Source organism: Providencia sp. PROV129, from assembly GCF_028482245.1.
Lineage (GTDB): Bacteria > Pseudomonadota > Gammaproteobacteria > Enterobacterales > Enterobacteriaceae > Providencia > Providencia vermicola.
The window spans coordinates 57,672-253,994 of record NZ_JAMPQD010000005.1; the positions used below are offsets into that span (position 1 = coordinate 57,672).

At 40.1% G+C, this 196,323-nt stretch carries 186 protein-coding genes, 5 tRNA genes, 2 pseudogenes and 1 riboswitch (1 of these 194 cut by a window edge); of the genes and pseudogenes, 114 read left to right on the forward strand and 79 right to left on the reverse strand.

The window, feature by feature from the left end; translation table 11 throughout:
- From dsrB to mgtA, 3 genes are all read left to right on the forward strand, one after another.
- Positions 1–124, forward strand: the 3' portion of a protein-coding gene (gene dsrB / locus PSF27_RS01850; RefSeq protein ID WP_206086736.1) for a protein DsrB. It extends 65 nt beyond the left edge of the window; only the last 124 of its 189 coding nucleotides appear in the window; its start codon lies off the left edge, out of view; its stop codon occupies positions 122–124.
- Positions 125–549: 425 nt separating this feature from the next.
- Positions 550–1,248, forward strand: coding sequence for an MgtC family protein (locus PSF27_RS01855; protein ID WP_219249123.1), 699 nt, complete (start codon positions 550–552; stop codon positions 1,246–1,248).
- A gap of 148 nt (positions 1,249–1,396) precedes the next feature.
- Positions 1,397–4,099 carry a magnesium-translocating P-type ATPase gene (gene mgtA / locus PSF27_RS01860; RefSeq protein ID WP_272680773.1) on the forward strand — a complete coding sequence of 901 codons (2,703 nt, stop codon included), beginning with the start codon at positions 1,397–1,399 and terminating at the stop codon, positions 4,097–4,099.
- 116 nt (positions 4,100–4,215) lie between these two features.
- Here the strand turns inward: mgtA and PSF27_RS01865 are convergent, their stop codons facing one another.
- Positions 4,216–4,524: a DUF5339 domain-containing protein gene (locus PSF27_RS01865; protein WP_102139566.1), complete on the reverse strand. Its 309-nt coding sequence runs from the start codon at positions 4,522–4,524 to the stop codon at positions 4,216–4,218.
- Positions 4,525–5,548: 1,024 nt separating this feature from the next.
- Here PSF27_RS01865 and fliZ point away from each other — a divergent pair.
- Positions 5,549–6,064, forward strand: coding sequence for a flagella biosynthesis regulatory protein FliZ (gene fliZ, locus PSF27_RS01870; protein ID WP_206086740.1), 516 nt, complete (start codon positions 5,549–5,551; stop codon positions 6,062–6,064).
- A gap of 207 nt (positions 6,065–6,271) precedes the next feature.
- Here the strand turns inward: fliZ and putA are convergent, their stop codons facing one another.
- Entirely contained in the window at positions 6,272–10,255 is a 3,984-nt protein-coding gene (putA, locus tag PSF27_RS01875; protein WP_272680774.1) for a trifunctional transcriptional regulator/proline dehydrogenase/L-glutamate gamma-semialdehyde dehydrogenase, read from the reverse strand.
- A 498-nt stretch (positions 10,256–10,753) separates the two neighbouring features.
- Between putA and putP the strand changes: the two genes are divergently transcribed.
- Positions 10,754–12,238, forward strand: a complete 1,485-nt coding sequence (gene putP / locus PSF27_RS01880; protein ID WP_206086741.1) for a sodium/proline symporter PutP — start codon at positions 10,754–10,756, stop codon at positions 12,236–12,238.
- A gap of 91 nt (positions 12,239–12,329) precedes the next feature.
- Here the strand turns inward: putP and cycA are convergent, their stop codons facing one another.
- A complete protein-coding gene (cycA, locus tag PSF27_RS01885) occupies positions 12,330–13,730 on the reverse strand; it encodes a D-serine/D-alanine/glycine transporter (RefSeq protein WP_206086742.1) in 1,401 nt (466 codons plus the stop codon).
- Positions 13,731–13,985: 255 nt separating this feature from the next.
- Here cycA and PSF27_RS01890 point away from each other — a divergent pair.
- Positions 13,986–14,061 (forward strand) — tRNA-Lys (locus PSF27_RS01890).
- A 438-nt stretch (positions 14,062–14,499) separates the two neighbouring features.
- Here PSF27_RS01890 and PSF27_RS01895 read toward each other — a convergent pair.
- Complete coding sequence (locus PSF27_RS01895; RefSeq protein ID WP_206083828.1) at positions 14,500–14,940, reverse strand: hypothetical protein; 441 nt, start codon at positions 14,938–14,940, stop codon at positions 14,500–14,502.
- Between the two features lie 1,629 nt (positions 14,941–16,569).
- On the opposite strand from PSF27_RS01895, the gene flhD reads away from it, so the two are divergent.
- From flhD to PSF27_RS01960, 13 genes are all read left to right on the forward strand, one after another.
- Positions 16,570–16,920, forward strand: coding sequence for a flagellar transcriptional regulator FlhD (gene flhD / locus PSF27_RS01900; RefSeq protein ID WP_206083829.1), 351 nt, complete (start codon positions 16,570–16,572; stop codon positions 16,918–16,920).
- Complete coding sequence (gene flhC, locus PSF27_RS01905; protein ID WP_206083830.1) at positions 16,917–17,507, forward strand: flagellar transcriptional regulator FlhC; 591 nt, start codon at positions 16,917–16,919, stop codon at positions 17,505–17,507. Before flhD ends, flhC begins: the two co-directional genes overlap by 4 nt.
- A gap of 95 nt (positions 17,508–17,602) precedes the next feature.
- On the forward strand, positions 17,603–18,490 hold the full coding sequence (gene motA / locus PSF27_RS01910) for a flagellar motor stator protein MotA (RefSeq protein ID WP_206083831.1): 888 nt from the start codon (positions 17,603–17,605) through the stop codon (positions 18,488–18,490).
- Positions 18,491–18,497: 7 nt separating this feature from the next.
- Positions 18,498–19,421 (forward strand): flagellar motor protein MotB, encoded by a 924-nt coding sequence (gene motB, locus PSF27_RS01915; protein WP_241016823.1) that lies wholly within the window; start codon positions 18,498–18,500, stop codon positions 19,419–19,421.
- A gap of 98 nt (positions 19,422–19,519) precedes the next feature.
- Entirely contained in the window at positions 19,520–21,574 is a 2,055-nt protein-coding gene (gene cheA / locus PSF27_RS01920; protein ID WP_272680775.1) for a chemotaxis protein CheA, read from the forward strand.
- Positions 21,575–21,590: 16 nt separating this feature from the next.
- A complete protein-coding gene (gene cheW, locus PSF27_RS01925) occupies positions 21,591–22,088 on the forward strand; it encodes a chemotaxis protein CheW (protein ID WP_004909833.1) in 498 nt (165 codons plus the stop codon).
- A gap of 103 nt (positions 22,089–22,191) precedes the next feature.
- Positions 22,192–23,877 (forward strand): methyl-accepting chemotaxis protein, encoded by a 1,686-nt coding sequence (locus PSF27_RS01930; protein WP_206083833.1) that lies wholly within the window; start codon positions 22,192–22,194, stop codon positions 23,875–23,877.
- 116 nt (positions 23,878–23,993) lie between these two features.
- Positions 23,994–25,562 carry a methyl-accepting chemotaxis protein gene (locus PSF27_RS01935; protein WP_206083834.1) on the forward strand — a complete coding sequence of 523 codons (1,569 nt, stop codon included), beginning with the start codon at positions 23,994–23,996 and terminating at the stop codon, positions 25,560–25,562.
- Between the two features lie 128 nt (positions 25,563–25,690).
- Positions 25,691–26,527, forward strand: coding sequence for a CheR family methyltransferase (locus tag PSF27_RS01940; RefSeq protein ID WP_206083835.1), 837 nt, complete (start codon positions 25,691–25,693; stop codon positions 26,525–26,527).
- On the forward strand, positions 26,527–27,594 hold the full coding sequence (locus PSF27_RS01945) for a protein-glutamate methylesterase/protein-glutamine glutaminase (RefSeq protein ID WP_206083836.1): 1,068 nt from the start codon (positions 26,527–26,529) through the stop codon (positions 27,592–27,594). Before PSF27_RS01940 ends, PSF27_RS01945 begins: the two co-directional genes overlap by 1 nt.
- Before the next feature lie 39 nt (positions 27,595–27,633).
- Positions 27,634–28,026 (forward strand): chemotaxis response regulator CheY, encoded by a 393-nt coding sequence (cheY, locus tag PSF27_RS01950; protein ID WP_206083837.1) that lies wholly within the window; start codon positions 27,634–27,636, stop codon positions 28,024–28,026.
- Positions 28,027–28,050: 24 nt separating this feature from the next.
- Positions 28,051–28,689: a protein phosphatase CheZ gene (locus PSF27_RS01955; protein ID WP_047756177.1), complete on the forward strand. Its 639-nt coding sequence runs from the start codon at positions 28,051–28,053 to the stop codon at positions 28,687–28,689.
- A gap of 113 nt (positions 28,690–28,802) precedes the next feature.
- A complete protein-coding gene (locus PSF27_RS01960; protein ID WP_272573711.1) occupies positions 28,803–29,102 on the forward strand; it encodes a helix-turn-helix transcriptional regulator in 300 nt (99 codons plus the stop codon).
- Between the two features lie 7 nt (positions 29,103–29,109).
- Here PSF27_RS01960 and PSF27_RS01965 read toward each other — a convergent pair whose 3' ends face one another.
- From PSF27_RS01965 to PSF27_RS21190, 3 genes and pseudogenes are all read right to left on the reverse strand, one after another.
- On the reverse strand, positions 29,110–29,667 hold the full coding sequence (locus PSF27_RS01965; protein WP_272680776.1) for a hypothetical protein: 558 nt from the start codon (positions 29,665–29,667) through the stop codon (positions 29,110–29,112).
- A 95-nt stretch (positions 29,668–29,762) separates the two neighbouring features.
- Positions 29,763–29,990 carry a CcdB family protein gene (locus tag PSF27_RS01970; RefSeq protein WP_272680777.1) on the reverse strand — a complete coding sequence of 76 codons (228 nt, stop codon included), beginning with the start codon at positions 29,988–29,990 and terminating at the stop codon, positions 29,763–29,765.
- Positions 29,990–30,136: pseudogene (locus PSF27_RS21190) on the reverse strand (type II toxin-antitoxin system CcdA family antitoxin); the annotation flags it as partial. The pseudogene PSF27_RS21190 and the gene PSF27_RS01970, both read right to left, overlap by 1 nt.
- A 359-nt stretch (positions 30,137–30,495) precedes the next feature.
- Between PSF27_RS21190 and flhB the strand changes: the two are divergent.
- From flhB to PSF27_RS01995, 4 genes are all read left to right on the forward strand, one after another.
- Positions 30,496–31,647 carry a flagellar biosynthesis protein FlhB gene (gene flhB / locus PSF27_RS01980; protein WP_206083841.1) on the forward strand — a complete coding sequence of 384 codons (1,152 nt, stop codon included), beginning with the start codon at positions 30,496–30,498 and terminating at the stop codon, positions 31,645–31,647.
- A complete protein-coding gene (gene flhA / locus PSF27_RS01985) occupies positions 31,640–33,739 on the forward strand; it encodes a flagellar biosynthesis protein FlhA (protein ID WP_206083842.1) in 2,100 nt (699 codons plus the stop codon). The genes flhB and flhA overlap by 8 nt, the downstream gene beginning before the upstream one ends.
- Before the next feature lie 249 nt (positions 33,740–33,988).
- Positions 33,989–34,156, forward strand: a complete 168-nt coding sequence (locus PSF27_RS01990; protein WP_442958937.1) for a type II toxin-antitoxin system RelE/ParE family toxin — start codon at positions 33,989–33,991, stop codon at positions 34,154–34,156.
- Positions 34,157–34,300: 144 nt separating this feature from the next.
- Positions 34,301–34,483, forward strand: a complete 183-nt coding sequence (locus tag PSF27_RS01995) for a hypothetical protein (RefSeq protein ID WP_272680778.1) — start codon at positions 34,301–34,303, stop codon at positions 34,481–34,483.
- 72 nt (positions 34,484–34,555) lie between these two features.
- Here PSF27_RS01995 and PSF27_RS02000 read toward each other — a convergent pair whose 3' ends face one another.
- From PSF27_RS02000 to flgA, 3 genes are all read right to left on the reverse strand, one after another.
- The gene (locus tag PSF27_RS02000; RefSeq protein ID WP_206083843.1) at positions 34,556–34,996 is read right to left on the reverse strand and encodes a flagella synthesis protein FlgN; all 441 of its coding nucleotides are present in this window, start codon (positions 34,994–34,996) and stop codon (positions 34,556–34,558) included.
- A gap of 9 nt (positions 34,997–35,005) precedes the next feature.
- A complete protein-coding gene (gene flgM, locus PSF27_RS02005; RefSeq protein WP_206083844.1) occupies positions 35,006–35,308 on the reverse strand; it encodes a flagellar biosynthesis anti-sigma factor FlgM in 303 nt (100 codons plus the stop codon).
- A 313-nt stretch (positions 35,309–35,621) separates the two neighbouring features.
- Entirely contained in the window at positions 35,622–36,290 is a 669-nt protein-coding gene (flgA, locus tag PSF27_RS02010; RefSeq protein WP_206083845.1) for a flagellar basal body P-ring formation chaperone FlgA, read from the reverse strand.
- A 246-nt stretch (positions 36,291–36,536) separates the two neighbouring features.
- Here flgA and flgB point away from each other — a divergent pair, with 246 nt between their 5' ends.
- The 16 genes from flgB (at position 36,537) to PSF27_RS02090 (ending at position 52,760) form a co-directional block, all read left to right on the forward strand.
- A complete protein-coding gene (flgB, locus tag PSF27_RS02015) occupies positions 36,537–36,950 on the forward strand; it encodes a flagellar basal body rod protein FlgB (protein ID WP_206083846.1) in 414 nt (137 codons plus the stop codon).
- Positions 36,951–36,955: 5 nt separating this feature from the next.
- On the forward strand, positions 36,956–37,360 hold the full coding sequence (flgC, locus tag PSF27_RS02020) for a flagellar basal body rod protein FlgC (RefSeq protein WP_047755990.1): 405 nt from the start codon (positions 36,956–36,958) through the stop codon (positions 37,358–37,360).
- A 12-nt stretch (positions 37,361–37,372) separates the two neighbouring features.
- Complete coding sequence (locus tag PSF27_RS02025) at positions 37,373–38,224, forward strand: flagellar hook assembly protein FlgD (protein WP_206083847.1); 852 nt, start codon at positions 37,373–37,375, stop codon at positions 38,222–38,224.
- 29 nt (positions 38,225–38,253) lie between these two features.
- Positions 38,254–39,474 (forward strand): flagellar hook protein FlgE, encoded by a 1,221-nt coding sequence (flgE, locus tag PSF27_RS02030; RefSeq protein WP_206083848.1) that lies wholly within the window; start codon positions 38,254–38,256, stop codon positions 39,472–39,474.
- Positions 39,475–39,489: 15 nt separating this feature from the next.
- Complete coding sequence (locus PSF27_RS02035; protein WP_206083849.1) at positions 39,490–40,245, forward strand: flagellar basal body rod protein FlgF; 756 nt, start codon at positions 39,490–39,492, stop codon at positions 40,243–40,245.
- Positions 40,246–40,263: 18 nt separating this feature from the next.
- Positions 40,264–41,046, forward strand: a complete 783-nt coding sequence (gene flgG / locus PSF27_RS02040) for a flagellar basal-body rod protein FlgG (protein WP_272680779.1) — start codon at positions 40,264–40,266, stop codon at positions 41,044–41,046.
- Positions 41,047–41,189: 143 nt separating this feature from the next.
- Entirely contained in the window at positions 41,190–41,888 is a 699-nt protein-coding gene (locus PSF27_RS02045) for a flagellar basal body L-ring protein FlgH (protein ID WP_241016843.1), read from the forward strand.
- 34 nt (positions 41,889–41,922) lie between these two features.
- Positions 41,923–43,026, forward strand: a complete 1,104-nt coding sequence (locus tag PSF27_RS02050; RefSeq protein WP_206083852.1) for a flagellar basal body P-ring protein FlgI — start codon at positions 41,923–41,925, stop codon at positions 43,024–43,026.
- Complete coding sequence (gene flgJ / locus PSF27_RS02055; RefSeq protein WP_272538685.1) at positions 43,026–44,006, forward strand: flagellar assembly peptidoglycan hydrolase FlgJ; 981 nt, start codon at positions 43,026–43,028, stop codon at positions 44,004–44,006. The genes PSF27_RS02050 and flgJ overlap by 1 nt, the downstream gene beginning before the upstream one ends.
- 139 nt (positions 44,007–44,145) lie before the next feature.
- Positions 44,146–45,789, forward strand: coding sequence for a flagellar hook-associated protein FlgK (gene flgK / locus PSF27_RS02060; protein ID WP_272680780.1), 1,644 nt, complete (start codon positions 44,146–44,148; stop codon positions 45,787–45,789).
- A 28-nt stretch (positions 45,790–45,817) separates the two neighbouring features.
- On the forward strand, positions 45,818–46,753 hold the full coding sequence (gene flgL, locus PSF27_RS02065; protein ID WP_272680781.1) for a flagellar hook-associated protein FlgL: 936 nt from the start codon (positions 45,818–45,820) through the stop codon (positions 46,751–46,753).
- Between the two features lie 432 nt (positions 46,754–47,185).
- Positions 47,186–47,338: a hypothetical protein gene (locus tag PSF27_RS02070; RefSeq protein WP_272538684.1), complete on the forward strand. Its 153-nt coding sequence runs from the start codon at positions 47,186–47,188 to the stop codon at positions 47,336–47,338.
- Between the two features lie 50 nt (positions 47,339–47,388).
- Positions 47,389–48,570: a cyclophane-forming radical SAM/SPASM peptide maturase XyeB gene (gene xyeB, locus PSF27_RS02075; protein WP_272680782.1), complete on the forward strand. Its 1,182-nt coding sequence runs from the start codon at positions 47,389–47,391 to the stop codon at positions 48,568–48,570.
- Entirely contained in the window at positions 48,563–49,405 is an 843-nt protein-coding gene (locus PSF27_RS02080; RefSeq protein ID WP_272680783.1) for a hypothetical protein, read from the forward strand. Before xyeB ends, PSF27_RS02080 begins: the two co-directional genes overlap by 8 nt.
- Before the next feature lie 12 nt (positions 49,406–49,417).
- Positions 49,418–50,596: an HlyD family secretion protein gene (locus tag PSF27_RS02085; protein ID WP_272680784.1), complete on the forward strand. Its 1,179-nt coding sequence runs from the start codon at positions 49,418–49,420 to the stop codon at positions 50,594–50,596.
- 16 nt (positions 50,597–50,612) lie between these two features.
- Positions 50,613–52,760: a peptidase domain-containing ABC transporter gene (locus PSF27_RS02090; RefSeq protein WP_272680785.1), complete on the forward strand. Its 2,148-nt coding sequence runs from the start codon at positions 50,613–50,615 to the stop codon at positions 52,758–52,760.
- Between the two features lie 147 nt (positions 52,761–52,907).
- Here the strand turns inward: PSF27_RS02090 and fliR are convergent, their stop codons facing one another.
- From fliR to fliF, 13 genes are all read right to left on the reverse strand, one after another.
- Positions 52,908–53,687, reverse strand: a complete 780-nt coding sequence (gene fliR, locus PSF27_RS02095) for a flagellar biosynthetic protein FliR (protein ID WP_117162049.1) — start codon at positions 53,685–53,687, stop codon at positions 52,908–52,910.
- Between the two features lie 2 nt (positions 53,688–53,689).
- Complete coding sequence (fliQ, locus tag PSF27_RS02100; protein ID WP_206083863.1) at positions 53,690–53,959, reverse strand: flagellar biosynthesis protein FliQ; 270 nt, start codon at positions 53,957–53,959, stop codon at positions 53,690–53,692.
- An 8-nt stretch (positions 53,960–53,967) separates the two neighbouring features.
- Positions 53,968–54,711, reverse strand: coding sequence for a flagellar type III secretion system pore protein FliP (fliP, locus tag PSF27_RS02105; protein ID WP_206083864.1), 744 nt, complete (start codon positions 54,709–54,711; stop codon positions 53,968–53,970).
- Between the two features lie 12 nt (positions 54,712–54,723).
- Complete coding sequence (fliO, locus tag PSF27_RS02110) at positions 54,724–55,188, reverse strand: flagellar biosynthetic protein FliO (protein ID WP_272538679.1); 465 nt, start codon at positions 55,186–55,188, stop codon at positions 54,724–54,726.
- 19 nt (positions 55,189–55,207) lie between these two features.
- Complete coding sequence (gene fliN, locus PSF27_RS02115) at positions 55,208–55,624, reverse strand: flagellar motor switch protein FliN (protein ID WP_004255621.1); 417 nt, start codon at positions 55,622–55,624, stop codon at positions 55,208–55,210.
- Positions 55,617–56,624, reverse strand: coding sequence for a flagellar motor switch protein FliM (gene fliM, locus PSF27_RS02120; RefSeq protein ID WP_206083866.1), 1,008 nt, complete (start codon positions 56,622–56,624; stop codon positions 55,617–55,619). Before fliM ends, fliN begins: the two co-directional genes overlap by 8 nt.
- 5 nt (positions 56,625–56,629) lie before the next feature.
- Entirely contained in the window at positions 56,630–57,106 is a 477-nt protein-coding gene (gene fliL, locus PSF27_RS02125) for a flagellar basal body-associated protein FliL (RefSeq protein ID WP_206083867.1), read from the reverse strand.
- A 163-nt stretch (positions 57,107–57,269) separates the two neighbouring features.
- On the reverse strand, positions 57,270–58,637 hold the full coding sequence (locus PSF27_RS02130; protein WP_272680786.1) for a flagellar hook-length control protein FliK: 1,368 nt from the start codon (positions 58,635–58,637) through the stop codon (positions 57,270–57,272).
- A complete protein-coding gene (gene fliJ / locus PSF27_RS02135) occupies positions 58,638–59,081 on the reverse strand; it encodes a flagellar export protein FliJ (RefSeq protein ID WP_272680787.1) in 444 nt (147 codons plus the stop codon).
- Between the two features lie 11 nt (positions 59,082–59,092).
- The gene (gene fliI, locus PSF27_RS02140; protein ID WP_272680788.1) at positions 59,093–60,457 is read right to left on the reverse strand and encodes a flagellar protein export ATPase FliI; all 1,365 of its coding nucleotides are present in this window, start codon (positions 60,455–60,457) and stop codon (positions 59,093–59,095) included.
- Positions 60,454–61,185 (reverse strand): flagellar assembly protein FliH, encoded by a 732-nt coding sequence (gene fliH, locus PSF27_RS02145; RefSeq protein WP_206083870.1) that lies wholly within the window; start codon positions 61,183–61,185, stop codon positions 60,454–60,456. The genes fliI and fliH overlap by 4 nt, the downstream gene beginning before the upstream one ends.
- Positions 61,178–62,170, reverse strand: a complete 993-nt coding sequence (fliG, locus tag PSF27_RS02150; protein WP_206083871.1) for a flagellar motor switch protein FliG — start codon at positions 62,168–62,170, stop codon at positions 61,178–61,180. Before fliG ends, fliH begins: the two co-directional genes overlap by 8 nt.
- Complete coding sequence (gene fliF, locus PSF27_RS02155) at positions 62,170–63,852, reverse strand: flagellar basal-body MS-ring/collar protein FliF (protein WP_206083872.1); 1,683 nt, start codon at positions 63,850–63,852, stop codon at positions 62,170–62,172. Before fliF ends, fliG begins: the two co-directional genes overlap by 1 nt.
- Before the next feature lie 243 nt (positions 63,853–64,095).
- Between fliF and fliE the strand changes: the two genes are divergently transcribed.
- The 3 genes from fliE to cspE all read left to right on the forward strand — a co-directional run bounded on the left by fliE (position 64,096) and on the right by cspE (position 65,818).
- Positions 64,096–64,407, forward strand: coding sequence for a flagellar hook-basal body complex protein FliE (fliE, locus tag PSF27_RS02160; protein ID WP_206083873.1), 312 nt, complete (start codon positions 64,096–64,098; stop codon positions 64,405–64,407).
- 402 nt (positions 64,408–64,809) lie between these two features.
- Entirely contained in the window at positions 64,810–65,268 is a 459-nt protein-coding gene (locus PSF27_RS02165) for an Hsp20 family protein (RefSeq protein ID WP_206083874.1), read from the forward strand.
- Positions 65,269–65,605: 337 nt separating this feature from the next.
- A complete protein-coding gene (cspE, locus tag PSF27_RS02170; RefSeq protein WP_206083875.1) occupies positions 65,606–65,818 on the forward strand; it encodes a transcription antiterminator/RNA stability regulator CspE in 213 nt (70 codons plus the stop codon).
- Between the two features lie 361 nt (positions 65,819–66,179).
- Here cspE and PSF27_RS02175 read toward each other — a convergent pair whose 3' ends face one another.
- From PSF27_RS02175 to PSF27_RS02185, 3 genes are read right to left on the reverse strand one after another with little or no spacing between them, the layout of a single operon-like run.
- Entirely contained in the window at positions 66,180–66,839 is a 660-nt protein-coding gene (locus PSF27_RS02175; RefSeq protein ID WP_206083876.1) for a MarC family NAAT transporter, read from the reverse strand.
- A gap of 17 nt (positions 66,840–66,856) precedes the next feature.
- Positions 66,857–68,491: an FUSC family protein gene (locus tag PSF27_RS02180; RefSeq protein ID WP_272680789.1), complete on the reverse strand. Its 1,635-nt coding sequence runs from the start codon at positions 68,489–68,491 to the stop codon at positions 66,857–66,859.
- A gap of 3 nt (positions 68,492–68,494) precedes the next feature.
- The gene (locus PSF27_RS02185; RefSeq protein ID WP_206083878.1) at positions 68,495–69,343 is read right to left on the reverse strand and encodes an efflux RND transporter periplasmic adaptor subunit; all 849 of its coding nucleotides are present in this window, start codon (positions 69,341–69,343) and stop codon (positions 68,495–68,497) included.
- Positions 69,344–70,337: 994 nt separating this feature from the next.
- Between PSF27_RS02185 and PSF27_RS02190 the strand changes: the two genes are divergently transcribed.
- Both PSF27_RS02190 and PSF27_RS02195 read left to right on the forward strand, forming a co-directional pair.
- Positions 70,338–71,912, forward strand: coding sequence for a phytoene desaturase family protein (locus tag PSF27_RS02190; protein WP_272680790.1), 1,575 nt, complete (start codon positions 70,338–70,340; stop codon positions 71,910–71,912).
- A gap of 98 nt (positions 71,913–72,010) precedes the next feature.
- Positions 72,011–72,367, forward strand: coding sequence for an MmcQ/YjbR family DNA-binding protein (locus tag PSF27_RS02195; RefSeq protein ID WP_272573699.1), 357 nt, complete (start codon positions 72,011–72,013; stop codon positions 72,365–72,367).
- Between the two features lies 1 nt (position 72,368).
- On the opposite strand, the gene PSF27_RS02200 is transcribed toward PSF27_RS02195, so the two are convergent.
- On the reverse strand, positions 72,369–72,830 hold the full coding sequence (locus PSF27_RS02200) for a DUF1097 domain-containing protein (protein WP_272680791.1): 462 nt from the start codon (positions 72,828–72,830) through the stop codon (positions 72,369–72,371).
- A 594-nt stretch (positions 72,831–73,424) separates the two neighbouring features.
- Positions 73,425–73,565 (reverse strand): hypothetical protein, encoded by a 141-nt coding sequence (locus PSF27_RS20980; RefSeq protein ID WP_272680792.1) that lies wholly within the window; start codon positions 73,563–73,565, stop codon positions 73,425–73,427.
- 637 nt (positions 73,566–74,202) lie between these two features.
- On the opposite strand from PSF27_RS20980, the gene def reads away from it, so the two are divergent.
- Positions 74,203–74,712: a peptide deformylase gene (gene def / locus PSF27_RS02210; RefSeq protein WP_206083884.1), complete on the forward strand. Its 510-nt coding sequence runs from the start codon at positions 74,203–74,205 to the stop codon at positions 74,710–74,712.
- Positions 74,713–74,757: 45 nt separating this feature from the next.
- Here the strand turns inward: def and fliT are convergent, their stop codons facing one another.
- From fliT to fliD, 3 genes are read right to left on the reverse strand one after another with little or no spacing between them, the layout of a single operon-like run.
- Entirely contained in the window at positions 74,758–75,147 is a 390-nt protein-coding gene (fliT, locus tag PSF27_RS02215) for a flagellar protein FliT (protein WP_206083885.1), read from the reverse strand.
- Positions 75,137–75,535, reverse strand: coding sequence for a flagellar export chaperone FliS (gene fliS, locus PSF27_RS02220; RefSeq protein WP_004909969.1), 399 nt, complete (start codon positions 75,533–75,535; stop codon positions 75,137–75,139). The genes fliT and fliS overlap by 11 nt, the downstream gene beginning before the upstream one ends.
- A gap of 5 nt (positions 75,536–75,540) precedes the next feature.
- Positions 75,541–76,977: a flagellar filament capping protein FliD gene (gene fliD, locus PSF27_RS02225; protein ID WP_272680793.1), complete on the reverse strand. Its 1,437-nt coding sequence runs from the start codon at positions 76,975–76,977 to the stop codon at positions 75,541–75,543.
- Positions 76,978–77,467: 490 nt separating this feature from the next.
- Between fliD and PSF27_RS02230 the strand changes: the two genes are divergently transcribed.
- On the forward strand, positions 77,468–78,556 hold the full coding sequence (locus PSF27_RS02230) for a FliC/FljB family flagellin (protein WP_272680794.1): 1,089 nt from the start codon (positions 77,468–77,470) through the stop codon (positions 78,554–78,556).
- A gap of 190 nt (positions 78,557–78,746) precedes the next feature.
- Here PSF27_RS02230 and PSF27_RS02235 read toward each other — a convergent pair whose 3' ends face one another.
- The gene (locus PSF27_RS02235) at positions 78,747–79,925 is read right to left on the reverse strand and encodes an MFS transporter (RefSeq protein WP_272680795.1); all 1,179 of its coding nucleotides are present in this window, start codon (positions 79,923–79,925) and stop codon (positions 78,747–78,749) included.
- 617 nt (positions 79,926–80,542) lie between these two features.
- Here PSF27_RS02235 and PSF27_RS02240 point away from each other — a divergent pair.
- Positions 80,543–81,256, forward strand: coding sequence for an RNA polymerase sigma factor FliA (locus tag PSF27_RS02240; protein ID WP_206083888.1), 714 nt, complete (start codon positions 80,543–80,545; stop codon positions 81,254–81,256).
- Positions 81,257–81,719: 463 nt separating this feature from the next.
- On the opposite strand, the gene PSF27_RS02245 is transcribed toward PSF27_RS02240, so the two are convergent.
- Complete coding sequence (locus tag PSF27_RS02245) at positions 81,720–82,166, reverse strand: GNAT family N-acetyltransferase (RefSeq protein ID WP_206083889.1); 447 nt, start codon at positions 82,164–82,166, stop codon at positions 81,720–81,722.
- Between the two features lie 313 nt (positions 82,167–82,479).
- On the opposite strand from PSF27_RS02245, the gene cbpA reads away from it, so the two are divergent.
- Together cbpA and PSF27_RS02255 are read left to right on the forward strand one after the other, a co-directional pair.
- Positions 82,480–83,421: a curved DNA-binding protein gene (gene cbpA / locus PSF27_RS02250; protein WP_206084379.1), complete on the forward strand. Its 942-nt coding sequence runs from the start codon at positions 82,480–82,482 to the stop codon at positions 83,419–83,421.
- Positions 83,421–83,717: a chaperone modulator CbpM gene (locus PSF27_RS02255; RefSeq protein ID WP_206083890.1), complete on the forward strand. Its 297-nt coding sequence runs from the start codon at positions 83,421–83,423 to the stop codon at positions 83,715–83,717. The genes cbpA and PSF27_RS02255 overlap by 1 nt, the downstream gene beginning before the upstream one ends.
- 134 nt (positions 83,718–83,851) lie before the next feature.
- On the opposite strand, the gene PSF27_RS02260 is transcribed toward PSF27_RS02255, so the two are convergent.
- The gene (locus PSF27_RS02260; RefSeq protein ID WP_206083891.1) at positions 83,852–84,469 is read right to left on the reverse strand and encodes a bifunctional 4-hydroxy-2-oxoglutarate aldolase/2-dehydro-3-deoxy-phosphogluconate aldolase; all 618 of its coding nucleotides are present in this window, start codon (positions 84,467–84,469) and stop codon (positions 83,852–83,854) included.
- 12 nt (positions 84,470–84,481) lie between these two features.
- On the reverse strand, positions 84,482–85,426 hold the full coding sequence (locus PSF27_RS02265; protein ID WP_272680796.1) for a sugar kinase: 945 nt from the start codon (positions 85,424–85,426) through the stop codon (positions 84,482–84,484).
- A gap of 211 nt (positions 85,427–85,637) precedes the next feature.
- On the opposite strand from PSF27_RS02265, the gene kdgR reads away from it, so the two are divergent.
- A complete protein-coding gene (gene kdgR, locus PSF27_RS02270) occupies positions 85,638–86,417 on the forward strand; it encodes a DNA-binding transcriptional regulator KdgR (protein ID WP_272573693.1) in 780 nt (259 codons plus the stop codon).
- A 20-nt stretch (positions 86,418–86,437) separates the two neighbouring features.
- Here kdgR and PSF27_RS02275 read toward each other — a convergent pair whose 3' ends face one another.
- A complete protein-coding gene (locus PSF27_RS02275; protein ID WP_272573691.1) occupies positions 86,438–87,358 on the reverse strand; it encodes a chitinase in 921 nt (306 codons plus the stop codon).
- A 457-nt stretch (positions 87,359–87,815) separates the two neighbouring features.
- On the opposite strand from PSF27_RS02275, the gene PSF27_RS02280 reads away from it, so the two are divergent.
- Positions 87,816–88,175, forward strand: a complete 360-nt coding sequence (locus PSF27_RS02280; RefSeq protein WP_206083895.1) for a hypothetical protein — start codon at positions 87,816–87,818, stop codon at positions 88,173–88,175.
- A gap of 60 nt (positions 88,176–88,235) precedes the next feature.
- On the opposite strand, the gene PSF27_RS02285 is transcribed toward PSF27_RS02280, so the two are convergent.
- Positions 88,236–90,278 carry a choline transporter gene (locus PSF27_RS02285; protein ID WP_206083896.1) on the reverse strand — a complete coding sequence of 681 codons (2,043 nt, stop codon included), beginning with the start codon at positions 90,276–90,278 and terminating at the stop codon, positions 88,236–88,238.
- Positions 90,279–90,487: 209 nt separating this feature from the next.
- Here PSF27_RS02285 and betI point away from each other — a divergent pair, with 209 nt between their 5' ends.
- From betI to PSF27_RS02305, 4 genes are all read left to right on the forward strand, one after another.
- A complete protein-coding gene (betI, locus tag PSF27_RS02290) occupies positions 90,488–91,090 on the forward strand; it encodes a transcriptional regulator BetI (protein ID WP_272680797.1) in 603 nt (200 codons plus the stop codon).
- A 21-nt stretch (positions 91,091–91,111) separates the two neighbouring features.
- A complete protein-coding gene (gene betB / locus PSF27_RS02295) occupies positions 91,112–92,590 on the forward strand; it encodes a betaine-aldehyde dehydrogenase (RefSeq protein WP_272680798.1) in 1,479 nt (492 codons plus the stop codon).
- Between the two features lie 39 nt (positions 92,591–92,629).
- Positions 92,630–94,306 carry a choline dehydrogenase gene (betA, locus tag PSF27_RS02300; RefSeq protein ID WP_206083899.1) on the forward strand — a complete coding sequence of 559 codons (1,677 nt, stop codon included), beginning with the start codon at positions 92,630–92,632 and terminating at the stop codon, positions 94,304–94,306.
- A gap of 377 nt (positions 94,307–94,683) precedes the next feature.
- Positions 94,684–96,939 (forward strand): TonB-dependent receptor domain-containing protein, encoded by a 2,256-nt coding sequence (locus PSF27_RS02305; RefSeq protein ID WP_206083900.1) that lies wholly within the window; start codon positions 94,684–94,686, stop codon positions 96,937–96,939.
- A 56-nt stretch (positions 96,940–96,995) separates the two neighbouring features.
- Here the strand turns inward: PSF27_RS02305 and PSF27_RS02310 are convergent, their stop codons facing one another.
- The gene (locus PSF27_RS02310; protein WP_206083901.1) at positions 96,996–97,337 is read right to left on the reverse strand and encodes a carboxymuconolactone decarboxylase family protein; all 342 of its coding nucleotides are present in this window, start codon (positions 97,335–97,337) and stop codon (positions 96,996–96,998) included.
- Between the two features lie 347 nt (positions 97,338–97,684).
- Positions 97,685–98,032: a divalent-cation tolerance protein CutA gene (gene cutA / locus PSF27_RS02315; protein WP_206083902.1), complete on the reverse strand. Its 348-nt coding sequence runs from the start codon at positions 98,030–98,032 to the stop codon at positions 97,685–97,687.
- Positions 98,033–98,707: 675 nt separating this feature from the next.
- On the opposite strand from cutA, the gene PSF27_RS02320 reads away from it, so the two are divergent.
- Complete coding sequence (locus PSF27_RS02320) at positions 98,708–100,180, forward strand: anion permease (protein ID WP_272680799.1); 1,473 nt, start codon at positions 98,708–98,710, stop codon at positions 100,178–100,180.
- 70 nt (positions 100,181–100,250) lie between these two features.
- Here PSF27_RS02320 and PSF27_RS02325 read toward each other — a convergent pair whose 3' ends face one another.
- Entirely contained in the window at positions 100,251–100,457 is a 207-nt protein-coding gene (locus PSF27_RS02325; protein ID WP_206083904.1) for a 3-oxoacyl-ACP synthase, read from the reverse strand.
- Positions 100,458–100,815: 358 nt separating this feature from the next.
- Between PSF27_RS02325 and PSF27_RS02330 the strand changes: the two genes are divergently transcribed.
- Entirely contained in the window at positions 100,816–101,688 is an 873-nt protein-coding gene (locus tag PSF27_RS02330) for a DMT family transporter (protein WP_206083905.1), read from the forward strand.
- Between the two features lie 233 nt (positions 101,689–101,921).
- Entirely contained in the window at positions 101,922–102,242 is a 321-nt protein-coding gene (locus PSF27_RS02335) for a hypothetical protein (protein WP_206083906.1), read from the forward strand.
- Positions 102,243–102,288: 46 nt separating this feature from the next.
- On the opposite strand, the gene PSF27_RS02340 is transcribed toward PSF27_RS02335, so the two are convergent.
- Positions 102,289–103,380 (reverse strand): NADH:flavin oxidoreductase/NADH oxidase, encoded by a 1,092-nt coding sequence (locus tag PSF27_RS02340; RefSeq protein ID WP_272680800.1) that lies wholly within the window; start codon positions 103,378–103,380, stop codon positions 102,289–102,291.
- 594 nt (positions 103,381–103,974) lie between these two features.
- On the opposite strand from PSF27_RS02340, the gene PSF27_RS02345 reads away from it, so the two are divergent.
- The 4 genes from PSF27_RS02345 to PSF27_RS02360 all read left to right on the forward strand — a co-directional run bounded on the left by PSF27_RS02345 (position 103,975) and on the right by PSF27_RS02360 (position 108,516).
- A complete protein-coding gene (locus PSF27_RS02345; RefSeq protein WP_272680801.1) occupies positions 103,975–105,291 on the forward strand; it encodes a CitMHS family transporter in 1,317 nt (438 codons plus the stop codon).
- Between the two features lie 331 nt (positions 105,292–105,622).
- Positions 105,623–106,441 carry a VanW family protein gene (locus PSF27_RS02350; protein WP_272680802.1) on the forward strand — a complete coding sequence of 273 codons (819 nt, stop codon included), beginning with the start codon at positions 105,623–105,625 and terminating at the stop codon, positions 106,439–106,441.
- Between the two features lie 228 nt (positions 106,442–106,669).
- Positions 106,670–107,380 carry an RNA ligase family protein gene (locus tag PSF27_RS02355; RefSeq protein ID WP_206083910.1) on the forward strand — a complete coding sequence of 237 codons (711 nt, stop codon included), beginning with the start codon at positions 106,670–106,672 and terminating at the stop codon, positions 107,378–107,380.
- A complete protein-coding gene (locus PSF27_RS02360; RefSeq protein ID WP_272680803.1) occupies positions 107,377–108,516 on the forward strand; it encodes an AAA family ATPase in 1,140 nt (379 codons plus the stop codon). Before PSF27_RS02355 ends, PSF27_RS02360 begins: the two co-directional genes overlap by 4 nt.
- Before the next feature lie 731 nt (positions 108,517–109,247).
- On the opposite strand, the gene PSF27_RS02365 is transcribed toward PSF27_RS02360, so the two are convergent.
- From PSF27_RS02365 to citC, 8 genes are all read right to left on the reverse strand, one after another.
- The gene (locus PSF27_RS02365; protein WP_272680804.1) at positions 109,248–110,300 is read right to left on the reverse strand and encodes a 4-oxalomesaconate tautomerase; all 1,053 of its coding nucleotides are present in this window, start codon (positions 110,298–110,300) and stop codon (positions 109,248–109,250) included.
- 464 nt (positions 110,301–110,764) lie between these two features.
- Positions 110,765–112,198 carry an anion permease gene (locus PSF27_RS02370; RefSeq protein WP_272680805.1) on the reverse strand — a complete coding sequence of 478 codons (1,434 nt, stop codon included), beginning with the start codon at positions 112,196–112,198 and terminating at the stop codon, positions 110,765–110,767.
- Positions 112,199–112,453: 255 nt separating this feature from the next.
- Positions 112,454–113,338, reverse strand: a complete 885-nt coding sequence (citG, locus tag PSF27_RS02375; protein ID WP_272538653.1) for a triphosphoribosyl-dephospho-CoA synthase CitG — start codon at positions 113,336–113,338, stop codon at positions 112,454–112,456.
- Positions 113,325–113,864, reverse strand: a complete 540-nt coding sequence (gene citX / locus PSF27_RS02380) for a citrate lyase holo-[acyl-carrier protein] synthase (RefSeq protein WP_272680806.1) — start codon at positions 113,862–113,864, stop codon at positions 113,325–113,327. Before citX ends, citG begins: the two co-directional genes overlap by 14 nt.
- Positions 113,865–113,866: 2 nt before the next feature.
- A complete protein-coding gene (citF, locus tag PSF27_RS02385; protein WP_306803649.1) occupies positions 113,867–115,393 on the reverse strand; it encodes a citrate lyase subunit alpha in 1,527 nt (508 codons plus the stop codon).
- Between the two features lie 8 nt (positions 115,394–115,401).
- Entirely contained in the window at positions 115,402–116,298 is an 897-nt protein-coding gene (gene citE, locus PSF27_RS02390) for a citrate (pro-3S)-lyase subunit beta (protein ID WP_272680807.1), read from the reverse strand.
- Positions 116,298–116,594: a citrate lyase acyl carrier protein gene (gene citD, locus PSF27_RS02395; RefSeq protein WP_206083918.1), complete on the reverse strand. Its 297-nt coding sequence runs from the start codon at positions 116,592–116,594 to the stop codon at positions 116,298–116,300. The genes citE and citD overlap by 1 nt, the downstream gene beginning before the upstream one ends.
- Positions 116,591–117,667: a [citrate (pro-3S)-lyase] ligase gene (gene citC / locus PSF27_RS02400; protein ID WP_206083919.1), complete on the reverse strand. Its 1,077-nt coding sequence runs from the start codon at positions 117,665–117,667 to the stop codon at positions 116,591–116,593. The genes citD and citC overlap by 4 nt, the downstream gene beginning before the upstream one ends.
- A 368-nt stretch (positions 117,668–118,035) precedes the next feature.
- On the opposite strand from citC, the gene dpiB reads away from it, so the two are divergent.
- Together dpiB and dpiA are read left to right on the forward strand one after the other, a co-directional pair.
- Positions 118,036–119,664: a sensor histidine kinase DpiB gene (gene dpiB, locus PSF27_RS02405; RefSeq protein WP_272680808.1), complete on the forward strand. Its 1,629-nt coding sequence runs from the start codon at positions 118,036–118,038 to the stop codon at positions 119,662–119,664.
- A gap of 2 nt (positions 119,665–119,666) precedes the next feature.
- Complete coding sequence (dpiA, locus tag PSF27_RS02410; protein ID WP_272680809.1) at positions 119,667–120,347, forward strand: two-component response regulator DpiA; 681 nt, start codon at positions 119,667–119,669, stop codon at positions 120,345–120,347.
- 427 nt (positions 120,348–120,774) lie between these two features.
- Here dpiA and PSF27_RS02415 read toward each other — a convergent pair.
- Both PSF27_RS02415 and PSF27_RS02420 read right to left on the reverse strand, forming a co-directional pair.
- Positions 120,775–121,008, reverse strand: a pseudogene (locus tag PSF27_RS02415) (tryptophan 2,3-dioxygenase family protein); the annotation flags it as partial.
- An 86-nt stretch (positions 121,009–121,094) separates the two neighbouring features.
- Positions 121,095–122,132 carry an SEL1-like repeat protein gene (locus PSF27_RS02420; RefSeq protein WP_272680810.1) on the reverse strand — a complete coding sequence of 346 codons (1,038 nt, stop codon included), beginning with the start codon at positions 122,130–122,132 and terminating at the stop codon, positions 121,095–121,097.
- A gap of 938 nt (positions 122,133–123,070) precedes the next feature.
- Between PSF27_RS02420 and dtpA the strand changes: the two genes are divergently transcribed.
- On the forward strand, positions 123,071–124,543 hold the full coding sequence (gene dtpA, locus PSF27_RS02425) for a dipeptide/tripeptide permease DtpA (RefSeq protein ID WP_272680811.1): 1,473 nt from the start codon (positions 123,071–123,073) through the stop codon (positions 124,541–124,543).
- Positions 124,544–124,659: 116 nt separating this feature from the next.
- Here the strand turns inward: dtpA and tnpA are convergent, their stop codons facing one another.
- The 3 genes from tnpA to PSF27_RS02440 all read right to left on the reverse strand — a co-directional run bounded on the left by tnpA (position 124,660) and on the right by PSF27_RS02440 (position 127,378).
- A complete protein-coding gene (tnpA, locus tag PSF27_RS02430) occupies positions 124,660–125,115 on the reverse strand; it encodes an IS200/IS605 family transposase (protein ID WP_272680812.1) in 456 nt (151 codons plus the stop codon).
- Positions 125,116–125,317: 202 nt separating this feature from the next.
- Positions 125,318–126,301, reverse strand: a complete 984-nt coding sequence (glpX, locus tag PSF27_RS02435; protein WP_272680813.1) for a class II fructose-bisphosphatase — start codon at positions 126,299–126,301, stop codon at positions 125,318–125,320.
- Positions 126,302–126,454: 153 nt separating this feature from the next.
- Complete coding sequence (locus PSF27_RS02440; RefSeq protein ID WP_206083927.1) at positions 126,455–127,378, reverse strand: AEC family transporter; 924 nt, start codon at positions 127,376–127,378, stop codon at positions 126,455–126,457.
- A gap of 598 nt (positions 127,379–127,976) precedes the next feature.
- Between PSF27_RS02440 and PSF27_RS02445 the strand changes: the two genes are divergently transcribed.
- From PSF27_RS02445 to fabV, 16 genes are all read left to right on the forward strand, one after another.
- Entirely contained in the window at positions 127,977–130,835 is a 2,859-nt protein-coding gene (locus PSF27_RS02445; protein WP_272680814.1) for a DUF2339 domain-containing protein, read from the forward strand.
- Complete coding sequence (locus PSF27_RS02450; RefSeq protein ID WP_272680815.1) at positions 130,832–132,310, forward strand: DUF3999 family protein; 1,479 nt, start codon at positions 130,832–130,834, stop codon at positions 132,308–132,310. The genes PSF27_RS02445 and PSF27_RS02450 overlap by 4 nt, the downstream gene beginning before the upstream one ends.
- A gap of 189 nt (positions 132,311–132,499) precedes the next feature.
- Positions 132,500–132,784: a hypothetical protein gene (locus PSF27_RS02455; protein ID WP_272680816.1), complete on the forward strand. Its 285-nt coding sequence runs from the start codon at positions 132,500–132,502 to the stop codon at positions 132,782–132,784.
- Positions 132,785–132,848: 64 nt separating this feature from the next.
- The gene (locus tag PSF27_RS02460; RefSeq protein ID WP_206083931.1) at positions 132,849–133,262 is read left to right on the forward strand and encodes a GFA family protein; all 414 of its coding nucleotides are present in this window, start codon (positions 132,849–132,851) and stop codon (positions 133,260–133,262) included.
- A gap of 203 nt (positions 133,263–133,465) precedes the next feature.
- Positions 133,466–133,873 (forward strand): phosphate-starvation-inducible protein PsiE, encoded by a 408-nt coding sequence (gene psiE / locus PSF27_RS02465; RefSeq protein ID WP_206084381.1) that lies wholly within the window; start codon positions 133,466–133,468, stop codon positions 133,871–133,873.
- 182 nt (positions 133,874–134,055) lie between these two features.
- Positions 134,056–134,742 carry a LuxR C-terminal-related transcriptional regulator gene (locus PSF27_RS02470; protein WP_206083932.1) on the forward strand — a complete coding sequence of 229 codons (687 nt, stop codon included), beginning with the start codon at positions 134,056–134,058 and terminating at the stop codon, positions 134,740–134,742.
- Positions 134,709–136,541, forward strand: a complete 1,833-nt coding sequence (uvrC, locus tag PSF27_RS02475; RefSeq protein ID WP_272680817.1) for an excinuclease ABC subunit UvrC — start codon at positions 134,709–134,711, stop codon at positions 136,539–136,541. Before PSF27_RS02470 ends, uvrC begins: the two co-directional genes overlap by 34 nt.
- 57 nt (positions 136,542–136,598) lie before the next feature.
- On the forward strand, positions 136,599–137,147 hold the full coding sequence (gene pgsA, locus PSF27_RS02480) for a CDP-diacylglycerol--glycerol-3-phosphate 3-phosphatidyltransferase (RefSeq protein WP_206083934.1): 549 nt from the start codon (positions 136,599–136,601) through the stop codon (positions 137,145–137,147).
- Positions 137,148–137,311: 164 nt separating this feature from the next.
- Positions 137,312–137,387, forward strand: a tRNA-Gly gene (locus PSF27_RS02485).
- Positions 137,388–137,410: 23 nt separating this feature from the next.
- Positions 137,411–137,484 (forward strand) — tRNA-Cys (locus tag PSF27_RS02490).
- Positions 137,485–137,491: 7 nt separating this feature from the next.
- Positions 137,492–137,578, forward strand: a tRNA-Leu gene (locus PSF27_RS02495).
- Between the two features lie 129 nt (positions 137,579–137,707).
- A tRNA-Leu gene (locus tag PSF27_RS02500) sits at positions 137,708–137,794 on the forward strand.
- A 207-nt stretch (positions 137,795–138,001) separates the two neighbouring features.
- Positions 138,002–138,154, forward strand: a complete 153-nt coding sequence (locus PSF27_RS02505) for an MbeCy (RefSeq protein ID WP_206083935.1) — start codon at positions 138,002–138,004, stop codon at positions 138,152–138,154.
- A 125-nt stretch (positions 138,155–138,279) separates the two neighbouring features.
- Complete coding sequence (locus PSF27_RS02510; protein WP_272538643.1) at positions 138,280–138,867, forward strand: hypothetical protein; 588 nt, start codon at positions 138,280–138,282, stop codon at positions 138,865–138,867.
- Between the two features lie 137 nt (positions 138,868–139,004).
- Positions 139,005–139,319 carry a DUF1090 family protein gene (locus PSF27_RS02515; RefSeq protein WP_206083937.1) on the forward strand — a complete coding sequence of 105 codons (315 nt, stop codon included), beginning with the start codon at positions 139,005–139,007 and terminating at the stop codon, positions 139,317–139,319.
- 104 nt (positions 139,320–139,423) lie between these two features.
- Positions 139,424–140,623 (forward strand): enoyl-ACP reductase FabV, encoded by a 1,200-nt coding sequence (gene fabV / locus PSF27_RS02520; protein ID WP_206083938.1) that lies wholly within the window; start codon positions 139,424–139,426, stop codon positions 140,621–140,623.
- Positions 140,624–140,684: 61 nt separating this feature from the next.
- On the opposite strand, the gene PSF27_RS02525 is transcribed toward fabV, so the two are convergent.
- Positions 140,685–141,206, reverse strand: coding sequence for a YcxB family protein (locus PSF27_RS02525; protein WP_206083939.1), 522 nt, complete (start codon positions 141,204–141,206; stop codon positions 140,685–140,687).
- A 140-nt stretch (positions 141,207–141,346) separates the two neighbouring features.
- Positions 141,347–141,655: a toxin-antitoxin system YwqK family antitoxin gene (locus tag PSF27_RS02530; protein ID WP_272680818.1), complete on the reverse strand. Its 309-nt coding sequence runs from the start codon at positions 141,653–141,655 to the stop codon at positions 141,347–141,349.
- A 208-nt stretch (positions 141,656–141,863) separates the two neighbouring features.
- On the opposite strand from PSF27_RS02530, the gene PSF27_RS02535 reads away from it, so the two are divergent.
- The 3 genes from PSF27_RS02535 (at position 141,864) to PSF27_RS02545 (ending at position 144,333) form a co-directional block, all read left to right on the forward strand.
- Positions 141,864–143,069 carry a nicotinamide mononucleotide deamidase-related protein YfaY gene (locus tag PSF27_RS02535; RefSeq protein ID WP_272680819.1) on the forward strand — a complete coding sequence of 402 codons (1,206 nt, stop codon included), beginning with the start codon at positions 141,864–141,866 and terminating at the stop codon, positions 143,067–143,069.
- Between the two features lie 38 nt (positions 143,070–143,107).
- Positions 143,108–143,494 (forward strand): GFA family protein, encoded by a 387-nt coding sequence (locus PSF27_RS02540; RefSeq protein ID WP_206083941.1) that lies wholly within the window; start codon positions 143,108–143,110, stop codon positions 143,492–143,494.
- Positions 143,495–143,556: 62 nt separating this feature from the next.
- Positions 143,557–144,333 carry a nucleotidyltransferase domain-containing protein gene (locus PSF27_RS02545; RefSeq protein WP_272680820.1) on the forward strand — a complete coding sequence of 259 codons (777 nt, stop codon included), beginning with the start codon at positions 143,557–143,559 and terminating at the stop codon, positions 144,331–144,333.
- A 4-nt stretch (positions 144,334–144,337) separates the two neighbouring features.
- Here the strand turns inward: PSF27_RS02545 and PSF27_RS02550 are convergent, their stop codons facing one another.
- Both PSF27_RS02550 and PSF27_RS02555 read right to left on the reverse strand, forming a co-directional pair.
- On the reverse strand, positions 144,338–144,769 hold the full coding sequence (locus PSF27_RS02550; protein ID WP_272680821.1) for a hypothetical protein: 432 nt from the start codon (positions 144,767–144,769) through the stop codon (positions 144,338–144,340).
- A gap of 132 nt (positions 144,770–144,901) precedes the next feature.
- Positions 144,902–145,327 carry a universal stress protein gene (locus PSF27_RS02555; RefSeq protein ID WP_206083944.1) on the reverse strand — a complete coding sequence of 142 codons (426 nt, stop codon included), beginning with the start codon at positions 145,325–145,327 and terminating at the stop codon, positions 144,902–144,904.
- A 325-nt stretch (positions 145,328–145,652) separates the two neighbouring features.
- Between PSF27_RS02555 and PSF27_RS02560 the strand changes: the two genes are divergently transcribed.
- A complete protein-coding gene (locus PSF27_RS02560; RefSeq protein WP_206083945.1) occupies positions 145,653–145,859 on the forward strand; it encodes a ParD-like family protein in 207 nt (68 codons plus the stop codon).
- The gene (gene map, locus PSF27_RS02565) at positions 145,852–146,622 is read left to right on the forward strand and encodes a type I methionyl aminopeptidase (RefSeq protein WP_206083946.1); all 771 of its coding nucleotides are present in this window, start codon (positions 145,852–145,854) and stop codon (positions 146,620–146,622) included. The genes PSF27_RS02560 and map overlap by 8 nt, the downstream gene beginning before the upstream one ends.
- A 73-nt stretch (positions 146,623–146,695) precedes the next feature.
- Here the strand turns inward: map and PSF27_RS02570 are convergent, their stop codons facing one another.
- Positions 146,696–147,127: a carboxymuconolactone decarboxylase family protein gene (locus PSF27_RS02570; RefSeq protein ID WP_206083947.1), complete on the reverse strand. Its 432-nt coding sequence runs from the start codon at positions 147,125–147,127 to the stop codon at positions 146,696–146,698.
- Positions 147,128–147,284: 157 nt separating this feature from the next.
- On the opposite strand from PSF27_RS02570, the gene pdxR reads away from it, so the two are divergent.
- Positions 147,285–148,754, forward strand: coding sequence for a MocR-like pyridoxine biosynthesis transcription factor PdxR (gene pdxR, locus PSF27_RS02575; RefSeq protein WP_272680822.1), 1,470 nt, complete (start codon positions 147,285–147,287; stop codon positions 148,752–148,754).
- Positions 148,755–149,073: 319 nt separating this feature from the next.
- Positions 149,074–150,357: a dicarboxylate/amino acid:cation symporter gene (locus tag PSF27_RS02580; protein WP_206083949.1), complete on the forward strand. Its 1,284-nt coding sequence runs from the start codon at positions 149,074–149,076 to the stop codon at positions 150,355–150,357.
- Positions 150,358–150,443: 86 nt separating this feature from the next.
- On the opposite strand, the gene PSF27_RS02585 is transcribed toward PSF27_RS02580, so the two are convergent.
- Positions 150,444–151,331, reverse strand: a complete 888-nt coding sequence (locus tag PSF27_RS02585; RefSeq protein ID WP_272680823.1) for a LysR family transcriptional regulator — start codon at positions 151,329–151,331, stop codon at positions 150,444–150,446.
- A 123-nt stretch (positions 151,332–151,454) separates the two neighbouring features.
- Between PSF27_RS02585 and PSF27_RS02590 the strand changes: the two genes are divergently transcribed.
- The 5 genes from PSF27_RS02590 to PSF27_RS02610 all read left to right on the forward strand — a co-directional run bounded on the left by PSF27_RS02590 (position 151,455) and on the right by PSF27_RS02610 (position 155,587).
- A complete protein-coding gene (locus tag PSF27_RS02590) occupies positions 151,455–152,189 on the forward strand; it encodes an aspartate/glutamate racemase family protein (protein WP_272680824.1) in 735 nt (244 codons plus the stop codon).
- Positions 152,190–152,468: 279 nt separating this feature from the next.
- Positions 152,469–153,413, forward strand: a complete 945-nt coding sequence (locus PSF27_RS02595; RefSeq protein WP_206083951.1) for an SPFH domain-containing protein — start codon at positions 152,469–152,471, stop codon at positions 153,411–153,413.
- Positions 153,414–153,617: 204 nt separating this feature from the next.
- Positions 153,618–154,127, forward strand: a complete 510-nt coding sequence (locus tag PSF27_RS02600; protein ID WP_272680825.1) for a DUF523 domain-containing protein — start codon at positions 153,618–153,620, stop codon at positions 154,125–154,127.
- Positions 154,124–154,573: a GNAT family N-acetyltransferase gene (locus tag PSF27_RS02605; RefSeq protein WP_272680826.1), complete on the forward strand. Its 450-nt coding sequence runs from the start codon at positions 154,124–154,126 to the stop codon at positions 154,571–154,573. The genes PSF27_RS02600 and PSF27_RS02605 overlap by 4 nt, the downstream gene beginning before the upstream one ends.
- Positions 154,574–154,780: 207 nt before the next feature.
- On the forward strand, positions 154,781–155,587 hold the full coding sequence (locus tag PSF27_RS02610) for a bestrophin-like domain (RefSeq protein WP_272680827.1): 807 nt from the start codon (positions 154,781–154,783) through the stop codon (positions 155,585–155,587).
- A gap of 48 nt (positions 155,588–155,635) precedes the next feature.
- Here PSF27_RS02610 and PSF27_RS02615 read toward each other — a convergent pair whose 3' ends face one another.
- The 3 genes from PSF27_RS02615 to PSF27_RS02625 are packed head-to-tail and all read right to left on the reverse strand — an operon-like array spanning position 155,636 to position 157,659.
- The gene (locus tag PSF27_RS02615; RefSeq protein ID WP_272516241.1) at positions 155,636–156,892 is read right to left on the reverse strand and encodes a PTS ascorbate transporter subunit IIC; all 1,257 of its coding nucleotides are present in this window, start codon (positions 156,890–156,892) and stop codon (positions 155,636–155,638) included.
- A gap of 11 nt (positions 156,893–156,903) precedes the next feature.
- Positions 156,904–157,191, reverse strand: a complete 288-nt coding sequence (locus PSF27_RS02620) for a PTS sugar transporter subunit IIB (protein ID WP_219248895.1) — start codon at positions 157,189–157,191, stop codon at positions 156,904–156,906.
- A gap of 21 nt (positions 157,192–157,212) precedes the next feature.
- A complete protein-coding gene (locus PSF27_RS02625; protein WP_206083957.1) occupies positions 157,213–157,659 on the reverse strand; it encodes a PTS sugar transporter subunit IIA in 447 nt (148 codons plus the stop codon).
- 230 nt (positions 157,660–157,889) lie between these two features.
- Here PSF27_RS02625 and PSF27_RS02630 point away from each other — a divergent pair, with 230 nt between their 5' ends.
- Both PSF27_RS02630 and PSF27_RS02635 read left to right on the forward strand, forming a co-directional pair.
- Entirely contained in the window at positions 157,890–158,924 is a 1,035-nt protein-coding gene (locus PSF27_RS02630; RefSeq protein WP_206083958.1) for a LacI family DNA-binding transcriptional regulator, read from the forward strand.
- Positions 158,925–159,170: 246 nt separating this feature from the next.
- Positions 159,171–160,064, forward strand: coding sequence for an endonuclease/exonuclease/phosphatase family protein (locus PSF27_RS02635; RefSeq protein ID WP_272516242.1), 894 nt, complete (start codon positions 159,171–159,173; stop codon positions 160,062–160,064).
- A 43-nt stretch (positions 160,065–160,107) separates the two neighbouring features.
- On the opposite strand, the gene PSF27_RS02640 is transcribed toward PSF27_RS02635, so the two are convergent.
- Positions 160,108–160,410: a hypothetical protein gene (locus PSF27_RS02640; RefSeq protein WP_272680828.1), complete on the reverse strand. Its 303-nt coding sequence runs from the start codon at positions 160,408–160,410 to the stop codon at positions 160,108–160,110.
- A gap of 1,046 nt (positions 160,411–161,456) precedes the next feature.
- Here PSF27_RS02640 and PSF27_RS02645 point away from each other — a divergent pair.
- Positions 161,457–161,846 (forward strand): hypothetical protein, encoded by a 390-nt coding sequence (locus PSF27_RS02645; protein ID WP_272680829.1) that lies wholly within the window; start codon positions 161,457–161,459, stop codon positions 161,844–161,846.
- Between the two features lie 66 nt (positions 161,847–161,912).
- Here PSF27_RS02645 and PSF27_RS02650 read toward each other — a convergent pair whose 3' ends face one another.
- A complete protein-coding gene (locus PSF27_RS02650; RefSeq protein WP_272573339.1) occupies positions 161,913–163,532 on the reverse strand; it encodes an FGGY-family carbohydrate kinase in 1,620 nt (539 codons plus the stop codon).
- 40 nt (positions 163,533–163,572) lie between these two features.
- Positions 163,573–164,301, reverse strand: a complete 729-nt coding sequence (locus PSF27_RS02655) for an SDR family oxidoreductase (protein ID WP_206083962.1) — start codon at positions 164,299–164,301, stop codon at positions 163,573–163,575.
- Positions 164,302–164,535: 234 nt separating this feature from the next.
- Here PSF27_RS02655 and PSF27_RS02660 point away from each other — a divergent pair, with 234 nt between their 5' ends.
- Complete coding sequence (locus tag PSF27_RS02660; protein ID WP_272680830.1) at positions 164,536–165,564, forward strand: LacI family DNA-binding transcriptional regulator; 1,029 nt, start codon at positions 164,536–164,538, stop codon at positions 165,562–165,564.
- Between the two features lie 59 nt (positions 165,565–165,623).
- Here PSF27_RS02660 and fetB read toward each other — a convergent pair whose 3' ends face one another.
- Both fetB and fetA read right to left on the reverse strand, forming a co-directional pair.
- Positions 165,624–166,400, reverse strand: coding sequence for an iron efflux ABC transporter permease subunit FetB (gene fetB / locus PSF27_RS02665; RefSeq protein WP_206083964.1), 777 nt, complete (start codon positions 166,398–166,400; stop codon positions 165,624–165,626).
- Positions 166,401–166,412: 12 nt separating this feature from the next.
- On the reverse strand, positions 166,413–167,063 hold the full coding sequence (gene fetA / locus PSF27_RS02670; RefSeq protein ID WP_206083965.1) for an iron efflux ABC transporter ATP-binding subunit FetA: 651 nt from the start codon (positions 167,061–167,063) through the stop codon (positions 166,413–166,415).
- 487 nt (positions 167,064–167,550) lie between these two features.
- Here fetA and PSF27_RS02675 point away from each other — a divergent pair, with 487 nt between their 5' ends.
- Positions 167,551–168,312: an SDR family oxidoreductase gene (locus tag PSF27_RS02675; RefSeq protein ID WP_272680831.1), complete on the forward strand. Its 762-nt coding sequence runs from the start codon at positions 167,551–167,553 to the stop codon at positions 168,310–168,312.
- A 119-nt stretch (positions 168,313–168,431) separates the two neighbouring features.
- Here the strand turns inward: PSF27_RS02675 and tkt are convergent, their stop codons facing one another.
- Complete coding sequence (gene tkt, locus PSF27_RS02680) at positions 168,432–170,462, reverse strand: transketolase (protein ID WP_272680832.1); 2,031 nt, start codon at positions 170,460–170,462, stop codon at positions 168,432–168,434.
- A 32-nt stretch (positions 170,463–170,494) separates the two neighbouring features.
- Positions 170,495–170,947, reverse strand: coding sequence for a ribose 5-phosphate isomerase B (rpiB, locus tag PSF27_RS02685; protein WP_206083968.1), 453 nt, complete (start codon positions 170,945–170,947; stop codon positions 170,495–170,497).
- A gap of 323 nt (positions 170,948–171,270) precedes the next feature.
- Between rpiB and PSF27_RS02690 the strand changes: the two genes are divergently transcribed.
- From PSF27_RS02690 to crcB, 6 genes are all read left to right on the forward strand, one after another.
- Positions 171,271–172,383 carry an MDR/zinc-dependent alcohol dehydrogenase-like family protein gene (locus tag PSF27_RS02690; RefSeq protein WP_272516243.1) on the forward strand — a complete coding sequence of 371 codons (1,113 nt, stop codon included), beginning with the start codon at positions 171,271–171,273 and terminating at the stop codon, positions 172,381–172,383.
- Positions 172,384–172,506: 123 nt separating this feature from the next.
- Positions 172,507–173,772, forward strand: a complete 1,266-nt coding sequence (locus PSF27_RS02695) for an MFS transporter (protein WP_225818175.1) — start codon at positions 172,507–172,509, stop codon at positions 173,770–173,772.
- Positions 173,773–173,783: 11 nt separating this feature from the next.
- Positions 173,784–174,785, forward strand: coding sequence for a dihydroxyacetone kinase subunit DhaK (locus PSF27_RS02700; RefSeq protein WP_206083970.1), 1,002 nt, complete (start codon positions 173,784–173,786; stop codon positions 174,783–174,785).
- 11 nt (positions 174,786–174,796) lie between these two features.
- The gene (gene dhaL, locus PSF27_RS02705; protein ID WP_272538627.1) at positions 174,797–175,450 is read left to right on the forward strand and encodes a dihydroxyacetone kinase subunit DhaL; all 654 of its coding nucleotides are present in this window, start codon (positions 174,797–174,799) and stop codon (positions 175,448–175,450) included.
- A gap of 157 nt (positions 175,451–175,607) precedes the next feature.
- Positions 175,608–176,570: a sugar-binding transcriptional regulator gene (locus PSF27_RS02710; RefSeq protein ID WP_206083972.1), complete on the forward strand. Its 963-nt coding sequence runs from the start codon at positions 175,608–175,610 to the stop codon at positions 176,568–176,570.
- Between the two features lie 324 nt (positions 176,571–176,894).
- Positions 176,895–176,966, forward strand: a riboswitch (Fluoride riboswitch).
- Between the two features lie 177 nt (positions 176,967–177,143).
- Positions 177,144–177,524, forward strand: a complete 381-nt coding sequence (crcB, locus tag PSF27_RS02715) for a fluoride efflux transporter CrcB (protein WP_272680833.1) — start codon at positions 177,144–177,146, stop codon at positions 177,522–177,524.
- A 51-nt stretch (positions 177,525–177,575) separates the two neighbouring features.
- Here crcB and PSF27_RS02720 read toward each other — a convergent pair whose 3' ends face one another.
- Entirely contained in the window at positions 177,576–178,526 is a 951-nt protein-coding gene (locus PSF27_RS02720) for a sugar-binding transcriptional regulator (protein ID WP_272538625.1), read from the reverse strand.
- Positions 178,527–178,703: 177 nt separating this feature from the next.
- On the opposite strand from PSF27_RS02720, the gene dalD reads away from it, so the two are divergent.
- From dalD to PSF27_RS02750, 6 genes are all read left to right on the forward strand, one after another.
- On the forward strand, positions 178,704–180,092 hold the full coding sequence (gene dalD / locus PSF27_RS02725) for a D-arabinitol 4-dehydrogenase (RefSeq protein ID WP_272680834.1): 1,389 nt from the start codon (positions 178,704–178,706) through the stop codon (positions 180,090–180,092).
- An 11-nt stretch (positions 180,093–180,103) separates the two neighbouring features.
- Positions 180,104–181,573 (forward strand): xylulokinase, encoded by a 1,470-nt coding sequence (gene xylB, locus PSF27_RS02730; RefSeq protein ID WP_206083976.1) that lies wholly within the window; start codon positions 180,104–180,106, stop codon positions 181,571–181,573.
- An 88-nt stretch (positions 181,574–181,661) separates the two neighbouring features.
- A complete protein-coding gene (locus PSF27_RS02735) occupies positions 181,662–182,951 on the forward strand; it encodes an MFS transporter (protein ID WP_272680835.1) in 1,290 nt (429 codons plus the stop codon).
- Between the two features lie 611 nt (positions 182,952–183,562).
- Positions 183,563–184,786: a hypothetical protein gene (locus PSF27_RS02740; RefSeq protein WP_206083978.1), complete on the forward strand. Its 1,224-nt coding sequence runs from the start codon at positions 183,563–183,565 to the stop codon at positions 184,784–184,786.
- Between the two features lie 6 nt (positions 184,787–184,792).
- Positions 184,793–186,028 (forward strand): Zn-dependent hydrolase, encoded by a 1,236-nt coding sequence (locus PSF27_RS02745; protein WP_272680836.1) that lies wholly within the window; start codon positions 184,793–184,795, stop codon positions 186,026–186,028.
- 51 nt (positions 186,029–186,079) lie between these two features.
- The gene (locus PSF27_RS02750; protein ID WP_206083980.1) at positions 186,080–187,264 is read left to right on the forward strand and encodes an amidohydrolase; all 1,185 of its coding nucleotides are present in this window, start codon (positions 186,080–186,082) and stop codon (positions 187,262–187,264) included.
- Between the two features lie 90 nt (positions 187,265–187,354).
- On the opposite strand, the gene PSF27_RS02755 is transcribed toward PSF27_RS02750, so the two are convergent.
- Complete coding sequence (locus PSF27_RS02755) at positions 187,355–187,531, reverse strand: DUF2526 family protein (protein ID WP_206083981.1); 177 nt, start codon at positions 187,529–187,531, stop codon at positions 187,355–187,357.
- 66 nt (positions 187,532–187,597) lie between these two features.
- A complete protein-coding gene (locus PSF27_RS02760) occupies positions 187,598–188,158 on the reverse strand; it encodes a helix-turn-helix domain-containing protein (protein WP_206083982.1) in 561 nt (186 codons plus the stop codon).
- Positions 188,159–188,239: 81 nt separating this feature from the next.
- On the opposite strand from PSF27_RS02760, the gene PSF27_RS02765 reads away from it, so the two are divergent.
- Positions 188,240–188,908, forward strand: coding sequence for an AzlC family ABC transporter permease (locus PSF27_RS02765; protein WP_206083983.1), 669 nt, complete (start codon positions 188,240–188,242; stop codon positions 188,906–188,908).
- 2 nt (positions 188,909–188,910) lie between these two features.
- On the forward strand, positions 188,911–189,228 hold the full coding sequence (locus tag PSF27_RS02770) for an AzlD domain-containing protein (RefSeq protein WP_206083984.1): 318 nt from the start codon (positions 188,911–188,913) through the stop codon (positions 189,226–189,228).
- 38 nt (positions 189,229–189,266) lie between these two features.
- On the opposite strand, the gene PSF27_RS02775 is transcribed toward PSF27_RS02770, so the two are convergent.
- Positions 189,267–189,455, reverse strand: coding sequence for a YegP family protein (locus PSF27_RS02775; RefSeq protein ID WP_206083985.1), 189 nt, complete (start codon positions 189,453–189,455; stop codon positions 189,267–189,269).
- A gap of 294 nt (positions 189,456–189,749) precedes the next feature.
- Positions 189,750–190,064 (reverse strand): hypothetical protein, encoded by a 315-nt coding sequence (locus PSF27_RS02780; RefSeq protein WP_272680837.1) that lies wholly within the window; start codon positions 190,062–190,064, stop codon positions 189,750–189,752.
- Between the two features lie 274 nt (positions 190,065–190,338).
- Here PSF27_RS02780 and PSF27_RS02785 point away from each other — a divergent pair, with 274 nt between their 5' ends.
- The gene (locus tag PSF27_RS02785; RefSeq protein WP_206083987.1) at positions 190,339–191,343 is read left to right on the forward strand and encodes a luciferase-like monooxygenase; all 1,005 of its coding nucleotides are present in this window, start codon (positions 190,339–190,341) and stop codon (positions 191,341–191,343) included.
- A 93-nt stretch (positions 191,344–191,436) separates the two neighbouring features.
- Here PSF27_RS02785 and PSF27_RS02790 read toward each other — a convergent pair whose 3' ends face one another.
- The 4 genes from PSF27_RS02790 to hxpB form a co-directional block, all read right to left on the reverse strand.
- Positions 191,437–191,823, reverse strand: coding sequence for a YkgJ family cysteine cluster protein (locus PSF27_RS02790; RefSeq protein WP_206083988.1), 387 nt, complete (start codon positions 191,821–191,823; stop codon positions 191,437–191,439).
- 412 nt (positions 191,824–192,235) lie between these two features.
- A complete protein-coding gene (locus PSF27_RS02795; protein ID WP_206083989.1) occupies positions 192,236–193,627 on the reverse strand; it encodes an L-cystine transporter in 1,392 nt (463 codons plus the stop codon).
- Between the two features lie 180 nt (positions 193,628–193,807).
- Positions 193,808–194,383 (reverse strand): metal-dependent hydrolase, encoded by a 576-nt coding sequence (locus PSF27_RS02800; protein ID WP_206083990.1) that lies wholly within the window; start codon positions 194,381–194,383, stop codon positions 193,808–193,810.
- 191 nt (positions 194,384–194,574) lie between these two features.
- On the reverse strand, positions 194,575–195,240 hold the full coding sequence (gene hxpB, locus PSF27_RS02805; protein WP_206083991.1) for a hexitol phosphatase HxpB: 666 nt from the start codon (positions 195,238–195,240) through the stop codon (positions 194,575–194,577).
- A gap of 365 nt (positions 195,241–195,605) precedes the next feature.
- Here hxpB and PSF27_RS02810 point away from each other — a divergent pair, with 365 nt between their 5' ends.
- Positions 195,606–196,145 (forward strand): YniB family protein, encoded by a 540-nt coding sequence (locus PSF27_RS02810; RefSeq protein WP_272680838.1) that lies wholly within the window; start codon positions 195,606–195,608, stop codon positions 196,143–196,145.
- Positions 196,146–196,323 lie beyond the last annotated feature (178 nt).

Sequence of the window (196,323 nt, forward strand, 5' to 3'; positions counted from 1 at the left end):
ACTTATCGAACCTTTTAATGAAGGTGTAATGTATTTAATTGCATTACCTGATTACCCAGAAGGTATTTGGTTTTTTAATGAAAAAGAAGGCAACGAGGGCACGTTTGTCACATTAATTGAATAATAGTTTTTTAATTAAATTCAAATTTATTAAAAATTTGTTCTTTACTTCGTAAATTAGCCCACCTATACTCCACCCATCAATTATTTAGGAGATTATTACTTGGACAGTCAGAGTTGGAATAAAAACTTAATTTAACGGCAAGCCAGTAATCGTCTTTTCTTTTCACTGCTTGCCACTAAGGCGGGCGGTGTCTGATGTATCCCATCATACATACACCCTTATATTGTACACAAAGTACTATTCTATATTTAATTAATAGCTTATTACTATTGTATTGAGTGTGTATCATGTTTGTATATTTTTATTCTCTATTTCCTCCAGGCAATAGCTAATTATTCTTGAATCTTTATTGATTCAAATTATGGCTATGTGCTTTTTATTAAGCATATAAAAGATTATCCAAATTATTTTTTGGAGGAATTATTATGCTTTTTACTCCTGATATTTTAAATCTTGTCTCGGCAATGTGCCTCGGTGCCTTAATTGGTGCTGAGCGCCAATGGCGTCAACGTATGGCGGGACTGAGAACCAACGCATTAGTTGCAACGGGTGCTGCTGTTTTTATTTTAAGTTCTGTCACGACATCACCTGATAGCCCTGGCCGTATTGCTGCACAAGTGGTTTCAGGGATCGGTTTTCTGGGCGCGGGTGTCATCATGCGTGAAGGCATGAATATTCGAGGCTTGAATACAGCGGCAACGTTATGGTGTTCTGCTGGGATTGGCGTGTTATGCGGGTTGGGGCAATATTCACTCGCATTGATGGCTACCTTATTGATTTTATGTGCAAATATTTTATTGCGAGAAGCGGCTTCTCGCATCAATAAGCAGCCTCAAGTTCAAGCCTTAGATGTTGAACAACGTTATAAAATCCGCGTTATGTGCCATCAAGAAGACGAGATTTTAGTTAGAACCCTTATTTTACAAGCTATTAATGGGTTACACATTCGGCTGCAATCGTTAAGTAGTGCTGACACATTAAAAACAGAACAACTTGAGGTTTGTGCTGAATTTTTGGCAACACCCGCTGAGCAAAAAGAGATTGAAGCATTAGTTTGTAGAATCAGTCTTGAGCAAAGCGTAAGTGCTATCAATTGGAAAGTGGCATCAGAGCTTCCGGCCTGAATGCAAACAATTAACTCACTATAGGAGCCGAAATGGACGATCACCCTCCGTCATGGAGACGAACCTTGGAGCTATCCAATTGATATAATAGCCTTATTTTCAGTTGGATAGCGTAAAAATACACAAGTGTTGTATTAGAGACAACGTTATGACTGAAATAAGACACCAACGCAAAAGCGTTAAAGCGCCTGCACGGCAAAAATTTATTGTTGGCGAGCAAGCGAGTAAAAATATTGAGCAAGTGCTAAATGAGTATCAAACCAATTTATTAGGCCTAGCAGACAATGAAGCGATGGATCGCTTAGTGGCTGAGGGTGAAAATGAGGTTGCTCATGAAAAAGCCCCTCCTGCTTGGAAGCAGCTGCTTTCATCATTTAAAAACCCATTTATTTTTGTTCTGATTGTGTTGGCGTTAGTCAGCTTTTTCACGGACTATCTGATCCCTGAGCGTCAAGGAGAAGAGACAGATTTAACGGGTGTTATCATTATTGTTACGATGGTTCTGCTAAGTGGTTTATTGCGTTTTTGGCAGGAATATCGGACGAATAAAGCCGCTGAAGCGCTCAAATCTTTGGTTAGAACGACCGCAACGGTGTTTCGTCGGGACAATAAAACAGGGCGTTCAATTCGTAAAGAAGTTCCAATTAAATGCCTAGTCCCTGGGGATATTGTTCTTTTATCCGCTGGAGATATGGTTCCCGCCGATTTAAAACTCGTTGAATCGAGAGACTTATTTATTAGCCAAGCGATTTTAACTGGTGAATCTATCCCTGTAGAGAAATATGACACATTAGGGGATGTTTCCGCCAAAAACCTTGATCCTGTATCGCCCACTGAAAATGAATTACTTGAAATATCAAATATTTGCTTAATGGGTACTAACGTCACCAGCGGAACGGCTCGCGGTATTGTGGTGGCAACGGGTGGGAAAACCTATTTAGGCTCGCTAGCAAAATCAATCGTTGGTAGTCGAGCACAAACCTCTTTTGACAAGGGGGTAAATAGTGTCAGCTGGCTATTGATCCGTTTTATGCTAGTTATGGTTCCAATTGTCTTATTGATTAATGGATTTACAAAAGGTGATTGGTTCGAAGCAACGCTGTTTTCTTTAGCTGTTGCTGTAGGGTTAACCCCTGAAATGCTTCCAATGATCGTCAGTTCAAACTTGGCGAAAGGGGCAATTGCAATGTCTAAGCACAAAGTGATTGTCAAAAGGTTGAATGCTATCCAAAACTTTGGCGCAATGGATGTTCTTTGCACAGATAAAACGGGAACGTTAACGCAAGATAGGATCATTTTAGAACATTACCTTGATAGTCATGGTGAGAAAAATAGTAAAATTCTGCAACTAGCGTGGCTGAATAGTTTTCATCAAAGTGGTGCTAAAAATATGATGGATCAGGCCATTATTCGCCGTGGAAGAGGGAATAGTGAGGTTGAACAATTAAAAGCATTCCAGAAAATTGATGAGTTGCCATTCGATTTTATCCGACGAAAATTATCGGTAACGGTAAGGACGCCAGAGGGAAATGCGTTACTTATCTGTAAAGGTGCTGCTGAGGAAATGCTCGCTGTTTGTCAAAGTTATCAACAAAATGGTGAATCTCAGGTTTTAGATGAGCAAGCGAGAGCAAGAGTCACAGAGTTAGTGAGTGATTACAACCGACAAGGATTTCGGGTACTGTTGCTAGCGACGCGAGCATTAAATGAACATGAAGCTAGCCTGCCATTATCTGCTCAAGCGGAGCAGCAACTTGAGCTCCAAGGTATTTTAACTTTCTTGGATCCTGCTAAAGAAAGTGCGATTTCTGCAATCGCGGCGTTGCGTGAAAATGGTGTCACCGTCAAAGTATTGACTGGCGATAATGCCATCATTACGGAAAAAATCTGCCATGATGTTGGGCTAAATATCAGTGAAATCATGACGGGTTTGGAAGTTGAAGCGTTGTCTGATGAAGAGTTGAGCCAAAAAGTTGAGCAGGTTTCTGTCTTTTGTAAGCTGACGCCATTGCAAAAATCCCGAATTTTAAAAAGATTACAGGTAAATGGACATACTGTCGGCTTTTTAGGGGACGGAATTAATGATGCGCCAGCGCTTCGTGATGCTGATGTGGGAATTTCCGTTGATACGGGTACTGATATCGCAAAAGAATCAGCGGATATCATCTTACTGGAAAAAGATTTGATGGTATTAGAGCAGGGAGTGATTAAAGGACGGGAAACTTTTGGTAATATTATCAAATACCTGAATATGACAGCGAGCTCTAACTTCGGGAATGTGTTCTCTGTATTAATTGCTAGTGCATTTATTCCGTTCTTACCCATGTTAGCAATTCATTTGCTCGTACAAAATTTGCTGTACGATATTTCCCAACTGGCATTACCTTGGGACAAAATGGATAAAGAGTTCTTAAAACGCCCTCGTAAATGGGATGCGAAAAACATTGGTCGCTTTATGATTTGGATCGGGCCAACCTCTTCTATCTTCGATATCACCACGTTTGCTTTGATGTGGTATGTATTCCAAGCAAATAGTGTGGCTCATGAAGCATTGTTCCAATCAGGTTGGTTTGTTGAAGGGTTATTATCACAAACCTTGGTTGTTCATATGTTAAGAACACAAAAAATACCCTTTATTCAAAGCACGGCGGCACTACCTGTGATGTTAACAACGGGGTTAATTATGGCATTAGGCTTATATATCCCGTTTTCATCATTTGGAACCATGATTGGGTTACAACCATTACCAATTGAGTATTTCCCTTGGTTAGCGTTAACATTAGTAAGTTACTGTATTGTCGCACAATTGATGAAACAATTTTATATCAAGCGCTTTGGTACATGGCTATAACATATTGATAAATTAATAAAAAGAAGAACCAAGGAAGGTTCTCCTTTTTGCATAAAAAAGAGCCACAAATGGGCCCTTTCTTGGAAAATTGCAGTACTCTGAAATAATCTAAGCGATTACAGACCTAAAGCCGTTTTCATTTGTTTCATTGCATCAATACCTTGTTGGCAAGCTTTATCTTGCTGATCTTTAGGTAATGCGGCAACTTGTTTTTTACCTTCTTCCAGTTGACCTTTCATCGCATCTAACTGAGCTTTTGCTTGTGGGTTTTCTGAAGCTTTAGCAATTAAGCTATCAACTTCAGCGAAGTAAGCATTACAAGTTTCAGTTGCACCAGCAACTTCACCTTTTTTCTCTTCTTCTGAACAAGCAGTGATTGTCAGTGCCAATAAACCCATACCACAAGCTAAAATTAACTTTTTCATAATCAACCTTATTAAAATTATTTATTTATATAGCAAATGAAGTATATAAGAGAAGTTTTTAATATCAAATGTAACTAATCCTAAAATAATATCTTAATTAGTAATTATAAAAATAACTATGTTAGTGAATAATATTGCAATATGAAGCATGGGTAGTTGGATTATATATTATTTATGGGGAACTCATTAAAAATCACAGTATTAACCGCTGTTTAAAAGGGTGCATTCATTATTAGTGTAATACTCCCTCGATTAAGATAAAACTAAAAGGGTAAAGACTGGCATTAAGTTGAAATGGGTAATTTCTGTAAAGTTATTTCTCATTAGAAAATAAGCCCCTGAAAGTGTGATATAGAACGAAATAAAGTCAATTAAAACCCATATAACACTTTTAATGCTATTTATAACATTTTTGTATATAGGGTTGAGTGTTTAAAAATAGTTATAAAATGTAATGAAAAGTTTACGGAAATTGAATAACGCTAAACTATGAGATATTTTAAGCATTAATATCTGTACATTTAAGATGCAATAATAGATGAAAAAGGTGAGCAGCTTCACATATTTATCAATTAAATCTTTGAATAGCTATAATATTGATTTTTAAATCAAATTTTCTTTGTACGAAGATAGGATAATCAGGTAAAGTCTGAGCCTTTGGTCTGTCTAATGAATAATTGCCTTTATAAGGTTCGTTAACGCTATGTGTATAGAGTTAACAAAATTTAAGTTAATTAGGTTGACGCTAAATCAAATTCGTACCAAAATTGACTCACCTTGGAAATTCGCCAAAGAGCGATAGACGGGGTAAAATATTTTTCATAAAGGGCAATAATTTTTCTTACATTACATTCTTAGGAGGATCATTCTCCTAAAGAAAAAGTGAGAAAATAATATACGGGTTTACCCGTATTTAAATGCAACATAGCAGACATTCTATTAATGCTATGGGCATAACAAGTATGTAACTCGGTTTATCTTGTTACAATTTTATTTTTAGACTTACACACAGGGCTTTACCATTATGTCTGCTTCTATTGTAAAGAAACGGCCTCTGAGTCGTTACATCAAAGATTTTAAACACAGCCAAACTCATTGTGCACATTGCCACAAAACTCTTGATCGTATCTCTTTGGTTTTCAACGATGACATCTTAAATAAAGAAGCTATCGCTGATATGACCGAATTGGTTGATGAAGGAACTTGGGGAGAGCTGCAAGGTAAATTTACTGCACTTTGTCGTTTTTGTAGTGAGATTTACTGCAATAGCAATACTGATTATTTTGATATTATGTCATTTAAACAGTATTTATTCTTACAGACTGAGATGAGCCACAGTACCGTTCGTGAGTATGTTGTTCGCTTACGCCGCTTAGATGAGTTGTTATCTTCTTCTAATTTTTCAATGAAAGAATTTACTGCAAGTAAAGTTCAAGAACAATTAAGCGAAAAAATGACAGACTCAGCATTTAGTAATTACAATATTGCATTACGTAAATATGAACAATATTTATTCTGGGAATCAGAAAAAGTGCAGTAATAAGAATAGAGTAGATAACCTACTTTGTGGTTAATCAATATCTATTCATTAATGAATTGGTGTCCTATGGGCACCTTTTGCGTTTTTGGCGGTTCAAAATAAATATCAAATCTGAATAGAATACGAAGATTAATTATATGAAAATCATTGAAAAGAAAAATGAAGAGGCCTGACTTCAATTATTCATGAAATCAGGCCTTATTGTATTTAACCGATGGTCATCAAGCTTGCATTCCCCCCCGCTGCAGCGGTATTGACACTCAATGAACGTTCGTGAACAAGTCGTTCTATTAATAAGTTTGTATCGCCACGCTCAAAACCTTGAACAGAGATAATTGGCCCTTTACGTTCAGCGATAACTGCACAAACTTCTTTTAACTGATCGCTATCCCCATGGTAAATAACACCTTCAATTGTCTCTTTAGAACCCTGCCATTGCTTGGTGATTGAGATGGTTTTTCGGACTTTCTCAGGAAGCAGTTTAAATAGTTTTTGGTGAGTTTCGCTATCAGGCCAAAGGGATTGGCAACCTGCCGCTAGAACCGCTGCAAGTTGAATTAAGCAGTCATTTTCATTGTCACTAATACATAAAACCAGGCCACGAGGACGTAATGTATAGGTATTTTTTTCACCCGTAGGGCCAGGTAAAAGTCGAGTAGTCCCTGCTTGAGTATAACGCGTAAATTGTTCGAGAACGGATTGATCAACAGGTGCCTGCTGTTTTTCTACCCATGCAGTAAAGGCATCGAAAGGTGCAAGTAATTCGGCCCGTGCACTAGCATCCATTGGTAAGTGTTCATCTTGACGTGCAAGCGTATTCGTCACCGCACTCTCTGGACGTTCACTTAATAAACGGTAGAGATATAACGGCCCGCCCGCTTTTGGTCCAGTACCTGATAACCCTTCGCCACCAAATGGTTGCACGCCGACCACTGCGCCAACCATATTTCGGTTGACATATAAGTTGCCAACTTTAGCTTTGCTGACGACTTGGTTGATGGTTTCATCAATACGGGTATGAACACCTAAAGTTAAGCCGTAACCCGCTGCATTGATTTGATCAACGAGCATATCAAGTTCATCACGTTTGAAACGAACCACATGAAGAACAGGGCCAAAAATTTCTCTTTTCAGCTCGCTAATGTTTTCCAACTCAATTAATGTTGGCTTAACATAAGTGCCTTCGTGTTGTTCTTTTGTATCATCGGAATGATCAAATGCCGCTTGGAAAATAGGTTTTCCTTTGCTACGCATTTGTTGAATATGTTGATCAATATTATCTTTCGCCTCACGGTCAATCACTGGGCCGATATCGGTGGAAAGGTGTTCTGGGTTCCCCATGCGACATTCTTCCATAGCGCCTTTCAACATACGTATGGTTCTATCGGCAACATCTTCTTGAACACAAAGTATACGTAATGCGGAGCAGCGTTGGCCTGCACTATCAAATGCAGAAGCAACCACATCTGTGACGACTTGCTCTGTTAATGCGGAGGAGTCGACAATCATGGCGTTTAATCCGCCAGTTTCTGCGATTAACGGGGTAGGGCGGCCTTGGGTATCTAAGCGACCAGCAATATTACGCTGTAATAACCCCGCGACTTCCGTTGAACCCGTAAACATGACGCCACGAACGCGTTTATCACCGACTAACTGGGCTCCGATAGTTTCTCCTTTACCAGGTAAAAATTGCAATACATCACGAGGAATACCCGCTTGGTGAAGAATTGAAACGGCGATGGCACCGACAAGTGGTGTTTGCTCTGCTGGCTTGGCTAGTACAGTATTGCCCGCAGCGAGTGCAGCAGCAATTTGCCCAGAGAAAATAGCAAGCGGGAAGTTCCAAGGGCTGATACATACCACAGGTCCTAATGGACGATGGGTATTATTATCAAAGTCATTTTTGACTTGTGTCGCATAATAATTCAAGAAATCTACCGCTTCACGGACTTCTGCGATGGCATTCGAATAGGTTTTGCCCGCTTCACGAACTAAGACATCGAGTAGCGGTTGCAACTGCTGTTCCATGAGATCGGCTGCGCGTAATAAAATAGCGGCACGTTCTGATGGTGGGGTTGCAAACCAAATTGTGCCTGCGTCATTGGCGATATTTAACGCATGATCGGCTTCTTGTTCTGTCGTTTCACGAACATGACCGACAATATCTTTATGGCACGCAGGGTTGAGGATTGCTTGAGCTTCTGGAAGCGTATCTTTTGTGGAGAACTCGCCACCCAATAAAGGCTCTGCTAGTTTAGGCTGGATAGCAGCGCTGAGCAGTGCGCTTGATAAAGAAGCTAAACGGTGCTCATTCGACAGGTCGAGGCCCATAGAGTTAACACGTTCATTCCCGTATAAATCACGTGGGAGAGCGATTTTAGGGTGGGGTAAACCGATTTGGCCTTCTGTTTTAGATAGCTCAAGTACATCTTTCACAGGATCTGCGACTAATTCATCTAACGGAATAGTTGCATCAGCAATGCGATTAACAAATGAAGTATTTGCGCCATTTTCTAATAAGCGGCGAACTAAATAAGCTAATAACGTTTCATGGGTACCAACAGGGGCATAGATACGGCATGGGCGATTAAGTTTGCCATCTGCCACTTTCCCGACTACTTGCTCATACAGTAGTTCACCCATCCCATGCAAACATTGAAACTCATACTGGCCAGGGTAGTAATTTTTACCTGCAATTTGGTAGATAGCGGAGAGGGTATGTGCGTTATGCGTTGCGAATTGTGGGTAAATTAAATTTGGTACAGATAATAATTTGCGAGCACAAGCAATGTATGAAACATCGGTGTAAACCTTACGGGTATAGACTGGATAACCCTCTAAACCATCAATTTGTGCGCGTTTAATTTCGCTATCCCAATAAGCACCTTTAACTAGACGGATCATCAAACGACGTTGGCTGCGTTCTGCTAAATTGATAATGTAATCAATCACAAATGGACAGCGTTTTTGATAAGCTTGAATAACAAAGCCAATTCCATTCCAGCCTGCAAGTTGCGGCTCGAAACACAGTTTTTCGAGTAAATCTAATGAGATTTCTAAGCGATCAGCCTCTTCTGCATCAATATTAATCCCTACGTCATATTGATGTGCTTGTAATACAAGAGAAAGTAGGCGTGGGTATAGCTCATCCATAACGCGTGAATATTGTGCACGGCTATAGCGAGGGTGCAGGGCTGATAGTTTTATTGAAATACCTGGGCCTTCATAAATACCACGTCCATTTGACGCTTTACCGATAGCGTGGATCGCTTGTTGGTATGACACCATGTAATCTTGGGCGTCTTTTTCTGTTAACGCAGCTTCTCCTAACATATCATAGGAATAGCGAAAGCCTTTGTCTTCTAACTTACGTGCGTTCGCTAAGGCTTGGGAAATGGTTTCGCCTGTAACAAATTGCTCGCCCATCAAACGCATCGCCATGTCTACGCCTTTACGTACTAGTGGCTCGCCACTTTTACTGATAATGCGGTTTAATGAGGTCGACAATTTAGCTTCGTTGTGAGTAGAAACTAGCTTACCTGTAAATAATAAGCCCCACGTTGCAGCATTCACAAACATTGAGCTGCTTTGCCCTAGGTGAGATTGCCAATTTCCGTTACTGATTTTGTCACGAATTAATGCATCGCGAGTGGCTTTATCAGGGATGCGCAATAAGGCTTCGGCTAAACACATTAATGCTACACCTTCTTGGGACGAAAGTGAAAACTCTTGCAACAACCCTTGTACTAACCCTGAACGACCTACACCATTTTTTTGATTGCGTAATTTTTCTGCAATGGAGTAAGCCAGTTTATGCGCTGCCTCTGCCTGCTCAGTTGGCAGTTGTGCTTGTTGCAATAACATTGGTACAGCTTGTGTTTCTGGGATGCGATATGCGGAAGTAATTGAAGAGCGTTTTACTGATTGTGGTAAAATATGCTCTGCAAAATCTAAAAATGGCTGATAATTAGATTCTACTGTGGTGTCTTCTTCTCCTGTCTGATTTTCTTTTGCATCGATACCGGCGGATAACTCAGGAATGATTTGGTTATTGTCGAGTTGTTCTAGGTAATTATAAATAGCTTGCTTGATAAGCCAGTGTGATGTGCGATCCAGTCGTTGAGCGGCATTTTTAATGCGTTCACGAGTTGCTTCATCAAGTCTCACACCCATAGTTGTCGTGCTACTCATCTTAATTCCTCTAGTTGACAGGTCGTCATAATCGAAAAGTTACACAACATTATCTTAATGTTGCAACTTTGTGCAACATTGTTAAGTGAAATTTCTGAGGGAAATGTGAAATATGTCGGGTTTTTTGGTGATTAATCATATTAATGAAAGTTATGGTTATTTATTCTATATATTTTTCATATGGTTATAGCCATGCCGTTATTAAGGGAATAATTAATCAATTATTTTGAAATTTGGCTTAAAATTTTAACATTTGTGATATGGATTCTATTTATGGAATAAAAAATAGTTAATTTCTTGTTAATTTAATATGAGTCTGACTAGGATGGAGTCACTAAGATATTAAGTTAGTGCAACACAAACAATCACAACCTATTTGGTGTTCACGAAGATAAATTAAAGATGTGCAATAAAGTGCAACACCATGAAGTTACAAGTTATCAACGGCAATTCATATAAAGATAACTACACTACTAAGCTACTCAATGGAGAATATAGATGACTGTAAGCACTCCGATGATTGTCACGTTCATCGTATATATTACTGGCATGTTATTAATTGGCTATTTAGCCTATCGCTCAACAAAAAACTTTGATGATTATATTCTCGGAGGACGAAGTTTAGGCAGTGTGGTGACCGCATTATCAGCGGGTGCATCAGACATGAGCGGTTGGTTATTGATGGGGTTACCTGGCGCGATTTTTATCGCAGGTATTTCTGAAAGTTGGATTGCAATCGGGTTAACACTAGGGGCTTATTTTAACTGGTTATTCGTAGCAGGCCGCCTACGTTTGCAAACAGAAAAAAATAATAATGCCTTGACACTACCAGATTATTTTACCAGCCGTTTTGAGGACAATAGTAAAATCTTACGGATTATTTCTGCCATTGTTATCTTAGTTTTCTTCACCATTTATTGTGCATCAGGTGTTGTTGCAGGTGGATTATTGTTCGAAAGTACATTCCATATTAGCTACGAAAAAGCGATGTGGTTAGGGGCATTAGCCACTATTGCTTATACATTCTTAGGCGGCTTTTTAGCTGTGAGCTGGACAGATACAGTCCAAGCTTCGTTAATGATTTTTGCCCTGATCCTCACACCAGTTGTCGTTATTTTATCTATGGGTGGCATAGATACCTCTATTGAAGTGATAAAAGCGAAAAATCCTGAATACCTTGATATGTTCAAGGGAATGAATTTTATTGCAATTCTGTCTTTACTTGGCTGGGGTTTAGGCTATTTTGGGCAACCTCATATTTTAGCACGCTTTATGGCGGCAGATTCACACCAAACAATCCACTCCGCAAGGCGTATTAGCATGACGTGGATGGTGTTATGTTTAGGCGGTACTATTGCCGTTGGCTTCTTTGGTATCGGTTATTTCGAAATGAACCCGAGTGTTGCAGGGGCTGTAACGCAGAATAATGAACGTATTTTCATGGAATTAGCAGCAATATTATTTAATCCATGGGTAGCGGGAGTGTTACTTTCTGCAATTTTAGCCGCGGTAATGAGTACCTTAAGTTGCCAATTATTAGTGTGCGCAAGTGCATTGACCGAAGATCTCTACAAGCCATTTATTCGTAAAACAGCGAGCCAAAAAGAGTTAGTGTGGGTCGGGCGTTTTATGGTGCTGATAGTTGCGGCTATTGCTATCTATATTGCCCGTGATCCAAATAACAAAGTATTAGGGTTAGTGAGCAATGCATGGGCGGGGTTTGGCGCTGCGTTTGGTCCCGTTGTTTTGATGTCTGTGCTTTGGAAGCGTATGACACGCACAGGTGCTCTGGCGGGTATGTTGGTGGGCGCTATAACTGTATTAGTTTGGATGCAATACAAATGGTTTGCATTGTATGAAATTATTCCTGGTTTTATCTTTGCTACCATCGCGATTGTAGTGGTGAGTTTAATCACCAAAGCGCCAAGTGCAGAAGCACAAGAACGCTTCGAACAAGCGGAAGCGGAATATAAAGCAAAGTAATAGTTGTTATCTTGTGATTAGATGAACGATTAAGAAGGCCGAACTGTTAAATATGTTCGGCCTTTTTTATTGGTGGATAGCGAAATGGTGTTTAATGTGTTTTGCGACGTTTCACAATTTGATAGCCAATAAGCAGCACAATAAACCAGATAGGTGTCGCGATTAAGGCTTGCCTTGTATCGTGTTGGAATGCGAGTAAGACAATCATAAAAGCAAAAAATGCTAAGCTAACCCAAGACATAATAATCCCCGCAGGCATTTTATAATGGGAGGCTTTATGCATTTCTGGCCGCTTACGACGAAAGTTGAGGTAACTATATAAAATCATGCTCCAAATAAACATGAATAAGATAGCGGATACTGTAGTCACTAAGGTGAACGCATGCATGATATCAGGAATAAAATAGATAAGCACAATACCAAAACTGAGGCATATACAGGTGAAAATTAACCCTGTTGCAGGCACGGCTTTTTTCGATAACTGGCTAAATTTCTTCGGTGCATCACCTTCTTTAGACAAACCAAATAACATACGGCTGGTGGAAAATACTCCACTGTTTGCGGATGAAGCGGCTGACGTTAGCACCACAAAGTTAACGATGCTGGCCGCCGCAGGAAGACTGATTAACACAAACATTTCAACAAATGGGCTTTTATCCGCCAAAATTGTCCGCCAAGGTGTTACGGCCATAATCACAATAAGTGATAAAACATAGAAGGCAATGATACGAATTGGGATTGCATTGATGGCTTTTGGTAGCGATTTTTCAGGATCGCGCGTTTCAGCGGCCGCGGTACCGACTAATTCAATCCCAACAAATGCAAATATCGCAATTTGGAAGCCTGCAAAGAAACCACTTATTCCCATAGGGAACATTCCACCATCATTCCAAATGTTACTCAATGATGCAGTATGGCCTGTAGGCGATTGGAAATTCATCGCGATAAGCGTTCCGCCTACTGCAATTAAGGCAATAATGGCGACAATTTTTATCATCGCAAACCAAAACTCAAGCTCACCAAAAAGCTTAACGGACACTAAATTTAGTGTGAGTAAGGTGATGACACAAATAAATGAAGTCACCCATTCAGGAAAATCGGGTACCCAGAAACTGACATAGGAGGTAATGGCAATAATATCTGCGATGCCAGTGATCACCCAACAAAACCAATATGTCCAGCCGACGAAAAAACCTGCCCATGGCCCGATCAGGTCAGCAGAAAAGTCGCTGAAGGATTTATAGTTAAGGTTAGAGAGTAGAAGTTCACCCATTGCTCGCATAACAAAAAATAACACGAAGCCAATTATCATGTATACGAATATAATGGATGGCCCTGCAAGAGAGATGGTTTTCCCTGACCCCATGAATAGACCCGTTCCAATTGCGCCGCCAATTGCAATAAGTTGAATATGGCGGTTACTAAGGCTTCGTTTTAACTGATTACGATCAGCGGAGTGCTGAGCTGGGTTTGAAGTTGTATTTTCTTCCATACTGTAAAGTGTCCGTAGTAGTTTGTTATAATTGACCACAGTATTTTTTTATTTGTGTGGTTATGTTTGCGTGAAATATTGTGACATAAATCTCAATTAGAGTAAGGAAAACTTACTTTGTTGAAATCGAAGTGCTGCTTATTCAATCTATCATTATCGTTAATTTAACATTCAATACTAAAAATTAACTTACACAATAAAAATAGCAGAATAATATTGACTGTAGCAATTGATAGGCGTTAAATATTTTGCACTGGGTTGTTAGCTCAGTTGGCAGAGTAGGCGACTCTTAATCGCTCGGTCTGGGGTTCGAACCCCCAACAACCCACCAGAATTAAGCTGTATTATCAGTATAATAAGCCACTTTTAAACAGTGGCTTATTGCTTTTTATGGTGCAAAAAAGCCTATTTATTATTCCCTTCGAAACAATTTCCATTTTTTACTCAAATTCATCTTGGATAAGCTTTGAGCCAGTCTGATTTACCTGACTCTAAGTTGAATAATCAAAACACAAAGAGAGCCTTGATTATATGCAATGTATATCAAAGTGCTATTTGTTAAATAAATGTGTAACTAATAAATTAAAAGAAAATTGATTGAACAGTATTTTTCTGAAATGAATAAATATCGATAAAATGCAATGATCAAAAAAAAATAAATAGGCTGTTAAAACAGCCAATAAGGTAATAAAAAAGATAAGTTAGCAAAATAACCCACCTAATCAAAAATAATCAGATTAATAATCTGTTGCAATACAGGGAAGTAATGCTATTCCTGTTGCGACCTTTTTTTCACGGTTACTTTAGCTTCGTAACCTAATAGGTATAAAGCCTGTTCTAGCATCTCAATTTTTGACGCGTAGTGAACATCGAGTAAGCGTTCTATTTGTTGCGCATTAATATTCATTTTTCTAGCTAAATCAACACGTAAAGTTTTAGTGTCTAACATTGCATTATGTAGCGCGACTTTGAGGCAGACTAAAATAGGCAAATACACTGGGAATGCATTTTCTGTATGTCCTTGCGGTAGTGGAATTGCTTTTCTTGACGTTATTAATTCAGATAATGTTGCCAGTAAAACCTCTTCGGCTTCCAATTCAACATCATCTTTGCAAAAAGTGACACCTTGAATACCTGGAAAATCATAAAAATTGATTTCAAATGCACCTTCTTCTTCAACAAATTCAACATTGGCAAAATAAGTAAACATACCTTTCCTTTTATAGTTGGTATTAAAAGCCGTTAGTATAAAGTAAATCTAAGAGAGCTTCAGTCAAACCTGTATGCAGAATAAGCGAGATTATAGGTGAGTAAGATGGCTTATTGAGCTCGATGATATCAAGATGTTCATTTTGTGATCTTGTAGGCGCAAATGTACCTATAACAACATAGTTTTATTTAGAAACTATTTGGAAATAAAGAAACTAAATGTGAACAAAGTCGCAATTCTTATAATCTTTTTACTCCAGTAGACATACTTCATTTTGTTGAATTTGTACTCGAAAAGCTAACTGAATTATTTTAACTAAAATCAACTCATTTCAGTTATATGTGCTCATCAACTAAGCAAATTTACTTAAGTTAAATTAGCGTTAAGCTGGATTTGTTAAAATAAAAGTATATAGTAATCAAAAGTTATAATAACGTTATGTTATTATGTTATTAACGTGCCAATGTAAAACCCTAAACAAATTAAGTAAAAATACAAATTAAAATACAAGATGTCAGCACTGTTTTATTCTTATTTTGAATGAGATAAAGCGAATAGGAAAATTGATAAGAAACAGAATGTTCTCAATTGAAACTTTGATTTTTCGTGATGCGTTCTTGGGTTTGGTTACCTGTAGGTTGATCATTTTATTAAAAAAATTAATTTTTTAGTTATTTTAATAAAAAAAACAAAAATAAATTGATTGAAAGTGTTTAGTTAAAAAAATAATAACAAGAAAATTACTAAAAATATAAATCGGCCAATAATACATAACACATATATTTAAGCTAAATATTTGTTTCATTACTGACAGGCTTTATAAAGTTTATTAATTTTATTAATATTATCATATGGGCATATTATAACCATAGTTTAATGATTCTAATGTAACATATATATATGGAGATAATATGTATGACAAAATAATATCTTTTTTCTCTTTGAACTGGATTGAATAATTTTGAATAACGCCTATTGCCATCATTAAACTTATTGAAAATTAATGATTAAGTTTTATTCCCAAATAGTCGATAATGAGGAATACCTATATTAGATTTTTGAGTTTCTCAATACCAAAGATTGATTTGGATCAATATTTTGATTTTGATGTTGTGATTGGTTTTTTTTGCTTTCAAATCACACATAAAGAGTGAAGGCTTTGATTAAAATCCTGTCATTTGGCTTAGGGTGATCTAAAATATTGCGGATATTTTAGATAGGGAAAGACAAGATAAAGAAATAATAAAGATTATTTAATGAATCAATGGATAATTATCCCAATGAGATAAAAAGAAACATAAGTACCTTGAATAGTTAATTTAGTGGTGCATAATAATTGACGACTAATAATGACATCGGCAAATTCTGACTTTTACTGAAAGTGCTAAATTTTTAGTCACTCTTTATTGTTTGTAGGTATTCAGGAAATGTATTTAATTTAAGTTTGAAGATTTGTGTTTTTATACTCCAAACTGGGTATTGATTAACGGAAAACATGGGAAGTAATGGAATACATTTATCCAGTTTAATTAATTTTACTAATAACCAATTTTAGGCACACAAAACTTTCAAATTCATATTTGTTCTTTTTGCACACAGATGTTGATAAATATTCGGAAAGGAAAAAAAATGAGCTCGACGACAGATTTTCTGAAGCATATATACGATATTAACCTCTCATATTTGCTATTAGCCCAAAAACTCATCTCCCAAGAGAAAGCTTCTGCGATGTTCCGCTTAGGTATCTCTGATGCAATGGCAACTACTTTAGCAGACCTTACGCTTCCTCAATTGGTCAAATTGGCAGAAACAAACCAGCTAATCTGTCAGTTTAGATTTGAGAATAGCGACACAATTGAAAAGTTGACCCGCGACTCAAGGGTTGATGAATTACAACAAATTCATACAGGTATCCTCCTTTCGACCCGATTATTGCAAACGCATAATGAAGGCGACACTGATATAGCGAGAAAAAGATGAGTACCGCAGCTGAAAAAAGTATTGTCCAAGAAGCGAACGATATTCGCTTAGCCATGGAATTAATCTCTTTAGGCGCTCGCCTTCAAATGTTAGAAAGTGAAACCCAAATTAGCCGCGGCCGTTTAGTTCGATTATACAAAGAACTTCGAGGCTGCCCGCCACCAAAAGGTATGCTACCGTTCTCAACAGATTGGTTTATGACATGGGAGCAGAATATTCATTCATCCATGTTTTATAACGCCTATCAATTTTTACTGCAAAGTGGACATTGCCAAGGCGTTGATGCCATCTTAAAAGCTTACCGTTTGTATCTTGAACAATGTATTCCAGAGCCAGGTGATGAGCCATTATTAGCACTAACACGAGCTTGGACCCTCGTCCGTTTTGTTGAAAGTGGCATGCTACAAAGTTCAAAATGCAGCTGCTGCCATGGTTCGTTTATCACTTATGCGCACATCCCAGAAAATAGTTTTACTTGTAGTTTGTGTCAGCCGCCATCACGAGCAATAAAAAAACGTAAACTTTCCGAGCATCTCGCCGATATTACGCTATATCGACAGGATGGCATTACGAAAGCGGTAATGTAATTGGATTGATTTGGTCAACAGGCAAGTTTTTGCCTGTTACTCCTAATATTCCCTTTGACTGCCATCTGTTAACCAACGGAGTGAAAGGGAATATTGTGTTAATACTCATCGGGTATATCATTGTTACAATAGCGGTTATTGGCGGTTATCTCATGGTTGGTGGCCATTTAGGCGCGCTATATCAACCCGCTGAATTTGTTATTATATTAGGTGCTGGTTTAGGTGCATTTGTCGTGGGTAACAGTGGCAAATCCATTATCGCCCTATGTAAAGTATTACCGAAACTATTCCGCCGTTCTTCCTACAATAAAACGATGTCAATGGACTTGATGGCATTGTTATTTCAATTGCTCAATAAATCTCGCCAACAAGGGTTACTTGCCTTAGAAAAAGATATTGAAAATCCTCAAGAAAGCGAAATTTTTTCTCAATATCCTCGCATTCTCAAAGATGCATCCACCATGATGTTTATTGTGGATTATTTGCGTTTGATGGTAAGCAGTAACTTACAAAGTCATGAAATTGAAGCCTTAATGGATGAAGAACTCGAAACATTCCGCCAAGAAAATGAAGTTCCTGCATCTGGCCTAAATATGGTCGGTGACTCCATGCCTGCTTTTGGTATTGTGGCGGCGGTATTAGGTGTCGTGAATGCGTTGGGATCTGCTGATAGGCCAGCAGGTGAACTTGGCGCATTGATTGCCCATGCGATGGTTGGAACATTCTTAGGTATTTTAGTCGCTTACGGATTTATTTTACCCTTGGCAGCACTGATTAGATTACGCAGCAGCGAACAGCTCAAAATGATGGAATGTATCAAAGTGACATTCTTATCTGCATTACAAGGGTATGCGCCGCAAATTGCCGTAGAGTTTGGTCGTAAAGTGTTATTTAGTGCTGATAGGCCGTCATTCGTTGAACTTGAAGATAGAGTTCGCGAAGTAAAAGTGGGTGCTCGCTCACAAGAAACCACCGAGGAGTAACACTAGGATGGCAGCCAATACCCCTCATGTAATTCGAGTCAAAAAACGCAATTCTCATCATCAAGGTGGCCACGGTGGTTCGTGGAAAATCGCTTATGCCGATTTTATGACGGCGATGATGGCATTCTTTTTGGTGATGTGGCTGATTTCGATTTCAAGTCCTCAAGAACTCACGCAAATTGCAGAATATTTTCGAACTCCGCTTAGTACTGCAATTAACCCTGGTACCAAAAGTGGAGATGCGACCAACCCTATTCCGGGAGGCGGCAAAGACCCCATTTTTCGTGAGGGCGATGTGATGCCTGAACCGAATAATATTATTGACGGTAATGCCAGTTATCGGTTTGAAAAGCTTAAGGAAGCCCTTGAGCAGGCTATTTTAAAAGACCCACGTCTAAATGAGTTAAAACCGCATTTACTGATCGACATGATTAATGACGGTCTGCGCATTCAAATTGTCGATAGTGAAAACCGCCCGATGTTTCAAGTAGGTTCTGCGATAGTGGAACCTTACATGCGCGATATTTTACGCGCCATTGCCCCTTTGCTAAATGATGTACCTAACCGAATCAGCATTTCAGGCCATACCGATGATTTATCTTATGCCAACGGGGCGAATTACAGCAACTGGGAACTTTCATCAGACAGAGCAAATGCTTCGCGACGTGAGTTAATCCGTGGGGGAATGGATGAGAGCAAGGTTTTACGAGTGGTTGGTATGGCATCAGCGATTCATTTAGATAAAAACAACGGTCTTGCACCAATTAACCGACGGATCAGCATCATTGTTCTCAATGATGAGGAAACGAAACAAATTTTACGTGAATACGACGGAGCAAAACCGATTTCTGACGTATTGGGTAAACCAGCTACGAAGATAGCTACTGAGACTGTGGTGACGGCGAAAACACAGAAAAAAGCCGATGAATAGACTGTGTTTGTGAAGAGATACATTGTGATTTTTTATTGCCTGCCAGATTTTCCGGCAGTCAGCGTTAAGTGAAACCTAAGCGAAACTGGATAAAAACCATGGATATTACTGAGTTTTATCAAACATTTTTCGATGAAGCCGACGAGTTGCTCAGGGATATGGAACAACATTTACTTGAGCTTGATCCTTTTGACCCGGATAGCGAGCAGCTAAATGCCATTTTCCGTAGTGCGCACTCAATAAAAGGAGGTGCTGCAACCTTTGGTTTCACTCAGTTGCAAAACACCACGCACACACTGGAAAACCTGCTCGATAAGGCACGCCATGATGAGTTGGCCCTCACTCCTGACATCATAGATGTATTTTTGGATACCAAAGATGTTATGGCCTCGCAGCTCGATGCTTACAAAAATGATTCTTTACCCGATGAAGAGTCATTTAGACGAATTTGTGAAGTGCTTAGTCGTGTTGAGAACCATGCCGAAGAGGTCATTGAGGCAGAGTCTATTATTGAAGACATTGTACAAGTAGAAGAAGTGACGTCAGAAATTCAACAAATTGACGCTAAAGGGGAATTTTCGCATTACTTTAAAATCACATTAAGTGGACTTAAAGAAACCGAAGTCGATTTACTTGCCGACGAGCTCGAACTGTTTGGTCATGTATATCATACGGAAAAATCGACCGATAGCCTCCAAGTATGGTTAGGCACAAATACCGATATTGAGGATATTTGTGGGGTACTGTGTTTTGTGGTGGATGAATCACAAATTGCACAAGACGCTATCACGTTTGCTGATTGCCAAGCTTTTATGCCACAAGCAGAAAGAAAAAGTGAACCTGAAGCCGTTCAAGATGCGGAAATTGTGCTTCCAAAAGAAGTCGTTAACCCTACCGTGGTTTCGAGCCCTTCGAAAAAAACAGCAGTAACAAAACCGAAAGGGGACTCCAGCAGTATTCGTGTTGCCGTGGAAAAAGTCGATCAACTTATCAACCTGGTCGGTGAGTTAGTAATTATCCAATCCATGCTGACACAGCACAGCCAACACGTTGATCAAAATGAATACAGTGATTTACTGAGCTCTATTGTTCAATTGGAGCGTAACTCGCGAGCCCTGCAAGAGTCCGTCATGTCTATTCGTATGATGCCAATGGACTATGTTTTCAGTCGTTTCCCACGCATGGTGCGTGATATTGCCTCTAAATTAGGTAAGAAAATTGAATTAAAAGTGGAAGGTAGTTCGACTGAACTTGATAAGAGCCTGATAGAGCGCATTGTCGACCCGCTAAATCACCTTGTCCGTAATAGCTTAGACCATGGTATTGAAAAACCAGATGTCCGTGTGGCAAATGGAAAACCAGAAGCGGGGACATTGACTCTCGCAGCTGCACATCAAAGCGGCAATATTTGTATTGAGGTGCGTGATGACGGGGCAGGTCTAAACCGTGAGCGTATTTTGGCTAAAGCCCGTTCTCAAGGGATGAATGTGCATGATGGCATGAGTAACGATGAAGTGGCGATGCTTATTATGGCACCAGGCTTCTCCACTGCAGAAGTGGTGACTGATGTATCGGGTCGCGGTGTGGGGATGGATGTGGTGAAAAGGAACATTCAAGATATGGGCGGCCGTATCCAAATCGGTTTCACCGAAGGCAAAGGAACTATCATTCGAATTTTACTTCCTTTAACCCTTGCCATTCTTGATGGAATGTCAGTAAAAGTGGCAGAAGATGTTTTTATCGTGCCTTTAAGCGCCATCATCAGCACTTTACAACCACGACAAGAAGATATTTACCGCCTTGCGGGTGAAGAAAAAATGCTTTTAGTTCGCGGTGAATATCTGCCATTGGTCGAGCTACACCATGTCTTTTCTATTGAAGAAGCGGAGCGCAATTTGGATAACAGCATTGTGCTTATTATTCAAAATGCGGGGCACCGTTTTGCATTGCTTGTGGACAAATTGGTCGGACAGCAACAAGTCGTGGTGAAAAATATCGAAAGTAACTACCGAAAAATTCCAGGTATTTCTGCTGCAACGATTATGGGCGACGGTTCTGTTGCATTGATTTTAGATGTGGCTGAGCTGCAAAAAATGAATAACAGCATTTTGATCAAAAAGAAACATCAGGTTTCCCAACCTGTCGTGCACTAAATAGAGGCCATATACCATGTCTATGTTAGATGATGATTTAAATAAACACGAAGAAGAAAAAAACGGCGAAGGTTACCTTATTTTCACTTTAGGTGAGGAAGAGTACGGCATTGAAATTTTAAAAGTGCAGGAAATTCGGGGGTACGAGCAAGTCACTCGCATCGCAAATACACCTGACTTTATCAAGGGGGTTACGAACTTACGCGGAGTCATTATCCCAATCATTGATTTACGGGTGAAATTCTCTCATGAAAATGTGGTGTACAACGATAACACCGTTGTGATTGTTGTGAATTTAAAAGACCGAGTGGTTGGCATTGTGGTTGATGGCGTTTCGGATGTGTTGGTGCTCAATGAAGAGCAAATTGCCCCGCCGCCCGATTTTGCAGTGACGTTATCCACCCAATATCTCACTGGTTTAGGGACACTCAATGACCGCATGTTGATTTTAGTGGACATTGAAAAGCTACTGACTAGTGACGAAATGGCGCTTATTGACAGCATGGCTGAGTAATTCTCAGCCTAAATAAATGCTCAAATAATAATAAGTCATTAACTAAAGTTTTTGGTTAGATGACCGATATCCAAAATACAACAAATAATGTTAGTAAAACGTCATGTACAGTCGAATTAAAATCGTATCAGGACTTTTGTCCGTCATTTTTATCTTTATTTTATTGCAACTGGTATCCAGTGGGTTGATGTTCACTAAACTCGGCGATAACAGCGACAGTATTAGTTATTTAAATTCACTACAACGCCAAAGACAAGTATTAACGGAAAGCTGGGTTAACCTTTTACAGGCCCGAGCCAATTTAAATCGGTCAATCAACGCCTACCTATTAGACGGCCGCAAAATTCAAGATGATGCGACAACAGAAGACCTGATTAAAGCGGCAAAACGTAACTTTAAAGCTGCGGATGATGCTTATGCTCGTTACAACAAGCTGATGCAAAGTTCAGAGTATGATAAAGCCAAGTTTGAACAGCTTTTTAGCACCTATGAAACCTACCGTGATGCATTAATTAAGCTCAGTGATTTCGCGGAAAAAGGAGACTTAGAAGGTTTCTATGCTCATAGAACATCGGGCCATCAAATGAAGTTCGAAGAGCAATTTAATGCTTATTTCGCCGATATTTCAGCCGATTTCCAAAGCGAAGTCGTTAATGCAGATAATAATTATCGCCAATCATTATATATGCTGGTGACATTATCGATTCTGCTCGCCTTTATTGGTTTCTTTAGTTATCGCTATGTGCGTAAAGGCATTATTGAGCCATTAGGTTTATTAAACGAGCGGATTAAAGTCTTCGCATCAGGTGATTTAACGCCTTCCATTACGACAGCCTCGAATAACGAAATTGGCGAATTAGCTAATGGCGTTCAGCACATGCAACAAGAGCTGATTAACACGGTTCGTGGTGTATTAGATGGCAGTGAAACTATTTACCAAGGCACCACTGAAATTGCCGCAGGTAATAACGACCTTTCTTCTCGTACGGAGCAGCAAGTGGCGTGTTTGGAAGAGACATCCGCCAGTATGAGCGAATTAACCGCAACGGTTAAGCAAAATACAGACTACGCCCATCAAGCTAGCGAGTATGCAAACCAAGCGTCTGTTATTGCGAAAGAAGGTGGAAAAGTGGTTTCCAATGTGGTGAGTACCATGTTGAACATTGCTGATAGCTCACAAAAAATCTCTGATATCACTGCAGTGATTGACAGTATTGCCTTCCAAACCAATATCTTAGCACTGAATGCTGCGGTTGAAGCAGCACGTGCGGGTGAGCATGGCCGTGGTTTTGCGGTCGTGGCAGATGAAGTGCGTAACTTAGCACAACGCAGTGCGGATGCCGCGAAAGAAATCAAAACATTGATTGAGGACTCTGTTTCAAGAACAGGAACAGGCGCGCGCCAAGCGGAAGACGCAGGTGAAACGATGACGAAAATTGTGGAATCGGTCACGCGAGTGACAGACATCATGACGCACATCGCAACCGCTTCTGATGAGCAAAGTAAAGGCATTTCGCAGGTCAGCATTGCAGTTGCTGAAATGGATAAAGTGACTCAGCAAAATGCCTCGTTAGTGGAACAATCAGCGGTTGCAGCGAATGTGTTAGAAGAGCAAGTCGCGAAACTGTCGCAGCTTATCTCTATTTTCCGTTTACCACCGTTAAAACAAAGTGAAATACGTAATACAAAACCAGCAGCAAGAACGGTATCCAATATCGTTAAAACGCCGGATTTAAAAAAACTATCATCGAAGGAACATAAAGATGATGACAACTGGGAAACTTTCTAAACATTAAGCATGGTTTCACGCTGCAAGGCTTTGGCTTTGCAGCGTTTCTGTGCATTAGAAAACAAGCAATGTTTTAAGCGAACAGCTCTCTTAGCTGGCACAAATGGGGATTATCTATGTTTGGTAAAAATATCCGAATTTCGGTGAGTTTATATCTGCTTCTATTTTTATTTTGTGGAATGCAGATTGTGTCGAGCGGGGTTTCTGTTGGAATTGTTGTTAGTGAGTTAAAAGCATTAGAACGTATTGATTTGGGCTCTGATAAGCGTGCAATGCTTGAGGAAACCAATAAACATTTAATACAAGCACGTAATAGCTTAACGCAAATTGCATTGCTGAATAAAGTGAGTGGTCATGACCAGCTTATTGAAGAAACACAAGTCACTTTTGGCAAACTATTAGAAGAAGCGCAAAAAGATTATACCACATTTAAAAACCAACCGATTTTGAGTGAAAAAGAAAACCTTGCAGCTCTTGATGCGAAATATCAAGCTTTTGTCGCAACACTCAAAGCATTAAAAACACACTTAGATAACAAAGATATCGCAGCTTACATTGAGCTTCCAGCCCAAGAAAATCAAGATCAATTAACCCAAGTAATTGATGAATATCTTGAATTATTGAATGCTGAAAATGATGAATCTCTTTCTGCTGCACGCATGTACAACACCTTTGCGTGGAGCTCATTTTGTTCGGTGATTGTGATTATTATTCTGGTGATCGCGTTTGCTCATTATTGGATGAAACGTAAAGTGATTAACCCATTGAAAAGTATGGGGGAACACTTCGCTTTAGTGGCTGATGGCAAACTGAACCAAAATATTGAAATTACGACGGGCGATGAAATCGGTGAAGTATTTGGCAAACTCAAACAAATGCAAGAATCGTTAGCCACTTCCGTCAGTGCATTGCGTTCGAATACTGACCAAATGTATACCGGTATTCGTGAAATTGCTTTAGGTAATAATAACTTATCATCGCGTACTGAACAGCAAGCTGCATCCCTTGAAGAAACGGCAGCCAGTATGGAAGAGCTAACAGCGACCGTTAAGCAGAATGCGGATAACGCGCGTCAAGCCAGTGAGCTCGCCGTCAGCGCATCGAAAACGGCAACGAAAGGCGGTGAAATTACCGAAGATGTTATCGATACCATGACATCAATTTCTAACAGTTCGCAAAAAATTAGCGCAATTATTAGCGTGATTGATGGCATTGCTTTTCAAACCAATATTTTAGCCCTAAATGCAGCGGTTGAAGCGGCGCGTGCGGGTGAGCAAGGTCGTGGGTTCTCCGTTGTCGCTGGCGAAGTTAGGGCATTGGCACAACGTAGTGCTGAAGCGGCAAAAGAGATTAAAACGTTAATTGATGAGTCTGTGGGGCGTGTAAGTCAAGGTTCCCAGCTGGTGAATGAAGCAGGTGCGACCATGAGTGAACTGGTTGCTGCAGTTAATCAAGTGACTGAATTAATGGGAAATATTGCGTCTGCATCGAATGAGCAAAGCCGTGGGATTGAGCAAGTTGCTACCGCAGTGAGTCAAATGGACTTAGTCACACAGCAAAACGCTGCATTAGTCGAGCAATCGACCAGTGCAACTGCGGCACTGGAAGACCAAGCCAATAACTTAGTGGATACTGTGGCATTTTTTGAGCTCCCTGAAAATGCAGTAAACCGTAGTCGGTATTAAGTGTTGAGAAAACTCACAATGAGTTTTCGGCAGAGGGAAATGAATCGTTTTGTGCATTTCCCTTGCCATTAAAGGCAGCGCATTAGGTGGCTGCTTCTGGATTTTTATTGAATAGGACGACAAGTACGATGCTTTTTGTACCACAGATAGAACCACTGACTGATGATGAGTTTGGTCGGGTTTGTCGATTTATTCATAAAAAATCAGGCATAGTCCTAACCATGAATAAAAAAAATATGGTCTATAACCGGCTATTAAAGCGGTTACGTGACTGTAATCTCGACAACTTTTCTGACTATTTACGGATGCTTGAGCGCGAGCCACATAACGCGGAATGGCAAGCTTTCGTCAATGCATTGACCACAAATTTAACCGCATTCTTTCGTGAGCCACACCATTTTGTCACGTTAACGGATTTTATTCGTACACGTAAAAATAACCCAATCACCATCTGGTGTGCAGCTTCTTCAACAGGGGAAGAGCCTTATTCTATCGCGATGACATTAAGTGATGTACTGGGGCCAAATGCCGTTAATGCCAAAGTGATTGCCAGTGACATTGATACGGAAGTACTTGAAAAAGCGAAACAAGGTGTTTACCGCATCGAAGAGCTGAAATCACTTAGTGCACTTCAGCGGCAACGTTACTTTATGAAAGGTGTGGGGGAATTTGAAGGGTATGCACGAGTCAAGCCCGCGTTAAGGCAGATGATTGAATTTCGTTACTTAAATTTGAGTGACCATGACTGGCAGCTCCAACATCGCTTTGATGCAATTTTTTGCCGTAACGTAATGATTTATTTCGATAAAGAAATGCAAATAAAAATGCTTGAGCGTTTTGCACCACTGCTTAAGCCAGATGGCTTGTTATTTATTGGGCATTCAGAAAATTTATCACAATTAACACAACGCTTTGTGATCAAAGGACAAACCGTCTACAGCGTGCAAGCTGAAAGGAGGGGGTAATGAAAAAAATTAAAGTGCTATGTGTGGATGACTCAGCACTGATGCGTCAATTAATGCGTGAAATCATTAATAGCCATGAAGACATGGAGGTGGTGGATACAGCGCCTGATCCTTACGTTGCACGTGATTTAATTAAACAGCTCGAACCTGATGTGATCACGTTAGATGTTGAAATGCCTCGTATGGATGGTATTGATTTTTTAGAAAAATTAATGCGTTTGCACCCAATGCCAGTGGTGATGGTATCTACATTGACATCAAAAGGCTCCGAAGTAACGCTTAAAGCGTTAGAGCTTGGTGCGGTGGATTTTGTCACTAAACCACAAATCGGCATTCGCGAAACCATGATGAGCTACCGTGACATTATTGGTGAAAAAATTCGTGCGGCGGCAATGTCTAAGATCACTCAACGCAGTCGGTTTGCACGGCCAGAGAAAAAAATGTCTGAGCCAGTTGCTCAAGCCAAAGCGTTGTCCCCATATGTGTGTAACAGCCGTGTGATTGCGGTTGGCGCATCTACTGGCGGGACAGAAGCGATCCGCCAATTTTTAGAAATGCTACCCCGTGAATGCCCACCTGTGGTGATCACGCAGCATATGCCCGCAGGATTTACCCGCTCATTTGCTGACAGACTGAATAAATTGTGTGTACTAACGGTAAAAGAGGCAGAAAACAACGAGTTACTGCAAAAAGGACACGCCTATATCGCGCCAGGTGATTCTCACATGTTGATTGCAGATAAAGGCAAAGGTTTCCAAGTGATTTTGCAACAAAGTGAACCCGTTAATCGCCATCGCCCGTCAGTAGATGTGCTATTTGATTCAGTAGCTCAATGTGTCGGACGAAAATGCATTGGTGTGTTACTGACTGGTATGGGGATGGATGGCGCCAAAGGGTTATTGAATTTACGTAAACAAGGGGCGATTACTTACGCGCAGAACGAAAGTAGCTGTGTGGTATTTGGTATGCCACGAGCTGCGATTGAAATGGATGCAGTGGACGAAGTGCAAGATATTCGAAAAATTGCCCCAAGTGTTTTAGCAAGACTTTCTTCTGTCACTGTGTAGCAGCGGCGGAAATTCACAATTGTATTTGAAGGAGTGGTTATGGCCGCTAAAGATCTTAGTTTTCTGGTTGTTGATGATTTTTCTACCATGCGTCGTATCGTCCGTAACTTATTAAAAGAGCTCGGGTTTAGCAAAATAGAAGAAGCAGAAGACGGTGTTGATGCATTAGAAAAAATCCGTGCGGGTAACATCGACTTTGTTGTTGCAGACTGGAATATGCCAAATATGGATGGCTTAGAACTGCTTAAAACAATTCGTGGCGATGATGCACTTAAGCATATCCCAGTTTTGATGGTAACGGCGGAAGCAAAAAAAGAAAACATCATTGCTGCTGCACAAGCAGGGGCAAGTGGTTATGTGGTTAAACCGTTCACTGCCGCTATCTTAGAAGAAAAACTGAACAAAGTATTTGAAAAAATGGGACTGCAATAATAGTGAGTGCCAAAGGAGATTTTCATGACTGAGCAAGTGGGTATGGAAGGTATTCGCAATGGTAATGATGATTTAAAACAAGTCATTACACGCATTGGTACGCTGATGAGAACCTTGCGTGAAAGTATGCGCGAATTGGGGTTAGAAAAAAGTGTCCAACAGGCTGTTGCAAGCATTCCAGATGGGAAAGACAGACTGCGTTATATCGCGCAAATGACGGCGCAAGCGGCAGAAAAAACCTTAAATGGCATTGATGTCATCAAACCACTGCAAGTGGATATGAATAAAAATGCGCAGACGTTGCAACAGCAATGGCAAGAAACAGCGACTGGTGTGGTTCCTACACAATTGCGTGAGTCAACAGAAGCTTTTTTAGGGCAAGTGATCCAAGACAGCGAAACCACCAAGGCTGAATTACTGGAAATCATGATGGCGCAAGATTTTCAGGACTTAACAGGGCAAGTCATTAAAAAAATGATGGAAGTGGTTGAAGAAGCGGAAAAACAACTGCTGGCATTGTTAATGGAAAATACGCCACCTGAAATGCGTGCGAAAACACAAAACGAAAGTTTACTCAATGGCCCGCAAATCAATAAAGAAGGCGTTAATGTGATGGCATCACAGTCGCAAGTTGATGACCTGCTTGATGAACTTGGTTTTTAGGTTATTACGATAACCTAACGGCTTTTTATGGAGCTACATTAGTTGATAACGATTAACGTAGCTTCATATTATCCATTTCAATTAGTTAGCTTACTGTGATCGAGTGTATTCAGATGATAAATAATGATTTGATTTCTACTTTGATAAATGATGAAAAAGGAGAAAGGCGAGAAGAACTTGACCAAGAAACCGCTTGCCTTGAATTAGAAATGCGCAAAGCGTTAATTAGCCAGTTGCGTATGGCTCGCCTTGCTAATAATTTTACGCAAGTTGAAATTGCTGAAAAAATGCAAACACAAAAGCAAAATATTTCCCGTTTAGAAAAAGGGCAGTTTGACCCTAAACTCGGTACGTTACTCAAATATGCGCAAGCTGTTGGCATGCAAATTACGTTAAACCCAACGGCTAAATAAAATTGTGCTAATCATGTTGGTAGACAGCAATAATTTTACTGCCGAGTACATGTTCAAATTGGGCAATAAAATCATCGCTAATATCCCAATTATGAAAGCTAAAACCTAGGTTGCCAAAGGCCCATTGAGGGTTAAATTGCCAACCGAAAAGCGGTGAATGAAAATTGCATTGAAAGCAGGATAAGCTTTCGTTTTTTCCTTCATACCAATCAGAAACGGCATCACCCCATGCATGACTGTGTTCTGTTTGTTCATTGCCGCATTGTGGGCAGTAAATGCCAATCCCATTGCCGCCTGCATGAAAAACAGTGCGTTCTGTGACAATGGATAGGGTATTTTTTAATTGGTTTTCAGGTAGTTGGGTGGGAACAATACTGCCATCAATAACATATAAAATAGGTTCTTTATAAGCAGGCATTGGGCGATAAATTACCTTATCATATTCAATCGATTGGAAGCTAGGGTCGATGATCCCTTGTGTTTGTAGCCAATTTAGCATGCGAGCCGCTTCTTTTGGCGCATCTTCAAGTGTGATATCGGGGGCGACTAGGTGGCAAGTATCCATAAGAACCTTATTAATTAAAACCCATCAATGAGTAGGGCAATGGCTTTTTTGATACGTTCTCTTTCATTGTTTAACGTATTGATTTATTTGAAAAATTATAATTTTGGTACAGCGGCCATTAAGTGAGTCATTAAAATATAGTCATGGTCAAGAACCGAAAGGCATGGGGTTAGTTTATCAGGCACGGGCTGATGTAATAAATCGCTATCATATAAAGGGATGACCAATCGAGTATTCAGGATATCAATAATATCACTTTGAATATCAAATAAGTAGGGAGAATGAATAGCATCGCCTCTATTTTGATAGAGATGGTATTGCATTAAAATTCCCTGTATTTGTCTGAGAATAGTCCATGCTCTTTGCTGATCCTATTGAGTTCATTGAAACCCGCGATGTTTTTTTCTTTCCACTTTATGGTTTCCACTTTTTTTAATTCTTCGGCTAATGCCTTACATAAGATGGCTGATAAATTTAATTTCGCTTATCTGGCTTGCTCATATAGCTCGGGTGTAACGGTTACACTCACCGTTTTTTTAACCCTATGTGTTACCAGACTGCTCATGATAAATTCCTTATACATGTGTATTCACCCGTGTAAGCTGTCACGGTTTCGTGTGAATATGGATATTTTATCGCCATTTTTGAGCAGCGCGAGAAAAATATAATTGCCCGTTTTTTATTTGCCAAGCGCTTCGCAAAGTTGCTGTCTTATTGCTCAATAGGCAAATAACCCCCTCGAACTGCGTCTATTTTCCACCATTGATTTTTTTACACTCTGTCATGCTATAGCGATAACTCGTATTTTCGCTAAATTTTGGAACCACGGTGTCCGACGAGAGTGATGTAGAAAAAACAGAAGAGCCCACCCCCCATAAAAAGCAAAAAGCCAAAGATGATGGGCAAATCGTTCGTTCAAAGGAACTTAGCTCGCTAATGATGATGTTGGCGGGTATCAGTTTGCTCTGGTTAAGCGGGGGGCACCTTGCGGCACAACTTCGCCAAATTGCCCGACAAGGCTTTATTTTTGATGGCCATTATTTGCAAAACACAGGCTTAATGATCAGCTATTTAGGGCGTGTGGTCAGTGAGGCATTATTTGCATTATTGCCTGTTATTGGCGGTTTAGCGCTCGTCGGGATTTCCGCGTCGTCTTTAGTGGGCGGGTTAGTGTTTAACAGTAAATTGATTAAGTTCGATTTAAAAAAGCTCAACCCAATTAAAGGGCTAAAACGTATTTTTTCAATGAATGCGTTATCAGAATTGTTCAAGGCAATTTTGAAATCATTGTTTGTTGGGTTGGGGGCATTTATTTTTTTATGGCAAAGCTGGCCTTCATTGCTGCATTTAGTGATGGAGTCACCTGTTACCGCACTGAGTAATGCCCTGCAAAAAGTGATTTTTGCGGGGTATTTGATTGTGTTTTTGCTGATCCCAATGGTGGCATTTGACGTGTTTTATCAATTTCGCTCTCATTTGAAGAAATTGCGTATGAGCCGCCAAGAAATTAAAGATGAGTTTAAGCAGCAAGAGGGTGACCCACATATTAAAGCGAAAATTCGCCAACAACAGCGGGCGATAGCGCGAAATCGCATGATGGCGGATGTGCCACTTGCCGATGTGATAGTGACTAACCCCACGCATTATGCAGTGGCGCTGAAATATGATGATAAACGTATGGGGGCACCAAAAGTGTTGGCGAAAGGCGCAGGGGTGATAGCGCAGCGCATTAAGGAAATTGGTGAAGAACACCGAATATTACAATTAGAAGCACCGCCGCTTGCAAGGGCGTTATATCGTCATGCAGAGATAGGGCAAAGCATCCCTGTCGCGTTATATGCGGCGGTTGCAGAAGTTTTAGCATGGGTTTACCAACTGCGCCGCTGGCGTCGTGAAGGTGGGCTCAGACCGAAAAAACCGAAAAATTTACCAGTGCCACCGACGCTGGACTTTGCTGGAGATAACAATCGCGATGGCTAATTTGGCTGCACTTTTAAAATTGCCGAAAAACTTACAAGGAACGCAGTGGCAAATACTCGCGGGTCCAGTTCTAATCTTATTGATTTTGTCGATGATGGTATTGCCATTACCCGCATTTTTATTGGATTTACTGTTTACCTTTAATATTGCGCTTTCCATCATGGTGTTATTGGTGGCGATGTTCACTAAACGAACCCTTGATTTTGCTGCATTTCCAACTATCTTACTATTCGCCACGCTATTACGCCTATCGTTGAATATCGCATCAACACGAATTATTTTGTTGGATGGGCATACAGGGCCTGACGCTGCAGGTCGAGTCGTTGAGGCATTCGGCCACTTTTTAGTGGGCGGCAACTTTGCCATTGGTATTGTGGTATTTATCATTCTGGTTTTGATTAACTTTATGGTTATCACCAAAGGAGCGGGGCGTATCGCCGAAGTGGGTGCTCGCTTTGTGTTAGACGGAATGCCTGGTAAGCAAATGGCTATCGATGCTGACCTCAATGCAGGGATCATCAATGATGATGAAGCCAAAAAACGTCGTGCAGAAGTGACGCAAGAAGCGGATTTTTACGGTTCGATGGACGGTGCCAGTAAATTCGTACGTGGCGATGCTATCGCGGGGATCATGATTATGGTGATCAACGTGGTCGGCGGGTTAATCGTTGGTGTAGGTCAACACAATATGTCGCTAGGGGAGGCCACGAGCGCCTACACCTTGCTGACAATCGGTGATGGTCTTGTTGCCCAAATTCCTGCGTTGATTATCTCCACAGCGGCAGGGGTTATCGTAACTCGTGTTGCGACGGATGAAGACGTCGGTGAGCAGATGGTCAACCAACTGTTTAATAACCCGCGTGTTATGTGGTTGAGTGCAGGTGTTTTGGGTTTGATAGGCCTGATCCCAGGGATGCCAAACTTTGTCTTCTTATTATTTACAGCAGCACTTGCGGGATTAGGTTGGTATTTAGTACGTAAATCACAACAACCAGAAAGTGCAAAGGGCGATAATAACCAAGCACAACATTTCCAAGAAGCCAACAAGGTGGTAGAAGCCACGTGGGATGATGTGCAATTAGAAGACTTATTGGCAATGGAGGTGGGCTACCGTTTGATCCCACTTGTGGATAACGACCAGCAAGGTGAATTATTAGGCCGTCTGCGAGGATTGCGTAAAAAATTCGCTCAAGAAGTCGGTTACTTACCGCCAGTTGTCCACATTTGTGACAATTTAGCGCTTTCCCCTTGTGAGTACCGTATTTTAATTAAAGGTGCAGAGGTAGGACGCGGCGAAGCGCAACCAGGGCGTAGTTTAGCCATTGATCCTGGTAATGCCGCGGGGACGTTACAAGGGGATGCAACAAGAGAGCCCGCTTTTGGTTTACCTGCAGTTTGGATTGATGACGACTTACGCGAAGAAGCGCAAATTCAAGGTTATACCGTGGTTTCAGCGAGTACGGCGGTTGCAACACACTTTAACCAAATTTTACTGCAAAACTCGAGCACATTATTTGGTCGCCAAGAAGCACAAATGCTGTATGACCGAGTGAAAAAAGAGATGCCGAAACTGGCAGATGACCTGATCCCAGACACGATTTCGTTAACGATTTTGCATCGTGTTTTGCAAAATTTATTAATGGAAGATGTGGTGATCCGCGATATGCGCACCATCATTGAAACGTTAGCGGAAATGGCAGGGGAAAATGGTGAGCAAAAAGACACTGATTACCTCACATCACAAGTTCGTATTGCACTAGGCCGTGCGATTACTCAGCAATGGTTTGGTAATGCGGAAGAAATTCAAGTGATTGGGTTAGATGCGGGACTGGAACAAATTCTTCTGCAAGCTGCGAAAAATGGCGGTGGATTAGAGCCAAACCTTGCGCAGTTTATCCAAACGCAAGCGGAGCAAGCGGTTTCTCACCAAGAGGCGATGGGTGCGCCTAATGTCTTGTTAGTGAACCATGCGTTGCGGGTAATTCTTTCGCGCTTTTTGCGCCGCAGCTTGCCACAATTGGTGGTGATGTCGAATTTAGAAATGACAGATCACCGTAAAATTAGAATGACGTCAATGATCAGCGGCAGTTGATAAGAGCGTGTATTCGCCAAGATGAATGGCGAATATTATTGAGATAAAAGGAGCGGGGAGATTCTTATCAAGCCGCTCTTTTTTTGTATACCCCATACGGGAATCTAACCTGAATTCGGATTTACTTTTATTTTAACTGAGCTGTAGTAATTTTTACTATAGTTAAATTATGGGGGCTATGGATAGCTATCTATAAAACGAAGATGTTTAATCATAGTATCAAAAAAGATAAATATTAGTGATTTTGAATTGATTAATGCGGTAATGGATGTGTTTGCAGGCCAATATGAAGCCCATCTTGGTAGTGGCGTTATTAAAAAGCGTTTGCCACTACAAGGAAAAGGTAAAAGCGGAGGCGTTAGAATGCTTATTTTTTATAAGCAGGGGCGGCACTTATTTTTGTATATGCTTGGCTGAAATCTCGTTTAAATGCAAAAGGAACTAAAGAAATTGAGGACGATACACTTGAATCTTATAAAGTTATCGCGAAGGTACTTTTGTAATTAGATGATGAAAAAATAATGAAAATGCTAAAAGTTAACCTGTTAGTGGAGGTTAATTATGAATAATAAAATTAATCAGTTACTGCAATTTGCCCATCTTACACCAATGACAGGGGAAGATATTAAGCGCATTCGTGAGCAAAATAATATCTCACAATCTTCCCTTGCACTTATCTTAAACATGACGAAAGAGAGTCTAAGTGGGAAAGAGGGGAGATTAAGCCTAATGGCGCGGCATTGAGGCTTCTCACAATGATAGATGAGAGAATGTTTATTATTTAATTAATGCATTTTAAATAAACTGCTCTGCAAGCTAAATCGAAATTTTCTTACCTAAAACAGGGCGTTTTGATTCTAAGCCATCAGCACCATAGGTAGATTGGTTATTGTGTTTTTTGACAAAGTTCAGGCGCTGGGTATTGAGCTCAATGTGTAATTGCAGCATTTGATGGTTACGATAATTTAGCTCTTTAAGATCAGTCGTTAACACTTTAATCGCTTCCCATAGACCAGCCAAGGCCGCATCGCTTTCGTAGGGAGCGGTGATTTCAGCCTGTGCCTCAAGCTGTAAGCGATGGGTTTCACCGTGGCCGATAGCCGCGACAAGAAAGCGTTTTTGCTCAGTCGTTTCTTGGAAGGGTGATGGCGGCACACGGTGATAACCTAATAAGATTTCTTCATTCTTCATCACGATTTGTAGTGATTGTAAATGGGAAAGTTGCTGCTCTAGCAATATCAGTAATTCATCAGTCATAACGGTTATTTATTTCATTGATAACATGCATTCGTGGGCATCGCGTAAAATACCATCTGCAATTTTTTCCGCATCCATCGTTAGGGTGCCATCTTTAATAGCTTGTTTAATTCTTTCAACTTTTGCGAGGTTGATATCAGAGGCTTGCGGTTGCAATAATTTTTTTTGTAATTCGCTAGGTGCAAAAGTACTTTCTTTGACAGTGACATCAGCAGCAACTTTTTTATCGCGCATCGGGGCCGCCGCATCTTGCGGATCACGGTTTGTTACTTGAGTCAGCGCAGAAATTGCAGGGGTTTGCTCAATAGCCATAATGTATTTTCCTATTCCCGATTTTTATCATATGTCAGTTATCGGCGTATTTTTGGGGATCTTTAGTCTGTATAGTGTTACAAAATGTTGCTTTTATTCGTCATATTTCAAGTCGCCTCTGTGTTAACTGCGCTCATTCGCACTAGTCACTTACTTATGTAAGCTCCTAGCGACGCATTCACTTGTTGCCTTGATGCGACTTGAACTATTTAGAATAAACGTTCATTTTACCTTAAGGTAAACATTCATTTTGAGCAATTTCATGTCAAAGATAGATTCGTCATATTTCAAAGGACTTCAGTCTGGATGGCATTTATTTTAACGCAATATTAACACTGCCATTCTCTTGTGCTAACCCATTGACCACTTGACCATTGAGCAATCTTACACGAATATTTTGCCCAGCGGTGGCATTATTAATCGCGCGTCCCTCATATTTCACTGAAAAATTATCCCCATTGGCAAATACAAATACGGTTTGCCCAGCTTTAATCGCCCAAGGTTGCCTAACCATTGATTTGGTGAATGTTTGTCCTGCAGTAATTGTGCGTAGCACAATTGCGCCCCGCAGCGCCATTTTGTCCGTACTGGCTCCAGTTGGTAATTTGTGTAGCAGGCCTTTTTTGGTTCCGATATCAACAAATTCAATCGTTTCACCGCGGCTTAAATTACGAGTTGCAACATAATATTGTCCCGTCACATTAACTGTGAGCTGCAAAAACTGTTTTTTCTTCCCACATTGCACAGGTATCGACACATTTCCCATGTTGCGTCCACCAATAGGCGGGCTGATCTGCGGTTTATCACAGTTTGGCCATTTTTCAATCGGTGTTTTTATCTCAATGGAAACGTGGTTGTTTTTGCCATGCACTTGACGAAAATAGTGATTGATATCTTGTGGAAGAGAGGCTTGAGATAGCGTTGGAGTTAAGCTTAATCCACTGATTATTATGCAATAGGTCAATTTCTTAAGATTAGCCATCGGGTTACTCGCTCCTTTATCAACACACTTTTTCACGCTTGCAGTTTACCCACCTCTTTCATAATGAATGAGCCAAATAGGTCAATTATTTTGCCTTTATCCCGCCATTAGATTTTTTCGTAGACCGCTAAGATATGCACGTCGAATTTTAACTTTCGTACTCTCTTGATGGGTTTTGCCTAATTGAGGGGGCGAATATAACGAGCGTTCGTAGTCAACATCGCTATACATCCATTAAGGATCATCATGATTGATAAGTTAAATGCCACGTTTGCCTTCCAGCAGCAGGCGTTGTCAATACGTGAAGCTAGGCAAACTGTTTTGGCTTCCAATATTGCTAATGCGGACACACCGGGTTATCAGGCGCGGGATATTGATTTTAATCGTCAACTCCAACAAGCGATGGATAAAGGCGCTGTGAATGGCAAGGGGGTTGCACTGGCGGTGACAGCCAAAGGTCATATTGAAGGCCGAGGCATTAAGGCACCAAATATGGATTTGAAATACCGCGTCCCTTACCAAACCTCAATGGATGGTAATACCGTCGATATGGATATTGAACGCAGTCAATTCGCCGATAACACCCTGAAATATCAGGCTGATCTTACATTTATTAATAGCCGCGTTAAAAGCATGTTGGCTGTTTTACAGCAAGGGTAATCATTATGGCCTTACTGAGTATTTTTGACATTTCAGCTTCTGCATTAACTGCCCAGTCTCAGCGCTTAAACGTCAGTGCAAGCAACATGGCTAACGCAGAAAGTATTGCGGGGCCTGATGGGCAGCCGTATCGCGCTAAACAAGTGGTTTTCCAGATGGCACCACAAGGCCGCCACGAAGTGGGTGGCGTAAAAGTCAGTGAACTGATTGAAGACCCAGCACCACCACGTATGGAATACAAACCTGGTCACCCTTTAGCGGATGAGAAAGGGTATGTGCAAATGCCTAACGTAGATATGGTGGGGGAAATGATCAACACCATTTCGGCCTCTCGTAGCTACCAAGCCAACTTAGAAGTGATGAATACAGCAAAAACCTTGCTGCAAAAAACACTGACTATTGGCCAGTAACGGAGGTATGACATGGGGATTGCAGCCACGATGTACGATTCTTTGGACAACACTACCGCAGGGCCAGAACCTGCGGCAAGTAATGTGCCTAAGAAAAGTCAAAGTGATGATATGCGTGACACTTTTTTGAAAATGATTGTGACGCAAATGCAAAACCAAGACCCAACGAACCCGATGGAAAATACCGATTTAACCAGCCAATTGGCGCAAATTGCCACGCTGGAAAGTATGAATAAACTCAGCGATAACGTGAGTGGTATTTCCCAACAAATCGGCTCAGGGCAATCACTACAAGCTACCGCTCTGGTGGGCAAAGGCGTACTTATTCCGCGTAATGAAATTGTTTTAGCTCCGCTTAAAAAAGAGAGTTCAGGCGAAAATAGCACGGTGACGAAACCATCGAACCCGTTACCCGATGAAGGAATTAGTCCAAACAGCCCATCTACCGCAGCGTTGAGCAATCAAAACACCTCTGAAGAGGACGGCGAAGAGCCAAAATCTGAATTTATTTCATCGCCATTTGGTTTCTTTTTACCGAAATTGGCCGATAGCGTTGAAATCACTATTCGCGACAAAAACAAAATGGTTGTGCGAACCATCACCTATGACTCTGAAGTTAAGCCCGACATTTATGACATGGCATGGGATGGTTTGGACAACAACGGCAATTTAGTCACCGATACGAAAGGGAAATATTACTTTGATGTGAGAGCTATCAGAAACGGGGCTGAAGTTGAGGTCACGAAACTGGGCTATACCCGCGTCAACGGTGTCACACCAGGATCTGACGCGCCATTATTAGATGTTGGCATCGGGCAAAGTGTGCCTCTTAGTAGCATTTTCAAAGTTTACCCTTCTTCTTAATTTTTACCCCCAATACTCATGGAGAAAATATGTCTTTTTCACAAGCAGTCAGTGGCTTAAATGCAGCGTCAGCGGGGCTCGATTCAATTGGTAATAATATTGCCAACTCCGCAACTAACGGCTTTAAAGGTGCAACGACATCATTTGCGGATATGTTCGCAGGTTCGGGTGTTGGCCTTGGTGTTAACGTTGCTGCAGTTACGCAAAACTTTAAAGACGGCCCAATTACACGTACAGATAGACCAACTGACGTGGCGATTTCAGGTAGTGGCTTTTTTCGCGTTCAAGATAAAAATGGTGATACTTACTACAGCCGTGATGGCCAATTTTTGCGTGATAAAAGCGGTAATTTAGTCAATAACCAAGGCATGGTGGTGACAGGTTACCCAGCCAGTGTCGATGAAAAAGGCAATGTCACCATTCAAAGCGGTGGTGTGCCTGAAGGATTAAACATCCCAACGGACATGATGGATGCGAAAAAATCGGAACTTGCCAAGTTAACCATTAACTTGAACTCAGAAGACAAAATCAAAGATAAAGCCTTTGATGTTGATAAGCCTGATGATTCATCAACCTATAACTTCAGCACCACAATGACGGCGTATGACAGCCAAGGTAATACCCATGAAATCTCCGTGTACTTTGTTAAAAATGCGGACAACGAATGGACAGCTTACGCAAAAGATGCAAGTGATAAGTCTGCAAAAGAACTTGGCAAATTAGAGTTTGATGGTAACGGCAAGCTAAAAGATGCGGATAAAGCGACATTTCCTTTCAACTATAACGGCTTAAACGGTGCGGATGACGGCGTTTTAAACGTTGATTTATCGAAAACCCGCCAACAAAAAGTGAGCGAGTCCTCCGTCAGTGCCATTGATGTTGATGGTTTCCCTGCGGGTGAATACACCAGTTTCAAAATTGAAGATAACGGCTTAATCGTTGCGAACTACTCAAACCAACAGAAACGTGTGGTTGGGCAAGTGGCGCTTTCTGCGTTTGCGAACCCGAATGGTCTCGTTTCCCAAGGTGGCAACGTATGGGCATCTTCAAACGCATCGGGCAACCCGATGGATGGCGTACCTGGTGTAGGGCAGTTCGGTAAATTAACCAGCGGTGCATTGGAATCTTCCAACGTGGATATGAGCCAAGAGCTTATTAGCATGATTGTGATGCAGCGCAATTACCAATCAAACGCGCAAACCATCAAGACGCAAGACCAAATGTTACAAACTTTGGTTAACTTACGATAAGCCTAGAGGGTGGCCATGGATCACGTCATTTATACCGCAATGGGGGGAGCGCGTCATGCGCTTGAGAACCAAGCGGTGGTTTCCAACAACATTGCTAATGTGTCTACCGCAGGGTTTAAAGCGCAGCTCTCTGCCATGCGCGCAGTGCCCGTGAATGGGGATAGCGCGCAAACCAGAACCTTGGTGGTTTCTTCAACCCCTGGCGCGGATATGAGCCAAGGGCCGCTGAACTACACAGGTAAGCCAACAGATGTTGCGTTAAACGATAAGCATTTTTTGGCGGTTGAATTAGCCGATGGCACAGAAGCGTATACCCGAAATGGGAATATCCAAATTTCGGGCGAAGGTGAGTTAGTGATTGGTGAACGCCGTCTGCAAGGCGATGGCGGGCCAATTAACGTCCCGCAAAATGCAGAAATCACTATTGGCATGGATGGCACCATCACCGCATTGCTGGCGACGGATCCGCCAACTATGTTGGGGCAAATCGGCCGTTTGAAAGTGGTTGAAGCGCAGCCGCAAGACTTAATTCGCGGGGAAGATGGGCTATTCCATTTATCCCCTCAGGGGCAAGCCGCGAATGGCAATGTATTGCCACTGAGTGACCGTGCGGTTGTGACGTCTGGTGTGATTGAGGGAAGTAACGTCAATGCAGCCGAAGCGATGGTGTCGATGATAGCCAATGCAAGGCATTTTGAAATGCAAATGAAGGTGGTTCGCAGTGCGGATGAAAATGCCCAACGCGCCAACCAATTGCTTGCCGTCAGCTAAATTCAGTAAGGAATAATTATGATCCGTTCATTATGGATTGCAAAAACTGGGCTTGATGCTCAACAAACTAACTTAGACGTAATTTCCAATAACTTGGCGAACGTTAGCACCAATGGTTTCAAACGCCAACGCGCGGTTTTTGAAGATTTAATGTACCAAAATATTCGCCAGCCAGGGGCGATGAGCTCTGAACAAACCTCTTTGCCATCAGGGCTACAACTGGGGACAGGGGCACGCCCTGTCGCCACAATGCGTATTCATGCACAAGGTGCATTGAATAAAACAGGTACCACCACAGATATTGCAATTAAAGGCCAAGGTTTTTTACATGTGCAAATGCCTGACGGCACTGACGCATATACCCGTGATGGGGCATTACAGCCTAACCAAGATGGCCAGTTAGTCACCTCCAGCGGCTATCAAATCGTTCCTGCGATCACCATCCCAGATAATGCCAACAGTTTAACGATTGGGCGTGATGGTACGGTATCTGTCACCGTTTATGGCGATAGTCAACCTCAGCAAATCGGCCAAATTACGCTGACAACCTTCATTAACGATGCAGGGTTGGAAAGTATGGGGGAAAACCTCTATATGGAAACCGCGAGCTCAGGTGCGCCGAATGAAAGTGCGCCGGGAACCAACGGTGCCGGTCTGCTTTATCAAAACATGCTAGAAACCTCTAACGTGAATGTCGCCGAAGAGTTGGTCAATATGATCCAAACTCAGCGTGCTTACGAGATTAACAGTAAGGCGGTTTCTGCATCAGACCAAATGCTTCAGCGTTTAACGCAACTGTAATTGGTTTTGTATAGGCGCTCATGGGGTTCCTGTGAGCCCTATGAAAGACATCTCTTTGGGATGAACAACGTACACAGCAGCAAAAGAGTAGCATAATGATTGAAAGCGGCCTTATTTCCCAACAGCAAAAAACAGCGTTGCAGATGCGTTTGACTGCACCTAAACAGGTATGGTTACTTGCCGTTTTGGTTTTAGCCACCAGCGGTTGTGCTCACATTCCATCTCGTCCGTTAGTGGATACACAAACGACGGCTATTCCTTCTGCCCCTACAGCACCTTCCCCAAACGGTTCGATATTTCAAAGTGCCCAGCCTGCTTATTACGGTTATCAGCCGCTTTTTGAAGATAGGCGACCGCGTAATGTTGGCGATATTCTAACCATTAATTTGCAAGAAAATGTCAGCGCCAGCAAAAATTCCTCTGCCAATGCGAATCGCAGCGGTAAAACGGGGTTCCTTGCCGCGATATTACCTGGCTTTATGCAAGGGTGGATCGGTGGCAACAACACCGAACTGGATATCAAAGGAAACAGTGACTTTAGCGGTAAAGGTGGTGCAAATGCGAATAACACCTTTAAGGGAACCATTACGGTGACCGTCGACCAGTTACTGGCGAATGGCAATTTACATGTAGTGGGTGAAAAACGCATCGCAATTAACCAAGGCACTGAATCTATTCGTTTTTCGGGAGTGGTTAACCCACGAACTATTGGCTCAGATAACCATGTGAGCTCCACACAAGTGGCGGACGCTCGCATCGAATATGTTGGCGATGGTTATATCAACGAATCGCAAAATATGGGCTGGCTACAACGCTTTTTCTTAAATGTTTCGCCTTATTAATTAAACATTAGCGAGTAACGGCCGAGAGAATTCAATGAAAAACAACGTATTAATTTTGCTATCACTGTTTTGCTTTTTTACCTTTTCGGCGCACAGTGAGCGTATTAAAGATTTAACCACTGTTCAGGGGGTGCGCGATAACGCGTTGATTGGCTACGGTTTAGTGGTGGGTTTGGATGGCACGGGTGACCAAACCATGCAAACGCCGTTTACCACGCAAAGCTTAAATAACATGTTATCTCAGATGGGGATCACGGTGCCACCTGGCACGAATATGCAGCTTAAAAATGTGGCAGCGGTGATGGTCACGGCAAAACTGCCGCCTTTTGCACGCACAGGGCAATCGGTGGATATCGTGGTGTCTTCTATGGGGAACGCGAAAAGTTTACGTGGTGGCACACTCTTAATGACGCCATTAAAAGGCGTGGATGGACAAATTTATGCCATGGCACAAGGTAATATCCTCGTGGGTGGCGCAGGGGCAAGTGGTGGCGGTAGTAGCATCAAAGTTAACCAACTTAACGGTGGGCGCATTACTGGCGGGGCGACTATTGAACGCGAGCTGCCAAGCAGTTTTGGGCAAAGTGGTGCTATTAACCTGCAATTAAACGAAGACAGCTTCACATTAGCGCAAGATATCGCAGACGCTGTCAATCGTATGGGCGGGATGGGAACGGCTAGCGCATTGGATTCTCGTACAGTGCAATTATTAGTGCCTGCAAACAACCGAGACCAAGTGCAGTTCCTCGCTCGGGTACAAGAGCTGAATGTTCGCACGCCAATGGCAGAGGCCAAAGTGATCTTAAATTCACGGACGGGCTCAGTAGTGATCAATCGCAGTGTAACACTGGAAAGTTGCGCGGTAGCTCACGGCAGTTTGGCTGTCACCGTGGAAAGACAAACTCAAGTTAGCCAGCCAGATACACCGTTTGCGGGCGGACAAACTGTGGTAACACGTAACACCAGTGTCGGCGTACAAGACCGCGGTGGCGCGTTGCAAAAAGTCAATGCCAGCGTACAGCTCAACCAAGTGATTCAAGCACTGAATACATTAGGGGCAACACCAAACGACTTAATGTCGATTTTGCAAGCGATGGAAAGTGCAGGTTGTTTACGTGCGAAACTGGAGATTATCTAATGGGCGATATGCAGCTATTGCAAGGTGCGGCGTTCGATTTACAGTCGCTAAGTCAGTTAAAGGGCGAATTGAATAAAAACACGGAGCAAGGGCTGCGCCAAGTCACGCAGCAATTGGAAGCAACATTTGTCCAAATGATGCTAAAAAGCATGCGTGACGCACTCCCACAGGATGGCCTATTTTCCAATGACCAAACCCGTATGTTGACCAGTATGTATGACCAGCAAATTGCCCAAGACCTCTCCCAAAAAGGGTTAGGTTTTGGGGAGATGATGTACCAGCAACTGACGCGTGATCAACACACGTCAAGCGTCCCAAATTCCAACAGTTTACTGCCATTTGATGAAAAAACGGTGCAATCCTTACCGCCATTTAATATGGAACAGATGATGCGCCATTTTGCCCCGATGGGGGATGCGCTTTCTGCACCTTTGAAAAAAATCAAAGCGTTATCCCTTAACAGTAGCAACTTTATTAGCCGTTTGATTGAACCTGCTAAAGCCGCCAGTAAAGACAGTGGTATTTCCCATTTGCTGGTATTAGCACAAGCGGCGCTGGAAAGCGGTTGGGGGCAAAGGGAAATATTAAAAATGGATGGGAAAACCAGCCATAACTTATTTGGTATTAAAGCAGGGAAAAGTTGGCAGGGCCCTGTCACTAATATCATGACGACGGAAGTGATTAATGGCCAAACGATCAAAATGCGCGATGACTTTCGTGTTTATGGTTCATATGAAGAGGCCATTGCGGATTACATCAGTTTATTGACGGATAACCCACGCTATAAAGACGTCAAAAAAGCACCAACTCCTGAAATTGCGGCACGTCGTTTACATCAAGCAGGTTACGCCACAGACCCAGGTTATTCCGATAAATTAATCACCTTAATTAATCAAATACGAGGCAACCAGCCTGCGGCAAATACTTCAGCATCACGTGCTGTACAGGCTTATACCATCGACTTAAATGATATTTTCTAAAATACAGAATTTATACGTGTTAGGGCTAAATAATTACGTCGATTTTCCGATAACTAAATATGCTCTAAATAATTTGAGTTGCTATCGCCGACATTGTGTCAGCCAATGAACGCGATACGCACCCAGAACAGGAAAGCTTATGCTGAACAATGTAATGAATAATGCGCTCAGTGGTGTGAATGCTGCACAAGGCGGGTTAAGTGTGATTTCTAACAACTTAGCCAACGCTGGTGTGGGATATTATCACCGCCAAAGTGCTGTTTTCGGGGAGAATCCCGGTACGATGACACCGAGTGGCTATTTTGGTAACGGCACGTATTTCAGCCATGTTCGCCGTGAGTTTGATGAATTTATCAATGCACAGTACAGCCAAGCGCGTGCGCGCAGTGGTGACTACGAAGCGTACGTTAAAAACTGTAATAAAGTCGATGATTTGCTAACCAATGATATCGAAGATATCTCCAGCAATATTGGCAGCTTCTTCACGTCATTAGATGCGGCAACTAGTGATGCCAGTGATAAAACATTAATTAATGTTTTTCTTGGTAACTCTAATGCGTTGGTGAGCCAATTTAAAGAAGCAGACAGACGCTTACAAGAAATGGAGCGTGATGTTAATCGCCAAATCGAAAACAAGGTGAAAGACATTAACATCTACGCTGAGAAAATTGCAGGTTTAAACCAGCAAATCTCCCGTGTGCGTTCTGTCAGTGGCTCGGAACCTAATGACTTGCTTGATGTGCGAGATCGTTTAGTTAACGAAGTAAATTCGTTAATTGGCGTCAAAGTGATTGAGCAAAATGGCAACTATAACGTCACGTTTGCGAATGGCTTGCCATTAGTTACGGGGGAAAAAGCAAACCGTTTAGAAGCTGTGCCATCATCAAAAGATGATAGCCGCTTTAGCATTGGTTTTGTTGGCGCAAATGGCCAAGCCCGTGAAATTCCTGATGAATCTTTCCGTGGTGGAGAGCTCAGCGGTATCTTGCGTTCACGTCAAGATGTTATCGACCCCGCGTATCAAAAACTCAATAAGCTTGCGCTAGTTTTTGCTACCAAATTCAACGAAGTCCACAGTAAAGGCTATGATGCCAGCGGTAAAACGGGTGAGAACTTCTTTGAAATCGGTAAAGGCAATGTGGTGAGTAATACTCACAACACAGGCAAGGCTGATTTCGACTTAAAATACAGTGATGTTTCCAAAGTTACTGGTAGCAACTATGACATTCGCTTTGGTGATGATGGGTGGAGTGTTACGCGCTTACCTGAAGGCACTAAAGTTGCTTTAGATGATGATTCAACCGCGACGACACTGAAATTTGAGGGTATTGAAATTAATATCAGCAACAGCAGCGTGCAAAAAGGGGATTCATTCCTCGCGAAGCCTGTCAGTGGCGTGATTAATGGCATGCAAACGTTGATCAGCGATGCAACAAAATTTGCCGCCGCGGGCAGCAAAGACAGCGGCCCTGGTGATAACGAAAACATCAAAGAATTGGTGAAGTTACAAGACCAAAAACTGATTGATGGCGGCTCAACGTTTTCTGATTTCTACGCGACGTTAGTCAATGATGTCGGAAGCAAAACCAAACAAGCGCAAATTGACTCTGAAACGCAAAATAAAATGACAGAGAGTTTCTATGAACAAGAGCAAGCTATCTCTGGCGTGAATATGAATGAAGAAAGTATTCAAATGCAAAAGATCCAACAATTTTTCAATGCCAATGCGCAAGTGTTGAAAACCGTGGATGATTTGTTTAATGCGCTGATGCGTGCATTCTAAGTTTTAGCGATATAATAAGGATTTAGCGATGCGTTTAAGCACAAATATGATTTATCACCAACGCCTACAAGATATGAATAATTCCCAAGCGCGTTGGATGGAAGCAGGTAGCCAATTAGCATCAGGTAAGCGAGTTAGCAAACCGTCGGATGATCCACAAGCATCATCTCAAGCGGTACGAATTAACCAATCTGAAACTCGCAATCAGCAATACGTGACCAGCCGTGGATTTGCGAAAACGGGTATGACATTACAAATGAGCATTTTGACTCAAATGACGGATGTCACCACGCAGATTGATACCACGATTATTCAAGCCTCTAACCAAGGTGCTTTGAGTGATAAAGACCGCAATACATTAGCTGAGCAGTTAACAGGTTTGAAAGAACAACTGGTGGCATTGGGGAATTCCACAGACGGCAATGGGCGCTATATTTTTGCAGGTTTTAAATCGGATAAACCGCCTTTTGAAATTAACGCTGATGGGGATGTGCTCTATCACGGTGGTGATAAAGCGGTAATGCAGAATGTCTCCAGCGACCGTGAAATGACCACTTATTTCACAGGTGCTCAGGTATTTGATACAGACAGTAGTAATGTTGTGAATGTTTTCAAAGCATTAAATGCAGGTATTGACGCGTTAAAAATTCCACAGCAAGATGCACCACAAGCGGATTTAGACCGTGCGCAAGCAGGGATGGATGAAGCCAACCGTGGCATTAAAGCGGCACTAGACCAAATTTCCAATATTGAAGCAAAACAAGGCTTACAACTACAAGAAATTGATAAGTTGGATTTTTTAGCGGACACGCGTTCAATTCAAAATGCCGCCCGTAAAAGTGAGTTGCTTGAGACCAACTGGACAGGCACCACCACGGATTACTATAAAGAAAAAGCGATGTTTGAAGCATCACAAAGTATTTTCAAAGATTTAAACAGCATGTCTTTATTTGGTAGTCGTTAATCATCTAATACTTGAGTTCTACTCAACCGCGCTTTGCCGTTATTGGAGCGCGGTTTTTTTGTTTTAATTAATTATCGAATTATTAAATTAAAGTGTTGTTATCTGATGTTTTTATATTGAAAGTATACTATTCAATGTTATTTAAATTGGTGATGGTATTGTTTTTTTTAAATATTCTCTGCGCGTAAATATTTATTTTTGGTTATAAGAAAGGTCGAATTTTATATTGCAATTTGATGCTGTGGAAATACATTGAGATTTTATAATTTATTTGTGTGATTATTTTTTTACAGTGTGAAATATAATATATAGATGTTAAAAAAAAGAGATGGACAGTATTGGTTATATAAGATTATTATCAACTTGCTATAGCGTATTTAAATAATGCTATTGATTCTTCGAAAGGAAAATTTAATTCTCAATAGAGGTCTTATGGAAAAATTCAAAACTGTTATACAAGAAAATTCTGCAAATTTAAAAATTAAAAAAGATAGTGATGTATCTAAACTACTTGAATATATCAGAGGGGGGAAGTCTGAAGCTGCTGGAGGATGGGTTAATTTCCAATGGAAAAACACTTGGTAATATAAGTGCGGCTATGGCCGCATTTTCAATTAATTAAATAGTTAGTTATTATGCTAAAAATCAAACATTTTGAAGTTATACTTAAAATTAGTGAACGTTGTAATTTAAATTGTTCATACTGCTATATATTTAATATGGGAAGTGAATTAGCGCTAAATAGTGCTCCAGTTATATCCAATAATACAATAATAGAACTTAAAAGTTTTCTCGAAAGAGTGGCAGAAGAAGTTGAGCACCATGTAATACAAGTTGACCTACATGGAGGTGAACCTTTGATGCTCAAAAAAAAACGATTTATTTATCTTTGCGAAACTCTTCGTTCAGGAGACTATAAAGGGGCTGAGTTTCGTATTGGGTTACAGACTAATGCTACATTGATTGATGATGAATGGATCGAAATATTTGAAAAATACAAAGTATCTGTAAGTATTTCTATTGATGGGCCAAAGCATATAAATGATAGATATCGTTTAGATCACAAAGGGCGTAGTTCATATGAAGCAACAATGAATGGATATCAAATGTTATACTCAGCAGCGGAGAATAGAAAAATTCTTCCCATGCCGCCAATACTATCAGTCATCAATCCAGATGCTAGTGGTGAAGAACTTTTCGAATATTTTTACCATGACATGAAATGTAGAAAATTTGATTTTCTCCTTCCGGATAATAACTATGTAAATGTAGTCAATACAGAAGGAATCAAACGTTTTCTAGTTGAGATTTGTGATGCTTGGTTTGAGCAAAATGATCCAGAATGTGATATACGAATTTTATCAGCCTACCTTAGAATTTTAACTGGTGCTGAGGATTACATAGTCCTAGGGGTTACTCCTCAAAATGAATTACATCAAACAATAGCTATAACAGTGACCTCTACAGGCTATATCTATGTTGATGATACGTTACGTTCAACACTTTCAGACACCTTTGTTCCAATAAGTCATATTAGAGATGCTTCCTATCAAAAAATTGTTAATAGTCTTCCGATGCGAGAACTGAGTAAAATAGAATCTTTTTTACCTGAAGATTGTCATGGATGTATTTGGAAATCAGTTTGTGCAGGTGGGAGACCTATTAATAGATACTCACAAGATAGTGCTTTCAAGAAAAAGAAAATTTACTGTGATGCAATGCAGTCATTCCTCAGCCGTGGAGCAGCATATCTTATAAATCTAGGTATAAGTTCGAATGAAATAGCAAAAAATATAGGGATTGATAAAAATGCATAAATATTTATTTATTCTATTTTTTATTCTTGCCTCATCAATGAAACTTGTTTGGGCTGATATTCGTGTTCCTATTACCTTTGATGAAAAGAACATGCCATTAATATCTATGAATATCAATGGTCATGAAATTGACCGGATATTTATTGATACAGGAGCATCAAATGCTTTTTATTTTCCTAAAACTATCTTCGATTTAATTATTCCTAATTTTAATAAACGTGAGGCAGTCGTACAAAATTCTATTGATGTTTTTGGCCATAAAATTTCAACGGTTATGTCGAGAGGGGGGGATGTTAAAATTAATGGTGAAGCATTTAAAAATATGAATGTGGAAATATTAAAACCATGGGGTAAAGGAATGATAGATCAAAATGGAGAATATATTATTAATGGAGTGTTAGGGCTGGGTATTATGAATGGCAATAAAACACTGGTTATCGACTATATTTCAAACATTCTAATAATAACAAATGATTTAAATAAGATTCTTGATGGTTATAATTGGTATTCTTTAAATTACATTCGAACAAAACAAGGGTTTATGGTTGATGTAATATCTGATAGTAATGAAAAGTATAGGATGGTAATTGATACAGGAGCCAGTCATTCAGTTATCTTTACTGGTACTGAAAAAGGCTGTGTTAATGCTTCAACATCTTGCCCAAAAAAAATAATTACAACACCAGACTCGACTAATATTAATGCATTATTATTTCAAGTTAAAGATAGTAGGATAGATTTTGATGGATTGCTTGGTTATGATTATTTGTCAAATAGAATATTAGTTATAACAGATAATCAAATATTGATAAGTTTCCCTAAACATAATAATTAAAAGTTATTGTTTATGGATATATTTCGTAAGGAAGCTATTGCTAGTAATAAAGATAATTGGATCGGCAGAAACTCTAGAAGTATCCCGAAAGCATATGGAATACCTCTTTTTCTATGTTTTATAATTATTTTCGTACTGTTTCTTTTAATTGTTAAAGGTACTTATAGTATTAGTATCGAAGCTTCTGGGTATGTTGCTTTTAATCCTAATGCTTACTCTCTAATTGCACCTATGGATGGTACGGTAGAAGAGGTAGAGGTTTTTGACGGACAATATGTTAGTGTGAACAAAAAAATAATGCGTATTAATAATAAAATTAAAGGTACATCAGGGGTGGTTTCAAAAGAGAAAAGGAAAAATCTAAATAATAGAATGAAACTATTTAATGAAAAAATCACTCTATTAAATAAAAAAAGAGATGGAAACTTATTAAAATTGTCAGAAGCTATTTTGAATAAGAAAAATGAATTGAGAGATATTGAAGCTTTATTATCTGTTAATGAAATAATTTTTTCTTATTCAAAGGATAAGTATGATTCTTTTATTGGTTATAAAAATAAGGGGGTTATTTCTGAAATGATGTTATATGAATCAAGAGAAAGTGTATTGCTTAATGATGAAAAAATAAAAAACACATTAGTTAATTTGACTAGAGTTAAATCCGATTTAATCAATTTGGAAAAGGAAGTTAATGTATTGAATTTTAGTACGGATGAAATGATTAATGATGTAAAGCAATCTATGATTGAAGTTTCCCAACAATTAATGGAGGTCGATATTTCTGAAAATTTAGAAGTAGTTAGTCCAATTAGTGGGAATGTTGTTGGTATAAATAAAATACATGGGAATAAGGTTAAACAAGGAGATATTGTAGCTTCAGTTATACCTAAAGGTGCGGTTCCTGTTATTAGATTACAAGTTGCTGCAGAATCAGTAGGTGAAATTAAAATAGGACAAAAAGTAAAACTACGAGTCGCTGCTTATCCGTGGAAACGATATGGAAAATTTATTGCTACAATAATCTCAGTTTCAGAAGCCGTGGTCCATCAAGAAAATGGAAAGCATTTTATTGTGACTGTTTCTCCTGAAAGTCGTATAGGTTTACCGTTGAAGCAAGGAATGCAAATTGAGGCGTCAATCTTATCAGAGAAAAAAGAGTTATATAAATGGCTATTTAGAATAACTGATTAATAAAACGGTGATATGTATGAAATTCTTATCTATAACTTCTTTTTTTAGGAAATCTCTTCCTGTAATTCTTCAAGCTGAGGCCGCTGAGTGTGGCCTTGCTTGTGTAGCAATGATCGTGAATTATCACGGTTTTAAAATTGATATGATTTCAATTAGAAAACGCTTTGAAGTATCAAGTAATGGGATGAGTCTTAAAGATATAATAGTTTTAGGTGAAAAATTAAATATGACTTCCTCTCCTGTCAAGATAGAGTTAGAGGAGCTGAGGTCTTTATCGTTACCTTGTATTTTGCATTGGTCTTTTAATCATTTTGTAGTTCTTAAAAAAATATCTAGAAACGGTGGAATTATACATGATCCGAGTATAGGTGAAAGAAGTATTAGTCATTCTGAGCTATCGAGCTGTTTCACTGGAATAGTACTTGAAATGTCACCTAGCGCAAAATTTGAGAAGATTGAAAAATCCACTATACTAACACTAAAAGATATGTTAGCAGGAATAGAAGGCAAAATATCAGTATTAGCAAAGGTTATTATATTTTCAGCAGCTATAGAGATTATGACTCTTTTGATTCCAGCATCCTCTCAGTTTATATTAGATAATATTCTTAATACAGGTAATTTAGTCGCTCTCAATATTATTTTCTCTTTTATTATAATTATGATATTTGTGAGAATGTTGTTTACGTGGTTCAGAGATTGGAATATTACAGCAACAAAATATACAATTGGATTAACTTGGTCTGAAAGTTTTTTAAATAAATTAATTAGTCTTCCTGTGGTTTATTATAAAAAACGTTATTTGGGGGATGTGGTTTCTCGTTTACAGTCATTAAATGAAATTCAAGAGGCATTTACAGCTCGTATGATTAGTGCAATTCTTGATGCAATAATTACAGTTTTTCTACTTTTATTTATGGGTTTTTACAGTATTACATTATGCATAACGATTGTATTTATTGCATTAATTTATGCTTTGATTAAATGGGCTTTTTTTGGGGTGTATAAAATGGCTTTAATTGAATCAATTAATAAGACTGCAGCTCAAAGCTCTCATTTTATAGAAACAGTCCGTGGTATATCAACAATTAAAATGTTATCTTTGAGTACAAATAGAAAAATAAAATGGCTAAGACTTTCTACAGAGAGTATTTCTGCAAATATCAAGCTTTTTCGTATTGAACTTATTTTTCGATTAATTGGTGGATGCATGACCGGGTTAGTTGCATGTACGGTTATTTATGGCGGTGCACAATTAATTGAAAATGGTTTTTTTACTATGGGTATTTTATTTGCTTTTATGGTATATGCAGATACATTCATACAGAGAACTATAAATGTATGTGATGTAATATATGAATTTAAAATGTTGACTATACATACAGATAGACTTAGCGATGTGTTTTTTACTGAAAGTGAATACTCAGAAACGAATTATATTAAGGATGCTTCTGAAAATTTTGACGGTACATTAGAAATATTTTTATTGTCTTTCGCTTATTCAAATTATGAGCCTTTTATTTTTAAGAATGTATCTTTTACTATTGAGAAAGGAGAAAGTGTTGCATTTGTTGGTGTATCAGGATGTGGAAAATCCACATTGCTACATGTTATCGCATCTTTACTTACACCGACAAAAGGAGAAATTCGGTTTAGTAAAATTCCAATATCGAATATTGGAATTGAGGTGTATCGTAAATATATTTCTTATGTTCAACAAGATGATTTTTTATTCTCCGGAACATTAATGGATAATATTACCTGTTTTTCTGAACAGGTAGATATTGAATTTATGTATGATTGTGCAAGGATTGCATCTATTCATGATGATATTATTAATATGCCTAATGGGTATTGTTCCATAGTTGGTGACATGGGGAGTATGCTTTCTGGAGGGCAAAAACAAAGAATATTCCTTGCGCGTGCACTTTATAGAAGACCTAAAATACTCATTTTAGACGAATCTACCTCAGCTCTTGACATAAAAAATGAAAGAAATATAAATGCAGCGATTAAGGCCATGAAGATAACTCGTTTATTTGCTGCGCATCGCTTAGATGCTATTTCTGTTGCAGATAGAGTTTTTGATATGACTACTGGAATTATGATGACACCACAGGAATATTTATATTCTTTAAAAGTCAATAATGACTCATATATATAAATCGTAAAGGTAAGTTAGATTAATTGCTTTATGGTGATCTTGAGTAAATACTTAAACAAATAAAACCTCAATGAGGGCTGTTTAAATGCGGATTCACTGCCGCAGAAACGGCTTAGAAGGCCGTTGCTAATGATTAATTATCGACACTCAAACAAACAAATTAAACATCAGAGATAGCTGCTCAAATGCTTGGTGGATAAGCCGTTCGGTGTAGCGGGGGAGAATTGAAATAATCAACCCTAACATACTGATGCCAATGGTCAGTGTCAGTGGGAAGCCGACCACAAATACCGACAGTTGTGGAGTCATACGGTTTAAAATACCCAGCGCAAGGTTAAGAATTAAAAATAAGGTAATAAACGGTAAGGCTAACATTAACCCATTAATAAATATGGTATTGGCGAATTGAACGAATACCCAAAAACCATCACGATTTAATGGTGCGGTTTGAATTGGGATAAGCTCAAATGAATTGACCACAATATAAATAAGCCACAAGTGCCCATCGAAAGCGAGAAACAATAAAATGGTAATTACATTGAAAATACGCCCTAAAATTGGCATGTTTGGGCCGCCAGTTGGGTCAAAAAAAGTGGCGAACGATAATCCCATTTGCAAACCAATCACTTCCCCTGCATGACGAACTGCCGCAAATGCCATCTGCATGGTTAAGCCCATTGCGATGCCAATCACCATTTGTTGCACTATCACCCACAAGCCCATTGCCGAAAATAACGGAATATTTACGACGGGAAGTTGCGGGGAAACAATCAAGACAACAAAAAAGGCAAGGGCGACACGAACCTTGGTAATGGCTTGTTTTTCATTGAAAAAAGGCGCTGTACCCAGCAGCGCTAAGAGGCGTATAAATGGGTAAAAACCTTGGCTAAGCCAGAGGGTCAGGGTTTCGCTGGTAATGGTTAGCATCGTTAGCCAATGATGAAGGGTAAATTACTAAGCAAAGTGCGCATGTAGTCAATCAGTAGATTGAGCATCCACGGGCCAGCAATAATGATCACCGAAATCACGGATAAAATTTTGGGAATAAAAGATAACGTCATCTCATTAACTTGGGTGGCAGCTTGTAACAGGCTGATAATCAAACCTGCTGCGAGGGCGGCAAGTAATAACGGCGCTGCTAGCATTAGTGCGATTTTCATCGCTTCTGTTCCCATCGCCATTACGGATTCAGGTGTCATAATTGTTCCTAATTAAAAAAGCTTTGCGATAATGAGCCAAGCAATAATTGCCAGCCATCGACGAGAACAAATAACATCAGCTTAAATGGCAATGAAACTGTTGCTGGGGGAACCATCATCATCCCCAATGCCATCAAGACGCTGGCGACCACTAAGTCGATGATCAAAAACGGAATGAAAATCGTAAAGCCTATTTGAAAGGCGGTTTTTAGTTCACTGGTAATAAACGCAGGGACTAAAATACGCAGCGGTACATCTTTGGCTTCTTGGATATCTCCCACCTTGGCGATACGTGCAAATAACGCAAGGTCAGATTCGCGCGTTTGCCCTAGCATAAATGTACGTAACGGTGCCGTGCCTTTTTCCAGAGCTGTCTCAAGGCTGATTTTATCTTCGCTAAAAGGCTGATAAGCTTCACGATAGACTTGGTCTGCAACAGGGGACATCACGAAAAAAGTCAGAAACAGCGCTAAGCCAAGCAGCACTTGGTTAGGTGGGGCAGATGGTGTCCCTAACGCATTTCGTAGCAAGCCCAGCACGATAATGATGCGTGTAAAACTGGTCATCATTAACAGTAGTGCGGGGATAAAGCCTAATAACGTTAAAAACAGCAAGGTTTGGACGGGTAACGACCAAGTTTGTCCGCCATCAGCTAAACTGTGGCTGATGACCGCAGGTAACGCTGCAAAAGCGGAATGGGGTAAAGCAAACAGAAGCGCAGCAACAAACAACGCGTTTTTTACAAGTGACATGCGAGCTTCCGATTACTTATACAAAGGAGTCACTGACGCTGCATGGTTCGCAGCATCTTGTTTTTTCTTGAAAACAGATTGAAACGTCAGTGGTTCATTTATTGAAACGGGTAAATGCTCAGTTTGTACAGGGTATTGATGTAGCACATTGATATTTTGCGCCGTCACCCCAAGAACTAAACATTCATTATTCACTTCGACCACGACAACCCGTTCTTTATTACCTAATGAGCAACTGCTTTTGACTTTTATCAGCGAGTCTTTGCCAAATTTTTTCGGGGCGAATCCCAGCTTTTTAACCAACCAAGCACCTGCGAGGATCAGCAAAATAATGCCACCGAGTGAACCTGAAATTTGTACCAAGCTATCATTTTGGTTAATGGCTGGTGCATTCGGCTCACTGAGCGAAATCGTATTGGATAAAAATGGCGCTGTTTGCGGCTGCGTTATGGGTTCGATTTGCGAAAACATTGTCATTGGCAATTGCCCTTGTATTTTAACGACTCAAGCGGCGCATACGTTCTGAAGGCGTAATGATGTCAGTAATACGGATACCGTAATTATCTGAAACCACGACAACTTCACCCTGCGCAATTAAATAGCCGTTGATTAAAATATCCAGAGGTTCGCCCGCTAAACCATCTAAAGACACCACAGAGCCTTGGGATAAACTCAGCAGTTTTTTAATGGTCATTTTGGTGCGACCTAGTTCAACCGACAGGCGAACGGGAATGTCCATAATCATGTCGATATCGGAGAGCTGATTTAATGGGTTTTGCCCATCAAAGTTATCAAAAGCCTGTGCACCAGCAGAGGCGGATTCCGCTTTTTTTTGCTGTTCTAACGCTTCAGCCCACAGGTCTTCACTGTCGTGATTGGTTGATGCATCAGGAGAGTTCTTCGCCTCACTCATTGGTACTTTCCTCATCTAGAGTGTTTAAAACAGGGTTAATCAAATGTTCTACACGCAACGCATATTGGCCATTTTGAGTGCCGTATTGACTGGTCAACACAGGTACGCCATCGACATTCACCATTAGGCGGTCTGGCTTCTCAATGGGGATAACATCCCCTTTTTGCAGTTGCAGTAAGCGAGAAATTCGCATTGGAATGTCAACAAAGTTGGCAACCAACTCAAGTTCAGAACGTTTAACTTGGGTCACAAGGTTAGAGACCCATGCTTCATTTTCCTGATGCCCTTGCTCCACGGGTGGGTTGATTAAACGCTCACGCAATGGCTCAATCATGGCAATAGGGATACAAATGCTGAATTCACCCACCGTGTTGCCAATCTCAACTAAAAACGGTGTAGTCACGACAATATCGTTTGGTGAAGTGGTGATATTGGTAAATTTAACTTGCACCTCAGAACGTACATATTCCACTTCGATATCAGCAATGGGCTTCCATGCATCACGATATGCGCCCAGTGCTAATTTCAACATGCGGTTAATAATACGTTGTTCCGTATTGGTAAACTCTTTACCTTCTTGGCGAACAGGGAAACGACCATCGCCACCAAATAGGTTATCCACAGCGATATACACTAACGCGGGTTCGAAGGTAAATAGGGCCGTGCCTCGCAAAGGTGGCATATGAATGAGATTTAAGTTCGTTGGCACGGGTAAGTTGCGAGCAAATTCATGATAAGGCTCGATTTTAATGCCACCAACGGTGATGTCTGGGCTACGGCGTAACATGTTAAACAGCCCCATGCGGAACTGACGGGCGAAACGCTCATTAATGATTTCAAGGGATTGCATTCGCTCACGAATAACCCGACGTTGGGTATTCGGGTCATAAGGACGAACGTGGTCTTTCCCTTGCATTTCAGGTGCAGGCGTGTTGCTTGATGGCGCATCATCATTAAGAAGCGCATCAATTTCAGCCTGAGATAAAATATTATCGCTCATGAATATTACCGCAGAATAAAAGTCGTAAATAACACATCTGAAATATCCTGATCGGTATCGCCAGGGATCAGGGTTGGGGTGAGCGTTTGCTTAATTTCTTTCATTAGCTGCAACTTACCATCATGATTTTCAATGTTTTTGGCTTTTTGCTCAGACAAAAGTAGCAGTAAGCGACTGCGAACTTCAGGAAGGTATTCATGAAGTTGCTTGCGAGATTTTTCATTCGCAAGGCGCAATGTTACGTGGATATAAAGCACGCGGTCAGGGCCGTCAACACCCGCTAAGTTCACCGTAAAGGGCTCTAATTCCATAAAAATTGGCTGCGGCATATTCGGGCGCTTTTCGTCCTCACTTGCCGTTTGAGTGTCTTGCTGTGTCGTCCACCAGGTGTACCCACCAAAACCAGCACCCGCGAGGGCAACAAGGGCGAACAGAATGAGTAACCCTTTATTCGAACGTTTAGATTCTTTGCGTGACGACATGTTAGCTGAATTCCTGTTTCTTGGATGCTAAACCCAAATGGGTTTTTTCTTTATGATCTCTAGCATTATGGCTTGCTTGCTGAGAGTTAAAGGAGTGAAAAACGAAACAAAAAGGCGGTAACTCGGCGCTTTAGTTGTGAAATCACCGCATTTTGTTTATTAATTATGCAAAGGTACTGATACCACCTTGGCGCACTTGGGTGGTTTTAGCCGAAACAGTGGCATTGGCTTCACTGATGCCAACTACGCCAACCGACGGATGTGTTGCTTGAATTTGCCCATCACGATGCTGTTGTGAGCCTTGTTGTGAACCATCGGATTGGTGGTTTAAGTTCTCCTGCCCAACAGAACCTTGTGCCAGATGAATGCCACTTTCTTGTAGCGCACTGCGTAGCACTGGCATCATCGACTCCATCGCTGCGCGAACATGGCTATGAGGCGACACAAAATGCATCACCGCTTGGTTATCTTCGATACGTAAATGCACATTGAGTGAACCTAATTCTTCAGGGTGTAAACGAATTTGTGCTTGGGAAACCCCTTGGCGTGAGAAAAACAGCATGTGCTGGCTTAACTGCTGTTGCCATGCTTCACTGCCTAGTTGACTGGTTAAATGCAGGTTTGGCGCTGCTGTTGGCGCATTCATCGCCGCAGCTTGAACCGTTGAGGTCGTTGGCATCATACTGATTGGCTGCGTATTGGTATGGTGCGAGGCGCTGGAGGTAAATGCTCCCGTGTCCGTTTGCAAGGTAAACGCGCCTTTTGCTGTTTGGCTTAACGTTTCGTTCGTTACTGTTTGCATGTTAGCAAGGGGGTCTTTGTCGCTAACTTTTTTGTTCAACGGCATAAAGTCTTGAGTTAGGTTTTTCCCACGGACATCTCGTGGGTTATCAAGTGCAAAAAGCGGTTGATCGCGGCGCTCTTCTTTTTCATTCTTAATCACGGTGCCTAAAGCAGGGGCTTCGTCTACACCCGCTAATTGCAATTGCGACCCTTCAAGGTGCTTGCCATCATCAGGTAACACATCATGAGTACCTTGGTTAAGCTGCTGCATGCGCTGGGTAAATGCCCCAAGCGTGGAGTGAGTTTCTGGCGGCGTTAAAGGTTTCGCCGTTAATTGCGCTTGATTGCTTAACGATTGCTTTAAGTTATTGAGCCAAGATTGCTCATTGGCTTCTTTACCTGTTAATAAATCAGCATTCAATGCAGTTTGTACACTATCTGGGCGCAAATTACGGCTAAAGTTCAGTTGCTCTATCGTGTTTTCCGCACTTTTTTGCGAGACACTCGTTGGCTCAGCGTTTTTTTCATTTGTACTGGTCAGTTTATTATCAACAATCTCTTTGTTGACAGATTTTTCGTCGATAGGCGGGGTAACCGTGCTTTCTTTAGGGGCAGGCTGTTGGTTATCCAACACTGCTTGGAAAGGCAGGGCGGGTGCTTGGTTTTCATCAATGCGTGATTCATTTTGTTGCGCGTTATTGTTTTTAGCTGGCGCAAGTGTTGGTACGCTATTGGCGTTGATGTCCATCTATTGTGTTCTCCGTAAAGTCGCGCGTTGAGCAAATTCATCCATTTGCTTTTGCTCTAAGCGATTTTGACGTTGGTATTCAGTTTGTTCAGCGCGTTGAATTAAGGTATCGAATGCATTGACGCGTTGTTGTTTTTCTTGCCAATGGCGGTTGGCATCGTTAACGCGTTGTTCCCATACATTAAGCTGCTGCTGTTGCTGTTCGATGGTCAGCTCTAAAGTGACCAAAAACTGTTGGTAATTCTGCCATTTGTCTGATGCCATCCCGCTGTGTAGCGTTTGGTTTAGCTTTTGTCGGTATTCAGACTGGTAGTTTTCCAACATATGTAGTTGTTGCGCCATTTGCGTGTGTGTTTGGCGCACTTGAGCTAACACTTTTGCGGCCTCTTCAGAGGCTTCCTCAGCTAAGCTGAGTAAAGTTGTCAACGCATTGTTTTTGGCCATTTATCCTCTCATTACTCGTTGGGAACAACTTGCATCAGCTGTTCGCAAGCGGTTTGATAGTCACAACGCTCATCAATATCTTGCTGTAAAAATGCCGACATCCGTGGGTAATACTGAATAGCGGTATCCAACATGGGGTCGCTCCCCATGGCATATGCCCCCACATTGATTAGATCGCGGTTACGTTGATAACTAGACGTTAACTGTTTAAACCGCTGAATTTTTCGATAATGTTCTTTGGGAATTAATTCGGTCATTGCACGGCTAATAGAGGCTTCAATATCAATAGCAGGGTAATGCCCAGATTCGGCTAAAGAGCGAGAAAGCACGATGTGACCATCAAGGATCGCGCGGGCAGAGTCTGCAATGGGGTCTTGTTGGTCATCCCCTTCGGTCAAGACGGTGTAAAATGCGGTGATTGAACCGCCATTTTTACCGTTCCCCGCACGTTCAACTAGCGCAGGCAGTTTAGCGAAAACAGACGGTGGATAGCCTTTTGTCGCAGGTGGTTCGCCCACGGCAAGGGCAATTTCACGTTGTGCCATACTGTAGCGGGTGAGTGAGTCCATAATCAGCAATACGCTAAGGCCTTGGTCGCGAAAATATTCGGCAATACGCGTGGCATAAGAGGCACCTTGCATACGCAAAAGCGGCGAAACATCCGCAGGTGCAGCAACCACAACGGCACGTTTTAAGCCTTCAACCCCTAAAATATTTTCGATAAAGTCTTTAACTTCACGTCCCCGTTCACCAATTAAACCAACGACGATAATATCGGCTTGAGTAAACCGCGCCATCATACCAAGTAGTACACTTTTACCGACCCCTGATCCAGCAAACAAGCCCATACGCTGCCCGCGCCCAACGGTGAGTAAGGCATTGATTGCGCGAACGCCCACATCCAGCACACTGCTAATCGGCGTGCGTTCTAATGGGTTGATGGGGGGCGTGATGAGCGGTGCACGGGCTTTCACTTCTAAAGGCCCCTTACCATCAAGGGGAGTGCCTTGGGCATCCAATACACGGCCTAACAGTTCATTACCAATCGGCAGTAAGCGGCTGGTTTGCCCATCCTCACCCGTTGATTGTGCATATACGCGGGCACCAGGGGCTATTCCTTCAAGGTCAGCGAGTGGCATCAGTAGCATGCGAGGGCCATTAAAACCAACCACTTCGCAAACTACCTCATCCGTGCCACCATTGATGGCGCGTTCAATAAAGCAGGTGGCACCAAGTGGCATTTTTATGCCTTCGGCTTCCATCACCAACCCCGTTATTTTGGTTAAACGGCCATAACGGCGCACCATCGGGATCCCTTTCATCCGCGATTCTAAATCGTCAAGCGAGGCAATCCAGCGTCCCAAACGTGCGGTCATGAAAGGCTCTCCGGTGCATATAAACGGCATAACTCTTGCCAACGGGTTGCGACAGTCATATCGATTTCACCATCTTCGGCGACAACACGACAGCCACCTAAGTGCAATTTCGGGTCAGCTACTAAGCGCCAACCGTGTAGGTTTAATAATGAGCCAAGATGCTGCTCTATAAGCTCAAAGTGATTCGGGTTGACGTGCAGCTCAGGTTGACCTGCAAAGATTGGTTTTTGTTGTAGTAAATGGCTGATTTCTTCAAGTAGGGCCGTGCCATCGCAAACGGTGGATTGCCCCAGCACTTGTTTCGCTGCGGTTAAGGCAATTTGCAATAATTTGGTTGTTACCACCGTATCGAAGGTATCGAGGGAGTAATTAAACTCCGACAATAATTTCTGCCAGGTTTCAATAACAGGTTGCTGTAAAGCAAGTGCTTGCTCACGCCCTTGCTCTTCCCCAGCCCGTAAACCTTGTTCAAAACCTGCTTGGTAGCCTTCTTTTTGGCCTTTTTCATAGCCTTGTTGAAACCCAGTGCGTTGGGCGTCTTCTTTAATATTATCCAGTAGGTTAATCTGCTCTAACACTTCTTTGGGCTCAAGACATGGCACTTTGGGTGTGTCAGGCTCAGGGACATCACTTAATGATGGGATAGCGGATGCGTTCAGCTCCCATTGATTAAGTTCACGTAATTTCCATGGCTGCCATTGGTCATGAGTCGGTTTTGTTTTAGACATACACGTCGTCTCCACCACCGATGGCGATTTCGCCTTTCTCGACTAAGCGGCGAACAATAAGCAGGATAGCTTTTTGCTCGTTTTCCACTTGGGACATACGCACTGGTGAGCGGGATTCCAAATCGTCGCGAACAATTTCCGCTGCACGCGCTGCCATATTGTTGAGGAAGTGGTCGCGCAGAGCTTGGTTGCTGCCTTTGAGGGCAATAACCAGCGAGTCGGTAGACACTTCTTGCAAAATACGTTGAATGCTGCGGTTGTCCACTTCGATAAGGTTTTCGAACAGGAACATTTCATCAATGATACGTTGTGCCAGTTCGCCATCGTAATCACGCATTGCATCGATAACGCTTTCTTCTTGCTGGCTCTTCATCAGGTTGATAATTTCGGCAGCCGTTCTTATGCCACCCATTTTGCTGCGTTTGAGGTTTTGGCCATCCAGCAAATTGTTTAACACTTCGGTCAGCTCGGCAAGTGCTGCAGGTTGTACGCCACCGAAAGTCGCGATACGCAGCATAATATCGTTGCGTTGGCGTTCTTCGAACAACTCCAAAACATCGGCAGCCAGGTTGCGTTTTAAGTGAACCAAAATCGTGGCGATAATCTGTGGATGTTCATCACGGATAATATCAGCAACGGTTTGTGGCTCCATATAGTTGAGGCTTTCGATACCTGAGGTGGTTTCTTGTTTTTCAAAGATATCTTCAAGCAGGCTCGCAGCACGCTCTTCACCTAGCGCCTTGATAAGGACAGAGCGTAGGTAGTCATTGGTGTTAATGTTCAGCGCCGCAAATTGAATTGCCGACTCTTCAAACTCGGTGAGGACTTCCGCCAGTTCGTTATTGGAGATCTGGCGCATGTTAGACACCGCCATACTCAGTTGCTGAACTTCTTTTGGATTCAGGTGTTTAAATACTTCTGCAGCCTGATCTTCGCCGAGTGTCATTAACATCACGGCGCTTTTTTCTGTTCCACTTAAACTCATTACGCTTTTCCTAACCACTGACGGATAACCATTGCCACGATTTGTGGGTCTTTTTCGGCCATTTCGCGAATACGTTGACTTTGGATTTCAGCGCTAACACGTTGGCGAGTGAGACGGCGGCGAGTTTGCTCATCCATGTCTTCGTTAATTTCTTCGTCTACCACAAGTGGTGTTTTCATCTGCGTTGCTACAAACATTTCTGCATCAGTTTGAGCTTGTTGCGTTTTACGGTATTTAACCCATTGCGGTTTGATACCAAAACGCCACATAAACCAAGCAATTAGGGCAATAAGCAGAATTTTGCCGTAATCCAGTAACTGGGCGATAAATTGCGGGCTTTCCAGTAACGACGGTTCAACTTCAACTGGCGTGTCATTCGTAAATAACGAGTTGGTGATATTCAACGAGTCGCCACGTGCAGTGGAGTAGCCCATTGCTTCACGAGTTAATGCTTCAATTTGCTGCATCATCTCAGGTGGCAATGGCTTCATTTCTGCGCCATTTTCACCTTCTTGTGAATGGTAATTGACGATAACTGCGACCGAGAGCCTATCGACTACGCCAATTTGCCGTTGGGTATGACTAATTTTGCGATCCACCTCGTAATTGGTCGTTTCATCGCTTTGCGAGTTAGTCGTGTTATTACGGTTATTGGTGGTTTGCTGTGCGTCTTTATTGTCTTTATTTGTTTCAATTGGTGCAGTTGGTGCACTAACGGGTTGGTTTGATAACGCGCCTGGTACGCCACCTGTTCCGCCATTGTTATTTTGCATACTTTGGCTGTTTTGGCGGGAACGGATAGCGGCGCTATTTGCTGCTTGGTTTGGTTTATATTCTTCTGAGGTTTGTTCTACCTTGGAGAAATCCATTTGTGCGGTGACTTGTGCATGAATATTTGCACGACCCACTAATGGAGAAAGAATATCTTCAATGCGCTGTTTAAGATGGGATTCCATCTCTTTGGTCATTTTAATTTGCGCACTGTTAGCGGATTGCTGGCTGTTATCGTTATTGGTGAGTAAGCGACCCGCTTGGTCAACAATAATGACATTTGTTGCTGTTAGCCCAGTGACACTGCTCGACACCATATGGACGATAGCGCTAATTTGCCCTTCATCAAGCATTCGGCCAGGCAATAAACCTACGGTGACTGAGGCGGTAGGCAATTTTTGCTCACGCACAAATAAGGTAGGTTTAGGGATAGCTAAATGCACTCGTGCACTTTGGACAGGGCTGAGTGACTCAATTGTGCGCGATAACTCACCTTCCAGCGCACGCTGGTAGTTAATTTGTTCGCTAAACTGGCTAATACCAAACTGTTCTTTATCCAACAGTTCGAAACCTGTGTTCCCCCCTTTGGGCAAGCCTGATTGGGCCAGCTTTAATCGTAACTCATGCACTTTATCGGCAGGTACTAAAATGGCGCTACCATTATCGGCGATTTGATAAGGGACGTTCATCTGCGTTAGCTGACCAACAATGTCGCCACCATCCTTAGCACTTAAGTTGCTAAGCAGGACACGGTAGTCGGGGCTACGTAACCAGAGCAGGAGGGCAACGATAATTGCGATGGCAGCAGCGGCTGCAATCATTAGCGGTATTTTAGGATCGGCTTTAATGCGGTCAACCATTGAGGCAAACCCTTTTTTAGCCTCTCCTGTGTCTTTAGATGCGGCACTCATAAATATTCCCTGCTTGGCAGACTACTAGACGGATGAAAATACTTTTGGTGAAACAATGTTATTTCCCTCTTCGTAACGTCACTTTTTCACTTTGCTATTATTTCTTGTCTTGGGGCAATCTAATGACGGAATCAGCCTATAAATTTGGTGTTATTTATCGGCTTCAAGTTAAAAAGGGTGTGGTAGGGTAAGCTCGACGAATGAATTAGTGGTACATATTCACTATATTGAGAAGAGAACATCATGACAGTTCAAGCCATTGAAGGGGTTATTTCACAATTAAATGTGGTAGCGACGCAAGCGACTAACCCAATAAAACCTACTATTGAGCCAGTGGGCTTTGCGGATCACCTTGTTGCATCCGTTAACCAAATCAATAAAACACGCAATGATTCTGCGAAGCAAATTGAAGATTTTACCCTTGGGAAGCAAGATATTTCCCTAAATGATGTGATGGTGGATATGCAAAAAGCCAGTCTAAGTCTGCAAATGGGTATTCAAGTGCGAAATAAACTAGTTGCGGCGTATCAAGAGATTATGTCAATGCCAGTGTGAGTTATTTATCTATTTGAATATTATTATAAATTAATGGTCTTATCGTGGCGTGTTAGTAGCAACGATAAGGCATTTTTATTCAAAATAATAATTGGCTTGAGTGACTTTGAGTTATCCAGCGATCAAATATCATAATTCCATTTTGACGATACCCATCTTATTTATACGCTAATAAAGGCTGTAAGATAACCTGCAAATAACGCCAAATATGTCTAATTTGTTGTCCTATTCATATCAAGATAGCCAATAAAAATGTGTAAAAAAAGTGCCATTGAAAACTTGAAATATTCGCTGTGAGCCTTATATAAATAATGCACCAAGCTAAAGCATGACGCCACACTAGGTTGATGGTGCAAGGTTATATAGGTTTAGTTTACGATATAGAATATTGAAGGAGCGTTTATGTCTAACATTCGATCTTTTTCATTATTTCCAACATTATCAGATAACTTGCTTTCAAATAGGTTTGATCAAATAGACAGATTGTTTAGCCAATTAACAGGTAATCGGCCGTTAACTACAGAGCATCCTTATAATTTAAAACAAATAGACGATACGCACTATCAATTAACAGTGAGTGTGCCAGGTTATAAGGAAGATGACTTAACGGTGTCCATGAAAGGTGGGAAATTGTGCATACAAGGTGAGCAATCTACTGAATTAAACAATGACTCAGAAAAATGGATCCATAAAGGAATTACGCAAAACACGTTCTCCCTTGAGTTTAATTTAGGTAAAAATGTGAAAATTGAATCTGCTGAATTATCGGGTGGGTTATTAGCATTAGATATTGAATATGAAATTCCAGAGGAAGAAAAAACGCAAGTCATCGCGATTGAAAATAAAGATATAAAATCATAGTGTTACTGATTTTAGCCCGCCAGAAATGGCGGGTTTTTTATGTCTAAAATAAGGATGGAAATTGTGTTCTATTAGGCGCAATTTTTAATGGAATTACCCATGGGTTTGCGGGCAGGGTGTAAAATAAAATTGCAATTATGTTTTATGTGTGGCTTAATGTCGTCACTGGTTTGGAAGTACAGGCCTATTTATGCTAGTCAGTTTAAAGTTGTTCACCATTAAGCGTTATCTCAGATACCCCTTCATTGCGAATTCCTTCTAATTAATTCCATAAGTACCAATAAACAACCAAACGAACACATGCCTTATGGCAATTAAAAAAATTAAAGGAAATTCTATGTCTAATACAATGACTGGTTCAGTAAAATGGTTTAACGATGATAAAGGTTTTGGTTTTATTACTCCTGCAGATGGCAGCAAAGATGTGTTTGTTCACTTCTCTGCAATCCAGAGTGATAACTTTAAATCTTTAGCTGAAGGCCAACAAGTTTCATTTTCTATCGAAAATGGCGCAAAAGGCCCAGCAGCTGCAAACGTAATTGCACTGTAAAAATTAATAAAAATCTATTTAGGTTTAATTATTCACACTTTTGTAAAAGTGCGATAAAACCTTAGGCTTATTAATAGCCAATTAGAATATTATTTAAAACCTCGCACTGCGAGGTTTTGTTGTATATAAGACTGACTAAATGTATTTATTATAAGCATTATTGTCATCGAACTAGGAATTATTTCATTGATGTATTGGCATTAGGGATTTAAGTAAATCAGCTTGCAGGCTTCCTAAAAAGTGAACTGACGCCATAAAACTAGACAATAACTTAATCTGCCTTTAAGGACTGAACTCTGTATATGACAGGGCTCAGTCCGTTTAATTTTGTCTTAGTTTAATTATGGTTATAGGAAAATAGTTAATAAAAGAAGCCCGATCGGGTTAATTCACCAATTCCTGTGATAATAAACTGCACTCCCATACAAACTAATAAAAATCCCATTATTCTTGATATTGCATCGATGCCACTTGTCCCAAAAAATTTCATTATCATATTTGAGCTTTTCAAACAGGCCCAAAGAATAATGGAGAATAAGAAAAAAACTAATGGTGGAGCAACTAAAACAACCCAATGAGGGTATTCACTTTCATTTGTGATGACAGATGAGGCCATACTGATGATCATTGCAATTGTCCCTGGCCCCGCAGTACTTGGCATAGCTAAAGGAACGAAAGCAATACTAGAGGTGTTATCTAATATCTTTGCTTCATCATTATTTTTGTTGGCTTCAACAACGGGAAATAGCATTCTAAAGCCAATATAAGCGACAATAAAACCGCCTGCGATCCTTAACCCTGGAATACTAACACCAAACGTATTCATAATCGCTTGGCCTGAATACCATGAAACAAGCATAATAAAAAAAACATAAATCGGCGTTGTATTTATGGTTTTCTTACGAGCATCAATCGTCATTCCACCCGATAAGCCAAGAAATAATGCAACAGTTGTTAATGGGTTAGACAAGGGTAATAATACGGCGAGCCCAATACCAATTGCAGTTAATAATTCAAACATGTCAACTTCCTATGTAATTAGAGCAAGAAATTAAGAATTTTATGACTATATTTTAAGCTAATATCATCGTTTGATTTATCCTCTAAATTTATTGAGAAAAGAATCGAACTCTTATCTTTACCTATAGATACACTATGAATAAGATGAAAAATTTTATTTTTGGAATCATGTGACTTAGCTAATTGGTAGAGACTAATTAAGGACAATAAAACATAAAGCTTATTAATGTGCTTAGGGTTAGAAATAGCACTAATATTCAATAGTATCGTATTTTTTAATTTATCTGAATTAAGGTCTTTAGATGTCATGCTGCTAATTTTTTGCAACATAAAATTCATTTTACGTGACTCGATTTGCTGAGCACTACTCAGTGGAATGATATATAGCATCAATATCACAATGATAATGGAAAAAATAAGTGCAATTGAGGTGTTAGCAAAGTAAGAAAAATCAAAATCCATTGGATTAGTAAAATTAATGAGAAATATCATGGAAATACATACGACATGAGAGAGCAAAAAGGCGAGTTTACCTACGGATTTTAAAACACCAAGAATTAAAAATATTGGAGCCATGATCATTACAGCTTGAAAATAACTAGATGCTTGAATTAAAAAGTAAAACTTCAATATGTAGCTAATAATAATCACTAGAATGGCAACGACTAATATAATAAAGGCGAGTTTATTTGCATTGGGGATAGTCACGCCAAATGTAAATGAAATACTTACTAATACAGGGAGTATATAACCATATTCCCAACCTGTGTTTAGCCAAAATAATACGCTAATAACCAGACTGATCACTAGCCTAAGTGTATTTAAAAAAGCATCTTTCCAATCAAAAAAATAATAGAAACTGCTATCAGATAAATCATTCTCTTGCTTTTTAAAGTCTAAAAATTGTTTGTAGCTAGTGTATTTTAAAAAGTGCTTATCAACCATGCCCATGATAGAGAAAACGATAAGCATAGGTAACTGTTTCGCTTTATGCTTTGCTGTTTTAAACGATAAAAAATGGCTTTCATATTGACTTGTTTCATCATAACTAATGCTACTTTCTAATACATTTTTTAAGCTTGTATGAATTTTATCATTTCTTTGTTTGAACAGGTTTGATAATAACTGTTTTTTTTCTGTTTGTATTTTTTTATCGATTAATTTTGTTTGAGGTATATTCGACTGATTAGGCAGTAAGTAGGTTATAAAAGTGTACACGACAATCCCTATCATCACTTCCATTAACCGTTCTTGAGATAAGTTAAAAATTGTCATTGGTAATGGAAATACTGACGTACCGAAAGCAATGATTGCGGAGGTGTAACCCGATAACGAAAACAGATATGGCATCATATAACGCGAAATTAATGTCATAAAAAGACATATCGATAACCAAATAATGATTAATGCAGTAAAAATCCAATGATCGTTAATACTGATATTGGCAATGAGAGTAACAGCAATGACACCAATAACACTACCCGATAGCCTTGCAGCCATTTTAGCTAAGCTTAGCGATGGGTCTGGATAGCCAATAATAGCAACGGTCATCATCGACCAATATGGCTTATCAAAACCAAAATAAGAGGATAAAAACCAAGCAAGTAAAATAGCTAATGTATACTTGATTGCAAATAACCAGTTTAATTTCATTGCTTACTCTTCAATAAATACAGTGCAAGTTGTTCCTGGGATCAAAGATATATTTTGACTATTTTTCAGCGATATTTTGACTGGTACACGTTGCGCTAGCCTAACCCAAGGGTAATTGGGCTGCACATTTTCTAATAGTTGGTTACCTGTTGATGAGTTATTATCATCAATTGCACGACCGATACTTTGTACTTTTCCGCTTAATTCATTGTTATTGCTATATAGCTGTATTTTTGCATTGTCTCCTATAACCACATTTGTCATTTTAGTTTCTTCCAAATAGGCGATAACATAGTAGGAGTCTTTATCTACAATTGCGAATAAAGGCGAGCCAGCATTAATATAATTACCCGTTCTAAGGTTTAAGTTCGTGATAAAGCCATTTACGGGGGAGGTTATTTGCGTTCTTGAAAGATCAAGTTTTGCTTTGTTTATCTTTACTTTTGCCAATTCTATTTTTTGGGTCAGACTCGCTAGCCGAGACTGAGCATCTTCAAGCTCTTCTTTTGAAATGGCGACTTGGTTTAGTTTTGTACGCCTAGCGAGTTGGTTTTTTGCAAAGTTATGTTGAATAACCAGTTCGTTGAGTTCGAGTTCAGATTGGCGAACTTTAATTTCGTAATCTGTCGGGTCTATAATTAATAACAAATCACCTTTTTTAACTTCTTGGTTATCAATGATTAAAAGATTATCAATTTTACCTGAAACCTCAGCGGTCACTTGGTTGATCTCAGCTCTTATCCTACCATCACGAGTCCACGGGCTTAGTGCATAATGGTTCCATAGTAAATAAATAGAGGAAATAATGATGAACAAAGAGAGAACGATGATTAAATATTTTCTGATATTCATTTTTACCAACTAAGAATTAATAATGAAGTGTATGCATAAAATACATAAAAATAACATAGAGATATCAAATAGGTTCCCTGCATATTCATATTTGCTCATTAAATTTATATAAATAGTCCTAAAGATTAGCCATGAAAAGAACCCTAGAAAAAATACGAGTATGATCCCTGGTATAAAAACAGTTCCCCCTAAAATAAGATCTTTCATCAGTTATTCCACCATACAATGTATTTAATATTTCGTTGTACTGATATTTAGTAACTTGATATTTTTAATCTGAGACCCATTAAAATAACATGGGTTGTTATATCACTATATTATTCTAATGTGTAGTTGTATCGCATTAATAGTTAATTGATTGATATAACATACCATTAATTTATCTGGCGTTAGCGCTGTGGACTTAATGTGGAACATTAAACTTTTACATGCTATTGATAGCCATGTAATATACTATTTTTATAGGTTTTTTTCTTTATAAACAAGTTATTATCTATCTAAAACGTCGTTTTAACTACTTTTAAAATCAGGTAATTCAAATACTTTTTGAGTAACTAATATGGTTTTTATTATTTTAATGTGGTTTTTAATTATTTTTGAATAGCTACATCTTTATTTTTGTATGATGATTGAAACTGTATTATTAAAACAATAAACAGATTACAGTTGTCTTTATACAATTTATTTGGATTTAATGTTTTACCATTCTCATGTTGTGAGAGTGGGTATGCGAAATAATTAATAATAGACAAAAACCAACAGAGTCTCTTTTTTGAAAAAATCAAACAACTTTGAGTATGAAAAGTTAAATGATATGTTGTTATTGAGGTTTATCTAATTGAAATATAAGAGTATAGTTTCAATGGTAGATTGCATGAGATAAATCGAAAAATAATCTAGCTTTTCTAATTCATTATCTAAACTTAAAAGGCTTAAATGTAAATTGACACTTGAGTCTGGCCTCAAGCTAACAATAAGAATTAAGGGGAATAGAATGGATGAGCAATATGACGTGGTGATTATTGGCAGTGGTCACAATGGCCTCGTTGCTGGAGCAAAGCTTGCGCACAAAGGGCTTAAAGTTGTTGTATTAGAGAGTGAAGAGACAATAGGCGGGGCGGCTCGTACCGCTGAAATTACGCAGCCTGGTTTCCACCATGATTTGTATGCAACCAATATCGGGTTATTTTTAGGATCACCGTTTTACCAAGAATATCAAAGTGAACTGCATAAAAATGGTTTTGATATCGTGACCAGTGACCGCCCTTACTCCAATGTATTTCCAGATGGCGATGGGATAGGTGTTTACCAAGACCGAGCTAAAACCGATGCGATGTTTCGCAAATATTCTCCGCAAGATGCAGACAGCTTTTGGGTGTTACTCAGTTATTTTCAAAAAACCGTTGGGCATTTTGCACCATTAATGCAAATGGAGTTGCCATCTTTTAAAGCAGCTAAGCAGTTGTTTTCCATGGTTAGACATTTAGGCATGGGGGAATCGCTTAATTTGGCGCAATTAATTCTTAAATCCACACGGCAATTTTCAGAAGACTATTTTACGCATCCAAAAACTCGCGCATTATTTATTCCTTGGGCTTTTCACCTTGATTATGGGCCTGATGTAACAGGTGGAGCAACATTTTCATTTTTAGAAAGTTTAAGTGACCATCTTAATGGACTCTCCATTAGCCGTGGTGGCGTGGGAAATTTAATGCACAGTATTGCCAGAATTATTGAAAATCATGGCGGGAAAGTGCTGACTCAAAAAGAGGTTACTGAAATTATTATCGAAAATGGTAAAGCGATCGGGGTGAAAACCACATCGGGTCAAACTTTTGGTGCGAAAAAAGCGGTTATTGGTAATATTACACCAACACAAATCGTTAACTCGCTGATCAAAGAGCAGCACTTACCGAGCAATTATATTCAAAAAGCGAAGCGTTATCGTTATGGTGCGGGTACGATGATGTTGCACTTTGCATTGGATAAACCCCTTGAATGGAATGCAGGGGAAGATTTTTCTAACTTTGGTTATGTACATATTGGCCCGTATACAGACGATATTTCCGCAACCTTTGACCAAGCCCAAAGGGGGATTTTGCCCGATAGCCCAATGCTGGTGGTGGGGCAACAAAGTCGTAGTGACAGAACGCGTGCACCAGAAGGAAAAGAAACTTTGTGGGTACAAGTCAGAGCATTGCCATTTGCACCGACGGCGGATTCCCGAAATGAAATTGCCATGGGGGAATGGGGCTCAATGAAGCAGCAATATGCCGAACGTGTGATTGATAAAATTGCGGATTATGCGCCGAATATCAAACAGAATATCCTTGATTATGCAGTGTTATCCCCAGCAGATCTCATGCGGCATAACCGTAACTTGGTGAATGGTGACAGTGTATCGGGCAGCCATCAACTCAGTCAAAACTATCTTTTTAGGCCTTTCCCTGGGCATTCACGATATAAAACGCCGATTAAAAACTTGTGGATGATCGGTGCTGCGACGTGGCCAGGTGCTGGGCTTAATGCCATTTCGGGCTATTTGGTGGCAGACCATATTTTAAAGTAAAGCATTGAACTTCACTAAAATTATCGTGAGCCTGATTAGGTTCACGATAAAATTCCCTTTATAATAATGCTCACTAAGACGCGCGGGTGGAGTCCACGATGAACCGAAATGAATTGATCGCGTATATTCAAAATAATTATGGTGTTATCCCTGAGTACCCATGGGCAAGAGCCCCCACATTTGCGACCTTTAAACACGGCAATAACGGAAAATGGTTTGCGGTAATTATGGATATTGCTGCAAAAAAAGTAGTCGAAGGTGGAGGAGAGGAAAAAATTGATATCGTGAATGTCAAGGTACCGCCCGAGTTAGTGGGCTCATTGCGGTTACAAAAAGGGATTTACCCCGCCTACCATATGAATAAAGAACATTGGGTGACCGTGAAGCTAGGGGCGGAGGTAAATGCTGCAGAGCTGATGTCCTTGGTGAATGAAAGCTACCGTCTGACCACCTAATTTATGGTTTATCAAACTTTTCTGCCAGCCACATTCCACTTTTCTTCATGGAAAAACCAAACACTATACCAATGAGTAATGATTGAATGGTGATCAGCCATGCCCCCTGCGCAGCAAAAATGGTGCAGGTACCGACAAAGGTTCCAGGGATATATGACAACCACTGTTTTTTTGCTTGAATGCACATAAAAAAGGCCACAACTCCTGTGACGAAATAGCCGATAAAGCTTGGCAAGTTTTGCAAATAGCTACCGCTATGTAAGATAACTAATCCCCACACAACACCGCTGCTAACGGTTAGTGCGGTAATACCGAGGCCTTTGATGCCATCTTTCGGGTAGGCAAAGTAAGCCGTACAGCCCAGAAATCCTGCCCAGCCAATTAAGCCAAGTAAATCAGCGACCCATGCCCAAAGGCCCGAGAGAATTGCAGTAGTCAACGAAAGACAAAAAAGTAATTTCACAATAGCGACTTCAAATTAGGGTTAATCAATTTCAGAGAACCTTAGGCGGTTGCTTATGGTTACTCAGTGCGGCATTGTTATGCTTAATAAAAACAAACATATTATTGTCTCGATTCAGCTTTTGAGCTGATTAAATCATAAATACGCATGTTTTTAATGAAAGTTTGCGTTAACATATTAATAAATCAAGATTATTTGGGTTATCAATAGAGATGAGAGCAAACAAAGGCAAGCATTGTATCCAGCTGATCCCCTGGTTGCAATTTGTATCTGCGGTTATTTCTCTGAATTCACAACCTAGATCAACTGCAATCGTTTACCTGTGTTTTCACAAAGAAAAAGTATGAAAGCGTCCCCATTAAGGCGTATTTGCAAATGGTATATTTACTTTGCATTGCTAATGCCCTTGAATATATTTTAAATAGAGGATGGCTAAGCCTGCGTAACCCTATTACACAGCGTAGGCGGCATCCTCTATTTTCTTTACCACTTTAACGTACTTTGAGACTTTGGTAGAAGAAAATACGTATTGTATTTACCCAGCTTACCAGCCGACAGCGACACCGCATTAATTACTGGGTTATTTGCGTTATTTCACGCAATAGAACTACGTAGGTTTACATTTTGCCTAACTGGGTATTGCATCCCAGCGGCAAGTACTTTGCCGTCTTGATTACGGCCGATACCAATCCCTGTACTGAATCGGCTGTTTAGGGAATAGGGGATATTACTCATTGCCGTGACAGAGGCAATGCCAGAGTTAGCTTGTTTGGTGGTTTTATTTATTTTCTGTTTTATTTGTTATCGTTTGAATATGTGTCATCATCTGAATGACACCAGTATGCTATAGGCTTTTGGCTTAAATGATAAATCGCTTATACAAAGCTGTTTATTCGGGATATTGGCAGTGGGATAGTTTAACTCCAGTGTTATTTAAACAGGTGATGAGAAATTGTTAGCGATAGATAATTGTAAAATGATTAATTGCTTAAATGACACTTTTTGCATATTTTAGGTGAAGTTTGTTAAATAACATGGTATTTTTCTGCCAATCCGCATTGTACCTTGTTTTTACACGAAATTTTAAATTGCTTGGTCAAGCGAAGAAGCGAAAAAAGCATCAAGGTGCGAGTAAGGTTAAACCACAATGTCATTTTTTGCCTATTTTTGGCAAATGAAAAAGTTGATAATGTTTTCCATACTTATTTATTAGGCCATTCATTAGAAAAAGGCGTGCAAGCCTATCTCCTCTTAACGTGTTTAACGCGCGGTGTTGGGGTGCTTGCTTATGCAACTTTGTTCGCTTAGATAATTTGGCTGAGCAATAGATTCAATTATTAAGAATAAAGACTGAATTAATAGGATTTGAATTATGGCAGTAAGAGAAATTATTGAAATTCCCGATGAAAGACTGCGCATTAAATGCAGCCCTGTGACGGATTTCGCCGCGGTACAAACGTTAATCGATGATCTAATCGATACCATGTACAGCACTGATAATGGCATTGGCCTTGCTGCTACGCAAATTGCTGAAACCAAATCCATTATGGTGATTGATATTTCGGAAAACCGTGATGAACCGATGGTGTTTGTCAACCCTGAAATCGTCGAAAGCGAAGGGGAAACCAGTTACCAAGAAGGGTGCTTGTCAGTGCCTGAAATCTACGCGGATGTCGACCGTTTCTTACGTGTGAAAGTGAAAGCGTTTGATAGACACGGTAAAGAATTTGAGGTGGACAGCGATGAGTTTTTAGCCATCGTGATGCAACATGAAATCGACCACTTGCACGGTAAAGTGTTTCTCGACCACTTATCCACGTTAAAACGCAATATGCTGCTTAAAAAGCTGAAAAAACAGCAACGTTTAAAACAGCAGCAATAGTCATTGGAAGAGGCGTGTCAGGTTTGTTGGCCTGACACACAAATTTTATTCCCTAGGGCGAATAACCAACGGGGCGTCAGTCTCATCGAATTGCCCATAGCTGTTATTGAGCACCCGTTTTTGGTCTAATTGCTTAATTTCTTTGCTTAAAAAGTTTAAATGCTGTTGTAAATATTCTTTAGTCACACGTTCATTTTCAATAATTTTATGCAATAACTGAATAAATTCCTCAGTGATTGGCTGCTGTTCTTCGAACGCTTGCGTTAACGCGGTGAGGTTTTCCACCGCCAGGACGTACTCCGTTTCGCGGGAGACCAGTGTCTCCCATTCCCCAGATTGCGCTAAGGCAACTAAATTTTCACTTAATACTAAGACATTACGGTATATTTCTTGTAAATCGATAGGATTTTTATTGTCCACCTGATTATCTTTCATCCACATTTGCACCGATTTGTTGCCATGCAGAGGCGATATCGGAGAGTAACTGGTAAACTTCTTGGACATAAGCCACGTTGTTTTCGAGGTTGGCACGGAGTAGCTGCATTGTCATATACTCATACAAACTTGCTAAATTTTCCGCAAGTTCGCCGCCAGCTTCATAATTTAACGACTGCTTTAACCCAGTGTCAATGATGTCGATAGCTTTTGAGATTTCTTTACCTTTTTCAGCCACCTTCCCTTGCTGCATAAAAATCTCCCCGCGTTTCAGGGCACTAAGGGCCCCTTTAAACAGGATTTGGATCAGCTGGTACGGGGTCGCATTGGTGATTTCACTCTCCAAATCGACTTGCTGGTAGGCTTGCTGTGCGTGTCGTTGATACATATTTTTTAACCTAAAAGTCGGCCTAATGAGTTAGTAGTACTGTTGAGCGATGACATCATTTTATCGAGGTTTTGGAATTGGCGGCGATGCATATCCATGGTGTTTTCGATTTGCTTATTGGTCTGCTCAATACGTTTATCTAAACTTTTCTTTTTCTTTTGGATACCATCGGTGGCGTTGTGTAATGAACCATCTTTTGTATCTAAAGTACCTTTTAAAAAGTTAAAGTTTTCAGTCCCAAAACCGGTTTCTTTGCCGTCACCTGCAAAAAACACTTTTACACTTGATGGGTTTTCTTTAAGCGCTTTATCCAGAACCTTATTGTCAATTTCTAAGGTTCCATCCGTTTTCTGTTTGATCCCCATTTTATTCAGCGTATCGATTTCACCGCTATTTTGTGGCGAACGAACTTGTGTGCGCATCGTGCTTTGAATGATGCGCAACGTTGAGTCACCAATCAGCGGCCCGTTGGTTTTGTTAGGGGTTGTTCCACTTTCATTTGGGGTGTATTTGGTAAGTTCTTTGGCTAAGGTTTGGAATTCATTATAGGCATCCACCCAGGCTTTAATTTTCGCTTTAGCGGGTTCGATATCTTCAGAAACCATTAAATGGTCTGCTTTACCTTCCTCGCTTTCTTTTTTGAGTGTTAATGTTAAACCTGGAAATAAGTCTTTGGCTTCATTGGTCTGAGACTCAAGTTCGAAGCCATCAATGGTTAAGTGTGCATTCTGAGGAGCAACTTTTTGCTCCATACCGCTAGTTTTCTCATCTTTGATGATAATTTTGCCGTCTTTATCAACATCAGATTCCACATTTAGTATTTTAGCCAGTTCATCGTCACCTTCCACATTAATGCTAATGCGGTTGTCAGTACCTTCTTTTTTCGAGGTTACGACAAGGTGATATTGATTATCTCGGTCTTTAATAACAGATGCGGTAACACCTTTATCAGTTTTATTAATTGCATCAGCGAGCTCGATTAAAGACGTACTTTGGTCATCAAGTTTAATCACAATCTTATCTTTTTCTTCTTTTTGTGAAGGCTGAGTGATCGTGATGGTACGTTCTTTAGCATTACTGCCTAAGAGTTGCTTGTTATCAGAATGGCCTTTAGTGGCGATAGTTTGCGCTTTTGCCAGTTGTGTGACTAATACATCATGCACACCAGCAACAGCTTTACCGTCAGTTTTGACATCAAAGGCTTTATATTCACCAGTGACTTTGGTGGTGCTGATATCGCCGTATTTTTTTAAATCTTCTGCGGCTTTTTTCAGTTTCTCTAAAGACGACTGCATTTTGCCATAGGCGCTAATTTGCGCATCATAGCTGGCTTTTTGGGTGGTTAATGGGTCAAGGCGACGACGTTCCATCGCCTCTATTTGGTCCATTTGTACGTTTAAATCTAAGTTTGCCCCGATACCGAGTGTGGATATTCCTGCCATGTTTTCTCCTACGCTATTCTCGTCATCCTTCAAGTTGCAGGGGGTTGACTTCGTTCAGCTAGCCGAATCACATACTTGTGTATGCTCATCGGCCTCTCTTCACTTGTCGCCTACCTGCAACCCGAATGATTTAGAGTCTATGCCTATGTTATTAACTCTGAAATAGAGCCTATTTAGAGTCTTATCGGCAAAACGGAGCAAAATTTTAGACTATTCTGAAAAACAACGATGGCGGGAAGTAACGAGGTAAATCTAGGTATTTATCCTTATTAGGGGTAAATAACTCGAAAATTGATAAAAATAAAATAATTCCAAGCAAAATAATAAAGTAAAAAGCGGCTTCCAGTGCAGGTTTTGCCGTCATTGATGAAATTTTTATTCAAAAAGCCTAAAGGGGTTTTGGTTACAGCCGATAAACATATTGCTGACGAAAATCACTCAGTTAAGCACATAGGCTTAGCTTATTAATTTGAATAACAAGGACATTACCATGGCACAAGTTATTAACACTAACATTCTGTCTCTGACTACTCAGAACAATTTAAACCGTTCACAAGGCGTATTAGGTTCTGCAATTGAACGTTTATCTTCAGGTTCACGTATCAATAGCGCTAAAGACGATGCAGCAGGCCAAGCGATTGCTAACCGTTTTACTGCAAACGTTAAAGGTTTAACCCAAGCTTCTCGTAATGCGAATGACGGTATTTCTATTGCGCAAACCACTGAAGGTGCATTGAACGAAATCAATGATAACTTACAACGTATTCGTGAATTAACAGTTCAAGCGAAAAACGGTACTAACTCTAACTCTGACTTAACTTCAATCCAAAATGAAGTTACAGAGCGTTTAGCTGAAATTGACCGTATCTCTAAAGAAACTCAGTTTAACGGTGTTAAAGTTCTGAGCGGTGAGAAAGCTGAAATGAGTATCCAAGTGGGTACTAATGATAACGAAGTTATCAAATTTAATTTAGATAAAGTTGATACTACTGAGTTAGGTGTTGCAAGCGATAAATTGTTTACTGAAACTACCGCTAAGAAAGGTGTTACTGCTGCGGGTGGTGATGCAGATTTAGATGCGATTTTCAGTGGCGCGACAGCTTTAGATTCAGGAATTACTTCTTTGAAAGAGCATACTATTGACGGAGAAGCATCGGGTCAATTTGTTGCTGAAGTGGGCGGGAAAGAATATTTAGTGAGCAAGTCTGATTTAGTGCTAGATGGTACTGATGTTAAATTAAAAGCAGCACCTACAACTGAATTTAAGGCTGATGCAGGTAAAGATGTAAAAACTTTAGACGTTAAAGGCGATGCGCTGAAAACGTTAGATGATGCAATCAATAAAGTTGATGAAAGCCGTTCTAAATTAGGTGCAATTCAAAACCGTTTCCAATCTACTATCAACAACCTGAACAACTCTGTTAACAACCTGAGTGCTGCACGTAGCCGTATTCAAGATGCTGACTTCGCAACAGAAGTTTCTAACATGAGCCGTGGCCAGATTCTGCAACAAGCAGGTACTGCTGTGTTAGCACAAGCTAACCAAGTTCCACAAGGTGTTCTGAGCCTGTTACGTTAATTCGTGATTAGTTGATGATATTGAAGGCCAGCGATGCTGGCCTTTTCTTTATCGAACGGTCGTCATACTTCAAGTTGTAGATGCGTTGGCTTCACAAGGTCACCCGAATCACATACTTTAGTATGCTCATCGGGATAACCTTGATTGCCGCCTTCCTGCAACTCGAATTATTTAGACCTTGCTTTAGCATTCAGTTAAAGTCTGTATGGTTTTTAGCACTGGTTTTGGCACAGCTGTAAATTAATATATTTGATAACAGAATAAATATAATAATAACCAAAGGATAATTAACCAGAAAACCAGACTCATAAACATAGGGTAGGGCAATTCCGCCAAAGATATCCCCTGTCAAAAATGCAGTTTGTATTAAACCAAAAATATGTTCAGCATTCCCTTTGCGGGCAATCTCCATCTCAACCAAGTTGATCAGTAGTGAGCAAACGGTTCTAAACATATACATGGCAATAACCGAGATGGCGAAAACAATCGGGGAGCTAAATTTTATCGACCAAAACATGCCATAGAGCATCAGCATGCATAAACCAGAAAAAACGAGTAATGAGATAGGTTTATCTTTGTCAGAAAAAATAAACATAAAAAGGTTCTTGAGTACTAACCCAGAAATAACGCCTAATGACATCACAAGGCCAACATTCGCATCTGAAAAATGCATGTTTTTTAAATACACAGGAGTAATGGGAAAGATCAGTGCCCAACTGGCGCCACTGATAATAAATGCAATAAATAAAATTAAATCTGCTTTACTGAGAAAAGGAAAAAATGAAATGCCTTTTGGGGAATCTTTTTTCACTAATGGTTTCTCAGTTTTTGGTATTTTTAATGAAGGAATGGCTACTATGGTGATTAATACCATGACCCCGCTAATCAATAAGGCGGAACGATATGGAGTTTGAACGATAATTGATAAAATCGTCACTAGCCCTCCTGCAATAAAAGCCCCAAGGCTTTGTGCAACTGTGCTTAAATTATCGGTGTGTAGCAGGACTTTATTTTGTTCCTGTTTATCAATATTAAAAATTAGTGATTTTAGCGCAATAGCGATAATACTCGCACCCATCCCTGCCATCAAACCTGAAGTCACGGCGATAGCCATCCCTGTGGGATAGGCTCTAAGAACAAGGCCACAGCCATACAGGAAAAAGCCCACAATTAAACCAGTCTTAGTACCAAATCGGGATAGCCCTTTGGCATAAAATAGTGAGCACGCCCCCGCAACCGCCATCATTACGTATGAAATTGAAAATAACTTCAATTGCGCCTGCTGTTCCCAATAGATGGGCTGCAATGTTTTGGATATCCACATTGGGAAAAGAAAGAAAAAATAAAAGAAATATATTTTGTATGCCATTTTTATTCTTAACGGTTTAAGTTAAAATTTAAAGTTAATTATTTCATAAAGGTCATACTTGATTTTTTAATTAAACTCATCTGCCGTTGCATTGGTGAATGTAAAAATACATTATGTAAATTAAATCTGTCAAATAGTAATTTTTTACCTTGTTAGCCTGAATAATTTCAATGTTTAATTAATATTAAATAGATTTAAGAATTATATTTTTTATATAATCTATTAGTCCGATTATTTTCATTGTCATTACTTCCCATAGCAAATGCTATGTTTACCTTGGTTATGATGCATAGCGCCAAGCGCGCTTGTTGTTTACCAATAGCTTCATTTGTTTTAAGGGGGTTAACCCAGCTTACAGCTAATAGCAAAGTCTAAAGCCAAAACCTGCAATTTAATGAAAAAGCTACCTTTTAACAAAATAACCACGCCCACTTGTATTACCCATCAAATCTCTTGAAAGTTGTGTTAAAACAACCATTAACCTCGTGAATATTCAAATTTTGCCTATTTAGGATAAGGGAAATAAAGCCACATTTAGTGCCTTACTCTACGGATTGAAATCAAAACCAACACAGATAATGGGTACCTTTTATAAAGCTTGAAGGGTGATTCAGGTTGTGAGTGATTTGTATACTGCCGAAGGTGTGATTAATAAAAATAGCCTATGGGAGCGTTATTACCCTCTAATACGCCATGAAGCCCTGAAACTGCAAGTTAGACTACCCGCCAGTGTTGATATCGACGACCTAATTCAAGCGGGGGGCATTGGTTTACTGCATGCATTGGAACGTTTCGATGTTACCCAAGGGGCATCGTTCGCCACCTATGCGGTGCAGCGTATTCGTGGCTCAATGCTTGATGAACTGCGCAGCCGTGACTGGGTACCGCGCAGCGTGCGCCGCCAAGCAAGGGAAATGACCAAGGCGATTGGCGCGCTGGAACAATCACTGGGGCGCAGCGCGACGGAGCCAGAAATCGCTAAAGCGCTGGATATTGACCTTGCAGAGTATCGCCAAGCACTGCTAGATACCAATAATAGCCAGCTATTTTCCTACGATGAGTGGCATGAAGTTCACGGGGAAAGCTGTGAGCCGCAAATGGATGAGAGCGACGGTGGTAACCCGCTAAGCTTGCTGATGGAGTCGAGCTTAAAGTCGCAAGTGATGGCGGCGATAGACCAGCTACCAGAGCGTGAAAAAATGGTGCTGACGTTGTACTACCAAGAGGAGCTGAACCTGAAGGAGATTGGTGCGGTGCTGGAGGTGGGGGAGTCGAGGGTGAGTCAGCTTCATAGTCAGGCTATTAAGCGCTTGCGCGGTAAGTTGCGATGATGCTCGTCATACTTCGCACCACAGCGTTGTTGGCTTCATGAGTTCACCCTAGTCACATACTTATGTATGCTCCTAGGGCTAAACTCACTCGCCGCCTAGCTGTAGCACGAATTATTTAGAGCATTTACATCGAGGGAATAATAAGATTGAAATGGTTTCCCTCGCTGATTTCTAAACATGAGTGCCTTTCTCGAAGTATCTTTTCTAGTCTTCTACCCACAATCCGAATTATTTAGAGCATCTGGAGCAGGGGAATAATAAGATTGAAATGGTTTCCCTCGCCGATTTCTAAACATGTGTGTCTTTCTCGAAGTATCTTTTCTAGTCTTCTACCCACAATCCGAATTATTTAGAGCATCGCAACGGAGTTGAAAGAATTTTTTGAGTTTATTATGTGTGAATTGGTTAGGGCATCATTGTTGAATTAAAAAGTATTTTCTTGAATTTATTGTGAGTGAGTGCCTCAATCCCTATCGGCGGATTTGGCTAAATAGGTCTCCGCGGTGGTGTGCCAAGCTCTTGGTGATTGGGTGAAGCCCAATTTCAGATATTCGGTGAGATTGCTGTCGGTGGAGAAAAATAAAATTTGGCAGTCGGGGGGAAGTTCTTCGGCGGCAATGCGCATTAATTGACGGTCGATGCCGTGTTTTTGATAATGTGCGTCAATGGCAAGTTCGCAGATATAACAGCAAGAACTAAAATCCGTGACCGCGCGGACAAACCCCACCACTTGCTCATCGTCCCATGCACTAATCAATAAATCCGCGTTATTCAGCATTGCATCTAATTGAGTTAGATTATCGGTTGAAACCGTTTCTCTAAACGGTGACTGAAGAATTAACCGAATAAAATCTTCAACTGATATGGCGAAATTCATTTTATAGCTCAGGCGGCTGGTAATAGCATCCATAGGGTTTCCTTTGCAATCAATTAGCTCTTTTATAGGTTTAGCCTGAAATGGTGAAAATTTCCTGTTTTTAGGGGGATTTATCAATAATTTCTGTGTTTATGGAATGGTAGTTCGCGTGAAATCAACAATATCGTTATCTATTGAATGGGCTGATTAATTAATATATTTAATTTTTAACCTTGTTCGGCTATTCCAATTATTGCTTAAATATCTTAAGTTAAATTCAATGCTGCCATTATATTTTCAAAATACACGCGGCAAGGTAAAGCACCATAAGAATTCTATTCAACAAATAAATGAACGAGATATGACTATGGAACTAAAGGATTATTACAGCATCATGGGTGTAAATCGCACTGATGATTTGAAGACCATTAAAACCGCATATCGCCGCTTAGCGCGCAAATATCACCCTGATGTTAGCAAAGAGCCCGATGCGGAAGCGCGTTTTAAAGAAATCGCCGAAGCGTGGGCAGTACTAAGTGATAAAGAAAAGCGTGCAGAATACGATGAGATGTGGGAACACCGAAACGACCCTTATTTTAACCAAGGGGCTCAAGGCCAGCAAAGTCATTCATACTCCCAGCAAGGTTTTGATTCAGGGAATTTCGATGATATTTTCTCATCGATGTTTTCTCAACGTGCACGTAGTGGTAGCACAAGGCAGCCACGTAGCCACCGCGGTCAAGACCTCGAAGTTGAATTGGCTATTTTCCTCGAAGAGAGCCAAGAATCACACAAACGCACCATAAGCTACAATTTACCAGTTTATAATGCCTACGGTTTTATCGACAATGAAATCCCCAAAACATTAAATGTGACAATCCCTGCAGGGGTTATTGATGGGCAACGCATTCGCTTAAAAGGGCAAGGTACCGCAGGGGAAAATGGCGGTGAAAACGGTGATTTATGGATTACCATCCGCATTGCACCACACCCATTATTCGATATTAAAGGGCATGATTTGGAAATCGTGGCGCCTTTAGCACCTTGGGAAGCTGCGCTAGGCACCAAAATCACTATTCCGACGCTCAAAGACCCTATCGTTATTACGGTTCCTGCAAATAGCCAAGTGGGGCAAAAATTACGGATTAAAGGAAAAGGACTGGTACACAAGGGGCATGCCGGTGATTTATACGTGATTATAAAAGTGGTGATGCCAGAGAGCAGTGATGCACAATCCAACGCACTGTGGCAGAAGTTGGCGGAGGCACAACAGAGTTTTGACCCGCGTAAGAATTGGGGAGGAAAATAATGGAACAGTTAACAACACTAACCGTTATTGATTTCTGTATTCATACAGGTATCGCTGAAGATGAATTACAGGAAATTGTCGGGCTGGGGATAATCCAACCGATTGAAACAACTCATGAATGGTTATTTGACGACCAAGCCGTGATTATTGTGAGAAGGGCGGTGCGTCTTTACCATGAGCTAGAGATTGATTGGCCAGGGATTGCAATGGCCATGAGCTTGATGGATCAAAATGATAGACTGCGGCGTGAAAATGAGATGCTGCGGTTACAGCTCAAACGTTTTATTGATGAATAATACCAATAATTAATCAAGTCACAGCTGTTGGGATTAGTGAGTATTGAGCAAAAAATGCAGGCTAATTTCTCATAAAAAAGCCCTTATCATGGGAATAAGGGCATAATGACGACAACGAGATTTTTTATTGTTAATTAAATGGCTGCCGCTTGGGCAATTAATTTACCGAGCGCTTGCCAGTCTTCTTTGTCAATTAAGTCATTTGGCACCATCCACGAGCCACCGCAGACTAACACCGATGGTAACGCGTTGTATTCCTTAATGTTTTTTACACCGATACCGCCCGTTGGCATAAATTTCACTGGGTAAACAGCGCTCAGGGCTTTTAGCATGGCAACGCCGCCAGAGGCTTCCGCGGGGAAGAATTTTAAGGTGGTCAGGTTAAACTCAAGGGCCTGTTCGACGAGGCTTGGGTTATTCACTCCAGGAATAATAATCACTTTCTTTTGTTGGCAATAAGCGACGATTTTGGGGTTAAAACCTGGGCTAACAATGAAGTCCACGCCTGCATCAATAGCTTGGTCAACTTGTTCAGTGGTTAACACGGTGCCAGCAGCAATCAGCAATTCAGGGTAGGCGGCACGCATATTTTTAATGGCTTGCACGGCGGCAGGGGTACGAAAAGTCACTTCCGCACACGGCAGGCCGTTTTCCACCAAGGCTTTAGCAAGTGGTGCGCCATGTTCTGCATGATTAATGGTGATCACGGGAACAACGTTCAGTTTTTTAATTCTTTCAATCAGTTGATTCATGGCTAAAGCCCCTTAACATTTTCCTAAATCGGTGGTTGGCATGGCCTCGGCAGGAATAATTGCTCCCCGGTGTTGGATAACAGTTCCTGCCAGTAAGTGGCCAGTTTTTGCCGCGTCGCACGGTGTGCCGCCCAAAATGCGGCAGGCAAGATAACCTGCACTGAACGAATCCCCTGCGGCGGTGGTATCAATAACGTGACTGACTTTATTTGCTGGCACTTCATAGCGCTCATTATCAATGATCACGTAGCAGGCCTCCGCACCACGTTTGATCACAATCTCATTCACGCCATACAGTTGCGTACGCGAAATGGCTTCGATTTCGTGGCAATCCCCATACAGAAGTTGCTCGTCATCAAAGGTCAGAAACGCGATATCGGTTAATTTTAATATTTGTTGGTAAGCCTGTTGTGCGGCTTCTTTTGATGGCCAAAGAGCAGGGCGATAGTTATTATCAAACACAATTTTCGCACCGTGCTGTTTAGCTTGTTGCAGTATTTCCATTAAAAGTTGGCGAGCTGAGTCAAGTAAAATCGCTAAGCTGATGCCACTTAAATAAATAAATTGTTGTGAATTAAGAAGTTGCTGTGTGTGTGCTTTGCTGTTTTCATCCAACCAAAATTTGGCGGCCGCGTTATCGCGCCAATAAAAGAAACGGCGTTCGCCATCAGCGGAGGTTTCAATTAGGTACATCCCTGGTAAATGCTTTTGTGAAATTGAGACAGCTTCAGTATTAATACCTTCTTGCTGCCAGCTATCCAGCATTTGTTGGCTGAATGGGTCTTTTCCTAAACCAGTGATATAGCGTGTTGTCACACCCTGTTTTTGAGTTAAGCGAGACAAATACAGCGCAGTGTTTAGCGTGTCCCCACCGAAGGCTTGCTTATACAGCTCCCCCGACTTTTGCAATTCAACCATGCACTCGCCAATGACGGCAACTTGCGGATGTGTACTCATTTTTATCACCTGCGCGATTACTGACCTGATGAGGCTATTAAAACGCATTTGGTACAGAAACTCAATAAAAATGAAACGCCGTTTTAAAAATAATGAATCACTGTTCTTGTTTTTATGAGGTTCGACAATTATGCTATGGCGTATCGCGTGGTTTTAATTGGCTTTATGATATTAATTATCGCGGCCAATCTAATAGGATGAAGAAAATAACATGGATAAGACGACTCAGACTGATGCCGTATCTGCAGTGGTGAAAGTATTTAGTATTCTCAGTGCGTTAGGGGAGCAAAAAGAGATTGGTGTTTCTGAGCTATCCCAGCGTTTATTAATGTCAAAGGCCACCACCTTTCGTTTTTTGCAAACCATGAAACAATTGGGCTATGTGGAGCAAGAAGGTGAGGCAGATAAGTACTCACTGACATTAAAGCTCTTTGAATTAGGCGCAAAGTCCCTTGAATATGTGGACTTAATTGAAATCGCGGATAAAGAAATGCGCCATATTGGGCAAATAACCCATGAAGCCGTGCATTTAGGGGCATTGGATGAAGATGCCATTATTTACATTCATAAAATTGATTCCAGTTATAACTTGCGCATGTATTCGCGGGTAGGCCGCCGTAACCCACTGTATTGCACAGCAATTGGCAAAATTTTACTGGCTTGGCAAGATGAAGAAGCCATTCGTTTAGCTTTAAAAGATGAGACGTTTACCCAAAAAACGGATACAACCATTTTAAGCATCGAAAATTTGCTGGTGGAATTAGCTGCAGTGCGGGAGTGCCATTATGCGCAGGATAGAGAAGAGCAAGAACTCGGTTTGCGTTGTGTTGCGGTGCCTGTGTATGACCGCTTAGGTCATGTGGTGGCGGGATTATCGATTTCATTCCCAACCATTCGTTTTGATGAACAGCAACTTGATCATTATGTAAAATTGCTCAAAACATCAGGCCGCCGTATTTCAGAAAAAATGGGATATCACCATTATCCATGATATTGATGATATCGGGTTATTTATGAATTCAGTTTTTGGGTAAATAACTCGGTGTATTCAAATTCCTGAGTCTGCTCTGGATTGCCTGAGCTTGTGGCTTCAGGGTATGGTTTATTACCTGGTCGGTCACGTGTTAGGCTCCACATCGAAACAAGGTTTAACCCTATTTTCTTAGCAAACTCGCTTAAGATATCCGCATCATGGAAACTAAACATAGTCAGGTCATCGTTTAAACCAATCATCGGTGTGATTTGAACATAATCATACATTTCTTTATCACCAACGGTTGGGTAGAACGGCTTTAATTGGTTCTTAATGCTGATGGCCGCTTTGATAGCCGCATCGCCGAGACTGCTGATATTCGGGTCATAGTAGTCCATTGCCATGCCATTCACTTTCATGACTAAACCAGCATCCACTGATTTTTTGACTAAATCTAGCCCTGTCCCTGTGAGTCCTGTAGGCAGGGTGGGTAAGGTTAGGCTTAGGGTGATCTCAGGGTTATTTTCGATAATCACTTTTAACGCAGCAAACGCCTTGTCTGCATCATAGAGGCCGTTCTCAAAGTCTAAATCGATATGTGATGCGCCAAGTACATCTATCACCTCTTGGTAGGTTTCAATGAGTTGTTCCAGTGGTTGTACGAGGGAAACATCTTGGTTTGCTGCTCCCCCAAATGAAACGGCAACGTTGACACCAGCTGTAATAAGTTCATCCGTTAACGGTTTTGCCCAGCTAATTGGCATCGTAGGTTGGGCTGACCATGCTGCTTGTTTATCACGAGTTGCGGTTAAAAAACCAAGATAAAGAATATCAACGCCATATTTGATAGCCGCTTGGCTGTATTTCGCATTAGGCCTGCCATTCGGGTAGTTTTGCCAATCGTTCCAAGTTGCATCTACGCTGACATCGATATACGGACCAAAATACGTTTTATTCATTGTCTATCCTTTCGCAGGTTAAGTGATATAAAGTGAAATTTCGCCCTCAATAAGTTAATCAGTCAATTGAGAGGGTAAGGTTACTTTTATAAAAAATAGCGAATGGAACAAGATTAAAAATTGTTAGTAATCTACTAGGTTACAGTCTCAGACAGCAGAATCAGCTCATCGGTCTGTTTTTACTTACCGCCTATTTTCGGCTCGGACGATTTCTAGCAAGATTAAAAAATTGCAGGGACCTAATAGATTGTAATAACAGACTTTAATAAGTGATTGAAGATTAATGCTGCGTAAATACTAGATTCTTAATAAAATTTATATCAATCAATTGATTTTATATCTAATGTGAATTATCTATTTGAATAATAATATTATTATAAATTAATATTTAATTATTCCTATTCGGTACTACTGTTTTGCGTATAATGTAAACTTATCGAAACAGTAGGGTATCTTTATGTTTAAAAAGGCTATTTTTATTATCTTTCTTAGTTTCACTTCTTGCGGCTTTGCCAGCGACTTTACCTTTAAAGAGAAATCACCCGTTGATCGTCAGTTTGATAAAGACTACCAAGGGGTTAAAAAATTACAGGCAGAACAGAAGTTTGTCTTTGATCCCAAAAAGAAACTTTCGCCAGAAGAACAAAGTTATCAAGCTTTACTTGAGCAGCGTGACGCCGACGAAAATGCCTTGTTTAGACATTTCAATGTTTGTGATGTTAACCCAACGGGAGCAGGATGCCCGAGTGCAACGCCATGGATGAACGATCGCCAGCAAATGAAAAAGATGTTGGAACAAGCGGGTCGGTATAATTAATTGTTGAACCATTAATTATTAAATTATGAGGGAGCAATAAGCTCCCTTGTTTATTTGGGGTTATACAGATTCAGGAAATGTGAGAGTTGCCCCGGGAGATTCTCGACTCAAATGAATGAAATTCATATGTTTTTCATATTGATCGAGAATATCACTAATAACCTGCTCTTTAGTGTAATCCATTAAATCGTTTCCTTGCGAACCTTCCCATAAAAAGGTTTCTAAACGGAAATAATGGGATTTCCCTGAACGGGCACGATAGGTAAAACCAGGAACGGAATAACGTTGTGGCCACACTTGGTAAATAAAGCTTTGCTCTTCACCCAAGTCAACAGTGAGCTCTAGATGGTCTAACCGTTCATCGGAAATGGGGGGAAGAATGCTAAACTCGACCTTCGCTCCCCTTAAACTCAGCTCTTTCGCCACGTCTTGCATCGCAGGGATGCATACTAAGTCCAACATTCTTTGCGTATAAGAGGTTCCTGGGAAGTTCATGACACGGCCTAAACGCTGCTTCCAGTTTAATGTGCCGTTGCCATACAGTGGCGCGGGCGCATTGGTATTTAAGGAACTGACTCGTCTAAAATCCTCCACTTTTAATGATTTATACAAGCCTGCCATAATAAAGAAAATCACAAAGCTAAAGGGGAGCCCCATAATGACCGTGGTGTTTTGTAACGCAGCAACACCATCGGTCATCAGCATACCTAATGTGAGTAAGCCAATGGCGACTGACCAAAAAATACGTAACCAATTAGGGGCATCATTATTGATGTCACTGAGTTTTGACGTGAAATTCCCCAGTACCAGTGAGCCAGAATCTGCGGAGGTGACGTAGAAAAGCAACCCAGTGATCGTGGCAAGTGAAGCGGTTAGGCCAAATCCAGGATAAAGCTCAAGGAGGGAATAGAACCCTTTTTCAGGGGCTTCCAAGACCGTTTTTGCGAGTTCGCTATTTCCGTGAATAATTTCATACAAAGCACTATTACCAAAAATGGATAGCCATAATAGAGTGAAAACAAACGGAATAATTAAGGTGCCAATCACAAACTGGCGGATTGTTCGCCCCCGTGAAATACGCGCGAGGAATAACCCGACAAATGGAGACCATGCTACCCACCATGCCCAGAAAAACAGGGTCCAGCTATTCATCCAATCCGTTGGGCGGTCAAATGCGAAGCTGTTGAGTGTCATCCCCATAAAGCGGTTAACGTAGTCTCCGACATTTAACACGAGTGCATTGAGTAAGAATTCGGTATCACCAACAAATAATATAAATAAAATCAGCCCTAAAGCGAGTAGGACATTAAGTTCGGACAATACCCGTATGCCTTTATTGACCCCTGATGTGGCGGATATGACTGCCATCACAACGGAAAGGAAAATTAAGCCACTTTGTACGGTTAACCCTTGTGGTAAATCAAATAGGACTTTTAAGCCATAATTTAGCTGGACGACGCCGATCCCCAGGGTGGTGGCAATTCCGAAAATAGTCCCCAAAACGGCGGCGATATCGACAGTATGGCCGATTGGGCCATCAATACGCTTGCCAAATATTGGATAAAGAGCGGAACGGATCGTTAGGGGTAAATTATAGCGGTAACTAAAGTAGCCTAATGCAATTCCCATTAAAGCATACATTGACCAGCCCGTTAGGCCATAGTGGAACAGTGTCCACACCATCGACTGACGAGCTGCTTCTAATGTTTGGCCTTCGCCTGTTGGCGGTAGCATATATTGTGTGACAGGCTCTGCCACGGAGAAAAACATTAAATCAATCCCTATCCCTGCAGCAAATAACATGGCTGACCAACTTAGCATACTAAATTCAGGTTTGGATTGTTCTGGCCCAAGTTTGATATTTCCGAAACGAGATGTTGCGACAAAAATGACGAACACTATGTATAACGTTGCAGCTAACAGGTAATACCAACCAAAGGTTTTTGATACCCAACCAAGGGTAGCGACGATCCATTGGTTTGCTGTTTCGGTCATTAAGATGGTGAAAAAAGAAAACGCGAGTATTAGACCCGCGGAAGTGAAAAAAACCACAGAATTTAATTTGTCTTTCTGCTGATTTTTCGAACTATTGAGAGTTGTCATCGGCAGTTCCACATTTTTATTTATTTAACAGGTGAAAAATTATTATTCTTGCTAATTAATTGAAATTTAAGCAAGTTAACCCTATTTTATCCTATTCCCCTCCGTGAAATTGTGAATTAATTGTGACAAATGGTAGTTAATATTGATTGAACATTCAATTAAAAAAACGTTTAATAAATGGAGACAATGTGTTTTTAGGTTAAGAGCTCATGCCGAAAATAGGTATTCAATCGATACGTAAACAGCAATTAATTCAGGCAACGTTAGCGGTAATTAATGAGGTTGGAATGCAAGAGGCCAGCTTTGTATTAATTGCACGTAAAGCGGGTGTTTCCACGGGAATTATTAGCCATTATTTTCGTGATAAAAACGGTCTACTCGAAGCGACTATGCGACATATTCAATATCAATTGGGCTTTGCCGTTGCGATGCGTTTGAGAATGTTAACGGGTGCAGACGCTAAATCGCGTATTCAAGCCATTGTGGAGGGTAACTTTGACCCAACACAGACGAGCGAGGCGGCAATGAAAACGTGGCTCGCGTTTTGGGCAAGTAGCATGCATCAGCCAAGTTTAAATCGTTTACAGCAGGTCAATGACCGACGTTTATATTCAAATTTAAGTTATGAATTTGGGCGCGTGCTGGCAAAAAATGAGGCGCGAATGGCAGCTAAAGGCCTTGCGGCACTTATTGATGGACTGTGGTTGCGTAGTGCGTTAAGTAACGAAACCTTCCCTGTTTCCGATGCGTTAACAATAACGAATGAGTATATCGAAATGAAACTCGGCGAGGTATACGAAGCTCAAACCTAAAATAATTTTACAGGAGATAGTATGAAGAACCCACCACTACATCAGCTATACATTCATGGTGGTTATATTGATAGCTCGCAACCACAGTGCGACCAATTTCCCGCGATCAACCCTGCCAATGGTGAGGTGATTGCCAATCTCCAATCGGCTAGCCAAGAAGATATTCAGTGGGCAATGGAAAGTGCCAAACAAGGGCAAAAAGTGTGGGCGGCAATGACGGCAATGGAACGTTCGCGAATTTTACGTCGTGCGGTCGATATTTTACGAGAACGCAATGATGAACTCGCCTACCTTGAAACCCTTGATACAGGAAAGCCACTTTCTGAAACTCGATATGTGGACATTGTGACGGGAGCTGATGTCCTTGAATATTATGCAGGCCTTATTCCAGCTCTTGAAGGACAACAAATTCCATTGCGGGAAAGTTCATTCGCCTATACACGCCGTGAACCTTTGGGGGTCGTCGCTGGGATTGGCGCGTGGAATTACCCGATTCAAATTGCGTTGTGGAAATCAGCCCCTGCACTTGCGGCGGGCAATGCGATGATTTTTAAACCCAGTGAAGTGACGTCGTTAACTGCGCTTAAACTTGCTGAGATTTATACGCAAGCGGGTGTCCCTGCGGGGGTATTTAACGTGGTAACGGGTAAGGGAGGGGAAGTCGGGCAGTGGCTCACGGAACACCCAGAAATTGCAAAAGTGTCATTCACGGGCGGGATAGCGACAGGGAAAAAAGTGATGGCCAACGCTTCTGCCTCTTCCTTAAAAGAGGTCACCATGGAGTTGGGTGGCAAATCCCCGTTAATTATCTTTGATGATGCAGACTTAGATAAAGCAGCGGATATTGCCATGATGGCCAACTTTTACAGCTCAGGTCAAGTTTGCACCAATGGAACCCGCGTGTTTATCCCTGAATTCCTCAAAACGCAATTTGAAGCGAAAATTGTAGAGCGGGTTGCACGAATTAAGATTGGTTCACCGATTGTAGAAGAAACCAATTTTGGGCCATTAGTTAGCTTTCCTCATATGGAAAATGTATTACGTTACATTGAATTAGGTAAGCAACAAGGGGCACGGTTATTGTGTGGCGGTGAGCGTCTTGTTGAAGGGGATTTTGCTAAGGGCGCCTATGTGGCACCGACTGTCTTTACGGATTGCCGTGATGAAATGCAAATTACACAAGAAGAGATCTTTGGCCCAGTGATGAGTATTTTAAGTTACCAAACTGAAGATGAAGTTATTGCGCGTGCAAATCATTCCGTCTATGGGCTAGCCGCGGGCATTGTCACGCAGGACTTAACACGTGCTCATCGTGTTATCCATCAGTTAGAAGCAGGTATTTGTTGGGTCAATACATGGGGGGAATCCCCAGCAGAAATGCCAGTGGGGGGCTATAAGCACTCAGGTGTTGGTCGCGAAAATGGCATCATAACGCTGCAAAACTACACACAAATCAAATCCATTCAAATTGAACTTGGGGAGTTTTCATCCGTTTTCTAATCACATCATTTTAATTTGACTGAAACAGAGGAGATAACAATGGTCTATGACTATATTATTATCGGTGCTGGTTCAGCCGGTAACGTTCTTGCTACACGCCTGACAGAAGATCCTGAAGTTACTGTGCTGCTCCTAGAAGCAGGAGGGCCAGATTATCGGCTCGACTTTCGCACACAAATGCCAGCCGCATTGGCGTATCCGTTGCAAGGGCGTCGTTACAACTGGGCGTACGAAACTGACCCAGAACCTCATATGAATCATCGTCGTATGGAATGTGGCCGCGGAAAGGGGCTTGGTGGCTCTTCGTTAATTAATGGCATGTGCTATATCCGTGGAAATGCGATGGATTTTGATGGGTGGGCCCAAGCACCAGGCCTTGAAGATTGGCGCTATCTTGATTGTTTACCCTATTTTCGTAAAGCAGAAAGCCGCGATATTGGGCCAAATGATTATCACGGCGGAGATGGCCCTGTAAGTGTCGCAACACCAAAAACGGGTAATAATGTGCTGTTTAAAGCGATGGTGGAGGCTGGCGTACAAGCGGGTTATCCAAGAACTGACGATTTAAATGGTTACCAACAGGAAGGTTTTGGCCCAATGGATCGCACTGTTACACCACAAGGGCGACGTGCGAGTACAGGCCGTGGTTATTTAGACCAAGCTAAAGGGCGAAAAAACCTGACAATCGTGACGCATGCAACAACAGATATCATTGAGTTTGAAGGGAAAAAGGCGATAGGGGCCAAATATTACCAAGGTGACAGCACGACGGCAATAACGGTAAAAGCGCAAAAGGAAGTGCTTTTATGTGCAGGTGCAATAGCTTCCCCGCAAATTTTGCAGCGCTCAGGCGTTGGCCCCGAAGAGGTATTAGATGAATTTAATATTGAAAAAGTGCATGTATTAGAAGGTGTTGGGCAAAACTTGCAAGATCACCTTGAGATGTATTTGCAATATGAATGCAAACAGCCTGTCTCTTTATACCCCGCATTAAAATGGTATAACCAACCGATGATTGGTGCACAGTGGTTATTTAAAGGCACAGGGATTGGCGCGAGTAATCAATTCGAAGCTGGGGGTTTTATACGCACCAGCGATAAATTTGCATGGCCGAATATTCAGTTCCATTTTTTGCCTGTAGCAATAAATTATAACGGCAGTAATGCGGTAAATTTACATGGTTTTCAAGCTCATGTGGGTTCAATGCGCTCACCAAGTCGCGGCCGAGTCCGTTTAGCCTCATTAGACCCGCGTCAACACCCAAGCATTTTATTTAATTACATGTCATCAAAGCAGGATTGGGAAGAGTTCCGCGCAGCAATACGTATCACGCGAGAAATCATGGCGCAGCCAGCACTTGACCCTTATCGGGGAGAGGAAATTAGCCCTGGTAAGCACATTCAAACGGATGAAGAACTCGACGCATTCGTTCGGGAACGAGCCGAAACGGCATTTCATCCCTGCGGAACCTGTAAAATGGGCAATGATGATATGGCAGTGGTGGATGGTTCAGGGCGTGTACATGGGCTTAGTGGCTTACGAGTAGTCGATGCGTCGATTATGCCGCTCATTATTACGGGAAATTTGAATGCAACGACCATTATGATTGCCGAAAAAATTGCAGACAAAATTCGTCATCGCTCTCCATTAGCAGCAAGTGATGCAGAATATTATGTAGCGGATGGCGCTCCTGTTCGGAGGGAGCCTCAGAAATAACGCATTATATTAAGCTACTAGCGGTCATTTAATTCCCTTAAGCGACGATACGTTGAGTATTGTCGCTTTTTTTACGTTTGAATAAAGATTTTATTAATAAATAAATTAATGATAATAATAATGCAAATGATATTCATTATTATCTTGATCATTATTATCATTGGTGTATATTTCAATGGTTATTGCATTCATAGGGGGAATAGGTACGTAACCATTCAATAAATAAGGTTTTTCTGTTGGCTTCATTTAAAGCGTAACATATAAACCTACAATAAAATTCATGAATTCCAGTATGGCAGTAGGGATATATAACTCTGCCCGTACGGGATTTTATTGTCTCAATAAAATAATCATTAATTAATGAAGGCATTACTTAAATGATATTTCAAAATAAAAAAATAATTAGCTTACTTGTTATTTGTTCATCAAGTGCGGCATTTGCGGATGAAACTCAAACTACACCTCAGAAAGATAAACTGACGGTCACTGCCAGTAAAATAAAGTCGAATAGCAAACAAATCGATACCAAAGATGTTTCAACGGTTCGAGGAACAACCAATTCCGATATATTTGCGAATGAAAGTTCATTACAGGTTAATAATGCTCGAAATGAAGCGGGTGCATTGGATATCGGTATTCGTGGTTTGCAAGGTAATGGGCGAGTGCCGATTATTATTGATGGCAGCTTGCAATCTACCAATACATGGCGAGGCTACCAAGGCAGTACGGACAGAACCTATATTGATATGGATTTGGTCGATACTATCAATATTGAAAAGGGGGCGTCGATGAGTAAATTCTCTGGTGGTGCTATCGGGGGAACGGTGAAATTAAAAACCTTATCGGCGAATAGTATTATCCCCCAAGGTGACCAATTCGGTTTTTTATTTAAAGGGAATATTTACAATAATAATCGCCGTCCATCAGTGGCATCAGATGAAAAAAACGAATCACAGTACCGCTTATCGAATGGGATTAAAAATTCTCACTTTAATAATGGTTCAGTGACAGTGGGAATGGCGTATCGAAATGAAAAATTCGATGTACTGATTGCTCACAGTGATAGAAAGCAAGGCAACTTTTTGGCAGGGAAGAATGGCTACCATAAATATTCAACTACAGATGCCCCCATAAAACCTGGGCAAGAGGTGGTCAATACCAGTTATGAAAGTCAATCAACGCTGTTAAAAACCAATATCTATATTAACCCTTATTCAAGTATCGAATTAAATTACCGCCGTCATGAACAAAAAGCAGGGGAAGTTTTAGCTGCATATTGGTATCAATCTGACGGGAAAATGCCACAGTGGTCACTCGGAACGGCAGATATCGATACCGCATCATTGAATTATTCCTATAAACCTGATTCATTGTGGGTGGATATGAATTTAGGTTTGTGGTGGACAAAAGGTAAATTTAAGCAACGTAATGGCACGACCGATGATGTTACTGCACATTATGGCAACCAATATCAGCATCGTTATACCGATGAACGCATGGGCTTTAACTTAGAAAATACTTCTGAGTTTGCAAATTACCCTATTAATGTGACTTACGGCGTGGAATTTATGGAACAAAAAACGAAGCCGTTAACCAAAACATACCAACCGATATGGACTCCAGAAGGTACGATCCCTGGTGAGGAGTTAACGCCAGTAACACGCAATGCAAAAGGAAAAAATACGTCGGCATTTACCAATATGGAATATAAAGGTGAGTGGATTAGTACATTGGCAGGTTGGCGTATTCATTCTTTTGATGTCGATGACCATGTGTTAGGGAAAAGCATTAGTTATGGCCCGAAAAATGATTTTTTAGGTGAAGTGCGTTTTCATGTGACTGATGAGTTGGATGTCTATACTAAGTATTCAGACAGTTACCGTGAGCCAAGCCTATTTGAAACCACAGTTTCTGGGCAAACGTATTCTTATACACCCGATGTGCCACTTAAACCAGAGCATGCAAAATCATTTGAGGTTGGAATTGATTTTGAAAAAAATAACCTGATTTTTGATGAAGATACTGCTGGCTTACGGGTGGGGTACTTTAATAATGATATTAAAGGCTATCTTTCCCAAGGGGTAAACCCAACGGGGGTCTATTCACCTTATGTTGTCATGAAAAACTACGATAGTTTCAAGCTTTCAGGTTATGAAATTGAAGCGAAATATGACTCTAATTATGCTTTCGGCTCGTTAGATGCGACCTTCTATAACAATTCAGAGCTTTGTTCTCGTGATGAAATGGAATTAGGTAACTTACCCGCTGCTTGCAACTCAGTTGGGTTTGCATGGGGATTATCACCATCGCGTCTCCCACCGAAAAAGGTCGTCTCTGGAATCGTGGGGGTGAAAATGTTTGATCAGAAATTACAAACAGGCTTACGTGTGCGTTATAATGCAGGCAAGGAATACCCACAGAAATGGTTAGCGGGAACAGCCGCTGCCCCTGTCACTAAGTTACATGCAACCACGACTTTTGATTTATTAGGGAAGTATTCTATTCAAAAAAATCTTCATGTGAATTTCAATATTGATAACCTAACCAATCGCTATGCGTTTGACCCAGGTACTGTTATTTATATGCCAATTCCAGGAAGGACGTTCAGACTGGGACTTGAGGCGACTTTCTAAGTGGCCAATTCAATTGCCTTAGATTATGAAATTTAAGGCAATATCACAGTCATTATTTATTTGGCTGAAAACTCTTTGTATGCACTAATAGTTTCAGCTGCATACATGGCAGATGGGCCACCACCCATGAAGATAGCAACGCCGAGTGCTTCAGCTAACTCTTGTTCTGTTACGCCTAGTTCAACTAATGTTTTGGTGTGAAAACCAATGCAGCCATCGCAGCGGTTTGCAACTGCGATCCCAATAGCGATAAGCTCTTTGGTTTTTTTATCAAGGGCACCATCTTGTACGCCAGTACTCACAAGCCCCGAAAAGTGTTTCATAACGTCAGGAATATGTTTACCTAATTCCGGAAGGTGTTTACTGATATGTTGGGTAACGTCATTGTATTTAGACATTTTTTTCTCACTTTTAGTTAATGGATTTATATTATGTAAAATAATATAGTGTTTTTTTGTATATTATCAATCAAAATTAATTTAAAATTTAAAATTTAAAATTTAAAATTTTAAAAAGTTAATTTAGTATGGTTTTTTATTTCAATTAATGGGGGGGAGCAAACACTAAAAATGGGCAAAAAAAACCTCCCAAAAAAGATAAGGAGGGAAAATAAATATAAAGCGAGTCTACTTATATATCACTGATTGAATGTAAACCATACCCGACCAGATGAGTTATTTTCCAAAAATACATCAAATGTTGATTAATAATGGAAAAAATTTTTAAAAATCATTTGAGTAGAGTATTATTTGACGGAATTAATTAGCCATTGTAAATAGTTATCCTCAACCTGACTTGGGTCAAGCCTTATTAATTCAGGTGTTTCATAGGGATGTATTTTTTTTATCGCCTCAAAAATGCTGAGTTGATTAGATTGTGTTGTTTTAATTAGTAGTAAAACTTCTTTATCTTTTGTGATATTACCTTGCCAAAGGTATAAAGATATTATTTCAGGCAATAAAGAAACACAAGTAGCTAACTGGTTATCTAAAAGGTATTGTGCGATTTTAATTGCACTCTCTTGACTATTGGTTGTGCATAATACAATGCAAGATGGTTGAGAATTATTACTGTATTGGCTATTGGTAGTCATTTTATTTCCTCGATGGTTATATTAAGAAGCGTGCTGTAATTAATGGTAGATTAGAGACAATAATATGGAATGAGATATGAATATCTAAAGGACATTTTTTAATGCACAAAAAAAATTATTATTTCAAGTAACAATTGTATATCAAATAATAAGTCATATTGCTTGTTTTTTAATCTAATATTGGTTATTTATTCATCTCATGTGTTTTTCACCTGTAAATGTAATTGAAATATTATGTGTATATATCTAAAGAATGTGTTCTTTTATATCTAAAGTGTAACTAATTCGATTCAGCCTACAAAAAACAAGGTTAAATTATAAAAAAAATTGAAATTTTAGTATATTAAGAAAATTAAGATAATAAATTGAGCTATTATATGCGATAGACCTAAATACATTATAAATATGTAAAATACCAATTTAGCGAGTAAATATTTTTCTTGTGTTATTAAAAGCAAGTAAGGATTTTTTGCATTCAATAATGGCATTAGCATTATTGGAAAGTTAGTAATAACCAAATTTTACAAAAAAAAGTTACTTTATTCCTGAAATAAAGTAACTAACTGATAACGATCAAAGTTTTTAGGTTCTACATTGTTAACATGATGATGTAAATCAAAATAATTATCTGAATATACTCTGTATTTCCATCTTTAGGCATGTATGGATAACTCTATGAATAAACTTACACCTTTAAAACCTGTACCAACATTAATCGCAGTTGTAATCACACTTGTCATTTGGTTTTTAATTCCAGTACCTGAGGGTGTTAATCCCAATGCTTGGCATCTTTTGGCACTATTTGTCGGCACAATCGCCGCTATTATTGGCAAAGCTTTGCCAATTGGCGGGGTTTCTATTGTGGCTATTTCACTAGTTGCAGCAACAGGAGTCACCAACCCTGAATCAACGAAAGGCGCTATTGCTGATGCATTAAGTGGTTTTTCAAATGATTTAATTTGGTTAATCGGTATCTCGATTATGGTTTCTATGAGCTTGAATAAAACAGGCTTAGGCGCAAGGATTGGTTATTATGTTATTTCATTGTTTGGTAAAAAAACGATTGGAATTGCATATTCACTTGCGATAGCAGAAACAATTCTTGCCCCAGTGACACCAAGTAATACTGCGCGAGGAGGGGGAATTATTCACCCGATTATGCGTTCAATATCTGACAGTTTTGGGTCAAAAGCAGAAGATGGAACGGCAGGTAAAATAGGACGCTATCTTTCTTTAGTAAACTATAATGTTAATCCGATTACATCGGCGATGTTTATTACGGCAACAGCGCCAAACCCGTTAATCGTCAGTTTGATTATTAGTGAAACCAGCCAAAGTAATGAGCTGACTTGGGGAATGTGGGCGATTGCGGCATTTGTTCCTGCTATTGTCTCGCTTATTTTAATGCCTCTCGTTATTTACTTTATGTATAAACCTGAAATCACCTCAACGCCTGATGCACCTAATTTTGCAAAAGAACGTTTACAACAATTAGGGCCAGTATCATTGCCTGAAAAGATCACTTTAGGGGTATTTGGCTTACTGCTATTAATGTGGGCTGGTGTACCTGCGATGATCTTTGGGCCTGCTTATAGTATTAATGCGACAACGGCTGCCTTTATTGGACTCAGTATTCTATTGGCAACAGGCGTGATTAATTGGGATGACGTATTGAAAAATAAAGGGGCTTGGGACACTGTCGTTTGGTTCTCCGCTTTAGTTATGATGGCGAGCTTCTTAGGTAAATTAGGCCTAATTAAATGGATGTCATTAACTGTCGGAAGCACAATTGATAGTATGGGGATTAGCTGGGTATGGGGTATGCTCATCCTTGTTTTAATCTATGTCTACTCCCATTATTTCTTTGCGAGTACTACTGCGCATATTACCGCTATGTATGCGGCGTTTTTCTCTGCAGGTTTAGCATTAGGTGCGCCTCCAATGCTATTAGCACTGACACTCGCATTCTCATCATCGTTAATGATGTCGTTGACCCATTATGGAACAGGTACTGCACCTATTATCTTCGGGTCGGGGTATGCAACGTTAGGTGAATGGTGGAAAACAGGTTTTGTGATGAGTGTTGTTAACCTCGCTATTTGGTTCTTTATTGGTAGTGTCTGGTGGAAATTCTTAGGTTACTGGTAATAATACGCGGCTAACATGAGGATAAATAAAAGTCGGGCATAATTGCCCGATTTTTTATGTCCGTTGAATGCTATAATGCACTGATTATCAGGATAATTGTGCTAACGATAATCGAAACTAACATTATTTTTTTCCAGCTGATCACGGCCTTGGTATTCAGAGCATGTTGCCATAACAAATTGATTTCATCTGCATGAGCATATTTTCGTGTTTTAATAGCGAGTTTAACTTTTTTGACCATATCGTTGTCCGTTGAGACAGTATTTTTCATGATCATGGCAATTTACCTTTGTTGTAATAAGTAACAGCAATGCGTTAAGTAATATAAGAAATTGTTACGATGAAATGATTATCGCAGATAAAAAGTGAATAAAAATTGTCGAGTTTTTTTACCTATTTCCCCATTTAGGCGGAGAAACATTTGTTCTTAGAGTTTTTGCCAGAAAAAAGAGTAGATAAAAATAGAAATAACGTCATTAAGGGGAAATAAGGGGAATTTAAAGGTCATATTTACATTTTTTGGTGGGATATTTTTAATTTAAAGTTAAGTAGGTAAAGACCATAAATGTAATTGGTTTGGTTGTAAAAGCCAGTATGATATATAAACTCGCGATCAAATTTATGTAGAGGGAAACATGTATTCACAAAGGAAAGCTGAATTCTTCTTGGTATTAACCACGATGATTGCCGCTTGGGGGTGGGTTTTTTCGCGTGAAGCCGTTCAAGGTATGCCTGTTTTCGCTTTTCTGGGAACGCGTTTTTTACTTGCCGCTATTATATTGCTTCCTTTTTGCAAAGGAAAAAGAAATCGAATTCCACTGAAGCAACTCCCTAAAATATTAATGACAGGCGGTTGGATGGCACTGAATTTAGTTTTGTGGATCCATGCGGTTGCGATAACTGACTCTATTGGGGAAGGGGCTTTTATTATGAGCCTTGCGATGTTATTTGTTCCCTTAGTCGCATGGGTTATCTTGAAAAATCGACCAAGCCGATATTTTTGGGAAGCGTTGCCAGTAGCGATTATTGGGCTAGCTTGTTTAACTCTATTTAAAGCGCAGCTTGAATTTAAAGCAAGCCAGTTGTGGTTTTTAGGTGCCGCTATCGTTCAAGCGATTTATTTTTGTTATACCAGTTTGTATACCCGAATGGTGCCTCTTTTACCTTTAACAACGATACAGTTAGCCACAACAGGGATTGTGGCCTTGGTGCTTTCATTCTTTTTAGAAGAATGGCCGACAAGTTTAACCACACCAACCGTGATGTGGTTAGGGGCAAGTGTGGTTATCGCGACAAGCTTACGCTTTGTATTGCAACTTGTTGGTCAAAAAAACACTACCGCAGCCAATGCAGCGATTATTATGATCTTAGAGCCTGTAATGACAGTCTTTGTTGCTGCCATCTGGTATCACGAACGTATGCCGCTAATTCAAATCGTGGGCTGCATACTGATTTTATTTTCTTTATTTTATTACCGCTGGCGTTGTTCAAACTCATTATCTAAATAAGACTGATAGATAAAAAAACATTAATGATTGCGGATTTTTTTAAAGAAAACGACTATGATTAATAGCAAGATTTATCGATAGGGTATTAATCTTAATAAGACATTCTTATTCTGTAAATTAAGATTAATAGTGTTGAAAGTAGACAATAATTACCCAAAATAGCAAAATACTGAACAAGAGCATGCATTGTCATTTGTTTATGCATTGAAAGCTGAATGGGGAATAGGCAAAAAATGAAAAAATTAGTATTAATATTGGGTATGGCGGGTGTGATGAGCGTGTTATCAGCATGCTCCGATGAAAAATCAGAAATTGCAGAATACAAAGAAAATTTTGTGAATACTTGTGTGGTGGCTTCAGGTAACCCACAAGGCGAAACTGCAAAAGCAATTAGCGCCATTTGTGGTTGTGCATACGATAAAACGATTGAAAAATATGGTTTAAGTGAATTTAAACGTATGGACGGTGAATTGGAAAAATCAGGGAATGCAGAGCCTGAGTTCCAAAAAACAATGATTGAATTCGTTCAACAGTGTTCACAAAACGCGCGTTAATATTGCCTAACCCGCAGTGAATTATCCAACACTGCGGGTACTTATATCATTTAAATAAATTTTTAAATTGGTGGGGAGCACTGCGTAAATATTGCGGCGCTACATTAATTTGCTCGTTCAACTCAGTTGCCGCACGCCAAGGCCAACGGGGCTCAAATAAAATCCTACGACCAATGGCCACAAAATCCGCCTGATGCGTTGCAATAATCGCTTCTGCTTGTAGCGGTTCTGTTATTAGTCCAACCGCAATAACCGGCATCATGCTATGTTCATGGATAGCTTGTGCTAAAGGCACTTGATAATTAGGACTTAGCGGGATTTGTTGTTCTGGTGCAAGCCCTCCTGAAGAAACGTGAATATAATCACAGCCGAGTTCCTCTAATTGTTCACACAGTTCGATAGATTCGGGAACATCCCAGCCATTATCTAACCAATCCGTTGCGGAAATACGTACACCAACAGCAATATTAGGGCTGATAGCTTTACGCACCTCATGAAATACATTAATTAGCAAGCGGCTGCGATTTTCGAAACTTCCACCATATTCGTCTTGGCGTTGGTTTGAAATAGGAGATAAGAATTCATGCAATAAATAACCATGAGCTGCGTGGATCTCTATAACGTCAAAACCAGCTTGTTCGGCCCGTTTTGCCGCATTAATAAATTGGTGTTTAATTTCTTGGATATCATCAGTAGTTAGTTCCCGTGGCAAGGGATTATTACCAAAAGCGAGAGGGGAAGGCGCGACAGTTTGCCAACCATGGGCATCCGTTTTACTGAGGCTTTTTCCCCCTAACCATGGAAGATCACAGGATGCTTTTCTGCCTGCATGGGCAATTTGTACACCTAATCGGGCATCAGAATATTGTCGAATATCAGTGAGCATTTGTTGCATGGCTGTTGCTTGCTCGTCATTCCATAGCCCAAGATCTTTATAGGTAATCCGCCCTTCAGGCACGATAGCACTTGCCTCGACGAGCACCAATGACGCCCCAGATAAGGCCAGATTCATATAGTGTGCGCTATGCCAAGCTGTTGGTAAGCCATTATTAGCTGAATACTGGCACATCGGTGGAATAATAATTCTATTTTTTAGTGAAACCAGACCCATTGCTGCAGAAGAAAAAAGGTGACTCATTAGCGAATTCCCTATTTGTAGCCTTTAGTTATCCTAATATTATACCTGAATCAATAAGCGATTTTTGTGAGATGGTGTGGTATTGATTTGAAAACAGTATTTTTTAGAGGAGAGATAAAGAAAAAAATCAAGTCATTTAATTCATATTTGAGCAAAGAGATAAAAAGCAGATTTTCCTTTCTAACCTGCATAAAAAACAACAATTTTTTTAAAAAGATAATAGAAAAATTAAAATAAAATAGTGATGAGAAATTATATATATCGATAATTCCACATGTTATTAATTAACTAATTAACAACCAATTCTCTTTGGCATTAATGGGCGATTATGGTTTTAATGGTTCTAATAGTGAGTTTGGCTATTTTTTTATTTTAAATAGTGATTTTAATAAGTGTAAATGAGTTGTTATTACCGCAAAAATAGCCAATGAGACTTGCGGGTAGGCTAAAGGATTTATATAAGCAAGGTACTGATACGTAATGAAATGAGTAAATTCATTCTTCAATATAATTAATGTTGAATATTGAAGGTTATCAAATTAATTACATAAAAATCATTCACCTGAAAAATATAATTCTAAGAAGGAAGCTCATGTGTTAACAATTATTGGTATTTTAATCATTGTATCGATAGTCACCTTATTAATGATGGGAAAAGTTAGCCCCATTATTGCAATGTCGTGTATTCCCTTTCTCGGCGCTTTATTAGCAGGATATTCTATCGCAGAAATATCTGTTTTTTTTGAAAGTGGTATTAATAAAGTTTCCAAAGTTGCCGCGATGTTCTTATTCGCCATCTTGTTCTTTAGTTTGATGAAAGATTTGCACATTTTTGACCCGTTAATTCGGATCATGGTCAAAATGACTCGGGGAAACATTATTGTTGTCTGTATTATGACGACACTTATTGCGGGTGTTGTGCACTTAGATGGCTCAGGAGCAGCAACATTCCTTATTATTATTCCTGCACTACTCCCTTTATATCGTCAGCTTGGTATGAGCCCATATTTAATGCTGTTATTAATGTGTGCCAGTATGGGGATTATGAATATGGTTCCTTGGGGAGGCCCATTAGGTCGAGCTTCAGCTGTGACGGGTATAGATGCCTCTATTTTATGGCAGCATTTGATTCCTGTTCAATTAATCGGTATGGGCGGCGCCGTTGTATTTGCGGTTATTATGGGAATGCGTGAGAAACGTCGTATTGCTGCTGCAAAACTTAATGGTACCACGCCGTATGAAATGGATTCTTTGCTACCCGTTAGTGATGATATGGCAGATGTGACGGACACAATTCATAAACCTAAAAAACCGTTAATTAACGGTGGGTTGATTATCGCGTCAGTTATCTGTTTAGCATTTGGATTATTGTCAGCCCCCTATGTCTTCATGATAGCGCTTTCGCTAGCATTGATGGTCAATTTTCCAAATCCGAAAGATCAAATGAAAGTACTGTCACAACATGCGCCGCAGGCTCTAGGCATGGTGGCTATTATTCTAGCCGCAGGTGCATTTTTAGGCATTTTATCCGAAGGTGGTATGTTGAAATCGATAGCGATGGACTTAACCGCTATCTTGCCAATGGAATGGGTATCGAAAGTTCATATTTTTGTTGGGATTATCGGTGTACCAATGGATATTTTCACCAGTACAGATGCTTATTATTTTGCGCTGTTGCCAATAATTCAACAAATTGCGGGTACTGTAGGAGTTGACCCATCTTCAGTGGTCTACGCGATGGCAATAGGCAATAATGCAGGAACATTCGTCAGCCCGTTCTCACCAGCAGCATGGCTAGCGATGGGGTTAGCAGGTATTGATATGGGACGCCATTTGCGCTACTCATTTGGCTGGATTTGGTTGTTTAGCTTCTTTTTACTTGCTATTGGTGCAGTACTCGGTCTCTACTGATTATTCTTCATCTTTTGGTCTGTCGCGTTGTTGGTTTCAAAAGTCAACCCGAGTCACATACTTATGTATGCTCCTCGGGATTGGCTTTCTTTGCCGCTTAGCGACAGACGCAAAATCTATTGAATAACCCGCGTGCATTAGCTAAAGCATAATCTCAATGTGGCGGCGTTGTTGGCATCAAAAGTAAATCCCTAGATCGAAACTTGAATTGCCAGAATATACAAAGTAGCCAATTGAATTATTGGCTTGCTAATTATCAGATAGTTACTATGTTGGAAAATTAACGGGTGTGACATCATTTATTGGTTAATTATATCAATAAGGTTTTGTTATGCGTCGGCCGTTTTCCTCATATCATCCTATTCTTTACTGGCTGCGTGTGACTCAAAAACGTCTGGCTCGAAGATTGCACTGGGCATTTTCCTCTAAATACTATTCGAAGGCGAAATCCAGTGAACGCCTTGAATATCGCTATAACAAACACACCTCTAAATTGATCCGTAAATTGGGTGACTCAGATTTGCGTCTGCAACATAACAAAGTGATTAATTTACGAATTGCGGTGCAAGCCATGAATGGCATAACCATTTATCCAGGGGAATATTTCTCTTTTTGCCGCTTAGTTGGAAAGCCGACGGCTCGCCGTGGTTTTGTCGAAGGAATGGAACTGTCTTTTGGTGAGGCTCGCTCTGGGATTGGCGGGGGGATCTGCCAACTGAGCAATTTAATCCACTGGATGATATTGCATTCGCCGTTGCAAGTCGTTGAGAGAGCCAATCACAGTTTTGATCCTTTTCCAGATGAAGGCCGTGTATTACCGTTTGGTTCAGGTGCGGCCATCTTTTATAACTACATTGATTTGGTATTTTACAACCCAACACAAAGCGCTTTTCAATTGGTATTTAATATCGCGGAGCACCAGTTAGAAGGGGAGTTATTATGTAGCGAGCCTCGTGATGTGAAATACCATATTTACCAAAAAAATCATAAATTTACTCGAGAAAAAAATATCGTTTATCGTCACAATGAAATTTGGCAGAAAGTGACAACTAAAGGCCAAGATCCCGTAACATTACAAGATAATTGCTTGTATCGTAATAAAGTTGTGGTGAAATATGCCATTGATGATAGCCAAATAATGGCGTCATAATGCCAATTTCGGTTGATATTAGGAATATATTGATAGCCTTTATCTTGACTGTTGAACTAAAATCCCCCTGAATTGAATTCTAATTGGCTAATAGGGCATTATTAGCATCCAAAAAATGAGGCCGTCACTCGGAATAGATATGTAATACCAACACTTGATTTCTCAATATTTAAAGACGCAAATCTGGCAAAGGTTTGTGATGATTTCTATTTCTTTAGAGAAAGCATGATGAATATGCAATCAAGAAAGTATGGTAGAACGTATCATTATCCGTTCTCACCTGGTACGACGAGCGACGATCGTATCAACAGTGATTGGTGGTCTCATATCCAAAATATCGATACGCTAATTCACACAGAAAAACTCGATGGCGAAAACAATTGTTTGAATCGTCATGGTGTTTTTGCGCGCTCCCATGGCGCACCAACACAATCTGCGTGGAGCCAACAAATTCGCCAGCGGTGGCAATTGATTAAAGATGATTTAGGGAATATTGAGCTATTTGGTGAAAACCTCTATGCGGTGCATTCCATTGAATATCAACATATTGAAGATTATTTTTATGTGTTTGCTGTGCGCCAAGGGGAGTATTGGCTAAGTTGGGAAGAAGTGCAGTTTTATGCAGCACTGTTTGATTTTCCTACTGTGCCACAGCTTGTATTGCCAGTAAATAAACAGATGACTGAGCAAGAGTATGCACGCTCATTAATAGCAGCAGCATCATTAGATAGCCAATTTATTGCCCATGATACTCATACAGGTCAAGCCTGTAGTATGGAGGGAATTGTTAGCCGTGATAGCCAAGGTTTTCATGTGGATGATTTTATCTCTCACGTATTTAAATATGTGCGCAAAAACCACGTAAAAACAGATATTCATTGGAAGCGCAATTGGCAAAGGGCAAAGTTAGCATTTGAGCGGCAAGGAGAGCAATCATGAGTTGGCAATTCACTAAAAACCGCGATTGGGCACAACTTGAAGCTCAGTTTGATTTTGTTCGGGATATGAAAAATGTCCCGCAAGACGTGTTACACCATGCTGAAGGCAATGTGGCTACTCACACCCAAATGGTGCTTGCTGCATTGGAAAGTCTGCCAGAGTATCAGCAGCTTTCTGAATCCAAACAAAATATCGTCTGGGCGGCAGCGTTATTGCACGATGTGGAAAAACGCAGTACAACGCGGGAGGACGAAGAAGGGCGTATTCATTCACCGGGGCATGCTAAAAAAGGGGAGTTATCCGCACGAAATATCTTGTTTCGCCAAGTAGATACTCCATTTGCAGTGCGTGAAAAAATTGCGGCACTTGTCCGTTTTCACGGCTTACCTTTATGGTTGATGGAAAAACCTGATCCAGAACGCACTCTCTTTGCCGCTTCGCTACGTGTTGAGATGCCATTATTGTGCATGTTAGCAAAGGCGGATGCGATAGGTCGCATTTGTGAAGACAAAGCAGAATTATTAGCACGTATTGAGTTGTTCGAGTTGTTTTGCCGCGAACAAGGGTGTTGGGATAAGCCGAAAGAGTTTGCTTCTTTGGCGGGGCGTTTTCATTACTTCCATCACCAAAGGGGGATGCCAGACTATCAACCTTTTGAGGAAGAAGGCAGTGAAGTCATCATGTTGTGTGGTTTACCAGGCATGGGTAAAGATTATTTTGTGAAACAATTTTACCCACAAACTCAGATGGTATGTCTTGATGAAATTCGTCGTGAGCACAAAATTAGCCCTGCGGACAGAAATGCGCAAGGGTGGGTGGCGCAGCAAGGCAAAGAGCAGGCCAAACAGTTTTTGCGTACAAGAACGGATTTTATTTGGAATGCGACGTCGTTAAGTGCTTCGTTGCGAGCCAGTATGATCAGTTTGTTTGAACGCTACCAAGCCAAAGTCCACTTAGTCTATTTGGAAGTGCCATTTAAACAATGGCGCCAGCAAAACCAGCAACGTCAGTATGCCGTTCCTGAACAAGTCATGGAGCGCATGGCTGGGAAGTTAGAATTACCGACACCCGATGAAGCCCATCAAGTTTCTTATTACATTAATGGGGAATTTATCGACTTACTTGACTTGGTATAAAATAAATTCCCCGCCTATTGCCAGTGAGGCGGGGAGTTTTTACTCATATATACTATCGGATTACTTTGACTTGTCGTCTGCCTGCAACTCGAATTATTTAGAGCATCGCTTAATACTTACGTATTTAATTTTCTTCTCTTTCATTTCTTCAACGTTAAACCTGACATGTGCAATGAAAAATAGCTTCACGAAAGATAAAATAGCCGCTAGATAGCACAGTTATTTTAGAATAATGTTTTATGCTACGCCCTTGTTGATACTTTGATATAAAGCCTAGCTCCCTTTTCCGGTTGACGAAAGCATCCTTTGTATAGCTATTTTTGCAGCTTGTGATTGTATTTTCATATATTCGTTCTCTTTAGCGGGTTCTACAGCCCTTTCTAATCGCGATCTTCCCATTTCGTAATTAGCGGGAGAAATTTCTGATGGCACCTCATTTGAAGGGAGATGATTTCGTTGACGTGTAGATGGGAGACAATTAGGCGGCATCACTATTATGACTCCAATTATTAAATTAATAGTTATTATAATTATAGAGTACATAAATAAAACTAGAGTGAATACCTTATATACGGGCATTGGTTAAGTATTTTAATCAATACCGGAAAGCATAAAAATAGTGTGTGTATTTACGGGGCCATAGTATGTAACGCGGTGTTAGGGGGAAGTTTGGGTATCGAGAATTATTGTGGGTTGAGCCCGTTTTTGAACAGGCTCTGAGGTAACAAGTTCTAAGGAACGTAAACATCCCCTTCAAACAATTTTCTGGCAGTGCGGATGATAGACGCCTGCAAACCTTCCGGTGAATTCCCTTTTTGGCTCAAAGATACGTCAAATTTTCCACTTAAATGTTCAATCGAAATGTTTTGCATATCAACGGAATGAATATATTGCTTCACGATACTATCTGGTAAGATGGTACTTGTCGCGATAGCAATAGCACCTGTTACAGCGAGAGCTCCGTGGCATTTATGCGGCATGAAGTAACGTACATTGATTGTTCCTCCATGGATAGCTGGTGAAACTAAAATAGGTTTTGGGATCACTTTTTTGCTAACGTCACCTAATCCCATCGCTTCACCTGCCTTGATTCGAATCGCCTCAAGTTTCTGCATAAACTCTGTATCTTTTTCAAGTTGTTCTGCGGTTTCGTAACCAGTTTTATTCAGCTGAGGTGCATCAATTAGCACTACAGGCATCGCCATATCAATGCAGCTGACCTCGACCCCTTCAATCGTATCAATTGAATGACCAGTAGGGAGTAACTTACCTGTTTTGGTACCACATGCATTTAAGAATGTGAGAGCAACAGGGGCGGCATGCCCAGGAACGCTGGCAATAGCAGTATCCCCATCATATTCAACTTGCCCATTAGGTGTTTGTACGGTCGAATTCACGAATGTATTGGTATTGATATTGCGAATTCTTACCGTCGTTGTTCCGTCAGTAGCAGGAACTAAACCTTTTTCAATAGCAAAAGAGCCTACGGCACAAAGAATATTGCCACAGTTTGGTGCCGTATCAACAATACGTTCAGTAATGGAAACTTGAGCAAATAAATAATCGATATCTGCATCAGGGTGGGCGGATGGGCTGATAATGGCAACTTTACTGGTTTGAGGACTTCCGCCACCAATACCATCAATTTGTAGTGCATGGCCAGAACCCATAATCGCAAGGATCAGTTGATCACGTTGCTCAATATCTTGAGGAAGATAGTCTGCCAGTAGAAATACACCTTTCGATGTGCCTCCACGCATTAATGTGCAAGGGATTTTTTTCATCTGTTTACCCGTTATATTTCCCGCTGTGGCGGTGTTGGCTTCTTTCAGTTACCCAAGTCACATACTTATGTATGCTCCTTGGGATGCCTTCACTTGCCGCCTAGCCACAACGTGAACTATTTAGGGTAAACCCGTTCAATTTCCCGCTGTGGTAATGTTGGCTTCTTTCAGTTACCCAAGTCACATACTTATGTATGTGACTTGGGATGCCTTCACTTGCTGCCTAGCCACAACGTGAACTATTTAGGGTAAACCCGTTCAGTTTCCCGCTGTGGTAATGTTGGCTTCTTTCAGTTACCCAAGTCACATACTTGTGTATGCTCCTTGGGATGCCTTCACTTGCCGCCTAGCCGCAATCCGAACTATTTAGAGGATTAGCGTGAATGATCGTTATATCTTGGTCTGGGGCATAATTGATATTGCACCCCATTGAATAACTTAGTGATTGATTAGAATAGAGCGCATTAAATTAGACCCATGCTAATCAAGATTTCCCACCAACCTAAACCGATAGTCATGTGGACGAATAAGCTAACGAATGCGACTAATCCACCGATGATCCACCAAGAACGAATATCGTTGTAGCCTGCACCGAATACGATTGGTGCTGCGGCACCACCGTAGTGCGTTACGCTTCCGCCGTATGCGTTAGAGAACAGTAAGCCTAATGCCAGTAACATTGGAGGTGCACCTGCGACCATACCGACAGTGGCAAATACAGGCACCATCGCGGCCACATAAGCACCACCTGATGCGAACAGGTAACGAATGGCGACACTGATAAACATGATAACAAAGAAAGCTAACATGGCTTGGTCACCGAAAGAGAGATACTGACTCATGGTGTCGGCTAACCATTTAAAGAAGCCTGCTTTAGTGAGAACGCCTGACATACTGATGATACCGCCGTACCAAATCAGGGTGTTCCAACCCCCTTTGTTTTTCAGCACATCATCCCATGTGACAACACCTAAAATTAAGGTTAATGCCATGACAGCGATAGCGACACTGGATGCACTCACACCGATAAAGTCAGAGAAAATCCAGCCGCACAGTGCGATAACGAAGATGATAGCCAACAGTTTTTCACGCATCGTCATTGGGCCTAAGTCTGCTAAGCCTTTTGCTGCGATCTCTTTGTTATTCACCTTTTTGAGTTCAGGTGGATACAGCTTATAAATCATCAGTGGTGTCAAAATCAGCATAATTAAGCCAGGAACCGATGCCGCGAGTGCCCATCCACCCCAACTTAAATGAATGCCCATAATGTCACTCATCATGGCTAATGCTAAAGCGTTTGGTGCCATTGCTGTTAAGAACATATAGCTGGTCGTTTTGGTCACCATGTATACGTTGACTAACAAGTAGTGGCCTGCTTTGCGAGGGCTTTTTTCAGGATCAGAACCTAATGCTACTGCCACGCTGTTTATGATTGGGAAAACAATCCCACCTGCACGAGCGGTATTCGATGGCGTTGCTGGGGCAATAATTAAATCAAGGATCGCAGTGACATAACCAAGGCCTAATGTAGTGCCGCCCAATTTACCAATCAAAATGTACGAAAGGCGTTTACCCAAACCTGTAATAACAAATGCAGCACTCAGCGTAAATGCCGCAAATACCAGCCATGTTGTCCCTGATGCATAACCACTTAAGACTTCACTGGCTTTAACATCTTTCGTACCTGTTACACCAATTATGATGGCGCTTGCGGCAATAGTGGCTAACAAAATAACAGGTTCTGAATAAGGTTTTAGTACCAGTCCAACAATAGCCGCGAGGTAAAGACCAAATAATAACCACGCGATATGCGGTAACCCCTCAGGAGTCGGTATTAAGGCGATAATGATTGGAATTGCTATCAGAAGTAGCAGTTTCCAGATTTTGTCTTTTGGCATAGGCTTGATCCTTAACGAAATTAAAACTTGAATATTATGAATTCGGTTTTTCGTCATATTGGAGGTATAGCAATGCCTTAATAGGAATAATGATTTTGATATTCATTGTCATTATTTAGCTATTTCCAATATGTTATAAATTCTTTAAATCAATAACTATTACTTAATTAAATATATTTTTATTAATCTTTATTAATTAAATTATTGAATGGGTTCCTGTGTTGGTGAACATATAAGTTGTTTTAATTTTTAATGCTAAATACCGAAGCCTTGTCTAGGCAGACGGGCAAAAAACCACGTTAAAATTAATAAATCTGCGCTACCACCTGGGCTTAGATTCTTTTCAATACAGTGCTGGTCAAATTGTTTTACTTTGACTAAATCATCAGGATGATTAATCCCCTCTTGCAATAATTTGGTTGCTTGCTGTTTTACCCAAATTAAACCATTTAAGCCGCCACGATTTGCAATATTGGTGTCATCATTAATTTTCATTAATAGAATTAACGTATTTATTAAAGCTATTTCAGCATCCTGTTGCGCTGCTAGTTGCTGTAAATAAAAGGGCAATGAATGGTTGATAACTAGCGAGTAGCCACCTTCAGCTTCCCCTCGTGCTCCAGTAAAACCAAATTGTTGATATAAACGTTGGCCAGCTGTTGGAGTATCCGTAGGTTGCATCAATTCAGCGCAAATTCCTTGGCACATCCCTGCAACTAATTGGCTAATCGCAACTGGTGTCACGGTTTGCTGTAATGCGGCTAAGCGACCAATTGCGGTTAATACTAAACCTAATGAAAAAATGCTGCCTTTATGGGTATTTACACCTTGAGTGGCTTGGAACATGGCGGTTTCACACGCCATCCCGATAGTTCTAATTTTGCTTAAAACCTGTTTAATCGGTAGATTTTTATATTGTGTGCCAGCCTGAATAAATAGTGGAAAAAATTTGGCGATGGCATTGGCACTTAAATGAAAATCCGTTAGCGCCATATCTTTATGAGCGCCTGTATTGTGTTTGTCTACTAAACCTGGTTTTGGGGTTAAGTTCACTTCAGCGAGCATGGCTTGCCAAGCTAACTGGCTGTAATAGTGAGTAAGCTGGTCACTTAGGGTTTGTGAGTAGTTAACAAGTTCCATGGGCTAGCTCCGCTATGCGAGAAAGAATATCTGCCAAGGGATGAGAGCGATGACGAGCACAGATTTTGGCTTCTTTTTCACAAATTAAACAACGCCTTGCAGGTAGATTTAATTGACCACGTGAATATTGTTTTCCTTGTGCATCAAAGACATCAAAATCCCATAAACGTCCCACAGGGGAGCGTTCTTCGGCCTCAATTAATGTCTTTTTGACTTCAATGGCATCAGCATCAACGGCGACTAAACATTCAGGCCCCGTGCTTAATGCCCATGATTGTTGAGATAAAAGTACCCACTGCCTGCATAAAGCAACTTGTTTAAGCGCATTTAGGCCCTGATTAAACACATGTCTAACAAGGGAGTTGTCTTTGACAGCCCCTGGGAAAACGACAGTAAATGAAATCAAGGTTACCTGATGGAGACCAATCCATTGTTGCTGGCGTGCCTGACGGGCATCACGGCTTGCCAACAGCTCAGGTAAGGAAATTTCAAATTGCTCTTGAGTATCAGGCAGTGGGCAAAACATAGTTACTCCTTCACTTGATGAACAACATCAATCACAGAGCCATCACGGTAACGCACGACGGCAACGACTTTATCTGTAAATTCAATAGGGTTAGGTGTTCCCGTGAGTAACTGAGCGCGTTCTCTTAACCAGCCAATTGAAACCGTTTTGATACCTTGGCTTTCTAATTGCTGCTTCAATTCAGGTCGTGCAGGGTTTACGGCAATACCATGGTCGGTCACTAAAATATCGACGCTTGACCCTGGGGTAACGCAAGTCAGGACTTCATCAACTAACGTTGGGATACGACCGCGCACTAATGGCGCAACGATAATGGATAATTTTGCAGCGACTGCGGTATCACTGTGACCACCCGATGCACCGCGGATAACACCATCAGAACCTGTTAACACATTGACATTAAAGCGTGTATCAATTTCCAGAGCACTGAGTACGACAACATCGAGCATGTCGACAGAAGCACCTTTAGAGTCAAAGCAGGCGTATTGATTGGCACTGATTTCAATATGATTTGGGTTACGAGCAAGAGACTCTGCTGCCGCTTTATCAAAACTTTGTACGTCTAATAATTTGCGAATTAAGCCTTTTTCATGCAAATCGACGATGGTTGATGTGATACCGCCAAGGGCAAAGCCTGCGGTGATATTGTGGCGGCGCATTTTGTCCTCAAGGAAGCGAGTCACGGCAAGGGATGCGCCCCCAGTACCCGTTTGTAATGAAAACCCTTCTTTGAAGAAGCCTGATTTTTCAATAACATCAGCGGCAGTACGCGCAATCAGTAGTTCTCTTGGGTTTGAGGTCATACGGGTGGCATCAGCACCGATTTTATCTGCATCACCGACACGTTTAACCTTAACGATATAGTCGACCTCATCTTGCTTGATGCTGGACGGGTTGTGTGGATAATCCAATATCTCTTCGGTTAGCATGACGACTTTATTCGCCGTTTCGGCATCAATTTTAGCGTAGCCTAACGAGCCACAGCTGGCGGTACCTGTATATCCGTTAGCATTACCGTATTCGTCGCAAGATGGCACACCAATGAAGGCGACATCAATACGCAGCTCGCCATTGTGCACAAGGTTTGCACGGCCACCATGAGAATGAATTTGCACTGGCTCTTCAAGTTCGCCACGAGAAATCGCTTCAGCCAGTGGACCACGAATACCTGAGGTATAAATCTTACGAATAACACCGTGACGAATATGTTCGACCAGCGGTGAATGGCATGCACTTAAGGAACTGGACGCTAATGTCAGATTACGAAAGCCCATTTCGGCAATCACTTGCATGACCATATTGACCGTCAGATCGCCGCCACGAAACGCATGGTGAAACGAAATTGTCATGCCATCTTGCAAACCTGAGCGGCGAATAGCCACTTGTAAGTCATCACATAGCTTGCGGTTTCTTGGTTTTTGAACTTGTTGTTGGACTTTACCAATATCTTTAAATTCACGTAATGCTTCATCGCTTTTAGGTTGTAGGTAAGCACTTACGCGTGTTTGACGTTGAGTATTTGTTGTCATTTTTTGCCTCACTCTTCCCGAATACCAGATAATGCCGCGCGAGATAATACTAAGCGGGCTCTGTCAATGACTGGGCCATCAACCATTTTTCCGTTTAATGACACCACGCCTTTACCCTCAAGGGCTGCGGAATCTGCGGCATCAACAACACGTTGAGCATGGTCGACTTCTTTTTGAGTTGGCGCATACAAGTTATGGAGTAACTCAATTTGTCTTGGGTTAATTAATGATTTGCCATCAAAGCCGAGTTGTTTAATGTGTGCGGCTTCGCGTAGGAAACCTTCTTCATTATTTGCATCAGAATAAACGGTATCAAAGGCTTGGATACCTGCTGAGCGTGCGGCTTGTAAAATGGCGCACCGAGCATAGAGGAGTTCAACGCCGTCAGGAGACCGCTCGGTGCGCAAATTGCGGACATAGTCCTCGGCACCTAATGCGATGCCAATAAGTCTTGGTGATGCGTGGGCGATATTCACCGCTTGTGTGATCCCCATCGGTGATTCAATCGCTGCTAATAAACCTGTGCTACCTTCTTCACGACCACAACTTTTTTCAATACGTAATATTTCAGTTTCGATATCGGTGACATCTTGAGCAGTATCTGTTTTTGGTAAACGCACAATATTTGCGCCGCCACGAACAACAGCTTCAAGGTCAGCAACACCAAAGGCAGAATCTAAAGCATTCACACGAACAATAGTTTCAATATCGGCATACAAAGGGTGCTGTAATGCATGATAAACCAAGCGACGTGCGGTATCTTTTTCGCGTAATGTCACGGAGTCTTCTAAGTCAAACATCAGTGCATCTGCTTTATAAATAAACGAGTTGCTTAACATCGCCGCATTTGAACCAGGAACGAAAAGCATGCTTCTGCGTGTACGTGATTTTTGTTCTGGTGTCATTATTTATTCTCCCATGGCAAATAATCGATATCACAAGCACGAGCGAGTAGGGCTTCCAAACGCGCTTTTAGTACACACTCTAATGCACCTTTATCATCGACGATGATTTGAGCACCTTGAATATCATGCTGAACTATCATTTCCTGAACGATACTAGCGATAGCATCACCAAATTGTTTTTCAACACTGCTGGTTATTTGCACGGAAACTTCTTGAGTATCTTCTAGCGGTTCTATTCGAACCATGACATCACTTGATTCAAGTGTGCCAGCAACGGCTGCATGTTTAATCTTCATATTTCACCTATAGCTAATTCAGAACTTTCGATGCGGTTTGTCGTTGATGTTGCTTGATTAGCGAGCATCTCTTGTAAATATTGATATGTCGCGTCAGGCACAATCGCCTTAATAGCCGCAAGATCTTTTTTAGCGAGTAGTCTTCTAACTTGTGAGGCGGAGACCGCCGTTCCGTTGATGACTGTTCGCGGAAATTCAACGAGTTCTATAGGAGGAAAATTCATCGCATCCGTTTCAAGCCAATAGCGCATGTCTTGGTTATATTGGTTGGTGACTTGGCAAAATGGCTCTGATCCGACGAATCTATGGGTTATCCCCAATGCAGGGGCAATATATTGGCGAAAAATCTTAATATCGATTTCGGTATAACAGTTATTGGCTACCGTTTTGTCTTTAATAAAGTAACAAGGGAACGTTGCCCGAGAAATAATATATTCAGAACCTCGGTGAATGGTGAGGTTCTCAATACCTTTTGTACCTGCTTCAATTAAGTTCAGTCTGACTTTATAAGGGAAGCGAGAGGTATCCTCTTTAACAACAAATAAGTGGAGCCAATCACAGGCTTTAGCTGCTTGTTCGATTAAATAACGGTGGCCTAAGGTAAATGGGTTGGCATTCATTACGATGGCCCCAATTTTTTTACCGTCGACACGCTGTGCTTTTAAACTTTGAATATAACGTTTTAGATAACAGCAACTATTTTCCATCAATACCATCACATCAGGCACAGTCGCTATAGTATGAAAACCGCATTGCTGGAATAGGTTTTCATTTTGAAATTTAGTATAAATAAACAAATGAGTTGTATTATTTTCGTAAGCAAGATTAACAAGCTCGGTTGCTAATTTTAACGCGAGACCTTCACCACGAACGTCATCGCTAATTGCTACGCATTTAATAACGTTTTTTGCCAGTCCACCACACGCGATTAATTCCTCATTACGGGTTATCGTAATGAAAACGTCAATGCTTGCATCAAGCTCTAAATCATTTTCCTTTAAAAACTGAGTTATTTCAGCAAGTTTCCTGTTCTCATGACGTTTTACCTGATTAAACGTTATGTTTTCGAACATAATAGTATCCTGCATCTCTTTTAGAGATGTTTTTAAAATGTTGCTAATGTTAAAATTAATTAAATAAGTATTTTTTGGTTTTTCTTATTCTTAAAAATATAAACTCTTATTTAATTATCTTTTTCAAGATTAATATTAAAGGTCCTATATTTAATATATTTGACCTATTTCATGTTTCTAAAATGAGTTTGTATTTGTTTAATGGTTTTAATGTTTTTAATTATTCGATATGTGCTTTATTGCTTGGTTTTAATGTGTTTAATTAATAATATGTGTATTATGTCTCTAGCTTATATTTCTAATATCAATTATTCTGTGATTTCTACTGTAACAAGTTTTTTACTTTTCAGTTGGTAACAAGAGCCTATATGAAAAAAGAGCATGCTTTCTCTACATTGATAAAAGTAAACTCAATTTCCTTTTCAGTGCGAGTTTTCTTTCTTCTATTGGTTGTCTCGTTATTTTTGACGTTAGGGCTAGGTAAATATTTTACGGATACGGCTGAAAATAGGATGATGGCGAATATTCGCTCGTTAGCCATGAGCCAAGCAAAGCTGATTGCGTCAATGGATGGCGTGATTGAATCCGTTAAACACCGTGATATTCAACAACTGAAAATTATTGCAGATAAACTAAACCAAGATTCTGATTACGACTATGTCGTGATTGGCGATGAAAATTCCATGCGGCTTTATCATCCGAACAGTGAAAAAGTCGGCTATAAAATGCAATGGAATAAGCCAGGGGCGCTTGAAAGTGGTGAAAGTTATTTTATTGGTGGGGAAGGGTCCATTGGTAATGCCATGCGAGCAAAAACGCCAATATTTGATGAAGATGGAAAAATTATTGGTGTTGTATCCATCGGTTATCTAACCAATAAGATAGACACTTCTCGTAGCGAGCTGTTTGTCCAAACGGGAGCAACTTTTCTTGGCGTTCTGGTCATTTTATTATTTCTTTCCTGGGGATTTACGCGATTAATTCAACGGCAAATGCTGGGGATGGAACCTGAAGAAATTACGCAGCTAGTTCTTGTGCAAAAGGGAATATTTGATGCTGTTTTTGAAGGGATCATCGCGGTAAACCAGCATGGGCAAATTATTAATATTAATTCCAATGCACGAAAGATGTTGTCTTTAAGTAAACCAACAGGGCAACTTATTGGTAAATCAATCTCAGAGCATATTTCGCCTGCTGATTTTTTTACCGTAGATATTGCTACGATTCAACATGATGTATTGTGTGAATTTAATGGATTAAATGTGATAGCTAATCGAGTTGCAATTTGGGACGAAAATCACCTAATTGGCGCAGTAATTAGTTTCCGCAGTCAAAATGATATTGAATCATTAAATTCCCAATTGACACAAGTACGCCAATACGTAGAAAATTTGCGTACTCTGCGGCATGAGCATCTAAATTGGATGTCTACGTTGAGTGGTTTATTGCAAATGAAAGAATATGATCAAGCGCTTGCATTAATTAAAGGTGAGTCTGAATCTCAGCAACAACTTATAGATTCGTTACGTGAACAGTTCTTTGATAAGCAAGTTGCTGGGTTATTGTTTGGTAAGTATCACCGTGCAAAAGAATTGGGCTTACAGTTGGTTTTTACACCAGGCAGCCAGCTTCATGTATTGCCTGAGTCCTTAAATAGTACAGAATTTTGTGCCATATTAGGTAATTTGCTCGATAACGCATTTGAAGCCAGTTTGAAAAATAACCAGGGTAATAAACAAGTGGAGTTATACCTTTCCGATGAAGGAAGGGAGATTGTCATTGAGGTTGCAGATCAAGGATGCGGTTTCCCTGCAGAAATTCAAGACAAATGGTTTGAGCGCGGAGTGACAACGAAAACCGAAATGACGGAAGGTCATGGTATAGGGTTATATCTTGTTGCTTCTTATATTAAACGCTGTAATGGCGCGGTAATTATTGAAGAAAATCAGCCGCATGGTACAGTATTCTCAATTTTTATTCCGAAAGTGAAGATATAAAAATGATTAAGATAAAAATCCTCATTGTGGAAGATGAGCTGCTTTTAGCAGAGATGCACGGCGAGTACATTAAAGCATATCCAGCTTGTGACAAGGTTTGGTTGGCAGGTAATTTAGCTGAAGCCAGAAAAATGATTGAATACATGAAGCCAGATTTGATCTTACTGGACAACTATTTACCTGACGGCAAAGGAATCGATCTCGTTCATGAATTAATTCAAGAACGAAATAGTGCTGATATCGTATTTACGACAGCAGCGAGTGATATGGAAACGGTGACTGAAGCCATTCGTCTTGGCGTTTTTGATTATTTGGTTAAGCCAATAGCGTATGAACGTTTAGGCCAAACATTGGATAGATATATCCAGCGTAAATCTGTTTTACAAACCAACAGTAAAACGAACCAGAGTAAAATCGATGATATGTTTAATACTTATGCACGCGGTGAATCCAAAGAGGAACTGCCGACAGGTATTGATGTGATCACGTTGGAAAAGGTTTTAGCATTGTTTGCCGATCTTGAAGCGGAATATACTGCAGAAAGCATCGCAGAGACAATTAAACTGAGTCGTACAACGGCAAGACGCTACTTAGAGTTCTGCTTAGCAAAAAATAAGATTGAAGCTGAGATAGAGTACGGAAAAGTTGGGCGCCCTCAACGAATTTATCGTGGCAAGCGGTAAGGTTTTTATTTTGTAGAATATCTGCACCGATACTATAGGGGTGCAGATGTTTTATCGTGAACTGCCATAAAAGAATAGCCAGTCTTCTATTGAGTGTCGTTATTTTTTCAGTAAAACGTTCAGTTAGTTGCGTTCTAACATCCCATAACGCGGGAAAAAATTTCATAAAAATTTGCTGTGCCATGGCATCCGTTAATGTGCCTTTCGTTCCAACGGTTTGATGCCCTAAAGTGCGAATAACCATTTTATAATGGCGCATGCGCCATTCCATGATCTGTTCATCCCATTTAATGAGTGCTTCACATAAATTAAAAGCATCATTTTGTACTAGCTGGGTATAAATTGTCATCAAATCAGTTTTTGTCTGCTGAATGTAAAGGTTAAATTGCGTATTCAATTTTTTGCCATTAATTGCGACATCACGCCAACCTGGTGATTCCATACCTGATCCCGTGCCAAACGCAGGGCGGATAGTTAAAAAGTTCCAAGGTGTGAGATGACGGAGTATATTAATTTGTTCAGTAATCAAATTAATATACTCCGTGGCGCGTTGGATAAAGGCAATTGTGGAATGAATTTTTTGGCCTTTTAGTGCGCGAGTGGCTTCTATGATTTCTTCATTATTGAGCTTCAACCACAGTTCAGTTGATTGATGGGTGATTTGAAAAACTTAATATAAAGAGAAATACAGGCATGAATAGCACTAAAAATTAAGTACAGCCTAACAAAAATATTAAGCAATCTGAGCTATTGATTATTTTTCAAATTATTTTCTAGAATCAGCACTTTTTTCTCGGCACGCTCATTGCCTTTTGCTGCGGCAAGTTTATACCAACGTAGTGCTTTCACCTCATCTTGTTCAACACCCATTCCATATTGGTAGCAGGCACCACTTGCGTACTGCGCATCAGCACTATTTTGTTGGGCGGCCTTAATAAACCAATGACAGGCTTTTTCTTGGTCGGCTTTAATACCATCGCCGCGCGCATAAATTAACGCTAAATTAAACTGAGCGGAGACTTCCCCTTGCTTGGCGGCGAGGGTTAACCATTTGATGGCTAATTGCGTATTTTTTTTCGTTCCTTGGCCCGTCAGGTATAGCATGCCGAGGCTATTTTGTGCAGGAGAGAAACCAAGCTCAGCAGCGCGTGTGAAGTAATCAAACGCGAGGGCATAATCGACTTTGTCGTACATACCAGTTGCGGCTTGATAGCCCAGTAAATAGAGTGCTTGTGGATGATTTTGTTCAGCGAGTGCGAGATAAATTTTTTGGGCTTTTTGCGGGTCTTTTGTGACCGCTTTTCCTTCTTCATACCAATAAGCTAACGTGAGCATCGCTGGTTGGAAATGTTGTTCAGCCGCTTTTTTAAGCCATTGTTCTGCAGATTCTGGGTTTTTCTCTAAAAGATTGTCAATGCCATGCAGTGTGTATTCTGCCATGTTCATTTGGCCAATAGGATCGTCATTTTCAGCAGCTAATTGCATCCAATGTAGCATCAGTTTTTCATCTTTAGGGACACCAGAACCTTCCTGGTATATCAGTGCCAAGTTAATTTGAGCTTTACTAAAGCCTTGATTAGCAGAAAGAAGATACCACTTTAAGGCATCGCTAAGCTGTCCATGAGATTGGTAAAACATCGCTAAATTGAATTGAGCTTCAGCTTGCCCTTGAGTGGCAAGTTCAATCAGTGATTTTTCATCCAGCGGTGTGCTAACTTTTTCCGCGAAAGCCGAAGGAATGAATAAACAGCTTATCAAAAATAAGGGTAAAAAATTTTTTTTCACAGGGATTTCCTTCGAGCTATATTTCTTAAAAAATCATTTAAGGTAAATTATCGTGTTGCTGAGTTCAGTGCAATCATTTGGTTGATTGTACATTATTATCAATAAATCAAATGGTTAATTATTGCCATCAAAAAAGATGCAGAAAAAATAAAAAAAAGATGAACTTTTTTTGAAGTACATAGGTCTTAATAGTAACTATATTTCTGTTTGCTTGCGTAAACATTCATATATTTACCCTCATCATTCATTTCTTTACACGAAGTAATGTAATAATGCACCTACGTAGTGATAGTTTGAATTTAGCAAAAAGATCCTTGAGTAGAATGCATTATGCCCAGTTTATTTACTGGGCTTTTTTTTGTCTAAAATTCCTGAGCAACATCCTTTCATGACGATATCGCCACTTTCCAATTTATAAAATGCCTTTTTCCCATTGAGATTATCCCCAAGTTAACGTGAGGATACAGAGTTAATGTGGTATGACATATTCCATGAATATAATTAAAATATGGAATAATATCCTTAACATTAGAGAAACAACTGATTAATTAGTGGTCGATAATAATATTGGTATTTTGTGAAAAATTGAAGTAAATCACGATAAAATCTGATTCATATGGTAATTAATGCTAGCTAATTCTTTAATTTTGGTGCATAAATAACGTATATGGCTTAATTGATTATTGCGTTCTTGGCGGGTTATCTGCTTGTCTTAGTTGAATAAATAATCAAATGTGCTTTAACTCATTGAATTTTATGTTTGAGATCTAAAAACAATTCTACACACGTTTTTTGTTTGTTTTGAGGTCAGGGAATGACGCTCTTCTAATTTGTAGTGAGCCCTTCCAACGTTAATTCTTGAGATCATAACAATGCGAGAGCGCAACGAGCGCTCCGTGGTTTTTTTGCATATGTACAGGTTGTACTAGAGGTAACTTGTGTCCACAACAAATAATAAAGAGGAAGTCAGTCTTAACGCGTTTAAGCAACCTCGCTCGTTCTATCTCATCTTTTCTATCGAACTCTGGGAACGTTTTGGTTACTACGGTTTACAAGGTATCCTGCCTATATACCTGAGCCAAGTTCTCGGCATGTCAGAAACCGAATCCATCACCTTATTCTCTGCATTTGCAGCATTAGTTTATGGCTTTGTTGCAATAGGTGGTTGGTTAGGGGATAAAATCTTAGGCACAAAACGCGTTATCGTTTTAGGGACACTGACCTTAATTGCAGGGTATGCATTTGTCGCTTTCTCAGGGCATGATGTGTCAATGGTGTATGTAGGGCTTGCAACTATAGCAGTGGGTAATGGTTTATTTAAGGCAAATCCGTCTTCTTTATTATCAACCTGTTATGAAAAAGATGACCCACGTTTGGACGGCGCGTTTACCATGTATTACATGTCCGTAAACATCGGTTCATTCTTCTCTATGATTGCAACGCCTTGGTTAGCCAAACACTACGGTTGGGACGTTGCGTTCTCTCTGAGTGTCGTTGGTCTTATCATTACATTGATTAACTTCTATATGTGCAAGAAATGGGTTTCTCAGCATGGTTCGAAACCTGACTTTGCGCCAGTAGTGATTTCTCGCTTAGTGGCAACTGTGATTGGTGTAGTGGCATTAATTACCATTTCTACATGGTTGCTGCATAACTTAGGTGTTGCACGTACAGCTTTAGCAATCATTTCTTTAGGGATTTTAGTTATCTTCATTAAAGAAACGCTCGCTTTAAAAGGTACTGCGCGTCGCCGGATGATTGTTGCATTAATTCTGATGTTAGAAGCAATAGTTTTCTTCGTTTTATATAGTCAAATGCCGACCTCATTAAACTTCTTTGCATTGCATAATGTTGAGCACGAAGTTTTCGGTTTTTCAATTGAACCTGCACAGTACCAAGCATTGAACCCATTATGGATTATGATTGGTAGCCCAATTTTAGCGGCAATTTATAACAAAATGGGTGATAATTTGCCGATGCCTCATAAATTTGCGATTGGGATGGTTCTGTGTTCTGCGGCATTCTTAGTACTGCCACTAGGTGCTAAATTTGCTAACGAAGCGGGTATTGTGTCTGTCCAATGGCTGGTGATTTGTTACGGTTTCCAAAGTATTGGTGAGCTGATGATTTCTGGTTTGGGCTTAGCGATGGTAGCTCAATTAGTACCACAGCGTTTAATGGGCTTCATTATGGGTGCTTGGTTCTTAACGAACTCTGCGGCTGCCTTTATTGCAGGGTATGTTGCCTCGATGGCCGCAGCGCCAGAAGGCGAACTGACCAGTAAAGTCGAATCATTAGCTGTATACAGTGATGTATTCTTGAAGATAGGCTTAGTGACTGGGGCGATTGCGATTATTATGGTGTTAACCGCACCAATGTTAAATCGTATGACGTTAGACCGCGCTGAGTAATCATAACCACCCGCATAGCGGGTGGTTTGCTCTAGCCCTATAAGGGCTTATTACCGACTGCGCCTAAATGACGCTGCTTTCTCTTCGTTCAAGCTAAGTGTCTTTGCTACTTTGTCTTACCCCTTGAAGGGGTCTATATGCTCTTTCGTACTCAGTTTATCTGACATTAAATCTGACTTTTCTTGCTCTCTGATATACTTCTGAATTGTTGCTTCATTTAACCCTACCGTACTTACATAGTAGCCTTCTGACCAAAACTTTCTATTGCCAAATTTATATTTTAAATTCGCATGTCTATCAAAGATCATCAACGAACTTTTACCCTTCAAATACCCCATAAAGCTTGAAACACTTAACTTTGGGGGAATACTGACTAGCATATGAACATGATCTGGCATCAGATGCCCTTCGATTATTTCAACACCTTTATACTTACAAAGGTCTCGTAATATCTCACCCACACTTGAACGAATATTATTAAAAATCACTTTCCGTCTGAATTTCGGCGAAAAGACGATATGGTATTTACACAGCCACTTTGTATGCGCTGAGCTTTGTGCTTTAATGCCCATAAACACCTTTCCTTATTTAAGTTACGAATATTAGCTTGAACATCTATATCGTAACGGAAAGGTGTTTTTCTTGGTATAACCCTTTGACTCCACCCGCAAAGCAGGTGGTTTTATGTTTAAGACGCTAACGCGACTTAAACTGGCTAAAGCCATAATCAATTAAAAAAGGGCCACGAGGCCCTTTTTTAATACCATCAAAAAGCTAGTTAAAATAGCGGTTATTGATTATTTTTAACGAACGAGAACGTCCATTAACTAGAAGGGTATTCGAAATACGACTATAGGCATCTGTTGAAATACCTCCCATTAAAACTGTTGGTGTAATTGCAGTAGCAGCAAAAATGACATCGTCCGTATTAACCATTTGCTCTAACGATAAAATCTCACCAATTTCGATGCCCATTTGTTGGCAACGTATCGCTTCTTGTATGGCGAGCAGTTTATTTTCATCGCTATCACCTTTTGCTTTATCTCGAGCGATCAACCTAGCTTGCATATCGCCACCTAACGCTCGTGCAATTGCTGCGCTGATGATACCTTCTGGTGCTCCACCTGTACCATACATCATATCAATTGGATGTTCTGGAAGTATTGTTAGTAATGAGGCTAAAACATCACCGTCAGGAATGGTAATTACATTAGCGCCAAAATTACGAATGGTTTTGATAATGTGTTCATGGCGCGGTTTATCTAAAACAGCAATGGAAAGATGCGAAATGGGTTTATTCAATGCAGATGAAAGAAACTCAAGGTTTTTTTCAAGCGGGTGGCTTAAATGAACGGCACCTTTTGCCGCCGCTCCCACAACGAGTTTTTCCATATACATATCAGGAGCCTGAAGTAATGAGCCTGTTGGTGCGGCGGCCAGAACAGTAATTGCATTTTGCTCATTACAGGCAACCATTCGGGTGCCATCTATTGGGTCAACCGCAATATCAAGCCCTTCGACACCCGATTTTTTACCCACCTGCTCACCGATATAAAGCATTGGCGCTTCATCAATTTCACCTTCACCAATCACAATTTTTCCATAGAAATCAATTTCATTAAGGCGATTTCTCATGGCTTCAACAGCCGCTTTATCCGCAGCATTTTTATCTTGTTTACCTACCCAGTCGAAGGCTGCAATGGCAGCAACTTCGGTGACGGAAGCGATAGCGGAGGCTAACTCATCACTGATTTTCATTATTTATTGATATCCCAGATGCTTAAAAGAAAAAATACTTAGCGCTATGATACGTTTTTTGTGATCTATCTTGCAAATAATTGCTGATAAAACCAGCTAAGTGGGATGAAAGAGAGAGCAGGCCAAAAGTTGACCTGCTTTAATTCAGGGGGGTTACAGCATTTCGACAATGGCAATACCACCAATAATAGAAATCAGAGCGGCGAGGGTACTGAGTAACACTGTCCCTGCGGATGTTTCCGTATAAGCTTGGTTACTAATGGCTAAAGCAGGCACAGCTGTCGCAGTCGGTAATACGCCAATAATAAAGGCTGCTTTTAATAAGTCATCTTGTAGGCCTAATGCAAGACCCGTCCCTAAAATCAAGGCTGCTTGAACAAAGTTTTTAATAAAGACGTTAAAAATAATTTCTTTGCTAATAGTTAACTTAATACCTGAAAGTAACAGACCAAGGAAAAAGAGAGCAACCCCTCCCGCTGTTTTTCCTAGTTCATTGACGGAGTTTTGTAAGATTTCAGGTAACTTCACGCCAAAAATAGCCAGTAATGCACCTAGGATTGGCAAAAATACTAAAGGTTGGGCAACCGCTTTACCAATTGATTTTAAAACGCTATGACCTTGTTGAGAGCCACTAATCATCAGTAAGGTGAATGGAATGATGATAACAGTATAAATAAGGTTACCTAATACCATTGCAATCAATCCAGATGATCCGACAGTAGCCAATAAGACAGGTGGCCCACAGTAGGCCATATCAGGGAATGATACCGATAATGCCTGCATGGCAGCATCTTTTTTGTTGTGACGAAAAATAAATTTACCGAAAACAAACCCGATAACATAAGTTGCAATTAATCCGACAGCCAACGCTAATAAGTAATCGATATTGAGCAATACAGATGGTGGTGCTTGAGCGGCTGCAAGAAATAATGCGAATGGTAAGGCAATTTTGACAACAAAGTCAGCAAAAGCCTGTGAATATTCTCTTTTAATAAAACCATATTTCCCAGATAGCCAACCAACAGCTAAACCAAGAACGATTGGACCAAGTGCAGCGAGGATGATATGGAGTAGCATGAAGAATTCTCCTTATACTATTCTTCTTATTTCGACAATCTTTACAAATGTACTAGCGGTATGTATTTGCCTTTTGGAATAAGCTTTATTTTCAGTCTCTGTTGGTATTTCAATTATTAATTGACATAACAATGATGATGTAAAATTCAAATTGTTGTCATCATTAAATGATAGTGATTGCTTGTTTTTTAGGTGTTAATTGATAAGTGTATATATAAATAAATTTAAAAACACTATTTAAATTTATATTTTTAAATTTATTGGAGTAATCATCTTAAATAGACTATCGGGAAATTAAAATAAATTCAAATTATTGCTTATTTTGAATATGACTAAATGATGATTAAGGGTTTTCTTAGTTACATTAGCTTTTAAACCACGTATTAATAATGGTTATCATTTTTGTGTGATAAGAGCGCTTTTACCACAACTAAAACGAAGTATTTTGTAACAGTTTATTACATTTGGTTGGCAAGAGAATCAATGATATCTACACTAGCGATAATCACAAAACGCCACTTTGCCATATCTAAAACTGTGGATTTTATTATGAGGAAACCTATTTGTGGATACTTGGATACTAGTAGGGTTCATATTAGTGATTCTTGTTATACTAGCACCGATTTTAGCGATAGTTTCGCTGAGTCGTACCGGGCGAATGCAATATCAAATTTCTGAGTTAAATCAGAAGGTTCTTTCATTAGAGACACAAGTTGCACAGTTTAAAAAATCGCAGAGTATCTTATCAGAATCCCCAATTGCAGAACAAACGCATCAAGAGATTACACAACTCATCCCAGAGCAAACTGATGATATTGAACAATCAATACTACAAAACTCAGTGCCTTCAACAGAAAGCGAACAAGATATAGTCGCTGAAAACTCAGTTGCTTACCAACAGGCAGAACCTAGGGATAATATTGAACGGGTGAAAGACGCGCTTATAACGACGCTACCACCTTCAACGCCTTCAAATAATATTGATGTTGATCCAAACCGGTTTAATAGCAATTTGTCATCTAAGGTAAACCCAAACCGATTTAATAGCACCAAAGAAAATACAACAAAAAATGTACAGGGTTGGGATGCAAATCAAAATATGCCAAGTAATGATAAATCAATATTTGGTCACTTCTTTACTTGGTTATTAAAAGGTAATCCTGTTGCTAAAATTGGGATTTTATTATTATTCCTTGGTGTTGCTTACTTATTAAACTACAGCGTACAAAACGAAATTATTTCTGTACAAATGCGTTTAGTATTCAGCGCGGTAGGGTGTTTAATACTATTAGGTGTGGGCTGGTGGTTACGTAATAAAAAAACACTTTTTGGTTTAATTTTACAAGGCGGGGGAATAGGTTGTTTATATATTACTATTTTCGCTGCTTTTAAGTTATACACCATGTTGCCATATGGAATGGCCTTTGCGTTTATGTTGTTAATTTGTGCCGCCAGTATCGCTCTTGCATTATTACAACGTACAATTAGTTTAGCTGTTTTAGCGTCATTAGGTGGCTATTTAGCTCCTATCCTATTATCTACAGGTGGTGGCAGCCACATCGTGCTCTTCTCATACTATCTGATGTTATCAACAGGTATTTTAATTATTAGTGTGTGGCAAGCATGGCGACCATTGAACCTCGTTGGACTGGTTATGACCTATGGGGTGGCGCTTTTATGGGGGCTAGATAATTATCAATCTGACTATTATCTATCTTGCCAATTATTTATTATCGCTAACCTGATCATTTTTAATGCATTAACACAACTCTTTTCATTACGCTTCGAACACACTAAACAACTTCTTGTTGATAATACTTTATTATTTGTACCACCTTTCATTAGTATTGTGTTGCAATTCTTTATTTCTGAAGGCGTAGGATTATTACCTGCATTTATCTCGCTATTGATTGGCTTATTGTACCTCGTGGCAGGGTTACAAGTTCATAAACGTTATAAAGAAATTGGCAAAAATATGGCGCTAGGCAATATTATCATTGGTGCTGGGTTCGTCACCCTTGCCATACCATTAGCGCTGACATTTGAGTGGACTTCTATTATCTGGTCATTGGAAGGGTTATTACTTCTGTGGTTTGGCTTACAGCAAAACCAAAGGAAATTAGCTGCGGTAGGGTCATTACTGATTTTAGTAAGTGTAGTGACTTTATTAAGTGATTATCCATTCTTATATTGGAGTCGTAGCAGCACTTATATGGTGCCAGTATTACTTGTTGCTTGCTTTGGTGCGGGTGGTTTATTCCACATTCGCCGAAATGAAGATAGTAATTATTCATTATTTAGCTATGGTTTTTTAGTGATGGGAATAGTGGCATGGTATTGCTGGTTGCCAATGTTCACTAATATACTTTCCTGGAGCCGTGAATCTGGATCCTTTATTATGCTGGTCTTAGTCGTGATATCGGTATGGTTCTGGCGGTTATTTGCGATTCGTATTAATTGGGTTCCTTTACTTCTTTGCCAATCTTTCTTATGGATTGCGGGTTATTACTATCTCGGTATCGATTTCTTAAATGATGAAAATCCGATGGGCCGAGGTGAAGGTTCCTTAATTTGGCCAGTCGTATTAGGCAGCTCTATATTATTTGTGATCCACGCTTATAAGCTTCGCAACCCATGGATGCAAAGAGTATTACATGGCGCGAATTTATGGTTAATCCTTGCATTTATTGTAACACAAGTAAATTGGTTCGTTTCTATTCTTCCTTGGGGAATGCAACATGAAATGGGCTATTTTATTTATGTTATGGCGATAACATTAATAATTTTAGTGTTGTATTGGTTGCAGCAAAATAGAATGCCCCCAATGAAACGTAATGGACTGATTTACTGGTATAGTTTGTTGCCCGTTGTTGTTGGGTTAGTTGTCTTATCGGGATATGCTAATTTAGAAGATGGTAAATTAACGTTCTGGAATTACATTCCACTGATAAATCCATTAGATGAAGCAGGGTTGTTTAGCATTGCCGCGATTATTTTAGTGCGTAAAGGCTTTATGCAAAAAATACGTAAAGTCACTGAGATAGACTTCTGGATTTTTCGAGTGTTACTGGTTGCAATCATCGCTCTTGTAGCCTTGTGGTTTAATGGCATCCTCATTCGAGCAACGGCTGACTTTGCAGGGCTTAATTGGCATTATGAAACCTTGTTTGATTCGCGCTTAGTACAAACCGTTCTGTCGATTAGTTGGGCTCTTGCAGCACTAATGTGTGCAGTGATTTCGGCAATCAAGAAAAATCGGATCTGGTGGTTCTTCGGTGCAGGTATTTTTGCTTGTGTTATTGCAAAATTATTCTTAATTGATATTAACGGACAAGGTGGAATTACGCGTGCTGTCTCCTTTATTGGTGTGGCATTGGTAATATTAATTGTGGGGTATTTTTCTCCTTTGCCACCAAAAGAGTCAAAAGGAAAATCCGAACAGGAAACGCAATCATGAGTCTAAGTAAATACAGAGGGCTACTTGCTGTCTTTTCATTATCATTATTATTTTCGAGCCATTTATATGGCGAGGATGTTAAAGATAATTCACCTTATAATTTTTATCAGGGAGCAGAAATAAATATTTCAGACACAAACGAGCCTTTTTATTGGCTTGAGCTGCCTGCGAATGCTTACTTTAATTCTGCCTATCCAAATACATTACAAGATGTTCGTGTCTTTAATGGAATAGGGGATGAAGTTCCATCAGTACTTTTTTATGATGCTGAAAAATCTATTTCTAATGCAAAAGTGTCATTTACGCCTCAACACTTAGTTACGCGTATTGATAATGTGAATACTGATGAAGATATGCGTAAAGATAGGCAATATCTTCTTGTCGAATCTATACCTGGTAAAGTTAATCGTCTTGAGCTACCAAATACACAAGCAAAAGATAAAGCATCTTATCAAGCTTATTTGTTGACTCGAAATGAAGAGCAAGAACAAAATGCAGTGATTAAAACTCTAACACTGGATTGGGCTAAACATGAAAAAGATTGGCAAGCAAAAGCCTTTATTTTTACCAGCAATAATAAAGAAGACTGGGTTAATGTGGCGACAAATCAACCTATTATGAATTTAACGTTGGATGATCAAACTGTTGCAAGTAATCAAATTGAATTATTAAATGGTAATGCTCAAGCCTTGAAAGCACCTTATCTTTTGGCCATTATTGCGAGTTCCCCTGATGTTGTTATCCCTAACTTACTAAAAGTAAGCGCTGATGCGGATGTGTTAAAAACAACTCGTCGTCAAGAGTCATTCCATTTTGAAATGACCAATGATGGGGTTTCACGGGAACATGTTATTTATCAATTACCCTCAATGCAGCCTTTAGATGAACTGCAAATACAATTACAGCAATCTAATCGTGTTATCCCTTTAAAAGTAGAATACTCATCAGATAGAGGGGAAAGCTGGTTACCACTAACGAATATTGTGGCATATAACCAGCATGCAAACGGTGAAACGGTTAGTAATACAAATATTGTTTTACACGGTGAAATGATCCGCTCATTAAGAGTTTCTGCATTAAAAGGGAGTTGGGAGGATCAACCCCCACGTATTGTGGGTAAACGAGATGCACTCAACTTGATATTTAATGTGCAAGGGGCTGCTCCTTACCTATTAGTGTGGGGAAACAAACAAGCTGTACAAGAAAATTTAACGTATAACCAATTAGTTGGGAAAACTTATACAGTTGCAGAGCTAATGTCGAGTTATCCCGTTACTTATCCCGACGCTGAAATCGTGCCGTTAGGGGGGATTGAGCGACTAACGGCGACCGATCTTGTCGATGAAGGCCCAAATTGGTTAACAATCTCATTATGGATTTTATTATTTATCGGGATTGTTGTTTTACTCTATTTCTGTTGGTATTTGCTCAAGGAAGTGAATTCTGGAAACAAAAATGAGAAAGGTGAATTATAAAACCGTTTCATTATTTGAATAGAAATAGCATAAAAGAGAGCGGATTGCTCTCTTTTTACGTTTTAACTATCTAAATAGTTCATCCAGACAAATATCTACATGATTTTACTGAATCATTAAAACAATTACGTACTCTGTGTTTTTTTTGACAGCCTTTCGCGCTAAAACATATTTTAGTGAAAGGAGAACATGATGAAAAATATTTTATTTACTCGTTTATTTATCGGCATAGCGTTATTTACGGGAGCAACTTTATTTGCCCAAGCCACAGATAATACGTTATTAACTGGGATTACTCCCCATGCAATTACGTATGAGTATGTGCAGTTACATCAAAATCAGCAGAATGAAGGGGATATGGAGTCCGAACGAGAAGCTAAGGAGCTTGAGAGTATTTTACTGCAAGACGCAACCAACGATCGACGTTTTACCGACCGCCAATTTAACCTAAATAAAAAGAAAAGTAAGTTGTAATTTGAGGGAAAATAGCCATTAATAGGTAAGAAACCCATTAATAGGCATAGCAAAGGAAAGTAAGATGCATAAAGGTCAATGTTTATGTGGTGCAGTTAAGGTATCAACGGGTAAAGCAGTTGATAAGCTAAGTGTTTGTCATTGTAGCATGTGCCAAAAATGGAATGGCGGTCCAGGTTTTAGTGTAGATTGCGGTAGCGATTTACACATTGAAGGCCAAGACTCGGTCACTACGTTTGTATCCTCACAGTGGGGGGAGCGCGCATTTTGTAAGCAGTGTGGTACACATCTTTTTTACCATTTAATTAATCCATCAACATATTATGTATCGGCAACCCTGTTTGAAGACAGCAAACAAGCGCAATTGGCGATGCAAATTTATATTGATAGCAAACCAAAATATTATAATTTTGTTGAGCAAACAGCGATGCTGACTGAGCAAGATATATTAAAAATGATGGGAGCCCCTTCAAATTAATTGCTGAATAAAAGGTTATGGTAAGGCGGGAAGCGTGCTCACCTTACCGCAAAACTGCAAATTTCCTTTCTGTTTGTCATGCTAACGACAAAAATTTGATTTACAATTAAGACAATATGCATTGAATAATATGGGTAACAACGCGTAATAGCTGTCATTGTACTCATGTTTTGTATTTCTTTGGGGATTAACAAATGAATAGTATGAAAGGAATGCGTCATGCGAGTAACATTGCATGGGTACTACAATGGATTCTGAATATTGGTTTAATTACCTTAGCCGCTGTTTTGGTGTTTTTTTTAGCAAAAGAAACCTTTACGATGGCATCTTTAATGTTTGGTAGCTCAAAGGGAGCAACAGCTTATGAGCTCTTAGAGGGGATTGTTATTTATTTCCTCTACTTTGAGTTTATTGCATTGATCATTAAATATTTTATGTCAGGTTATCATTTCCCTTTAAGATATTTTATTTATATTGGCATTACAGCAATCATTCGTTTGATTATTGTCGATCATAGTGACCCAATGACAACGTTATTGCATGCAGGGGCAATTTTAGTACTGGTTGTCGCTCTTTACATCGCGAATACAGAAAAACTAAAACGTGAGTAATAAAATATTTATTCTTTAAATAGTAAAAGGGAGTCTATATCTCCTTTTTATTGTTTGAAGGTTTTAATTATTATTAAATGAATTACCTAGTGTTTGTGTAATGATAAAGAGGTTGTATCCCAGCGACTTGCAATATAAAATCCTCATTCATTTCTATTTAATTCATTGATAAATAATATAATATGGGAATAAATATAATAATTATTGATGACAATAATATTACTCTGCATGGATTTGAGTTTATATTTAGTCGTCATTCACGCTGCAAATTGATAGCTTCATTTTCCTCGATTGACCAAGCGGTGGTTTGGAACCGTCATCAAAGAGCCAGTGTTATTTTAATCAGTAGTGACCACTGTCACTTTGATTCCTTAAAAATGATTCAAACATTGCGGCGCACGCAGCCTGATGTGGGAATTATTATTTATAACGTTCGTAGTAATTATTCTTTTTTTCTCAAAGCATTAGATATTGGTATTTTTGGGTTGTTGAGTGTCCACATTACTGAAGACGATCTGATAGAAGCGATAAAGGTGGTAAATGTAAAAAGGCGAATTATTTCTCCTGATATTGCTCAAGATCTCGCTTTGTATCGTGCTGTTCATAATAATCAGCAAGATTTATACGAGCTTTTGTCGGGTCGTGAACTGGAAATAATGTTGATGATAACCCAAGGTGTACCTATTAAGCAGGTTGCACAGACGCTATCCTTGAGTCCTAAAACAGTAAATACTTATCGATATCGAATGTTTGGTAAACTTAATATCTGTAGTGATGTAGAATTAACTCATATAGCCATTAGATATGGTTTAATTACAGTACAGGGTTTATCCGAGTGGCAGAACAGTTCGAATCAAAAGCTTTCTTAAAAACAGTGACAAATCAGCCTGGCGTATATCGAATGTACGATGCGGGCGGAACGGTTATATACGTTGGTAAGGCGAAAGACTTGAAAAAAAGGCTTTCCAGTTACTTTCGTGAAAATGTCAGTAGCCGAAAAACAGAGCAGCTCGTCAAACAAATTGCTGCTATTGATGTCACCGTGACACACACTGAAACTGAAGCATTATTACTTGAACATAATTATATTAAGTTGTACCAGCCCCGTTATAACGTGTTGTTGCGTGATGATAAATCCTATCCATATCTATTTTTAAGTCAGGAAACGCACCCACGGATCTCGATGCACCGCGGTGCTAAACATGCCAAAGGTGAGTATTTTGGCCCATTTCCAAGTTCTTATGCCGTACGTGAAACCCTAACCTTAATGCAGAAACTATTCCCTATACGTCAATGTGAGGATAGTGTTTATAAAAATCGCTCAAGACCTTGTTTACAATACCAAATAGGGCGCTGTTTAGGGCCTTGTGTTAAAGGTCTAGTTTCTGATGAAGACTATGATCAGCAAGTGGAGTATGTGCGGTTATTTTTGACAGGGAAAGACAAGCAAGTATTAACTGGCCTTGTGGAGCGAATGGAGAAGGCTAGCCAAGAGTTGCGCTTTGAAGACGCTGCGCGTTTTCGCGATCAAATTCAAGCTGTACGGACGGTGACTGAAGAGCAATATGTTTCTGGTGAGGGAGATGACCTCGATGTCATCGGAGTCTCTTTTGAATCAGGTCTTGCTTGTGTGCACGTATTGTTTATACGTCAAGGTAAAGTGCTTGGCAGCCGCAGTTATTTCCCTAAAATCCCAGCAGATACCCAACAAGATGAAGTTGTTCAAACTTTTTTGGGGCAATTTTATTTACAGGGTAGCGAAAATCGTACATTACCAGGGGAAATATTGCTGGATTTTGCCCTGACAGAAAAAGAGTTACTTGCTCAGTCATTATCTGAGTTGGCGGGGCGTAAGATTAACATTCAAAGCCAGCCAAGAGGAGCGAGAGCACGCTATTTGAAATTAGCCCGCACGAATGCCTTGATTGCGTTATCCACTAAAATAGCGCAGAACTCGACAGTGCAACAGCGTATGGCTGCGTTAGCGAAGGTGGTTCATTTAGAAAATATATCACGTATGGAGTGCTTTGATATTTCTCATACTATGGGGGAGCAAACAGTCGCTTCTTGCGTTGTTTTTGATAAAACGGGCCCAGTGAAATCAGAATATCGCCGTTATAACATTTCAGGTATCACTCCTGGTGATGATTATGCAGCCATGCACCAAGTATTGACTCGTCGATATGGTAAACACCTCGATGAAGGAAAAGTGCCTGATATTATCTTTATTGATGGTGGAAAAGGGCAACTAGGGCAAGCTAGGGATGTATTTGACTCTCTTGAGGTTGATTGGGATAAAAATCATCCTTTATTAATTGGCGTGGCAAAGGGCAGTGATCGTAAAGCAGGGCTTGAAACGCTTTTCTTGAAACCTGAAGGCGAAGGTTTTGCCTTACCCCCTGATTCACCTGCATTGCATGTAATACAACATATTCGGGATGAGTCCCATAACCATGCGATTACAGGGCATCGCCAACGCAGAGCAAAAGTAAAAAATACGAGTGCGTTGGAATCGATTGAAGGCGTTGGGCCTAAGCGTCGTCAAATGTTATTAAAATATATGGGGGGATTGCAGCCATTGCGTAATGCCAGCATAGAAGAAATCGCAAAAGTGCCCTCGATCTCATACGCGCTTGCAGAAAAGATTTATAATGCATTGAAACAGTAAGTGTCTTAGGGCAACATATTCATAATATCCAACTTGGTCAAAAAGTTAGTGAGCGTGATGAAATTAAACATACCAACGTGGCTGACATTATTTCGCGTCATCCTAATACCATTTTTTGTCTTGGCATTTTACCTCCCTGTGACTTGGGGGCCGTTCGCCTGTGCGTTGATTTTTGTTGTCGCCGCCGTGACGGATTGGTTTGACGGTTTTTTAGCTCGACTTTGGAAGCAAACCACGAAGTTCGGGGCATTTTTAGACCCTGTTGCGGATAAAGTAATGGTCGCAACCGCGCTTGTTTTAGTCACTGAAAGTTATGATGTCTGGTATGTAACATTACCTGCCGCAACCATGATTGCACGTGAGATTATTATTTCTTCATTACGTGAATGGATGGCGGAGATTGGTAAGCGTAGCAGTGTTGCCGTATCTTGGATTGGTAAATTTAAAACAACGGCACAAATGATGTCACTCGTAGGGCTATTATGGCGCCCGACACCTTTAATTGAAAACCTTTCTATTGCGCTAATGTATGTCGCTGCTATCTTAACATTTTGGTCAATGTTCCAATATTTAAAAGCAGCGTGGGGCGATTTGAGCGAAGCGTGATCGAAATGATTGAAAAAACAGCGAACGATCCAATTATTTCAATAATTGTATTGACTCGATAGGTGAAATCAGTAGAATGCAACGCATCGAACGGCAACATGGTTTATGAAAATAAATAAGTAAATCAGCCAGTTTGATAGCATAAGCTGAAAGTTAAGCTTAACGCGGGAATAGCTCAGTTGGTAGAGCACGACCTTGCCAAGGTCGGGGTCGCGAGTTCGAGTCTCGTTTCCCGCTCCAAATTTCGCAAGAAATTCGGATAAGGCGCGTTAGCAAAGCGGTTATGCACCGGATTGCAAATCCGTGTAGCTCGGTTCGACTCCGGGACGCGCCTCCATAATTTAGCCCAGGTGGTGAAATCGGTAGACACAAGGGATTTAAAATCCCTCGGCCTTTAGGCTGTGCGGGTTCAAGTCCCGCCCTGGGCACCATCTTGAAGTAAGAGAATCATTTGATTCATTTTATTTTAAGTAAATAGGATCTTTATACGAGCGTCTACTCCAGTATATTGATTAACGGGTGAGTTACCTTATCCCTCTCGAAAGAGAAAATACAATTTGGCCCAGGTGGTGAAATCGGTAGACACAAGGGATTTAAAATCCCTCGGCCTTTAGGCTGTGCGGGTTCAAGTCCCGCCCTGGGCACCATCAATCTTAACTTTGTTAAGTTTGACAATTAACCACCAATAGGTGGTTTTTTTGTATCTATTTTTTCTTCCTCCATCATTCAAACGATTGATTTCTAATAAAGCTTCTCTTGTGTAAATTAACACGAAACTCGTGTAAAAATCCGTAAGTCAGACCGTTCTGCCAGGTTTTTATGTCATTATTCAATTTTTAAGAAAGAGACTGGCTATGTCACATATGAAAACAGAAGTTGTGGTTGTGCGTTTAACAAAGCATGAACGCGCTTTATTAGATGCAGTAAAAACAAAACCATTATTAGCGGATTGGCTGAAAGAAATCGCAATGGCCGAAGCGAAAGAACAAGAAAAAAAGGAACGTTAGACTGTGAAGTAAAAACACGTTATTCAGTCAGGTCATTTAATTTGATAAAAGCGATGTTGTTTTTTGATTAATCATCCGTTTTTGATAGTATCCAATTAGATGACTTAATTGGGATGTGTTAAGTAATGATAAAAGGAATTTTAATTACCTTCTTTGTTCTTGTATTAGCAGGCTGTAGCACAAATAAACTGGATGCCCCTTATGGCTTTAAATGGGGGCAAACGCCTGCTGATGTGAAACGGCTGAATTTAGTTGGGTTACAGTGCACTGAGTTTCAAGAAAACGGGGCGTTGTGCTCCACACCAAATACGCCAACCGTAAAAGGACGAATGTTTTTATTGATGTTTTCACGAGAAGAAAACACCTTGATGCTTATTTCTGCTCAAGGAAAAGATAGCCGTGATCAAGCGGTTATCTTAGCAGAGTATGATGAAATTAATCAAAAAATGTATGAAAAATATGGTATTCCAAAGAAAACGATCGAGCGGTATAAACGCGACTCTTTTTTCCTAGATAAAATATCTGATGACGAAACGACGCCATTTAAGCGGGTATATGAGCAAAATGGGATGCAAATAATGGTGGGGATCGTCAGTAATTCACATTTCAAAAAAATCCATAACAAAAAAGATATCATTTATTCAGTCATGACTATCTATAACTTAATTCCAGATAAGCCCCAAGAAATGACGACAAAAAATGAATCTGAGTAAAAATACTTAATTTGATTAAAAATGCGTAATTCTTTCATCTGGTTATAACTAAATCTTAACTAAGAAAATTCCCGTAGATGGAATAAGGGAATGATGATGAACTCGATATCATTATTTTATGAATATTGAGAAAAAACATGAAAAAGACGCTGGCATTGGCACTATTGTTAATGATCATTCCATTATCTTCACAAGCAGGGTCTCATTATTCTCGTTGTGAAAAGAAAATCATAAAGTTGGAAAAACAGCTGCGCCATATATCTCATTATGAAAATAGGCACAAAATTGCCAAAATAAAGCAAAAAATTCATGAAATTGAAGATAAATGTTATGACAGCCGTTCAGGTGCAACACGTATTTATGATAACTATCCACGTGGAAAAACGAGTGAATTAGAAAGGGAATTAGAATCTTTAAGGCGTGTCATTGAAGCATTAAAGGATTTAAAATAGACAAAACTGGTCTGTTCACTATGTTTATTTTCCACCAGTCTTAAGTAAATGGAGAATATCAGGTATATTAGACGCTGATTGTTAGCTACCAAGAAAGAATGACTATGATTATCAAACCTAAAATTCGTGGTTTTATCTGCACTACAGCTCATCCAGCTGGTTGTGAAGCCAATGTTCGTGAGCAAATCGCCTATGTTAAATCTCGTGGCGAATTAAAAAATGGACCTAAAAAGGTTCTGGTTATTGGTGCATCCACCGGTTACGGTCTAGCTTCTCGTATCAATGCTGCTTTTGGCAGCGGTGCGGCAACTATCGGCGTATTTTTTGAAAAGCCAGGTAGTGAGAGCAAAACAGGTTCAGCCGGTTGGTATAACTCAGCTGGTTTTGACAAGGCTGCCAAAGAAGAAGGCTTATATGCAAAAAGCATTAACGGTGATGCCTTCTCTGATGAGTGCCGTCAAACAGTCATTGATTTAATTAAACAAGATTTAGGCCAAATTGATTTAGTTGTTTATTCACTGGCTTCCCCTGTGCGTAAAATGCCAGAAACGGGTGAAATCGTACGTTCTGCGTTGAAACCGATTGGCGAGCCGTACAAATCTGTTGCATTAGATACTAACAAAGATGTATTGATTGAAGCGGTTGTTGAGCCAGCGAATGAACAAGAAATCGCTGATACTGTTAAAGTGATGGGCGGTCAGGACTGGGAACTGTGGATGAATGCGTTAGATGAAGCTGGTGTTCTGGCGGATAACGCGCAGTCAGTGGCTTATTCTTACATCGGTACCGATTTAACGTGGCCAATTTACTGGCATGGTACTTTAGGAAAGGCCAAAGAAGATTTAGACCGTGCAGCGCATGCAATTAACCAAAAATTGCAGGCAAAAGGCGGCTCAGCTTATGTCGCAGTATTAAAATCAGTGGTTACGCAAGCATCTTCAGCTATTCCTGTTATGCCATTATATATCTCTATCGTGTTTAAGATAATGAAAGAACAAGGCATTCACGAAGGTTGTATCGAACAAATTCAACGTTTATTTGCAACTAAGTTGTTCAGCGGTACTGCACCAGATACTGATGAAAAACACCGTCTGCGTTTAGATGATTGGGAATTACGTGATGATGTCCAAAATACTTGCCGCGAAATTTGGAAACAGCTTAATGATAATAACATCAATGAGTTGACTGATTATCAAGGTTATAAAGCTGAATTCCTGCGTCTATTTGGTTTTGGCTTGAATGGCGTCGATTATGATGCAGATTTAAGTGGCGAAGTTAACTTTGAAGTGATTGAACTGGTTTAATAAGCTACTCATCATTCATTTAATACATAAAACCCGCATATGCATGCGGGTTTTTTATAGTCTAATTTAATGGTGAGGATATTTTGCTTTTAACAAACAAAATAAATTGCTGGCTTTCTTGTTCTGATGTAAAGCTGCGAGCAGGAATAATCACTGCATAGACTCTATCTAAAAATAGATACAATAAATCACCATCCGTTCGGATAAATTGCACTGCACTCCATTTTATCGATGAAGAACCTTGATTACTGGTCTCATGCATACCTTCATCATCAAACCGATATTCACGTTCAATAAATAGAAATCCATCATCATCAGGAATAGCTTTATTAAAGCTTTGTACTATACGTAGCGTAAAGGTAATAAATAGTAATACAGCCAATAAAAAAGAAATGAAAATGATTGGTAAGGTTGCTTGAAAATATCGAAAGGCAGAGGCGCACGCGACAATAAAAACAAGTATAAAAAGAGTAAAGGGTAAGCTACTCGTTTTCTTTTTCGAAAAATATTTGTTTTTAAAACAGTAACGACTAAACCTTATGTAATCAGTGCGGTTAAGTGAAACCAAAATTGGATTTATCATAAACGGATATCTTAATTATTTTTGTTAGAGAATAGGTGTTGTTGGGATAATAGCGGTAAGCGTATCGGGTGTAAATTGGTTAGATAGGAATAGGGTTAACAATTAGATAAATTCCCCCGAACGGAGTTAGGGGAAAAAAATTATTGGTCTAAATAAACTTTACCGTTACGAAAATAGCCTTTAGTTGTCACAGATCCGTTTTCATCGAATTCAGTAATTTCATCCACAAGCTCACCATTATTAAAAGTACCTATGATATGGGGCTTACTAGAGGGGGTATTGTGGTAAATTTTAAATGGGCCTGATAATTTTCCATTGGAAGCTGTCATTTCAATATCAATACGTTCATCATCATGATATGTACGGACTAAACCATCAACTTGGCAGCCAGAAATAATTAGTGCAAAAGAAAAAAATGCGACAGATTTTAATTGATTTATTTTTAACATATTAACCCTATCTATTGCTGTGAAAAATTAGTTTATTCAATTAGCTATATGGCTATAGACGTTTTATGACGAATTATGGTGAGAATTTTCTTAAACTATTTATTTTGTTATTGTCTATTTTTATGAATTTAAAAATAGTGATTTTAGTCGCTGAGGTAATAAGGTAATTTAGCGTTAGAATATTATTTTGTGATAAAGAGAGTTGCGAATGTTAGTTGTTGAGATGCTAAGCACTGGTGATGAAGTTCTACATGGTCAAATCGTTGATACCAATGCAGCATGGTTGGCTGATTGTTTTTTCCAGCAAGGTATCCCTTTAAGTACAAGAACGACGGTGGGGGATAATTTAGAAAGCTTAGTTAATGCTTTTTTGGAGCGTAGTCAGCATGCGGATATTCTTATTGTGAACGGTGGGCTTGGGCCAACGAGTGATGACCTCAGTGCATTAGCCGCAGCAAAAGCAGCGGGTGTACCATTGATTGAGCATACGCAGTGGATTGAAGTGATGGAGCGCTATTTTATTAGCCGTGGGCGAGTCATGCCTGAAACTAATCGTAAACAAGCATTACTTCCTGAAAATGCAGAATTAATTGATAATCCAGTGGGCACAGCGTGTGGGTTTTCAATAATGCTTAATGACTGTTTGTTATTTTTTACTCCAGGTGTACCGTCAGAATTTAAAGTCATGGTGAATGACCAAATACTTCCTCGATTACGGGCGCGTTTTACCTTACCTGAGCCGCCCATCTGCTTACGTTTAACCAGTTTTGGACGTAGTGAAAGCAGTTTAGCAAAACAATTCGATCATATTGAGTTGCCTGATGCATGCGTACTCGGTTATCGCTCTTCTATGCCAATAATTGAATTAAAATTGACTGGGCCAGCTTCTCAGAAAGTGCTCATGGAACAACACTGGCACAGCATTAAGCAAAGTGTCGGGGATAACCTGATTTTTGAAGGTACTGAGGGTTTTGCTAAGAAAATCAGCAAACAATTACAAGAAAGACAATTAAAAGTTGCAGTGAGTGAGCAGTTTAGTGCGGGGTTATTAAGTTGGACACTAAGTTCAGTAGAAGCTTTGAATAATATGAGCTATGTGATTGAGAATGATCCAGAACAAACACTCACAACATTAATAGACCGAGCAAAAAATATCGCTAAAGCTCAATTAGCTTCTATAGGATTGGTAATAGGGGAGTTTGATGGTCAGTTTTTAAATTTCGCATTATCTACCCCTGAAAAGTGTTATGCACAAAGGGTACATTATTTACCCAATAATCACTCAAAGAAAGAAAAGCAAGAAGTCAGTGTGATGCTTATGTTAGATATGCTTTCTCGTTGGTTAAATGGTCGTGAAGTCATTGGGTATTATGAATGGTTGGTTCAAACTGAATCACTTATTTTGGATAATTAGTGGATACGGACTTAACTATTAATAAATTAAGGTGGTTTATGAGCAACTTGATTTCTGGAGGATGCCTTTGTGGTGATATTCGTTTTCAGGCAAAAGCCCCTCGTAATGTTCACTCGTGTTCATGTGATATTTGCCAAAAGCAAACAGGTGCACAGACTTTAGTCTGGCTTGAATTTGCAGCTGAAAATGTTGAATGGGTAGGAAAGGGTGGAAAACCTGCAACCTATCGTTCATCTAATCATTCAAGTAGGGCATTTTGCTCGCTATGTGGTAGCTCACTGGGTGCCATTGATGACGAACCTACAGTTGCTTTACTAACTGGCGTGATGGATGATCCTGCGCAGTTAGAGTTACCATTAGAATATCATTCTTTTGTTGATTTAGCGCCAGCTTGGTGGCGTCACTTAATCAGTTATGAACAGTAATTGTGCTTGCTTTAAAACGTGTTAAGGTCGTAAAAATTCGGTTAGATGGTAATGGTGAAATAGTGGCTTTAGATAAAAATGGTTGTATTCTTGTTCTTGGCGAGCAGCCTTATCAATCAGAATTTCAGCAAGTAATAACTGAGTCAATCAATTGCCTTAGTGCTTTATTAAACAAGAACCTTCACAGTATTTATATTTATGGTAGCGTGGCGAAAGGGCAAGCAACGCCATATAAATCTGACCTTGATCTCTGTGTCATTGTTAATCAACCTGTCAACCAAATCGAAGTATCTCATTTAGCGCAACTGCAAGTGACCTTGGCTTCAGACTACCAAGTCGTTAGTAAAGTTGATTTTGATATTGGCACCTATTCAGATGTCATGGATAAGACTAATTTATATAGCTGGGGTTATTGGATAAAACACCACTGTCGCTGCCTTTATGGTGATGATCTGAGCAAAAAATTTATGCCATTTTTGCCTTCAAAGAAAATTGTGGATGTAGTCAATGGTGATTTCCTCGAGGTATTAAATGGCTATATACATCAAATCGACACTTGTCGTGATTTAACTAAGCGAAAGTTTTTGCAAAGAGCTGCTTCTAGGAAGTTAATCCGCTCTACCGATCTTTTACGCAAAGAAGCAGATAAAGACTGGCCTGATAGCCTTGAAGATTATGTGCAAAAAATAATACAGCGCTATCCTAAACAAAAAAGGCCAATACAATATTTTTTAGCTCAGGCAAGGGAACCATCTGCTCATGACCAGCAGTTTACTTTTCACCTATATGAATTTATGAATTGGCTTTCGTATGAAAGAGATCATATAACGAAATTCTGAACGACTATTTTTCGTTAGGTTGTACTGCTTCAATAATATAGTTAAAGCTTGAGATCCCTTTTTTGCAGGCTTTATCTTTTAAAAGTGAGGGTGTTTTATCAATAGTACTTTTAAGTGTAGACAATTGGCTTGCGTATGTTTCTGCACCGATAATATCGGGGTTTTTGTTTAAGTATTCAACAGCAGTGTCGACTTTTTGATAAAAATATTCGCAAGGGTTATCACTTATTTCTATCGCTTGTAAGTCCTTTAAGGTATTTGGTATTAATTGCTCTGAATTTTGTTTAATAAGCTCAATATATTCCCCTGATTTAACCTGTTCAACTAAGGTTAACACCTTATTTTTCATATTGAAAAACATGATTATAGCAATAATCAGTGCAACGAGTAAAATAATATTAATGCTAATACTAATTCCGAGAAAATACTTTTTCATTACATTCCTTGATTGAAAAATTGAGTATAAAAACAAGGTAATTCCGTTGTACATTTTTGTCTCTAGGAATAACATGAAAATTAAGATAGCTCTAATCAATGAGCTACCTTACGAATAAGTATCAGTGATAATCTAGCGGACAGTTAAAACAGAGATTTTTGAGTTTTGAATAACCATCGACGCCGTTGAACCGAGGAAATAGGTGGACATCCCTGGTCTTCTTGAGCCAATTACGATCAAATCGGCTGAAATTTCTTCAGCAACGCGTAATATTTCATCTCTTGGTGTGCCCATTAATACTTGAGCGCTATATTTATTCGTGGAAATATTAAATTCTTTGATGATTTCAGCAAGCTGTTTAGTTACATTTTCTTGTTCACTATCTGCTTTTTCAGCAAAGCCAAAACCCATCGTAGTATAAAAAGGAACAGTCGGAATGATGGCTAAAAAATGGATATGTGCATTTTCATATTCAGCCAAATATTGAATATGTGACATGACCAGATGAGCTAAGCTTTTCTCTGTAATATCAATAGGTACTAAGATTTTATTATACATGTTTTTCTCCAGCTTTCATTTAATGAGTCCATGCTGTAATCGAATTTAGAATTATAAATAGATGCTAATTTATATTAGCCTTTTGCTAAATGAAACGCGAAAGGGCTAGCAAGCGAGTCAACCAAAATTTCGCAAATTGATCATAGCCGATTAACAATATAAATACTTTGACGGCGGATTCATCTTAAGCAAGTTAATAGAAAAACACCTGCTATTTTTCATGCTACTTGTGCTATTTCAATCGCCTTAGCTTTGCATTGCGATGTCATTGTTATATGATTTATTATAATTTATATATATTTCGTATTGTCGAGTCGAGGGCATTTTGGGGATCGTAAAAATTTCAGATGAACTGCATGATTATTTGCGTCATGCAAGCCAGGTGATGTCACGCTCTATAAACTCTCAAGCTGAGTTTTGGATAAAAATAGGTATGCAAGCGGAGTTAAATCCAGATAAGACATTTACAATGTTAATCAATGAGATGCTAGAAAAAGAGTTATCTGAGGTAAAAGGGAAAGTTCATGAATAATATTACAATAAAAACAGCAGAAGAAATTGAACTGATGCGTGAGTCAGGGAAACTATTGGCGCGTGTATTTAAAATGCTTGATTCAGTTATTGTACCAGGCATTTCGACCATGGAAATTAACGACAAAGTAGAACGTTATATTATTGAAGAATTACAAGCACGCCCTGCGAGTAAAGGGCAATATGGTTACCAGTATGTGTTAAATACCTCATTAAATGAAGTAGTATGCCATGGCATACCTAAGACAGATGAAATCTTAAAAAATAAAGATATCATTAATGTTGATATTACCTTGGAAAAAAATGGTTTTATTGCCGACTCAAGTAAAATGTATGTCATGCCAGATGCATCGCCACTAGCACGTAAGCTTGTTAAAGACACCTATTTTGCAATGTGGGAAGGTATTAAGCAAGTTAAGCCTGGTGCAACATTAGGAGACATTGGCTCTGCTATTCAACATTATGCAGAATCAAAAGGTTATAGTGTTGTTCGTGAATACTGTGGGCATGGTATTGGTCGCGAAATGCATGAAGATCCACAAGTACTGCATTATGGTGTTAAAGGTAAAGGCATAGAGTTAAAAGAAGGTATGACATTTACTATTGAACCCATGATTAACCAAGGGGGTATGAAAATTAAAACGAAAAAAGATGGTTGGACGGTAGTTACAAGAGATAAAAAACTGTCAGCACAATCTGAACATACCATTTTAGTGACGAAAGAAGGATATGAAGTATTAACTTTGCGTGATGAAGAAAAATAGTTTTTAAGTCTTATTATAATGAGTTTGTTAGCCAAAAGGGTAGCAAACTCATTTTGTTTGCAGTAAGTCTTAACTATTGTCTTAATGCAATCGCAATGCGATTAAATGCACTCATTAACCCAATGGCTATTGTTAAATCAGAAATCTGTACATCACTAAAATGGCGTTTTAGCTCATCAAATAAGTTATCAGGAGTGCCACTTTCGACAATATTAACAACCGCTTCAGTCCATGCTAATACGGCACGTTCTTGAACACTAAAATGATGACTTACTTGCCACCCAGCAAGGGTATCAATTTTTTTATTGCTTAGGCCAGCATTACGTAAGGAGTTCGCATGCATATCAAGGCAAAATGCACAGCCATTTATTTGTGACACTCTTAAATAAACCAGTTCAACTAGTTCTTTACCTAATCCACTTTTATCGAGGGCGTTTTTACAATCAATGAGTCCTTTATAGGCTTCAGGAGATAATGTGTTATACGCTAATCTAAGTGCGCTCATGGTGTTTCCTCATATATTTAATCAGTAGATAAAATGCAAAGTACAGTAATAGCGATTGTTATGGCCTCATTTTAAGGTTATCTTGGCCTAGTTTAAAGGGACAAGAATAACTGATTTTACTAGGACAAGTTTCAGGTGAATGTCATTGGGGGCGCGTATGTTTTTAAAAATTGATAGCAATATTAATACACCAATTTACCTGCAAATTTACCAGAGAATTAATGAGGGAATTAAAAGTGGCCAACTAAAAGCTGAGCAGCGTTTGCCTGCAGTAAGAGTATTAGCGAGTGAACTCAATGTTGCTCGAGGTACGATTGAATTGGCATATCAGTTATTAGTTAGTGAAGGGCTACTTGAAACTAAAGGTGCGAAAGGAACCTTTATTTCCCAAACGATAAAAAACCTTCCAATAAATAAATTCAAAGATCCAGAAGACTTGTATCTTGAAGAGAAAGCTTCGAATAAGGCAGTGCTGGTAAATAATCGTTCAAAGCGGAATTTTAGTGATTATACAGTTTTAGCATTTCAATTAGGTATTCCAGCGTTAGATGCTTTTCCACATAAATTATGGGCTAGAATTTCTACAAAAATATTACGTGATAGCCATTTTAATTTGCTAAGTTACCCTGATGTTCAAGGGCTAAAACAGTTAAGAGAAGGTTTAGCTAGTTATTTAATGATATCACGAGGAATTGACTGCTCCCCAGAACAAATATTTATTAGTTTTGGTCATCGTGCAAGTTTACAATTAATTGCTCAAAGCTTATTTACAGCAGGAGATACGGGGTGGTTTGAGGAGCCTGGCTACTATATTGCGCGTGATTTTTTACAGCAAATAGGATTAAAACTAATGCCTATAAGCGTGGACGACCAAGGGATTAATGTTACGCAAGGTGTTGAAGTGGCACCAGTAGCTAAATTTGCGCTCGTCACACCAACACATCAAAGTCCAACAAACGCAACATTAACTTTAGAACGCAGATTAGCATTACTTGAATGGGCAAACCAACAAGGTAGTTGGATAATTGAAGACGATTATGATGGTGAATTTCACTATCAAGGCCGCCCGTTACCTGCATTGAAAAGTTTGGATAGCCAAGAACGTGTTATTTACTGTGGGACGTTTAGCAAAGTATTGTACCCTGCATTACGCCTATCTTATATTGTCGTTCCTTCTAGCTACCATGATCATTTCCATTCCACGGCTATGATAATGGGGAATCAATGCCCAAGTTGGCAGCAGGAAATTACCAGAGTATTTATTCAAGAAGGTCACTTTTCCCGTCATTTACGTAAAATGCGCCATCTCTATCACCAAAGAAGATCTTTTTTAATAGAGGCGATAAAAATAAAATTGAGTGATGTTTTTGACATAGAATTACAGGCTGGTGGCATGCATCTTGTTGTCAAAATTATCAATGGAATATCGGCAATTCAATTTTCCCAATCAGCCGCATATCATGGATTAAAAGTTGAAGCTTTAGATGACTGGTTGATAAATAAAAAAGAAAGTGCTTTTTTATTATTGGGTTTTACCAATATAAAAGATAAGCAGGAAGCATTGATATTGTGTCAAAAATTAAAGGAAATTAACCAGAAGTTGTTATCATCAGGAAGATCTAAATAAAGAAAATTTGATTTATTTAAATGTGATTTATTTGGCTTAAGTTGTATTTATAGGTGGTTTTTTATTGTTTAATTTAAATTGAAAACTTAATTTTAAGCTTTGTAATTAAACTTCAATAACAAAATAAATTTATTTTTATAAACTAAATCAATAGGTTGATTTGGTTTTTCTAGGTATGCAATTTTTGCATAAGATTAAGTCCATTTGCATTTCTCTTTAAGTTAAAAAAATGTAACTATCCAAATCAGGCTCAAGAGTCGCATCCGATAAAAGGTTATAGCTCCAACTATAATTTTACATAAATAAAATAGGGGTACGAATGAACAGACATAAACTCATGAAACAAATTATGATAGCGATTGTGCTTGGTATTATATTAGGCTGGGGATGTCATAATTATGCTGCATCAGTGGAAGAAGCAAAAGATATTGCATCTTATCTCAATATTATTACTGATGTATTTTTAAGATTAATAAAAATGATTATCGCACCACTGGTTTTTGCGACGATTGTTTCTGGTATTGTTTCCATGGGAGGTTCATCTTCTGTTGGGAGTATTACCATCAAAGCTATGGTATGGTTTATTTCAGCCGCTGTTATTTCATTATTAATTGGAATGGTTTTTGTTAATGTTTTCCAATTAGGTGTGGGATTAAATTTAACGGTTCCAGCCGTTGCTGTTGATAGTGGGTTAAATACCTCTGGCTTTACATTAAAAGCGTTTATTACTCACATTTTTCCAAAAAGTTTTGCTGAAGCGATGGCAAACAATGAAATTCTACAAATATTAGTATTCTCTATCTTTTTTGGATCAGGCCTTGCGTTTATCTGCAAAGATAAAAAAAGTCCGATTGTGACATTAATCGAAGACTTGTCGCGTATCATGTTCCGTATTACAGACTATGTAATGAGCTTTGCACCAATTGCCGTGTTTGCTGCGATTGCATCTGCGGTAACAGTTGAAGGTCTAGGGTTGTTGTACGACTATGGAAAATTAATTGGTCTTTTTTATGTTGCGTTAGCCGTATTATGGGGCGTACTGTTCTTTGCAGGTTATGTGTTCCTAGGTAAATCTGTATTTAGTTTAGGAAAATTAATTCGTGAGCCTGTTGCGCTGGCTTTTGCCACCGCAAGTAGTGAATCTGCTTATCCAAAAACAATGGAAGCTCTGAATCAATATGGTGTTCCGAAAAAAGTGACTAGCTTTGTTTTACCGCTGGGTTATTCCTTTAACCTAGATGGCTCGATGATGTACCAGTCATTTGCAGTGTTATTTATTGCTAATGCGTACGGTATTGATTTGAGTATTACTGAACAAATTCTCATTTTGTTAACGCTGATGGTAACAAGTAAGGGGATGGCAGGGGTTGCTCGTGCTTCTATCGTGGTCGTTGCTGCAACATTGCCAATGTTTAGTTTACCAGAAGCAGGAATACTGTTGTTACTGGCGATTGATCAATTCCTTGATATGGGAAGAACTGCAACGAATGTGGTTGGTAACAGCATCTCTACAGCAGTTATTTCCAAGTTGGAAGAAAGAAAAGGCGGTTTCAAAGAAGACTCAGATGTGATTATCAATGAAAAAGTGACATCAACATCATAAAATTTAAGAGCGTTTAGCAATTGAAACCCTTCTGAGTTGGTTAACTTTAGAAGGGTTTTTGCTTTATTCAGATGAATAGTAGAATATTATTTACTTGTTTGGTTACGCATAAATTGCCAAAAACGTTCTGATGAAATATTGAGTCTCGCTTCTGTTCGATAAATATATACTCCCATCGTGATGGAAAGCGTGTTATCTAGGATAGCAAGTTCATTTTTTTGAAGTTCATTTTTAATTGAATAGTCTGGCAACCAGCCCACGCCACTTCCGTTAAGCACCATACGCTTCAGGACGTCGCTCATAGATGAGACAAATGATAGTTCAAAAGGCAAGTCAGTAGATTTATCCATTAATTGGTTGACTTGTCTCCCCATGTAGCTTTCATTGGTATATTTCATTAAAGGCAGGGTTGTACCATCTAATTTAAAAAGAGGTTTCTTGTTTCTGTCGCACAATGAAACGAGATGTAAACGGCTTTCAAGAATTTTCGCATGCAGAAATGGAGATGACATTAATTCTTCGTTATAGAAGGATAGAATAAAATCACTTTGCCCTTCTTTTAGCTTATGGACGGCTTCATCAACATTAATTGATTCAACAAAAAAAATCTTATCAATATTCTGTGAGAACTGGGAAATAAAATCAGGAAGAAGAAAAACAGAAAGTGAATGTGCCGCTGAGATATTAATTTTCTGCTTGTCGTTATCGACACCTTTAATTCTATTTATTTGAAAATAGATATCATCAAGTAAGTTTCTAGCATAAACAATGAAGCTTTTTCCTTGTGGGGTGAGCTGCAATGGATTGGTGTTTCTATCAAATATTTCAAAACCAACAGAGGATTCGATAGATTGAATTCTTCGACTAAAGGATGATTGCGATATATTTCTTTTCTCTGCCGCTAAAGTAAAACTTCGACATTCTTCTAGAACAACAATATCGTGCAACCATTTAATTTCTAGATTACTGATCATTGTATCCTCTTTTGATTATAGTTATTTATTTCCTATGCAAATTTAGCATAACTTATAGAAACTCTGCAATTACGAAAGGTGATCATTATGCGATTATATTATTATATTTTATGGGGGCGGATTATGAAAAAAATATTAGGCATGCTCGGGGGAATGGGGCCAGGTGCAACGGCAGATGCATTTTATAAATTAATCAATAATACTAAAGCATCTAAAGATCAGGAGCACATACCTGTTATTATTGTCTCAATTCCTGATATTCCAGATAGAACAGAAAATATTATTTATGATGGACCATCACCACTACCTGCGATGATAAACTCATTAAAACTACTTGAGAATGCAGGGGTTTCTTGTATTGTTATGCCTTGCAATACCGCGCATTATTGGTATGAGGATTTAATGAAGGAAGTTAAAATTCCTTTTATTAGCATTATAGATGCAGCATGTAAAAATATTATTTCTAATAAAATTAGAAAAGTAGCTTTATTAGCAACGACAGCAACAATACGTACGAAATTATACCAGGAAAAGCTCAGTTTGAATAATGTGGAGTGCATTGTTCCTGATGAGATTAATCAGTATAAAATAATGCAAAGTATTATTTTCTATAAAGCAGGTGATATTGATAAAGCAAAGGAGCTAATTTATCCCTATATTAACATGCTAAAGTCTGATGGCGTAAATAAATTTGTTATGGGATGTACAGAGATACCTTTAATCTTAGATGAGATAGTTAATTGCTCACCCGATGAATTCATTGATGCTACTGAGGCTTTAATCAAAGAGGCTATTGATTGGTATAATTTTGGTGATGAACGATTTGAAAAAGAAATGATAAATGAGAATTATCAATAGTTATTTTAATTGTTTCGTATAGCCAACGTCAGGGTGATTTTTAAATTTAACTGTTAAATTAATATAAATTTAATAGGTGGGTGTTATTTAATTTTTTTATTTATGGGCAGATAAATAAACTGAAGATCTATATGTTTCATTGACATCTTTTAGTTGTAAAAAAACATTTTTTTAATTTATTTGAAAGTTTAGGACTTTTTTAACTTGTAGTTAATGGGAGAGTAGCGACAATAGACGTTTTATTATAATTATTAGTTATTGTCAGATAGGGATCTACTCATGCAATTTAAATCGATGGTTAAATTGGTTATTGGCGCAGCGGTGCTGCTTGTTCTTGGATTGGTTGGGATTAACTCATATACTATCGTTCAAGATGGGTCAGTGAAAGTTGGAACATTTTTAGGAAAAGTGGATCCTGTAGCATATGATGCTGGACTGCACTTCCCTATTAACCCATTTACAACTTTCGATACATACTCAACGAAAGATATTCGTGTTTCGTTAAAGGAACTTCGAGTTCCTTCACAAGATAAATTAAAATCAATTGTTGATATTACCGTTATGTTGCAATTTGATGGTGCAAAAGCCCCTGTATTGCGCATTAATGGTGGTACCGAGAGTGAAGCATTGGATAAATATGTACGCCAAAAGTTAATTTCGACAATTTTAGAATTTGGTAAAGATGTGGCAAACGCGCAAGATCTTTATACTGCAGATACGCAAAGAAAATTACAAGACTCTATTAGAGACGCAATTCAAAGCTATGCATCGCCATATGGTTACACGATTAAAGAAATTATGATCCAAGATATTACTTTACCAGAGGTGGTTCAAGAGCAAGTGGTTAATACTAAAATGCGCCAAGAGCAAATTAACCAAGCGAAAGCAGAAGCAGAAAAAGAACGTGAGTTAGCACAGAAGAAGGTTGTCATTGCAGAAGCTGAACGTGAGTCTGCGGAGCAACAAGCTATAGCTAGAGAACGTAATGCGCAAGCAAATGCATTTGCAATGCGCCAAGAGGCGGATGCAAAATTATATGCAGCACAAAAAGAATCAGAGTCTAATGCAATATTACAGCGCACAATCACCCGCGAAATGATCAATTGGAAACAGTTAGAGATTGAACAGATTAAAGCGCATAAATATAAAGGTGAAGTGCCTAATATTGTTGTTGGTGCTGATTATGATGGCAAGATGATTATGGATATGCGCAGTAATCAATAAGCTAGTTTTATAAGGCTAAATAAAAACAGAAACCCATTTTTATGAAGTGACCCCAAATAGTTGGATAACCAATTACTGGGGTTTTTTTCTATTTAAAATAAGCATTATTGACGCGAAGAGCCAGTATGAAACAGTGTTTAATAGCCGCTATTATGATATTAAATGCAAAAATTCTGAGATGAAATAACCAATGATGAGGTTAACGTGATAGCGGTCAGCTCATGTTTATTAGGATTTTGTGTAAGGTATGATGGTAAGCATCAGCTTTATACACCTTTAAAACAACTTTATGATGCAGGAAAAGTGATTAGCATCTGCCCTGAAGTATTTGGTGGGTTACCCACACCACGAACACCCGCTGAAATTATGGGTGGTAATGGCAATGATGTCCTATTAGGTCAAGCAAAAGTCATTGATAGTGAAAGCGTTGATCTTACTGAAGCCTTTATTGAAGGTGCTAAGATCGCATTAAAAAAAATACAAGATTTAAATATTCATTTTGTTGTTCTTAAGGCAAATAGTCCATCGTGCGGTAGCCAACAGATTTATAGTGGTGAGTTTAATGGTTCACTAAAAGACGGTATGGGGGTGTGCGCGGCCTTATTTAGACAAAATGGTATCCAAATTTTGGATGAAAACTCCCCAAATTTAATTGAAGTGGTCAATGCTTTATTTGATCAGGAAAACGTAAAAACGGAGGTAGATAATTTATGATACAAATCCGTGCTGTTGATAAATTCAATTTTTGGGATGTTGGGGAACTCACTTCTAATGCAGATGGAGTTGCTACTGTTTTAGAGGAATATATCTGTTGCAATGCCTTTTCAATCGCAGAATCTCACTTCTATCCTGAATATCAGCCGCGTGCGCTTTACCAAGGGGAGGTATTGATAGGCTTTTTTATGTACAAAATATTAGCTGATAAACCGAATGAAGCCTTTATCTGTCGTTTTATGTTAGACCACAAATTTATTGGCCAAGGATTAGGCAATCAATCTTTTTTTGCGATCGTTGAATATTTCAAACGGCTCGGAATAAAAAGGATTTCTTTGGGTTTAGCGGTTGAAAACAATATAGCTAAGAAAGTATATATGAATCATGGTTTTAAGTTTACAGGTGAAATAGTGAATGAAGAGCATATTTATACGGTTGAACTTTAAAATACTTTTATTTTTACACCTAGGTTAAATTCATGTTTTATAATGCTAGCGTGAGGATTATTTTCGCTTAACACAGAATTATTAAGGTCATTATTGGATGCCTTATCAGTGTTTTCGTTTGAATATAGTGTGGACCTGTTTGTCTGCTAGATAGTTATCTTATAGATATGGTATATCATCGGAAAATAAATCTGATGAGTTAACATAATGTTTAATATCTCTGAGTTGATTAATGATTCGCCAATGGATTCGATTCTTTTATTTGTAATCACGTTTGTTTTGTTAATTTTATCTGCTTACATTGGCAAATATATTTTTAAGCGTAAATCAGTGCATGAAGAAATTGCTGATGATGAAGCTAAAATTATTCTCGGGGCAATTTTATCACTGTTAGGTTTGCTAATTGGCTTTGTGCTCTCTATTTCTATTAATGGCTATAATAACCGCCAACAGACAGAAGAAAATGAAGCTATCGCGATTGGTACAGCATATCAACGTGCCCAGCTATTGAATGCTGATGATCGAAATAAAGCATCCCACCTTATCCAGCAATATTTAGAAGCGCGTGTTGAGTTTTTTAAATCAGGGATCAGTGATGAAAATAACCAATGGCGCATGGTCTCGCTAGAGAAACAAAACCAGCTTTGGGAAATTGCTGTCAAAGAAGCAAATCAATCACCAAACCCTGTTGTTGCCTCCGTATTAAGCGCATTTAGTGATCTTTATCTTTCTCAGCAAAAAACAATGGCGAGTTGGCGGCATCAAATTCCGAATGCGACTTGGTTTCTCCTCATCTTTTTTGCTGTCTGTTCCAATGTCCTTATTGGCTACAATATTCGCGGTACTAAGGGGAAAAATTGGTTGATCCTAATTTTACCCTCATTAACCACATTGGCATTATTCATGATTGCTGAAATTGATGTGCCAGGAGAGGGGATGATCCACGTTGTTCCTGATGACTTAGTTTTATTGCAGGAATTCTTATTTAAGGATGGTGCATGGTTGGGAAAGTAGAATAGAAATAAAGCTCCCCAAGTAAGATATCTTGGGGAGCTTATTAGATTAGCGAACAATAATACCTAATAAAATTCCGATAGCACCAAAGTCAGCATCACTGAATGTTGTATTTGCGATACCAATATCCCCAAGTACAGGTAATAAGAATACAGGTAAGAAGGTGATTAGTAAGCCTTGCGCAAATGCACCTAAAATAGCGCCACGGCGACCGCCTGTTGCGTTACCAAATACCCCAGCTGCAGCTCCTACAAAGAAGTGTGGTACAACACCTGGAATAATCACTGTCATATTCAAGGCATATAATAAGAACATGCCGATGACGCCCGCTGCAAAGCTACTTAAGAAACCGACTAATACGGCGTTTGGGGCATAAGGGAATACCACTGGGCAGTCTAATGCCGGTTTTGCATTTGGCACGAGTTTGTCTGATATTCCTTTAAATGCAGGAACAATTTCAGCAATGACCATACGCACACCTTGCAGGATAATGTATACCCCAGCTGCGAAGGTAATAGACTGCATTAATGAGAACATAAACCAGTTTTTGCCGCCACTGACTTCACGCACAAAATCACCGCCCGCAAATAAGCAAGTAATGATAAAGATGATGAACATAGTGAATGAAATAGCCACAGGTGTATCACGTAGGAATAGCAAGCTTTTTGGTACATTCATATCTTCTGTTGAATGCTCTTTATTACCAAATTTGCTCCCAATAAAACCTGCTAATACATAAGAAATGGTTGAGAAGTGCCCAATAGCAACGTCGTCAGAACCTGTAACTTTCTTCATATATGGGTGTGCGATGGCAGGGAAGAACACCATACAGAAGCCCACAATTAAAGAGCCAACAGTCACCAGCATAGTTCCTTCCATTCCTGCCGTTGCTAGAATAACGGCAATCATCATCGACATGAATAATGTGTGGTGACCTGTCAGAAAGATGAACTTCCATGGTGTTAAGCGAGCAATCAAGATATTGATTAACATCGCAAAGAACATGATCATTGCCATCTCACGGCCAAAGCTTTTTTGTGCAATAGACACAATGGCTTCATTGTTAGGTACTACACCGTTGATGCCAAAAGCATGTTGGAAGATGGCAGAGAAATCACCCAATGAGCTAACCACTAAACCTGCACCAGCACCTAAGATCACAAAACCCATAATGGTTTTAATGGTACCTTTAATGCATTCTGTTACTGGTTTTTTCTGTGCAATCAAACCGATAAGGGCAATAAGACCGACTAAAATAGCAGGTTCAGATAAAACATCCTGCATCAGAAAACGAAAAAATGACATAGAGCCTCCGTTTACATCGCACCAAGTTTTTGTAATGCAACAGTGAGGCGCTCTTTCATGGCAACTTTATCAATCATATTTTCCAGTGCGACGATTTCACCACCCACTTGTTGAGCAACAAGCTGCTCTGCAATATCACTTGTACCAACAAAAATATCACTAACAGTGCCTTTTGCTGAGCCTAAATCCACATGGTCAACTTCAGCACTGACTTGCATGTCTTTTAAAATATTTTTGATGCTCATTTCCATCATTAAACTGGTGCCTAAGCCATTTCCACAAACAACGGTGATTTTCATAATGTTTACCTTAATATGTAATTATTCGTATTTAGCGATGATTTGAAGAATGTCATCGACGTTTTCTGAGTGCATGATGCTATCAATATCTTCTTGATTATCAAAAAGTTCAGCAAGTTTTGCGATAGCCCCGATGTGACTATTGCTATCTGTAGCAGCAAGAACGATAAGCAGTTTGATTGGGTCGTTGCCATCTGAACCGAACTCAACGCCTTGTTTAATCACGGTTAAACCAAGGGATAGCTGGTTTACACCATCTTCAGGACGAGCATGAGGCATGGCAATCCCTGGGCCTAAGACATAATAAGGGCCAATCTTTTCATGTGATTTGATAATCGCATCGATATATTGCGGTTCGATTAACTTATTATTAATTAATGGTTTACAGGCGATTTTGATCGCATCTTGCCAATCTGTGGCACTTTCGACGACCTGAATAACGTTCGAGGTCAGTAAAGTCGTAAGCATCGGGTTGCTCCTGGTTGGTTAAATTTTTATCTTTTTAATGGTTGAGTGAATAGTAGTGATCTATGGTAGCGCTATCTAGCTGATTTGTTCATTTTCGTGATAGCGCTATCATTTTGAATAAATATTGCGAACAAAGGCTAAATGAATAGACTTGTAAGCTGATTAACAAATTCAACCTGTGCTAAGTTAGTGTTGTTGAATAATAAGTTTAGGCTAAATAAAAGTATTACATGCAAAAAACACGAAAAAGAAAAAATACAGGGCGAGTGACATTACAGGATGTCGCTAAATACGCAGGCGTTGGCTCTATGACGGTATCTCGTGCTTTGCGAACGCCTGAGTTAGTATCAGATAATTTGCGTGAAAAAATTAACGCAGCCGTTGAGGAGCTTGGCTATATTCCAAATTCTGCCGCGGGGATTTTAGCTTCAGGGCAAAGCCGAACTGTTGCCGTGTTAATTCCTTCTTTGCGTGACAATGCGAGTTCAGTTTTTCTGCAAGCATTACAGGAAGTGCTTAACAAAAACACTTATCAAGTTGTGATTGGTAGCCACGATTATCAGCAGAAAAAAGAATCAGAAGTTTTATCGACCTTATTACAAAGTAACCCTGCGGCGCTGATCATATTTGGTGCAGTTAATTCACAAAGCGTTTTTAATTACCTTAAAAATTTAGATATTCCAGTTATTAACGTGGCTGGGGAATCCAGTCATCCTGTTACTTTGAATATTAAAAGTAACATTGGCGAAGCGGTTAATTTTTTAACCCATTTTTTGCTACAAAAAGGCTATAAAAAAATAGGCTATATCGGGGCTCAGATGGATAGCAAAATGCAAAGCCAACAGCTGAGCGGTTGGAATAAGGCGATGCTAGCTTATAACCAAAGTGCTGAACAAAGCATTACTACGCCGTATGTCGCAACAATGGACTTTGGCCGTCAGGCGATTAGTGAAATGTTAACACGGCAACCAGAACTTGAAGCTGTTATTTGTAGTCATGAAATGATAGCACTTGGTGTGCTTTTTGAGTGTCAAAGGCGGTTAATACAAGTACCAAAAATGCTAGCGCTTGCCTGCGTAGAAGGCTCATCAAATTGCGACCATATCCAGCCATCACTTACATCTGTCCGTATTGATTACAGTAAAATGGCGCGAGAAACGGCTAAAAAATTACAGAAGTGGTTAGCCGATCCTGATACTGACTTTTCTGAAACTCAAGATGAAATCATTTTTCCCTATAAGTTTGAAGCCAGACAAAGTGCATAAAATATAACTCTCCAGTTTAAATTAACGTTTCAGTATGAAATTTAATCTCTAGCCGACAAGATATAGTGGTATAAATCACTTTTTGATGAAAAATAGGATTGTTTTTTTGTATCTCGAAATAAGATTGTCGGCTGGGTCACTGTATCCTATTTATTCCCTGCTAATGTATAAAGAGGGCAGTTAACTGCCTGCATATTAGAAGTCTATTACTCGATGAATTGATTGAGTCATTACTGGGGAGTCACCATGAAATTTCTTAAAACTGTTATTTCAACTGCAATTTTAGTTTCTTGTAGTGTTAGTGCTGCAACAACAGGTTCTGAAGTCTTAAAAGTACAAGATGGCGGTACACCGAATAAAGTCTACACAGCAAATAAACCAACCATTAAAGTCGCAACTTACAATATTGGTAAAAATGAATTAGCTCAAGATGTGGCGAATTTAGATAATTTGAGTAAGGCAATTGGTAAGATAGACGCAGATGTTATTGTTTTAACGGAGATTGATAATAAAACTGCGCGCAGTAAAAAAGTTCATCAGCTAGAAGAAATCGCGAAAGCGAATAAGATGGATTTTGCTTTTGGTAAAGCATTGGATTTCGATGGTGGTGAATATGGGGTCGGAATTTTATCAAAATATAAAATAGATAAGTCCCAAGTTGTTAATTTGCCATCAGGTGATGCAGAGCAGCGTGTGGTATTAATCTCTCAAATAACTAAGCCTGGTTTTGATGCACCGATTATTGTGATGGGCACACACCTTGACTGGCAAAAAGATCCGACCATTCGTATCGGTCAGGTTCGTCATATTTTAGATGCGAGTATCGGTGATACAGATACAGGTTTTGATAATATCGCGGCTTCAATAAAAATATTAGCAGGGGACTTTAATTCCACGGCAAATGAGCAGCCTATTCAGGAAATTCGTTATATGTGGAACCCTGTTGAGAAGCAAGGGGTTGATTATCGTAGTTGGCCAGCAGTAAACCCAGCGATTGATATTGACCATATTTTTACATTTAAAGGTCAAGTATGGGATGTGAAGAATATGCAGATCCCAACTGACAGTGAAGAGTTCCAATGGTCGAGTGTTAGCGACCATCTTCCAATTATTGCTGAGTTGGAATTACAGGAGCAATAAATAAACTTGATGTTTATAAGCTAGGCCCCTTATGGGGTCTTTTTTATTTTTTTTCTATAGAGTTTTTCAATAACCTTTGTCTTTCAATATAACGCTTTTCAACAATGAGCAGATATTCCTCAATAGTTTGATAGATTTTTTCACGGGGTATAGAGACTAAGCTGTTATCACTTATAGCATCAGTCGTTTTATAGACAAAATCAGACATGAAGTCTGCAATGCTTTTAAATTGATTAGCCATATGTGTGTAGTAATACTGGTAGACATAGGATTCTTGTGAATGGCTGAGCTCCGTATTATTCGTGAGATTGTTTGTTGCAAGCAATAGTAGTTGAATGTTAGTCATGGAATCCCCTTTTATAGGCGGAAAATATTACCTGATTTTATAATTTTGTTTTGTCAATATTCGTCGGATAATTTTATGTTTTCGTTAAATACTTAGAGTTTGTAAGAATATTCTGTATTTTTGGCGATTTATGATATGACAGGACAAGGATTAATAACTTTATATTAAAAATGCAATAGTGTTTTAAATTAAAATTAAGTTAAATATTCTTATGATTGTTATGTTAATATATTGTTATTTATTTTTGTTTTTCAAGCTGTTAATAAAGCCCAGTCTGCAATGTTTTTATTTTTATTTATAATAATCAGTGTGTTATGCATTATTGGTTTGAGGGTTTTGCAGTTTTGTTAATAAGAAATATAAAATAATAGGAATAAAAAATATCCTAAAAGATATTTTGACTGATAAAGAAATTAATTATTCAATTAATTTTATCCATTTGAATTTATTGTGTTTTTCTATTTTTTTTCTTCTTGTTTTAATTTTAGTTGATTAAAAGAGAGTATATGTTAGATATTTTGTTTACGCATTATCTGGGTATTATTACGCATAATTGGAGTTTATTCACAATTGGCAACATTATTATGTACATTGTATTATTTAATAATATATTCAATATAAGTAATATTAAACAGTATTAAACTGTTAAGGTGAATTATTGTTTCTGGTTCTGTAAGTATGAAACCTTTGTTGTATAAAAAATACAAATTGCAACAGTTAATCTTTAAGGTACTATTTATATTCAAGGTTTAATACTGGTATACTTACTCATGTAATGGGTAAAATGAAGTATAAATACGGGTTTGGTCGCATTGATTAGAGTAAATCGATTTTTTTGCTAACCATAATTTTTATCTATAATAGATATTAGAGATAGTAGCGTTCTAATAAGATATTCTTATGTGGATTATCAATCCTATTATTAAAATAATTATTACTTTCTTACAATTAACTAAATATATCTACTTACATACCTTTTATGTAAAGGTGTGGTGAACAATTTTGGTCAATTGGATGTGTTACTGTGTTTATGAGAGCTTAACTATATGAACATAATCAAATTGCTCACAATTCTATTGTTAACGGGGAGCTCTTTTATTTTGGGGGTCACTCTGAACTATTCCCCAACTCCTGATTTGGTCAAAATGGCAAAGGCTAGTGTAGAGGATTATCTGTCATATCCTGAATCGGCTTCTTTTCGAAATGTGAAATATAATTTCATTCGACAAACAGCCAACAAAGGGGACTTAGGCTATGTCTGTGGAGAGGTGTTTCGTGTGAAGAATGCGCGGTTAGAGGGCTATAAAAAGTTTGTTGTGAAAGCCTATAATGATAAGAATGGAAGAGTCACGATGTCCATACCACTTGTGGAAGGGGATTATGACTTATTACCAATGGAAATGATGAATTCGTTATGGGACAAGTATTGCTTCTAATTATGTGTACGAAAAGCACTCAATAAAGAAAGCCAATTGGCTTTCTTTAAAGGGTGATATGTGAGTTTATCCTCTTAGTTCTCTCGCACATTGCTGAAGCTGTAAGAAGGAAGCGAAACGTAAATCATGACGTGTTTGATAGCTTTCCTCTGCATAATAAGTTAAATCAATTTCACTAAATTGATCCATAGCTTGGGCGACGTTATCACAAATTTTACCCGCGACGGCACCTAAAATGGCTGAACCAAGTAAAACAGGTTCACTCGCTTGTGTAGAAATCACGGGAACGCCACATGTATCTGCTAATAACTGGCGAATTAATGGATGCTGTCCTGCGCCACCACTCACCACAATATTTTCAATTGCAGCGCCTGATTTTGCTTGTGCTTCAATGATTTGCCTTAAGCCATAACCAATACCACACACACCAGCAACATAAAATGACAGCAGATTTTCTAAGCTATTGTCCATGGTAAGGCCTGCAATTACCGCCCTTGCATGTGGGTCAGCGAATGGTGCGCGGTTACCTAAAAACTCAGGGACAACGTGAATTTTTTCAGCGAGTTCAACAGACTGAGATGCAGAGACCGTTTTTTCTAACACAAGGTCAGCTAAATAGACGGGAAGTGGTTTTCCTTGCTCTTTTGCGGTAATTTTTGCACTTATGCAAGCAGGGTGAAGGGAAAGAAGTTGATCAATCGCTGCGCCAGCGGCACTTTGCCCACCCTCGTTTAACCACATACCTGGTACCATCGCACTGTAATAAGGCCCCCAAACACCAGGTATGAAAACAGGCTCTTTAGTCGTTGTCATTGTGCAAGATGAGGTTCCGAAAACATACGCCATGTTGGCTGTTGCATCACCATTGACACCCACTGTACCAATCCCCCCTGCATGGGCATCAATCATGCCTGATGCAACAGGGGTACCGACTAATAAGCCCATCTGTTTTGCTGCATCGTTCGTTAAGCCAGAACCGCAAGGAGTGCCTGGTTCAACAATCAATTGGCCAATACGAGCAAATTTTTCATCAGCAAGTTCAGATAAACCAATTTGATGGAAGTAATCAGTATCCCAACGTTTTTCATGAGCGAGATAAGTCCATTTACAGGTGACTGTACAGGTTGAGCGAGCTAACGAGTCAGTTGATTTCCATGTTAAGAAATCAGCCAAATCAAAAAACTGCCATGCTTTTTCATAGGATTGAGGCAGGTTTTCTTTTAACCATAAAATCTTTGGCGTTTCCATTTCTGGGGAGATCTTACCCCCCACATAATTTAAGACAGGATGTTTTAGCTGATTAATACGTTCAGCTTGTTCTGTGGCGCGGTGATCCATCCAGACAATAATATTACGGTCTGGATCAGCACTTGGGCTAACGGAAATAGGCTGTTTATCGTGGCCAATCACGACGAGTGAACAGGTTGCATCGAAGCCAATTCCTGCGACCTGTTGTGGTGAAATATTTGAAGTTGCTACAGCTTGCTTAACACAATAACAAACTGCCTCCCAAATTTGGTTACTGGACTGCTCTGCGAAATGAGCACTGTCGCGGTAGAGTGTAATATCGTGTTTAGCAGATGCTAACATTTTGCCTGTCATGTCGAATACACCCGCGCGTGCACTGCCTGTACCAACATCAATGCCTATAACCACTTTATCATTTTGAGGGGTTGAACGTTGCATTTTACCTCCAAAAATTAATCATTATGAACTAAGAAAAACGCTACAGATCAACACTGTTTGGTACAATGACAAGGTCACGGACAGTGACATGTTTTGGACGAGTTAACATAAAGAGTACCGCTTCAGCCACTTCAATAGGTTGCATTAAGCTACCATTTGCCAGTGCTTCTTCCATTTTTTCTTTTGGCCAATCATCTAATAACGCAGTGACTACAGGACCTGGTAAAACGGCACCCACACGAACCCCGTGTTCTGAAACTTGGCGGCGAGTTGAGTGAACAAAAGCTTGAACCGCAAATTTAGACGCGGTGTAAATGGGTTCCCAAATAACGGGCACAACGCCTGCGATTGAGCTGGTAAATAATACATCGCCAGATTTTTGGGCAATAAAATGAGGTAAAACGGCACGAACACTACGGAAGGCAGCATTAATATTGAGATTTAAAACTTTATCCCAAACATCTGGATCGCCTTCTGCCACAGGGCCACCAATATAAGCACCTGCATTTGCATGAAAAATATCTAAACGGCCTGCTTTAGCGAGGATTGCATCTAGCATGCCATCGACTTGTTTTGTGTTCATTAAATCAATGACTAGAGGGATCGCATTTTCGCCTAGTTCAGCAACAAGTTGATTTAATCTATCTTCAGCACGGTCAATTAGAACCACTTTGACACCTGCATTGATCAGCGTGCGAGCACATTCAAGACCAATGCCAGATGCTGCGCCCGTAATTGCTGCGACTTTGTTTTCAATGGAAATAGCCATAATGATTTACTCCAATCGGATTTTAGCGGAAAAGTAAGTGAAAAATAATGAAATCAATGAGATGACAATGAGTCACGGGAATGGTTAAGGTGGCTGCATAGGATGGATTGATATTAAGTCTTTTTCATTATACCAACTCATGCTTCATCAATTTCAATATTGCTCAATCGATGGAGCAGTATTGCGACTTTTTTACTTTGGTGTCAAGCTAGGAAAAAATGGAGATATGAATCTGTGACAAAGATCAGACAAAATAAGAAAACAACGATCTATGACCTTGCGGAATTGGCGGGTGTTTCAGCGAGTGCTGTGAGTGCTGTGCTCAATGGAAATTGGCAAAAAAGGCGTATTAGTGCGCAATTGGCTGAAAAAGTGATGCGCATTGCGCAGGAGCAAAATTACTCAGTTAATAAACAAGCTAGCTTACTACGCAGCAATAAATCAAAAATCATTGGTATGCTGGTGCCAAAATATGATAACCGGTACTTTGGTTCTATAGTGGAACATTTTGAAGAAATGGCACGAGAAAGGGGGCTGTTTCCGATTATTACCTGTACGCGCCGTGATCCTAAATTGGAGATAGAAGCTGCACGTACCATGTTATCTTATCAGGTGGACTGGCTGATTTCGACAGGGGCAACGAACCCAGATAAAATCACACAAATTTGTCAATCTTCTGGCGTACCGACACTAAATTTAGATCTACCAGGCACATTAGCAGCATCAGTGATTTCAGATAATTACCTTGGTGCAAAAAAACTCACTCAGCGTATTTTAAGTAAAAAAAGCCGTAGTCAAGTATTAAACCAGCCGCTAATTTTTATTGGTGGGCGTGAACATGACCATAATACACGTGAACGTATACGCGGATTCATTGATGCTCATAATGAAATGGGTATTACGGTTCCAAATGAAAATATTTTAGCGTGCGGCTATGCGCCTGAAAAAGCAGAAAAAGCATTGTCCAGTTTTATTAAGAAACGCAGTGAAAATCTGCAAAAAATAGCCCAAGGTGGCCTATTTATTAACTCCACTATTTCATTAGAAGGGGTAATGCGTTGGTTAGGAACACAAGGGTATACAGGTGAAAATCAACCTAATTTGGGATGCTTTGACTGGGATCCATTTGTCGCGTTGCTAGGTAATGATATTGAGATGGTAAAACAGGACGTACCCACAATGCTCAATCATATTTTCAAATTGATTGATGATGGAAATAGTCAGGCACAATTGATTGAAGTATTACCTGTAGGTATAAGATAAATGCAAAATATAAATTAAGTGTTACCTGTGGTAAAACAGGCAACACAAGGCTCTGAGGGTTATTTATTTAAAGTTTCAACCAATAACTGATGACGTTGATTATAAAATTTAATATAGGTCATATAGCCTGCTAATATTGTCGAAAGACTCGCGGTGGCTAATAACATAAAGGTTACCATAATTTGGTATTTTACGGCTTGTAGTGGGTCGACCCCTGCAAAAATCAATCCAGACATCATTCCTGGTAGGCTAACAATACCAACAGTCTTTGCCGAATCAACCGTGGGGATTAACGAGGCGCGAATACTTTCCCGAATGATTGATGCAGAAGCTACTTTAGGGGTTGCTCCAAGGCTTAACATTTCTTGAATTTGCTGCTGTTGGCTGGCAAATCGTTGCCCTAAATTATTAAAGCAGAGCCCGACGGCTATCATCGCATTTCCTGCAATCATCCCTGTAATCGGTATGACTTGCATTGGTGTAAACGCAATGGCTTTAGTGAGAATTAAAACCAGTAGAGTGAGGAAAGTACCTGAGGTAATAGCAACGAAGGCTGTGAGATAGATTTTATCTAAATACTTACTACGTTTTTTGGCATTCCACGCAGCATTGACACAAATAAATAGCACCAACGCTACAGTGAGAAGTTCATGATCAACGTTAAAAATATATTTTAAAATATAACCAGCTATCAATAATTGAACAATAGCGCGACAAGTACTCCAAATAATATCTTTTTCCAAAGAAAGCTTTTCTTTGTGACTAATAAAAATCGCCACTAAGACTAACATGATAGAAAAAGTGAGCGACTCATTGGAAATGGTAGGCTGATGCACGATGATATCCTATTATTTAGCCAGATAAACGGGAAGGGTGATGACTTCATTTGCATGGGCAATTTCATCTTGGTCGTGAGTAACCCATAAAACTCCAATACCTTTTTCTATAGCCAGTTTGTGAATTAACTCATTCACCTTCACTTTATTTTCTTCATCTAGGGCACTCGTAATTTCATCTAACAATAAAATTTGGGGAAGAAACTGTAAATTTCGAATTAATGAAATGCGCTGTTTTTCGCCCCCAGAAAGCTCATTAATTCCTTTTTCAAGGATGGTTTCAGGTAATGAAAAATACTGTAAGTCACTGATAATTTTTGTTTTATCAAAAGGCTGCTTTCTGATTTGGTAAGGGAAAACGACATTGTCATACACTGTGGCCCCGAATAATGAGGGGGTTTGGGTGCAATAAGACACTTGCTGGCGGTAGGTCTCTGGAGAGAGTGCATTAATGTCTTGCCCGTTAAAGAGGATATTTCCTTGAGTTGGAGAAATTAGGGATGCCACAATTTTTAATAAAGTGCTTTTTCCGCAACCTGATGGCCCCGTGATTAATTTAAATTCACCTGCACGTAGGTTAATCTGCACATTATCAAGAATAGTTTTTCCATCAATCGAATAGCTAATATCCTTTAGTTGCAGTAGTGAGCAGTTTTTTTCCATTTTTCCATGACCTATGTAATCAATTCACGTGATTAACGCGAATGAGAGCTATTTCTTCATTTTATCTGATATCAGCATGTTAGTTTTGTCTGATATCAATTTAGATATAACTAATAGTATGCGCTAGTTATTGTGAAATTTACACTGCATTATGTAAAGGCAGATTATTTAAGGTCAGTTTGAATACGATTATTATGTGTATATGATGTTATTTTAGGCAATAAAAATTATTGGATGATTTTAAAATAGATAACAAATAATCAAATGAAATTTTATTTTGAACATATGTTCTTATGACTTTTATTATTATTTAAATAATGGGATGTGGCGCTTTATTTTAAATGATGGATATAGCCATAACATTTAAATAATAATATATTATCTTAATTAAATAACGACACGTTTATAGGTCATTAGGGTTTTGAAAGAGACTCAATATCTATATTTCCCAGTTTTATATATCACGTCATGATGTTAAGGAATTAAAATGAAAAAATTTAATGGTTTTAATACCCAATTCTCTCTTGATGGCAACGTTGCATTGATTACGGGGGGCGCTGCGGGGATCGGTCTGGCAATCGCACAACTCTATGTGGAAAAAGGTGCTAAAGTTGCCTTGGTGGACAAGTCAGATAAAGTCATTGATGTTGCTAATGGAATGAAAAATACTATTGGTATTCAATGTGATATTACAAATTCAGATTCTGTATCGCAAATGGTTGAGCAGGTGGTAAAGCATTATGGTGCATTGGATATTGCGGTTAATAGCGCGGGGATTGTTGCATTGGCACCCGCAGAAAGCTTAAGTGAGCAGGACTGGGATTTGACCATGAATGTCAATCTCAAAGGTACTTTCCTTGTATGCCAAGCAGCAGGTAATATCATGATTACACAAGGAAAAGGTAAAATAATCAATATGGCATCACAGGCTGGGGTCATTGCGTTGGATCAGCATGCAGCCTACTGTGCGAGTAAGGCTGCTATTATTGGTTTAACCCAAGTTTTGGCATTAGAATGGAGCCCTAAAGGTATTCAAACTAATGCAATTTCACCGACTATTGTCTTAACTGAGTTGGGAAAAAAAGCGTGGGAAGGGACTAAAGGTGATGAAATGAAAGAAAAAATTCCAGCGAGACGTTTTGCGGAACCGTCAGAAATTGCTGCCTGTGCGCTCTTTTTAGCCAGCGATGCTTCCGATATGATCACTGGGCATAATTTAGTGATTGATGGTGGGTATAGCATTCAGTGATTAAATTTAATATGCGGAGAATATACGTTATTCGCTTATTAATAAGAGTCATTAAAAAGGGCCAAATAATGATTTTATTATTTGGCCTGTAATATAAATTACAAAGTAGGATAACAGATTTAAATAATGTCGCGATTGATTACCGCTTTAGGCTGTAATAATGATAAAGATTGCTGAATAAGTTTCTCCAGGGTAAAGCCAAAATAATCAAATAACTGCTCAGCAGGTGCGGATTCGCCAAAACTATTCATTCCCATAACTAATCCATCAAGGCCGACATATTTTCTCCAGTAATCACTGATACTGGCTTCAATAGCAATGCGGTTGCGAACATGATTAGGTAATACATGTTGTTGATAGTCCATGGGCTGTTTATCAAAGGTATCTGTTGATGGCATGGAAATAACGTTCACTTTGAAGCCTTGCTCGGTGAGATATTGCCAAGCTTCAACCGCTAAGGTGACTTCAGAGCCCGTTGCAATAAGCAGCAGTTCAGGGGTTTGGCAATTACTGCGTAATATATAACCCCCACGTTGAATAAGGGCTAATTGCTGGGGAGTACGGGAATGTTGTTGTAAATTTTGCCGTGACAGGATCAAAGCAGTTGGTGTTTGTTGGTTGGTGATGGCTTGTTGCCAAGCAACCGCTGTTTCCACTTGGCAGCAAGGGCGCCAGACCGACAAATTCGGGGTTGCACGTAAAGAGGCGAGTTGCTCTACTGGCTGATGTGTTGGTCCATCTTCCCCTAGCCCAATAGAATCATGGGTATAAACAAGTACTTGGGGTAACTTCATCAATGCTGCCATTCGCACGGCATTTTGTGCGTATTCGCAGAACATCAAAAATGTGGCGGTATAAGGGCGAAAACCGCCGTGTAATGCGATGCCGTTAGCAATGGCGGTCATGCCAAATTCCCGGACACCATAATGAATATAGTTACCCGCAGGTTGTTCATTAATCGGCACTGATCCAGACCAATAGGTTAGATTGCTGGGTGCTAAATCTGCAGATCCCCCGATTAATGCGGGTAAAACAGGGCCAATGACATTGAGGGTATTTTGCGATGCTTTACGAGTGGCGATTGTTTCAGGGTTATCATTCAATTTTTGAATGTAATCTGCCATGACAGACGTGAACGCGTGTGGCGTTTGGTTGGATAACCGTTTAATAAGTTGCTCAGCAAGTTCTGGATATTGCTTTGCATACTCTCTAATCGCTTGCTCCCACTGTAATTGTTGCTCCGAACCCCGCTCTATGGCATTCCATGACTGATAAATTTCGCTAGGAATTTCAAAGGGTGGATATTCCCATCCAAGCTGTTGACGTGTGAGGGCTATTTCTTCCGAACCAAGTGGTGCGCCGTGTGAATTTGCGGTTCCCGCTTTATTAGGTGAACCATAACCGATGGTCGTACGGCAAATGATTAGCGTCGGTTTATCTGTTTGTTGGCGAGCTTGCTCAATAGCGGCTTTGATAGCAGGCCTTGAATGGCCATCTATTCGGCGAATAACATGCCAGCCATAAGCTTCAAAACGTTCAGCGGTGTTATCCGTAAACCAACCTTTGGTATCTCCATCAATAGAGATTTGGTTATCATCATAAAAAGCGATGAGTTTATTCAGTTTCAAGGTGCCAGCAAGAGAGCACACTTCGTGGGAGATCCCCTCCATTAAACAGCCATCACCTAAAAAAACATAAGTAAAGTGGTCAACAACAGGGAAACCTGAGCGGTTAAATGTCGCACTGAGCGTTTTTTCTGCAATGGCCATTCCAACCGCGTTGGCAATACCTTGCCCGAGTGGCCCTGTCGTCGTTTCAACACCAGGGGTATAGCCGAGTTCAGGGTGGCCAGGGGTTTTTGAGTGCAACTGTCTAAATTGTTTTAAGTCTTCAATAGAAACATCGTAGCCTGTTAAGTGTAAAAGGCTATATAGCAGCATCGAAGCATGCCCATTTGATAGGACAAAACGGTCACGGTTTGGCCAAGTTGGGTCGGCAGGATTATGCTGTAAGTAGTCCCGCCAGAGCACTTCGGCGATATCCGCCATTCCCATCGGCGCACCAGGATGGCCTGAATTGGCCTTTTGCACAGCATCAATGGAAAGAAAGCGGATGGCATTTGCTAACGGATTTTGTATCTGCGTGTACATGAAAACACTCCTGAAAAACTGTCTACGTGAAACTAACGTTCCCCATTTTCATATTCACTGATGCGAGCCACTTTTGGGGCAGAGCGACCACCTTCATAATGGGAAGCCAACCAAGTATCTACGATAGTTTTTGCGAGTTCAGGTCCAATGACACGAGCACCAAAGGTAATAATTTGCGCATCGTTACTTTTTTGGGCACGTTCTGCGGAGTAGGTATCGTGGCAAAGTGCGGCTCGAATGCCAGTGACTTTGTTGGCAACAATAGACATTCCAATCCCTGTTCCACAAATGAGTATCCCACGCTGATGTTTTCCTTGGGCAATAGCCGTTGCAACGGCATGGGCAACATCTGGGTACATTTCATCCTTAACCCCTGTATTTAAACAATAATCGGTGACTTGAATATTCAGCGCTGCGAGGTGTTGTTTGATCAAATCTTTCATTTCAAATGCGGCGTCGTCTGCACCAATGGCAATAGATAGCATGATTGAGATCCTTATGGTTGAACAAAAGTTCATTTGCAATTCAAATGTACTGATTAGAAAATAGGATCTTATGAACAAATAATCAATAGGTGAACATATGTTTTTAGTTTAAATAAGCTTTATTTTGTGATCTACGGCCTTAAATCCACTTATTTTTGCTAAAAAAGCGCAAAGTCATCATTTTACGTCGATTTTATAGGAATATTTGCTCTGAATCACACTTTGAGAATCTGGTGATGTGCATCGATGATTAAAAGAAGGTATGGTTAATTTGTATATTCATTGAACTTATGTTCATTTAACAAACCGCCGAGGGTAAAACTATGTGTGAACACTGTGATCCAAAAGCCACGATGAGCGAAGGCATTCCAGAAAAAATGAAAGCGGTAGTGGCTTATGCACCGAAAGATTACCGTTTAGAAACTGTCGATGTTCCAAAAATTGGTGAAGAAGAAATATTAGTTCGCGTCGAAGCGTGCGGGATTTGTGCTGGTGATGTGAAAGCGTTTGAAGGAGCTCCAAGCTTTTGGGGAGATGCTGAGCAACCTGCCTATATTAAAGCGCCCATGATCCCAGGGCACGAATTTATCGGCCACGTTGTTGGCTTTGGCTCAAAAGTAGAAGGTTTTGCATTAGGTGACCGCGTAATCTCCGAGCAAATAGTTCCTTGCTGGGAATGCCGTTTCTGTAAACGGGGTGAATATTGGATGTGTGAAAAACACGACCTGTATGGTTTCCAGAATAATGTCAATGGCGGTATGGCCCAGTATATGAAATTTACTAAAGAAGCCATCAACTACCATGTGCCTGTGGATATGCCGATTGAAGACGCAATTTTGATTGAGCCGTATGCCTGTTCATTGCATGCAGTACAACGCGCGAATGTGAAACTGGGCGATGTTGTGGTGCTTTCGGGCGCAGGAACGCTTGGTTTAGGCATGATTGGTGCAATCAAAAAATCGGGTGCAGGCAAATTAGTGGTACTGGATTTATTCGATAAGCGATTAGAACTCGCTAAAGAATTTGGCGCAGATATGGTTCTGAACCCTAAACGTGATGATGTGGACAAAATCATTAAAGGGATGACGGAAGGGTATGGTTGCGACATCTACATTGAAGCGACTGGTGCACCGAAATCTGTTGAACAGGGACTCAAAATGATCCGTAAACTCGGTACATTCGTTGAGTTCTCAGTCTTTAAAGACCCTGTTACCGTTGATTGGAGCATTATCAGTGACCGTAAAGAACTGGATTTATTAGGTTCTCACTTAGGCCCATATTGCTATCCATTGGTTATCGAAGGTATCGGCAATGGTGATTTCCCGACAAAAGGTGTGGTAACGGATATTTTACCGTTAGATAAATTTGCGGAAGGTTTTTCCATGATGGCGAAGGGCGACCCGCATATCAAGGTGGTCTTAGACCCGAACCTGTAATGCTGTCGTGGGTTCACAAGCAAATAAAACAATAATGAGAAAAATTGGACCTGAATAAATGTCACCCTACCAAGGCTTGTTATTCAGGTCCTAGCCCAGCGAACACGCACTGAGGTTAACAATATGATAATCAATAAACTGTCTAAAGTAACGGGGTTTTCGCCAAAGTTGCTCCTTGGCTATTTTGGTGTTCTTATCTTCATGATGGGGGAAGGGCTCGAACAAGGGTGGCTTTCACCTTTTATCATTAGCCGCGGAATGAGTATTGAACAATCTTCATTACTGTTCAGCGTATATGGTTTTTTTGCTGCGGTTGCGGCGTGGTTGTCTGGCGTTTTAGCGGAAATTTATACTGCTCGCCGAGTGATGATTTTCGGGTTTGTGATGTTTGTGATTGGTTCAGTCATTTTCTTATCGATTGGCCTGCCAAGTAACAGCTTATCTATCATGATCCCAACCTATGCATTACGTGGATTCGGTTACCCAATGTTTGCATACGGTTTCTTAGTTTGGGTGGCGTATGAAGCGCCTATTAAAAAATTGGGTTCCGCCGTGGGGATCTTCTGGTTCGTCTACAGTGGCGGGTTAGGTGTCTTGGGTGTGATGTATTCAAGTTATGCCTTACCGATTTTAGGTGAAATGGCAACGTTATGGAGCGGGCTGATTTTTGTCACCATCGGGGCATTTATCGCGATTGCCCTTAACCGAAACCATGAGGGCGGCGAACAACCAAAACAAAAAGTGTCGCTTAACTATGTGTTTAAAGGGATCACCATTGCATTTGAAAACCCCAAAATTGGCTTAGGGGGAATTGTTAGAACCATAAATACATCAGCGGCTTACGGTTTTGTGATCTTCATGCCAATGTTTCTTGCTGATTTTGGCTTTTCCCGCACAGAATGGTTACATATCTATGCCGCACTTTGGACCGTGAATATTGCCTTCAACCTCATTTTCGGTGTCGTCAGTGATCGTATTGGTTGGCGCAATATTGTGATTTGGTTCGGATGCGTCGGTTGTATGCTTTGTACCCTAATGTTCTATTACGTGCCGTATTACTTCGGCCATAACTATACCCTGATGATGATAGCGGCTGGGTTATTTGGGGCGTGCCTTGCAGGTTACGTACCGCTCTCTGCCATCATGCCATCACTCGCACCTGAAAATAAAGGCGCTGCGATGTCCGTACTGAATTTAGGTGCGGGGCTCAGTACCTTCGTTGGTCCTGCACTTGTTGGGATATTTATTAGCAGTGTCGGGGCATTTGGTGTGATTTGGATTTTCTCAGGGCTTTATTTGTTCAGTGCGATATTGATGAGGTTTATCACCGTACCGCAAGAACTTCTTGATCAGTCAGCAAAAATGCAGCTAACACCAGAAAATAAGTAAAAGAGGGAATTATGAACAGAATCATTAATGAACCTGACCTAGTTGTTGAAGACGCTATTCAAGGCTATTTAAAAGCGCACCCTGAATATTTTGCGCAGACCGATAACGCCCGCGTTCTGAAATACCCGAAGGCGCCAATCCAAGGAAAAGTTGGGATTGTCACTGGGGGAGGGTCAGGTCATGAGCCCGCATTTTTAGGTTATGTGGGTGAAAACATGTTAGATGCGGTGGCTATCGGTGAGATTTTCTCTTCACCAACCGCAGGGGCTTTTTTAGATGCGTTCAAAGCCGCAGATAGTGGTGCTGGTGTTGCCTGTTTGTATGGTAACTACGCAGGCGACAACATGAACGTGAAAATGGCGATGAAAAAAGCCGAAAAAGCGGGCATGAAGATTAAAACTGTTGTTGCGACTGACGATGTTGCCTCTGCACCCGCAAGTGAAAAAGAGAAGCGCCGTGGTGTTGCGGGTGAAATTTTAATGTGGAAAGTTGGCTCGGCGGCGGCAAGTAAAGGTTATGACCTTGATGGGGTGATTAATGCGGCACAAAAAGCCATTAATAATTGCCACTCAATTGGTGTTGGTTTGACGTCTTGCACAATTCCGGCGGTGGGGCACCCGAATTTCCATATCGAAGATGGTATGATGGAGCTTGGCATCGGTCACCATGGCGAACCAGGCATTGAAATTATGCCAATCCAATCAGCGGCGCAAATGGCACAAACGATGTTAGCGCCAATTTTAACCGATATGCAGGCAAAACAAGGGGATGAGGTTGTTGTATTGGTTTCTGGGTTAGGTGCGACCCCAGTGATGGAGTTGTACATCTATTACGCTGAAGTCGAAAAATTATTACGTGAGAAAGGCGTTCGTATCGTGCGTAACTATGTGGGCAATTATTTTACCTCACTCGAAATGATGGGCGTCACACTGACATTAATGAAAGTGGATGAAGAATTAAAGACATTGATGGATGTCCCTGCGTATTCATTAGGTTTAACACAGGTTAAGTAAAGGAGCTCATTATGCAAGTTATCTCAACGGAACGTGGTAATGAAATAACGCTGGATTTAGTCCACATCATTGTGTCTAACCGTGAATACCTCAGTGAAATCGATGGTGCAATTGGCGATGGTGACCACGGTATTAATATGGCGAAAGGTTTCAACCTATGCGCTAAAGCGATTGAAGGCCGTGAATTATCCCTCAGTGAAGGTTTTGAAGAGATCTCGGATGCGCTAATGGAAGGTATCGGTGGTTCGATGGGGCCACTGTACGGCAGCTTCTTTATGGGGATGTCTGACAGTATTTCAGGTAAAAGTGAGCTTTCACAGCAAGATTTCCTGGCGATGCTACAAAACGGCTTATCGGAGTTGCAAGACATTAGTAGCGCAAACGTGGGGGATAAATGCTTAATGGATACACTGATCCCTGCAATTAATGCGTTTGAATCTGCAACCAATGCAGGTAAGGATTTCAAGCAAGCGCTAGATGCAATGCAAACTGCGGCTATTGCAGGACGTGATTCAACATTAGACTTAGTGGCAAAAATTGGACGCGCGAGTCGGTTAGGGGAACGTTCGCGTGGGGTATTAGATGCAGGGGCCACATCTTGCTGTTTATTACTTTGCCAACTTGCCCAAAGCGTTGAAAAACATGGCACTTTAGCCAGCGCATAACAGTTTATTCTATTTTTTTAGTGGATATAGAGTCGAAAACATTGCTTTATATCCACTGTCTTTGACAACTCACTTATTAATTGTCACTAGAAACGCTATACTAAAATCGTATTATCCTTGTCGCGATTAACACCAATTGAGAGGAAACCACTACCTTATGGATAGATCACAAGCATCTTCCGATATCGAGCTACTGACTGAAATTGCGATTGCGTATTATCGCGATGAAATTACACAGGAAGAGATCGCCAATAAGTTTGGAATATCGCGAATTAAGGTGGGGCGCTTATTAAAGCGTGCAAAAGAAGAGGGGATTGTTGAAATTAATGTTCGCTATCACCCAATTTTTAGTACCCAGCTTGAGCAACAGTTACTCTCTCGTTTTCCTATTTCCCGCGCGTTGATTGCGTTAGATCACCCAGATGAAGAACAACAGCGTAATCAGGTGGGGACATTGGTTGCGAATTATTTATCAACCACACTGCGAGATAATATGATTGTCACGGTGGGGCAAGGGCGTAATGTGGCGGTTGTTGCCGATAGTGGCGGTGCCGTACCTGAAAAAGATTGCCGGTTTATTTGTGGTATTGGCGGTACGCATCGTCCTGGCGATTCGATAAACGCCGACCATATCAGCCGCCGCCTTGCTAAAAAATTTGGGGGAACCAGTGAAACATTATACGCCCCAGCGTATGTGGAAAATAACGAACTTAAACAAGCTTTTATGAAAAATGGCACCATAAAAGAAACCCTAGACCGTGCTCGTAAAGCGGATATTGCCTTAATCGGTATAGGCGATATGAATGAAGATAGTTATATGGTCAAACTGGGCTGGTTTACGCCCCGCGAAATCGTGGATGCAAGTTTAAACCAAGGCGTAATCGGTGATATTGCAGGATATGATTTTTTCAATGCACAAGGGCAGCATGTGGATACCGTCATGAATGATCGCGTGATAGGTTTGAGTATTGATGAGCTGAGAAAAATTCCCTGTGTGATTGCGATTGCCTCTGAATCGTCCAAATCTATGGCGATTATGGGCGCACTGCGCACAGGGGCGATTGATATTATCGCAACCAGTGCGAGTAATGTGCGGACGATTTTAAAAATGTCCCAATAGCTAGTCATAATCCCCGTCATATTTCAAACCGCAGCGTTGTTGTCTGCACTTAGTTACCTTAGTCACATACTTGTGTATGCTCCTAAGGATACCTTCGTTTGACGCCTAGCTGCAATTTGAACTATTTAGGGGATGGATCCTGCATGTTATTCAAACCGCAGGGTTGTTGGCTGCACTCAGTTACCTTAGTCACATACTTGTGTATGCTCCTAAGGATACCTTCGTTTGACGCCTAGCTGCAATTTGAACTATTTAGGGGATGGATCTCGCATGTTATAAAATAGGTTTACATCTCCTAATTAGTTGCCTTATTATTTTAAGGTGATTATTTAGGGAGATGGCATTCCTCCTGCTGTTAAGAAACCGCCCTGTTGGGCTAATGATGCCTACGTTAACCTGTTCATTCGACGGGGTACGTAGGTTTATGTGCCCTGAATTTAGGGCATAAATGACCGATACTCGTCATACTTTAAGTTACTTAGCTTGTTACCTACATGTAACTCGAATTATTTAGAGTATAATTGGGAGACTTTCCTTTCATTTATCCCTCCTAACGCTTTATGGGAAGTTTCTATGTACGCCTCTTTATTTGCAATTGCGATTGGTTCTGTTCTTGGTGGCTGGCTTCGGTGGTTTGTTAGCCTGAAAATGAACCACCTCTATCCGAATATTCCCCTTGGTACCGTTGCGGTTAACCTTGTTGGTGGCTTCGTCATCGGCTTTGCCATTTCCTATTTTGCCAGTGCTAATATCAGTCCCGCGTATAAGCTCTTTATTGTGACAGGCTTTTGCGGTGCCTTTACCACCTTTTCGACCTTTTCATTAGAAGTGTTAGTGCTCATCCAAGAAGGGAAATTGGGCTTTGCGATTAGCACTATCGCTATTCATGTGATTGGCGCGTTGATCTTTACTTTGCTTGGCGTGCTATGCCATAACTGGCTGGCTCAAGGATAAGTTTGAGCAATAAAATATTCAAGCGACATTATTGCCGCTTGAATATTTGGACTAATCATTCGCTAACAAATGTTGAGCCGTGGCTTCATCAGTGACTAAACCCGTTATCCAACCGCCATTGAGGACGGCTTGAATCGCTTGCGTTTTATGTGATCCTCCAGCAAAAGCAATCACTGGGTGTATGGGAGGGGAAAATAGTGGCACACTCGTGTGTGTGTCATCTAAGCTGGTGGCTAAACGCTCACCGTTGGCTTTAATAAAGTGGCCTAAGAGTTCTCCCGCGACACCTTTTTCCAGTAACATTTCTAGTTGCTCATCAGTGACAAACCCTTCTGAATTTAGTGGGCAATTCTTTCCCACCTCTCCAATACCAATAAAGGTAATATCAGCATTTAAACCTTTTTCAGTGACTTCTTTATAGACGCGGTGTTGGCACCACATGGCCTTGTCTTCTGGGCTGTCCGCATACAACGGCGCAGGGAGAATATAGTGGCGACATTGCAGTTTTTCTGCAAAACGTAAGGGAATATCGTAACGTGTTGCAGAGCTATCGCGGGCAATTGCGCCAATTAATGAGACGCATTGGTGTTGAGGCAGCTCAAGGTAAGGCAGTGCATCTATAATGCTGCGTAATGTTCTACCTGAACCGATACCGATAACTTGGGGTTTATCCTGCTCAATTAATTGTTCCATTAATTCTGCGCCCGCAACGGCGATCATATCCAACGTGGCATCGGTATCAAGTTGCCCTGAAGGTACTACATAACAATGGGTGAGATGGTATTTTTGCTGTATCTCATTGGCCAGCCGTAAGCATTCAGTAACAGGGTGGGTGATTTGCACATGCACCATACCTTGCTCTTTAGCTAAAGAGATCAGTCGCTGAGCGACTTGGCGTGATAGCCCCAATTCCTGTGCAATTTCTTGTTGCGTTTTACCTGCCACAAAATACAGCCACGCGGCTCTCGCGGCTTGTTCCATTTTTTTTAATTCTTTCTGCATGGACGGTCTCCTGCCTTTTTTCATCATTGTAATTCTGGGCAATTGCTTATTAAAAGGGCAAAAGTTATTACTGTGACCATTATCGCAGTAATTATTGGTAGATTGAAACTAAAATATAACAAACGGGCAGATGCCCATAAAAATGGCAAATATTTACTTTTAAGTTAAGGAGTCACAATGCTAAAGCAGAAATCCGTATGGATGCACATTGGTGCTGGATCATTCCATCGTGCTCACCAAGCTTGGTATTTACACCGCTTAATTGCACAGGGCGATGACAGCTGGTCTATTGCGCTAGGTAATATTCGTAATGACGCAAATGCATTGCTTGATAACTTAGCGAAGCAAAATGGCGAATACACCCTTGAAACTGTTTCGCCAGAAGGTGAGCGTCACTATGAAAAAATCACGTCAGTGCGCAAAATCCTGTATTGGGATGAAAATTTAAGCCAACTTGTTGAACAAGGCCGTGATAAAGCCACTCGCGTAATCGCTTTTACGGTAACCGAAGCAGGTTATTATTTAACCCCTCAACATGAGTTAGATGTCCAGCAACCCGATATCCAAGCAGATTTATCGGGAAAAATGATCACAATTTATGGGGCATTAACTGAGATCCTGCGTGCACGGCTTACAGCCCACGGCGAGCCAGTCACCTTATTAAACTGTGATAACTTACGTCATAATGGTGAACGTTTTCGCCATGGTTTTTTATCGTTCTTACAATTAAAAGGCGAAAATGACCTCTACCAATGGGTGAAAGACCATACTCGTTCACCAAATACCATGGTGGATAGAATAACGCCTCGCCCAACTCCTGATGTAGCAGAACGCGTGAAACAGCACACTAACTGGGACGATAAAGCACCCGTCATGGGTGAGGCTTTTATTCAGTGGGTAATTGAAGATGATTTCATTAACGGACGGCCTGCATTGGAAAATGTGGATGTCGAAATGGTGGAGTCTGTACTGCCGTGGGAAGAAGCTAAAATTCGAATCCTGAATGCAAGTCACAGCTGTATTGCTTGGGCAGGGACACTAATCGGCTTGAATTTTATCGACGACAGCACGCGTGAATTGCCAATCAAACAAATGGCCTGGAATTACGTCACTCAAGACGTAATCCCTTCATTGACGCCAAGCCCGCTGGATTTAGAACAGTACCGTGATGTGGTACTCGAGCGCTTTAGTAATCCTTATATTAAAGACACTAATCAACGTGTTGCCGCTGATGGCTTATCGAAAATTCCTGGGTTCATTACACCGACACTGCAAGAATGTTACCAACGTAACCAAGTGCCCGCGGCAACGGCGGTATTGCCCGCGCTCTTTTTTGTTTACTTGCAACGCTGGGCAAAAGGTGAGTTGCCTTATGAATACCAAGATGGTGTGTTAGATGAGGAATATTACCAAAAAATGATGAACTCACCAGATGCATTAACGCAATTTGTCTCGAGCGAAATGCTTTTTGGTTCCCTTGCGCATTCACCTGAATTCCATGAACTCATACGTAAAACGGTCGCCAATATCAACACTTGGCTAAAATCACCGCAGCAATCGCTGTAAGGAGAAAGGCAATGTACCTTGGAATTGACCTTGGCACCTCTGAGCTCAAAGCGGTTTTGATTAACAGCCAAGGGGAAATTGTTGCATCAAGCCATATGGCGCTGACGGTGCAACGGCCTCACCCTCAATGGGCGGAGCAATCCCCAGATAGCTGGTGGGAGGCAACAAATGCAGTCGTGGCAACGTTAAAACAAAAAGCACCAGAAGCGTGGGCGGCAGTCAAAGGGATTGGCTTATCGGGGCAAATGCATGGCGCCGTTTTATTGGATAAGCACAACAAGGTGCTACGTGATTGCATCTTATGGAATGACACTCGTAGTGCCAAAGAGTGCGAGTGGTTGATGGAGCAGCACCCAGAATTCCTGACCGTTGGGGCGAACTTGGTGATGCCTGGTTTCACTGCGCCGAAGCTCTTGTGGGTGGCGCGACATGAGCCTCAGGTTTTCAGTAAAATTAGCAAAGTGTTGTTACCGAAGGACTACTTGCGCTGGAAGATGACGGGGCAATTTCTCAGTGAAATGTCGGATGCGTCAGGCACACTGTGGCTTGATGTCGCTAAACGTGATTGGTCTGATGAATTGTTAGCAGCCACAAATTTAACCCGTGAACAGATGCCATCTTTGGTCGAAGGGGCTGAAAAAAGTGGTGTCTTGCGTGCTGACTTAGCTTCACATTGGGGGCTGAGTGCAGATGTAATTATCGCGGGTGGCGGTGGTGATAATGCGGCTTCTGCGGTAGGTGTCGGGGCGATTAATGAAGGAGATGCTCTGATTTCCCTTGGCACTTCAGGGGTGATTTTTGTGGTGAATAACCAGCTACAAGCCGACCCTCAACATGGTGTTCACGCCTTTGCCCATGCCTTGCCAAACCGTTGGCACCAAATGAGTGTGATGTTAAGTGCCGCAAACTGCTTGCGTTGGGCCTGCCAGTTATTGTCAACGACGGAAAACCAACTGATGGACGAGGTTGGTCAATTAACGGATGAGCAGAAAAAACGCGCGCCGATATTTTTGCCTTATCTTTCAGGGGAAAGAACACCGCACAATGACCCTTATGCCACAGGTTCCTTTTTTGCTCTGCGCAATGAAACAACACGAGCAGAGTTGGGTTACGCCGTGATTGAAGGGGTAACTTTTGCCTTAGCGGATGGCATGGATGTATTACAACAAACAGGGACAAAAATGCCGCGTTGTAGCTTAACAGGGGGTGGGGCTCGCAGCCCAATTTGGGCACAACTCATTGCAGATGTGATTAATGTGCCTATCGTTACACACCCTGCAAGTTCTTCAGGGGCTTTAGGTGCTGCACGCCTTGCATGGTTAGCTGACGGGGGCGATGTGGATAAGGTGTGTCAAAAACCTGACATTCTTAACACCTATTTGCCGCAATCTCTTAATCAACAGGTACTTAACCAACGGCTTGAGGTATTCCGTTTATTGTATCAGCAACAAAAACAAGCAAGAGAACTTATGCCGCAATAGGCCGAAAAGGCGGTATTCCCTACCTACCGCTTTTATCGCTCGCGCTTCGCAATTAATTAAAACAACAACATAAAATGAGGAAACTGCAATGGAACAACAGCAGTATTGGCTTGGTTTACCTAAGCATTTGTTCTGGGGTTTTATCGCCATCGCTATTTTTATGAGTGGTGATGGATTTGAAATGGCTTTTTTATCGAAACATATTACTGACTTAGGTTTTACGCCGACACAATCAGCAATGGTGTTCACCGTTTATGGCTTGATGGCTGCAGTAGCCGCATGGGCATCGGGTGTGGTTGCTGAAATTATCACACCATTAAAAGCCATGATGATCGGTTTTGTTTTGTGGATTGTCATGCATGCACTGTTTATGGCTTTTGGCTTAGGTATGAAAAGCTACAGCATGATGTTGCTGTTTTATGGTATCCGTGGGTTGGCTTACCCGCTATTTATTTATTCCTTTATGATGATGTTGGTGCAGGTTATTCCTCGTGCTCACCTCGCGGCTGCAACGGGCTGGTTCTGGGCGATGTACTCAGTGGGAATTGGTGTCATCGGCAGCTATTTACCCAGTTTCTCAATCCCGATGATGGGGGAAACAGGTACACTTTGGATGGCGATAGGTTGGGTGGCAATCGGCGGTATAATTGCTTACTTTAGTTTGCGTAATATCCCTGTTGACCGCTCGAAAGTGGATTTGCCAATGAAAGACAAAATGGCGGAGTTATCCCGAGCAGCGACAATCTTATTTACCAATAAAAATATTTTTATGGCGAGCTTGATCCGCATCATCAATACGATTTCGTTATTTGGCTTTGCGATTATCATGCCATTGCTATTTGTTGACCGCTTAGGCTTTACTATTTCTGAGTGGCTACAAATTTGGGCTGTGTTCTTCTTTGTGACTATTTTTACCAATATTTTTTGGGGCATTGTTGGGGAACATATCGGCTGGATCCGCCAAGTCAGGTGGTTTGGTTGTTTAGGTATGGCTGTTTCAAGCTTGCTGTTTTATTATTTACCTGTTTACTTTGGGCACAATTTTGCGATTGCCCTGATCCCAGCCATTTTACTGGGTATTTTTGTTGCGGCCTTTGTGCCAATGACTGCGGTATTCCCAAGTATTGAACCACACCATAAGGGCGCAGCCGTTTCGATTTATAATTTATCTGCGGGTTTAAGTAACTTTGCTGCCCCAGCGATTGCGAGCTTGGTATTGCCTTTCTTCGATATTGTCGGGGTTGTTTGGGCATATACTGGGTTGTATATCTTTGCAGGAATTCTGACGTTCTTTATAAAAGTTCCTCAGCCAGGCTTTGAGAATAACCGTAAAATTAAATCGGTTAAAATGATGACTGAGCAGCAATCTAATAACTAAATCTGTTTTTATAATGGCCCATAAATTGTGATTTATGGGTTTTTTATTTTTGCTGTCAATAATTCTATACATTGATAAAGGGTTATCTGCCTTTATTTGTCCTAATTGTAGAGAAAATAGTTAACGATAAAATTAAGTATAATATTTTATTTAAATGTAAAAATTGGTCGTGTTTATTTTGTTTTTCCGCCATGGATTGTGTGAATTATTGAAATTTGATCCTTTTGCAATAGAATATAATTTAAAAGGCTAAAAAATAAACGAAAGTGAATCTGATTCTCAATTAAGTCTGTGTTGATGTTTTACGCTACTGAATCGCCTCGGTAATAAAAGAATATTTATGTCTAAATGCTTTTAAGTGTAATAATTCACTGTCTAATAAGTTTATTGCCATTATTCCTACCTGATTTAATCTTGTTCAGTTATCTATACATCTGTATTTTCAATGTTATGATGAATTTTGTTGCGAAATTGTATGTTTGCAGCGAAATGCTCTTTATATTGATGGTTTATCATTCATAAATAAGCTGTAAATTAGTAATTAACTAATATTAATGGCTTCTAATACTAAAAAAACAAACAAATAAAAAGATATACGCGGGGAAAAAGTTATGTCGCAGATGTTAGCTCTGTTTTTGATAGTCGGAATATTATATATCGGGGATGCGATAGCGGTACGCACCAAAGCCTGGATCCCTTCCGTTTTCGTGTGCGCAGTATTGTTTCTATTAGGGTATTGGACAATCTTCCCGAAAGATATCGTTAGTATTGCGGGTATTCCACAGGTTGTTGCTGTCTCCCTAATGTACTTATTAATTACCAATATGGGCACTTTATTGTCCCTGAAAGAATTATTACGCCAATGGAAAACCATTCTTATTTCATTGGCGGGTATTCTAGGCATTATTTTTCTCACCTTTATTATCGGTGTTGCCTTGTTTGATATGAATACGGTATTAGTTGCTGTTCCACCATTGGTAGGTGGTATTGTTTCTTCATTGATTATGTCAAAAGGTGCTGCGGAAGCAGGGCTAGTAGATCTCTCCGTTTTTGCAATATTAATCTATGTTATGCAAGGGTTTGCGGGTTATCCGCTGACGGCAGTGATGCTGAAAAAAGAAGGGCGTCGCGTACTGGAAAAATACCGTAGTGGGCAGTGGGAAGAAACACTTTCTGTAGAGGGTGCCAAAGAGGTCGAAGTGAAAACCGTGGTATCGGAAGACGAAATGCCGCGTATGTTTAAAAAAATCCCTAATCACTATAACACGAGTTATTTCAAATTTTTACGTTTGGCAGCGGTAGGGTATTTGGCCTACTTAGCATCATCTTATGCTGCACCTTACGTGAATATCAGCCCATTCGTGCTGTGCTTATTATTTGGAGTTATTGCATCTTCATTAGGTTTCTTAGAAAGGCAACCTCTGCAAAAAGCCAATGGGTTTGGTTTTGCTATCATGGCATTGATGTTATTTATCTTTGATACTTTAAACCATGCAACACCAGATATGTTATTGCGCCTTGTTTATCCAATGGTGGTGTTAATTAGTGCCGCCGTTATTGGAATGTACCTCGCGTCATGGATAGTTGGCAAAATGTTGGGTGTCACTAAAGAGATGGCTTTTGCGGTGGCATTAACTGCCCTGTATGGCTTTCCAGCGGATTACATCATTACTAACGAAGCGATTAACGCACTAACAAAAGACGAAAAAGAGCGTCAAATTCTCACTAGCCATATGTTAGGACCAATGTTAGTCGGTGGTTTCATTTCCGTCACTATGGTGTCTGTTGTCTTAGCGGGTATTATGGTCGCTTACATTGTTCCAGTTGCAGGGTAAATAATTATGGAAACAAGTACATCTCGAATTCAACGTCATTTAGAACAATTGGCAGAATACACCGCGACGCCAGGCCAAGGCACAACGCGTATGAGCTATAGTGAGCAAGATAAACAGGCCCGCCAATATTTAAAACAGCAAATGGTGGCGCTTGGTTTACAAGTTCGTGAAGATGCAATTGGCAACATTTATGGTCGTCTAGAAGGGCTGCAAGCGGATTTGCCTGCGGTGATTATTGGCTCACATTTTGACTCTGTTCCCCATGGTGGCGCGTTTGATGGCCCTGCGGGGATAGTGACTGGACTGGATGTGGTTGCGCGTATTCGGGAACAAAATTTAACACCAAAATACCCACTCGAAGTGATCGCACTAGTGGAAGAAGAAGGCACCAGCTTCGGCCGTGGTTTGATGGCATCCAGTGTGATCACGGGTTTAATCGGCACTAAAGAGCTCTATCAACTTAAAGATAGGCAAGGCGTCAGCGCTGCAGAACGCATGGCTGCAGCGGGGTTTAATGCAGACAAAGCAGCGGATGCGGTATTAGACCCAAAAAATGTTAAAGCATTTCTTGAGCTGCATATTGAACAAGGCCCTGTGCTTGAGCAGGCGGGTGAAGATGTGGGGATTGTAGAGACCATAGTGGGTATTAGCCAGTTAGAGATTAAGCTGACTGGCAAAGCGGGCCATGCAGGAACAACCCCAATGAATATGCGTGCGGATGCTTTAGTGTGCGCAAGTCAGATTATCAGCAAAATCCCAGCACTGGCAAAAACCGCAGGGGACAATACGGTTGCGACAGTTGGCCGGCTCAATGTTCTCCCTAATGGCGCGAATGTTATCCCAAGTGAAGTGGTATTTAGTGTCGATATTCGTTCAAAAAATGATACTGCTTTGCGTAAAATCATTGAGAAAATCATTGAACTGACAGAAAAAACCAGTGAGTCAGCAGGCATTGATAGCGAGATTATTCAACCACTTTATGTACAACCAACTGAGTTAAATAATGAAATCATTGGCTTAATGCAGCAGCATGCAAGTGAACAAAATTTAAAATTTAGAACCATGGTCAGTGGTGCAGGGCATGACACGATGATTTTTGCAGGGATCACTCAAACAGGATTGATTTTTGTGCCTAGTCGTAATGGGTTAAGTCATCACCCTGATGAATGGACAGATTACGCGCAAATTGCACGTGGCGTTGACGTGATGTTTGCCACTGTGAAGTCACTTATTGAATGTTAATAATTAAGAAAAACACCAAAGTACAGTATTGAAAAGGGTAAAGGTAGAAAAATGATCAGTCCAATTATTACAGCTGCAATCAAAAAACACACATCAGAGATGATTGCTTTTCGTCGTGATCTACACGCTCACCCTGAATTGCCATTCGAAGAAGTGCGTACAACACAGCGAATTGCTGAAGAACTAGACAAAATCGGTATCGAATATCGTCTCACAGAGCCAACGGGTCTGATTGCTGAAATTAAAGGTGGAAAACCAGGTAAAACCGTCGCATTACGTGCGGATATAGATGCACTGCCAGTGTTGGAACTTAATGATTCTTTAGAATATAAGTCGACGATTGAAGGCAAAATGCATGCGTGCGGCCATGATGCCCACACGGCGATGTTATTAACTGCAGCGAAAGCATTGGTTGAGGTTAAAGACGAGCTTGCGGGTAATGTGCGTTTGATTTTTCAACCTGCGGAAGAGATTGCACAAGGTGCACTGGCGATGATCAAGCAAGGTGCTATTGAAAATGTCGATAACGTATTTGGGATGCACATCTGGACGACAACGCCATCAGGTAAGGTTTCTTGTAATGTAGGGGGGAGTTTTGCCTCCGCGGATCTATTAAAGGTCACGTTCAAAGGCCGTGGCGGTCATGGTTCTATGCCAGAAGCTACAATTGACGCGGCGGTTGTTGCATCGGCCTTTGTGATGAATTTGCAAGCTATTGTTTCCCGTGAAACATCTTCATTAGATTCTGCGGTTGTGACAATTGGCAAAATGGATGTCGGTACGCGTTTTAACGTGATTGCGGAAAATGCGGTACTGGATGGTACTGTTCGCTGTTTTGATATTGCGACACGCGATCGCATTGAAGCCGCTATTCGCCGTTATGCAGAACATACAGCCGCCATCTACGGAGCTACAGCTCAGGTTGATTATATCTATGGAACGTTGCCTGTGATCAATGAAGAACGTAGTGCGTTATTGGCACAATCTATTATTTCTGAAGCCTTTGGTGAGCAATCCTTAATCACGGAAAGACCAACGCCAGGTGGGGAAGATTTCAGTTTCTATATTGAAAATATTCCAGGTTGTTTCGCGTTGTTAGGCACAGGAAATGCGGAAAAAGACACGCAATGGGCACATCACCATGGTTGCTTTAATATTGATGAAGACACAATGGTCACTGGTGCTGAGTTGCACGCACAATATGCATGGGCGTACTTGCAACAAACGGATTTTTAAAAATACGATAAGCTCGTAAATAGTGTTTTTTGCTATTAGCATGGCACCCTATACTGATTAGCCATTAAGTTTCAGTATAGGGTGAAATCTTTATACATCATGATGCACAAAAATAGCCTCTCTTAAGCGCTGTTGCTGCTCAAAGCGTTGCTCTTGGTTGAGTTCTGCATCATGGGAAAGCTGCATAAGCATTTCGTTCATATTGTGAACGGAATTTTCATCAAGCAGTAAATTCACTTTTTTAACAATTTCATCATAGTGGGACATAGTTACAACTCCAACGTATTTGTTTTGGTGTAATCATAATGCAAAACAGCATTGATGGTTATGCGATTAGTTTTGTTTATCGATGATCATAACTGCCATGGTATTAGGTTCTAATGCGCGCATAATGTGGGGGTCATCACCAGGGTAGTGAATATAATCCCCAACAGCTAACTCAATAGGGTTATCTAATGGGCCGACTAAGGCCCTACCAGCAGTGATAATAATGTGCTCACTAACACCTCGCATATGCGGTTCTGACACACGGTCACGTCCTGGTTGTGCAATCACAGTGTAAATATCGCGACGAGAGTTATCTGGGGCTGATGATAATAAAAAGGCTAAATAATTGGCGTGTTCTGCGCTGACAGGAATTGCTTCACCGTGGCGTATTACGGTTACAGTCTCTTGTTTTTCTTCAATTAAACGTGCAAAAGGGATATCTAACGCAACGCAAAGTGCCCACAATGTTTCAATACTTGGGTTTCCGCTGCCCGACTCCAGTTGTGACAGGGTGGACTTGGCAATGCCTGCCTTGCGTGACAATTCAGAGAGCGACAACCCACTTTTTTGCCGTTCGCGAGCGAGGGCTTTTGCGATAAGGTCAATGGGTGGTGTGGGTAAATTCAATTTTCATATCCTATTTAGATTGCACTTCGCCGTGATGATCATCATAATGAACAAATGTATTTTATATCGAACGGATTGGAAATGCTAACTTCAACATTCAATTCCACACTGAATAATAGCACAGTGAAAAACATCGCTCTTGTGTGTTTTGCTGACTTAATTGTGGGAATTTCATACGGTGCATTGGCACATTCTCAAGGGTTTGACTTTTGGGTGCCTTTAACACTATCAATATTAGTGCTTGCGGGAGCATCTGAGTTTTTATTTATCGGGGTAATCTTTACGGGGGGAAGCCCTATTTCCGCTGCTTTAGCTGGTTTGCTGGTTAATTCACGTCATATTCCATTTAGTTTTGCAGTGGGTGATTTAACAGGGAAGGGAAAGAAGGCACTTTTGGGTTACCACATTATGAACGATGAAAGTGTGGTTTTTGGTCTTGCTCAAGAAACAGAAAAAGAGAAGCGTGCTGCTTTTTGGCTGTGTGGTATCGGTATTTTACTTTGTTGGCCACTTGGGGTGATTATCGGTGAGGTTTTAGGCAGTTTTATGGATGACACCCACGTATTCGGTATGGATGCTATGTTCCCTGCGATTATTTTAGCACTTTCATTACCCGCATTAAAAGATAAACGATTGAGGTTAACCGCCATTATTGGTGCGGTGATTGCTGTTGCAACCACTCCTTATTTACCTGCTGGTATCCCTGTTTTATTGGCGCTATTGAGCTTAGTTATTTATATAAGGAAATAATCATGATGGGTAATCCGTGGTTAATTTTTACAGGCATCATGATATTAGCTGTTGGCACATACCTTATGCGAGCCTCAGGGGCCTTACTTAAAGGGCGCGTGGTGTTATCAGAAAATAGTAAAGTGTTGTTTTCTGCTGCTGCGATTGTGATTTTATTTTCTGTTGCAGTGACCTCGACGTTATTCGCTGGGGATGCATTTTCAGATTGGCCAAAGGTTTTGGGCGTTTTGGTGGCAGGGGTACTTACTTGGTATAAAAAGCCCTTTATTCTTATTGTATTGTCTGCTGCTGCTGTTACGGCATTATTACGCTTAATCTAATAAAAAATTGCCCCTATTGGTATATAGGGGCAAACGAATTATACGGTGAGGTCTTTAATGGTTTCAGAGGACCCATTTTTTTGCACGGAGGCGATGCCTTTTAGTGCAGATTGTTTAGAAGCATACATCTCACTGGTGGCAATAATTTCATGATTAGCCGCTTTTAATACAAAGTAATAAGGCTGAGCCACATCTTTCGTGGATTTTTTCAATTCATAATAGCCCATGATAAGCTCCTGCGTTTAAATGGAAAACTAAATATCTAAATAAGGAAATAAGCAGAAAAAACGTTCCACTTAAAATAAGATTAGCTGTTGTTAGGTATTATTACTAGTGAGGGGACAGTATTTAAGAGGAACTACAAAAAAAAGCCCCTGATAAACAGAGGCAATCGTAGGATATATAGAACTCTTTATTGTCCTTTCAGCATATCGGTATCTTATTGATTATGCTATTTGGTTATGCTTATCAATAAAAAAGGTTTTACCGATACCATTAACAAGGTTAATCAATATTACCCTTTACTGCGCTGTGGGGGCGTTAGCAGGTTTTGGCACAGGTGTGTTATTCATAGTAAATTCAGGGACTTCCATTACAGTAACTTTTACAACATAGCGTTTGCCATCTTCAATTTTAGGCGCATTATTCGCCAATTTTTTCACTGTTTCATTTGGCGTCGTGGTTTGTTCAGCTACGCTGTACACCATATTATGATGATTACCCATATGTGGGCGTTGCATGTTGTTATTCCCACCATTGCCCATATTCGCTGCGGTTGCTGCAAAACCCACTGACATTAACGCTAAAGCGAATAAACCTGCATTTAATTTTTTCATTTCAATTTCCTCATCTGGTTGATGAAACCATCATTCACGAAAATTTTTCGTAGCTCAATCGCTTTTACCTCCCTTGACTGAAGCTTCATAATTACTGCACTTTTTGTGCATGCTTAATTCATAATTTAGTAAAAACAGTGGGTTAGTAGACTAAAGTTTACATTTTTATTCCAGTTGTGCTAATGAGGATTTCTATTGTGGAGGCTAAGGACGCAATAGACTAGGATGGTAAGTTAGGTTCAATATCACCATAATCCTAACAAAGTGAGCGTATATGTCAGATAAAAAAATTCCTCTTTCTTTGCTCGATCTTGCTCCAATAACTGAAGGATCAACGGCAAAAGAGGCTTTTTCCCATTCTCTTGACCTTGCTAAATTAGCAGAAAAACTGGGGTATCATCGTTATTGGCTTGCTGAGCACCATAATATGACTGGGATTGCCAGTGCAGCGACATCGGTACTCATTGGCTATTTAGCTGCGAATACGCAATTGTTACGGTTAGGTTCGGGAGGAATCATGCTACCGAATCATTCACCTTTAGTGATTGCCGAGCAGTTTGGTACGCTTAATACACTCTACCCAGAACGTATTGATTTAGGGATAGGGCGTGCACCAGGGAGTAACCAGCAAACGATGCAGGCTCTGCGCCGCCATATGAGCACGGATCTTGACAGTTTCCCACAAGATATTGCCCAGATAGTCAATTGGTTTGATGCGACTAATCCTGACCCAGGAGTTCGCCCTGTTCCTGGTTTTGGTGAAAAAATCCCTGTTTGGTTATTAGGATCAAGCCTTTATAGCGCGACACTTGCTGCAAAATTAGGCTTACCTTTTGCATTTGCCTCCCATTTTGCCCCTGATTTGCTATTGCAAGCATTAGAGGTTTACCGCACTAATTTCCAGCCATCGGCAAGGCTAGCAAAACCTTATGCGATGGTGTGTATTAATATCATTGCGGCAGATACACAGCGTGAGGCCGAATTCTTATTTACCTCGATGCAGCAAGCTTTTGTTATGCTGCGTCGTGGGCAGACCTCCCAATTACCACCACCCGTTGAAAACATGGCTAATATTTGGTCTCCAGCTGAAGAATATGGTGTTCAGCAAGCACTTGGGATGTCATTGGTTGGGGATAAATCCAAAGTTCGACATGGGTTAGAAACAATTTTACGGCAAACACAAGCGGATGAAATCATGGTGAATGGGCAAATTTTTGATCATCAATCGCGCCTATATTCGTTTGAACTGGCGATGCAAGTTATGAATGAATTGATCTAATTTATTTGAAAGGACGATATTTGCAGGGAAGCAATTGTTTGATTTAACAATGAATCAAGAGATAACCCAGAAAAACTCTGGGTCATTGACGGGTTAGCAAGCGATTTGTGGATGATGTGGTTCAAGGGGAGGTAGCCCATGAGCTGCACGTGCGCGGTCGCATGCCTCATTATAGATACCATCTTGCCAAGATTGCTCAAATTCACGACAAGGCGTAGGCCGTTGTGCATAAATGGAGCAAGACACACATTCCCCTACCGTGCCTTGTAGCGCGCTACAGCGTGTATTTTGCTTTTGATTGGTGCCATGCATGCAGCTCATGAAAGGGGTGATTTGCTCGGTTAAATGTTGTGGAACAACGCCACCGCCACTTTCTGCCTCAGCCCAATAAAAAGAGACACGAAAATAGGCACAACAAGCACCGCAGCTTATACAAGGGTTCTCTGAAGGGTCGGTTTTTAGAATATGAATATTTGACATAACAAAACCAGATATTGATGTTGATAATATCCCCGTAGAATACGGGTTGACGCAACACAAGCAGGAAGCTCAAGAAAACGTTGCTCGAATTTTATTATCTTATGTAAATCCAGTGAATTGCAATGGTTTTTAGTGGAAAAGACTAGGTTAGATAGTTATTTTTGATTTAAATAAAATTAAACGGCAATTTATAGTCATAAAAAAACCTGCCGTGTCGGCAGGTTTCAGACTGCAGACAACCGATTAGGTTTGACTGCAGGTTGGATAGGTTTTGAAAATAAATTAGGAAAATCAATTTATTGGTTTTCGACTGATAACACAAAGCAGGAAAAACCACGCTTTTATCCTGCTTTGTCAACAACCTCAAACCTGCCGTGTCGGCAGGTTTTTCCAGTAAAAATAAGCTAAGAGACTAAACGTGTTTTAGTTCAGCATCATCATCTTGATTAAACACCGCTTTATCTGTTTCACCCATTAATTGACTAGTCACTGTTCCTGCTGTCATTGAGCCGCTGACGTTAAGGGCTGTACGGCCCATATCAATTAATGGTTCAACGGAAATCAACAGCGCAACTAAGGTTACTGGTAGGCCCATAGCAGGCAGGACGATTAATGCAGCAAACGTCGCACCACCACCCACACCAGCAACACCTGCTGAGCTCACAGTGACAATACCGACTAACGTTGCGATCCAAAGTGGGTCAAACGGGTTAATTCCCATGGTTGGAGCGACCATGACCGCTAACATTGCAGGGTAAATACCTGCACAACCGTTTTGGCCAATTGTTGCACCAAAAGATGCCGAGAAGCTTGCAATAGACTCAGGGATACCGAAACGGCGTGTTTGTGTTTCAATATTCAAAGGGATACTTGCAGCACTTGAACGACTGGTAAAGGCGAATGTCAGAACAGGGCCAGCTTTCTTAAAGAATTTAATTGGATTTAAGCCAGTTGTTGCGACAAAAATACCGTGGACAACAAACATAATGCCGAGAGCGACGTAAGACGCAATAACAAAGGTGCCTAAGTTAATGATATCGTGAAGATTCGAGCTTGCGACTACTTTGATCATCAGGGCCATGACACCGTAAGGTGTTAAACGCATGACCAAACGAACTAATTTCATTGCCCAAGCTTGCATAACATCAATTGCCGCTAACGCTTTTTCACCGCGCTCTTTATCGTCTTTAAACAGTTGTAATGCAGCTACCCCTAAGAAGGCTGCAAAAATAACCACACTAATAATTGATGTCGGGTTTGCTCCAGTTAAATCCGCAAATGGATTTTTTGGAATAAACGATAAAATCAGTTGCGGTACGGTTAAATCAGAAACTTTACCAATATAGTTAGTTTCAATGGCGCTTAAACGTGCAGTTTCTGACTGACCTTGTACTAAGCCTTCTGCAGTCAGGCCAAACAGGTTGGCAATCAAAATACCGACTAGGGCTGCGATTGCGGTCGTTAACAGTAATGTTCCAATCGTTAAGAAACTAATTTTGCCCAAGGAAGACGCTTTGTGCAGTCTTGCAACAGCACTTAAGATAGATGCGAATACCAATGGCATAATCACCATTTGTAATAGCTGCACATAACCATTACCAACAATATTAAACCAAAGAATGGAGTCTTTTACTGTCTGGTGGCCGCTTCCGTAAACGAGATGCAGCACGACACCATAAGCGACACCAAAGACCAGACCGACTAACACTTTTTTAGACAGACTCCAGCCTTTTGCTCCCAGTTTTGCCAACAGTATCAGCAGTGCTACAAAGCCGAGCACATTAATAATTAGAGGAATATTCATTCCGAACTCCAAATCGTTTTTTATAAGGTATGTGACTAGCCCTTTAATCCTTATTGGTTATAAGGATTTAGTTGCTTCTAACAACTGGTTATATGATATCAACAGAGAAAACACATTTCTTATACTAAATAGTAATAAGATAGTATTATTCATGCTTACATTATATTACAAAACTGAAAATTATGTAGGGAAGCGTATATCTAGCTGATTTTGTATATATTTTATTACACTTTCTACCTGAGAATAAAAATCAAAGTGATACCCTGTAGGCAATAAGCAGGCACAAACCGTCAAAACGATTGCAATAAAACGTTCACTACGTTTGCTATTTTTGCCACGGATAATGGGAAAACAGAAACGTTGAGGTAATGGCCATAAAAATGGCACCCCTGACGGTGTTAGCATATCAGCAACTAAATGGCTCAAATAGCCTAATAAAAAAGCGTGAATGAGGTCATTAGGAATAGGCCATTGCACGGGGATCCACTGATAACATGAAAGCATTAATAACAACCATGCAAGTAAGCTATGAGTGAAACCGCGGTGACCACATAGCTTAGAAATGGGAAGTGAAAAAATACGTAGTAGCCGTCCAGGTAGAGAAGATGGATGATCAATATCGGGTAATAATGCACCTAATAACGCGCCTGGAACCAAGTGCAGCCAATCACCTTGAGCAAGCTCAGGGGTGACTTGGAGTTTATGGGCCATTATCAAAGAGGCGACGGAAAAAAGCAGATGCCCTTCAGCGGTCATGGTGGATAAAATACCATCTGTTTATCTATACAGTTAATTGGCAGTATAAAGTGTTTGAAAAGAATAAGATAGAGGAGACAAGGTAAAAAAACTCTTATTTATTAGCAAATAAGGAAAGGATTTAATATTTTTTGGTTATTCCCCTACCTAAGTCAGATAGGGGTGAACATAAATTACACACATGGCTATAACTAGCGTAAATGTTTTGATTCTAATTCATTTAGAGAGCTTAATTTAATATCCGCTAAACCAAAACGTGGATCATTAAAGTGTTTGCTATCTGGCACGACAATAGAGCGCATTCTCGCGGCTTTGGCTGAAATCATACCATTAAATGAATCTTCTAAAGATGCACAATGAATTGGTTTGGTTGATAGTGCAGAAGCAGCTTTCAGATAAACTTCAGGGTGTGGTTTACTCAATGGTAAATCAGCCGCTGAAATGACAGCAGAAAAATAGTCGCGAATATCCAGCAGATTTAACACTTTTTCAAGCATATACAATGGTGATGCAGATGCCAGTGCAATTTTTAAATCCATTGAACGACACAGTTCCATAGCATGTTGTACACCAGGTAAAATAGGGCGGGTTTCTTCAACTAAGCCCACAACGCGGTCGATAATCCGTTGTTTGGCTTCTTGTTGGCTGCATCCATGCCAAGGTGAGGCTTGGTACCAAAGCTCAACAACATGGTCAATACGTAAACCCAAAGTATCAGGCAGAGTGTTGGCAATCGCAAGGTCAACGCCTAGCTGTGAAAAGACCTCAAGTTCAGCTTGCTCCCAAAAAGGTTCCGAATCGATCAATAAACCATCCATATCAAAAATAACGGATTGGATGGGAAGGTTATGGTACATGTTAAAACTCCATTCATGTAAACCCTATTGCCAATAAGCTTTACCCTTGTGGCAGTAGGAATTAAGGGAACTTACCCAGCGATAATAGTATTTATTTACTAACTGACTATGATATCAGCAAACGAACAAATATTCGTATTAATTGAATGGGTGATTGTAACAACTCAACACTAAAGCGAATAGGCACAGATGGTGAAAGTTGTTTATCTAATGTGTTTTTAAAAATGTTTAAAGTTCTGAAAGTTATTACACAATCATCATTTTACAAGGTAAATTTGGAGGCATTTAATAATTTCGGCTATTATTATCCCTGAAAAGTCACCATGAAAATTTATCGAGAATAATAACTCTGAGGAAGAGCAGTAATGAATTACCACAATGCTAATTATGTCGCAATCGGCAAACGTATTCTGGGTTGGGTTGTTTTTCTGGTAGCTTTAATTTCGACGTTGGCGTCTTTAGTTAAACTCGCGGGGATGAAAGGGCTGGCAGGTGAGGGGATCAACGCTGTTGCCAATGATTTTATTAAACTAATGGCGGAAATGACACGGCAAACTACACCATTTTTAAATTTCTTCTGGAATAATTCGCCTGTACCACAAGTTGCCAATGGTTTTTCAGGTAGCAACCTTGGCTTTATTCTTATCTTTATCTTTATTTTTGTTGGTTTGGCTCTCAGTGCATCAGGGCTAAGAATGTACCGACAAATTAAATTTATTCGCGAAAGCCTTGAAGATCATGTGATTTTGGAAAAAGCCAAAGGTATCGAGCTGTCCAAAGCAGAGCTGGAAGCAAACGTCACCATTCCAAGGCACACCATTTTTACCCAATTTTTTATTCTTTATTTCTGGCCAGTTGTACTTTTAATAGGGCTGTATTTTATCCTTAAATTACTTAACTGGTAATTTTCGTCATACTTCGAACTGTAGCGGTGTTGGCCTCACTCAGCTACTTGGGTCACATACTTGTGTATGCTCCCCAAGCTATCTTCGTTTGCCGCCTAGCTACAGTCCGAATTATTTAGAAAATACGTTTTTGTCATACTTTGACCTGTAGCGGTGTTGGCCTCACTCAGTATCTTAA

Excerpts from the sequence above, each read along its gene's own strand:
- PSF27_RS01855 (WP_219249123.1), top strand. The coding sequence starts at position 550 with ATGCTTTTTACTCCTGATATTTTAAATCTTGTCTCGGCAATGTGCCTC.
- mgtA (WP_272680773.1), top strand. The coding sequence starts at position 1,397 with ATGACTGAAATAAGACACCAACGCAAAAGCGTTAAAGCGCCTGCACGG.
- PSF27_RS01865 (WP_102139566.1), bottom strand. The coding sequence starts at position 4,524 with ATGAAAAAGTTAATTTTAGCTTGTGGTATGGGTTTATTGGCACTGACA.
- fliZ (WP_206086740.1), top strand. The coding sequence starts at position 5,549 with ATGTCTGCTTCTATTGTAAAGAAACGGCCTCTGAGTCGTTACATCAAA.
- putA (WP_272680774.1), bottom strand. The coding sequence starts at position 10,255 with ATGAGTAGCACGACAACTATGGGTGTGAGACTTGATGAAGCAACTCGT.
- putP (WP_206086741.1), top strand. The coding sequence starts at position 10,754 with ATGACTGTAAGCACTCCGATGATTGTCACGTTCATCGTATATATTACT.
- cycA (WP_206086742.1), bottom strand. The coding sequence starts at position 13,730 with ATGGAAGAAAATACAACTTCAAACCCAGCTCAGCACTCCGCTGATCGT.
- PSF27_RS01895 (WP_206083828.1), bottom strand. The coding sequence starts at position 14,940 with ATGTTTACTTATTTTGCCAATGTTGAATTTGTTGAAGAAGAAGGTGCA.
- flhD (WP_206083829.1), top strand. The coding sequence starts at position 16,570 with ATGAGCTCGACGACAGATTTTCTGAAGCATATATACGATATTAACCTC.
- flhC (WP_206083830.1), top strand. The coding sequence starts at position 16,917 with ATGAGTACCGCAGCTGAAAAAAGTATTGTCCAAGAAGCGAACGATATT.
- motB (WP_241016823.1), top strand. The coding sequence starts at position 18,498 with ATGGCAGCCAATACCCCTCATGTAATTCGAGTCAAAAAACGCAATTCT.
- cheA (WP_272680775.1), top strand. The coding sequence starts at position 19,520 with ATGGATATTACTGAGTTTTATCAAACATTTTTCGATGAAGCCGACGAG.
- cheW (WP_004909833.1), top strand. The coding sequence starts at position 21,591 with ATGTCTATGTTAGATGATGATTTAAATAAACACGAAGAAGAAAAAAAC.
- PSF27_RS01930 (WP_206083833.1), top strand. The coding sequence starts at position 22,192 with ATGTACAGTCGAATTAAAATCGTATCAGGACTTTTGTCCGTCATTTTT.
- PSF27_RS01935 (WP_206083834.1), top strand. The coding sequence starts at position 23,994 with ATGTTTGGTAAAAATATCCGAATTTCGGTGAGTTTATATCTGCTTCTA.
- PSF27_RS01940 (WP_206083835.1), top strand. The coding sequence starts at position 25,691 with ATGCTTTTTGTACCACAGATAGAACCACTGACTGATGATGAGTTTGGT.
- PSF27_RS01945 (WP_206083836.1), top strand. The coding sequence starts at position 26,527 with ATGAAAAAAATTAAAGTGCTATGTGTGGATGACTCAGCACTGATGCGT.
- cheY (WP_206083837.1), top strand. The coding sequence starts at position 27,634 with ATGGCCGCTAAAGATCTTAGTTTTCTGGTTGTTGATGATTTTTCTACC.
- PSF27_RS01955 (WP_047756177.1), top strand. The coding sequence starts at position 28,051 with ATGACTGAGCAAGTGGGTATGGAAGGTATTCGCAATGGTAATGATGAT.
- PSF27_RS01960 (WP_272573711.1), top strand. The coding sequence starts at position 28,803 with ATGATAAATAATGATTTGATTTCTACTTTGATAAATGATGAAAAAGGA.
- PSF27_RS01965 (WP_272680776.1), bottom strand. The coding sequence starts at position 29,667 with ATGGATACTTGCCACCTAGTCGCCCCCGATATCACACTTGAAGATGCG.
- PSF27_RS01970 (WP_272680777.1), bottom strand. The coding sequence starts at position 29,990 with ATGCAATACCATCTCTATCAAAATAGAGGCGATGCTATTCATTCTCCC.
- flhA (WP_206083842.1), top strand. The coding sequence starts at position 31,640 with ATGGCTAATTTGGCTGCACTTTTAAAATTGCCGAAAAACTTACAAGGA.
- PSF27_RS01995 (WP_272680778.1), top strand. The coding sequence starts at position 34,301 with ATGAATAATAAAATTAATCAGTTACTGCAATTTGCCCATCTTACACCA.
- PSF27_RS02000 (WP_206083843.1), bottom strand. The coding sequence starts at position 34,996 with ATGACTGATGAATTACTGATATTGCTAGAGCAGCAACTTTCCCATTTA.
- flgM (WP_206083844.1), bottom strand. The coding sequence starts at position 35,308 with ATGGCTATTGAGCAAACCCCTGCAATTTCTGCGCTGACTCAAGTAACA.
- flgA (WP_206083845.1), bottom strand. The coding sequence starts at position 36,290 with ATGGCTAATCTTAAGAAATTGACCTATTGCATAATAATCAGTGGATTA.
- flgB (WP_206083846.1), top strand. The coding sequence starts at position 36,537 with ATGATTGATAAGTTAAATGCCACGTTTGCCTTCCAGCAGCAGGCGTTG.
- flgC (WP_047755990.1), top strand. The coding sequence starts at position 36,956 with ATGGCCTTACTGAGTATTTTTGACATTTCAGCTTCTGCATTAACTGCC.
- PSF27_RS02025 (WP_206083847.1), top strand. The coding sequence starts at position 37,373 with ATGGGGATTGCAGCCACGATGTACGATTCTTTGGACAACACTACCGCA.
- flgE (WP_206083848.1), top strand. The coding sequence starts at position 38,254 with ATGTCTTTTTCACAAGCAGTCAGTGGCTTAAATGCAGCGTCAGCGGGG.
- PSF27_RS02035 (WP_206083849.1), top strand. The coding sequence starts at position 39,490 with ATGGATCACGTCATTTATACCGCAATGGGGGGAGCGCGTCATGCGCTT.
- flgG (WP_272680779.1), top strand. The coding sequence starts at position 40,264 with ATGATCCGTTCATTATGGATTGCAAAAACTGGGCTTGATGCTCAACAA.
- PSF27_RS02045 (WP_241016843.1), top strand. The coding sequence starts at position 41,190 with ATGCGTTTGACTGCACCTAAACAGGTATGGTTACTTGCCGTTTTGGTT.
- PSF27_RS02050 (WP_206083852.1), top strand. The coding sequence starts at position 41,923 with ATGAAAAACAACGTATTAATTTTGCTATCACTGTTTTGCTTTTTTACC.
- flgJ (WP_272538685.1), top strand. The coding sequence starts at position 43,026 with ATGGGCGATATGCAGCTATTGCAAGGTGCGGCGTTCGATTTACAGTCG.
- flgK (WP_272680780.1), top strand. The coding sequence starts at position 44,146 with ATGCTGAACAATGTAATGAATAATGCGCTCAGTGGTGTGAATGCTGCA.
- flgL (WP_272680781.1), top strand. The coding sequence starts at position 45,818 with ATGCGTTTAAGCACAAATATGATTTATCACCAACGCCTACAAGATATG.
- PSF27_RS02070 (WP_272538684.1), top strand. The coding sequence starts at position 47,186 with ATGGAAAAATTCAAAACTGTTATACAAGAAAATTCTGCAAATTTAAAA.
- xyeB (WP_272680782.1), top strand. The coding sequence starts at position 47,389 with ATGCTAAAAATCAAACATTTTGAAGTTATACTTAAAATTAGTGAACGT.
- PSF27_RS02080 (WP_272680783.1), top strand. The coding sequence starts at position 48,563 with ATGCATAAATATTTATTTATTCTATTTTTTATTCTTGCCTCATCAATG.
- PSF27_RS02085 (WP_272680784.1), top strand. The coding sequence starts at position 49,418 with ATGGATATATTTCGTAAGGAAGCTATTGCTAGTAATAAAGATAATTGG.
- PSF27_RS02090 (WP_272680785.1), top strand. The coding sequence starts at position 50,613 with ATGAAATTCTTATCTATAACTTCTTTTTTTAGGAAATCTCTTCCTGTA.
- fliR (WP_117162049.1), bottom strand. The coding sequence starts at position 53,687 with ATGCTAACCATTACCAGCGAAACCCTGACCCTCTGGCTTAGCCAAGGT.
- fliQ (WP_206083863.1), bottom strand. The coding sequence starts at position 53,959 with ATGACACCTGAATCCGTAATGGCGATGGGAACAGAAGCGATGAAAATC.
- fliP (WP_206083864.1), bottom strand. The coding sequence starts at position 54,711 with ATGTCACTTGTAAAAAACGCGTTGTTTGTTGCTGCGCTTCTGTTTGCT.
- fliO (WP_272538679.1), bottom strand. The coding sequence starts at position 55,188 with ATGACAATGTTTTCGCAAATCGAACCCATAACGCAGCCGCAAACAGCG.
- fliN (WP_004255621.1), bottom strand. The coding sequence starts at position 55,624 with ATGAGTGAGGCGAAGAACTCTCCTGATGCATCAACCAATCACGACAGT.
- fliM (WP_206083866.1), bottom strand. The coding sequence starts at position 56,624 with ATGAGCGATAATATTTTATCTCAGGCTGAAATTGATGCGCTTCTTAAT.
- fliL (WP_206083867.1), bottom strand. The coding sequence starts at position 57,106 with ATGTCGTCACGCAAAGAATCTAAACGTTCGAATAAAGGGTTACTCATT.
- PSF27_RS02130 (WP_272680786.1), bottom strand. The coding sequence starts at position 58,637 with ATGGACATCAACGCCAATAGCGTACCAACACTTGCGCCAGCTAAAAAC.
- fliJ (WP_272680787.1), bottom strand. The coding sequence starts at position 59,081 with ATGGCCAAAAACAATGCGTTGACAACTTTACTCAGCTTAGCTGAGGAA.
- fliI (WP_272680788.1), bottom strand. The coding sequence starts at position 60,457 with ATGACCGCACGTTTGGGACGCTGGATTGCCTCGCTTGACGATTTAGAA.
- fliH (WP_206083870.1), bottom strand. The coding sequence starts at position 61,185 with ATGTCTAAAACAAAACCGACTCATGACCAATGGCAGCCATGGAAATTA.
- fliG (WP_206083871.1), bottom strand. The coding sequence starts at position 62,170 with ATGAGTTTAAGTGGAACAGAAAAAAGCGCCGTGATGTTAATGACACTC.
- fliF (WP_206083872.1), bottom strand. The coding sequence starts at position 63,852 with ATGAGTGCCGCATCTAAAGACACAGGAGAGGCTAAAAAAGGGTTTGCC.
- fliE (WP_206083873.1), top strand. The coding sequence starts at position 64,096 with ATGACAGTTCAAGCCATTGAAGGGGTTATTTCACAATTAAATGTGGTA.
- PSF27_RS02165 (WP_206083874.1), top strand. The coding sequence starts at position 64,810 with ATGTCTAACATTCGATCTTTTTCATTATTTCCAACATTATCAGATAAC.
- cspE (WP_206083875.1), top strand. The coding sequence starts at position 65,606 with ATGTCTAATACAATGACTGGTTCAGTAAAATGGTTTAACGATGATAAA.
- PSF27_RS02175 (WP_206083876.1), bottom strand. The coding sequence starts at position 66,839 with ATGTTTGAATTATTAACTGCAATTGGTATTGGGCTCGCCGTATTATTA.
- PSF27_RS02180 (WP_272680789.1), bottom strand. The coding sequence starts at position 68,491 with ATGAAATTAAACTGGTTATTTGCAATCAAGTATACATTAGCTATTTTA.
- PSF27_RS02185 (WP_206083878.1), bottom strand. The coding sequence starts at position 69,343 with ATGAATATCAGAAAATATTTAATCATCGTTCTCTCTTTGTTCATCATT.
- PSF27_RS02190 (WP_272680790.1), top strand. The coding sequence starts at position 70,338 with ATGGATGAGCAATATGACGTGGTGATTATTGGCAGTGGTCACAATGGC.
- PSF27_RS02195 (WP_272573699.1), top strand. The coding sequence starts at position 72,011 with ATGAACCGAAATGAATTGATCGCGTATATTCAAAATAATTATGGTGTT.
- PSF27_RS20980 (WP_272680792.1), bottom strand. The coding sequence starts at position 73,565 with ATGAGTAATATCCCCTATTCCCTAAACAGCCGATTCAGTACAGGGATT.
- def (WP_206083884.1), top strand. The coding sequence starts at position 74,203 with ATGGCAGTAAGAGAAATTATTGAAATTCCCGATGAAAGACTGCGCATT.
- fliT (WP_206083885.1), bottom strand. The coding sequence starts at position 75,147 with ATGAAAGATAATCAGGTGGACAATAAAAATCCTATCGATTTACAAGAA.
- fliS (WP_004909969.1), bottom strand. The coding sequence starts at position 75,535 with ATGTATCAACGACACGCACAGCAAGCCTACCAGCAAGTCGATTTGGAG.
- fliD (WP_272680793.1), bottom strand. The coding sequence starts at position 76,977 with ATGGCAGGAATATCCACACTCGGTATCGGGGCAAACTTAGATTTAAAC.
- PSF27_RS02230 (WP_272680794.1), top strand. The coding sequence starts at position 77,468 with ATGGCACAAGTTATTAACACTAACATTCTGTCTCTGACTACTCAGAAC.
- PSF27_RS02235 (WP_272680795.1), bottom strand. The coding sequence starts at position 79,925 with ATGGCATACAAAATATATTTCTTTTATTTTTTCTTTCTTTTCCCAATG.
- PSF27_RS02245 (WP_206083889.1), bottom strand. The coding sequence starts at position 82,166 with ATGGATGCTATTACCAGCCGCCTGAGCTATAAAATGAATTTCGCCATA.
- cbpA (WP_206084379.1), top strand. The coding sequence starts at position 82,480 with ATGGAACTAAAGGATTATTACAGCATCATGGGTGTAAATCGCACTGAT.
- PSF27_RS02255 (WP_206083890.1), top strand. The coding sequence starts at position 83,421 with ATGGAACAGTTAACAACACTAACCGTTATTGATTTCTGTATTCATACA.
- PSF27_RS02260 (WP_206083891.1), bottom strand. The coding sequence starts at position 84,469 with ATGAATCAACTGATTGAAAGAATTAAAAAACTGAACGTTGTTCCCGTG.
- PSF27_RS02265 (WP_272680796.1), bottom strand. The coding sequence starts at position 85,426 with ATGAGTACACATCCGCAAGTTGCCGTCATTGGCGAGTGCATGGTTGAA.
- kdgR (WP_272573693.1), top strand. The coding sequence starts at position 85,638 with ATGGATAAGACGACTCAGACTGATGCCGTATCTGCAGTGGTGAAAGTA.
- PSF27_RS02275 (WP_272573691.1), bottom strand. The coding sequence starts at position 87,358 with ATGAATAAAACGTATTTTGGTCCGTATATCGATGTCAGCGTAGATGCA.
- PSF27_RS02280 (WP_206083895.1), top strand. The coding sequence starts at position 87,816 with ATGTTTAAAAAGGCTATTTTTATTATCTTTCTTAGTTTCACTTCTTGC.
- PSF27_RS02285 (WP_206083896.1), bottom strand. The coding sequence starts at position 90,278 with ATGACAACTCTCAATAGTTCGAAAAATCAGCAGAAAGACAAATTAAAT.
- betI (WP_272680797.1), top strand. The coding sequence starts at position 90,488 with ATGCCGAAAATAGGTATTCAATCGATACGTAAACAGCAATTAATTCAG.
- betB (WP_272680798.1), top strand. The coding sequence starts at position 91,112 with ATGAAGAACCCACCACTACATCAGCTATACATTCATGGTGGTTATATT.
- betA (WP_206083899.1), top strand. The coding sequence starts at position 92,630 with ATGGTCTATGACTATATTATTATCGGTGCTGGTTCAGCCGGTAACGTT.
- PSF27_RS02305 (WP_206083900.1), top strand. The coding sequence starts at position 94,684 with ATGATATTTCAAAATAAAAAAATAATTAGCTTACTTGTTATTTGTTCA.
- PSF27_RS02310 (WP_206083901.1), bottom strand. The coding sequence starts at position 97,337 with ATGTCTAAATACAATGACGTTACCCAACATATCAGTAAACACCTTCCG.
- cutA (WP_206083902.1), bottom strand. The coding sequence starts at position 98,032 with ATGACTACCAATAGCCAATACAGTAATAATTCTCAACCATCTTGCATT.
- PSF27_RS02320 (WP_272680799.1), top strand. The coding sequence starts at position 98,708 with ATGAATAAACTTACACCTTTAAAACCTGTACCAACATTAATCGCAGTT.
- PSF27_RS02325 (WP_206083904.1), bottom strand. The coding sequence starts at position 100,457 with ATGATCATGAAAAATACTGTCTCAACGGACAACGATATGGTCAAAAAA.
- PSF27_RS02330 (WP_206083905.1), top strand. The coding sequence starts at position 100,816 with ATGTATTCACAAAGGAAAGCTGAATTCTTCTTGGTATTAACCACGATG.
- PSF27_RS02335 (WP_206083906.1), top strand. The coding sequence starts at position 101,922 with ATGAAAAAATTAGTATTAATATTGGGTATGGCGGGTGTGATGAGCGTG.
- PSF27_RS02340 (WP_272680800.1), bottom strand. The coding sequence starts at position 103,380 with ATGAGTCACCTTTTTTCTTCTGCAGCAATGGGTCTGGTTTCACTAAAA.
- PSF27_RS02350 (WP_272680802.1), top strand. The coding sequence starts at position 105,623 with ATGCGTCGGCCGTTTTCCTCATATCATCCTATTCTTTACTGGCTGCGT.
- PSF27_RS02355 (WP_206083910.1), top strand. The coding sequence starts at position 106,670 with ATGAATATGCAATCAAGAAAGTATGGTAGAACGTATCATTATCCGTTC.
- PSF27_RS02360 (WP_272680803.1), top strand. The coding sequence starts at position 107,377 with ATGAGTTGGCAATTCACTAAAAACCGCGATTGGGCACAACTTGAAGCT.
- PSF27_RS02365 (WP_272680804.1), bottom strand. The coding sequence starts at position 110,300 with ATGAAAAAAATCCCTTGCACATTAATGCGTGGAGGCACATCGAAAGGT.
- PSF27_RS02370 (WP_272680805.1), bottom strand. The coding sequence starts at position 112,198 with ATGCCAAAAGACAAAATCTGGAAACTGCTACTTCTGATAGCAATTCCA.
- citG (WP_272538653.1), bottom strand. The coding sequence starts at position 113,338 with ATGGAACTTGTTAACTACTCACAAACCCTAAGTGACCAGCTTACTCAC.
- citX (WP_272680806.1), bottom strand. The coding sequence starts at position 113,864 with ATGTTTTGCCCACTGCCTGATACTCAAGAGCAATTTGAAATTTCCTTA.
- citF (WP_306803649.1), bottom strand. The coding sequence starts at position 115,393 with ATGACAACAAATACTCAACGTCAAACACGCGTAAGTGCTTACCTACAA.
- citE (WP_272680807.1), bottom strand. The coding sequence starts at position 116,298 with ATGACACCAGAACAAAAATCACGTACACGCAGAAGCATGCTTTTCGTT.
- citD (WP_206083918.1), bottom strand. The coding sequence starts at position 116,594 with ATGAAGATTAAACATGCAGCCGTTGCTGGCACACTTGAATCAAGTGAT.
- citC (WP_206083919.1), bottom strand. The coding sequence starts at position 117,667 with ATGTTCGAAAACATAACGTTTAATCAGGTAAAACGTCATGAGAACAGG.
- dpiB (WP_272680808.1), top strand. The coding sequence starts at position 118,036 with ATGAAAAAAGAGCATGCTTTCTCTACATTGATAAAAGTAAACTCAATT.
- dpiA (WP_272680809.1), top strand. The coding sequence starts at position 119,667 with ATGATTAAGATAAAAATCCTCATTGTGGAAGATGAGCTGCTTTTAGCA.
- tnpA (WP_272680812.1), bottom strand. The coding sequence starts at position 125,115 with ATGGGCATTAAAGCACAAAGCTCAGCGCATACAAAGTGGCTGTGTAAA.
- glpX (WP_272680813.1), bottom strand. The coding sequence starts at position 126,301 with ATGAAAATCAGTGATGAGTTAGCCTCCGCTATCGCTTCCGTCACCGAA.
- PSF27_RS02440 (WP_206083927.1), bottom strand. The coding sequence starts at position 127,378 with ATGCTACTCCATATCATCCTCGCTGCACTTGGTCCAATCGTTCTTGGT.
- PSF27_RS02450 (WP_272680815.1), top strand. The coding sequence starts at position 130,832 with ATGAGTCTAAGTAAATACAGAGGGCTACTTGCTGTCTTTTCATTATCA.
- PSF27_RS02455 (WP_272680816.1), top strand. The coding sequence starts at position 132,500 with ATGATGAAAAATATTTTATTTACTCGTTTATTTATCGGCATAGCGTTA.
- PSF27_RS02460 (WP_206083931.1), top strand. The coding sequence starts at position 132,849 with ATGCATAAAGGTCAATGTTTATGTGGTGCAGTTAAGGTATCAACGGGT.
- psiE (WP_206084381.1), top strand. The coding sequence starts at position 133,466 with ATGAAAGGAATGCGTCATGCGAGTAACATTGCATGGGTACTACAATGG.
- PSF27_RS02470 (WP_206083932.1), top strand. The coding sequence starts at position 134,056 with ATGGGAATAAATATAATAATTATTGATGACAATAATATTACTCTGCAT.
- pgsA (WP_206083934.1), top strand. The coding sequence starts at position 136,599 with ATGAAATTAAACATACCAACGTGGCTGACATTATTTCGCGTCATCCTA.
- PSF27_RS02505 (WP_206083935.1), top strand. The coding sequence starts at position 138,002 with ATGTCACATATGAAAACAGAAGTTGTGGTTGTGCGTTTAACAAAGCAT.
- PSF27_RS02510 (WP_272538643.1), top strand. The coding sequence starts at position 138,280 with ATGATAAAAGGAATTTTAATTACCTTCTTTGTTCTTGTATTAGCAGGC.
- PSF27_RS02515 (WP_206083937.1), top strand. The coding sequence starts at position 139,005 with ATGAAAAAGACGCTGGCATTGGCACTATTGTTAATGATCATTCCATTA.
- fabV (WP_206083938.1), top strand. The coding sequence starts at position 139,424 with ATGATTATCAAACCTAAAATTCGTGGTTTTATCTGCACTACAGCTCAT.
- PSF27_RS02525 (WP_206083939.1), bottom strand. The coding sequence starts at position 141,206 with ATGATAAATCCAATTTTGGTTTCACTTAACCGCACTGATTACATAAGG.
- PSF27_RS02530 (WP_272680818.1), bottom strand. The coding sequence starts at position 141,655 with ATGTTAAAAATAAATCAATTAAAATCTGTCGCATTTTTTTCTTTTGCA.
- PSF27_RS02535 (WP_272680819.1), top strand. The coding sequence starts at position 141,864 with ATGTTAGTTGTTGAGATGCTAAGCACTGGTGATGAAGTTCTACATGGT.
- PSF27_RS02540 (WP_206083941.1), top strand. The coding sequence starts at position 143,108 with ATGAGCAACTTGATTTCTGGAGGATGCCTTTGTGGTGATATTCGTTTT.
- PSF27_RS02550 (WP_272680821.1), bottom strand. The coding sequence starts at position 144,769 with ATGAAAAAGTATTTTCTCGGAATTAGTATTAGCATTAATATTATTTTA.
- PSF27_RS02555 (WP_206083944.1), bottom strand. The coding sequence starts at position 145,327 with ATGTATAATAAAATCTTAGTACCTATTGATATTACAGAGAAAAGCTTA.
- map (WP_206083946.1), top strand. The coding sequence starts at position 145,852 with ATGAATAATATTACAATAAAAACAGCAGAAGAAATTGAACTGATGCGT.
- PSF27_RS02570 (WP_206083947.1), bottom strand. The coding sequence starts at position 147,127 with ATGAGCGCACTTAGATTAGCGTATAACACATTATCTCCTGAAGCCTAT.
- pdxR (WP_272680822.1), top strand. The coding sequence starts at position 147,285 with ATGTTTTTAAAAATTGATAGCAATATTAATACACCAATTTACCTGCAA.
- PSF27_RS02580 (WP_206083949.1), top strand. The coding sequence starts at position 149,074 with ATGAACAGACATAAACTCATGAAACAAATTATGATAGCGATTGTGCTT.
- PSF27_RS02585 (WP_272680823.1), bottom strand. The coding sequence starts at position 151,331 with ATGATCAGTAATCTAGAAATTAAATGGTTGCACGATATTGTTGTTCTA.
- PSF27_RS02590 (WP_272680824.1), top strand. The coding sequence starts at position 151,455 with ATGAAAAAAATATTAGGCATGCTCGGGGGAATGGGGCCAGGTGCAACG.
- PSF27_RS02595 (WP_206083951.1), top strand. The coding sequence starts at position 152,469 with ATGCAATTTAAATCGATGGTTAAATTGGTTATTGGCGCAGCGGTGCTG.
- PSF27_RS02605 (WP_272680826.1), top strand. The coding sequence starts at position 154,124 with ATGATACAAATCCGTGCTGTTGATAAATTCAATTTTTGGGATGTTGGG.
- PSF27_RS02610 (WP_272680827.1), top strand. The coding sequence starts at position 154,781 with ATGTTTAATATCTCTGAGTTGATTAATGATTCGCCAATGGATTCGATT.
- PSF27_RS02615 (WP_272516241.1), bottom strand. The coding sequence starts at position 156,892 with ATGTCATTTTTTCGTTTTCTGATGCAGGATGTTTTATCTGAACCTGCT.
- PSF27_RS02620 (WP_219248895.1), bottom strand. The coding sequence starts at position 157,191 with ATGAAAATCACCGTTGTTTGTGGAAATGGCTTAGGCACCAGTTTAATG.
- PSF27_RS02625 (WP_206083957.1), bottom strand. The coding sequence starts at position 157,659 with ATGCTTACGACTTTACTGACCTCGAACGTTATTCAGGTCGTCGAAAGT.
- PSF27_RS02630 (WP_206083958.1), top strand. The coding sequence starts at position 157,890 with ATGCAAAAAACACGAAAAAGAAAAAATACAGGGCGAGTGACATTACAG.
- PSF27_RS02635 (WP_272516242.1), top strand. The coding sequence starts at position 159,171 with ATGAAATTTCTTAAAACTGTTATTTCAACTGCAATTTTAGTTTCTTGT.
- PSF27_RS02640 (WP_272680828.1), bottom strand. The coding sequence starts at position 160,410 with ATGACTAACATTCAACTACTATTGCTTGCAACAAACAATCTCACGAAT.
- PSF27_RS02645 (WP_272680829.1), top strand. The coding sequence starts at position 161,457 with ATGAACATAATCAAATTGCTCACAATTCTATTGTTAACGGGGAGCTCT.
- PSF27_RS02650 (WP_272573339.1), bottom strand. The coding sequence starts at position 163,532 with ATGCAACGTTCAACCCCTCAAAATGATAAAGTGGTTATAGGCATTGAT.
- PSF27_RS02655 (WP_206083962.1), bottom strand. The coding sequence starts at position 164,301 with ATGGCTATTTCCATTGAAAACAAAGTCGCAGCAATTACGGGCGCAGCA.
- fetA (WP_206083965.1), bottom strand. The coding sequence starts at position 167,063 with ATGGAAAAAAACTGCTCACTACTGCAACTAAAGGATATTAGCTATTCG.
- PSF27_RS02675 (WP_272680831.1), top strand. The coding sequence starts at position 167,551 with ATGAAAAAATTTAATGGTTTTAATACCCAATTCTCTCTTGATGGCAAC.
- tkt (WP_272680832.1), bottom strand. The coding sequence starts at position 170,462 with ATGTACACGCAGATACAAAATCCGTTAGCAAATGCCATCCGCTTTCTT.
- rpiB (WP_206083968.1), bottom strand. The coding sequence starts at position 170,947 with ATGCTATCTATTGCCATTGGTGCAGACGACGCCGCATTTGAAATGAAA.
- PSF27_RS02690 (WP_272516243.1), top strand. The coding sequence starts at position 171,271 with ATGTGTGAACACTGTGATCCAAAAGCCACGATGAGCGAAGGCATTCCA.
- PSF27_RS02695 (WP_225818175.1), top strand. The coding sequence starts at position 172,507 with ATGATAATCAATAAACTGTCTAAAGTAACGGGGTTTTCGCCAAAGTTG.
- PSF27_RS02700 (WP_206083970.1), top strand. The coding sequence starts at position 173,784 with ATGAACAGAATCATTAATGAACCTGACCTAGTTGTTGAAGACGCTATT.
- dhaL (WP_272538627.1), top strand. The coding sequence starts at position 174,797 with ATGCAAGTTATCTCAACGGAACGTGGTAATGAAATAACGCTGGATTTA.
- PSF27_RS02710 (WP_206083972.1), top strand. The coding sequence starts at position 175,608 with ATGGATAGATCACAAGCATCTTCCGATATCGAGCTACTGACTGAAATT.
- crcB (WP_272680833.1), top strand. The coding sequence starts at position 177,144 with ATGTACGCCTCTTTATTTGCAATTGCGATTGGTTCTGTTCTTGGTGGC.
- PSF27_RS02720 (WP_272538625.1), bottom strand. The coding sequence starts at position 178,526 with ATGCAGAAAGAATTAAAAAAAATGGAACAAGCCGCGAGAGCCGCGTGG.
- dalD (WP_272680834.1), top strand. The coding sequence starts at position 178,704 with ATGCTAAAGCAGAAATCCGTATGGATGCACATTGGTGCTGGATCATTC.
- xylB (WP_206083976.1), top strand. The coding sequence starts at position 180,104 with ATGTACCTTGGAATTGACCTTGGCACCTCTGAGCTCAAAGCGGTTTTG.
- PSF27_RS02735 (WP_272680835.1), top strand. The coding sequence starts at position 181,662 with ATGGAACAACAGCAGTATTGGCTTGGTTTACCTAAGCATTTGTTCTGG.
- PSF27_RS02740 (WP_206083978.1), top strand. The coding sequence starts at position 183,563 with ATGTCGCAGATGTTAGCTCTGTTTTTGATAGTCGGAATATTATATATC.
- PSF27_RS02745 (WP_272680836.1), top strand. The coding sequence starts at position 184,793 with ATGGAAACAAGTACATCTCGAATTCAACGTCATTTAGAACAATTGGCA.
- PSF27_RS02750 (WP_206083980.1), top strand. The coding sequence starts at position 186,080 with ATGATCAGTCCAATTATTACAGCTGCAATCAAAAAACACACATCAGAG.
- PSF27_RS02755 (WP_206083981.1), bottom strand. The coding sequence starts at position 187,531 with ATGTCCCACTATGATGAAATTGTTAAAAAAGTGAATTTACTGCTTGAT.
- PSF27_RS02765 (WP_206083983.1), top strand. The coding sequence starts at position 188,240 with ATGCTAACTTCAACATTCAATTCCACACTGAATAATAGCACAGTGAAA.
- PSF27_RS02770 (WP_206083984.1), top strand. The coding sequence starts at position 188,911 with ATGATGGGTAATCCGTGGTTAATTTTTACAGGCATCATGATATTAGCT.
- PSF27_RS02775 (WP_206083985.1), bottom strand. The coding sequence starts at position 189,455 with ATGGGCTATTATGAATTGAAAAAATCCACGAAAGATGTGGCTCAGCCT.
- PSF27_RS02780 (WP_272680837.1), bottom strand. The coding sequence starts at position 190,064 with ATGAAAAAATTAAATGCAGGTTTATTCGCTTTAGCGTTAATGTCAGTG.
- PSF27_RS02785 (WP_206083987.1), top strand. The coding sequence starts at position 190,339 with ATGTCAGATAAAAAAATTCCTCTTTCTTTGCTCGATCTTGCTCCAATA.
- PSF27_RS02790 (WP_206083988.1), bottom strand. The coding sequence starts at position 191,823 with ATGTCAAATATTCATATTCTAAAAACCGACCCTTCAGAGAACCCTTGT.
- PSF27_RS02795 (WP_206083989.1), bottom strand. The coding sequence starts at position 193,627 with ATGAATATTCCTCTAATTATTAATGTGCTCGGCTTTGTAGCACTGCTG.
- PSF27_RS02800 (WP_206083990.1), bottom strand. The coding sequence starts at position 194,383 with ATGACCGCTGAAGGGCATCTGCTTTTTTCCGTCGCCTCTTTGATAATG.
- hxpB (WP_206083991.1), bottom strand. The coding sequence starts at position 195,240 with ATGTACCATAACCTTCCCATCCAATCCGTTATTTTTGATATGGATGGT.
- PSF27_RS02810 (WP_272680838.1), top strand. The coding sequence starts at position 195,606 with ATGAATTACCACAATGCTAATTATGTCGCAATCGGCAAACGTATTCTG.